This is a genomic window from Streptomyces sp. NPDC057010 (genome assembly GCF_042673805.1).
Lineage (GTDB): Bacteria > Actinomycetota > Actinomycetes > Streptomycetales > Streptomycetaceae > Streptomyces.
Genome location: NZ_JBHUSC010000001.1, coordinates 1 through 222,912, shown reverse-complemented (window position 1 = coordinate 222,912; position 222,912 = coordinate 1). Strand labels below are relative to the sequence as shown.

General features: G+C 73.3%; 210 protein-coding genes, 1 tRNA gene and 2 pseudogenes (1 of these 213 only partly in view). 94 read left to right on the top strand and 119 right to left on the bottom strand.

Annotated features, from left to right (window positions below; all coding sequences use genetic code 11):
* On the bottom strand, positions 1-803 hold the start of the coding sequence (locus ACFTXQ_RS01065; protein ID WP_382634491.1) for a S8 family serine peptidase. Its footprint begins 2,758 nt before the window's first position; the window shows 803 of its 3,561 coding nt (coding positions 1-803); the start codon lies at positions 801-803; the stop codon falls past the left edge of the window.
* Between the two features lie 202 nt (positions 804-1,005).
* On the opposite strand from ACFTXQ_RS01065, the gene ACFTXQ_RS01060 reads away from it, so the two are divergent.
* From ACFTXQ_RS01060 to ACFTXQ_RS01050, 3 genes are all read left to right on the top strand, one after another.
* On the top strand, positions 1,006-2,499 hold the full coding sequence (locus ACFTXQ_RS01060; RefSeq protein ID WP_382634488.1) for an MFS transporter: 1,494 nt from the start codon (positions 1,006-1,008) through the stop codon (positions 2,497-2,499).
* A 38-nt stretch (positions 2,500-2,537) separates the two neighbouring features.
* Entirely contained in the window at positions 2,538-3,173 is a 636-nt protein-coding gene (locus ACFTXQ_RS01055) for a DUF6629 family protein (RefSeq protein WP_382634486.1), read from the top strand.
* Positions 3,174-3,264: 91 nt separating this feature from the next.
* On the top strand, positions 3,265-4,914 hold the full coding sequence (locus ACFTXQ_RS01050; protein WP_382634484.1) for a GMC oxidoreductase: 1,650 nt from the start codon (positions 3,265-3,267) through the stop codon (positions 4,912-4,914).
* Positions 4,915-4,990: 76 nt separating this feature from the next.
* Here the strand turns inward: ACFTXQ_RS01050 and ACFTXQ_RS01045 are convergent, their stop codons facing one another.
* The 5 genes from ACFTXQ_RS01045 to ACFTXQ_RS01025 all read right to left on the bottom strand — a co-directional run bounded on the left by ACFTXQ_RS01045 (position 4,991) and on the right by ACFTXQ_RS01025 (position 9,043).
* A complete protein-coding gene (locus tag ACFTXQ_RS01045) occupies positions 4,991-5,470 on the bottom strand; it encodes a carboxymuconolactone decarboxylase family protein (protein WP_382634481.1) in 480 nt (159 codons plus the stop codon).
* Positions 5,467-6,549: a dihydrodipicolinate reductase gene (locus ACFTXQ_RS01040; protein ID WP_382634478.1), complete on the bottom strand. Its 1,083-nt coding sequence runs from the start codon at positions 6,547-6,549 to the stop codon at positions 5,467-5,469. Before ACFTXQ_RS01040 ends, ACFTXQ_RS01045 begins: the two co-directional genes overlap by 4 nt.
* A 68-nt stretch (positions 6,550-6,617) precedes the next feature.
* The gene (locus ACFTXQ_RS01035; RefSeq protein ID WP_382634475.1) at positions 6,618-6,782 is read right to left on the bottom strand and encodes a DUF6126 family protein; all 165 of its coding nucleotides are present in this window, start codon (positions 6,780-6,782) and stop codon (positions 6,618-6,620) included.
* Positions 6,783-6,798: 16 nt separating this feature from the next.
* A complete protein-coding gene (locus ACFTXQ_RS01030; protein WP_382634473.1) occupies positions 6,799-7,449 on the bottom strand; it encodes a helix-turn-helix domain-containing protein in 651 nt (216 codons plus the stop codon).
* A 58-nt stretch (positions 7,450-7,507) separates the two neighbouring features.
* Positions 7,508-9,043, bottom strand: coding sequence for an ATP-dependent DNA ligase (locus ACFTXQ_RS01025; RefSeq protein ID WP_382634471.1), 1,536 nt, complete (start codon positions 9,041-9,043; stop codon positions 7,508-7,510).
* A gap of 170 nt (positions 9,044-9,213) precedes the next feature.
* Between ACFTXQ_RS01025 and ACFTXQ_RS01020 the strand changes: the two genes are divergently transcribed.
* Both ACFTXQ_RS01020 and ACFTXQ_RS01015 read left to right on the top strand, forming a co-directional pair.
* Complete coding sequence (locus ACFTXQ_RS01020) at positions 9,214-11,931, top strand: alpha/beta fold hydrolase (RefSeq protein WP_382634469.1); 2,718 nt, start codon at positions 9,214-9,216, stop codon at positions 11,929-11,931.
* The gene (locus ACFTXQ_RS01015) at positions 11,928-12,800 is read left to right on the top strand and encodes an ABC transporter permease (RefSeq protein ID WP_382634465.1); all 873 of its coding nucleotides are present in this window, start codon (positions 11,928-11,930) and stop codon (positions 12,798-12,800) included. The genes ACFTXQ_RS01020 and ACFTXQ_RS01015 overlap by 4 nt, the downstream gene beginning before the upstream one ends.
* 24 nt (positions 12,801-12,824) lie before the next feature.
* Here the strand turns inward: ACFTXQ_RS01015 and ACFTXQ_RS01010 are convergent, their stop codons facing one another.
* Together ACFTXQ_RS01010 and ACFTXQ_RS01005 are read right to left on the bottom strand one after the other, a co-directional pair.
* Positions 12,825-13,772: an aldo/keto reductase gene (locus ACFTXQ_RS01010; protein ID WP_382634462.1), complete on the bottom strand. Its 948-nt coding sequence runs from the start codon at positions 13,770-13,772 to the stop codon at positions 12,825-12,827.
* 84 nt (positions 13,773-13,856) lie between these two features.
* On the bottom strand, positions 13,857-15,647 hold the full coding sequence (locus ACFTXQ_RS01005) for a beta-galactosidase family protein (protein WP_382634460.1): 1,791 nt from the start codon (positions 15,645-15,647) through the stop codon (positions 13,857-13,859).
* Positions 15,648-15,815: 168 nt separating this feature from the next.
* Here ACFTXQ_RS01005 and ACFTXQ_RS01000 point away from each other — a divergent pair, with 168 nt between their 5' ends.
* Positions 15,816-16,946: a substrate-binding domain-containing protein gene (locus ACFTXQ_RS01000; protein WP_382634457.1), complete on the top strand. Its 1,131-nt coding sequence runs from the start codon at positions 15,816-15,818 to the stop codon at positions 16,944-16,946.
* Between the two features lie 132 nt (positions 16,947-17,078).
* Here the strand turns inward: ACFTXQ_RS01000 and ACFTXQ_RS00995 are convergent, their stop codons facing one another.
* Both ACFTXQ_RS00995 and ACFTXQ_RS00990 read right to left on the bottom strand, forming a co-directional pair.
* Positions 17,079-17,888 carry a sugar phosphate isomerase/epimerase family protein gene (locus ACFTXQ_RS00995; protein ID WP_382634455.1) on the bottom strand — a complete coding sequence of 270 codons (810 nt, stop codon included), beginning with the start codon at positions 17,886-17,888 and terminating at the stop codon, positions 17,079-17,081.
* A complete protein-coding gene (locus tag ACFTXQ_RS00990) occupies positions 17,885-18,961 on the bottom strand; it encodes a LacI family DNA-binding transcriptional regulator (RefSeq protein ID WP_382635092.1) in 1,077 nt (358 codons plus the stop codon). Before ACFTXQ_RS00990 ends, ACFTXQ_RS00995 begins: the two co-directional genes overlap by 4 nt.
* A gap of 201 nt (positions 18,962-19,162) precedes the next feature.
* On the opposite strand from ACFTXQ_RS00990, the gene ACFTXQ_RS00985 reads away from it, so the two are divergent.
* From ACFTXQ_RS00985 to ACFTXQ_RS00975, 3 genes are read left to right on the top strand one after another with little or no spacing between them, the layout of a single operon-like run.
* Positions 19,163-20,314, top strand: a complete 1,152-nt coding sequence (locus ACFTXQ_RS00985; RefSeq protein WP_382634453.1) for a Gfo/Idh/MocA family protein — start codon at positions 19,163-19,165, stop codon at positions 20,312-20,314.
* Positions 20,311-21,468 carry a dihydrodipicolinate synthase family protein gene (locus tag ACFTXQ_RS00980; RefSeq protein WP_382634450.1) on the top strand — a complete coding sequence of 386 codons (1,158 nt, stop codon included), beginning with the start codon at positions 20,311-20,313 and terminating at the stop codon, positions 21,466-21,468. Before ACFTXQ_RS00985 ends, ACFTXQ_RS00980 begins: the two co-directional genes overlap by 4 nt.
* A complete protein-coding gene (locus ACFTXQ_RS00975) occupies positions 21,465-22,316 on the top strand; it encodes a sugar phosphate isomerase/epimerase family protein (RefSeq protein ID WP_382634447.1) in 852 nt (283 codons plus the stop codon). Before ACFTXQ_RS00980 ends, ACFTXQ_RS00975 begins: the two co-directional genes overlap by 4 nt.
* 42 nt (positions 22,317-22,358) lie before the next feature.
* Here ACFTXQ_RS00975 and ACFTXQ_RS00970 read toward each other — a convergent pair whose 3' ends face one another.
* Positions 22,359-23,252, bottom strand: a complete 894-nt coding sequence (locus ACFTXQ_RS00970; RefSeq protein WP_382634445.1) for a hypothetical protein — start codon at positions 23,250-23,252, stop codon at positions 22,359-22,361.
* Positions 23,253-23,367: 115 nt separating this feature from the next.
* Here ACFTXQ_RS00970 and ACFTXQ_RS00965 point away from each other — a divergent pair, with 115 nt between their 5' ends.
* The 4 genes from ACFTXQ_RS00965 (at position 23,368) to ACFTXQ_RS00950 (ending at position 27,699) form a co-directional block, all read left to right on the top strand.
* Positions 23,368-24,987 carry a N,N-dimethylformamidase beta subunit family domain-containing protein gene (locus ACFTXQ_RS00965; RefSeq protein WP_382634442.1) on the top strand — a complete coding sequence of 540 codons (1,620 nt, stop codon included), beginning with the start codon at positions 23,368-23,370 and terminating at the stop codon, positions 24,985-24,987.
* 152 nt (positions 24,988-25,139) lie between these two features.
* Positions 25,140-25,538 carry a VOC family protein gene (locus ACFTXQ_RS00960; protein WP_382634440.1) on the top strand — a complete coding sequence of 133 codons (399 nt, stop codon included), beginning with the start codon at positions 25,140-25,142 and terminating at the stop codon, positions 25,536-25,538.
* 66 nt (positions 25,539-25,604) lie between these two features.
* Positions 25,605-26,240 (top strand): VOC family protein, encoded by a 636-nt coding sequence (locus ACFTXQ_RS00955; protein ID WP_382634438.1) that lies wholly within the window; start codon positions 25,605-25,607, stop codon positions 26,238-26,240.
* Positions 26,241-26,448: 208 nt separating this feature from the next.
* Positions 26,449-27,699 (top strand): MFS transporter, encoded by a 1,251-nt coding sequence (locus ACFTXQ_RS00950; protein ID WP_382634435.1) that lies wholly within the window; start codon positions 26,449-26,451, stop codon positions 27,697-27,699.
* A 98-nt stretch (positions 27,700-27,797) separates the two neighbouring features.
* On the opposite strand, the gene ACFTXQ_RS00945 is transcribed toward ACFTXQ_RS00950, so the two are convergent.
* Both ACFTXQ_RS00945 and ACFTXQ_RS00940 read right to left on the bottom strand, forming a co-directional pair.
* A complete protein-coding gene (locus ACFTXQ_RS00945; protein WP_382634432.1) occupies positions 27,798-29,228 on the bottom strand; it encodes a kelch repeat-containing protein in 1,431 nt (476 codons plus the stop codon).
* Positions 29,229-29,453: 225 nt separating this feature from the next.
* Positions 29,454-29,527: transfer RNA gene (locus tag ACFTXQ_RS00940), tRNA-Trp, on the bottom strand.
* Positions 29,528-29,747: 220 nt separating this feature from the next.
* Here ACFTXQ_RS00940 and ACFTXQ_RS00935 point away from each other — a divergent pair.
* The 3 genes from ACFTXQ_RS00935 to ACFTXQ_RS00925 all read left to right on the top strand — a co-directional run bounded on the left by ACFTXQ_RS00935 (position 29,748) and on the right by ACFTXQ_RS00925 (position 31,268).
* On the top strand, positions 29,748-30,257 hold the full coding sequence (locus tag ACFTXQ_RS00935; protein ID WP_382634430.1) for a DUF4352 domain-containing protein: 510 nt from the start codon (positions 29,748-29,750) through the stop codon (positions 30,255-30,257).
* A 61-nt stretch (positions 30,258-30,318) separates the two neighbouring features.
* A complete protein-coding gene (locus tag ACFTXQ_RS00930; protein ID WP_382634428.1) occupies positions 30,319-30,810 on the top strand; it encodes a MarR family winged helix-turn-helix transcriptional regulator in 492 nt (163 codons plus the stop codon).
* Between the two features lie 14 nt (positions 30,811-30,824).
* Positions 30,825-31,268, top strand: coding sequence for a MarR family transcriptional regulator (locus tag ACFTXQ_RS00925; protein WP_382634425.1), 444 nt, complete (start codon positions 30,825-30,827; stop codon positions 31,266-31,268).
* Between the two features lie 22 nt (positions 31,269-31,290).
* On the opposite strand, the gene ACFTXQ_RS00920 is transcribed toward ACFTXQ_RS00925, so the two are convergent.
* A complete protein-coding gene (locus ACFTXQ_RS00920; RefSeq protein WP_382634422.1) occupies positions 31,291-32,454 on the bottom strand; it encodes a hypothetical protein in 1,164 nt (387 codons plus the stop codon).
* Between the two features lie 210 nt (positions 32,455-32,664).
* On the opposite strand from ACFTXQ_RS00920, the gene ACFTXQ_RS00915 reads away from it, so the two are divergent.
* The 3 genes from ACFTXQ_RS00915 to ACFTXQ_RS00905 all read left to right on the top strand — a co-directional run bounded on the left by ACFTXQ_RS00915 (position 32,665) and on the right by ACFTXQ_RS00905 (position 36,154).
* Positions 32,665-33,996: a glycoside hydrolase family 18 protein gene (locus tag ACFTXQ_RS00915; RefSeq protein ID WP_382634420.1), complete on the top strand. Its 1,332-nt coding sequence runs from the start codon at positions 32,665-32,667 to the stop codon at positions 33,994-33,996.
* A 65-nt stretch (positions 33,997-34,061) separates the two neighbouring features.
* Positions 34,062-35,252: a serpin family protein gene (locus ACFTXQ_RS00910; protein WP_382634417.1), complete on the top strand. Its 1,191-nt coding sequence runs from the start codon at positions 34,062-34,064 to the stop codon at positions 35,250-35,252.
* On the top strand, positions 35,249-36,154 hold the full coding sequence (locus tag ACFTXQ_RS00905; protein ID WP_382634415.1) for an aldo/keto reductase: 906 nt from the start codon (positions 35,249-35,251) through the stop codon (positions 36,152-36,154). The genes ACFTXQ_RS00910 and ACFTXQ_RS00905 overlap by 4 nt, the downstream gene beginning before the upstream one ends.
* Here the strand turns inward: ACFTXQ_RS00905 and ACFTXQ_RS00900 are convergent.
* Together ACFTXQ_RS00900 and ACFTXQ_RS00895 are read right to left on the bottom strand one after the other, a co-directional pair.
* Positions 36,117-37,115, bottom strand: a complete 999-nt coding sequence (locus ACFTXQ_RS00900) for a PfkB family carbohydrate kinase (RefSeq protein WP_382634412.1) — start codon at positions 37,113-37,115, stop codon at positions 36,117-36,119. The two genes, ACFTXQ_RS00905 and ACFTXQ_RS00900, sit on opposite strands and share 38 nt — an antisense overlap.
* Positions 37,112-37,765, bottom strand: coding sequence for a bifunctional 4-hydroxy-2-oxoglutarate aldolase/2-dehydro-3-deoxy-phosphogluconate aldolase (locus ACFTXQ_RS00895; protein WP_382634409.1), 654 nt, complete (start codon positions 37,763-37,765; stop codon positions 37,112-37,114). Before ACFTXQ_RS00895 ends, ACFTXQ_RS00900 begins: the two co-directional genes overlap by 4 nt.
* Positions 37,766-37,853: 88 nt before the next feature.
* Between ACFTXQ_RS00895 and ACFTXQ_RS00890 the strand changes: the two genes are divergently transcribed.
* Entirely contained in the window at positions 37,854-38,636 is a 783-nt protein-coding gene (locus ACFTXQ_RS00890) for an IclR family transcriptional regulator (RefSeq protein WP_382634406.1), read from the top strand.
* A gap of 43 nt (positions 38,637-38,679) precedes the next feature.
* On the opposite strand, the gene ACFTXQ_RS00885 is transcribed toward ACFTXQ_RS00890, so the two are convergent.
* Positions 38,680-39,642: a hypothetical protein gene (locus ACFTXQ_RS00885; protein WP_382634403.1), complete on the bottom strand. Its 963-nt coding sequence runs from the start codon at positions 39,640-39,642 to the stop codon at positions 38,680-38,682.
* 116 nt (positions 39,643-39,758) lie between these two features.
* Here ACFTXQ_RS00885 and ACFTXQ_RS00880 point away from each other — a divergent pair, with 116 nt between their 5' ends.
* Complete coding sequence (locus ACFTXQ_RS00880) at positions 39,759-40,436, top strand: MerR family transcriptional regulator (protein ID WP_382634401.1); 678 nt, start codon at positions 39,759-39,761, stop codon at positions 40,434-40,436.
* A 77-nt stretch (positions 40,437-40,513) separates the two neighbouring features.
* Positions 40,514-42,130: a sigma-70 family RNA polymerase sigma factor gene (locus ACFTXQ_RS00875; RefSeq protein WP_382634399.1), complete on the top strand. Its 1,617-nt coding sequence runs from the start codon at positions 40,514-40,516 to the stop codon at positions 42,128-42,130.
* Between the two features lie 47 nt (positions 42,131-42,177).
* Here the strand turns inward: ACFTXQ_RS00875 and ACFTXQ_RS00870 are convergent, their stop codons facing one another.
* Positions 42,178-43,086, bottom strand: a complete 909-nt coding sequence (locus ACFTXQ_RS00870; RefSeq protein WP_382634397.1) for an NAD-dependent epimerase/dehydratase family protein — start codon at positions 43,084-43,086, stop codon at positions 42,178-42,180.
* A gap of 174 nt (positions 43,087-43,260) precedes the next feature.
* Between ACFTXQ_RS00870 and ACFTXQ_RS00865 the strand changes: the two genes are divergently transcribed.
* On the top strand, positions 43,261-45,747 hold the full coding sequence (locus ACFTXQ_RS00865; protein WP_382634393.1) for a Helicase associated domain protein: 2,487 nt from the start codon (positions 43,261-43,263) through the stop codon (positions 45,745-45,747).
* Here ACFTXQ_RS00865 and ACFTXQ_RS00860 read toward each other — a convergent pair.
* Entirely contained in the window at positions 45,741-47,132 is a 1,392-nt protein-coding gene (locus tag ACFTXQ_RS00860; protein ID WP_382634390.1) for a glutamate decarboxylase, read from the bottom strand. The two genes, ACFTXQ_RS00865 and ACFTXQ_RS00860, sit on opposite strands and share 7 nt — an antisense overlap.
* A 256-nt stretch (positions 47,133-47,388) precedes the next feature.
* Here ACFTXQ_RS00860 and ACFTXQ_RS00855 point away from each other — a divergent pair, with 256 nt between their 5' ends.
* Positions 47,389-47,787: a tyrosinase cofactor gene (locus ACFTXQ_RS00855; RefSeq protein ID WP_382634387.1), complete on the top strand. Its 399-nt coding sequence runs from the start codon at positions 47,389-47,391 to the stop codon at positions 47,785-47,787.
* On the top strand, positions 47,784-48,632 hold the full coding sequence (locus ACFTXQ_RS00850) for a tyrosinase family protein (RefSeq protein WP_382634386.1): 849 nt from the start codon (positions 47,784-47,786) through the stop codon (positions 48,630-48,632). The genes ACFTXQ_RS00855 and ACFTXQ_RS00850 overlap by 4 nt, the downstream gene beginning before the upstream one ends.
* Here the strand turns inward: ACFTXQ_RS00850 and ACFTXQ_RS00845 are convergent.
* Together ACFTXQ_RS00845 and ACFTXQ_RS00840 are read right to left on the bottom strand one after the other, a co-directional pair.
* Positions 48,587-49,291 (bottom strand): response regulator, encoded by a 705-nt coding sequence (locus ACFTXQ_RS00845; protein WP_382634383.1) that lies wholly within the window; start codon positions 49,289-49,291, stop codon positions 48,587-48,589. The two genes, ACFTXQ_RS00850 and ACFTXQ_RS00845, sit on opposite strands and share 46 nt — an antisense overlap.
* Positions 49,288-50,928, bottom strand: coding sequence for an ATP-binding protein (locus ACFTXQ_RS00840; RefSeq protein ID WP_382634380.1), 1,641 nt, complete (start codon positions 50,926-50,928; stop codon positions 49,288-49,290). The genes ACFTXQ_RS00845 and ACFTXQ_RS00840 overlap by 4 nt, the downstream gene beginning before the upstream one ends.
* A 106-nt stretch (positions 50,929-51,034) precedes the next feature.
* Here ACFTXQ_RS00840 and ACFTXQ_RS00835 point away from each other — a divergent pair, with 106 nt between their 5' ends.
* Together ACFTXQ_RS00835 and ACFTXQ_RS00830 are read left to right on the top strand one after the other, a co-directional pair.
* Positions 51,035-52,393, top strand: a complete 1,359-nt coding sequence (locus tag ACFTXQ_RS00835; protein ID WP_382634378.1) for a cation:dicarboxylate symporter family transporter — start codon at positions 51,035-51,037, stop codon at positions 52,391-52,393.
* A gap of 274 nt (positions 52,394-52,667) precedes the next feature.
* Entirely contained in the window at positions 52,668-54,437 is a 1,770-nt protein-coding gene (locus ACFTXQ_RS00830; protein WP_382634376.1) for a S8 family serine peptidase, read from the top strand.
* Positions 54,438-54,495: 58 nt separating this feature from the next.
* Here the strand turns inward: ACFTXQ_RS00830 and ACFTXQ_RS00825 are convergent, their stop codons facing one another.
* The 3 genes from ACFTXQ_RS00825 to ACFTXQ_RS00815 form a co-directional block, all read right to left on the bottom strand.
* Positions 54,496-55,200 (bottom strand): (2Fe-2S)-binding protein, encoded by a 705-nt coding sequence (locus ACFTXQ_RS00825; RefSeq protein WP_382634373.1) that lies wholly within the window; start codon positions 55,198-55,200, stop codon positions 54,496-54,498.
* 25 nt (positions 55,201-55,225) lie between these two features.
* The gene (locus tag ACFTXQ_RS00820; RefSeq protein WP_382634372.1) at positions 55,226-56,467 is read right to left on the bottom strand and encodes an MFS transporter; all 1,242 of its coding nucleotides are present in this window, start codon (positions 56,465-56,467) and stop codon (positions 55,226-55,228) included.
* Between the two features lie 76 nt (positions 56,468-56,543).
* Positions 56,544-57,344, bottom strand: coding sequence for an alpha/beta fold hydrolase (locus tag ACFTXQ_RS00815; protein ID WP_382634369.1), 801 nt, complete (start codon positions 57,342-57,344; stop codon positions 56,544-56,546).
* Positions 57,345-57,484: 140 nt separating this feature from the next.
* Between ACFTXQ_RS00815 and ACFTXQ_RS00810 the strand changes: the two genes are divergently transcribed.
* Complete coding sequence (locus ACFTXQ_RS00810; RefSeq protein WP_382634366.1) at positions 57,485-58,171, top strand: GNAT family N-acetyltransferase; 687 nt, start codon at positions 57,485-57,487, stop codon at positions 58,169-58,171.
* A 66-nt stretch (positions 58,172-58,237) separates the two neighbouring features.
* Here ACFTXQ_RS00810 and ACFTXQ_RS00805 read toward each other — a convergent pair whose 3' ends face one another.
* Genes ACFTXQ_RS00805 through ACFTXQ_RS00795 form a run of 3 tightly spaced genes read right to left on the bottom strand, consistent with a single transcriptional unit; the run spans position 58,238 to position 61,444 of the window.
* A complete protein-coding gene (locus tag ACFTXQ_RS00805; RefSeq protein ID WP_382634364.1) occupies positions 58,238-59,266 on the bottom strand; it encodes a TolB family protein in 1,029 nt (342 codons plus the stop codon).
* Between the two features lie 31 nt (positions 59,267-59,297).
* Positions 59,298-60,560, bottom strand: coding sequence for an MFS transporter (locus ACFTXQ_RS00800; protein ID WP_382634362.1), 1,263 nt, complete (start codon positions 60,558-60,560; stop codon positions 59,298-59,300).
* Positions 60,561-60,562: 2 nt separating this feature from the next.
* Positions 60,563-61,444, bottom strand: a complete 882-nt coding sequence (locus ACFTXQ_RS00795; RefSeq protein ID WP_382634359.1) for an alkaline phosphatase family protein — start codon at positions 61,442-61,444, stop codon at positions 60,563-60,565.
* 275 nt (positions 61,445-61,719) lie between these two features.
* On the opposite strand from ACFTXQ_RS00795, the gene ACFTXQ_RS00790 reads away from it, so the two are divergent.
* Positions 61,720-63,036, top strand: a complete 1,317-nt coding sequence (locus ACFTXQ_RS00790) for an alpha/beta hydrolase (RefSeq protein ID WP_382634356.1) — start codon at positions 61,720-61,722, stop codon at positions 63,034-63,036.
* Here the strand turns inward: ACFTXQ_RS00790 and ACFTXQ_RS00785 are convergent.
* On the bottom strand, positions 63,014-64,528 hold the full coding sequence (locus ACFTXQ_RS00785) for a carboxylesterase/lipase family protein (RefSeq protein ID WP_382634353.1): 1,515 nt from the start codon (positions 64,526-64,528) through the stop codon (positions 63,014-63,016). The genes ACFTXQ_RS00790 and ACFTXQ_RS00785 overlap by 23 nt on opposite strands.
* 101 nt (positions 64,529-64,629) lie before the next feature.
* On the opposite strand from ACFTXQ_RS00785, the gene ACFTXQ_RS00780 reads away from it, so the two are divergent.
* Both ACFTXQ_RS00780 and ACFTXQ_RS00775 read left to right on the top strand, forming a co-directional pair.
* On the top strand, positions 64,630-64,953 hold the full coding sequence (locus ACFTXQ_RS00780) for a hypothetical protein (protein ID WP_382634351.1): 324 nt from the start codon (positions 64,630-64,632) through the stop codon (positions 64,951-64,953).
* 99 nt (positions 64,954-65,052) lie between these two features.
* A complete protein-coding gene (locus ACFTXQ_RS00775) occupies positions 65,053-65,340 on the top strand; it encodes a chaplin (RefSeq protein ID WP_382634348.1) in 288 nt (95 codons plus the stop codon).
* A gap of 112 nt (positions 65,341-65,452) precedes the next feature.
* Here the strand turns inward: ACFTXQ_RS00775 and ACFTXQ_RS00770 are convergent, their stop codons facing one another.
* The 5 genes from ACFTXQ_RS00770 to ACFTXQ_RS00750 all read right to left on the bottom strand — a co-directional run bounded on the left by ACFTXQ_RS00770 (position 65,453) and on the right by ACFTXQ_RS00750 (position 70,126).
* Positions 65,453-66,316: a tyrosinase family protein gene (locus ACFTXQ_RS00770; protein WP_382634345.1), complete on the bottom strand. Its 864-nt coding sequence runs from the start codon at positions 66,314-66,316 to the stop codon at positions 65,453-65,455.
* Positions 66,317-66,332: 16 nt separating this feature from the next.
* Positions 66,333-66,704: a tyrosinase family oxidase copper chaperone gene (locus ACFTXQ_RS00765; RefSeq protein WP_382634342.1), complete on the bottom strand. Its 372-nt coding sequence runs from the start codon at positions 66,702-66,704 to the stop codon at positions 66,333-66,335.
* Between the two features lie 163 nt (positions 66,705-66,867).
* On the bottom strand, positions 66,868-67,965 hold the full coding sequence (locus ACFTXQ_RS00760; RefSeq protein ID WP_382634339.1) for an acyl-CoA dehydrogenase family protein: 1,098 nt from the start codon (positions 67,963-67,965) through the stop codon (positions 66,868-66,870).
* Positions 67,962-69,152 carry an acyl-CoA dehydrogenase family protein gene (locus ACFTXQ_RS00755; protein WP_382634336.1) on the bottom strand — a complete coding sequence of 397 codons (1,191 nt, stop codon included), beginning with the start codon at positions 69,150-69,152 and terminating at the stop codon, positions 67,962-67,964. Before ACFTXQ_RS00755 ends, ACFTXQ_RS00760 begins: the two co-directional genes overlap by 4 nt.
* Positions 69,149-70,126, bottom strand: a complete 978-nt coding sequence (locus tag ACFTXQ_RS00750; RefSeq protein WP_382634334.1) for an NADPH:quinone oxidoreductase family protein — start codon at positions 70,124-70,126, stop codon at positions 69,149-69,151. Before ACFTXQ_RS00750 ends, ACFTXQ_RS00755 begins: the two co-directional genes overlap by 4 nt.
* 214 nt (positions 70,127-70,340) lie before the next feature.
* Between ACFTXQ_RS00750 and ACFTXQ_RS00745 the strand changes: the two genes are divergently transcribed.
* Both ACFTXQ_RS00745 and ACFTXQ_RS00740 read left to right on the top strand, forming a co-directional pair.
* Positions 70,341-71,504: a hypothetical protein gene (locus tag ACFTXQ_RS00745; RefSeq protein WP_382634332.1), complete on the top strand. Its 1,164-nt coding sequence runs from the start codon at positions 70,341-70,343 to the stop codon at positions 71,502-71,504.
* A 51-nt stretch (positions 71,505-71,555) separates the two neighbouring features.
* A complete protein-coding gene (locus ACFTXQ_RS00740; protein ID WP_382634329.1) occupies positions 71,556-72,455 on the top strand; it encodes an SDR family oxidoreductase in 900 nt (299 codons plus the stop codon).
* A gap of 14 nt (positions 72,456-72,469) precedes the next feature.
* On the opposite strand, the gene ACFTXQ_RS00735 is transcribed toward ACFTXQ_RS00740, so the two are convergent.
* The 5 genes from ACFTXQ_RS00735 to ACFTXQ_RS00715 all read right to left on the bottom strand — a co-directional run bounded on the left by ACFTXQ_RS00735 (position 72,470) and on the right by ACFTXQ_RS00715 (position 78,037).
* Complete coding sequence (locus ACFTXQ_RS00735) at positions 72,470-73,303, bottom strand: enoyl-CoA hydratase/isomerase family protein (protein WP_382634327.1); 834 nt, start codon at positions 73,301-73,303, stop codon at positions 72,470-72,472.
* A 48-nt stretch (positions 73,304-73,351) separates the two neighbouring features.
* Positions 73,352-74,116 carry a PIG-L deacetylase family protein gene (locus ACFTXQ_RS00730; RefSeq protein WP_382634324.1) on the bottom strand — a complete coding sequence of 255 codons (765 nt, stop codon included), beginning with the start codon at positions 74,114-74,116 and terminating at the stop codon, positions 73,352-73,354.
* 80 nt (positions 74,117-74,196) lie between these two features.
* Entirely contained in the window at positions 74,197-75,501 is a 1,305-nt protein-coding gene (locus tag ACFTXQ_RS00725; protein WP_382635090.1) for an alpha/beta fold hydrolase, read from the bottom strand.
* 120 nt (positions 75,502-75,621) lie between these two features.
* Positions 75,622-76,710 carry an S-(hydroxymethyl)mycothiol dehydrogenase gene (locus ACFTXQ_RS00720; protein WP_382634321.1) on the bottom strand — a complete coding sequence of 363 codons (1,089 nt, stop codon included), beginning with the start codon at positions 76,708-76,710 and terminating at the stop codon, positions 75,622-75,624.
* Between the two features lie 85 nt (positions 76,711-76,795).
* Positions 76,796-78,037 (bottom strand): LysR substrate-binding domain-containing protein, encoded by a 1,242-nt coding sequence (locus ACFTXQ_RS00715; protein ID WP_382634319.1) that lies wholly within the window; start codon positions 78,035-78,037, stop codon positions 76,796-76,798.
* 70 nt (positions 78,038-78,107) lie between these two features.
* On the opposite strand from ACFTXQ_RS00715, the gene ACFTXQ_RS00710 reads away from it, so the two are divergent.
* Both ACFTXQ_RS00710 and ACFTXQ_RS00705 read left to right on the top strand, forming a co-directional pair.
* Positions 78,108-79,019, top strand: a complete 912-nt coding sequence (locus ACFTXQ_RS00710; RefSeq protein WP_382634316.1) for a dihydrodipicolinate synthase family protein — start codon at positions 78,108-78,110, stop codon at positions 79,017-79,019.
* 404 nt (positions 79,020-79,423) lie between these two features.
* Entirely contained in the window at positions 79,424-80,146 is a 723-nt protein-coding gene (locus ACFTXQ_RS00705; protein WP_382634313.1) for a transglycosylase SLT domain-containing protein, read from the top strand.
* 7 nt (positions 80,147-80,153) lie between these two features.
* Here the strand turns inward: ACFTXQ_RS00705 and ACFTXQ_RS00700 are convergent, their stop codons facing one another.
* The 9 genes from ACFTXQ_RS00700 to ACFTXQ_RS00660 form a co-directional block, all read right to left on the bottom strand.
* Positions 80,154-80,759 (bottom strand): response regulator, encoded by a 606-nt coding sequence (locus ACFTXQ_RS00700; RefSeq protein WP_382634310.1) that lies wholly within the window; start codon positions 80,757-80,759, stop codon positions 80,154-80,156.
* Positions 80,760-80,780: 21 nt separating this feature from the next.
* Positions 80,781-81,971, bottom strand: a complete 1,191-nt coding sequence (locus ACFTXQ_RS00695; RefSeq protein ID WP_382634307.1) for a sensor histidine kinase — start codon at positions 81,969-81,971, stop codon at positions 80,781-80,783.
* 70 nt (positions 81,972-82,041) lie between these two features.
* A complete protein-coding gene (locus ACFTXQ_RS00690; RefSeq protein WP_382634306.1) occupies positions 82,042-82,959 on the bottom strand; it encodes a squalene/phytoene synthase family protein in 918 nt (305 codons plus the stop codon).
* Positions 82,960-83,016: 57 nt separating this feature from the next.
* Positions 83,017-84,696: a serine/threonine-protein kinase gene (locus ACFTXQ_RS00685; protein WP_382634303.1), complete on the bottom strand. Its 1,680-nt coding sequence runs from the start codon at positions 84,694-84,696 to the stop codon at positions 83,017-83,019.
* 27 nt (positions 84,697-84,723) lie between these two features.
* Positions 84,724-86,400, bottom strand: a complete 1,677-nt coding sequence (locus tag ACFTXQ_RS00680) for a peptide-N4-asparagine amidase (protein WP_382634301.1) — start codon at positions 86,398-86,400, stop codon at positions 84,724-84,726.
* A 107-nt stretch (positions 86,401-86,507) separates the two neighbouring features.
* On the bottom strand, positions 86,508-86,990 hold the full coding sequence (rraA, locus tag ACFTXQ_RS00675) for a ribonuclease E activity regulator RraA (RefSeq protein ID WP_382634298.1): 483 nt from the start codon (positions 86,988-86,990) through the stop codon (positions 86,508-86,510).
* Between the two features lie 93 nt (positions 86,991-87,083).
* Positions 87,084-87,350, bottom strand: a complete 267-nt coding sequence (locus ACFTXQ_RS00670; RefSeq protein WP_382634295.1) for a GlsB/YeaQ/YmgE family stress response membrane protein — start codon at positions 87,348-87,350, stop codon at positions 87,084-87,086.
* A gap of 81 nt (positions 87,351-87,431) precedes the next feature.
* Entirely contained in the window at positions 87,432-88,328 is an 897-nt protein-coding gene (locus tag ACFTXQ_RS00665) for a hypothetical protein (RefSeq protein WP_382634293.1), read from the bottom strand.
* Positions 88,325-89,173 (bottom strand): phosphatase PAP2 family protein, encoded by an 849-nt coding sequence (locus ACFTXQ_RS00660; protein WP_382634290.1) that lies wholly within the window; start codon positions 89,171-89,173, stop codon positions 88,325-88,327. The genes ACFTXQ_RS00665 and ACFTXQ_RS00660 overlap by 4 nt, the downstream gene beginning before the upstream one ends.
* A 151-nt stretch (positions 89,174-89,324) precedes the next feature.
* Here ACFTXQ_RS00660 and ACFTXQ_RS00655 point away from each other — a divergent pair, with 151 nt between their 5' ends.
* The gene (locus ACFTXQ_RS00655; protein ID WP_382634287.1) at positions 89,325-89,933 is read left to right on the top strand and encodes a TetR/AcrR family transcriptional regulator; all 609 of its coding nucleotides are present in this window, start codon (positions 89,325-89,327) and stop codon (positions 89,931-89,933) included.
* A gap of 155 nt (positions 89,934-90,088) precedes the next feature.
* On the opposite strand, the gene ACFTXQ_RS00650 is transcribed toward ACFTXQ_RS00655, so the two are convergent.
* Both ACFTXQ_RS00650 and ACFTXQ_RS00645 read right to left on the bottom strand, forming a co-directional pair.
* Positions 90,089-90,622 (bottom strand): TerD family protein, encoded by a 534-nt coding sequence (locus ACFTXQ_RS00650; protein WP_382634285.1) that lies wholly within the window; start codon positions 90,620-90,622, stop codon positions 90,089-90,091.
* Positions 90,623-90,731: 109 nt separating this feature from the next.
* Positions 90,732-91,700 (bottom strand): annotated as a pseudogene (locus ACFTXQ_RS00645) (hypothetical protein).
* A 251-nt stretch (positions 91,701-91,951) separates the two neighbouring features.
* Between ACFTXQ_RS00645 and ACFTXQ_RS00640 the strand changes: the two are divergent.
* Complete coding sequence (locus ACFTXQ_RS00640) at positions 91,952-92,776, top strand: glutamate ABC transporter substrate-binding protein (protein ID WP_382634284.1); 825 nt, start codon at positions 91,952-91,954, stop codon at positions 92,774-92,776.
* On the opposite strand, the gene ACFTXQ_RS00635 is transcribed toward ACFTXQ_RS00640, so the two are convergent.
* A complete protein-coding gene (locus tag ACFTXQ_RS00635; RefSeq protein ID WP_382634282.1) occupies positions 92,760-93,716 on the bottom strand; it encodes an SMP-30/gluconolactonase/LRE family protein in 957 nt (318 codons plus the stop codon). The two genes, ACFTXQ_RS00640 and ACFTXQ_RS00635, sit on opposite strands and share 17 nt — an antisense overlap.
* 565 nt (positions 93,717-94,281) lie before the next feature.
* Here ACFTXQ_RS00635 and ACFTXQ_RS00630 point away from each other — a divergent pair.
* The gene (locus ACFTXQ_RS00630) at positions 94,282-95,124 is read left to right on the top strand and encodes an endonuclease I family protein (RefSeq protein ID WP_382634280.1); all 843 of its coding nucleotides are present in this window, start codon (positions 94,282-94,284) and stop codon (positions 95,122-95,124) included.
* 114 nt (positions 95,125-95,238) lie between these two features.
* Positions 95,239-95,562, top strand: coding sequence for a DUF3040 domain-containing protein (locus tag ACFTXQ_RS00625; protein WP_382634277.1), 324 nt, complete (start codon positions 95,239-95,241; stop codon positions 95,560-95,562).
* Positions 95,563-95,573: 11 nt separating this feature from the next.
* Here the strand turns inward: ACFTXQ_RS00625 and ACFTXQ_RS00620 are convergent, their stop codons facing one another.
* The 4 genes from ACFTXQ_RS00620 to ACFTXQ_RS00605 form a co-directional block, all read right to left on the bottom strand.
* Positions 95,574-96,194 carry a hypothetical protein gene (locus ACFTXQ_RS00620; protein WP_382634275.1) on the bottom strand — a complete coding sequence of 207 codons (621 nt, stop codon included), beginning with the start codon at positions 96,192-96,194 and terminating at the stop codon, positions 95,574-95,576.
* 128 nt (positions 96,195-96,322) lie between these two features.
* Complete coding sequence (locus ACFTXQ_RS00615) at positions 96,323-97,966, bottom strand: glycoside hydrolase family 20 protein (protein ID WP_382634273.1); 1,644 nt, start codon at positions 97,964-97,966, stop codon at positions 96,323-96,325.
* 59 nt (positions 97,967-98,025) lie between these two features.
* Positions 98,026-98,454 carry a heme-binding protein gene (locus ACFTXQ_RS00610; RefSeq protein ID WP_382634270.1) on the bottom strand — a complete coding sequence of 143 codons (429 nt, stop codon included), beginning with the start codon at positions 98,452-98,454 and terminating at the stop codon, positions 98,026-98,028.
* Positions 98,455-98,507: 53 nt separating this feature from the next.
* Positions 98,508-99,755: an MFS transporter gene (locus ACFTXQ_RS00605; RefSeq protein WP_382634267.1), complete on the bottom strand. Its 1,248-nt coding sequence runs from the start codon at positions 99,753-99,755 to the stop codon at positions 98,508-98,510.
* Positions 99,756-99,945: 190 nt separating this feature from the next.
* Here ACFTXQ_RS00605 and ACFTXQ_RS00600 point away from each other — a divergent pair, with 190 nt between their 5' ends.
* Entirely contained in the window at positions 99,946-100,413 is a 468-nt protein-coding gene (locus ACFTXQ_RS00600; protein WP_382634263.1) for a MarR family winged helix-turn-helix transcriptional regulator, read from the top strand.
* 10 nt (positions 100,414-100,423) lie between these two features.
* Here the strand turns inward: ACFTXQ_RS00600 and ACFTXQ_RS00595 are convergent, their stop codons facing one another.
* The 4 genes from ACFTXQ_RS00595 to ACFTXQ_RS00580 form a co-directional block, all read right to left on the bottom strand.
* Complete coding sequence (locus ACFTXQ_RS00595; RefSeq protein ID WP_382634260.1) at positions 100,424-100,942, bottom strand: hypothetical protein; 519 nt, start codon at positions 100,940-100,942, stop codon at positions 100,424-100,426.
* A complete protein-coding gene (locus ACFTXQ_RS00590) occupies positions 100,939-101,616 on the bottom strand; it encodes an RNA polymerase sigma factor (protein WP_382634258.1) in 678 nt (225 codons plus the stop codon). The genes ACFTXQ_RS00595 and ACFTXQ_RS00590 overlap by 4 nt, the downstream gene beginning before the upstream one ends.
* A gap of 8 nt (positions 101,617-101,624) precedes the next feature.
* Positions 101,625-102,086: an LPXTG cell wall anchor domain-containing protein gene (locus ACFTXQ_RS00585; protein WP_382634256.1), complete on the bottom strand. Its 462-nt coding sequence runs from the start codon at positions 102,084-102,086 to the stop codon at positions 101,625-101,627.
* Between the two features lie 124 nt (positions 102,087-102,210).
* On the bottom strand, positions 102,211-103,689 hold the full coding sequence (locus ACFTXQ_RS00580; RefSeq protein ID WP_382634253.1) for a PLP-dependent aminotransferase family protein: 1,479 nt from the start codon (positions 103,687-103,689) through the stop codon (positions 102,211-102,213).
* A gap of 29 nt (positions 103,690-103,718) precedes the next feature.
* Between ACFTXQ_RS00580 and ACFTXQ_RS00575 the strand changes: the two genes are divergently transcribed.
* Positions 103,719-104,633: an EamA family transporter gene (locus ACFTXQ_RS00575; protein WP_382634250.1), complete on the top strand. Its 915-nt coding sequence runs from the start codon at positions 103,719-103,721 to the stop codon at positions 104,631-104,633.
* A 32-nt stretch (positions 104,634-104,665) separates the two neighbouring features.
* A complete protein-coding gene (locus tag ACFTXQ_RS00570) occupies positions 104,666-105,508 on the top strand; it encodes a helix-turn-helix domain-containing protein (RefSeq protein ID WP_382634248.1) in 843 nt (280 codons plus the stop codon).
* A gap of 3 nt (positions 105,509-105,511) precedes the next feature.
* Here ACFTXQ_RS00570 and ACFTXQ_RS00565 read toward each other — a convergent pair whose 3' ends face one another.
* The 4 genes from ACFTXQ_RS00565 to ACFTXQ_RS00550 form a co-directional block, all read right to left on the bottom strand.
* Entirely contained in the window at positions 105,512-108,949 is a 3,438-nt protein-coding gene (locus tag ACFTXQ_RS00565) for an endo-alpha-N-acetylgalactosaminidase family protein (RefSeq protein ID WP_382634245.1), read from the bottom strand.
* Between the two features lie 179 nt (positions 108,950-109,128).
* Positions 109,129-109,503, bottom strand: a complete 375-nt coding sequence (locus ACFTXQ_RS00560) for a YbjQ family protein (protein WP_382634243.1) — start codon at positions 109,501-109,503, stop codon at positions 109,129-109,131.
* 52 nt (positions 109,504-109,555) lie between these two features.
* Complete coding sequence (locus ACFTXQ_RS00555) at positions 109,556-110,221, bottom strand: response regulator (RefSeq protein WP_382634240.1); 666 nt, start codon at positions 110,219-110,221, stop codon at positions 109,556-109,558.
* On the bottom strand, positions 110,196-111,440 hold the full coding sequence (locus ACFTXQ_RS00550) for a sensor histidine kinase (RefSeq protein ID WP_382634237.1): 1,245 nt from the start codon (positions 111,438-111,440) through the stop codon (positions 110,196-110,198). The genes ACFTXQ_RS00555 and ACFTXQ_RS00550 overlap by 26 nt, the downstream gene beginning before the upstream one ends.
* A 432-nt stretch (positions 111,441-111,872) precedes the next feature.
* On the opposite strand from ACFTXQ_RS00550, the gene ACFTXQ_RS00545 reads away from it, so the two are divergent.
* Positions 111,873-112,361: an SH3 domain-containing protein gene (locus ACFTXQ_RS00545; RefSeq protein WP_382634235.1), complete on the top strand. Its 489-nt coding sequence runs from the start codon at positions 111,873-111,875 to the stop codon at positions 112,359-112,361.
* A gap of 33 nt (positions 112,362-112,394) precedes the next feature.
* On the opposite strand, the gene ACFTXQ_RS00540 is transcribed toward ACFTXQ_RS00545, so the two are convergent.
* Positions 112,395-114,683: an RNA ligase gene (locus ACFTXQ_RS00540; protein ID WP_382634232.1), complete on the bottom strand. Its 2,289-nt coding sequence runs from the start codon at positions 114,681-114,683 to the stop codon at positions 112,395-112,397.
* Positions 114,684-114,740: 57 nt separating this feature from the next.
* Entirely contained in the window at positions 114,741-115,697 is a 957-nt protein-coding gene (locus tag ACFTXQ_RS00535) for a tellurite resistance/C4-dicarboxylate transporter family protein (protein WP_382634230.1), read from the bottom strand.
* A 361-nt stretch (positions 115,698-116,058) separates the two neighbouring features.
* Between ACFTXQ_RS00535 and ACFTXQ_RS00530 the strand changes: the two genes are divergently transcribed.
* The gene (locus ACFTXQ_RS00530; protein WP_382634228.1) at positions 116,059-116,637 is read left to right on the top strand and encodes a YdeI family protein; all 579 of its coding nucleotides are present in this window, start codon (positions 116,059-116,061) and stop codon (positions 116,635-116,637) included.
* Position 116,638: 1 nt separating this feature from the next.
* Here ACFTXQ_RS00530 and ACFTXQ_RS00525 read toward each other — a convergent pair whose 3' ends face one another.
* Entirely contained in the window at positions 116,639-117,745 is a 1,107-nt protein-coding gene (locus ACFTXQ_RS00525) for a hypothetical protein (RefSeq protein ID WP_382634225.1), read from the bottom strand.
* Between the two features lie 199 nt (positions 117,746-117,944).
* Positions 117,945-118,352, bottom strand: a complete 408-nt coding sequence (locus tag ACFTXQ_RS00520) for a DUF5997 family protein (RefSeq protein WP_382634222.1) — start codon at positions 118,350-118,352, stop codon at positions 117,945-117,947.
* A 58-nt stretch (positions 118,353-118,410) separates the two neighbouring features.
* Between ACFTXQ_RS00520 and ACFTXQ_RS00515 the strand changes: the two genes are divergently transcribed.
* The 8 genes from ACFTXQ_RS00515 to ACFTXQ_RS00480 all read left to right on the top strand — a co-directional run bounded on the left by ACFTXQ_RS00515 (position 118,411) and on the right by ACFTXQ_RS00480 (position 127,004).
* Entirely contained in the window at positions 118,411-119,211 is an 801-nt protein-coding gene (locus ACFTXQ_RS00515; protein WP_382634219.1) for a LysR family transcriptional regulator substrate-binding protein, read from the top strand.
* Positions 119,212-119,248: 37 nt separating this feature from the next.
* On the top strand, positions 119,249-119,620 hold the full coding sequence (locus tag ACFTXQ_RS00510) for a VOC family protein (protein ID WP_382634216.1): 372 nt from the start codon (positions 119,249-119,251) through the stop codon (positions 119,618-119,620).
* A gap of 172 nt (positions 119,621-119,792) precedes the next feature.
* The gene (locus ACFTXQ_RS00505) at positions 119,793-121,280 is read left to right on the top strand and encodes a cellulose binding domain-containing protein (protein ID WP_382634215.1); all 1,488 of its coding nucleotides are present in this window, start codon (positions 119,793-119,795) and stop codon (positions 121,278-121,280) included.
* Between the two features lie 179 nt (positions 121,281-121,459).
* Complete coding sequence (locus ACFTXQ_RS00500) at positions 121,460-122,713, top strand: serine hydrolase domain-containing protein (RefSeq protein WP_382634213.1); 1,254 nt, start codon at positions 121,460-121,462, stop codon at positions 122,711-122,713.
* 104 nt (positions 122,714-122,817) lie between these two features.
* Positions 122,818-124,449: an AMP-binding protein gene (locus ACFTXQ_RS00495; protein ID WP_382634211.1), complete on the top strand. Its 1,632-nt coding sequence runs from the start codon at positions 122,818-122,820 to the stop codon at positions 124,447-124,449.
* Between the two features lie 126 nt (positions 124,450-124,575).
* Positions 124,576-125,412: a DUF2182 domain-containing protein gene (locus tag ACFTXQ_RS00490; RefSeq protein WP_382634208.1), complete on the top strand. Its 837-nt coding sequence runs from the start codon at positions 124,576-124,578 to the stop codon at positions 125,410-125,412.
* A gap of 63 nt (positions 125,413-125,475) precedes the next feature.
* Positions 125,476-126,129, top strand: coding sequence for a DUF1326 domain-containing protein (locus tag ACFTXQ_RS00485; protein ID WP_382634205.1), 654 nt, complete (start codon positions 125,476-125,478; stop codon positions 126,127-126,129).
* 131 nt (positions 126,130-126,260) lie between these two features.
* A complete protein-coding gene (locus ACFTXQ_RS00480) occupies positions 126,261-127,004 on the top strand; it encodes a carbonic anhydrase (protein WP_382634203.1) in 744 nt (247 codons plus the stop codon).
* Positions 127,005-127,021: 17 nt separating this feature from the next.
* Here ACFTXQ_RS00480 and ACFTXQ_RS00475 read toward each other — a convergent pair whose 3' ends face one another.
* On the bottom strand, positions 127,022-127,591 hold the full coding sequence (locus ACFTXQ_RS00475; RefSeq protein ID WP_382634201.1) for a hypothetical protein: 570 nt from the start codon (positions 127,589-127,591) through the stop codon (positions 127,022-127,024).
* Positions 127,592-127,809: 218 nt separating this feature from the next.
* On the opposite strand from ACFTXQ_RS00475, the gene ACFTXQ_RS00470 reads away from it, so the two are divergent.
* The 3 genes from ACFTXQ_RS00470 (at position 127,810) to ACFTXQ_RS00460 (ending at position 133,031) form a co-directional block, all read left to right on the top strand.
* The gene (locus ACFTXQ_RS00470) at positions 127,810-128,862 is read left to right on the top strand and encodes a M4 family metallopeptidase (RefSeq protein ID WP_382634199.1); all 1,053 of its coding nucleotides are present in this window, start codon (positions 127,810-127,812) and stop codon (positions 128,860-128,862) included.
* 291 nt (positions 128,863-129,153) lie between these two features.
* Positions 129,154-130,659, top strand: a complete 1,506-nt coding sequence (locus tag ACFTXQ_RS00465; RefSeq protein WP_382635088.1) for a M4 family metallopeptidase — start codon at positions 129,154-129,156, stop codon at positions 130,657-130,659.
* A 272-nt stretch (positions 130,660-130,931) separates the two neighbouring features.
* Positions 130,932-133,031 (top strand): SpoIIE family protein phosphatase, encoded by a 2,100-nt coding sequence (locus ACFTXQ_RS00460; protein ID WP_382634196.1) that lies wholly within the window; start codon positions 130,932-130,934, stop codon positions 133,029-133,031.
* Here ACFTXQ_RS00460 and ACFTXQ_RS00455 read toward each other — a convergent pair.
* The gene (locus ACFTXQ_RS00455) at positions 133,028-133,591 is read right to left on the bottom strand and encodes a YbaK/EbsC family protein (protein ID WP_382634193.1); all 564 of its coding nucleotides are present in this window, start codon (positions 133,589-133,591) and stop codon (positions 133,028-133,030) included. The two genes, ACFTXQ_RS00460 and ACFTXQ_RS00455, sit on opposite strands and share 4 nt — an antisense overlap.
* Positions 133,592-133,710: 119 nt before the next feature.
* Here ACFTXQ_RS00455 and ACFTXQ_RS00450 point away from each other — a divergent pair, with 119 nt between their 5' ends.
* The 8 genes from ACFTXQ_RS00450 (at position 133,711) to ACFTXQ_RS00415 (ending at position 140,255) form a co-directional block, all read left to right on the top strand.
* Complete coding sequence (locus tag ACFTXQ_RS00450) at positions 133,711-134,553, top strand: alpha/beta fold hydrolase (RefSeq protein WP_382634191.1); 843 nt, start codon at positions 133,711-133,713, stop codon at positions 134,551-134,553.
* A gap of 69 nt (positions 134,554-134,622) precedes the next feature.
* The gene (locus tag ACFTXQ_RS00445; RefSeq protein ID WP_382634188.1) at positions 134,623-135,036 is read left to right on the top strand and encodes a DUF6153 family protein; all 414 of its coding nucleotides are present in this window, start codon (positions 134,623-134,625) and stop codon (positions 135,034-135,036) included.
* Positions 135,037-135,116: 80 nt separating this feature from the next.
* On the top strand, positions 135,117-135,755 hold the full coding sequence (locus tag ACFTXQ_RS00440; protein WP_382634186.1) for a DUF305 domain-containing protein: 639 nt from the start codon (positions 135,117-135,119) through the stop codon (positions 135,753-135,755).
* A gap of 209 nt (positions 135,756-135,964) precedes the next feature.
* Complete coding sequence (locus tag ACFTXQ_RS00435) at positions 135,965-136,666, top strand: hypothetical protein (RefSeq protein ID WP_382634185.1); 702 nt, start codon at positions 135,965-135,967, stop codon at positions 136,664-136,666.
* A gap of 172 nt (positions 136,667-136,838) precedes the next feature.
* Complete coding sequence (locus tag ACFTXQ_RS00430) at positions 136,839-137,210, top strand: hypothetical protein (RefSeq protein ID WP_382634183.1); 372 nt, start codon at positions 136,839-136,841, stop codon at positions 137,208-137,210.
* Between the two features lie 175 nt (positions 137,211-137,385).
* A complete protein-coding gene (locus ACFTXQ_RS00425) occupies positions 137,386-137,790 on the top strand; it encodes a hypothetical protein (protein WP_382634182.1) in 405 nt (134 codons plus the stop codon).
* 75 nt (positions 137,791-137,865) lie between these two features.
* Complete coding sequence (locus tag ACFTXQ_RS00420) at positions 137,866-138,969, top strand: PLP-dependent cysteine synthase family protein (RefSeq protein ID WP_382634181.1); 1,104 nt, start codon at positions 137,866-137,868, stop codon at positions 138,967-138,969.
* Positions 138,966-140,255 carry an MDR family MFS transporter gene (locus ACFTXQ_RS00415; protein ID WP_382634178.1) on the top strand — a complete coding sequence of 430 codons (1,290 nt, stop codon included), beginning with the start codon at positions 138,966-138,968 and terminating at the stop codon, positions 140,253-140,255. The genes ACFTXQ_RS00420 and ACFTXQ_RS00415 overlap by 4 nt, the downstream gene beginning before the upstream one ends.
* 31 nt (positions 140,256-140,286) lie before the next feature.
* On the opposite strand, the gene ACFTXQ_RS00410 is transcribed toward ACFTXQ_RS00415, so the two are convergent.
* On the bottom strand, positions 140,287-141,201 hold the full coding sequence (locus tag ACFTXQ_RS00410; protein WP_382634176.1) for a hypothetical protein: 915 nt from the start codon (positions 141,199-141,201) through the stop codon (positions 140,287-140,289).
* Positions 141,202-141,384: 183 nt separating this feature from the next.
* Between ACFTXQ_RS00410 and ACFTXQ_RS00405 the strand changes: the two genes are divergently transcribed.
* Positions 141,385-141,555, top strand: a complete 171-nt coding sequence (locus ACFTXQ_RS00405; protein WP_382634173.1) for a hypothetical protein — start codon at positions 141,385-141,387, stop codon at positions 141,553-141,555.
* Positions 141,556-141,601: 46 nt separating this feature from the next.
* A complete protein-coding gene (locus ACFTXQ_RS00400) occupies positions 141,602-143,854 on the top strand; it encodes a heavy metal translocating P-type ATPase (protein ID WP_382634170.1) in 2,253 nt (750 codons plus the stop codon).
* A 6-nt stretch (positions 143,855-143,860) separates the two neighbouring features.
* Here ACFTXQ_RS00400 and ACFTXQ_RS00395 read toward each other — a convergent pair whose 3' ends face one another.
* Both ACFTXQ_RS00395 and ACFTXQ_RS00390 read right to left on the bottom strand, forming a co-directional pair.
* Positions 143,861-146,308: a WD40/YVTN/BNR-like repeat-containing protein gene (locus ACFTXQ_RS00395; protein WP_382634168.1), complete on the bottom strand. Its 2,448-nt coding sequence runs from the start codon at positions 146,306-146,308 to the stop codon at positions 143,861-143,863.
* Positions 146,309-146,331: 23 nt separating this feature from the next.
* Positions 146,332-147,063 (bottom strand): PQQ-binding-like beta-propeller repeat protein, encoded by a 732-nt coding sequence (locus tag ACFTXQ_RS00390; RefSeq protein ID WP_382634165.1) that lies wholly within the window; start codon positions 147,061-147,063, stop codon positions 146,332-146,334.
* Positions 147,064-147,260: 197 nt separating this feature from the next.
* Between ACFTXQ_RS00390 and ACFTXQ_RS00385 the strand changes: the two genes are divergently transcribed.
* The 4 genes from ACFTXQ_RS00385 to ACFTXQ_RS00370 all read left to right on the top strand — a co-directional run bounded on the left by ACFTXQ_RS00385 (position 147,261) and on the right by ACFTXQ_RS00370 (position 152,791).
* Positions 147,261-149,528, top strand: a complete 2,268-nt coding sequence (locus ACFTXQ_RS00385) for a protein kinase (protein ID WP_382634163.1) — start codon at positions 147,261-147,263, stop codon at positions 149,526-149,528.
* Positions 149,529-149,530: 2 nt separating this feature from the next.
* Complete coding sequence (locus ACFTXQ_RS00380) at positions 149,531-151,960, top strand: protein kinase (RefSeq protein WP_382634161.1); 2,430 nt, start codon at positions 149,531-149,533, stop codon at positions 151,958-151,960.
* Between the two features lie 163 nt (positions 151,961-152,123).
* Entirely contained in the window at positions 152,124-152,357 is a 234-nt protein-coding gene (locus ACFTXQ_RS00375) for a hypothetical protein (RefSeq protein WP_382634159.1), read from the top strand.
* Between the two features lie 59 nt (positions 152,358-152,416).
* Positions 152,417-152,791, top strand: coding sequence for a hypothetical protein (locus ACFTXQ_RS00370; RefSeq protein WP_382634156.1), 375 nt, complete (start codon positions 152,417-152,419; stop codon positions 152,789-152,791).
* Positions 152,792-152,812: 21 nt separating this feature from the next.
* Here ACFTXQ_RS00370 and ACFTXQ_RS00365 read toward each other — a convergent pair whose 3' ends face one another.
* The 33 genes from ACFTXQ_RS00365 to ACFTXQ_RS00205 form a co-directional block, all read right to left on the bottom strand.
* Positions 152,813-154,627, bottom strand: a complete 1,815-nt coding sequence (locus tag ACFTXQ_RS00365; protein WP_382634153.1) for a complex I subunit 5 family protein — start codon at positions 154,625-154,627, stop codon at positions 152,813-152,815.
* A gap of 4 nt (positions 154,628-154,631) precedes the next feature.
* Positions 154,632-154,979: a sodium:proton antiporter gene (locus ACFTXQ_RS00360; RefSeq protein ID WP_382634152.1), complete on the bottom strand. Its 348-nt coding sequence runs from the start codon at positions 154,977-154,979 to the stop codon at positions 154,632-154,634.
* A complete protein-coding gene (locus tag ACFTXQ_RS00355; protein WP_382634149.1) occupies positions 154,979-155,761 on the bottom strand; it encodes an MnhB domain-containing protein in 783 nt (260 codons plus the stop codon). The genes ACFTXQ_RS00360 and ACFTXQ_RS00355 overlap by 1 nt, the downstream gene beginning before the upstream one ends.
* A complete protein-coding gene (locus tag ACFTXQ_RS00350; protein WP_382634147.1) occupies positions 155,758-156,045 on the bottom strand; it encodes a Na(+)/H(+) antiporter subunit B in 288 nt (95 codons plus the stop codon). The genes ACFTXQ_RS00355 and ACFTXQ_RS00350 overlap by 4 nt, the downstream gene beginning before the upstream one ends.
* Positions 156,038-156,361, bottom strand: a complete 324-nt coding sequence (locus tag ACFTXQ_RS00345) for a monovalent cation/H(+) antiporter subunit G (RefSeq protein ID WP_382634144.1) — start codon at positions 156,359-156,361, stop codon at positions 156,038-156,040. The genes ACFTXQ_RS00350 and ACFTXQ_RS00345 overlap by 8 nt, the downstream gene beginning before the upstream one ends.
* Position 156,362: 1 nt before the next feature.
* A complete protein-coding gene (locus ACFTXQ_RS00340; RefSeq protein WP_382634141.1) occupies positions 156,363-156,647 on the bottom strand; it encodes a monovalent cation/H+ antiporter complex subunit F in 285 nt (94 codons plus the stop codon).
* Positions 156,644-157,123, bottom strand: a complete 480-nt coding sequence (locus ACFTXQ_RS00335) for a hypothetical protein (protein ID WP_382634140.1) — start codon at positions 157,121-157,123, stop codon at positions 156,644-156,646. Before ACFTXQ_RS00335 ends, ACFTXQ_RS00340 begins: the two co-directional genes overlap by 4 nt.
* Positions 157,124-157,199: 76 nt before the next feature.
* On the bottom strand, positions 157,200-158,279 hold the full coding sequence (gene hypE / locus ACFTXQ_RS00330; RefSeq protein ID WP_382634138.1) for a hydrogenase expression/formation protein HypE: 1,080 nt from the start codon (positions 158,277-158,279) through the stop codon (positions 157,200-157,202).
* Complete coding sequence (gene hypD, locus ACFTXQ_RS00325; protein ID WP_382634136.1) at positions 158,272-159,405, bottom strand: hydrogenase formation protein HypD; 1,134 nt, start codon at positions 159,403-159,405, stop codon at positions 158,272-158,274. The genes hypE and hypD overlap by 8 nt, the downstream gene beginning before the upstream one ends.
* Positions 159,402-159,734 carry a HypC/HybG/HupF family hydrogenase formation chaperone gene (locus ACFTXQ_RS00320; protein WP_382634133.1) on the bottom strand — a complete coding sequence of 111 codons (333 nt, stop codon included), beginning with the start codon at positions 159,732-159,734 and terminating at the stop codon, positions 159,402-159,404. The genes hypD and ACFTXQ_RS00320 overlap by 4 nt, the downstream gene beginning before the upstream one ends.
* Complete coding sequence (gene hypF / locus ACFTXQ_RS00315; protein WP_382634131.1) at positions 159,703-162,114, bottom strand: carbamoyltransferase HypF; 2,412 nt, start codon at positions 162,112-162,114, stop codon at positions 159,703-159,705. The genes ACFTXQ_RS00320 and hypF overlap by 32 nt, the downstream gene beginning before the upstream one ends.
* On the bottom strand, positions 162,114-162,929 hold the full coding sequence (gene hypB, locus ACFTXQ_RS00310) for a hydrogenase nickel incorporation protein HypB (RefSeq protein ID WP_382634128.1): 816 nt from the start codon (positions 162,927-162,929) through the stop codon (positions 162,114-162,116). Before hypB ends, hypF begins: the two co-directional genes overlap by 1 nt.
* A 3-nt stretch (positions 162,930-162,932) precedes the next feature.
* Positions 162,933-163,331, bottom strand: a complete 399-nt coding sequence (locus ACFTXQ_RS00305; RefSeq protein WP_382634125.1) for a hydrogenase maturation nickel metallochaperone HypA — start codon at positions 163,329-163,331, stop codon at positions 162,933-162,935.
* A gap of 113 nt (positions 163,332-163,444) precedes the next feature.
* Positions 163,445-163,549: a DUF6893 family small protein gene (locus ACFTXQ_RS00300; RefSeq protein ID WP_382634122.1), complete on the bottom strand. Its 105-nt coding sequence runs from the start codon at positions 163,547-163,549 to the stop codon at positions 163,445-163,447.
* An 11-nt stretch (positions 163,550-163,560) separates the two neighbouring features.
* Positions 163,561-164,091, bottom strand: coding sequence for a hydrogenase maturation protease (locus tag ACFTXQ_RS00295; RefSeq protein WP_382634120.1), 531 nt, complete (start codon positions 164,089-164,091; stop codon positions 163,561-163,563).
* On the bottom strand, positions 164,088-165,512 hold the full coding sequence (locus ACFTXQ_RS00290) for a hypothetical protein (protein ID WP_382634117.1): 1,425 nt from the start codon (positions 165,510-165,512) through the stop codon (positions 164,088-164,090). Before ACFTXQ_RS00290 ends, ACFTXQ_RS00295 begins: the two co-directional genes overlap by 4 nt.
* Positions 165,509-166,207 (bottom strand): DUF6084 family protein, encoded by a 699-nt coding sequence (locus tag ACFTXQ_RS00285; protein ID WP_382634115.1) that lies wholly within the window; start codon positions 166,205-166,207, stop codon positions 165,509-165,511. Before ACFTXQ_RS00285 ends, ACFTXQ_RS00290 begins: the two co-directional genes overlap by 4 nt.
* Complete coding sequence (locus ACFTXQ_RS00280; RefSeq protein ID WP_382634112.1) at positions 166,204-166,854, bottom strand: DUF5947 family protein; 651 nt, start codon at positions 166,852-166,854, stop codon at positions 166,204-166,206. Before ACFTXQ_RS00280 ends, ACFTXQ_RS00285 begins: the two co-directional genes overlap by 4 nt.
* Entirely contained in the window at positions 166,851-167,375 is a 525-nt protein-coding gene (locus ACFTXQ_RS00275; RefSeq protein WP_382634110.1) for a hypothetical protein, read from the bottom strand. Before ACFTXQ_RS00275 ends, ACFTXQ_RS00280 begins: the two co-directional genes overlap by 4 nt.
* A complete protein-coding gene (locus ACFTXQ_RS00270; RefSeq protein WP_382634108.1) occupies positions 167,372-169,156 on the bottom strand; it encodes a nickel-dependent hydrogenase large subunit in 1,785 nt (594 codons plus the stop codon). The genes ACFTXQ_RS00275 and ACFTXQ_RS00270 overlap by 4 nt, the downstream gene beginning before the upstream one ends.
* Before the next feature lie 81 nt (positions 169,157-169,237).
* Entirely contained in the window at positions 169,238-170,293 is a 1,056-nt protein-coding gene (locus ACFTXQ_RS00265) for a hydrogenase expression protein HypE (RefSeq protein WP_382634106.1), read from the bottom strand.
* Between the two features lie 93 nt (positions 170,294-170,386).
* Positions 170,387-172,156, bottom strand: coding sequence for a hydrogenase maturation protein (locus ACFTXQ_RS00260; protein WP_382634104.1), 1,770 nt, complete (start codon positions 172,154-172,156; stop codon positions 170,387-170,389).
* A gap of 198 nt (positions 172,157-172,354) precedes the next feature.
* Positions 172,355-173,263: a geranyl diphosphate 2-C-methyltransferase gene (locus ACFTXQ_RS00255; RefSeq protein WP_382634101.1), complete on the bottom strand. Its 909-nt coding sequence runs from the start codon at positions 173,261-173,263 to the stop codon at positions 172,355-172,357.
* A gap of 2 nt (positions 173,264-173,265) precedes the next feature.
* A complete protein-coding gene (locus tag ACFTXQ_RS00250) occupies positions 173,266-174,516 on the bottom strand; it encodes a family 2 encapsulin nanocompartment cargo protein terpene cyclase (protein WP_382634098.1) in 1,251 nt (416 codons plus the stop codon).
* A gap of 107 nt (positions 174,517-174,623) precedes the next feature.
* A complete protein-coding gene (locus ACFTXQ_RS00245; protein ID WP_382634096.1) occupies positions 174,624-176,036 on the bottom strand; it encodes a family 2B encapsulin nanocompartment shell protein in 1,413 nt (470 codons plus the stop codon).
* Between the two features lie 388 nt (positions 176,037-176,424).
* A complete protein-coding gene (locus tag ACFTXQ_RS00240; RefSeq protein ID WP_382634094.1) occupies positions 176,425-177,585 on the bottom strand; it encodes an agmatine/peptidylarginine deiminase in 1,161 nt (386 codons plus the stop codon).
* A 70-nt stretch (positions 177,586-177,655) separates the two neighbouring features.
* On the bottom strand, positions 177,656-178,453 hold the full coding sequence (locus ACFTXQ_RS00235) for an ABC transporter ATP-binding protein (RefSeq protein WP_382634091.1): 798 nt from the start codon (positions 178,451-178,453) through the stop codon (positions 177,656-177,658).
* A complete protein-coding gene (locus tag ACFTXQ_RS00230; RefSeq protein WP_382634088.1) occupies positions 178,446-179,423 on the bottom strand; it encodes an ABC transporter ATP-binding protein in 978 nt (325 codons plus the stop codon). The genes ACFTXQ_RS00235 and ACFTXQ_RS00230 overlap by 8 nt, the downstream gene beginning before the upstream one ends.
* Positions 179,420-180,274 carry an ABC transporter permease gene (locus ACFTXQ_RS00225; protein ID WP_382634086.1) on the bottom strand — a complete coding sequence of 285 codons (855 nt, stop codon included), beginning with the start codon at positions 180,272-180,274 and terminating at the stop codon, positions 179,420-179,422. The genes ACFTXQ_RS00230 and ACFTXQ_RS00225 overlap by 4 nt, the downstream gene beginning before the upstream one ends.
* Complete coding sequence (locus ACFTXQ_RS00220; protein ID WP_382634084.1) at positions 180,271-181,230, bottom strand: ABC transporter permease; 960 nt, start codon at positions 181,228-181,230, stop codon at positions 180,271-180,273. Before ACFTXQ_RS00220 ends, ACFTXQ_RS00225 begins: the two co-directional genes overlap by 4 nt.
* Positions 181,227-182,894: an ABC transporter substrate-binding protein gene (locus ACFTXQ_RS00215; RefSeq protein WP_382634081.1), complete on the bottom strand. Its 1,668-nt coding sequence runs from the start codon at positions 182,892-182,894 to the stop codon at positions 181,227-181,229. Before ACFTXQ_RS00215 ends, ACFTXQ_RS00220 begins: the two co-directional genes overlap by 4 nt.
* Before the next feature lie 88 nt (positions 182,895-182,982).
* Complete coding sequence (locus ACFTXQ_RS00210; RefSeq protein WP_382634078.1) at positions 182,983-184,035, bottom strand: agmatine/peptidylarginine deiminase; 1,053 nt, start codon at positions 184,033-184,035, stop codon at positions 182,983-182,985.
* Positions 184,036-184,303: 268 nt separating this feature from the next.
* On the bottom strand, positions 184,304-184,885 hold the full coding sequence (locus tag ACFTXQ_RS00205; protein ID WP_382634075.1) for a TetR/AcrR family transcriptional regulator: 582 nt from the start codon (positions 184,883-184,885) through the stop codon (positions 184,304-184,306).
* 174 nt (positions 184,886-185,059) lie between these two features.
* Here ACFTXQ_RS00205 and ACFTXQ_RS00200 point away from each other — a divergent pair, with 174 nt between their 5' ends.
* Together ACFTXQ_RS00200 and ACFTXQ_RS00195 are read left to right on the top strand one after the other, a co-directional pair.
* A complete protein-coding gene (locus ACFTXQ_RS00200; protein ID WP_382634073.1) occupies positions 185,060-185,665 on the top strand; it encodes a TetR/AcrR family transcriptional regulator in 606 nt (201 codons plus the stop codon).
* Positions 185,666-185,785: 120 nt separating this feature from the next.
* Positions 185,786-186,949, top strand: coding sequence for an agmatine deiminase family protein (locus ACFTXQ_RS00195; protein ID WP_382634071.1), 1,164 nt, complete (start codon positions 185,786-185,788; stop codon positions 186,947-186,949).
* 30 nt (positions 186,950-186,979) lie between these two features.
* On the opposite strand, the gene ACFTXQ_RS00190 is transcribed toward ACFTXQ_RS00195, so the two are convergent.
* The gene (locus tag ACFTXQ_RS00190) at positions 186,980-187,498 is read right to left on the bottom strand and encodes an SRPBCC family protein (protein ID WP_382634070.1); all 519 of its coding nucleotides are present in this window, start codon (positions 187,496-187,498) and stop codon (positions 186,980-186,982) included.
* Positions 187,499-187,841: 343 nt separating this feature from the next.
* Between ACFTXQ_RS00190 and ectA the strand changes: the two genes are divergently transcribed.
* The 4 genes from ectA (at position 187,842) to thpD (ending at position 191,138) form a co-directional block, all read left to right on the top strand.
* Positions 187,842-188,411, top strand: coding sequence for a diaminobutyrate acetyltransferase (ectA, locus tag ACFTXQ_RS00185; RefSeq protein ID WP_382634068.1), 570 nt, complete (start codon positions 187,842-187,844; stop codon positions 188,409-188,411).
* Positions 188,412-188,481: 70 nt separating this feature from the next.
* Positions 188,482-189,750 (top strand): diaminobutyrate--2-oxoglutarate transaminase, encoded by a 1,269-nt coding sequence (gene ectB / locus ACFTXQ_RS00180; RefSeq protein ID WP_382634066.1) that lies wholly within the window; start codon positions 188,482-188,484, stop codon positions 189,748-189,750.
* A 35-nt stretch (positions 189,751-189,785) separates the two neighbouring features.
* The gene (locus ACFTXQ_RS00175; RefSeq protein WP_382634064.1) at positions 189,786-190,190 is read left to right on the top strand and encodes an ectoine synthase; all 405 of its coding nucleotides are present in this window, start codon (positions 189,786-189,788) and stop codon (positions 190,188-190,190) included.
* Between the two features lie 45 nt (positions 190,191-190,235).
* Positions 190,236-191,138 (top strand): ectoine hydroxylase, encoded by a 903-nt coding sequence (thpD, locus tag ACFTXQ_RS00170; protein ID WP_382634061.1) that lies wholly within the window; start codon positions 190,236-190,238, stop codon positions 191,136-191,138.
* Positions 191,139-191,213: 75 nt separating this feature from the next.
* Here the strand turns inward: thpD and ACFTXQ_RS00165 are convergent, their stop codons facing one another.
* Complete coding sequence (locus tag ACFTXQ_RS00165) at positions 191,214-191,630, bottom strand: nuclear transport factor 2 family protein (RefSeq protein WP_382634058.1); 417 nt, start codon at positions 191,628-191,630, stop codon at positions 191,214-191,216.
* A 177-nt stretch (positions 191,631-191,807) separates the two neighbouring features.
* Here ACFTXQ_RS00165 and ACFTXQ_RS00160 point away from each other — a divergent pair, with 177 nt between their 5' ends.
* Both ACFTXQ_RS00160 and ACFTXQ_RS00155 read left to right on the top strand, forming a co-directional pair.
* Entirely contained in the window at positions 191,808-194,240 is a 2,433-nt protein-coding gene (locus ACFTXQ_RS00160; RefSeq protein WP_382634056.1) for a SpoIIE family protein phosphatase, read from the top strand.
* Positions 194,241-194,284: 44 nt separating this feature from the next.
* Positions 194,285-195,652: a pyridoxal phosphate-dependent decarboxylase family protein gene (locus ACFTXQ_RS00155; protein WP_382634053.1), complete on the top strand. Its 1,368-nt coding sequence runs from the start codon at positions 194,285-194,287 to the stop codon at positions 195,650-195,652.
* Positions 195,653-195,671: 19 nt separating this feature from the next.
* On the opposite strand, the gene ACFTXQ_RS00150 is transcribed toward ACFTXQ_RS00155, so the two are convergent.
* The 5 genes from ACFTXQ_RS00150 to ACFTXQ_RS00130 all read right to left on the bottom strand — a co-directional run bounded on the left by ACFTXQ_RS00150 (position 195,672) and on the right by ACFTXQ_RS00130 (position 199,428).
* The gene (locus tag ACFTXQ_RS00150) at positions 195,672-196,487 is read right to left on the bottom strand and encodes a sulfite exporter TauE/SafE family protein (protein ID WP_382634050.1); all 816 of its coding nucleotides are present in this window, start codon (positions 196,485-196,487) and stop codon (positions 195,672-195,674) included.
* A 5-nt stretch (positions 196,488-196,492) separates the two neighbouring features.
* Complete coding sequence (locus ACFTXQ_RS00145) at positions 196,493-197,518, bottom strand: substrate-binding domain-containing protein (RefSeq protein WP_382634047.1); 1,026 nt, start codon at positions 197,516-197,518, stop codon at positions 196,493-196,495.
* A gap of 129 nt (positions 197,519-197,647) precedes the next feature.
* Positions 197,648-197,863, bottom strand: coding sequence for a heavy-metal-associated domain-containing protein (locus ACFTXQ_RS00140; protein WP_382634044.1), 216 nt, complete (start codon positions 197,861-197,863; stop codon positions 197,648-197,650).
* Complete coding sequence (locus ACFTXQ_RS00135) at positions 197,860-198,918, bottom strand: sulfite exporter TauE/SafE family protein (protein WP_382634042.1); 1,059 nt, start codon at positions 198,916-198,918, stop codon at positions 197,860-197,862. The genes ACFTXQ_RS00140 and ACFTXQ_RS00135 overlap by 4 nt, the downstream gene beginning before the upstream one ends.
* 108 nt (positions 198,919-199,026) lie before the next feature.
* Positions 199,027-199,428: a hypothetical protein gene (locus ACFTXQ_RS00130; protein WP_382634039.1), complete on the bottom strand. Its 402-nt coding sequence runs from the start codon at positions 199,426-199,428 to the stop codon at positions 199,027-199,029.
* A 142-nt stretch (positions 199,429-199,570) separates the two neighbouring features.
* Here ACFTXQ_RS00130 and ACFTXQ_RS00125 point away from each other — a divergent pair, with 142 nt between their 5' ends.
* Entirely contained in the window at positions 199,571-200,986 is a 1,416-nt protein-coding gene (locus ACFTXQ_RS00125; protein ID WP_382634036.1) for an SDR family NAD(P)-dependent oxidoreductase, read from the top strand.
* Positions 200,987-201,003: 17 nt separating this feature from the next.
* Here the strand turns inward: ACFTXQ_RS00125 and ACFTXQ_RS00120 are convergent, their stop codons facing one another.
* Positions 201,004-203,484: a SpoIIE family protein phosphatase gene (locus ACFTXQ_RS00120; RefSeq protein WP_382634033.1), complete on the bottom strand. Its 2,481-nt coding sequence runs from the start codon at positions 203,482-203,484 to the stop codon at positions 201,004-201,006.
* 367 nt (positions 203,485-203,851) lie between these two features.
* On the opposite strand from ACFTXQ_RS00120, the gene ACFTXQ_RS00115 reads away from it, so the two are divergent.
* From ACFTXQ_RS00115 to ACFTXQ_RS00075, 9 genes and pseudogenes are all read left to right on the top strand, one after another.
* Positions 203,852-205,030 (top strand): PP2C family protein-serine/threonine phosphatase, encoded by a 1,179-nt coding sequence (locus ACFTXQ_RS00115; RefSeq protein ID WP_382634030.1) that lies wholly within the window; start codon positions 203,852-203,854, stop codon positions 205,028-205,030.
* A 99-nt stretch (positions 205,031-205,129) separates the two neighbouring features.
* Entirely contained in the window at positions 205,130-206,158 is a 1,029-nt protein-coding gene (locus ACFTXQ_RS00110; RefSeq protein WP_382634027.1) for an MASE1 domain-containing protein, read from the top strand.
* Positions 206,159-206,212: 54 nt separating this feature from the next.
* Positions 206,213-206,560: pseudogene (locus ACFTXQ_RS00105) on the top strand (respiratory nitrate reductase subunit gamma); the annotation flags it as partial.
* On the top strand, positions 206,470-206,865 hold the full coding sequence (locus tag ACFTXQ_RS00100) for a respiratory nitrate reductase subunit gamma (protein ID WP_382635086.1): 396 nt from the start codon (positions 206,470-206,472) through the stop codon (positions 206,863-206,865). The pseudogene ACFTXQ_RS00105 and the gene ACFTXQ_RS00100, both read left to right, overlap by 91 nt.
* A 13-nt stretch (positions 206,866-206,878) precedes the next feature.
* The gene (locus ACFTXQ_RS00095; RefSeq protein ID WP_382634025.1) at positions 206,879-207,463 is read left to right on the top strand and encodes a dihydrofolate reductase family protein; all 585 of its coding nucleotides are present in this window, start codon (positions 206,879-206,881) and stop codon (positions 207,461-207,463) included.
* 158 nt (positions 207,464-207,621) lie between these two features.
* Entirely contained in the window at positions 207,622-207,840 is a 219-nt protein-coding gene (locus tag ACFTXQ_RS00090; RefSeq protein ID WP_382634023.1) for a DUF6243 family protein, read from the top strand.
* Positions 207,841-207,978: 138 nt separating this feature from the next.
* Positions 207,979-208,632, top strand: coding sequence for a DUF1326 domain-containing protein (locus ACFTXQ_RS00085; RefSeq protein WP_382634021.1), 654 nt, complete (start codon positions 207,979-207,981; stop codon positions 208,630-208,632).
* Between the two features lie 86 nt (positions 208,633-208,718).
* Complete coding sequence (locus ACFTXQ_RS00080; protein WP_382634018.1) at positions 208,719-209,699, top strand: GlxA family transcriptional regulator; 981 nt, start codon at positions 208,719-208,721, stop codon at positions 209,697-209,699.
* Between the two features lie 36 nt (positions 209,700-209,735).
* Positions 209,736-210,509 (top strand): MBL fold metallo-hydrolase, encoded by a 774-nt coding sequence (locus ACFTXQ_RS00075; protein WP_382634015.1) that lies wholly within the window; start codon positions 209,736-209,738, stop codon positions 210,507-210,509.
* A gap of 15 nt (positions 210,510-210,524) precedes the next feature.
* Here ACFTXQ_RS00075 and sigJ read toward each other — a convergent pair whose 3' ends face one another.
* Complete coding sequence (gene sigJ, locus ACFTXQ_RS00070; RefSeq protein WP_382635084.1) at positions 210,525-211,436, bottom strand: RNA polymerase sigma factor SigJ; 912 nt, start codon at positions 211,434-211,436, stop codon at positions 210,525-210,527.
* Positions 211,437-211,681: 245 nt separating this feature from the next.
* Here sigJ and ACFTXQ_RS00065 point away from each other — a divergent pair, with 245 nt between their 5' ends.
* On the top strand, positions 211,682-212,155 hold the full coding sequence (locus ACFTXQ_RS00065; RefSeq protein ID WP_382634012.1) for a carboxymuconolactone decarboxylase family protein: 474 nt from the start codon (positions 211,682-211,684) through the stop codon (positions 212,153-212,155).
* Positions 212,156-212,355: 200 nt separating this feature from the next.
* Complete coding sequence (locus ACFTXQ_RS00060; RefSeq protein WP_382634009.1) at positions 212,356-213,222, top strand: SDR family oxidoreductase; 867 nt, start codon at positions 212,356-212,358, stop codon at positions 213,220-213,222.
* Between the two features lie 54 nt (positions 213,223-213,276).
* Here the strand turns inward: ACFTXQ_RS00060 and ACFTXQ_RS00055 are convergent, their stop codons facing one another.
* A complete protein-coding gene (locus tag ACFTXQ_RS00055) occupies positions 213,277-213,741 on the bottom strand; it encodes a hypothetical protein (RefSeq protein ID WP_382634006.1) in 465 nt (154 codons plus the stop codon).
* 82 nt (positions 213,742-213,823) lie between these two features.
* On the opposite strand from ACFTXQ_RS00055, the gene ACFTXQ_RS00050 reads away from it, so the two are divergent.
* Positions 213,824-214,513 (top strand): helix-turn-helix transcriptional regulator, encoded by a 690-nt coding sequence (locus ACFTXQ_RS00050; protein ID WP_382635082.1) that lies wholly within the window; start codon positions 213,824-213,826, stop codon positions 214,511-214,513.
* A 73-nt stretch (positions 214,514-214,586) separates the two neighbouring features.
* Here the strand turns inward: ACFTXQ_RS00050 and ACFTXQ_RS00045 are convergent, their stop codons facing one another.
* The 3 genes from ACFTXQ_RS00045 to ACFTXQ_RS00035 all read right to left on the bottom strand — a co-directional run bounded on the left by ACFTXQ_RS00045 (position 214,587) and on the right by ACFTXQ_RS00035 (position 217,354).
* Positions 214,587-215,210, bottom strand: a complete 624-nt coding sequence (locus ACFTXQ_RS00045; protein ID WP_382634004.1) for a DUF1326 domain-containing protein — start codon at positions 215,208-215,210, stop codon at positions 214,587-214,589.
* Positions 215,211-215,555: 345 nt separating this feature from the next.
* On the bottom strand, positions 215,556-216,092 hold the full coding sequence (locus tag ACFTXQ_RS00040; RefSeq protein WP_382634001.1) for a hypothetical protein: 537 nt from the start codon (positions 216,090-216,092) through the stop codon (positions 215,556-215,558).
* Positions 216,089-217,354: a molybdopterin-dependent oxidoreductase gene (locus ACFTXQ_RS00035; protein WP_382635080.1), complete on the bottom strand. Its 1,266-nt coding sequence runs from the start codon at positions 217,352-217,354 to the stop codon at positions 216,089-216,091. The genes ACFTXQ_RS00040 and ACFTXQ_RS00035 overlap by 4 nt, the downstream gene beginning before the upstream one ends.
* A 421-nt stretch (positions 217,355-217,775) precedes the next feature.
* Here ACFTXQ_RS00035 and ACFTXQ_RS00030 point away from each other — a divergent pair, with 421 nt between their 5' ends.
* A complete protein-coding gene (locus tag ACFTXQ_RS00030; protein ID WP_382633999.1) occupies positions 217,776-218,840 on the top strand; it encodes an NAD-dependent epimerase/dehydratase family protein in 1,065 nt (354 codons plus the stop codon).
* A 33-nt stretch (positions 218,841-218,873) separates the two neighbouring features.
* Here ACFTXQ_RS00030 and ACFTXQ_RS00025 read toward each other — a convergent pair whose 3' ends face one another.
* Positions 218,874-219,983 carry a sensor histidine kinase gene (locus ACFTXQ_RS00025; RefSeq protein WP_382633996.1) on the bottom strand — a complete coding sequence of 370 codons (1,110 nt, stop codon included), beginning with the start codon at positions 219,981-219,983 and terminating at the stop codon, positions 218,874-218,876.
* Entirely contained in the window at positions 219,976-220,752 is a 777-nt protein-coding gene (locus ACFTXQ_RS00020) for a response regulator transcription factor (protein ID WP_382633995.1), read from the bottom strand. The genes ACFTXQ_RS00025 and ACFTXQ_RS00020 overlap by 8 nt, the downstream gene beginning before the upstream one ends.
* A 115-nt stretch (positions 220,753-220,867) precedes the next feature.
* On the opposite strand from ACFTXQ_RS00020, the gene ACFTXQ_RS00015 reads away from it, so the two are divergent.
* Genes ACFTXQ_RS00015 through ACFTXQ_RS00005 form a run of 3 tightly spaced genes read left to right on the top strand, consistent with a single transcriptional unit; the run spans position 220,868 to position 222,866 of the window.
* A complete protein-coding gene (locus tag ACFTXQ_RS00015) occupies positions 220,868-221,593 on the top strand; it encodes a glycosyltransferase family 2 protein (RefSeq protein ID WP_382633992.1) in 726 nt (241 codons plus the stop codon).
* Positions 221,590-222,210 (top strand): DUF2064 domain-containing protein, encoded by a 621-nt coding sequence (locus tag ACFTXQ_RS00010; RefSeq protein ID WP_382633990.1) that lies wholly within the window; start codon positions 221,590-221,592, stop codon positions 222,208-222,210. Before ACFTXQ_RS00015 ends, ACFTXQ_RS00010 begins: the two co-directional genes overlap by 4 nt.
* Positions 222,207-222,866 (top strand): class I SAM-dependent methyltransferase, encoded by a 660-nt coding sequence (locus ACFTXQ_RS00005; protein WP_382633987.1) that lies wholly within the window; start codon positions 222,207-222,209, stop codon positions 222,864-222,866. Before ACFTXQ_RS00010 ends, ACFTXQ_RS00005 begins: the two co-directional genes overlap by 4 nt.
* Positions 222,867-222,912 lie beyond the last annotated feature (46 nt).

Sequence of the window (222,912 nt, the reverse complement as noted above, 5' to 3'; positions counted from 1 at the left end):
GCGCCGGGCGCGACACCGATCCTGTTGTTGCCGCCGTCGTCGCCGACCATGGTGCCCATGGTGTGGGTGCCGTGGTCGTTGTTGTCGCAGGGGGCGGCCGCGGCGCAGACGCCGGCCGGGTCGAACCAGTTGTAGTTGTGGTCGTAGGAGCCGTCCGCGCTCTTGCCGCGGTACTGGTTGTTGACGGCCGGGTGCGTGTAGTCCACGCCGCTGTCGATGTTGGCGACGACGATGCCCTCGCCGCGCACGCCCGCCTGCTCCCAGACCTGGGGGGCCTTGATGCGGTCGATGTTCCACTCGACGGCATCGGCGGCGGTCTTCTCCCGGCTGCCCCCCGCGGGTTTGGGGAGGTCGACCTTGTCGTCGGCGTCGATCCGGGAGACCTCGGGGCGCTGCGCGAGGGTGCCTGCGAGTTTCTCGCTGCCGACGACGCGGACGGCGTTGACGATCCAGTACGAGGTGTATTCGGCCTTGGCGCCTTCCAGGGCCTTGATCACGTCGGCCTGGGTGCGGGCGGCGTGGTCCTTCTTGGCCCGGAGCACGGTCTCGGCCTTGGCGGCGCGGGTCTTCTGCCCGCCTGCGGCGCTGAGGTCGGCGGCGCTGTCGAGGTAGACCCAGAAGACGGCCTTGGGCGTTTCCTCGAGCTGGGTGCGGAGCTTGGGTTCGATCTTGCGTTCGGCGGCGCTGGGGGCGGGCCGGGGGTCCGGTGCGGCGACGGCGACGCCCGCGCCGACCGGGAGGAGCAGGACCGAGGTGAGGGCGGCTAGCGCCGCGCGTAAGGAACGCCTGTTGCGTGGGGCCACGTGTGGTCTCCTCGTACGCCGTGTGTGCGGGTTGTGCGGGAAGGGTGTGCGCGTGACGTGCGCGGGTCATGGTGAACGAGAGGTCATGTCCATTACAAGGGGGCCTATTGAGCCGCCCCGCCCTTCCCGGTCGCCCTCCCGGTGGCCCTTCGCGGTCGCCCTCCCGGTGGCCCTTCGCGGCCGCGCGCGCCAGCCTGAAGTCATGACCGCGCCCGCCGCACCCCCCGCAGGCCCCGAGGTCCCGCTCGCGTCCGCGCAGGGCCGGTGGATCCTGCTCACCACCGTGCTCGGGTCGAGCATGGCCCTGCTGGACTCGACGGTGGTCAACGTCGCCCTCCCCCGCATCGGGCGGGACCTCGGCGCCGATCTGGCCGTGCTCCAGTGGACGGTCAACGCCTACCTGCTGACCCTGGCCGGGCTGATCCTCGTCGGCGGGGCGCTCGGCGACCGGTTCGGGCGGCGCCGGGTGTTCGTGCTCGGCGTGGTGTGGTTCGCGGTGGGCTCCCTGCTGTGCGGGATCGCCCCGAACGCCGGGATCCTCGTGGCCGCCCGCGCCCTCCAGGGCATCGGCGGCGCCCTGCTGACGCCCGGCTCCCTCGCGCTGATCCAGGGCTCCATCCGCGCCGAGGACCGGGGCCGGGCGGTGGGCCTGTGGTCGGGGCTGGGCGGGGTGGGGGCGGCCGTGGGGCCGTTCCTCGGCGGCTGGCTGGTGGACGGGCCCGGCTGGCGCTGGGTGTTCCTGCTGAACGTGCCGCTGGCCGCGCTGTGCGTCCCTGTGGCGCTGCGCCACGTACCGGAATCGCGGGACCCGCAGGCGCACGGGCGGTTCGACATCGCCGGGTCGGTGCTGGGCGCGGCGGCCCTGGCGCTGGTCACGTACGCGCTGATCGAGGCGCGGTCCGCCGCCGGACCGGTGATCGGCGCGGCGTCGCTCGGGCTCCTGCTGGCCGGGGCGTTCGTCCGGCTCGAGCGGCGGCGGGCGGAGCCGATGATGCCGCCGGCCATCTTCTCGTCCCGGCTGTTCACCGCGGTCAACGTGGTCACCCTGTTCGTGTACGCGGCCCTCGGCGGCTTCTTCTTCCTCGTCGTGCTCCAGCTCCAGGTGGTGTCCGGTTACTCGGCGCTGGCCGCCGGGGCGGCGATGCTGCCGACCACCGCGCTGATGCTGCTGCTCTCGGCCCGGGCGGGGGAGGTCGGGGAGCGGATCGGGCCGCGGATCCCGCTGACCGTGGGCCCGCTGGTGTGCGCGGGCGGGATGCTGCTGATGTTGCGGGTGGGGCCGGAGGCCTCGTACGTACGGGACGTGCTGCCGGCGATGGTCGTGATGGGCCTGGGCCTGGTGACGCTGGTGGCCCCGCTGACCGCGACCGTGCTGGCCTCGGTGGATCCGGGCCGGGCGGGTCTGGCCAGCGGCATCAACAACGCGGCCGCCCGCGTGGCCGGCCTCCTCGCGGTGGCGGCGCTGCCGCTGCTGGCCGGAATGGGGCCGGAGGCCTACCGCTCGGCGGCCGAGTTCGACGCGGCCTTCGGACGGGCCATGCCCTGGTGCGCGGGGGCGCTCGTGGCCGGCGCCGCCGTGGCCTGGGCGACCGTACGCTCGCCCGTGCCCGGGGCCTGCCACCCGCAGTGCCACACGCACTGCGCGGTGACGGCTCCACCGCTCGAACCCCCGCGGGAGGAAGGGCGGCGACCGTGACCGGGACGCGGCGGCCGGCCCCGGCGTAGCGGGGCGGCATGTGCTGGAGCGCGACGGCCGATCTGACGGCGGGCACGGTCATCACCGCCGTCGGGCTCGTCTGCGTGGCGGGGGCGGTGCGCGCGCGGCGGCCGCGCGATCTGCCCGTGGCCACGCTGCCGCTGCTGCTGGGCGTGCACCAGCTGGTGGAGGCCGCCGTCTGGGCTTCGGGCGGCGGCTGCTCCCCGGCCGCGACGGCCTGGGCGGTGATCGCCCTGCCGGTGCTGCCCGTCTGGGTGGCGTTCGGGGTGCTGCTCGCCGCCGCGCCGGAGGTCCGGCGCCGCCTGTGGGGGCCGGCGGCCGCCGGTCTCGCCACTGCCGGCGTGCTCTCGTACTGTCTCGCGACCCGGCCGGTGACCGCCGAGATCCGGGGGCACGCCCTGGGCTACGGCGTGAATGTTCCGTGGATGCCACTGGCCCTGACGGGCTATCTGTTCGCCACGCTCGGCGCCCTCCTGCTCGCCGGAGACCGGTGGCTGCGCCTCCTCGGCGTGGTGCTGGCCGCCGGGGCATTGGCCTGCTCAGCGCTGTGGCGGCTGGAATTCGCCTCCACCTGGTGCGCGTTCGCGGCGGTCGCCTCCGTGCTCGTGCTCGGCTGGGTCCGACGCCGCCGGCCCCCTCCCTCTGTTACATGACCGACCGAAAGTTACCTAGACGTATGTAGTGACTTCACACGAGAGCGGCAGTAGAACTCGTTCCCATTCAGCCGAGAGTGAGGAACGTCACATGAGTGACAAAGCCCTGCCCGGAAAAGACTCGCGTGGATTTTCACGTCGTGGATTCATTGCTAGAACAAGTTCTATTCTCGGGGCGGTGACCCTGGCGGGCCACATGTCCCCGGCCGCCCGGGCGCAGACAGTCGCCGCCCCCGCCGCCATCGACAACGGCGCCCGCGTACCCGCCCTGGTCATCGGAACCGGCTACGGCGGCTCCGTCGCGGCGCTGCGCCTGGCCCAGGCGGGCGTCGACGTACAGATGATCGAGATGGGCATGTCCTGGGACACCCCGGGCTCGGACGGCAAGATCTTCCCGAAGGTGACCAGCCCGGACTACCGGTCCTTCTGGCTGCGCACCCGCACCAAGGCACCGCTGAGCAACTTCCTCGGCTTCCCCATCGACAAGGACGTCCCCAAGTACACGGGGATCCTGGACGCCGAGGACTTCGCCGGCATCACGGTCTACCAGGGCCGCGGCGTCGGCGGCGGGTCGCTGGTCAACGGCGGCATGGCGGTCACGCCCAAGCGCGCCAACTTCAGCGCCGTCCTCCCCTCGGTGGACGCCGAGGAGATGTACTCGACGTACTACCCCCGGGCCAACGCCGGGCTCGGGGTGGGCATGGTCGACCCGGCCTGGTTCGAAACCGCCGACTGCTACCAGTTCTCCCGGGTCGGCCGCAAGCACGCCCAGCGTTCCGGCTTCGCGTGGACCTTCGTCCCCGACGTGTACGACTGGGACTACATGAAGCAGGAGGCCGCCGGCACCGCCACGAAGTCGGCCCTGGACGGCGAGATCCTGTACGGCAACAACCACGGCAAGAAGTCGCTGGTCAAGACCTACCTCGCCCAGGCCAGGGCCACGGGCAGGGTGACCATCTCGGCGCTGCACAAGGTCACTTCGGTCGCCCCGGCGGCGGGCGGCGGCTACACCGTGACCATCGACCAGATCAACACCACCGGCGACACGGTGGCCACGAAGACCGTGACCGCGGACCGGGTGTTCTTCGCCGCGGGCAGCGTCGGCACCAGCAAGCTCCTGGTCAAGCTCAAGGCCACCGGCGCACTGCCGAACCTCAACGGCGAGGTCGGCAAGGGCTGGGGCGAGAACGGCAACGTCATGTGCGGCCGCGCCAACCACATGTGGGACGCGACCGGCAAACTCCAGTCGACGATCCCGTGCTCCGGCATCGACAACTGGGACGCCGGCGGCGCGTTCGCCGAGGTCGCGCCCCTCCCGACGGGGATCGAGACGTACGCCTCCTTCTACCTGTCGATCACGAAGAACCCGAACCGCGGCGAGTTCACCTGGAACGCCGCGACGGGGGCCGCCGAGCTGAGCTGGCAGACGGCCTGGAAGCAGTCCTCCATCGACATGGCCAAGACCATCTTCGACAAGATCAACTCGAAGGAGGGGACGATCTACCGGACCGACCTGTTCGGTGGGAACAAGATCTGGAACGACACCCTCACCTACCACCCGCTCGGCGGTGCGGTCCTGAACAAGGCCACCGACAACTACGGGCGCCTGCACGGCTACACCGGCCTGTACGTGATCGACGGAGCACTGATCCCCGGCAACACCAGCGTCAACCCGTTCGTCACCATCACGGCACTCGCCGAGCGCAACATCGAGAAGATCATCGCCACCGACCTCCGGTAGGGCCGCGTCCTCCCCCCCAGCGGCCGGGGCCGTTCGGAAGAACCGAACGGCCCCTCGTCCATGGGCGATCCGCCGCTCAGTGCCCCGGCAGCACGCAGACGCTGTCCAGGCCGAGCACGTGGTTGAGGCGGCCGAAGGCCAGCCAGGACCCGATGCTCATCGTCAGCTCCACGATCTCCAACTGGCTGTAGTGAGCGGTCATCCGCTCCCAGAACTCGTCGTCGAGACCGTGGTGGTCGAGGGTGTACCGCTCGGCGTACTCCGCGGCCAGCCGGGTGCGCTCGTCGAAGCGGTCCGTGGTGCGCCACTCCGTGACCGCGTCGGAGAACTCCTCCTCGACCTTCTCCCCGTCCCGGTCGGTACGCCAGTCCAGACAGAAGACGCACCCGTTGATCTGCGCCACGCGCAGCCGGGCGGCTTCGAACTCCCGCAGGCCCAGGGTGGTGTGGGCGTACACCGACAGGGAGAAGTTGGCGGCGGCCATCCCGATACCGGGGACCATGTCCCCCCACACGTACTCGATCGGGTGCTGCCCTTCGGGGACGTCGATCCTCATGGCTGTTTCCTTCCGAGTCTGCCGATGGCGGGGCGGAGCGGGATGTCGAGGGCGTCGTACAGTCCGGGACCGGCCTCGACGAGCCAGTCGATGGCGCTCACCAGGCGGCCGACGGCGGTGGCGTTGCCGCCGGCCGATCGGTTCTCGCCCTCGTCGGTGGCCTCGACGGTGACCTCGATGCGCGGCCGGCCCTCGATGACGACCCGGTGGGCGCCGTCGCCGCCGTCGGGCGGAGTGGGCCAGTCCGGCGCGCACGAGGCGTGGATGCGGGTGACGTGCTCGATGACGATGCGGGGCTCGCCCTCGACGATGCCCTGCACCTCGAAGCGGATCGCCCCCTGGGTGCCGGCCTCGAACTCGCCCATCGTGCCGGTGGTCACCGTGGTGTCGAGCGGACGCCGGTCCACCGTCTCGCGGATCTCGTCGAGTTCGACGCCGAGGGCCCGGGCCATCATGCGTATCTGGCCGCCCCACACCATGGTCGGGATCGAGGGCATGAGCATCATCGGCTCGTACTCCATGGGCTGGCCCATGCCGACGAGGTAGCGGACGGAGTCCGGCTGGTCGTAGGTGGAGTAGTCGAAGATCTCCTGGCAGCGGATGGCGTCGATGGTGGTGCCGAGTCCGCTGATCAGGAGCGGGAGGACGTCGTTGCCCCAGCCGGGGTCGACGCCCGAGGCGAAGAGCGAGCCGCCGCCCTCCGCGATGGCCGCCAGCACCGGATCGCGGAACTCCGGTGGTGCGCCGCGGTGGTCGTAGAGCGGGTAGAGGGCGGGGCTGACGACGACAGCGCCGGACCGGATCGCCCGGGTGATGTCGGCGAGCGCGTCGTCGGGCCGGACGTCCCCGGAGGCCGCGTACACCACGGCCCGGGGGCGGGCGGCCAGCACGGCCTCGATGTCGTCGGTGGCCTCGACGCCCAAGGGGCGGTCGAGCTCGCCGAGTTCACCCGCGTCGCGGCCGACCTTGGCTGGATCGTGGACGATGACTGCGGAGAGTTTCAGCGCTGGATGGGCCTCGACCGCGCGGATGGCCAAACGGCCGACGTTGCCGGTACCCCAGACAACCGTGGAAATCATGCGCGGAGGGTAGCGACAGGACCTGCATGTTTCCAGAGTCTGCCGGGCCTCCTCCGTTACAGGATCCCCTACTGGTTCCGGGCGCCCAGGACGAAGAGGAGGTAGACGAAGAAGGCGAAGAGGTGACCGACGAACAAGTAGGCGATCAGCCTGATCACCAGGCCGCGGGGGAACTTGGACTCGATCTTGGGCTCGATCCTGGACTCGGCGGTCTCGGCCTTGGTCTCGGGCACGGGTACGACTCCTCGGCTATCGGTGGTGCGGGGTGGTGGCGCCGGCACCCAGGCACAGCCCGGCGAGGCTGCTCTGGAGCAGGGTGTGGACGAACAGCAGGTCGGCTCCGCCGGGGGCGGCGGCCGCGATGCGGTGCGGGGTGAGCGAGTCGAAGTGCGCGCTGTCCCCCGGTTCCAGCAGGTGCTCGGCCTCCCCCAGGTGCAGCCGCAGCCGCCCGCCCAGGACGTACAGCCACTCCTCGCCCGGATGGACGCGGACCAGCTCGCCCTGGCTGCGGCCCTGCGGGACGTGCACGCGCAGCGCCTGCATGCCGCGCCCGGAACCGCCCGCCTGCCAGTACGTCCAGCCGTCGGCCTCGCGGGCACCCGGTCCGCCGGCCCGTACGATGGGATCGGCGACCGCCGGGGTCTCGCCGAGCAGCTCGGAAACGGTCGTCCCGTAGGTGCGGGCGAGCGCGAGCAGCAGCGGCAGCGAGGGCTGGCGCCGGCCGGTCTCCAGGCGGGACAGGTGGGCGGGCGAGAGCCGGGCCCGGGCTGCGGCGGCCTCCAGGGTGAGTCCGGCGCGGCGACGCAGGTCCCGCAGTTGCGGGGCCACCGCGGGCAGGTCGTCGGCCGTGTCTTCGGGGGCGGCCGCGTCTTCGGGGCCGGGGGCAGGACCGGTTGTCATGCCCCGATTGAGCCAGAGACTTGCCTGCCTGGCAAACCGTCTTGCCTCTGAGGCAAAATCAGCTGTCGGCGCCGCCCCCGAGCACCGTCTCCACCGTGTCAGCCTGCTCGGCGCTCTTGTCCGGGCGGTGCCTGAGCACCCGCGCGAACCGCAGGGCGACCCCGGCCGGGTAGCGGGGGGAGCGCTGCAGGCCGTCGTAGGCGATCTCCACCACCAGCTCGGGCCGCACCCGCACCGTGAACCCGTCGTCCGAGACCGCGAGCGCGCGCAGCGCCCCGGTCTGCCAGCGCAGCATCTCGTCCGTGAGCCCCTTGAAGGTCTTGCCGAGCATGGCGTACGTGCCGTCTGCGGCCCGCGCCCCCAGGTGCAGGTTCGAGAGCAGGCCGGTGCGCCGTCCGTGCCCCCATTCGGCGGCGAGGATCACCAGGTCCAGGGTGTGCACCGGCTTCACCTTGAGCCAGTGCCGGCCGCGCCGCCCGGCCGCGTAGGCCGAGTCCAGCCCCTTGACCATGACGCCCTCGTGCCCGCGGCGCAGCGTCTCGGCCCAGAACTCCTCCGCCTCGGCGGCCTGCGCCGGCGGGTCCTCGACCACGAGCCTGCGGACGCGGGCGTGCTCGGGTACGAGGGCGGCGAGGACCTCGTACCGCTCGCGGACGGGGCGGTCCAGGAGCACCTCGTCCGCCGCGGCCAGGACGTCGAAGAAGAAGGGGACGACCGGCAGGGTCCGCCGGGCGGCCTCGACGTCGACGCGGGAGCCGACCCGGCTCGCGATCTCCTGGAAGGGGACGGGGCGGCCGTCCCCCGAACGGCCGATGACCTCCCCGTCGAGGATGAACCGCTCCCCCGGCAGCGACCGGGCCAGCTCGGCCACCTCCGGCAGCCGTGCGGTGATCTCGTCCAGGGAGCGCGTGTAGACCCGCACGTCGTCCCCTTCGCGGTGGACCTGGACCCGGATCCCGTCGAGCTTCTCCTCCACCGCGCAGGGCCCGAGCGCGGCCAGGGCCTCGGCGACCGATGCGGCGCTCGCCGCCAGCATGGGCTGTACGGGCTGCCCGACGCGCAGGGTGACGCCGCCCAGCGCCGGCGCTCCGCCGGCCAGCACGGCCGCCGCGACCCGGGGCAGCGAGCCGTCCAGCATGACGGCGCGGCGCAGGTCGGCGGCCGGTACCCCGGCGGCCGCGGCCACCCCCTCCAGGGCCACCGCGTCCAGCGCGCCCTGCCTGACCTCGCCGGACAGCAGGCTGCGCAGGAAGGCCTGTTCCCCGGCGGTGGCGGCGCCGAACAGGTCGTCGAGGATGCGGCGCCGGCGGGCCAGGGACCCCGGGCCGGTGGCGGCGGCCAGCTCGGTCACCGCCTGGTCCACTGCGCGCACGGTCAGGGCGGGCCCCGCCGCCGGTTCGACCTGCCGGGCGAGCAGCCGCCAGCCGACGCCGGGGCGGCCCTGCGGGAGCCGCCCGGCGAGGTAGGAGATGACCAGGGCGGCCTCCTCCGGGGGCGCGGCGGCGAAGACCTCCGCGAGCAGGGCGGTCTTCCGGGACCGGGCGGAGGTCTCGGCGACCTCCCGGGACACGCGCGCGAGCTCGGCCAGCAGCATGCGGCCATCCTCCCGCCGACGGGCGCACCGCGCAGGTCGCGGCTCCGTGCCCGCGGGGCTCGTGTACCGCAGGCGCGGTACTCGACGGCCGCCGGAGTACTCCTCGGGAAGTGCGGGACATCCCCCTTCGGGCGCTCGGGCGCGGGCACCCGGCCGTTTAGGGTTCCCGTATGAAGCTCCGACTGCCCGGGCGACGCCGGAACCGCCTGCTCGCCGGCGCCGCCGCCCTCGCCGTCGTCGCGGGGGCCGGCACGTGGACGGCCTCGGCCGCCGCCGGCGACGCTCCGGCCGTGCACCGCCAGGACGCCGTCCTGGACATGCCCGATGCCGCCATCGACACCTCGTACTTCACGGCCGGCAACGGGGACGGCGGCGGGAAGAGACGTCCCGCCGTGCTGCTCGGACACGGTTTCGGCGGCAGCAAGGACGACGTGCGCGAGCAGGCCGAACAACTGGCCCGCGACGGATACGCCGTCCTGACCTGGTCGGCGCGCGGCTTCGGCCGCTCGGGCGGCCGGATCGGGCTCAACGATCCCGAACACGAGGTCAAGGACGTCTCCCGGCTCGTCGACTGGCTCGCGGCGCGCCCCGAGGTGCAGCTCGACGGGGACGGCGATCCGCGCGTCGGCGTGTCGGGCGCCTCCTACGGCGGGGCGGTATCGCTGCTCGCCGCCGGCTACGACCGCCGCGTGGACGCCATCGCTCCGCAGATCACCTACTGGAACCTCGCGGACTCCCTCTTCCCGAACGGCGTCTTCAAGAAGCTGTGGTCCGGGGTCTTCTTCACCACCGGCTCCTCCGGCGGGATGCAGCCCTCGCAGCAGGGCCCGCAGGCCCCCGATCCGCTCGCCGCGCCCGGCTGCGGCCGGTTCCAGCCGGAGCTCTGCGCCATGTACGAGCGGGTCGCGGTGGCCGGAAAGCCCGACCCCGAGGCCCGGGCGCTGCTGGAGCAGCGCAGCCCCTCCGCCGTCGGCGCCAAGATCAAGGTTCCGGCCCTCATCGTGCAGGGCCAGGACGACTCCCTCTTCCCGCTGGACCAGGCCGATGCCATGGCCAAGGCCATCGCGGCGAACGGCGCGCCCGTCTCCGTGGACTGGGCGGCCGGCGGGCACGACGGCGGCATGCGCGAGGCCGCCCGGGTCGAGGCCCGGGTGACGGCCTGGTTCGACCGCTACCTCAAGGGGGACGAGGGCGCCGACACCGGCCCGGCGTTCCGCGTCTCGCGCTCCGGCGGAATCGACTCCACCGACGGGCAGGTCCAGCTGCGCGGCGCGAGCGGCGGGCGGTACCCCGGGCTCACGTCCGGCCCGCAGGAGTTCGCGCTGACCGGGCGCGAGCAGAGTTTCGCCAATCCGGCGGGCGGCGCCCCGCCCGCGCTGTCCTCGCTGCCCGGCCTCGGCGGACAGCTCGCCGCCTTCGGAGCCGGGCTCTCGCTGGACTTCCCCGGGCAGAACGCCCGCTTCGATTCCGAGCCGCTGGCGAGGCAGGTGCGGATCACCGGGACGCCGACGGTAACCCTGAACGTGAGGTCGACGGCCGCGGACGGCTCGGCCGTGCTGTTCGGCAAGGTCTACGACGTGGGGACCGACGGCCGCCAGCAGGTGCTGCCCAGTCAGCTGGTGGCTCCGGTACGGGTGGAGAACGCGCAGCAGGGCGCGACCGTCGAGCTGCGGCTGCCCGCGGTCGACCACGCCGTCGAGGCGGGGCACCGGCTGCGGCTGGTGGTCGCCTCGACCGACCTCGCCTATGCCACGCCCGCCGCGCCCGCCACCTACACGGTGTCGGCGCAGGGCGCCCTGTCCGTCCCCGTCGCCGCCGGGGTGCGGACCGCGGCGGCCGGGCTGCCCGCCTGGACGTGGGGGCTGCCGCTGGGCGCGGCGGCGCTGGCCGCGGCGCTGCTCGGGCTGCGGAGGGCCGGCCGGGGGGCCGAGGGGGCGCGGGCCGGCGTACCGAAGCCGGAGGCCGACCTGGCCGACGTACCACTGGAAATCACCGGACTGACGAAGAAGTACGCGAAGGCACAGGACCGGTACGCCGTGCGGGACCTGTCGTTCCGGGTGGAGAAGGGGCAGGTGCTGGGGCTCCTCGGGCCGAACGGCGCCGGGAAGACGACCACCCTGCGGATGCTGATGGGGCTGATCTCGCCGGACGCCGGGGAGATCCGGGTGTTCGGGCACGCGGTGCGGGCCGGGGCCCCGGTGCTGTCGCGGGTCGGGGCCTTCGTGGAGGGCGCGGGATTCCTGCCGCACCTGACGGGCCGGGCCAACCTGGAGCTGTACTGGCAGGCCACCGGCCGCCCGGCCGAGGATTCGCACATGGAGGAGGCCCTGGAGATCGCCGGGCTCGGCGACGCGCTGGAGCGGGCGGTGCGCACGTACTCGCAGGGCATGCGCCAGCGGCTCGCGATCGCGCAGGCCATGCTCGGGATGCCGGACCTGTTGATCCTCGACGAGCCGACGAACGGTCTGGACCCGCCGCAGATCCGGGAGATGCGGGACGTGATGATCCGTTACGCCGCCGGCGGACGGACGGTCATCGTCTCCAGCCACCTGCTGTCGGAGGTGGAGCAGTCCTGCACGCACCTGGTGGTCATGGACCGGGGGCGGCTGGTGCAGGCGGGCGAGGTCGCCGAGATCACGGGCGGCGGGGACACCCTGCTGGTGACGCTGGCCGGGCCGGTGGACGAGGTGGTCGTCGAGAAGGTGGCGGCCCTGGAGGGAGTGGGTGCGGTGACGGCCGCCGATGACGGGCTGCTCGTACGGCTCGAAGGCGCGACGGCCGCCGGGCTGATCGCCGAACTCGTACGGCTGGAGGTACCGGTGAGCGGGGTGGGGCCGCACCGCCGGCTGGAGGACGCGTTCCTCACCCTGATCGGAGGTCCGGCATGAGCACGGTGGAGGTCCCGCGGGAGGTGGCGCCCGGCTACCGGGCGGGCCGTACGCTGCCGTTGCGCGTGGAGGCGCTGCGGCAGTGGCGACGGCGGCGGACGCTGGTGATGGGCGGGGTGCTGGCCGCGCTGCCGTTCATCCTGATCGTCGCGTTCGCGGTGGGGGGCGGCCCCGGCAGCCGGGGCGGCGGGGACGGGCGGATCACGCTGATCGACACGGCCACCGCCTCGGGGGCGAACTTCGCGGCGACGTGTCTGTTCGTGTCGGCCGGGTTCCTGCTGGTGGTGCCGGTGGCGCTGTTCTGCGGGGACACGGTGGCCTCGGAGGCGAGCTGGTCCTCGCTGCGCTATCTGCTGGCCTCGCCGGTGCCGCGGGCCCGGCTGCTGTGGAGCAAGCTGGTCGTGGCGCTCGGGTTCAGCCTGGCGGCGATGGTGCTTCTGCCGGTGGTGGCGCTGGCGGCGGGCACGGCCGCGTACGGGTGGGGGCCGCTGAAACTCCCGACGGGTGGCTCGCTGGCGGCCGGGGACACGGTGCCGCGCCTCGCGCTGGTGGTCGCCTTCATCTTCGTGTCGCAGCTGGTGACGGCGGGGCTGGCTTTCTGGCTGTCGACGCGGACGGACGCGCCGCTGGGCGCGGTGGGCGGTGCGGTCGGGCTGACGATCGTCGGCAACGTGCTGGACGCGGTGACGGCGCTCGGGTCGTGGCGCGAGTTCCTGCCGGCGCACTGGCAGTTCGCGTGGGCGGACGCGCTCCAGCCGCAGCTGGAGTGGGCCGGGATGGTGAAGGGGGTGGCGGTGTCGGTGTCGTACGCGCTGGTGCTGTTCGCCCTCGCCTTCCGGGGGTTCTCCCGCAAGGACATCACGTCCTGAGCGGGAGGACCCCGGTTCCGGCGGTCAGGCGACGGCCGGGGCGATGGCGTCGATCTCGGCGAGCAGCTCGGCCTCCAGCGGCCGGTCGGCGACGGCCGCGTTGGCTCGTACCTGCTCGGCGGAGGTGGCTCCGGCGATGACGGAGGCGCAGCCCGGCCGGGCGGAGAGCCAGCCGATGGAGAGTTCGAGGACGCTGCGGCCGTACTTCTCGGCGAGCGCGGCGAGCGCTTCGACGACGTCGAGGCGCTGCTCGGTGAGGTAGGTGTCGCGGCCTTCGAGGCGGGAGCCGGCCGGGACGGGCGCGCCGCGGCGGATCTTGCCGGTGAGGAGGCCGTTGGCGAGCGGGAAGTACGGGAGCACGCCGACCCCGTAGTGCAGGGCCGCGGGGACGAGTTCGCGCTCGGCGGACCGCTCCAGCAGCGACCACTCGTTCTGGGCGGACACGAAGGGTGCCGCTCCGGTTTCGCGGGCGGTGTGGGCGGCTTCGGCGAGCTGCCAGCCGGTGAGGTTGGAGTGGCCGATGTAGCGGACCTTGCCCTCGGTGACGAGCTCGGTGAGCGCGGCCAGGGTCTCGGCGATCGGGGTGGCCGGGTCGGGGCTGTGCAGCTGGTAGAGGTCGATGTGGTCGGTGCCCAGGCGGCGCAGGGATTCCTCGACGGCGCGCCGGATGTAGGCGCGGCCGCCGCGGGCTCCGGCGGCGGGCCCGTACTTCATGTCCATGCCCGCGTAGCCGAACTTGGTGGCGAGGACGACCTGGTCGCGGCGGCCCTTGAGGGCCTGGCCGAGGTGGGTCTCGGAGCCGCCGAGGCCGCCGTAGATGTCGGCGGTGTCGAGGAGGGTGATGCCCGCGTCGAGCGCCGCGTCGACGACGGCGCGGGTGGCCCGGGCGTCGAGGCGGCCGCCGAAGTTGTTGCAGCCGAGCCCGATGGCGGAGACCCGCAGACCTGAACTGCCCAGGGGGAGATGGCGCATGCGTTTGGTTCCTCCGCGTCGTCCGGGTACGTGATCAGCCGAGCGGCCAGTCTAGGCAGACCGGTTCCCCGGCTTCAGCCGCTCTCACTGAAGGGTGACGACCTTGGTCCGGCCCAGGTCGGGCCGGTCGCGCAGCGGGAGTTGGGTGCCGGGGTTCTCCAGTTCCAGGATGATGATCTCGTTGTCGCCGTTCCGCCACAGGGGTGCGGGGGCGTAGAGGGTGCGCTGGGGGCCGCGCGGGGTGTCGTAGTGGCCCAGGAGGAAGCCGTTCAGCCAGATCAGGCCGGTGCCCCAGCCGGAGAGGTCCAGGAATCCGTCGGCCGGCGCGTCCGGGAGGAGGTGGGTGAACCGGTGGAAGGCCGGGCCGGGCACCGCGGTCGCCCGCGCCGCCGTCCAGTCGAGGCCGGTCGGGTCGGTGAGGGGCAGGGTGCGGATCTCCCAGGCGTACAGCTGCTGGTGGCCGTGGCGCACGCCGCGCCGGATGCCCTTGCGGTCGTCGATCAGCGGTCCGTAGTTCACCCGGCCCTGCGCGCGGACCACTATGTCCAAGGCCACGCCCGCTTCGCCGACGGCCAGGTCCAGGCCCTCGTCGGGGGCGTTGCGGTCCAGTACGCCGAGCGGTGCTCCGTCGGCGAAGACGTACGCGCGGTCGCCGAGGCCGTCGATCCGGAGGGGCATCGCGGGGCGGGGGCCGGTGATCGTGGTCCGGTAGTGGATCATGCCGTGGCTCTGGCCCAGCTCCTCCATGGGCTCCGGCGCAGGACGCGACACCGTTGCGCCGCCGAGGAGGTCGAGGGCGGACAGCAGCGCCGCGGTCCCCGCGGGGGTCGCGAGGGCGGGGGTGATGCGCGGCAGCGGGGCGGGCGGCGGGCCGTCCGGCAGCGGTACGTACGCGCCGATGACCTCGCGGAACGCGTGGAACTTCGGAGTGAGTTCGCCCGCCTCGCCGATCGGGGCGTCGTAGTCGTAGCTGGTCACCGTGGGCTCGTAGCCGGGCTCCTCCGGGCGGGAGCCGGTGTGGTTCGCGCCCGCCCAGAAGCCGAAGTTCGTGCCGCCGTGGGCCATGTACAGGCTCACGGAGGCGCCGGTGGCGAGGAGTTCGTCGAGCGAGCCGGCCACTTCCTCCACGGCCCGGACGTGATGGTCCTCGCCCCAGTGGTCGAACCAGCCGATCCAGAACTCCATGGCCATCAGCGGGCCGGTCCGCTGGTAGCGGCGCAGCACCTCCAGGCGTTCGGCCGGACGCGCCCCGAAGGTGGCGGTGGCCAGCCGGCCGGGCACCGCGCCGCCCTGCTGCATCGCGTCCTCGGCGCCGTCCGCCGTGAACAGCAGGCAGTCCACGCCGCGCCGCACCAGGCCCTGTTCGAGGTGGCTCAGGTAGCCCCGGTCGTTTCCGTACGAGCCGTACTCGTTCTCGATCTGGACGGCCACCACCGGCCCGCCGGCGCCCGCGAGCAGCGGCAGCAGCTCGGGCACGACCTGGTCGAACCAGCCGTCCACCTCGGCCAGGAACCGGGGATCGGAGCTGCGCAGGCCCGGCGTGTCCCCCGCCAGCAGCCGGGCCGGCAGGCCGCCGAAGTCCCACTCGGCGCAGATGTACGGGCCCGGGCGCACGATCGCGTCCAGACCCAGGCCCTGGGCCAGCCGCAGGAACCGGCCCAGGTCCCGCCAGCCGGTGAAGTCGGCCTTGCCCGGGGCGACCTCGTGGAAGTTCCACGGCACGTACGTGTCCACCGTGTTCACCCCCATGGCACGCAACCGGGACAGGCGGTCCTCCCACAGGTCCGGGTGGACCCGGAAGTAGTGCAGCGCCCCGGACACGATGCGGTGGGGGCGGTCTGCGCGCCGGAAGCCGTCCTGGTCGTAGGTGAGCATGCGGTGACTCCCGGAACGAGGTCGAGATGCCGTGAAGTGCCGGACGCCGCCGAATATATGAACGCGCCGACCGCGCCGTCAATGACCAGTTGAACGGATTCGATCGAATCGATCGGTTCGATTCCCTATGATGGGGCCGCGCACATCACCAGAACACAGGGGGACGCCTTGCGACCACACGTGAACCAGCGTCAGGCACAGGTACTCGCGATCGTCCGGGAGCGCGGCAGCGTGCGCGTGGCGGAGCTCGCCCAGGAGCTCGGCATCTCCCCCGTGACCCTGCGGCGGGACATCGAGGCGATGGCGGCGCGGGGCGAGATCCAGCGGATGCACGGGGTGATCAGCCGGGTGCAGGCGCGGCCGGGCTGGGCCGGGCCCGGTGCGGTGCCCGTGGCTCCCGCCGCAGCCTCGGGCGGTTGGGGCGGTTCGGGCGGTTCGGCGGGCGCCGGCGAGGGGCTGGTGATCGGCATGGTGGTGCCCACGACCGAGTACTACTACGCCGAGGTCGTCCAGGGCGCCCGCGCGGTGGTCGAGGCGCGCGGTGCGCGGCTGACGGTGGGGCTGACCCGGTACCTGGCCGGCGAGGACCGGACCCAGGCGGACCGGCTGGTCTCCACCGGTGCGCACGGGCTGCTGCTGACGCCGAACTGGGAGACCGGCGCACCCGGGCCCGGGGAGGGGGCGTGGGCCGCGGAACTCCCGGTGCCCACCGTGCTGGTGGAGCGGTGGGCGCCGCCGGGGCATCCGGCGGCGGGGCTGGACCGGGTGGCCTCCGACCACGCGCACGGCGCGGCCGGCGCGGTACAGCACCTGGCGGAGCTGGGGCACAAGCGGATCGCGCTCGCCAGCCGGTCCACTCCGACGGCGACGCGGCTGCGCGCCGGGTACGAGGCCGCCGTGGCCGCGCTCGGCCTGGAACCCGCGCCGCCGTGGCCGCCGGCCGGGCCGGGCCCGGTATCCGACGCGGACCTGTTCTCGCGGACGCTGGAGTACCTGTGCGAGGCGGTGACGACGGGCGGCGTGACCGCGGCGCTGATCCACAGCGACACCGACGCGATCATGCTGATCCCGCGGCTGCAGGCGCGGGGGGTGCGGGTCCCCGAGGACCTGGCCGTGATCACGTATGACGACGAGGTAGCCGGGATGGCCGACGTGCCGCTGTCGGCGGTGGCGCCGGCCAAGCGCGAGGTGGGCGCGCGGGCGGCGGGCCTGCTGCTGGACCGGCTGTCCGACGCGGATCCCGGGGAGGGCCCCCGCCAGCACCTGGAGCTGCTCCCGTGCCTGACCATCCGGTCCTGAGACGGGACCCTCCGGTTGACTGATCGTTTCGATCAACTCACGCGTCCTTGCGTCGGCGGGAGGGAAGCGCAGGCTGGCCTCCCGCGGTGCGGCCGGCCCGGCGCCTACCGGGCGGCGCCCACCAGGCGGCGCTTACCGGGCCGCGCCCGGACCGCTCGGCGTCCTGGCCACCAGCCACTCCAGGTGCTCCCGGCCCCGCGCGAGCCGGCCGGGGAGCTCGGCCGCCTCGGGGTACCAGCGCTTCTCGTACTCCCAGCAGAGCCAGCCGTCCCGCGGTAGGGCTGCCACCGCCTCGGCGAGGGGCAGCACCCCGGAACCGAGCCCGAGCGGGGTGAGCTCGCGCGCCGACGCCACGTCCTTCACCTGTACGTAGCCCAGGTGCGGGGCCAGGGCCCGCCACGACTCGGCGGGCGACTCGCTGCCCAGCCAGGTGTGCAGTACGTCCCACAGCGCTCCGGCGCCCGGATGCGCGACCTGCTCCAGGACCCGGGCGGTGGCGGCTCCCGTGCGGTGGGAGTCATGGGTCTCCAGCAGGATCCGCACGCCGTGCCGTTCGGCGAAGGGGGCCGCGTCCCGCAGCCTGCGCACGGCGTGGGCGTCGGCGGCCGCCGCGGGCAGGCCGGCGCCGCCCGGGAAGACCCTTGCGTAGCGCGCTTCCAGGTCGGCGGCGAGCCGGACCAGGGCCCGTAGTTCGGCGAGGACCGGCTCGTCCGCTCCGGCGGCGGCCACTCGCGCGTAGCCCGCGACCCCGAGGACGGTGACGCCCGCCGCAGTGAGGGCGCGCAGGCCGGCGACCCGGTCGGCGGTCGGGCTCGCGGGGTGCAGGGGCTCCTCGGGGTGGGCGCGCAGTTCCAGCCCCTCGTACCCGTGGGCGGCGGCCAGTGCGGCGCTGCGGTCGAGCGGCGTGCCGGGCAGGCCGAGCGTCGAGAAGGCGTACCTCATGGTGCGCTCCCCGCGGCGGGGGGCGGGGCCGTCGAGGCGCGCACCATCAGCTCGGTGGGCAGGGTGGTGATCCCGCCCGGCGGCAGCGCCCGGCGTCCGGTGACGAGTTGTGCGGCCAGCGCGCCCGCCTCGCGCAGCGGTATCCGGACGGTGGTCAGGGCCGGGGCGGTGTCCGCACAGAACGGCAGGTCGTCGAAACCGGCCACGGAGACCTCCTCGGGAATCCGTATCCCCGCCTCGCGCAGGGCGGCGACGGCCCCGGTGGCGACCGTGTCGTTGGCCGCGGCGATCGCGGTGAAGGGTGCTCCGCGGCGCAGCAGCTCGCGGGCGGCGTCGTAGCCAGCCGAGCGCTCGAACCCGGCGTGCACGGTGAGTTCGGCGCAGGCCTCGGGGAGGCCCGGGTCGTGCCGCAGCAGGGCGGCCTCGTGTCCGGCGAGGCGTTCGCGGGTGGTGCTCAGGCCGGGCGGCCCGGCGATGTAGGCGATGTGCCGGTGGCCGAGGGCCAGCAGGTGCTCGGCGAGGCGGAACGCGCCGCCGTGGTCGTCGAACATCACGGTGGCGACGGGCAGTTCGGCGGGCACGGGCAGCGGGGGCCGCCCGCAGAGGACCACGGGTGCGCCGGCGCCCGCCATCCGCGCGACGCGGGCGGCGAGGGCGGTGGTGTGCTCCGGGTCCTCGGCGGCGCCGCCGGTGAGGACGACGCCCCCGGCACGCTGGCCCTCCAGCAGGGTGAGGTAGGCCAGTTCGGCCGCGGGATCCCCTTCGGTGTTGCAGACGACGGCGAGGCGGCGGGCGTCGCCCTGGCCCGGGGGCGCGAGGGCGCTCTGCAGGGAGCCGGCGAGGATCCCGAAGAAGCTGTCCGCGACGTCGTGGACGAGGACGCCGACGAGGTCGGAGGTGGCGGCCGCGAGCGCGCGGGCGGGGCCGTTGGCGATGTAGCCGAGCTCTTCGACGGCCTGTTCCACCCGGGTCCGGGTGGTGCCTGCCACCGGGTATCCGCCGTTGAGCACGCGCGAGACCGTGGCGGGGGACACGCCCGCGTGCGCCGCGACTTCGGCGAGAGTCACCGCCATGATCCAGCCCTCCTTCTCCTGATTCCGGGTCATCGTCTCATCCGTGTGTGGATCTCCATGATGCCCGAAAGAGAAAGCGCTTTCTATCACTCGTTCGTGTCTTGTCGGCGCGATGAATCCGACCCTAGCCTGGACGCAGTGAAAGCGCTTTCTATCGACGCCGGTCGAGAAGGCGACCGTCGGAACGAAGGAGGGGACGCCATGGAGCGCAGGACGATCAAGATCGCCATGAACGGTGTGACGGGGCGCATGGGGTACGGCCAGCACCTGGTCCGGTCCGTGCTCGCCCTGCGCGAGCAGGGTGGGCTGGATCTGGGCGACGGCACGGCCCTGTGGCCGGAGCCGGTGCTCGTGGGGCGCCGGGAGCCTGCCCTGCGGGCCATCGCGGAGCGGCACGGGCTGGAGCAGGTGAGCACCGACCTTGAGGAGGTGCTGGCGGATCCGGCGGTCGAGATCTACTTCGACGCCCAGGTCACCAGCGCGCGTGAGTCGGCGGTCCGGCAGGCCATAGCGGCCGGCAAGCACGTCTACTGCGAGAAACCGACCGCGCTCGGCTTCGAGTCCTCGCTGGCGCTGGCCCGGCTGGCCGCGGCGGCGGGCACGAAGCACGGCGTGGTCCAGGACAAGCTGTTCCTGCCGGGCCTGCTGAAGCTCAAGCGGCTGATCGAGGGCGGCTTCTTCGGCGAGATCCTGTCCGTGCGCGGCGAGTTCGGATACTGGGTCTTCGAGGGCGACTGGCAGCCCGCCCAGCGGCCGTCGTGGAACTACCGCGCGCAGCAGGGCGGGGGCATCGTCGCCGACATGTTCCCGCACTGGGAGTATCTGCTCCACGAGCTGTTCGGCCGGGTCCGCACGGTACAGGCCCTGACGCGCACGCACATCGGCCGCCGGTGGGACGAGGAGGGCAAACCGTACGAGGCGACGGCCGATGACGCGGCGTACGGGATCTTCGAGCTGGAAGGCGGCGCGGTCGCCCAGATCAACTCCTCCTGGGCGGTACGGGTCCACCGCGACGAGCTGGTGGAGTTCCAGGTGGACGGTACGCACGGGTCGGCCGTCGCCGGCCTGCGCGGCTGCCGCGTCCAGCACCGCGGGGCGACTCCCAAGCCGGTGTGGAATCCGGATCTGCCACAAACCGAGGCCTTCCGCTCCCAGTGGCAGGAGGTGCCCGACAACTCTCCCGCCGCCAACGGCTTCAAGGCCCAGTGGGAGCTCTTCCTGCGGCACATAGTGCTCGACGAGCCATGGCGGTGGGACCTGCTGGCGGGGGCACGCGGGGTGCAGCTCGCCGAGCTGGGACTGCGCTCCTCGGCCGAGGGCCGGCGGCTGCCGGTGCCGGAGGTGGTCCTGTGAGCATCCGGCTCCCCTCGGCGGACGGCGGGTCGCGCCCGTACCGGCCGAACACCGCTCCGCTCCCGCCGCTCGGCTGCGGCCCGGCCCGGAGCCGCACCTTCTACGCGGCCGCGCATGTGGTCGCCGATCCGGTGGCCGCGCCGGCGGCGGGGCCCGGGGTCGACTGGGGCGCGACACTGGCCTTCCGCCACCGGTTGTGGGCTCAGGGCCTCGGCGTCGCCGAGGCCATGGACACCGCACAGCGCGGGATGGGCCTGGACTGGCCGACCGCCGCGCAGCTGATGCGGCGTTCGGCGGCCGAGGCCCGGGCGGTGGGCGGCCGGATCGTCTGCGGGGCGGGCACCGACCAGCTCCCTGCCGACGGGGCCCCGCACTCCCTCGCCGCGATCACGGCCGCCTACGAGGAACAGCTCGCGCACGTGGAGGCCTGCGGATCGGCGGCCGTCCTGATGGCCTCGCGCGCGCTGGCCGCGTCGGCCGGTGGGCCGGAGGACTACCTGGAGGTGTACGGCGGGCTGCTCCGGCAGAGCGCCCGGCCGGTCGTACTGCACTGGCTCGGGCCCATGTTCGACCCGGCGCTGGCCGGCTACTGGGGCCATCACGACCTGGACGAGGCCTCGGAGGTCTTCCTGAAGATCATCGCCGATCACCCGGAGAAAGTGGACGGGATCAAGGTCTCGCTGCTGGACGCGGAACGGGAGGTCGAGATCCGAAGGAGGCTGCCGGCCGGCGTGCGCTGCTACACGGGCGACGACCACCACTATCCGGAGCTGATCGCCGGGGACGGGGAGCTGGCCAGTGACGCGCTGCTGGGCATCTTCGACCCGGTCGCCCCGATCGCGGCCCGGGCTGCGCTCGCCCTCGACCGGGGCGACCGGGCGGGCTTCCGCGAGCTCCTTGATGCGACGGTCCCCCTGTCCAGACATCTCTTCGCCCCTCCGACCCGCTTCTACAAGACCGGGGTGGTCCTGCTGGCCTGGCTGGCCGGGTATCAGGAGCGGTTCACGATGGTCGGCGGACTGGAGTCGGCGCGGCCGCTGCCGCACCTGGCGACCGCCTACGAACTGGCCGACGGGCTGGGGCTGTTCCCGGATCCGGAACGGGCCGAAGACCGGATGCGCGGGCTGCTCGCTCGGCACGGGGTGGCGTCATGAGCCCCACGCCCGGCCCGGCCCCGGCTCCGCCGCGGCTCAGCCTGAACCAGGAGACCATCCGCCAGTGGTCGCTGCCCGAGCTGGTCGCCGGGTGTGCGGCGGCCGGGGTGGGCGCCGTCGGGCTCTGGCGCGATCCGGTCCGCGCCTACGGGGTGCGGAAAGCGGCGCAACTCGTCGCGGGGGCCGGGCTGCGCGTCAGCTCGCTCTGCCGGGGCGGTTTCTTCACCACCGCCGATCCGGTCGGCCGGGCGGCCGCGCTGGACGACAACCGCCGGGCGGTGGAGGAGGCGGCCGAGCTGGGCGCCGACACGCTGGCGCTGGTCTCCGGCGGGCTTCCCGGAGGCGACCGGGACCTGGCGGGCGCCCGGCGGCGGATCTCCGAGGTCCTGGGCGAGCTGGCTCCTTGGGCCGCCGCGCACGGGGTCCGGCTGGGCATCGAACCGCTGCACCCGATGTACGCGGCGGACCGCTGCGTGGTGTCCACCCTCGGCCAGGCCCTGGAGCTCGCCGGGCAGTTCCCTGCGGAGCAGGTGGGGGTGGTGGCCGACTCGTACCACCTGTGGTGGGACGAGCGGCTGCCCGCCGACCTGCTCCGGGCCGGGGAGGACGGGCGCATCGTGTCCGTCCAGGTCGCCGACTGGGTGACCCCGCTCCCCGAAGGAGCACTGCTGGGGCGCGGGCAGTTGGGCGACGGCTCCATAGACCTGCGGGGCTTCCGGAAACTGGCCGACGAGGCCGGCTACCGGGGCCCGGTGGAGGTGGAGGTCTTCCACCCCGGGCTGTGGGCCCGCGACGGCGCGGAGGTGCTGAGGGAGGTGGTCGACCGGTACCGCGAGCACGTCGAGTGAGGAGGAGCCGAGGAGCCGAGGCGCCCGGCTCCCACCGCGGGATCAGTCCTCGTAGGCGTACTTCATGCCGATACCAAGGGTGCCCTGGGCCGGGAGGAGTCCGGCGCCGACGATGTCCAGGACCGGCGGGAGGAGGAGTTTGGCGAGCCGGGCCGCCTCCTGACCGGACAGCGCGGACCAGGGGGCCGTGGCGAGTTCGTCGGTGAGCCTCTCGACGGCGGTGCGCAGGGCCAGTCCCTCGGCGGTGGCCGTGGCGTCCTCGGACAGCAGGCCTCGGGCGGTGAGGCGGGTGCGGGCGGCGGTCCACTCGTCCTCCGGCCACTGGCGACCAGCGAACGCCTCGGTCGGGGCCGCGCCGGTGCCGGCCTGCAGGACCAGGGACTCGACCGGGTCGAGGTGGTGGGCCTGGAGGGCGACGAGGTGCCCGTCGCCGCGGTGCTCGCGCAGGATCGTGGCGGCGTGCCAGAGCACGGCGTGCGGGGCCTGCGGCCAGGGCAGGGCGGCATTGGCGGCGGCCAGCGGGCGCCCGGCGGTGGCGGCGGCCTCGGCGGCGCGGCGGGCCAGCGCGGCCGCCTCCGCCAGCTCCGGGGAGGCGGCGCGGTCGCCGAGGAGGGTGCGCAGGGCGCGGTCGGCGCCCGCCGCGCGGGCCGCGAGGACCCGGGCGGGCGGGGCGGTGTGCCACGACCGGTCGACGTAGCGCTGCACCATGCCCGGGCTGAAGCTGTAGAAGAGGGCACTGACGAGCTCGGCCTCGGCGGGGCCGAGCGGGGCCGCCCGGTAGGCGAAGTAGAGGGGCCACCGGTCGTCGGTGGCATAGCCGAGGGCCGCCGCCTCCTCGTAGCACTCGGGGGCGAAGTAGACGAGGGCGTGGACGGGTTCGAGCAGCTGCCACAGCTGCCGGACCGTGCCCGGGCCGTGTGCGGAGCCGTAGGTCATGTCGCGTTCCCCCAGGGTCGGTTGGTGTCCGACACGGACGGGGGTCAGCCTAGATCAGGGTCCGCCGGGCGGGTCGGTGGAAAGGGGGTTCGAACAGTGACATAACGTGCCCTGCATGGATCAGGAGCACATAGCCGGGGACGGCGAAGGCGCAGGCAGACGGCGGTTCCTCGCGATCGCGACGGGCGCGGCCACGGCTGCCGGGCTCGGGGCGGTGGCCGGCTGCGGGAACGCGGACGGCGGCGCCGACGGGCAGGGCGGGGAACGGGCCGGCGGGTCTGCGGCGCCGAGCGGGAAGCCGTCGGGCGCGGGGCCGGGCGGTTTCGACGTGAAGGCCGAGAACGCCCGGCCGGGGAACGCCGACTGGCCGGTGGCCAAGGCCGGCCCGGCCCGGGCCATCGAGGGCTTCGCGGACCGGGTCAGCGTCCTGCCCGGCGAGTCCTTCGGGCTGCACGTGTCCACCACGGCTCCCCGGTTCACCGTCTCCGCCTACCGGATGGGCTGGTACGGCGGGGCGCGGGCCCGCCTGGTGTGGCGTTCCGAGGCGCTGCCCGGGGCGCGGCAGCCCGAGCACTCCGTGGATCCGGGGACCCGTATGGTCCGCACGCGCTGGTCCCGTACGACCGCGGTCGACACCAAGGACTGGCCCGAGGGCTGCTACCTGCTGCGGCTCGACGCGCAGGGCGGTGAGGGCCAGCGGTTCGTGCCGGTCACCGTGCGGTCGGCGTCGACGGCCGGCCGTACCGTCGTGGTCAACGCGGTGGCGACCTGGCAGGCCTACAACCGGTGGGGCGGCTACGGCAGTTACGACGGCCCGAGCGGCGGCTACGCCTCGCGTTCGCTCGCCGTGACCTTCGACCGGCCGTACGAGTACGACGACGGGGCCGGGCTGTTCCTCGTGTACGAGGCCCCTCTGATCGCCCTCGCCGAACGGCTCGGCATACCCTTGGCCTACGCCACGACCACGGATGTGGCGCGGGAGAAGCGACTGCTGGAGGGGGCCTCTGCGGTGCTCTCGCTCGGGCACGACGAGTACTGGTCGCCGGAGCAGCGGGCGCACTTCACGGCCGCCCGCGACGCCGGTACCAACATCGCGATCCTGGGCGCGAACTGCTGCTTCCGCCGGATCCGGCTGGAGGCCTCCGACCTGGGGCCGGACCGTACGGTGGTCTGCTACAAGTCCTCCTACGACCAGGACCCCGGGTTCAAGCGGGGCCATCCGGCGACCGTCGACTTCCGCTCGGCGCCCGGCGCGGACCCGGAGAGCTCGCTGCTCGGTGTGATCTACGACGGCTACCCGGTGGACGCCCCGTACGTGGTGACCCACCCCGGCCACTGGCTCTTCGAGGGCACCGGCGCGAAGGCGGGCGACCGCTTCGAGCACCTGGTGGGCGTGGAGTACGACAAGGTCAACACCGGTTTTCCCACGCCCCGGCCGATCGAGATACTGGCCCACTCCCCGGTGGTGTGCGAGGGCCGCCCCAGCCATCAGGACACGGCGTACTACACGGTGCCGAGCGGGGCGGGGGTCTTCGCCACCGGCACGATGCGCTGGGTGGAGGCCCTCGACGCGAAGGGCGACGGGAAGGGCGGCACGAACCACGGCCTGGACGCGCGGTCCGGCGCGCTGACCACGCGCGTGACGGAGAACCTGCTGCGGGTGTTCGCGGCGGGCCCGGCCGGCCGCACGCACCCGGCGCAGGACAACGTCAAGGCGGTGTACGGAGGATCGTGAGGGGCGGCGCGGGGGCGGGTGCCGGTCGTCCGGAAAACGGTGGACTTCACCCGGAAGGCATGTTTAGGATCGTGATCACGGCATCGCGTGTCGGTCACCGGCTGGGTGAGGCATGGAGGTGTCCGTGAGATGCCTTGCGGAGGCATTCGCTCATGTCAGTAGAACTGAACCACACGATCATCCACTCCCGTGACAACCGGGAGTCCGCCGAATTCCTGGCACACATCCTCGATCTCGAAGTCGGAGCCGAATGGGGCCCCTTCATTCCGGTGGAAGTGAGCAACGGCGTCACCTTGGACTTCGCGACCGTCCCGGCCGAATCCATCACTGTGCAGCACTACGCGTTCCTGATCTCCGAGGCGGAGTTCGACGCGGCGTTCGCAAAGATCCAGGCCGCGGGGATCACGTACTGGGCCGATCCGCAGCAGCAGCACCCGGGCGAGATCAACCACAACGACGGCGGTCGCGGGGTCTACTTCCCCGACCCGTCGGGGCACGGGATGGAGATCATCACCCGCCCGTACGGGTACCAGGAGGACGACGCCGCGTAAGCCGCCCGCTCGGGGCGGCGGGCGTGGCGTCGGGATTTGGGCGGGTTGTCGGGCGATGATGGCGCCGTGCGACTTGATCACGTGTCCTATGCGGTGGCCCGCGACAGCTTCGTCTCGACCGTCCAGTGGATCGGATCGGCCCTCGGTGCCGGGTTCGTGGACGGGGGCGTGCACCCGCGCTTCGGCACCCGCAATTTCATTCTCCCGCTGAGCGGTGGCACCTACGTCGAGGTCGTCACGACACTCGACCACCCCGCCGCCGACCGCGCACCCTTCGGCCAGGCGGTCGCGCGCCGCGCCGCCGAGGGCGGGGGCTGGCTCGGTTGGGTGGTCTCCGTCGACGACATCGCCCCGGTCGAGGCCCGCCTCGGCCGCACCTCGGCCGAGGGCCACCGTGTCCGCCCGGACGGGTTCGACCTGAGATGGAAGCAGATCGGCCTGCTGGAACTGATGGAGGACCCGCAACTGCCCTACTTCCTCCAATGGCTGGTCCCCCTCGAGGAGCGCCCGAGCGCCGACCCGCGCACCCCCACCACCATCCAAGGGCTCTCCCTCGCCGGCGACGCCGCCTCCATCGCCGAATTCCTCGGCGAACCGGCCGACCACCCCCTCGACCAGATCGACGTGACCTGGGTCGAGGACGAGGAACCGGGCCTGGTCTCGGTCGAGTTCGCCACCGCCCACGGCCCGGTCACGATCTGACCCGGGCCCGACCGCCCGCAAAGGGGCATGACCGGGATACGCCGGAAACCCGCCGGGCGGCCCCTGCCCTTGTTGCGGAGGCGGGCGGTGAGGTCCATCGCGGTGTCGGCCAGCGGATGGAACACGCGTCGGGGCCCGCGTCGCCGTCAGCGCACGCGGTCTTGGTGCGACTGCGGCGGGTTCTGCGGCCGCTGCTAGCCTGCGGTCCATGATCAAGGGCGGTCTGGCAGGCCGAATAGGCCGCATGGCGGGGGATAGCGGACCGGAGCGCGTGCTGGTCGCCGCCAGTTTCGTCAACCGGGTCGGCAACGGTCTGTTCAACGCGGCGTCGGCGCTGTACTTCACCTCGGTCGTGGGTCTGCCCGCGGTGCAGGTCGGTGCCGCGCTCACCATCGCCGGAGTGATCGGCCTGTGCGCGGGGATACCCGGCGGGCACCTCGCCGACCGGCGCGGCGCGCGCACGATCATGATGCTGGCCCTCGCGGTCCAGGCGGTGTCGATGGCGGCCCTCGTCCTCGTCGAGAGCTGGACCGCGCTCACGACCATCGCGACCGTCGACCAGATCGCCGCGGCGGTCGGTGGGGCGGCCTGGGGCGCTCTGGTGGTCCGGGTCGGGGGTGACCGCCCGGCCCTGTTCCGGGCGAAGCTGCGCACCTTCGTCAACCTGGGCGTCGTCCTGGGAACGGTGGGCGCCGGGCTGGCGCTGGCCGCGGACACCCGCGGCGCCTACGTCACGCTGATCCTCGGCAACGCGGCGAGCTTCGCCCTGTGCGCGGCGCTTCTGCTCCTGCTGCCCCGCTACCCGGTGCTGGCGGCACCGCCGCAGCAGCGGCGCTGGCTCGCTTTCGCGGACCGTCCGTTCCTGACGTTCACCGCCCTCTACGGAGCCATGGGACTGCAATACCCGGTGGTTTCCCTGCTCCTGCCGATCTGGATCTCCGAGCACACCGAAGCGCCGCGCTGGACGGTGGCCGCGCTGTTCGCCGTCAATTCCGCCTTCTGTGTGCTGATGCAGACCAGGATCGGCTCGCGTATCGAGACCCCGGACGACGGCGGCAGGGCGTTTCGCACGGCGGGGCTGCTCTTCCTCGTCAGCTGCCCGATGATGGCGCTGGCGGCATACGCCCCGGTCTGGGCCGCGGCAGGACTGGTCCTGGCCGCGATCTTCGTCCATAGCCTGGGAGAGGTCTGGGAGTCCTCGGCGGGCTTCGCCCTGGGCTTCGGCCTCGCCCCCGACCACGCCCAGGGCCAGTACCAAGGCGTCCTCGGCCTCGGCTTCAGCACGGGCCAGGCTCTCGCCCCCGCGATTCTCACCACGGTGGTGCTCGGCCTCGGCACGGCAGGCTGGCTGCTGCTGGCGTTGTTCTTCGCCGCGCTGGGTGCTGCCGGCCCGTCCCTTGCCCGCTGGGGCATGCGGACCCGGCCGCAGCCCGGCGTTGCTGCGCAAGCGACGAGGTGACCAGGGAGCGGGCATCGCGCCGCCGCGCCTGCTCCTCCCGCGCCATCCGGTCCCACCTGCGACGACGCGGGATTACGACACCGACCGGGGAGACAGAACTAGGAGCCGCCCGAAGGCGATGCCGCGGGTGCCGCGGGTGCCGGAAGGGGCCAGAAGCCGACGGAGATCACCGCGCTGGGAAGGGGTCTGGGCGTAGGCGTGGACGCGGCGACGGGGCCCGGGCTGGCCGCCGGGGCCGGGGACGAGGTGGGAGCAGGAGACGGGGCGGGCGTCTGACCAGGGGTGACTGTGGGCAAGGGCGCGCGGGCGGCCGCCGGGGCCTGTGGACGGTCGGCGGACATCCCCGGCGCGGCCTCCGCGAAGGGGTCGGGCTTCGGCTTCGGTTTCGGTTTGTGCGCGGCCTCGGCGCGTTCGATCGCGAAGGCCTGGGTCGCCCCGTTGATGCCACCGCCGTTGGCGAAGAATCCGCTCACCGCGTACACGCACGGGCGCTTCGGGGTCTTCGGGCACGGCGCGTGGGCGGCCGCGAACTCCCGGTGGGCCGTGGGCATCGAGGGCAGTGTGATCCAGGCGTTGGCGGCCGGGCTGTACGCCTCGGCCGTGGCCAGGGTCCCGGCGGAGCCCAAGCCGCCCAAGACGTACACGCAGCCGTCGCTCAGGCCCTCCGGACAGGGTGCAGTCGCCACCCCGGGTCCGTCGAAACGGCCGGTCGGCATGTCGGGCAGGCTCGTCCAGCCGTTGAGGACGGGGCTGTACACCTCCGCCCTGGTGAAGGGCGCATCGATGCCGTTGCCGGCACCGATGGCATACACGCACGTGCCCTTCAGCCCCAGGTTCGGCGGGCAGGGCGCGGCCGAGCTGCCGAGGCCGGCACGGGGCTGCGGGAGCGGGGCCACTGTGGCCCAGGTGTTGGTGGCCGGACTGTAGGCCTCCACCGTCGGGACGACGCCCGTGCGGTAACCGCCGACGGCATACACGCACACCCCCCGCAGCCCCAGCCCCTCGGCACACGGAGCTGTGGCCGTCGCCAGGCCGGCGCGGGCGGTCGGCATGGGCGGCAGGGTCAGCCAGGTGCCGCTCTCGGTGCTGAACGCCTCATTGGTCCCCACGACCGTGTCGTCGTCGAGCGCCCCTCCGATGGCGTACACGCAGTCGCCCTTCACCCCACCGGGGCACGGTGCCGACGCCGAGGCGAGCGACAAGCGCGGGGTCTGAAGCGGCGGCAGCGTGGCCCACGTGTTGGTCCTGGGGCTGTACGCCTCGAACCGGTCGCGCTCGGGGAACCCCCCGACGGCGTACACGCACGCGCCCTGCAGGCCCTCCGGGCAGTGCGCGGCCGTGCCCGCGAACGCGGTGCGGGGTGTCGGCAGCGGCGGGACCGTCACCCACACCCCCTGCGCGGTGGCCGACGTGGCCGCCAGGGCCAGCAGCGGGGCGAGGGCCGCGACGGCCAGACGCCGCAAGCCCCCGCGCAGCCGGGACCGGCCGGGCGGGGGCTTCTCGTGGTCGGTTCCCGGGGTGCGCCTCATGGGGCCTCTCTCCTGGCATGGCTCGGCGCGGGATGCCGAGGCGAAAACGGGAGCATTTTGACGGTACATATGACTATGTGACGGTTGCTCACCTCGCCGTGCTCGCACCGAAGACGCGCCGCGACCGGTCACCCAGTCGGCCGCGTCCTCGGCCGCGGAAACGACGCCGGGCCCGTCCCCCAAGACAGGGAGACGGGCCCGGCGATCGTGAACTGGCTGCGTTTGCAGGGGTGGCAGGATTCGAACCTACGACATCTGGTTTTGGAGACCAGCGCTCTGACCAGCTGAGCTACACCCCTTCGGTGGAACCAACCATGGCACGGCCCGGCGTGAAGATCCACTGATTTCGTGCATCAAGTGGGTGGAAATTCGGAGCGGGTGCGTGCGCCACGGGTTCCGGGCCGGTCGGCGTCCGCACCGTGAGACGGCGGCACCCGTGCCGCGGAGGCCCGGGGGTGGCGGGACCCTGGGCAGCGGAGGATCGTGGGCAGGGTGATCCGTGGATCAGGAGGTACCGCCATGCCCTCCCGCCTCCGCCGCGTACGCCACGCACGCCGCGCATCCCTCGCCGCGCTCGCGCTCCTCCTCCCCGCACTGCTGGGTGCGGGCCCCGGCGGGTCCGGCGAGACCGTCTCCCTCTCCGGCGCCGAACCCGGCCAGCGGCTCGACGTGACCCTGGTGCGCGTGGTCGACCCGGCGGCTCCGGCCGGCCCCGAGGGCCCGGCGCCCGACGCCTCGACCCGGCTCGTCGCCGTGCGGTTGCGCCTGGAGAACACCGGGACCGCCGTCTACAAGGACTCCCCCGCCCCGTCCGCGCACCTGCTGGACGCCTCCGGGCAGCGGTTCACCGGCCTCAACACCGCGACCACGGCGGGCGATTCCTTCCCCGACACCGTCACGCTCAGCCCCGGCGGCACGGTCGACGGGCACGTCACCTTCCGAATCCCCGAGGACGCCGTACCCACCGCCGTCCAGTTCGCCCTGAACGGAGGACTGGCCGATGACGTCGGCCACTGGAGCCTCTCCTGAGGGCGCGACGGCACGCAGAAAATAGTAGCCATGGACATAGTAGCCATGTACTCTATTTGCCATGAGCAAGGGTTCACCGGGTCCCACGCCCGGTTTCCAGGTATGGCGGCTCGCCAACAAATGGCGCGTCGCGGTCGATCGCGCCGTGGCTCCGCTGGGTCTCACCCACGCGCAGTACTCTCTGGTCGCATCGCTGCACGGCATGCAGGGCACCGGCGAGCGGCCCAGTCAGCGCCGGCTCGCCGACCACACCGGCCTGGAGCCGCTGTACGTCTCGAAGCTGGCGCGCGCCCTGGAGTCGGCCGGCCTGATCGAGCGCACCCGCGATCCCCGCGATCCGCGCGCCGTCCAGCTCGCCCTCACCGAGCAGGGCGAGGCGGTCACGCGGCGGGCCATCGCGGTGGTGCAGGAACTGCTCCAGCAGCTGCTGGAACCGCTCGGCGGCCTCGACGCCCCGCGCACCCGCACGTTCACCGCCGAGTTGACGGCCCTGCTCGACGCACCTCTCGCTCCGCCTCCCGCTCCACCCGTACCGAACGACGAGAGCTTGTAAGGGGACAGAACACCATGACCATCACCGCACCCGTAGCCGACGCCCGCGCCCTCGGCCTGGCCCACCACGCCGCCCGCGGCCTCCTGGAGCACGTCCTGGGTCGGCACGGCACGACCTTCCAGCAGCAGATCACGCTGCGGGCCGCCGTCACGGCCGACGGCCCGCAGACCGCCGACGACCTCGTCGCCCAGGTACGCGGCTCGCTCAAGGCCGATCCGGCCGACATCCGCGCCACTCTCGACGAGCTGCTGGCCAGGGAGCTGCTCATCGCGGACGGCGCGCACCTTCGCCCCACGGACGCCGGGCGCGGGCTGCTCGCCGCCGTCGGCGCGGAGACCGCCCCCTTCACCGCCCGCGTCTGGGGCGGGATACCCGCCGAGGACCTGGCCGCCGCCGGTCGCGTCCTCGCCCTGGTCACCGAGCGGGCCAACGCGGAACTCGCGGCGCTGACCGCCTGACCGCCTGACCGGCGGACCCCCGCTAGGGCCGGGCGGGGCCCCGGTCCGCGGCCGTGACGTCGGCGGTCTCCGCGCGGCGCACGGCCGCCCTCAGCGTCACGGCGGCCGCGGCCCCCGCCGCCAGGCCGAAGGTCAGTGCGGCCGGGACACCGCCGCCGATGCCGGCGAACGGCTGCAGCGGCCCGTAGAGCCAGCCGAACTCGTCCGTGGTCACCCGCAACAGCTGGCTCACCAGGAGCCCGATGACGGTCGCCCCGACCGCACCGGCCGCCATCGCCGGGACGGTGGCCCGGGTGAGCAGTGCGGGCAGCCGCCGCAGCGCCCACCACACCACGACGAGCAGCAGCACGTCGGCGGCCTGCTGCAGGAGCCAGTCCCCGAGCGGCAGACCCGCCGGGCTGACCCACATGCCGAGCAGCAGCCACTGGCGCAGGAGATCGCCCGGTTCGGCGAACAGTCCGCCGTCCGGGGAGACCATCTGGATCTCGGCGGCGACCGGCTGGTACGAGAGCACCACCAGGGACAGCGCGATCACCGCGGTCCCGGCCGTGGCCGCCAGGCGGGCGGCCCGCGCGGGGACGATGTTCTGCGGGAGCGGACCGGCGCCCTTCGCCGTGATGCGCGCGGCGAGCACGGTCACCACCGCCGCGACCAGCGCGGTCGCCACCAGGGCCTGCCGTCCGGCGGAGATCGCGCCCGCCAGCTGGGGCAGGAGGCGATAACTGCCGCGCCCCTGCGAGGCGATCAGCCAGGGCGCCGACACGGTCACCGCCAGTACGCCGGCCACCAGGCCCCAGGCCCACAGCGCGAGCAGCGCGGCCGTCATCCGGCCGCGCACCGGCGGCAGCCTGCGGATCAGGAGCAGTGCCACGGGTACGAAGAAGGCGAAGACCGCGGCGAACCGGATCTGCATGCCGGTCGAGTACAGCGCGAGATAGCGGGCACTGCCAACCCCGGACGCATCCCCGCTCCCGTCGAACATTTCGGCGCCGAACGGAAGCGCGGCCGGCGAGTCGTACGACCAGGGTGCGAGCCAGCGTTCGAGCTCGGTGGCGGCCTTGAAGCCGATCACGTCCGTGCTGCCGGGCAGGTGCAGCGCCTGCGCGCTCGCCCCCGCCCACCAGAGGAGCGCCGTGAGCAGCAGCCCTCCGGCCAGTGCCGGTATCGCCGCCCGCCTGTATGTCATGTGCTGTCCCCCGCCTTGACGCGTCATCCGGTGAATCCCGAGGTCATGGAGACTACGAGCCGGCGATCGTACGTTGATCACGGCCCCTCCCCACCGGGCGCCGCAGTCGTCTTCCGGCCACCCCCCTTGACCGCTCTGGTCCAGACCAATAGTTTCCGGCATGCACCGCGCACGCGCCCACGCCCCGCTCCCTTACCGCAAAGGAAGCCCATGCGCCGCAGCATGCTCGGCAGGCTCGCCGTCGCCGCCTGCTCCCTCTCCCTGCTGACCGCCTTCGCACCGGCCGCCGGCGCGCACGGCGACGCGGCGGGCGGCCACGACCGCTCGTACAAGAAGGTCGGCTACTTCACCCAATGGGGCGTCTACGGGCGGGACTTCCAGGTCCAGGACCTGGAGGCGAACGGCTCCGCCGGCAAGCTCACCCACATCAACTACGCCTTCGGCAACATCAGCCCGGAAGGCAGGTGCTTCACCGGCAACGTGCCGGGCGAGGCCGACGCCTGGGCCGACTACGTCCGTCCGCTCGACGCCGAGAACTCCGTCGACGGGGTCGCCGACACCTGGGAGCAGCCGCTCGCCGGCAACTTCAACCAGCTCCGCGAGCTCAAGGCCAAGCACCCCGGCCTCAAGGTGCTGATCTCGCTGGGCGGCTGGAGCTGGTCCACGCACTTCTCGGACGCCGCACTCACCCCCGCCTCCCGCAAGGCCCTGGTCGAGTCGTGCATCGACCTCTACATCAAGGGCAACCTGCCGCAGGACGGCACCCGCGGCGGCGCGGGTGCGGCCGCGGGCCTGTTCGACGGGATCGACCTCGACTGGGAGTGGCCCGGTTCGGCCGGCGACGCCGACACGAAGTTCCGGCCGGAGGACAAGCGGAACTTCGCCGAGCTCGTCAAGGAGTTCCGCACCCAGCTCGACGCGTACGCGCGCAGCCAGAAGCGGAAGGCGGGGTACGAGCTGACGGCCTTCGTCCCCACCGCCCCCGCCAAGATCGACGCGGGCTTCGACGTCCCCCGGATCATGCGCGACCTCGACTTCGTGACCCTCCAGGGCTACGACTTCCACGTCTCGGGCGAGGCCACCACCGCCCAGCAGTCGGCGCTCTACGCCCGGGGCGACTTCAGCGTCGACGGCACGGTGGACGCCTGGAGGCGGCGCGGCGCGCCCGCGCACAAGCTGGTGATGGGCATGCCGTTCTACGGGCAGGGCTGGACGGGCGTCAGCGGCGGCGGGGACGGCATGGGGCAGCCCGCGACGGGCCCGGCGCCCGCCACCTGGTCCGCCGGGTACGAGGACTACAAGGCGCTGAGGAAGCTGGCGGACTCGGGCACCTTCCGGCTCCACCGCGACCGGCGGGGCGCTCACGCCTGGCTGTTCGACGGCACCACCCTGTGGACCTACGACGACCCGCAGGTGCTCCGCGCCAAGACCGGCTACATCCGCGGACACGGCCTGGGCGGCGCGATGTTCTGGTCGCTGGACGCGGACACCGCCGACGGCGAGCTGATGACGGCCGTCGACCGGGGCCTGCGCGGCCACTGACCGGCGCCGCCGGGCCGCGGAAAAAGATCCGGCCCGGCGGCGTCCCACCACGTACGCTCCCGCGCATGAGGAACCCGACGGTACGGGCGGTCAACCGCCTCACGAGGCGCTGGGCCGCCGCACGGCCCCCGGCCGGGGACCCGGGCACGGTGTTCACCGCGGCCGGGGTCTGGCCGCTGCTCGCCCTGCTCGCGGACGGCGCGGACGGCCCGGCCCGCACCGAACTGGCCGAGGCACTGGGCATATCCGCCGGGGCCGCGGCCGGGGCGGCACGGGAACTGCTGGCCGCGCTGGACGACGTACGAGGCCTCCAAGCGGCGACCGGGCTCTGGGCCAAGGACGACCTCCCGCTGGAGGAGGCCTGGTCGGCGAGGCTTCCGGCGGGAGCCCGGGGCACGCTGACCGGAGACGCCGAGGCCGTCCACAACGCGCTGGACGCGTGGGCGTCGGACCGGACGGGCGGCCTGATCGAGCGCATGCCGGTCGCCCTTCGGAAGGACACCCGACTGATCCTCGCCTCGGCGCTCGCGCTGCGGCTGAAGTGGATCCAGCCGTTCGATGAGACGGAGGGGCGGGCGCACGAGGGCCCGTGGGCCGACCGGGCCCTGCTCGTACTGCGCCGCAGCACCGCCCTCCTGGACCGGGTCCGGGTGGCCCGTGGTCCGAGCGGTGCCGTCACCCTGCTCGAAGTCGTCGGGGACGGCGGGGTGGACGTCCACCTCGTGCTCGGCGAACCCGGCGCTCCGGCCGGCGAGGTGATCACGACGGGCATCGACGCCGTCACCCGGGCCCTCCCCGCCACGGGTACGAGCCTGCTCCCCGACGGCAACCCCGGCCCCGGACTGTTCGTCGAGACGACGGCGGCCAGCTCTCCCGAGCCCCGGCTGGACATCGAGACGGTCGCCTTCGAGGTGCGGGCGCAGCACGACCTGCTGGCCCACGCCCGGCTGTTCGGGCTGGAGACGGCCACCGACCTGGACCACGGGCACTTCCCCGGCATCAGTTCCGAGCCGCTGGGGATCGGCGCCGCGCGGCAGTCGGCGCTGGCCCGCTTCCACGCCGACGGCTTCGAGGCCGCGGCCGTCACCTCCATCGGGGTGGCGGCTGCCGGCGCCGCGCCGCCGCGGCCCCGGTACCGGGCCCGCAGGGTCGAGGTGTACTTCCACCGCCCCTTCGCGTTCCTGGCCGTCCACCGCACCTCCCGCCTGGTCCTGGCGGCCGGCTGGGTCTCCGAACCCGATACGGTCCAAGGATGACCACTGACATGATCACTGCAGACGCCGCCGGCACCTGGACGCTCGGCGACCTGACCGTCAACCGGATCGGGTTCGGTGCGATGCGCCTGCCGCAGAGCAGCGGGGCGGCGGCGTTCGCCGCCGATGCGGCCGCCGGCGATCGCGGCCGGGCGATCGGCGTGCTGCGCCGGGCCGTCGAGCTCGGTGTGAACCACATCGACACCGCCGCCTTCTACTTCTCCCCGCTGCGCTCCGCCAACGAGCTGATCAACAGTGCGCTCGCCCCGTACGCCGACGAGCTCGTCATCACCACCAAGGTCGGGCCGGGCCGCGATCCCTCCGGGAACTTCCACTGGGCCGAGCCCGGGCAGCTGCGCGGGCAGGTCGAGGAGAACCTGCGCCAGCTCGGCCGGGACCACCTCGACGTGGTCAACCTGCGCCTTCCGGCCGGGGCGGCCGACTCCTCGCTCGCCGAGCACTTCGGGGCGCTGGCCGACCTCCGCACGGCCGGCCTCATCCGGCACCTCGGAATCTCCAACGTGCGTGCCCACCACCTCGCCGAGGCCCGGGCGATCGCGCCGGTGGTGTGCGTGCAGAACCCGTACGGGATCGACTCGCCGGCCGAGGACCACGCCTTCGTGGACGCCTGCGGGGAACAGGGCGTCGCCTTCGTCCCCTTCTTCGCGATCGCCGGCGCGGGCAAGGAGTCGGGGGCGGCCGGGGGCGAGGGCGAACACGTTCGCGCGCTCGCCGCGGCCCGCGGGGTGTCCGTCGCCCAGCTGCGCCTCGCGTGGACGCTGAACCGCGGCCCGCACGTCCTCGCGATCCCCGGCACCGGCAACCCGGACCACCTCGTCGAGAACATCGCCGCGGGGGCCCTGCGCCTCAGCGCCGAGGAGATGGCTCTCCTCGACTCCCTGTAGCCCGGCGGTGCGCGGCGGCCAGGGCCGCCGTCTCCGCCAAGGCGGGGACGCGCCCGGTACCGCCGCGGCCGGAGACGGAGAGGGAGGCCGCGGCCGAGCCGTAGGCCACGGCGTCCGCCAGGCCGTCGCCCAGGGCGAGCCGGGCGGTGGCCGTGCCGGTGAAGCAGTCGCCGGCCCCCGTGGCGTCGACGGGATCCGGGTTGGCGGGCACGGGGTGGTACGCCGCCCGCGTGCCGTCGTCGAGCAGCAGCCGGTCGGCGCCGGCGGTGACCGCGACCGTACGGGCACCCAGCGCCCGGAAGCGGGCGGCGGCGGTGGGCGGGTCGTCGGTGTCCACCAGGGCGAGGGCGTCGGCGGGGCAGGAGGTCTTGAGCAGCCCGGTCAACGGGGCGATCTCGGCCAGCAGTTCCCGCGCCTCGGCGCGACCGGTCAGCCGGGGGCGGAAGTTGGGGTCGTACGAGAGGTGCCCGCCGGCCCCGTGGACCAGACGGGCGGCGGCCGTCACGGCCTCGCGGCTGCTCGGTGACAGGGCCCCGGTGATGCCGCTGGTGACCAGTGCGGCGGAGCCGGTCAGCAGCTCGCGCCAGGAGGCGACGTGCCGGGGCGAGAGGGTGGAGCCGGCGCTGCGGGTGCGCCAGTAGACGAACTCCCGGTCGCCGTCGGTGTCGGCGGAGAGCAGGTAGGCGCCGTTGGGGCGCGGGGCGCGGCGTACGTGGGAGACGTCCACGCCCAGTGCGGCGGCGCGCCGCAGCAGCGGGACGCTGAGGTCGTCGTCGCCGACGACGGCGAGCAGGGCGGTGCGGGCACCGGCGGCCGCGGCGGCGGCCGCCGCGTTCAGGGCGTCCCCGGAGTAGGAGATGCGGGCCGGTGTGCCGTCGGCGGCTTCGCGCAGGGCGGCGCCGGCGTGGATCTCGACGAGCACCTCGCCGAGGACGAGGACGTCGTACGCCCGTGCCCTCACCGCGGGTCCCGGTCGGGGGTGGGGCCGGTGCACCGGGCACAGCACGGCAGGGCCAGCTCGGCGAATACGGCGGCCAGCTCGGCGGGGTCGGCCGGCAGCCCGGAGCCCACGCCGACGGCGGCCGCCCCCGCGGCGAGCCAGTCGCGGACCTCGCCGGGCCGGATGCCGCCGGTCGGGATGATCAGCGCCTCGGGGAGGACGGCCTTGACGGAGCGGATGAACCCCGGCCCGGCGACATGCGCGGGGAACACCTTCGCGGCGCCCGCCGAGCGGACCGCGGCGGCGATCTCGCCGGGGGTGAACCCGCCCTCGATGAAGACGGCTTCGCGGCGCACGGCGACCGCACGGACCTCGGGGGCCGGGTAGGGCGAGATCAGGAAGCCGGCGCCCGCGTCCAGGGCGGTCCGCGCCTGGTCGGCCGTGGTCACCGTGCCGACGCCGATGAGGGCGGGGCGGCCGTGCGCGTCGGTGAGCGGGACGGTACGGGCGAGGGCGTCGGCCCAGCCCGGGGTGGAGGTGGTCAGCTCGACCGCGCGGCAGCCGGCGGCGAGCAGGGCGGTGGTCCGGCGGACGGCTGCGTCGGCGTCGGGCTCGCGCAGCACCGGCAGGAGGCGCTGGGCGACTATCACCGCGTACGGGTGGCAGGACAAGGGGACCTCCCGTTTGTTCCACGTAGTGGAACGCAGTAGCGTGTAGTGGAACCAGATGGTCTAGACCCTACACAGGCGGGGAGTTCCCGTGTCAACGGACGGAACACGTGAAGGGACGGGCGGGGGGCGGACGTCCGCGGCCGGATCCGCGCTGGAGAAGTCCCTGCGCATCCTGGAAGCGGTGGCGGCGCCGGGCGGGCCGTACCGGCTGGCCGAGGTCACGGCGGCGGCCGCCGTGCCGAAGTCCAGCACGTTCCGGATCCTCGCCGCGCTGATCGGGCAGGGCTTCGTACGGCAGGAGGGCGACGGCCGGTACGGGGTGGGGCCCCGGCTGCGGGGGCTGTCGGCCCTGGTCAGCGGCGGGGAGCCGGCGAGCGTCGAGCGCATCCTCGGGGAACTGCGGGAGGCGACCGGCCAGACGGTCCATCTCGCCCTGCACAGCGGGGAGACCATCACCTACATCCGGAAGCTGGAGAGCGACCAGCCGTTCCGGACGGCGTCCCGGGTCGGCATGCGGATGCCGTTGCACTCGACGGCGATCGGCAAGAGCGTCCTCGCGCACCTGCCGGCGGAGGAGGTGCGGGAGCTGGTCGCCGCGACGGGACTGGCGGCGCGGACGCCGCGCACGCTCACGACCGCGCGGGCGCTGCGCGCCGAGCTGGCGGAGATCCGTACGAAGGGCTACGCCGTGGACGACGAGGAGAACGAGCCCACCATCCGGTGTATCGGCGCCGCGATCCTGAGCGCGGACGGCCGGCCGGGCGGCGGGGTCAGCGTGACCACCGTCGCCTTCCTGGTCTCCCGCGAGGAGATCGAGGCCTACGCGCCGGCCCTGCGGTCGGCGGCCGAGGCCCTCGGCCCGCTCCTGTGAGCGGAACCCGGGGGCGGGCACCGGCCGCCCCCGGGGCTCGCGCCTAGACGCGGGCGGGGCTGGGTGCGGGGCGCGGCTCCGGTTCCGCGTCGGAGCTGCCGCGCACGGCGAGGGCCGCTCCCAGGGCCACCGCCAAGGCCAGGACCCCGGCCGCGCCGAGCGTGACCGTGTCCGGGGAGGTCAGGGCCTGGCCCCGGAGGGCCTGCCAGGTGGTCAGGGCGACCAGGCCCGCGTAGCCGGCCGACGCCACCAGGACCAGCCGCGTTCGTACCGCCGCACGCGCGGCCCATCCGTACCGGCCCGCCGCGAAGGTCAGGGCCAGTGCCAGCAGCGGCAGCAGCTGGAGCGCGTGCATCCCGACGAAGTGGGCGATCCGCAGGTCGCCGCCGGTGGCGGCCCAGCCGGTGACCGGCAGGTGCCGCCCGCCGTCCGGCACACCGACGCTGTGCGCGCCGACCGTGTCGCTGATGCCGTCCGCGAGCTGCGCATCCGTCGGCTGGACCATCAGGAAGCCGACGGCGAGACCGGCGAGGCCGATGACGGAGCCGAGCCGGACCGCCCAGCCGGTGGCCCGGTCGGCGAGCGGCTGGCGCCACAGCACGACCGCCAGTACCAGCGCGGCCAGCCACAGCACGGCGACCGTCATCCCCATCAGGGCGAACAGGCTGCTGTCGAACGGGGTTTCCTGGTTGAAGTGGCTGCGCTTCCCGCGCACCACCTGGCCGACGATCACCACCATCTCGACGACGCTCGCCGCCACGACCACGGTGCCCGCCCACCAGCCGACCCGCCGGCCGCGGGTGAGCAGCGAGTACATCCAGGCCAGCGTCAGCCCGTAAAAGGTGAAGGAGACCGAGAACTTGAACGGCTTGTGCCAGATCGGCGACCCGACCAGCACCCGGTCGTCCACGATCAGGCCGGCCCCCGAGACCAGCGTGAGCACCCCCATGGCCGCCGCGAAGACGAGCAGTGGCCGGTGCCATCCTTCGATGTGGTTCCGCAACATGCTGCACCCCCCATAATGGATACCGGCGCTATCCGGTATCCGATAGCTCGACTATCCATAATCCAGCCCGCCCCCGCAAGCCCCCGGGCCGCACGAAAGGGAGATTCACTTTGCGCATGGGAGAGTTGAGCCGAGCGACCGGCGTTCCGGTGCCCACGATCAAGTTCTATCTCCGGGAAGGCCTGCTGCCCGCCGGGGAGTTGACCAGCCCCAACCAGGCCCGCTACGGCGAAGAGCACGCCCGCAGACTCCACTTGATCCGCGCCCTCACCGATGTCGGCGGTCTTCCGCTGGCCTCCGTCGCCAAGGTGGTGGAGGCGGTCGAGGACCGCGGGCGGCCGGTGCACAAGCTGCTCGGCGCGGCCGCCGACACGCTCGTGCCGACTTACGAGCCGGAGCCCGACCCCGCCACCGGCGAGCGCGCCCGGGCGCTGGTGGAGGAGTTGATCGCCCGCCGCGGCTGGCAGGTCCACGCCGACAACCCGGCGGCCCGAGCCCTCACCGCCACCGCGGCGTCCGTACTGACCGTCGGACTCGGCGACTACCTGGACCACCTCGACGAGTTCGCGGCGTCCGCGGAGCGGGTGGCGGAAGCCGACCTCGCCTTCGTCGCGCGCGGCGACGGGCCGGAGGACATGGTGGAGCGGGTGGTGGCGGGCACCGTCCTGGGCGACGCCATGCTGGCCGCCCTGCGCCGGCTCGCCCAGATCGACGCCTCCGCCCGCCGCTACCCCCAGCCGGCCGAAGCACCGGCACCGGACGCACCGGATGCCGCGGAAACATCTTCCGGATAAGTGTTATCGGGGCCCCGCTCGACGGTCTCCCAGTCATCGGGCATCATCGACCGCCGGTACGGACAGGGAATCATCACATGAGTACTCAGCACACGGCAGAGCTGGTGGCAGCGGCCCGCGCGGGCGATCCCCGCGCGCAGGACGAGCTCGTCGGCACCCACCTGCCGCTCGTCTACAACATCGTCGGGCGGGCCCTGAACGGGTCCTGCGACGTGGACGACGTCGTACAGGACACGATGCTGCGTGCGCTCGACGGGCTGGGCGGCCTGCGCGCGGACGAGAGCTTCCGCTCCTGGCTGGTCGCGATCGCGATGAACCGGGTCCGGGCGCACTGGCAGTCCCGGCAAAATGGCCTCGGCGAGAGCACCCTGGAGGCGGCCGGCGAGGTCGCCGACCCGGGGGCCGACTTCGTCGACCTGACCGTCGTACGCCTCAACCTGGCGGGCCAGCGGCGCGAGACGGCCCGCGCCACGCGCTGGCTGGAGCCCGACGACCGGGCGCTGCTGTCGCTGTGGTGGCTGGAGTGCGCCGGGGAGCTCACCCGTACGGAGGTGGCCGCCGCGCTGGAACTGTCCCCGCAGCACACGGCGGTACGGGTGCAGCGGATGAAGGCCCAGCTGGAATCGGCCCGGGTGGTGGAGCGGGCCCTGGACGCGCAGCCGGGCTGCGAGGGACTCCGCACTGTGGTGGCGGCCTGGGACGGCCGGCCCTCGGCGCTGTGGCGCAAGCGAATAGCCCGCCATGCGCGTGAGTGCGTACGGTGCTCCGGCCTGTGGAGCGGCCTGGTTCCGGCGGAAGGGCTGCTGGCCGGGCTGGCCCTCGTACCGGTCTCGGCGGCGCTGCTCGCAGGGGTGCGCACGGCCGGTGCGGCCGGCTTCGCCCCCGCGGGCGCCGCCTTCGCCGACGGCACCGGGGCGGACTTCGCCGAAGCCGCGCACAGCGTCGGCGGAGCCCCGGGGGGCGGCCGCGGCGCCGCGCGCAGGCGCCGCCAGAACCGCCGCCGGGTGATCGGCGCCGCGGCGGTCGCCGCCTGCGTCGCGGGCGGCGGGCTGGTGTACCTGGGCACGCTCCCCGGTTCCGGCGGCACCCAGGACGGCGGTCCCGCGCCGGCGGCTCCGCTGGCCGCCCTCTCGGCGACCGAGTCGGCGCTCCCGTCGGCCTCGGCCTCGCCCTCCGCGTCGCCCTCCCCCTCCGCCTCGCCGTCGCCCTCGGCCTCCGCTTCGCCCAGCCCCTCCGCGAGCGCCACCCCGGCGCAGACCCGCAGCAGCGCGCCGACCCCGAAGGCCTCGGCGCCGGCGCCCGCTCCCGCCCCGCCGGGCGTCGCGGGGCAGGTCATCGCCCTGGTCAACAAGGAGCGCGCGGCGGCCGGCTGCGGTCCCCTCAAGGAGGACGCGCAGCTGCGCACGGCCGCTCAGCGGCATTCCGACGACATGGCGAACCGGGACTTCTTCTCGCACACCAACCCCGACGGCGCGGACCCGGGCCAGCGGACGACGGCGGCCGGGTACCGCTGGTCGACGTACGGGGAGAACATCGCCATGGGCCAGCAGACGGCGGATTCGGTGATGGACTCCTGGATGAAGAGCCCCGGCCATCGCGCGAACATCCTCAACTGCTCGTTCAAGGACATCGGCGTCGGCATCCACCAGGGTTCGGGCGGCCCCTGGTGGACGCAGAACTTCGGAGCGCGGTAAAGCCGGCGGCCCGCACCGCGGCGACCGGGCCGCGGCCGCCGGCCGTCTCAGCGTGCCGCGAGGGCGCGCAGCCCGTCGGCGCAGTCCGGGTGCGTCGGGGTCCAGCCCAGTTCGGCCTTGGCCTTGGCGTTGGAGACCCGCATGCTCGTCGTGGCGATCCGGTGGGCGTAGGAGAAGGGGCGCATCAGCCAGGCGGGCACCGCCTTGGGCTTCGGGGTGCCGAACGTCTCGGCGACCGTCCTGACGTGTGCGCCGAAGCCCATCGGGGTGTCGTCGACGATGTTGTACGCCTGCCCGGGCCGCCCGCCTTCGACGGCGAGGGCGACGGCCCGGCCGGCGTCGGCCAGGTCCACCCAGGGCAGGACCCGTCCCTGGTCGGTGACCGCCGGCATCTTCCGCTTCCGCAGCATCTCCACGACCGCGTCGGTGCCGCCGGCTCCGTAGAAGAGGCCGAAGCGCAGGGCGACGCCCTCGATGCCCTCGGCGTTCAGGACCAGCCGCTCCTTGACCCGCATGGCTTCGAGGTGGCGTTCCACCGCCCGGTCTCCGACCGGGGCGAAGGGGTCGGCGTCCTCGGTGATGACGTGGTCGCCGAAGTCCCTGTAGCCGTACCCGAAGACCATCGACTCGGCGATGACGCGGCGGGCGCCGACGGCGCGGGCGGCCTCCATCAGGTGCCCGGTCCCGATCAGCCGCAGGTCGTCGGTGGCGAACACGTCCTTGTGGCGCATGGGTGCCTCGCGCAGGGCGGTGGCCGCGTGCACGACCGTGTCGACCTTGAGGCCGTCGACCGCGCGGAGCAGCTGGTCGCGGTTCATCAGGTCGGCCCTCACGTCGGCTCCGGCACCGCGGGCGAGGCCGATCACGGTGTATCCGGTGCGGGTGAGCGCTTCGGCGATGTGGCGTCCCAGGACCCCGCTCGCCCCTGCCAGCAGTACGTTCTTGGTGTCGGTCATTCCCAGCCCTTCGCATGTGACCCACGTCATACGATATGACCTTCGACCTCTAGGCAGGCCGGAGGCTTTCTCGAAGACCGCTGGAGGCGCCTGCCGCTCCGGCGCTCCTCTGCATCAAAAGCGAGGCAGGATAGGAGCTGGAGACAAACCAGCTGATCACCGGGGGCAGAGATCGTGCGTAAAGGGAGGAAGGAACTCCGGCCGCATCAGCGCGAGGCGGTCGACGCCGTGGTGCGGGCGCTGGAGCTGCCCGCCGACGGCCGCGTTCCGGAGACCGGGCTGCGCACCCAGGTGATCATGGCCACGGGTTCCGGTAAGTCCCTGGTGGCCGTCCGCTCGGCCGAGGAGCTGCGGGCCGGGCGGGTGCTGGTCCTGGTGCCCTCGCTGGATCTGCTGGTGCAGACCGCCGCGGCCTGGCGGGAGGGCGGCCGCACCGGCCGGTCCCTCGGTGTCTGCTCGCTGCGCGGCGAGGACGCGGGAGTGCCCACCACCACCGCTCCGGCCGAACTGGCCCGCTGGGCCGGCCCGTCGGTGGACCGGGTGACGGTGTTCGCCACGTACGCCTCGCTCGGCCTGGGCACCATCGAGCGCGCGCACCTGGCGGGGCTGCCGGGCTGGGACCTGATCGTGGTCGACGAGGCGCACCGGACGTCCGGGCGGATCGGCAAGCCGTGGGCGGTGGTGCACGACAACACCCGGATCCCGTCCCTGCGGCGGCTCTACATGACGGCCACCCCCCGGGTCTGGCAGGACGGCGAGGAGAACGAGGAAGCCGCGCAGCCCGGGGAAGCCGCGGAAGCCGGAGCGGGCGGGGCGCCGGAGGGCGGGCGCCCCGGTCCGCGCGGGCGGGGCGAGCTGGTGGCGTCGATGGAGGACGATCCGCGCGGGACCTTCGGGGCCCGCTGCTACACGCTGCCCCTGTCCGAGGCCATCGACCGCGGGATCTGCGCCCCCTACCGGGTGGTGTGCGTGGACGTCACCGATCCGGAGTTCCGTTCGGCCGTACTGCTCGGCCCGGACGGACGCTCGGACGCGGTGCGCGGGGCGCGGTTGGCGGCTCTCCAGACGGCGCTGGTGAAGGCTGCCGCCCACGAGGGGTTCCGGCGCACGCTGGTCTTCCACCACCTGACCAAGGAGGCCGAGGCCTTCGCCGCCGGGCTGCCGGCGGTGGCGAAGCGGCTGCGGCTCACCAGCCGCAGCCCCTTCCCGGTGTACCCGCGCACCGTCTGGGCGGACTGGCTGTCCGGGCAGCACTCGGCGGCCCACCGGCGGCGGGTGCTGGGCGCGTTCGCGGACGGCCGGATCGCGGAGAAGGCCTTCCTCGGCAGCGTCCGGGTGCTGGGCGAGGGCGTGGACACCAAGGAGTGCGACTCCGTCTACTGGGCCGACGTACGGGGTTCCATGCCCGACCTGGTCCAGGCCGTCGGGCGGGCGCTGCGGATCCGGCCCGGGGAGGGCAAGGTCGCCTCGCTGGTGGTGCCGGTGCTGCTCGGCCCCGGCGAGACGCCCGAGTCGATGCTGACCTCGCGGGCGTACGGGGACCTCGCGCGGCTGCTGGAGGCGCTGCGCGCGCACGACTCCCGGCTGGTCGAAGCCCTCGCGCAGCCGCAGGCGCCGAGCCGGACGGCGTCCGCGGAGGCTCCGCCGGCCTCCGGTGTGCGCGGCGCGGCGCAGGCGCTGCTGAGCTTCTCCACCCCGCGGGATCCGGCGCTGCTGGCCGCCTTCGTACGGCTGCGCGTGCTGCATCCGGAGCGCGAGCACTGGCGGCGCGGGATCGAGGCCGCCCGGATCTACGCCGCCGTCGCCGGGGACCTGAAGGTGCCGTTCGGCTTCAAGGTGCCCGCGTCCGGCGGGGAGTGGCCGCCCGGGCTGGCGCGGTTCCCGCTCGGCCAGTGGATCGCGGACGCGCGGCGCACGTACCGCCGGGGCGCGCTCGGCCGGGAGCGGGTGGCGCGGCTGGAGGAACTCGGCATGGTGTGGAGCCACTTCGACGTGGCCTTCGAGGAGGGGCTGGCGTCGGCCTCCGCGTGGGCGGCGGAACACGGCCACCTGCTGCCGCCGGTCGAGGCCACCTGGCACGGGGCGCCGGTCGGGGTGTGGGTGAAGAACCAGCGGGCGGCGGCCCGCCGCAAGGGGCCGGGGGCCCTGTCGGTGGAGCGCCGGGAGGCCCTGGAGGCCCTCGACGCCTCCTGGTGTCCGGCGTGGGAGATCTCCTGGCAGCGGTGCTTCCACCTGACCCGGGTCCACCTGGACGGGGGCGGCCGGCTCCCGCTCGCCCCCGGCGAGGTGGTGGTCCAGGGCGAGGACCTGGGCGGCTGGGTGCGCGCTCAGCGGCTGAACTGGGAGCGGCTGTCCTGGGCGCAGCGCTGGCTGCTGGAGCACACCCTCGGCGTGACCCCGGCGACGGAGGCGGAACGTCCGCCGCCGCGCCGGAGCCACGCCGAGGCCTGGGCGGACCACTTGGAGGCCGCCGAGCAGTTCCACCTGCGCGAGAAGCACCTGCGGGTGCCCCGTACGCACGTGGAGCTGTACGGCGACCGGGAGTACCGGCTGGGCGCGTGGATCGCCAACCAGCGTGCCCGCGCGGCCTCGCTCACCCCGGAGCGGGTGGCCGCGCTGACGGCCCTCGGCATGCGCTGGTCGGTGAGCCGTGCTCAGTGATGGAAGCCGGACCGCGGCTCGGCGGCCGGCACCGGCGGGGGCGCGGCCGTGAGGTGGTCGACGGCCCGGCGCAGGTCGGCGACGAGCAGGGCGATCTGATCGCGGGTCACGCCGTGCCGGACGAGGACGCGCTGGATGACGGTGTCGTCCCGGTCGGCCGGCAGCGGGTACGAGGGCACCTGCCAGCCGCGCATGCGCAGCCGGTCGGAGAGGTCGTAGAGGGTGAAGCCCGATCCCTCCGGGTCGGTGAGCGTGTAGGAGACGGCGGGGAGGGCGCCGCGGCCGTCGTAGAGGAGGGTGAAGGGGCCCATCTCGGCGATCTCGCCGGCCAGGTACTGGGCGGTGTCGGCGCAGGCCTGCTGGACGCGGCGGTAGCCTGCCCGGCCCAGCCGCAGGAACAGGTAGTACTGGGCGACGACCTCGCCGCCGGGGCGGGAGAAGTTGAGGGCGAAGGTCGGCATGTCGCCGCCGAGGTAGTCCACGTCGAAGACGAGGTCCGCGGGCAGCAGGTCGGCGGTGCGCCAGACGATCCAGCCCACGCCCAGGGGCGCGAGTCCGTACTTGTGGCCGGAGGTGTTGACGGAGGCCACGCGCGCCAGCCGGAAGTCCCAGACCACGCCGGGGTGGAGGAAGGGGGCGACGAAGCCGCCGCTGGCGGCGTCCACGTGGATCGGGACGTCCCAGCCCCGCTCGGCCTCGATCCGGTCGAGTGCGGCGGCGATGTCGGCGACGGGCTCGTAGTCGCAGGTGTAGGTGACGCCGAGGATGGCGACGACGCCGATGGTGTTCTCGTCGACGTACGCGTCGAGCTGATGGGGCAGCAGGCCGGTGGCGCCGGGTTCCAGGGGGACCTGGCGCAGCTCGACGTCGAAGTAGCGGGCGAACTTCTCCCAGCAGACCTGGACGGGGCCGCACACCAGGTTGGGGCGGTCGGCGGGCAGGCCGGCGTCCTTGCGGCGGGCGCGCCAGCGCCATTTGAGGGCGAGTCCGCCGAGCATCGCGGCCTCGCTGGAGCCGGTGGTGGAGCAGCCGGTGGCGGCGGCGCCGGCGGGGGCGTTCCACAGGTCGGCCAGGATGTTGACGCAGCGGGCCTCGATCTCGGCGGTCTGCGGGTACTCGTCCTTGTCGATCATGTTCTTGTCGAGGCAGGCGTTCATCAGGCGGTGCACGCCGTCGTCGGACCAGGTGGTGCAGAAGGTGGCGAGGTTCTGCGCGGCGTTCCCGTCCAACAGGAGTTCGTTGCGGATGAGTTCGTAGACGACCTCGGTGGGCGAGTGGTCTTCCGGCATCCGGTACTTGGGGAGGATCTGGCCGCTCAGCGCGGACGCGAACACGTCCGTCGCGGCGTCCCGGGAGGGTGCGTCCTTCGTCTCATGAAGAGCCATATCGGGACTATAGGTGACAAGCGGGATGAATCCGGCCGCGAACTTCCGGCCGTCCCCACGGTGTGACCTCGCCCATAACGACCCCGTACCGCCGGAGAAATTACTGTCGAGTAGTGTTACTCGCGTAGATCTTCCCGTTCGGGCCACTGGAGCCGGTCCGGACGGGAAGATCATCCAATTGGTTCTATCGGCAACTTATCCGCTCATGTCTGGATACAGGCCACCCAACTCCCCTGTCCTGATAGCTATTCGGGCCATGAACAAGATCACCCGCCGGCAGGCTTTGGGTACTACCGCCGGTGCACTCACCGTCCTTGGTCTCACCGCCGCCGCCACCAGCGCGAGCGCCTCTCCCACCGTCGCCACACCTCCGGCGACGGGTCAGGTCGACGAGGTCTACCAGGGCCGACGCATCCAGATCACCCAGGGCGGAGGGGGCGGCCACCACGGCGGCCACCACGGCGGCGCCGCCCTGCCCACCGTACGAATAGACGGCCGCGAGCTGCACGTGATGCGCAACGCCGACGGCAGCTGGATCAGCGTGGTCAACCACTACGAGACCTTCGCCGATCCGCTCTCCCTGGCCCGCGCCGCCGTGCGCGAGCTGCAGGGTGCCGTCCTCGCTCCGTTCGCGCCCATGGGGGGCATGGCATGACCGTCCGCAAGAACCAGGCCGCGCTGTCCGCCGAGGAGAAGCGCGCCTTCGTCAACGCGCTGCTCGAACTCAAGCGCAACGGCAGCTACGACCGCTTCGTGACCACCCACAACGGGTTCATCATGAGCGACACCGACTCCGGCGAGCGGGTCGGCCACCGCTCCCCCTCCTTCCTGCCCTGGCACCGGCGCTTCCTGCTGGAGTTCGAGGCGGCGCTGCAGAAAGTGGATCCCTCGGTCTCGCTGCCGTACTGGGACTGGACGGCCGACCGCACCGCCCGCTCCTCGCTCTGGGCCGCCGACTTCCTCGGCGGAACCGGACGGGCCCGCGACGGGCAGGTGCTCGACGGGCCGTTCTCGTACGCGACGGGCAAGTGGAACATAAACGTCCGGGTGGACGGGCGCACCTACCTGCGCCGTGCGCTCGGCACGGGCGTGGCCGAGCTGCCGACCAAGGCCGAGGTGGACGCCGTCCTCGCCATGCCGGTGTACGACATGGCCCCGTGGAACAGCTCCTCGAACGGCTTCCGCAACAACCTGGAGGGCTGGCGCGGCGCCAACCTGCACAACCGGGTGCACGTGTGGGTCGGCGGGCAGATGGCCACCGGGGTCTCCCCCAACGACCCGGTGTTCTGGATGCACCACGCCTTCGTGGACAAGCTGTGGGCCGAGTGGCAGGCACGCCACCCGCAGTCCCCGTACCTGCCGGCGGCGGGCACCGCGAACGTGGTGGACCTCGGCGACACCATGCGGCCGTGGAACGACGTGACCCCGGCGGACATGCTGGACCACCGCAAGTTCTACACCTTCGACGCCGAGCCGGTCGCCGCCGCCAGCCAGCGGTAGTGCAGTTCGGGGCGGCCGACCTGGCCGTACCGGGGGGTGCGGTCCGCGCGGCCGGTGTCCACCAGGTGCTCCAGGTAGCGGCGGGCGGTGATCCGCGAGATCCCGGCCGCCTCGGCCGCCCCCGCCGCGGTCAGCCCCTCGGGCGCCGCCCGCAGCAGGGCGGCGACCCGGTCCAGGGTGGGCGCGCTCAGCCCCTTGGGGAGGGCGGCCGGACGGGGTGCGCGCAGGGCCGCCATGGCCCGGTCGACGTCGTCCTGGCCGGCCGCCTCGCCCGCCGTCGCGCGGAACTCGGCGTAGCGCAGGAGCCGTTCGCGCAGGGTCGGGAACGCGAACGGCTTCAGCACGTACTGGACCACGCCGAGCGAGACGCTCTCGCGGACCACCGCGAGGTCCCGCGCGGAGGTCACCACGATCACGTCGACGGGGTGCCCGGCGGCCCGCAGTCCGCGCGCGAAGCGCAGCCCGTGCCCGTCGGGCAGGGTCAGGTCGAGCAGCAGCAGGTCGACGCGGGTCCGTTCCAGGACCCGGGTGGCCTCGGCCAGGGAGTGCACGGCCCCGACGGCGGTGAACCCCGGCACCCGGCCGACGTACAGCGCGTGGGCGTCGGCGGCGACCGGGTCGTCCTCGACGACCAGCACCCGCACCTCGCCGGCGCTCACCCCTGGCCTCCGGCGGTGGGCAGCTGCGCCCCGAGGCCGGTCCCGGCCCGCGGGGACGCCGCCGGCAGTCGTACGGTGAACTCGGCTCCCCCGCCCGGCGCGCTGGCCGCCTCCGCGCGGCCTCCGTGCCGCAGCGCCACCTGGCGCACCAGCGCCAGGCCCAGGCCCCGCCCCTCACCCTTGCCGGACCAGCCGCGCCGGAAGACGTCCACTCCTTCGGGCAGGCCCGGGCCGCTGTCCGCGACCCGGAGCAGCAGCCCCTCGGCATCATGGCGCACGGTGACCGCGATGCGCCCGCCCGGGACCCCGGTGAGCGCGTCCATGGCGTTGTCCACGAGATTGCCGAGCACGGTGACCAGGTCCCGGGCCGACGGGATCCCGGGCCCGCTGTCGATGGCCGTGCTGTCGGGGGTGACGACCAGTTCCACGCCCCGCTCGTGCGCCTGGGCGGCCTTGCCGAGCAGCAGGGCCACCAGCACCGGTTCCCCGACGGCGGTGACCACCTCGTCGGTGAGGGCCTGCGCCAGCTCCAGTTCGGCGGTGGCGAACTCCACGGCCTCGTCCGCGCGGCCGAGTTCGATCAGCGAGACCACCGTGTGCAGCCGGTTCGCCGCCTCGTGCGCCTGCGAGCGCAGCGCCTGGGTGAAGCCCCGCTCGTGGTCCAGCTCCCCCGTGAGCGCCTGGAGTTCGGTGTGGTCGCGCAGGGTGACCACGGTGCCCCGGCGGCCGCCGCCCGCGACGGGCGAGCTGTTGACGACGAGCACCCGGTCCGCGGTCAGGTGCACCTCGTCGACGCGGGGCCGGTCGGCGAGCAGGGCCCCGGTGAGCGGCGCGGGCAGCCCGAGGTCGGCGACGCCCCTGCCCGTCATCCCGTCGTCCAGGCCCAGCAGTTCGCGCCCGGCGTCGTTGATCAGCGTGATCCTGCGCTGCCCGTCGAGCAGCAGCAGCCCCTCGCGCACCCCGTGCAGGGCCGCCTGGTGGTAGTCGTACATGCGGCTGAGCTCGGCCGCGTTCATGCCGTGCGTGTGGCGGCGCAGCCGGGCGTTGACGATGTACGTGCCCGCGCCGCCGAGGGCCAGCGCCCCGGCCGCGACCCACGCGAGGGCGGTGAGCTGTTCGGCGAGCCGGGCGCTGATCGCGCGGACGGTGATGCCGGCGCTGACCATGCCGACGACCCGGCCGCCGTCCGTCAGAGGGGTGACGACGCGGATCGACGGGCCGAGGGTGCCGGTGTAGGTCTCGCTGAAGGTCTCGCCGCGCAGGGCGGGGGCCGTGTTGCCCATGAAGGGCTCGCCGATCCGGCGCGGGTCCGGGTGGGTCCAGCGCCGCCCGGCCGGGTCCATGATCGTCACGAAGTCCACCCCGGAGTCGACCCGCACCCGCTCCGCGTACGGCTGGAGCCGGACCGTGGGGTCGCTCCCGAGCGCGCCCTCCCGTACGGCCTCCCGGACCGACGGGGAGTCGGCGACGGCGCGGGCCACCGCCCCGGCCTGGCGCCGGGCGGCCTCCTCGGCCTGGCCGCGTGCGGTGGCGTACGCGAAGACGGCGCATCCGGCGACGACCACGGCGACCAGCAGCACCTGCATGGCGAACAGCTGGCCGGCGAGGCTGCGTGGCGGCCGGGGCAAACGGAACATGGCGCTCAGTGTGCACCGGGCCGTGAACTCAATGAACGCAAGGGTGACCGGGGTCACAACGCCGCGCGATGGTCCTCCCGGAACGTTTTCACCACCAGGAGGCATCGTGGCCGCCACGCGCGACAGAACGCACTATCTCTACATCGCGGTGATCGCCGCGGTGCTCCTCGGCATCGCCGTCGGCTTCGCCGCACCCGGCGCGGCCGTGGAGCTCAAGCCGCTGGGCACCGGCTTCGTCAACCTCATCAAGATGATGATCTCGCCGGTGATCTTCTGCACGATCGTGCTGGGCATCGGTTCGGTCCGCAAGGCCGCCAAGGTGGGGGCGGTGGGCGGACTCGCCCTCGGTTACTTCATGGTGATGTCCACGGTGGCCCTCGCCATCGGCCTGCTGGTCGGGAACCTGCTGGATCCGGGCAGCGGACTGCACCTGACCGAGGCCGCGCGGCACGCGGGTGAGGCGCAGGCCAAGGCGGGCGTGGCCAAGAGCACGCCGGAGTTCCTGCTGGGGATCATCCCGACCACCCTCGTGTCCGCCTTCACCGGCGGCGAGGTGCTGCAGACCCTGCTGGTGGCGCTGCTGTGCGGGTTCGCCCTCCAGGCCATGGGCGCGACCGGCGAGCCGGTGCTGCGCGGGATCGGCCACCTGCAGAAGCTGGTCTTCCGGATCCTGGCGATGATCATGTGGGCGGCGCCGGTCGGCGCCTTCGGGGCGATCGCGGCGGTGGTCGGGGCGACCGGCATCGACGCGCTGAAGTCCCTCGCCGTCATCATGATCGGCTTCTACACGACCTGCCTGCTCTTCGTCTTCGTGGTCCTCGGCACGCTCCTGCGGGTGTGTACGGGTGTCAGCGTCTTCGCCCTGCTGCGCTACCTGGGCCGGGAGTTCCTGCTGATCCTGTCCACCTCCTCCTCGGAGTCCGCGCTGCCGCGGCTGATCGCCAAGATGGAGCACCTGGGGGTGTCGCGCCCGGTCACCGGGATCACGGTGCCGACCGGGTACTCCTTCAACCTGGACGGGACCGCGATCTACCTGACGATGTCCTCGCTGTTCGTCGCCGAGGCGATGGGCAAGCCGCTGGCCCTGGGCGAGCAGATCTCGCTGCTGCTGTTCATGATCATCGCGTCGAAGGGCGCCGCCGGGGTGACCGGTGCCGGGCTCGCCACGCTCGCCGGCGGACTCCAGTCCCACCGGCCGGAACTGGTCGACGGGGTCGGCCTGATCGTCGGCATCGACCGGTTCATGAGCGAGGCGCGGGCCCTGACCAACTTCGCGGGGAACGCCGTCGCCACGGTGCTCATCGGGACGTGGACGAAGGAGTTCGACCAGGAGCGGGCCGCCGAAGTACTGGCCGGGCGGCTTCCGTTCGACGAGACCACGCTGGTCGACGACGGGCACGGCGCGCCGCGGGACGCCGCCGTACCGGTCCAGTCGGCCGGCGACAAGGACGGCGTACTGGTGTAACCGGGACGCCCGTACGGACCGGCCGGGCAGGGTTCGCCCCCACGGTGCCCAGCCCGGCCGGTTCCGACTCCTCCCGATCCTCCCGAGAGGGTCGGTTTTCGGCCACGAGCCGGAGAAGGTGCCTGCTGTAAAAGGTACTTCCGTATCGGGGCACGCTTCTGACATCTTGCGTCCACCACTCGTTTCGTACGGCCCGGCAGGTGCCACCCGCACCACCGGGCCATCGGAGGACGCATTGATACCCCACATATCCAGCCGACCTCGACGTACCCTCGTGCTGGCCGCCACACTCGGCGCCGCACTGGCCTTCGGGGCCCCCGCCGCGCTCGCCGGCACCGCCCCGGTCCCGCCTGCCGGTCCCACCGCCTCCGCGCCCGCCGCGGCGGCGCCCAAGGCCGCGGCCCCGACTTCCCAGAGTGCGACCTGGGTTGCCGGCACCCGCTCCTACCTCGTGATCACCGCCCCTGGCGACACCACGGCGGTGCGCAACGCCGTCACCGCCAACGGGGGCACCGTCTTCTCGAACTTCGACGCGATCGGCGTGATCGTCGCCCACTCCTCCTCGGCCGGCTTCGCCGCGACGATGCGCGGGGTGAGCGGGGTCCAGCAGGTCGGCGCCACCCGCACCTCGGACGTCCCGGCGGACGCCTACAACCCGGCGCTGCCCGCCAATCCGGCCCAGGCGACGACCCCGGCCGGCGAGCCGGTCCGCGCCGATATGAGCCAGATCAAGGCGGACCAGGCCTGGGCCGTCACCACCGGCTCCGCCTCCGTCAAGGTCGGCATCCTGGACACCGGTGTGGACGACCAGCACCAGGACCTGGCACCGAACTTCAACGCGGCGGACTCCGTCTCCTGCGCCTACGGCAAGCCGGACACCCGTACCGGCGCCTGGCGGGACGTGGACACCCACGGCACGCACGTGGCCGGCACGGTCGCGGCCGCCAAGAACGGCAAGGGCGTCATCGGCGTGGCCCCCGGCGTGAAGATCGCCTCGGTGCGCATCGCCGAGCCGAACTCGACGCTGTTCTACGCCGAGAACACCGTCTGCGGGTTCGTCTGGGCCGGTGACCACGGCTTCAAGGTCACCAACAACAGCTACTACACGGACCCGTGGCAGTTCAACTGCCCGGACAACGCCGACCAGGCCGCGATCATCGAGGGCGTCAAGCGCGCCCAGGAATACGCGGAGGGCAAGGGCTCGCTCCAGATCGCCGCGGCGGGCAACGAGAACTACGACCTCGCCCACAAGACGACCGACTCGGCGAGCCCGAACGACTCGACCCCGGTCACCCGCACCATCACCAACGCGTGCATGGACATCCCGACCGAGCTCCCGGGCGTGGTCACGGTCGCGGCGAACGGCACCGGCGTCACCAAGGCCTCGTTCTCCAACTTCGGCCAGAACGTCATCGACGTCGCGGCCCCGGGCAGCAACGTCTACTCCACCGCGCCGGGCGGCGGTTACAGCACCAAGAGCGGGACCTCGATGGCCACCCCGCACGTCGTGGGCGTGGCGGCGCTGATCGCCAGCGCCAACCCGGGCATCACCCCGGCGCAGATCCGCGACAAGCTGGCCACCCAGGCCAACGACATCGCCTGCCCGTCGGACAGCCGCTGCACCGGCACCACGGCGAACAACGCGTTCTTCGGCGAGGGCCAGGTCGACGCCCTCAAGGCCGTCGGCTCCACCCCGCCCCCCGGCAAGTACTTCGAGAACACCGGTGACTTCGCCATCGGCGACAACACCACCGTGGAGAGCCCGATCACCGTCAGCGGTGTGACCGGCAACGCCCCCGCCACCCTCAAGGTCGGCGTGAACATCGTGCACACCTACATCGGTGACCTGAAGGTGGACCTCGTCGCCCCCGACGGCACGGTGTACACCGTGCACAACCGGGCCGGAGGCAGCACGGACAACATCAACACCACCTACACCGTGAACGCCTCCTCCGAGGTCGCCAACGGCACCTGGAAGCTCCGGGTCAACGACAACGCCGGCGGCGACACCGGCAAGATCGACTCCTGGAACCTCACCTTCTAGCACCACGCTGCTGCGGGGCCGCCGGCGAGCACCTGCTCCCCGGTGGCCCCGTACGCGTTCACCTGGTGCGCAGCACGCAGTCCCCGCACAACCCGCCGCCCGGCACCCGGTAGTAGAGGCAGCAGCTGCGCCGTACGAAGGCCACCCCGAGCCCCTCCTCGTGGATGAAGGTGCCGGTGCCGGCCAGCGCCCCGCCGTCGGCCAGCAGGGCGGCCGCGAGCTCCACGGCCCTGCCGCCGGGGACCCGGTCGATCAGCACCCGCAGGGCGCCGACCAGGCCCGAGGCCGCATTGCCCCGCAGGACCTTGGGCGAGACGCCGAACCGCTCCCGCAGGCCCGCGTCGAGCACGGCCAGGTTCCCGAGGACGGTCCCCCCGAGGTCGCCGGCCGGCAGGTCCACCGGTTCGGGGAGCCACAGTTCCAGCGATCCCGCGCCCGGCAGCCGCCACCACACCCGGTCGGGGGCCAGGTCCGGCACCCGTCCGGCGAGGGCGGCGCAGCCCAGCCCGATCGACCAGAGCCGGGAGGCGATCCCGAGCTGCGCGGTGGAGGCGGCCACCCGGCCGGGCCCGCTGCCGATGCGCCGCCCCACCTCGGCGACGTACGGCCCGAGCCGGTCCCCGTACAGCGCGCTGAGCGGCAGGAACCCGGGACCCGGCGGCTCCTTCCCGCAGGGCACGGTGAAGAAGGGCCCCACGGAGGCCAGTTGCCTCAGTACGTCCTCCACGCCGGGCCCCGTGTCCCTCGTCGTCGACCAGTCCATGCCGAGATGATCTCAGGCGCCCGCGTCACGCCGCCCGAACGCCGGCCCGTACGGGCCCTGCGCCCGTGCGCGCCGACTCCGCCCGGCGCACCGCGGGCCCCATGCCGTACGAAGCGGCCAGCAGGACCGCGCCCAGCAGCAGCCAGCCGGGGATCCCCCACACCAGGAGCAGCGAGGTCAGCACCAGCGGTCCGGCGGTCCTGGCCACCGGGACCCCGGTGCCGAAGAACCCCTGGTACTGGCCGATGCGCTCGGCGGGGGCCAGCGAGAAGCCGATCTGCCAGGACCCGGCGGACTGCCGCATCTCGGCGTCCACCTGGAGCACGGCACCCGCCACCAGCAGCGCGGCGGCCGCCCAGCCCGCACCGGGCAGCGCGGAGAGCGCGAAGACGGCGCAGGACGCGGCCATCACCAGCCCCGACACCCGCACGGCCCGGCGCGCGCTGTCCAGGTCCCTGACGGGACGGGCCGCGCGCACCTGGAACAGCATCACGGCGACGGTGTTCAGCACGAACAGCGCCGACACCAGCCAGCCGGGGGCCCGGGTGCGTTCCACGATCCAGAGCGGGATCGCCAGGCTGAGCAGCGGCATCCGCAGGAGCAGCACCGCGTTCAGCTGGGTGACCAGCGCGTACGGCCGGTCCCGTAGCACGGCCAGTCGCGGTTCGCCGGCCGCCCGCCCGGCGGTGGGCGCCGCCGCCGGCAGCCGCAGCAGCACGGCCGCGCAGACCAGGAAGCTCAGCGCGTCCAGCACGAACACCGCGAGGTAGGCCCGCTCGGTGTCGGCGGCCAGGGCGAGCCCGCCGAGGCCCGCGCCCAGCGCCAGCCCCCCGTTGAGCATGGACTGCAGGTGGGCCAGTACGCCGGTCCGCCGCTCCGGCGGGACCAGCGCCGCCAGCAGCGCCTGCCGGGCGGCGGCCAGCCCGCACTGGGCGGTGGCGTAGACGAGGACGGCGAGCAGGAAGCCCCAGAAGGACCGGGTGAAGAGGAAGGAGAGGACGGAGGCGGCGGTGGCCACGGCCAGCGCGGCCGAGGTGCCGCGCGGCCCCCGCCGGTCGGCGAGCGCGCCCAGCGGTACCCCGGCGACGGAGCCGACGGCCCAGGCGATCGTCAGCCCGAGGCCGATCTGCGCGGGCGACAGACCGGCCACGCGGCTGAAGTAGAGGGCCGAACACACGTAGTAGGCGCCGTCTCCGACGGAATTGCTCAGCTGAGCGGCGGCCAGTCGGCGCGGTGCTCCGGGCGGGGGCAGGATCCGTATCGTCACCGCCCCATTGGACCAGCCCGATGGCCCGCCCCCGCAGTCCATTTCCCCCTTCATCCCCTGGGCCATTCGGCCGGGTTCACAGGGCGGCGAGGAACTCCAGCAGGACCCGGTTGAAGGCCTCGGGCTGCTCCACGCCCGGCAGGTGGCCGGCCCGGTCGATCACGGCCAGCACGGAGTGCGGCATCAGCGCGTGCAGGGCCTCGGCGTCCGCGACGGGGGTGTAGACGTCGTCCGCGCCTACCACCACCAGGCAGGGCTCCGTCGCCCCGGCGAGCACGGGCCGGTAGTCGGGGCGCTCGGCCCGGCCGCGCAGCGCCGCGGCCGCCCCCTCCGGGTCGGTCGCGCACATCATCGCGCTCACCCGCGCGGCCGCCTCCGGCATGCCGACGACGTTGTAGGGCGCCAGCATCTTGTCGATGACCTCTTCGGCATAGGGCCGCATGCCCTCGGCCAGCAGCCGTTCCGCGAGTTCCCGGCGGAACTTCCGCCCCTCCTCGGTCTCCGGCACCGGCGAGGTGTCGGAGAGGACGAGGGCCCGTACCACACCCGGGTGGCGCAGCCGCATCTCCATCGCGATCTGCCCGCCCATGGACACACCGCCGACGACCACGTGTTCGAGGTCCAGGCGGGCGAGGAGGGCGGCGATGTCGTCGGCGAGATCGGCCAGCAGCGCCTTGCCGGGCACCACCGGGCTCTCCCCGTATCCCCGCAGGTCAGGGGTGATCACCCGGTACCCGGCGGCCGTCAGGGCGGCCGTCTGGGGGGCCCACATCGTGCGGTTGAACGGATGTCCGTGGATCAGGATTACGGCCGCCCCGCCGCGGGGACCAAGGTCGTCGAAAAAGAGGTTCACGCCATTGCCAAATTGGGGGTTCATGAGAGGACTTTAAGGGGCTACATTGAGCCACTCGCGTTCACCTGACAGCCCGTTGCCTTTCACCCGTGTTTTGCACGGGGGGCGACGTCAGAGACGCAGACTGTGCAACCACCCCACCGCCCAGAAGGACCGAAGGCTCCGTGCCCGTACCCGTACTCCTCGCCGGCCGCTCCGTGCGGCTCGAGCCCCTCGCCCCCCACCACACCGAGGCCTTGGCCCTGGCCGGGGCCGAGGATCGTACGACTTACGCCTTCACCCCCGTACCCCATGGGGTGCAGGCGTCCCACGAGTACATCGACCGCGCCCTCGCCGATCAGGCGGCGGGTCGATCGCTCCCGTTCGCGGTGGTCAGAGCCACCGACGGCCGGGTCGTCGGTTCGACCCGGTTCCTCGATCTGGACTACTGGCAGGGGCCGCTGGTGTGGCCCGCCGTGCCGGGCGTCCCGTTCGGTGATCCGGCGACGGCGATCCCCGATGCCGCCGAGATCGGCAATACCTGGCTGTCCCCGGGCGCCCAGGGGACCGGCATCAACACCGAGGCGAAGCTGCTCATGCTCCGCCATGCCTTCGAGACCTGGGGCGTCCGGCGGATCTCCCTGCGCGCGGACGCCCGCAACGGCCGCTCGCGGGCCGCGATGGAGCGCCTCGGCTTCACCTGCGAGGGGGTCCGCCGGGCCCATTCGCGGGGGCTCGACGGCGCGGTCCGCAGTACGGCCTTCTACTCGATCCTCGACGAGGAGTGGCCGGCCGTGCGGTCGATCATCGAGCTGCGGCTGTCGGCCGGCGCGCAGCGCAAGCGGCGCCGCAAGACCCTGATCCCCGCCTAGCCGGCGGGGCGGAGCGCGCATCCGGCGTAACGGTCCTGCGGCGGCCCTCCCCCGGCCCTCCCGGCGTCAGCCGAGGAAGGCCGGGGCGAGGGCCGACGCCATGAGCCGTGCGGGGGCGCCGCTGCCGTCCGCCGGTACGGAGTAGAGGTCCGCGCCGAAGTCCCCCGGCAGGGAGTAGACGACGGTCCGGTCGTCCGTCCACACCACCTGGTCGTCCACGCTGCGCTCCTCGGCGAGCGGGGTCTCCTTCATCGAGGCCAGGTCCAGCGCGTACAGCCGCCACGGGGCGTCGGCCGAAAGGCCCGGCACGCGCTTCTTGAACACCAGCCGGGTTCCGTCGGGCGACAGCGACGGGCACTCCAGGTTCTCGCGGAGCGTGGTCACGGTCCGCTCGGCGAGGTCGCCGCGGACCAGGTGGGTCTGGCCGCCGGTGGCCAGCGTCGCGTAGAAGGTCCGCTCGTCGGCGGCGAAGGTGACCCCCCAGAAGTTCACGTCGGCGCTGCGGTACGGCTTGCCGTCCTTGAGGATCGTGAAGTCCTCCAGGGAGGCGTCGAGCCTGCCGGTGCGCAGGTCGAGCACCGAGGTCCGCGTGGAGAAGTTCGTCCCGGCGTACGAGTCCCCGCCGACGAAGACCGTCCAGGCCGCGAGGTGCCCGCCGGGCGAGACCCGGGCGCGGGTGGGGATGCCGGCCAGCGGGTGGGCGGAGAGCTCCTTGAGGCCCGCGTCGAGGACGACGGCCCGGTAGCCGTCCTGGACCCCGCCCTTGTCGGCCTGGAGGCAGATCCCGGTGCCCGCCGCCGAGTGGAAGCGCAGGCAGCTCACGCCGGAGGCGGTGCGGGCCCCCTCGGGCTCCGCGGCGGGGACGGTGGCGAGCTCGTCGCGGTGCGGGCCCCAGGCCATGTTGCGGAACACGATCCGGCGGCCGCCCTCGCCGGGGGTCAGCGAGACCGCGCCCCGGGTGATCTGCGGGCCTCCGGCCTGGGTCTGGTTCTTCTCGTCGGCCCGGGAGGAGGCCCGCACGACGGCGAGCACCCCCACGGCGGCGAGCAGGACGACGGCGGTGGCGAGGATCAGGATCCGGCGCTGGAGGGTCATGGGGGGCCTTTCGGTCGTGCCGGGACGGGGATCAGTCCGCGGCGGGGATCAGCCGTACGCACACCGCGGCCGCCACGGCGAGCAGGACGGCGGCGACGGCGAGCGCGGGGCGCGCGCCCCACACGGTCCAGGCGGCGCCGAAGCCGAGGGAGGCGGCGAAGCGGGCGAGGGCCTGGCCGGTCTGGACGAGGGCGAGTCCGCCGCCGCGGTGCTCCTCGGGCACGGCTCCGGCGGCCGCGGCCATCAGTACCCCGTCGGTGGCGGCGTAGAAGCCGCCGTGCAGCAGGAGCACCGCGTAGGGCAGGGCGGGATGGTGCCCGCCGACGAGGAGCAGCCCGTACGCGGCCAGCAGCGCGAGGTGCCCGCCGAGGAAGACGCGGCTGCGGCCGATCCGGTCGGCGAGCCGGCCGAGCGGCAGCGCGAGGAGGAAGAAGGCGGCGGCGGTGCCGAGCGGCAGCAGGGCGAACCAGCGGTCGGCGATCCCGGTGGCGCGCTGGAGCAGCAGGAAGACGAAGCCGTCGCTGACGGTGCACAGTCCCAGCAGCAGCGCGCAGAGGCCGATCCGGCGCAGGTCGGGGCGGCGCAGCAGGCCGAGGGCGGCCCGCAGGGAGACGGGCTCGGCCGCCGGCGCGGGCCGGGTGCGGCCGCCGGGCACGAAGAGCACGAGCACCAGTACCCCGAGCGCGGCCACGCAGGCGCTGACGGTGAAGACCGCGTCGTAGCCGTCGGCGGCGCCGCGCAGGATGAGGAAGGCGAGGACCGGCCCGATCAGGGCGCCCGCGGTGTCCATCGCCCGGTGGACGCCGAAGGCCCGCCCGCGTTCCTCGGGGGCGACGGCGAGGGAGATCAGCGCGTCGCGCGGGGCGGTGCGCAGTCCCTTGCCGGTGCGGTCCAGTGCGAGGACGGCGCCGATGGCGGGGAGGGTGTGGGCGAGCAGGAGCAGCGGCTTGCACAGGGCGGAGAGGGCGTAGCCCAGTCCGGCGAGGGCCTTGTGGCGGCCGAAGCGGTCGCCGAGGTGGCCGCCGGTGAGCCGGACGAGGGCGCCGACGCCGTTGTAGAGGCCGTCGAGCAGGCCGAAACCGAGCGGGGAGAGCCCGAGTCCGGCGACGAGGTAGAGCGGGAGCACGGCCGTGACCATCTCGGAGGAGACGTCGGTGACGAGGCTGACCGTGCCGAGGGCGAGCACCGTGGGCGCGAGCGCGGCACGCCGCCCCGGGCTGGTGCCCGGGGCGACGGCCGGCGTCTCGGGGGTCACGGCGGGCGCGGGGGTGCCGCGACTGTCCGCAACGTACATGATCAGGAAGCCCAGATCCCCGTGATGTCCTTGGCGGTGGCCGCGTTCCCGGCGTGGGTGGTCAGGCCGGCCAGGCCCTCCAGGGTGCGCAGCACGTCGTAGTGGTTGTAGGTGGTGCCCGAGGTGGATCCCGGGGTCACGGGCTGGCCGTAGAACACCGTGGGGATCTTGTTGCCGGCGAGCCGGTTGTCCTCGTCGAAGGTGACGACGAGGAGGCTGTTGTGGGTCTTGGCCCAGTCCGCGTAGGGCTTGATCTTGTTCTTGAGCCAGGTGTCGCCGGTGCCGACGGAGCAGTCGTGCATGTCGTTGCACAGGTCCGGGACGACGAAGGAGACCTTGGGCAGGGTGGTGAAGTCCGTCGGGAACTGCGTCATGGTCTTCGCGGTGCCGGTGGGCACGTTGGAGAAGGCGAACCAGGGGTTGTGTTTGCGGGCGTAGTTGCCGCTGGAGCAGGTGGTGGAGCCCTGGCTGGGCAGGCCCTCGTTGTAGCTGCCCCAGCTCTTGCCGGCGGCGATCAGCTCGGAGGCCAGGTTGGGCGCGGAGCTGAAGCCCGGCGTGTAGCAGCTGTCGCCGGTGACGCCCTGGTTGGAGCCCGAGAAGAGCTGGAGGTAGTTGGGCTGGCTCGGGTGGGTGATCCCGTACGACTGGGTGAGGTTGGCTCCCCCGCTCTTGAGGGAGTTGATGTACGGGGCGCTGGAGCTGCCGATGACCTGGCTGTAGGCGTGGTTCTCGAAGACCACGACGACGACGTGGTCGGGGGCGGGCAGGCCCGCCGCCCGGGCGGGCTGTGCGGCACCGATGCCGGCCCAGAGGGCGGTGCCGGCGGCGGTGACGGCGAAGGCGGTGGCGAGGGCGGTCTTACGGCGGAGCTTTGGCAGGCGCATGCCAAACACGTGGTACCTCCGGGCGGAGTGGGGGTTCTGGTGGCGGCGCGGACGCACGATACCCAGGGACATGTGCATGGGCCAGGGACAGTCGGCGAACGGAACGGGAACTCCACGGGCCTTCGAGGCGTCGGGCAACGACCTTCCCCAGATCACCCCAAGAGAAGGAAAAATGAGGAACCCTGGCATGCTTGCGTTCATCCTTCGAACGGAAGAAGGATCACGCCGCAGACCACCCGCCCCCCGGGGCAGCACCAGCCGGAGAGCCACCGCACATGTCGTACGCACCCGACGGGCAGCAGTACCAGCCGTACCGGCCGGAAGGGCAGCAGCCGCAGCAGCCCTACGGCGACCAGTACGGCCGGCCGTCGTACGGACAGCAGCAGCAGCCGTACGGGTCCCAGGGCGGGTACCAGCCGCCCTACGGACAACCGCAGCCCCCGTACGGGCAGCAGCAGGCTCCGTACGAGCAGCAGGCTCCGTACGGCCAGGAGCCGCCGTACGACGAGGAGCCGGAGCCCGCGCCCCGGCGCAAGTCCCGCGTCAAGCGCTGGGTGATAGCCGGTGTCTCCCTCCTCGCGCTCGGCGGCATCGCGGCCGGAGTGATGGCGTACTACGAGATACCCCCCTTCACCGACAAGGGCTCGGCGGTCTCCTTCGGGCAGCCGCCCGCCGGCGGCGGCGACAAGAAGGGCGACGCCCCCCATCAGCCCGCGAACTCCAAGATGCTGATGCCGACCGGGCCGCAGGCGGAGTTCAAGAACTCGATGACCCTGGCCGACGGGACGCACGTGGCCGTCACCACGCTCGCCGGCAAGAAGTCGGGCTTCACGGGCAAGGTGTGGGTCTGGGCGCCCAAGGAGTACAACGACCCGAAGTTCGCCAAGAGCGGCTTCCCGGTCATGATCGCCCTGCCGGGCGGCGCCGGCTTCCCGAACAACTACTGGATGGGCACCGACCTGGGCCTCCAGACCAGCATCGCCAAGTGGTACACGGAGGGGAAGAGCAAGCCCTTCATCCTGGCGATGCCGGTCCTCAACCCGGCGCCGGACGACAAGGGCATCTACTGGGACGGCTCCGACATCCCCGACCAGCCGAAGATGGGCACGTGGCTGACCGAGGACGTCCCGGACCTGATGAAGGCGAACTTCCGCACGGTCAAGTCCCGTGACGGCTGGGCCTTCATGGGCTCCTCCACCGGCGGGTTCGCGGGCCTCAAGGCCGTCCTCAAGCACCCGGACAAGTTCAAGGCCGTCATCGCCTCGGGCCCGGACATCGTGCCCGACTCCTCCCTGTGGAAGGGCCACGACAAGGAGAAGGCCGAGAACAACCCGGAGATCCTGGCGAAGCAGCTCATCGACAAGAAGGGCCCGGACGTCTACCTCGCCTTCCAGGTCGGCGACAGCGAGAGCAACAAGAGGACCCTGCCCGACGTGCAGAAGTTCATCGCCACCTTCGGCAACAAGGGCCCGATCCACACCGACCTGAGGATCATCAAGGGCGGCCAGCACAACGCCAAGACCTACGTCCCGAACATGGGCGAGGGGCCGATCCAGTTCATCAGCAAGGTCATGGAAGGACCCGTCGAGTAAGCTCCGGCGCCTCCCCCGCCCGACCCTCCTCCTTCTTCCGCTCCGGCCCGCCGAACACCTTCGGCGGGCCGCTGCCGTTCCAGGGCGCCCAGCCCGGATCCCCCGTGACCGCGAAGCGGACCCAGGCCCCGTGCATCTCCTCGGCCAGCTGCTGCGGGGTGTCCGGCCCGGCCAGCCAGGAGGCCTCCCGCACGCCGAGCGTGTCGAACACGAAGCCCAGCTCCAGGGCGTGGCAGGCGCCGAGCCCCGGTACGCCGGAGGGCCAGGCGAACTCGTACAGGAAGCTCGGCGCCCCGCGCTCCGACCCGGCGAGCCGCCGCAGCGGATCCCGCAGGAGCCGGTCGGTGAGCAGCTGTCCGGCGAGGTCGGCCGGGCCGGCCCCGGGCAGGGCGGCGCGCCACTCCCGTACGGCGGCCAGGTCCTTGCCGGTGCGCCGCCGGGCCAGCGCCACGGTGAGCGGGCCCAGCCGGTCGAGCAGCCGCATCCCGCCGGTGGGGGCCAGCCAGAGGCGGTACTCCTCGGTGGTCCACCCCAGCAGCAGGGGTACGTCGGCGGCCGCGCCGACCGGGTCGGCGGGGACGGTGGCGGGATCGGCGACCAGGCCGAAGGCGGGGCCGCCGATCAGCGGGTTCGACCTGCGCAGCACGGCGGCCTGGGCGGCCAGCAGGTCGGGCAGGGAGACGGCGGCGAAGGCCCCGGCGGTCGCGGGCACCTTCAGCAGCGAGGCCATCCGCCGGACCATGGCGCGCACCCGGTCGCGCGGCAGCACCTCGGGGGCCCCGCTCTGCAGGACCGCACGGGCGAAGAGCCCGGCGGCCTTCGGCGCGGCGAGCAGGGCGCCGATGCTGATGGCCCCGGCGGACTCGCCGAAGACGGTGACGCGGGCGGGATCGCCGCCGAAGGCCTCGATGTTGTCCCGGACCCATTCCAGGGCGGCGATCTGGTCCAGCAGGCCGCGGTTGGCCGGGGCATCGGGGAAGAGCCCGTAACCGAGCACTCCGAGGCGGTAGTTGAAGGAGACGAGCACGATCCCGTCGCGGGCGAAGGCGGAGCCGTCGTAGACGGGGACGGCCGAGGAGCCCCGGGTGAGCGCCCCGCCGTGGATCCACACCATGACGGGCAGCCGGGCCCCGGGCGCGGGATCGGGGGTCCAGACGTTGACGTTCAGGCAGTCGTCACCGGGGACCTCGGGGTCGGGCAGCAGGGTCGCGAAGGGGTCGGGGTAGGGCACCTTGGGCGCGGTGGGGCCGTAGGCGCCGGCGTCGCGCACGCCGTCCCAGGCGGCCGGGGGTGCGGGCGCGGCGAAGCGGAGGGCGCCGACGGGCGGGGCCGCGTACGGGATCCCCAGGAAGGCGGCCGTCCCGTGGCGTGCGGTCCGGCCCTCGACCACGCCGTGCGCGGTCCTGGCCCGGGGACGGGCGCCGTCGCCGCTCGGGTCCTCGCCCGCGCGGTCGCGGCCGCCCTCGCCGGTGCCGCCGCCCGATGCGCTCATCCGTCCTCCTGAATCCGGGGCCTTGCCGGTCGCACGCTCGCACAACAGTCCAACGGGTGACAAGGCGTGACCGTGCCGGGGCCCGCTCGTGTTGGACGGGCATGCGATCCCTGCGTATCCACCATGCCGTGCCCCTCCTGCTGCTGGCGGCCGCCGCGCTGGCCGGCGGCCCGGCCCGGGCTGCCGGCGGGCCCGACTTCCAGTACCTCGGCGAGGACAACCAGGTCCACGCCCTCGAGGCGCCGAAGGGCTGCGTCAGGGCCGAGGGCGCGGCCGCCGGGGCGGTCACGAACCGGACCCGGGGGACGGCGACCCTCTACCAAGGGCCGCGCTGCACGGGCCGGGCGGTCGCGGTCCTGGAGCCGGGTTCGGTCAGCCAGGTACGGCCGTCCTTCGCCTCCGTCAAATTTGGTGTCACCAGGTAGGACCAGCGGCCGTGACCCCTGGGCCGCCGCCGCGTTGTATGCCATGTCAAATGCCGCAGACTCTGTGGCGCCCCCCATATATCTCACGAGGAGATCTTGATGTCGCGTATCGCGAAGGCATTCGCCATCACCGCTGTCACCGGTACCGCCGTGGCGGCCGGTGCGGGTCTGGCCGTCGCCGATGCCGGAGCGCACGGTGCGGCTGTCGGCTCCCCCGGTGTGCTGTCGGGCAACCTGGTCCAGGTTCCGGTCCACGTCCCGGTCAACGTCTGCGGCAACACCGTCAACATCATCGCCCTGCTGAACCCGGCGTTCGGCAACACCTGCGTCAACGCGTCGGGCCACGACGGCGGCCACCACACCGAGGGCGAGGGCTACGGCCACTGATCGCCTGAGTGACGGAAGGGCCCCCGCCGTTCGGCGGGGGCCCTTCCCGTGTGCCGTGCCGTGCGCCGTCCCGCGTGCTCCGGGCGCGCCCTTCGGGGCGCGCCGCCCGGCATCATTCGTAGCGGTACAGGCCCTGGTGGCCGAACATCTCGCGAGGGGTGACGTTCCACGGGGGCATCGGCTCGTCGAGCGAGATGACCCGGCCGCGCTGGGGGTCGCCAAGCTCGGGAGGGGCGGCGGGCAGGTAGCCGGAGCCGGGGTGCTTCTGCTGCCAGCGGTCCCAGACCAGGTCCACGAAGGCGTGGTGCAGCCAGAACGCCGGGTCGTTGGGGGCCGCGCCGCCCGTCATGTGGCCGCCGATCCACTGGTGGACCTTGTTGTGGTTGCGCCAGCGCTCCGTCTTGGGGGCCGCCCAGCCCTCCAGCTTGTTGCGGAAGCCGCCGGCGGAGGCGGTGGAGTCCCAGGGCGAGACGTCGTAGACCGGATCGTCGATGGCCCACTGGAGTTCGGACCGGGTGGGCAGGGCGATCGGGCTCTGCGGGCGGCCGAGGTTGCGGGTGAGGTAGGCGGCCTCCCTGATGCCGACGGTCACCGTCCAGTTGCCCGAGTCGTAGGCGAAGGGGCCCGTCATCACCCGTCGGTCGTCGGCCCGGCCGGTGCCGCCGAGGAAGTCCTCGGCCCACAGGGAGGAGGCGGGGCTGTTGTCGGTCGTCCAGTCCCAGTACGGGACGGACACGCTCGGGTCGATCTCCCGCAGTTCCCGCTCGAACTCCAGCAGGTAGCGGCGGTGCCACGGGAAGAACGACGGGGACATGTGCCCGACGCGCAGCCCGCGGTCCCGGTCGGGCACGAAGTACTTGTCGTGGGTGCGCACGAGGGAGTCGTAGGTGCCGTTGCGCTTGAGCTCCAGCACGGCCGCCGTGAAGCTCCTCTTCTGCGCCCTGGTCAGGTCCTTCTGGTTCTGCCGGGTGTACAAGGCGGGGCTCCTCCCGTCAGCCGTGGTGGGCGGCGGAGGCCAGCGCGAGCTGTGCCGTGCCCAGTTCGTCGACGGCCGCGCGGGCGAGTTCCAGTGGCGTCCCGAAGGACTGGAAGTGGTTGACGCCGCTGAGGTAGCTTCCGTCGGCCCGCCGCATGACGTGCAGGGGGCGGCCGTCGATCCGTACCCCCGCCGAGTCCACGGCGATGTGCCGGCCGCGGTACGTCTCCTCCTCGGCGAGGGGGGCCGGGGTGAGGGTCTGCCGCGGGCGCCGGGCGCGCAGTACGGGCGCCAGGGCCGCGGCCGTACCGGCGAGCACGGCCGCGGTGAAGGCCGTACGGAGGAACCCGCGGCGGGTCGGAAATGCGGCGGCAGGTGCGGCGGACATACGGTCTCCCTCGCTCGGTGGCCGGTGACGACGGGATTAACGCGGCGCGGCGGGCGAGGTCACCCTTACGGGTCCCCTGCGGGTCCCCTGCCGGGGGCTCGGCGGCTCCCCGGGCGGGGGCTCGGCGAGTCCCCGGGCGGGGGCTTATGGGGGGGGCGGAGGGTCAGAGGGCCGGGAGTTCGGCGAAGTCGGCCACCAGGCCGCGGTGGTGGCCCGTGGTGCCGAGGGCCAGGGAGTCGGCCTTGGCCCGCTTCAGGTACAGGTGGGCCGGGTGCTCCCACGTCATGCCGATCCCGCCGTGGAGCTGGACGCACTCCTCGGCGGCCCGGACGGCCACCCCCGAGCAGTACGCCTGCGCGACGGCCACCGTCAACGGCGCGTCGGGGGCCGCCACGGCCAGCGCGTCGGCCGCCGCCCGCGCCGCCGCACGGGCGGACGCCACGTCGAGCCAGAGCCGCGCGAGCCGGTGCTTGAGGGCCTGGAACGAGCCGACCGGCCGGTTGAACTGGTGGCGGCCGCGGACGTGCGCGACCGTCTGCGTCAGGCACCATTCGGCGAGCCCGAGCTGTTCGGAGGCCAGCAGCCCGGCCCCCGAGAGAAGGGCTCCCGCGACCGCCGCCCGCGCCGTGGCGGGATCGGCGAGGAGGGTGCCGGTGGCCTCCCGCAGGGTGACCGTGGCCAGCGGGCGGGTGAGGTCCAGCGCCACCTGCTCGGTCAGCCGGGCCGAGGCGGCCGGGACCGCGTACAGCCCGGTGTCGGCGAGGACCAGCAGGACATCGGCGGCCACGGCGTCCGCGACGGCGGAGACCGTCCCGGTCAGGACGCCGCCCCCGGAGTCCCGGACGGCGGCCGGCAGCGGCGCGCCCGGCGCGAGGGTCAGCGGCACGGCCGGTACGCACACCCGGTGCCCCGAGGCCAGCTCCCGCAGCAGCGGGGCGGCCTCGGCGGTGTCGCAGCCGAGCAGGATCTCGGTCGCCAGCACCGCGCTCGTCAGGTACGGCACGGGCGCCGCGGCCCGGCCCAGCTCCTCCAGGACCACCGCGGCCTCCCGGTGGCTCGCGCCCTGCCCGCCGAGCTTCTCCGGTACGAGGAGTCCGGCGGCCCCGATCCCGACGGCGAGGGTGCGCCACACGTCCGGGTCGTGCGGCCGGCCGGTTTCGACGCGGGCGAGCACGGCCGCGCCGTCGCAGCGGTCCTCGAGGAGGGACCGTACGGCGGAACGGAGTTCCTCCTCGGTGTCCGAATAGAGCAGATCCGTCATCGTGCCAGGTCCTTCCAGGCGAGGTCCTTGTCGTCGCGCGGCTCGGGGGGCAGGCCCAGCACGCGTTCGGCGACGATGTTGAGGAGGATTTCGCTGGTGCCGCCCTCGATGCTGTTGCCCTTGGCGCGCAGGTAGCGGTAGCCGGCGTCGCGGCCGGTGAAGTCGACCAGTTCGGGACGGCGCATGGTCCAGTCCTCGTACAGGAGCCCCTCCTCGCCGAGGAGTTCGACCTCCAGGCCGCTGATCTCCTGGTTGAGGCGGGCGAAGGTGAGCTTCATGCCGGACCCCTCGGGGCCGGGCTGTCCGGCGGCGAGCTGCTGGCGCAGCCGTTCCCCGGTGAGGCGGGCGACCTCGGCCTCGACCCAGAGTTCGAGGAGACGCTGGTGGAGGGCGTGGGTGCGCAGTCCAGGGCGTTCGCGCCAGGCGGCGGCGACGGGGGCGATCATGCCGCCCTCGCGGGGGATGCGCATGCCGCCGATGGAGACGCGCTCGTTCATCAGGGTGGTGCGGGCGACGGCCCAGCCTTCGCCGACGGCTCCGAGGCGGTGGGCGTCGGGGATGCGGACGCCGGTGAGGAAGACCTCGTTGAACTCGGCCTCGCCGGTGATCTGGCGCAGCGGCCGGACCTCGACGCCGGGGGCGTGCATGTCGCAGAGGAAGTAGGTGATGCCCCGGTGCTTGGGCAGCGCCGGGTCGGTGCGGGCGATCAGGATGGCCCAGCGGGCGGTGTGGGCGCTGGAGGTCCACACCTTCTGGCCGTCGACCACCCACTCGCCGGTGGCCTCGTCGAGGACGGCGCGGGTGCCGAGCGCGGCGAGGTCGGAGCCGGCGCCGGGCTCGCTGAAGAGCTGGCACCAGACCTCCTCGCCGATCCACAGGGGGCGCAGGAAGCGGCGCTTCTGCTCCTCGGTGCCGTACGCGAGGATCGTGGGGGCGGCCATGCCCAGGCCGATGCCGATCCGGCGGGGGTCGTTGTCGGGGGCTGCGGCGGCCTCCAGTTCGGCGTCGACGACCGCCTGGAGGGTGCGGGGGGCGCCGAGGCCGCCGAGGCCCTCGGGGTAGTGGACCCAGGCGAGGCCGGCGTCGAAGCGGGCGCGCAGGAAGTCGGTGCGGGGGATGGTCGCGGGCGGGTGCGCGGCGAGCAGGGTCCTGGTCCGGGCGACCAGGTCCTCGGCGGTGACCGTCATCGGGAGGCACCCCCGTCCAGGGCCGGTACGACGACCAGCCGGCCGGTGGTGGCCCCGTCGGCGAGGCGCTGCACGGCGTCGGCGGCCGCGGCGAGCGGGACGCGTTCGCTGATCAGCGGCTTGATGGCGCCGTCCGCGGCGAGCCGGGTGAGCTCGGCGTGGCAGGCGGGGATGGCGGCGGGTTCCTTGGTGGCGTACAGGCCCCAGTGCAGTCCGAGGATCGCGTAGTTCTTGACCAGGGCGTGGTTGAGGGCGGGGGTGGGGATGGTGCCGCCCGCGAAGCCGACGACGACGATCCGGCCCTCGAAGGCCACGCATTTGGCGGAGGCGGTGTAGGAGTCGCCGCCGACCGGGTCGTAGACGACATCGGCGCCGCGCCCTGCGGTGAATTCCTTGACGCGGGAGGCGATGTCCTCCGCCGTGCGGTCGATGACCAGGTCGCAGCCGAGTTCCTCGGCGGTGCGCGCCTTGGCCTTGCCGCCGACGACCCCGATGACGGTGGCCCCGGCGGCCTTGCCGAGCTGGACGGCGGCGCTGCCGACCCCGCCGGCGGCGGCGTGCACGAGGAGGGTCTCGCCGGGCTGGATGCGGGCGCGGCGGTGCAGGCCGAACCAGCCGGTCTGGTAGCCGATGTGGAGTGCCGCCGCCTCGGCGTCGTCGAGGGTGTCGGGGGCGGGCAGCAGGGCGCGGGCGGGCGCGGTGACGTACTCGGCGAAGCCGCCGTGCGGAAGGCTCGGGTTGGCGATGACGCGCCGGCCGTCCTCGGTCTCGCCGCAGATCTCGACGCCGGGCGTGAAGGGCAGTGGCGGGCGGATCTGGTACTGGCCGCGCACGAGCAGCGCGTCGGGGAAGTTGACGTTCGCGGCGAGGACCTTGAGCTTCACCTCGCCTTCGCCGGGGACCGGTTCGGGAACCTCTTCGAGGCGCATGGCCTCATGGGGTTCGCCGGGGGTATGTACTCGCCATGCCTGCATCCGGGGCCTCCAGCCGCCGTCGAGGAACCATGCTGACCACGCTCCGCGGGCATACTAAGCGGTCGCTTGCCCTCCTGTGAACCCATCGCGCCCCGCGGGGGAAACGTGCGTGCTCGTGGGCCCCTCCTCGGGCAGCATGTGTCCCGTGGATCAACAGGCAGATGCCGTACGGCATATGTCACGCACGAACAGGGGGACTCGCATCGTGAACGCAATGCGCAGGAGAAGGGTGACGGCCGCGGCGGGGGCCGCCGCCGTCCTGGCGGGGCTGGTCACGGCCGCCGGACCGGCCTCGGCGGCGACCGGCACCACCGCCACCTGCACGCCCGCCGTCGAGCTCCTGCCCGCACTCGCGGGAGGCGGCGCAGGCGCCGTGAAGGGCTTCGGCGCCGGCGGGCTCGTCGTCGGCGAGAGCGGCGGCCTGCCCGCCTACTGGACCGGCGCCGAGCACACGGTCCACGCCGTGCCGCTGCCCGCCGGCTTCGACCGGGGCAGCGTCAAGGCCGTCAGCGCCAAGGGCCTGATGGTGGGCACGGCCGTGCGCGGCTCGGACCACACCTCGGTCGCCTTCACCCACCAGCTGGGCAGCGCGGTCTCGGAGGCGATCACCGCGCCGTCCGGCCCGTACGGTGAGGCGGCCGTAGACGTCAACGAGTCGGGCCGGGTCGTCGCCGCCGACGGCGGCGTGGCCAAGGAGTGGGTGGACGGCAAGGTCGCGCGCGAACTTCCGGTCCCCGCCGACGCGATCGCGGGCAGCAAGGTCGTCGCGCTGAACGGGATCAACAAGCGCGGCGACATCGTCGGCACCGTCAGCGGCTCGTACTTCGACTCCGCCAACGACATCGAGGTGACCAAGACCTTCCCGGTGGTCTGGCCGGCCGGCGGCGGCTACGCGCCGTACAGCCTGGAGGTGTGGAACGGCTACCACTCCTCCTTCGCCACGATCGGCCGGGACATCGACGACCGCGGCCGGGTGGTGGGTCTGGAGGACTACTACTACCGCAACGACCCCAGGCTGACCCCGGCCGTCTGGAAGAAGCCGTACGACGCCCTGCCCACCGACCCGGGCCGCGTGGCGGGCTACGGCCACCTCGAGTTCAACGGCAGCAGCCCGACCACGAACGTGGCCGTGGGCACCGCCACCGAGTTCGAGGAGAGCTTCGCCGGCTACTACCAGGCCGTCTACTGGTCCGGGAAGGGTGCCCCGCAGGTCCTGCCCGCCCCGGCGGGCGGCCCCGGCGCCGTGCCGCTGACCCGCGCCTTCGCCGCGACCGACGACGACCGGGTCGGCGGCACCGTGAACGACCGCGAGACGCAGGCGGGCAGCGCCGTGATCTGGACCTGCGCGAGCAGGCAGGCGTACACCCCGCAGAAGTAGGCGGTGTCGCGGGCATGGAGATGTGAGCGCCGGCACGCTATCGATGCCCCCATGACGGACGACATCCCGCGCGGGCTGCCCGCGCCGCCGCCGCTCGGCGCCGCCGCCCTGCCCCCCGGTACGTACGCGGGGCAGGTGGTCCTCGTGACCGGCGGCGGCACCGGGCTGGGCAAGGCCATCGCCGCCGAGTTCGCGCGGCTCGGCGCCGACCTGGTGATCGCGAGCCGGCGTGCCGGGCAGCTCCATGCGGCGCGGGAGGAGCTGGCGGCCGTCCCCGGCGCGGGCCGGGTGACGGCCGCCGTGTGCGACATCCGGGACCCCGAGCGGGTCGCGGAGGTCTTCGACGCGGCGCAGGCCGCGCTCGGCCTGCCGGACGTGCTGGTCAACAACGCGGCCGCCAACTTCCCCTCCCCCGCCGAGGACCTCTCCCCGGGCGCCTGGCGGGCGGTGGTCGACATCACCCTGACGGGCACCTGGTTCATGACCCGCGAGTTCGGCCGCCGTCACCTCGCCGCGGGCACGCCGGGCTCCATCGTGAACATCGGCGCCTCGTACGCCTGGACCGGCGGGCCGGGCTTCGCGCACAGTGCGGCGGCCAAGGCCGGGGTGAAGAACCTGGTGGAGACGCTCGCCGTCGAGTGGGGCCCGTACGGCATCCAGATCAACGGCCTGGTTCCCGGCCTGTTCCCGCACGCCGACATGACCGAGGACATCCGCGGTGGCCTGGAGCGCGCCGCGCCCGACGCCAAGGACTCCCGCCAGCCCGCCCTGCGCGTCGGCGCCCCGCGCGAACTCGGCTGGGCCGCCACCTTCCTGGCGTCCCCCTTCGCCCGGTTCGTCACCGGCCACACCCTGGTGGTCGACGGGGCGAACTGGCAGCGCCGCTCGCTGGTCAACCCCGAGGTGGTCCCGGTCCGCACGCAACTGGGCCGCGGTCCCTTCACCTTGTGAGCGCCGGCCCGTGCTCAGCCTCCGCTGAAGTGCGGCGGGCGGCGGGCCGCCTTGGCCGTGTAGCCCTCCCGGCAGTCCTCCGAGGTGAGGGTGAGGGCCGCGGTCATCGCCACGCGGTCGAGGGCAGGGGCGAGGGCGGCGTCCGCGTAGGCGTCGATCGCGCGCTTGACACCCTGGACGGCGAGCGGGGCGTTGGCCGCGATCTCCGCCACCAGCGCGCGGGCCGCGGCGCCCAGCTCGGCGCCGGGGACGAGCAGTTGGACCAGGTTCAGCCGCTGCGCCGTCGCGGCGTCGATGCGGCGGCCCGTCAGCGCCAGGTACTTGGCCCAGCCGGCTCCCGCCTCGCGGGCGATCCGCAGGTCGCCGCCGGCGTCCACCGCCACGCCCAGCTGGGCCTCCGGCAGGGCGAAGACGGCGTCCTCGGCGGCCACCCGGACGTCGGCCATCAGCGCCAGTTCGAAGCCGAAGCCGAGGCAGTAGCCCTGGACGGCGGCCACCACCGGCTGCGGGAGGCGGGCGAGGACCGCGAACCGCTCGTGGACCCAGCGGATGCCCTCGTAGTAGTTGCGGGTGCGCTCGGCGGCGCTCGCGCCGGTGATCGCGCCGCCGGGGGCGGTGACATCGATGCCCGCGCAGAAGGCGCGGCCCTCTGCCCGCAGGAGCACGGCCCGTACGGACGGGTCGAAGCGGATCCGGTCCGCCAGCAGGCCCAGCTGGCGGGTGGACTCCCAGCTCCAGCCGTTGAGTTTGTCCGGGCGGCACAGGGTGAGCACCGCCACGCCGTCCGCGACCTCCAGCCGGATCCGCTCCTCGCCCTCCGCGATCTCCGTGGAGACGGTGTCGATCACGCTGCCCTCCCCCGTTGACTGACGGTCCGTCAGCTTAGGGGTGTGCGGTCAGCGGGGGAAGACCTCGAACCCGACCGCCGGGGCGCCGCCGAACCGGGCCGCCGCCCGCTGAACGTTGCCGGCGAGGAAGGAGCGCACGTACTCCTCGGGGTCCTGGTCCGTCAGCACCTCGATGTAGGCCTTGTGCTCCAGCAGGGACTGCACCGAACGCTCGAAGCCCGGCCCGGCGTCGGCCGCGTGCGTGGGCGTGCTGGTGCCGGCCACCGCGACCCAGCGCACGCCGTTCCACGGCTCCAGGCCCTGCTCGGAGATGAGTTCGGGGAAGATCCACCGGTTGCCGGCGTCGGCGGCCGCGTCCAGGGTGGCCCGGCCGACGGCCTTGTGGTCGGGGGTGTTCCAGTAGCCCCCGCCCCCCTCCCCGCCCCACGTGTCACGGTGGTTGAGGGTGATGACGAGCTCGGGGCGGTGCCGGCGGATGGCGGCGGCGATGTCCCGGCGCAGGTCGAGGCCGTACTCGACGACGCCGTCGCGGTAGTCGAGGAACTCCACCTGGGAGACTCCGACCACGGCCGCGCTCGCCCGCTGTTCCGCCTCGCGCAGCGGGGCGCAGTCGGCGGGGGCGAGGGTGTCGATGCCCGCCTCGCCGCGCGTGGCGAGGAGGTACACGACCTCGCGGCCGCCGTCCGTCCAGTCCGCGATCGCGGCCGAGCAGCCGTACTCCAGGTCGTCCGGGTGGGCGACGACGGCGAGGGCCCGCTGCCAGTCGGTGGGCATGGGCTGCAAGGGGGCGTTCTGTTCAGTTTGTTCGATCATGCCTCGCACAATAGGCGAACGGGGCGGCGCGGGCGGGCGGTGGCGCACCCGGCCCGACCGCCGCGCAGGATGCGGCCGGGTCAGGCCTCGTCGCGCACGAGGGCCAGGAGCCGGTCCAGCACGCGGGGGCCGCCGGCGCGGACGCCGTCGTGCTCGAACTCGTCGGTCACCCAGGTCCGCAGGCCGCGTACGGAGCGCGCGGTCCGCAGGGAGTGGGCGGTGTCGACGTACATGTCGTCGTGGTAGACGGCGGCGGCCACCGGCACCTCGTTCGCGGCGAGCCGCTCCGGGTCGTAGAGCGGCCCCCAGCCCGTGCGGGCGGCCAGCAGTTCGGCGGTCTCGCGCAGCGGGGCGAGGGAGGGGTCGGCGGTGAAGTGCCAGGGGTGGATGGTCTCGCCGGTGAACAGGAGCGGCTCGTCGCCCGCAAGGGCCTTGGGCGCGTCGAAGCGGGGGTGGCCCGCGCGCACCCGGTCGGCGGCCCATGCGGTGGGCGCGGCCGGGTCCTGGGCGTAGATCGCCTCGTGGAGGAGGGCGTAGAGGGGGTGTCCGGCGAAGGAGAGCTGCGCGTGGACGCCCTCCAGGAAGGCGTCGGAGAGGGCGGGGCCGGCCGGGGTCGGGACGAAGGCGTCCTCCAGCAGGTAGTGCAGCTGGTGGCTGCCGTCGCCGCCGCCGAGGAGGAGGCCGAGGGACTGGAAGGCCTCGACGGTGAGGCGGTAGCCGCCGGGGAGTTCGGCCGGGCGCTCGGCGAGGTGGGCCGCGATGCGGCGGGCCCGCTCGACGTCCATCGGGTAGCGGGCGTAGTGGGCCAGGTTCTTGCGTTCGACGCGGGGGTACGCGGCCTCGTACACCTCCTCGGCGGTGGCGGTCAGCGAGGGCAGGCCGCCGGTGATCAGGGCGGCGGTGAGGCCCTCGGGGGCGGCGGAGAGGTAGTGGGTGGCGCAGAAGCCGCCGAAGCTCTGGCCGAGCACGGTCCAGGGCGCCCCGCCGGTCAGGGCGGGGCGGATGGCCTCGGCGTCGCGGACGATGGAGTCGGCGCGGAAGTGGGCGAGGTACTCGGCCTGCTGCGCGGGCGTGCCGCGCAGGGGCAGGGTCTGCCGGTTCACCGGGGTGGAGAGGCCGGTTCCGCGCTGGTCGAGGAGCAGGACGCGGTAGTCGGCCAGGGCCCGCCCCAGCCAGGCCTGCCGGCCGGTGAACCGCCGGGCCCCGAAGCCGGGACCGCCCTCCAGGTACAGCAGCCAGGGCAGGGTCTCCGGGTCCTTGCCGGAGGCGACGACCTCCCGGGCGTACAGCTCGATCGTTTCGCCGTCCGGGCGCGCGTGGTCGAGCGGGACGGTGAACCGGTGGTCGGTGAGGACCGTTCCGGGCTGGCGGTAGCTGTGGACGATGGTCACGGACGGCCCCTGGGGTACGAGGTGCGGCGCCCCGTGCCGCGGCCGGATCGCGGCCGGGGCACGGGTGTGGCGGTCCGGGCGAGTCTAGTACGGGCCCCAGTGCTGACCTGGGGCTTACGGGAACTCGACCACCGAGCGGAGCACCTCGCCGCGCTCCATGCGGGCGAAGGCCTCCTCGACGCCGTCGAGCGGGATGGTCTCGGAGACGAAGGCGTCCAGGTCGAGCCGGCCCTGGAGGTAGAGGTCCACGAGGAGCGGGAAGTCGCGCTCGGGCAGGCAGTCCCCGTACCAGGAGGACTTCAGGGCCCCGCCGCGGCCGAAGACGTCGAGGAGCGGGAGTTCGAGCTTCATGTCCGGGGTCGGGACGCCGACCAGGACCACGGTCCCGGCCAGGTCGCGGGCGTAGAAGGCCTGTCGGTAGGTTTCGGGGCGGCCGACGGCGTCGATGACCACGTCGGCGCCGTTGCCGCCGGTCAGGCCCTGGATGGCTTCGACCACGTCCTCCTTGCGGCCGTTGACGGTGTGGGTGGCGCCCAGGCCCCGCGCCCACTCCAGCTTCCGGTCGTCGAGATCGACGGCGATGATGCGAGAGGCGCCGGCCAGCCGGGCGCCGGCGACGGCGGCGTTGCCCACTCCCCCGCAGCCGATGACGGCGACGGAGTCACCGCGGCCGACGTTGCCGGTGTTCAGGGCCGCGCCGAGGCCGGCCATCACCCCGCAGCCGAGGAGTCCGGCGGCGGCCGGGGAAGCGGCGGGGTCCACCTTGGTGCACTGGCCCGCCGCGACCAGGGTCTTCTCGGCGAAGGCGCCGATGCCGAGGGCCGGGGAGAGCGGGGTGCCGTCCTCCAGGGTCATGGGCTGGGTGGCGTTGTGCGTGGCGAAGCAGTACCAGGGGCGGCCGCGCCTGCAGGCCCGGCAGGTCCCGCACACGGCGCGCCAGTTGAGGACGACGAAGTCGCCGGGTGCCACGGAGGTGACGTCCGGGCCGACGGATTCGACGATCCCGGCGGCCTCGTGGCCGAGCAGGAAGGGGAACTCGTCGTTGATGCCGCCCTCGCGGTAGTGCAGGTCGGTGTGGCAGACCCCGCAGGCCTGGACCCGGACGAGCGCCTCGCCCGGTCCCGGGTCGGGCACGAGGATCGTCGTGGTCTCCACCGGTGCGCCCTTGGTCCGGGCGATGACCCCTCGTACGCGATGCGTCACGTTCGTTCTACCCCGCTCTCGTCGATTTGCGTACGAACGTACACGGGCTGCGCGCGGTAGGGGAGTTGCCTCACACGGCGGGGTGCTATCTGGCCAAGTCGGGCGGTACGGAGGCGCGCAGGGCCGCGCCGAAGGCCGCCACGGCCGGGTGGCGGGCTGCTCCGCTGCGGAAGGCGAGCTGGGTGCGGCGCTGCATGCGCAGGCGGGTGAGGCGGACGGCGGGTTCGGCGGGGGCGGTGATGCCGAGCTGGGGGACGACGGCCACGCCCTGGCCGGCGGCGACCAGGGCGAGGACGGTGGCGAACTCGTCGACCTGGTGGCGGACCCGGGGCGTGAAACCGGCGGCCTGGCAGGCGCGGACGGTCATGGCGTGGCAGAGCGTGCCGGGTGTGGCGGTGATCCAGGGATCGTCGGCGTGCCCGCGCAGGACCGCACCCTGATCCGGGACGGCGCCGGGTGCGGGGACCGCATCCGCGGCGGGAAGCGGATCCAGGGCGGGGCCCGCACCCGGGGCGGGGCCGGCACTCGCATCGGAAACCGGACCCGGGCACGGACCCGGGCACGGACCCGGGCACGGGCACGGACCCGGGCACGGACCAGGGACGAGACTCGGACCGGAGAACGGGCCCGGACCGGAGAACGGACCCGGACCGGAGAACGGGCCCGGAGCGGGGGCGAGACCGGGACCGGAGACCGGACCCGGACCCGGATCGGGGACGAGACCCGGACCGGAGGCCGGGCCCGGAGCGGGGAACGGGCCCGGGTCCGGGTTGGCGGGCGGGTGCGGGGGGCGGGTCGCGGGGGCTGCCAGGTACATGGCCTCCGCGTACAGCGGCTCGGTGGCGAGCCCGGGCTCGCGGGCGGCGGGCACCAGGTCGTACACGTGGACCAGCGCCACGTCGAGGTCCCCGGCCCGCAGGGCGTGGGCGACCGCCGCCGGGTCGGTCTCGCAGACCATCGGCTCCAGCCCGGGGTGGTGCCGGGCCAGGGTGACCAGGGCGGCGGGGACGATGGCCCGGGTGGCGGTGGGGAAGGCCCCGATCCGCAGGGCGCCGGCCAGGCCGCCGCGCGCTTCCGCGAGGTCGGCGTCGGCCTGCTCCAGCCGTTCGAGGACGGCCTCGGCGTGGCCCACCAGGTTCTGCCCGGCGGGAGTGAGCCGGACCCGGCGGCCGGTGCGTTCCAGCAGCGGCAGCCCGGCTTCCCTTTCGAGCACGCCGAGTTGCTGGGACACGGCCGAAGGGCTGAACGCGAGGGCCTCGGCCACGGCGGCGATGGTTCCGCGGCGGGCGAGTTCGCGCAGCAGGCGCAGGCGTCGTACGTCGAGCATCGGCTCAGCTTACGAGTCGGGTAAGAAAAGCGAACTGGATTCGGGGCTCGGGGCGGGCGAGGCTCGGGGCATGACACAGGACATCGCACGCGACCTGCCCCTCCCGCTCCACGGGATCCACGTACCGCTGGTCACCCCCTTCACCCGCGCCGGGGACATCGCGGCCGAGGCCCTGGAGGCTCTCGCCCACGAGGTGCTCGACGCGGGCGCCACCGGGATCGTCGCCCTCGGGACCACCGCCGAGACGGCCACCCTGGACGAGGCGGAGCGGGACCTGGTCACCGACGTCTGCGCCCGGGTCTGCGCGGAGCGGGGCGCGCTGCTGACCGTGGGGGCCGGGGCGAGCGGGACCCGGGCCGCGGAGGCCTCGCTGGCCCGGCTGGCCCGCTGGCCGCAGGCGCGGGCGGCGCTGGTGACGGTGCCGGCGTTCGTACGGCCTTCGGCGGCGGGGGTGTTGGCGCACTTCGCGCGGCTGGCCGAGGTGAGCCCCGTACCGCTGGTCGTCTACCACATCCCGTACCGGACGGGGCAGCCGCTGGACGCCGCCGCGCTGCGCGGGCTCGGGGAGCTCTCGGGGGTCGCCGGGGTCAAGTACGCGGCCGGCGGCATCGACCAGGACACGGTGGCGCTGCTCGGCGACCTGCCGGCGGGGTTCGCCGTGCTGGCCGGCGACGACGCGTACCTCTCGCCGCTGCTGGCGCTGGGCGCGCCGGGCGGGATCCTGGCCTCGGCGCACCTGGCGACGGCCCGCTTTGTGGAGCTCGCCGAGGCCTGGCGGGCGGGGGACGTGGCGCGGGCCCGGCCCCTGGGGCACGCGCTGGCCCGGCTCTCGGCGGCGGCCTTCGCGGAACCCAATCCGGCGGTGGTCAAGGGCGTGCTGCACGCCCAGGGGCGGATCCCGGATCCGGGCGTGAGGCTGCCGATGCTCCCGGCGTCCGCAGCCGCGGTGGCGGCCACGCTGGAGCGGCTCGCGGAGCTCTGAGACGGGGCCGACAGGCCTCTGGAATGCCAGGAAGAGTCCAGTTTGGGCGATTCGCAACCAACGCCCATGTCGCCCGAATGAGGCATGGGGAGAGTGGACTTGTCCCTGCGCACGTCAGCCCGGGGACACCCCCTTCAAACCGTGATGTGGGTCACTCCGAAAGCGTCAACATCATTCCCCCACAAAGGGCCGATTCCCTTATCCCGGAAAGAAAGTTGGCTAATGCCCGAAGGCATCGCCAAGGTCATTTTCCGGGCGGAAGGCAGGAAGTCGATCTACCGGTGGAATTCGGGCCTTGTTCAGGCCCGGCGGGCTCGCCTACGGTCACCCTCATTCCCGGTGGTCAGCTGCCGAATCCGGCCACCCCCGGGGCCTCTCCGTCCCCCCACGTGAGGAAATGCGCCATGCCCGCAAAGGGAAAGCACCGTCGGCCGAAGAACAACCCGATCACCCGCAAGCTGGCCATGGCCGGCACGGGCGGCGCGGCCCTCGCCCTTCCGCTGATCAGCGCGACCACCGCCGGGGCTGTGGAGGCGACCGTCGCCCCCACGGCTCGGACGGCCGCTCCCGCAGCGGGCACCGCCGCTCCCTCGACCTATTCCGTCCTCCCGGGCGACTCGCTTTCGGAGATCGCCGCGAAGCATTCCGTGAGCGGCGGCTGGAAGCAGCTCTACGAGGCGAACCGGAGCGTCATCGGCGACAACCCGTCGATCATCCGGCCCGGCATCAAACTGAAGCTCGACACCCGGGCGGAGGCCCCCCGCGCGAGCAGGTCCGCCGCCCGGACCGCCGTGACGCCCACCTACGCGAACAACCTCGACGGGTGGATCCGCGAGTCCCTCGACGTGATGGCCAAGCACGGAATTCCCGGTACCTACAACGGAATTCACCGCAACGTGATGCGGGAGTCCTCCGGCAACCCGCTCGCCATCAACCTCTGGGACATCAACGCCCAGAACGGCATCCCCTCCAAGGGCCTGCTCCAGGTCATCGACCCGACGTTCCGCGCCTACCACGTGCCCGGCACCTCGCTCGACTCCTACGACCCGGTCGCCAACATCACCGCCGCCTGCAACTACGCGGCCGCCCGCTACGGCTCCATCGACAACGTCAACGGGGCCTACTAGAAGGCGCTCAGAGCCAGCCCTGGCGACGGGCGGCGCGCACGGCCTCCATGCGGTTGCGGGTGCCGGTCTTCCCGATCGCCGAGGACAGGTAGTTGCGTACGGTCGATTCGGAGAGGTGCACCTTCGCCGCGATGTCGGCGACGGTCGCCCCGTCCACCGCGGCGCCCAGCACGTCGACCTCCCTCGGCGTCAGCGGGCTGGGCCCGGCGCTGAGCGCGGCCGCCGCGAGGGCCGGGTCGACCACCGTCTCCCCGGCCAGCACCCGGCGGACGGCCGCCGCCAGTTCCTCCACCGGGCCGTCCTTCACGAGGAACCCGGCGGCCCCGGCCTCCATCGCCCGCCGCAGGTAGCCGGGCCGGCCGAAGGTGGTCAGGATCAGCACCCGGCAGCCGGGGCACCGGGTGCGCAGTTCGGCGGCCGCGTCGAGGCCGCTGCGGCCCGGGAGTTCGATGTCGAGGAGGGCCACGTCGGGCCGCGCCTCCAGGGCGGCGGCGACGATCTCGTCCCCGGCGGCGACCTGCGCCACGACCTCGATGTCCTCCTCCAGCCCGAGCAGCAGGGCCAGGGCTCCGCGCATCATGCCCTGGTCCTCGGCCAGCAGGACCCTGATCATCGTTCCTCCCCGTCCCCTCGGTCAGTGCGGCGCATCGTCGCCGCCCTCCGCCGGCACGGACTCCAGCGGTTCCGCCGGGAGTTCGGCGGTGACGCGGAATCCGCCGCCGGGGAGCGGGCCGCTGCTCAGCGTGCCGCCCGCCGCGGCGAGGCGTTCGGCGAGGCCGGTCAGGCCACTGCCCGGCGCAACAGAGCCTACGCCGCCGCCGTCGTCCGTGATCACCAGCCTGGTCCGCCCGGCGCGGTCGCCGATCTCGATCTCGCAGGTCCCGGCGGAACTGTGCCGGATGACGTTGGTGACGGATTCGCGGACCACCCAGCCCAGCAGGGCCGCCGCCTGCGGGGGCATCGGGGGGCCGGACTGGCGTACGACGGGCTCGATGCCGGCGGCGGTGAGCACGCCGCGGGCCCGGTCGAGCTCGCCGGCCAGGCTTGCCTCGCGATAGCCGGTGACGGCCTCGCGGATCTCCGTGAGCGCCTGCCGGCCGACCGACTCGATGTCGGCGACCTGGGCGAGGGCCGCGTCCATGTCCCGGGGCGCGATCCGGCGGGCCGCCTCCGACTTCACGACGATCACCGAGAGGGTGTGGCCGAGCAGGTCGTGCAGGTCGCGCGAGAAGCGCAGCCGCTCCTCGTCCACGGCGGTCCGCGCCAGCTCCTGCCGGGTCTCGCGCAGCTCCTTCACCGTCTCGGACAGGGCCAGGATGGCCGCGGTGACCATGCCGGACAGGAACGTCCCGTAGAAGATGCCGAGCGCCTCCCATCCGTCGCGGTACGCGGCGATGGCGGCGGCGACGGCGCTGAGGCCGAACATCACCGGGCCGAGCCTGCGGCCCCGGACCACGGTCCCGGTGGCCAGGCCCAGCAGGGGGAAGAACAGCAGCCAGCTGCCTCCGTAGGCGTAGGACAGGGCGCCGGTGATCGCGCCCATCGCGGCCAGGCTCCACTTGGTGCTCGCCGCCGCGCGCTTGCGCGGGTCGAAGGAGCGGAACACCACGCTGATGTAGAGGGAGTTGAAGACCAGCAGGCCGAGGCCGCCGATCAGCGGGTTGGGGGTCTCGCCCTGGAGGAGGTTGGAGAGCGCGCCCAGACCCATCAGCAGCCAGGGCAGCAGGGTGAACCCGCTCGGCGCACCCATCGGGCCGCGGAGCCACCGGGCGGCACGGGGCGGGGGCGGGGCGGGCGGTGCCGTCGGTACGGTCGTCTTCGTCATGCCCACCACGCTAGGCAGGGGTGCGGGATCCCCGGCAGAGCCGCGTGTACGGACCCCGGCCGTACAAATGTCACGGCCGTCCCGCACGCGGACGCGACGCCCGGGCGCGCAGCAGGGTGCGCATCGGGGCGACGAGGCCGTAGCCGGTGTCGCGGCGCAGGGCGGTGATGCCCGCGCGCTCGACCGCGGCGAGCTGCTGCGCCATGAGCTCGGTCATCGTGGCGACCACGGGACGCAGGCCCGGCTCGGCCAGGCCGAGGTGGCCTTCGGTGGCGTCGAGGGCGGTCCGGGCGCGGCGGGTCTCGTCGGCGAGGAGCGCGCGCACGGCCGGGGTGTCGCGGCCCCGCTCGAGGTCGTCGCGGGTCACGGAGTGCTCGGCGAGCCGGTCGCGCGGGATGCACAGCCGGCCGTCGGCGAGGTCCCCGGCGAGGTCCGCGAGGAAGTCGACGCGCTGGGCGGCGTCGACGAACCGCCGCCAGCCCGCGGCCTGTTCGGCGTCGGGGCCGCCCTGGTACTGGAGGCCGGTGAAGGCGAGCACCCCGGGCCAGGCGTAGGCGTCGAGATAGGCCTGGAAGTCCGCTTCGGTGGCGAAGCCGTCGAAGCCGGCCTCGGCGGTGGCGGCGCCCTCGAGGAACCGGGTGACCCACTGCGGGGGCAGGGCGCGGGAGTCCACGGCGTGGGCGTAGGCGCGCAGTACGGGGTCGGGGCTGTCCCCGGACTTCAGGGCCGTCTCGACCCGTTCGGTCAAGGCGGCCAGTGCGGTGGCCCGTTGGAGCGGGGTGCCGGTTTCGGCCACGTCGTCGACCAGGTTCATGAAGGCGAGGCCGGCGGCCAGCGAGGGCACCAGCGGCGGGGCGGCGAGCAGGCGCAGCGTGAGGTAGGGGGCGGGTTCGCGGCGGAGCACCCGGCGTGCGGCGTGTGTGTAGTCCTCCCGCAGCCGGGTGCCGGCTATCCCGGCGGCCGTGAGTGTGGTGCGCCAGGTGGGCATGGCGATCTCGCTCCCTTGGGCTCTTCGGACATATGCGCGTGGTGCGGGTACACGATGTCAGAAAGGGACAACCTTCTTGACCTTGCCGTCGGTGCCGGCGAGCACGTATCCGCCACGGCCGTACTCGTCGGTGAGGTACGGGCGCATACAGGGCACCTGGTCCATCATCCAGGGCTCGACGACGACGTAGCGCGAGGTCGGGTTCGGGAGGTCGAGGTCCTTCTTGGACTGCTCCAGCAGGCCGGGCAGGGCGTCCCAGTTGACCCCTGCCATGTCGATCAGCGGCTCGCCGTCCTTGACCGTGCCGTCCGGGCCCGTGCGCTTGGCCGCGCCGTCGCGGTACTGCCAGGCGTCAACGGTCTTGGCTCCGGGGGCGGTGGGGATGGAGGCGAGGACGTAGCCGTCGTAGACCGTCAGATCCACGAAGGTGGTCGTGCCCGTCTGCTGTTTGAACGCCTCCAGGGCGATCCGGATGTTCTCCGGGGTGAGCAGACTGCCCCGGGTCGCGCCCGCCTTGGGCGTGCTCGACTTCGGGCCGGGGGTGGGCGCGGCGGCGACGGCGGTGGCGGTGGGTCCGGCGGTGGAGCCGCCCCTGGCGTCGTCGCGGCCGCCGTCGGTCCCGTCCGGCAGCCACTGGACGATGCCGACGACTCCGGCCGCGAGCACCGCCGCGACTGCGGCGCCGATCAGGGCCGGGCGCCTGCGCGGAGCGGGTGCCACGGGAAGGGGCGTGGTGGTGGCCGCGTAGGGCGAGGGCCCGGGGCCGAACGGCGACGGGGCCGCGGTCGGGGTCGGCGTGGCGGGGGGCGAGTACGGCCCGTACTGCCCGTACGGGGCCGGGACGGCAGGGGCGGCCGCCGGCACCACGCCGGAGCCCGCGCCGGCGCCGAGAGCAGTGCTCGCGTCCCGGAGCAGTTGTTCCAGCTGCGCCCCGTCGGGCCGCGCGGCCGGGTCCCGTACGAGCAGCCGTTCCAGTACGGAGCCCAGCGGGCCGGAGCGCACGGGCGCCGGGATCGGGTCGTCCAGCACGGCGACGACCGTGGCCAGGCTGGTGGCCCGGCGCAGCGGATGGACCCCTTCCGCGGCCACGTAGAGCAGCATGCCCAGCGACCACAGGTCGGAGGCGGCCAGCCCCTCCTCGCCGCGCACGCGTTCGGGTGCGATGTACTCGGGGGACCCGATCAGCACGCCGGTGGCGGTGAGCCCCGTCGATCCGTGCAGGGCCGCGATGCCGAAGTCGGTGAGCACCGCCGACCCGTCGGGCCGCAGCAGCACGTTGGCCGGTTTCACGTCGCGGTGGAGGATCCCCTCGGCGTGTGCGGCGCGCAGCGCGGACAGGACGTCGAGGCCGAGCCGCAGCACGTCCGCGAGCGGCAGCGGCCCGGACGCCAGCCGGTCGTGCAGGGAACCGCCCCGGACGAGCTCCATGACGATCCACGGATGCCCCTCCGCGCCCTGCGCCGGTTCGACGATGTGGTGGATCGTCACCACGTGGGGGTGGGCGAGGCGGGCGAGGGCGCGGGCCTCGCGGACGGCCCGTTCGCGCAGCTGGTCGGCCAGACCGGGCTGGGCGGCGGCGGTGGCCGGGTCCGGCGGGCGCACTTCCTTGAGTGCGACCTCGCGGTGCAGGGCGATGTCGCGGGCCCGCCACACCGTACCCATACCGCCGCTGCCCAGGGGCGCGACCAGTTCGAAGCGCCCGTCGATCAACCGTCTGCCGGCCTCACCAGTGTCCATGGGCGGTCATCGTAAGCGCCGCCGGTGTCAGCAGCGGCGGCGGTCCTCCGTGAGCGTTCCCTGCACGGTGGTGAGGGCCCGGTCGTAGCAGCCGCCCGGTTCTCCCGAGCCGTGCAGCCGGTGGCGTGCGGTGGTGGTGGCGACGGCGTGCCGCTGGTCGCGCGGGACGTTCGCGGTGTAGGTGGCGTCGCCCGAGTACCGGTCGTCGAGGTGGGAGACGTCGACGTTCCGGCCGCCGCGCAGGGTGACGGTGTCGGCGCGGTCGCCGAGGGAGAGCACGGTCCGCAGCCGGTCGCCGGCGCCGAGGGTGGTCTCGCCGTCCATCGTGTAGGTGCGCGCGGTGCGGGTGGCGGTGGCGCCTCGGGTGACGGTCTCCTCGTCGGTCCAGGTGGCGGTGAGCGCGTCGCGGTCCTCGCCGTCGGTCCAGCGGTGGACGGAGGTGTTCCGTACGGCGCGGGTGACGGTGGTGGTGACCCGGCCGTGGGAGGTGTCGAGGTGCCCGGCGACGGTCAGCCGGTGGGCGCCTTCGGTGTCCAGGCGGTGCTCGGCTCCGGGCGTGCCGGGTGTGGCGGGCGTCCAGCGGGCGGAGTTGGCCGGATCGCTCTGCTCGTGGCGGGTCAGGGCGCCGGTGACGACCTCGCGGCCCTCGTCCTGCCAGAGCAGCAGGTTCGTGGGGGTGCTCCAGCCGCTCTGCCCGGCCGGCACCCCGGCGACGGACACCTCGATGCGGTGCGGGCGCCCGTCGTTGAGGAGGGCGGCGTAGGGGGTGAGGTCGTAGAGGACGGGCTGTACGTCGAAGGCGCGGGGGCCGGGGGTGACGTACCAGAGGAAGGGGTTGGACCAGCCGCCGGTCCAGACGGTGGGGAAGGGCGCGGCGATGCCGGCGAGCGCGCCGTCCACGGAGATGCGGACCTCGCGGTAGGGGCCGTCGACGGCCTTGCAGGAGTACGGGGCCGCGTCCGGAACGGTCATGTACCAGTACTCCTCGCAGCCGCCGCCCGAGCCCGTGGCGTAGACCTCGGCGAGGAGCCGCTCGGTGTTGCGCGGGGTGGTGACGGCGGGCGAGGTGAGCGGGAGGACCCGGTCGGGGGTGTCGGGGGCCGCGGTGGCGCCCTCGGCGGCGTAGAAGGTGAGGGTGACCTTGACGTCGATGACCCCGGTGTAGGTGTCGTTGACGACGTTGCCGATGAGCATCTCGACGGGCCGGGGGCCGGCGAGGGTGTCCCGGTAGCGGGTCACGTCCTTCTCGACGGACCAGGTGATGCCGTCGGGCGAGGGCTGCGGGGTGGAGGTGCGGAGGATCTCGACGCCGCCGAGGGACAGGTATCCGAGCCGGTCGTACTGGCGGCCCTTGACCTTGCCGTCGAGGCGGAGCACCACCTTGGCCCAGCGGCCGGCGCCGCAGCCCTCGGGCGGCGCGTAGCTGCCCCGGTACGGGGTGAAGTCGCGGAACTGCGCCTCGGCGAGGGTCACCTGGCAGGCCCGGGTCGCGGGGCGGGCGACGGGCGGGGCGGCGGTGAGCGGGTCGTGCCAGTCGGTCCCGAACTCGGCGGGCGGATCCGCGGCGCCCACGCCCGCCGGGATGCCCGCGGGCCGTGCGGCGGGGGCGGGGGCGGGTGCGGCATGCGCGGGTCCCGCGCCGGCCAGGGTGGCGGCGGCCAGCGCGATCGCGCCGAGCACGCCCGTGATCCTGTGTCGTCTCATGGGCCCGCAGTGAAACCCGGCCCGCCGGAACCCCGCCAGGGCCGGTGCCCCGAATGTGGCGCGATATCGCCCCCGCCGCCCGCGCGTACGGGGCCCGCCGGAAATCCCTAGGCCGGCAGGACCACGATGCCGTCGTCGTCCGCGTGGACCGTGTCGCCGGGGCGGAAGGTGGTGCCGCCGATGGTGACGGGCACGTCCACCTCGCCGGCGCCCGTCTTCCCGCTCTTGCGGGGAACCGTGCCCAGCGCCTTGATCCCGAGGTCGAGCCCGCCCAGGGCCACGCTGTCGCGGACGGCGCCGTTGATGATCAGGCCCGCCCACCCGTTGCGCGCGGCCGCGCCGGCCAGCAGGTCGCCCACCAGGGCGGTGCGCAGCGAGCCGCCGCCGTCCACGACGAGGACGGCGCCCCCGCCCGGCCCGTGGACGAGTTCGCGCAGCAGCGCGTTGTCCTCGTGGCAGGAGAGGGTCCGCACCGGGCCGGCGAAGAGCCGGCGGCCGCCCAGCTGCCGGAACTGGGTGGCGCAGATGCCGAGGGCCTCGCCGTGCTCGTCGTACAGGTCGGCCGTGGGGAGGGGGGTGGTGACGCTCATGTCGCTGGGACTTCCTCGCTGCTCGTTCTCGCTCGTAGGTCGCGCCGTGCCGCCAGCGTAATGGGCGGCCGCCGGCGGACCGGCGGGCCCGGGTCAGTCGCGGGAGTTGCCGAACAGGATCCGGTAGCCGATGAGCAGGACCAGGGAGCCGGCGATGGCGGAGCCCCAGGTGGCGAGGTCGAAGAACTGGGTCTGGATCGGCCGGTCCAGGAACCGCGCCGAGAGCCAGCCGCCGATGAAGGCGCCGGCGACGCCGATGAGGGTGGTGCCGATCAGGCCGCCCGGGTCCCTGCCGGGCAACAGGACCTTGGCGATGCCTCCGGCCAGCAGTCCCAGGATGATCCAGCCGACGATCCCCATGCCCATTCACTCCGTTTCGGTGGTGCGGTGTGTTCACCGGGGAGGACGCGGCCGGGGCCGAAACGGTTCTCCGCCCCGCGCTCAGCGGCGGTGTGCGGAACGCGCCAGTGCGAGGGGGCGGGGGGCCGGCGCGGGCCCGGCGGCCCGGGGGGCCGCGGCGGCGGGCGGGGTGCGGGTCAGCAGGAGGACGCCGCGGGCGGCCGCGCCGGCTCCGGCGACCGCGAGCAGGACCCCCAGCAGGCCGCCCTGGAGGCGTTCGCCGAGCAGGACCATGCCGATGGCGGCCGCGGCGAGCGGATTGGCCAGGTTCACCACGGCGAGGGGGGCGCCGAGCCCGCCCCGGTAGGCCCGCTGCGACAGCAGCAGCCCGCCGACCGCGAACACCACGACGAGCAGGGCCACCGCGATGACCCGCACGCTGAGCAGGGATCCGCCGCGGCCGGCCGCCACGGCCACGGTCTGGGTGAGGGCGGAGGCGGCCGCGGAGGCCAGCCCGGAGGCCGTGGCGTGCCGCAGCCCGGAGCGGGGGTCCTTCACGGCGGTCAGCAGCAGGATCACGGCGGCGGTGGCCCCGGAGACGGCGAGCGCCTCGGCCAGCGTGAGGGTGTCGTCGGGGGCCGGTCCGGAGGCGGGGAGCAGCAGCAGGCCCAGGCCCGTCACGGTGGCCAGGGTGCCCCGCCACTCGGTGCCCGCCACCCGGCGCCCGGCCCGGCGCGCGCCGAGCGGGACGGCGGCGACGAGGGTGAGCGCGCCGAGCGGCTGGACCAGGGTCAGCGGCCCGTAGCGCAGGGCGGCGGCGTGCAGCAGCGCGGCGGCCGCGTTCAGTCCGGCCGACCACCACCAGGCGCTGTTGCCGAGCAGGGCCTTGGCGCTGCGGGCCACGGCGGCCCGGGCGAGCCGCTCCTGGGCCACGGCTGCGGAGGCGTAGGCCACGGCCGAGGCGAGGCAGAGGCAGACGGCGAGCGCGGTGTCGTTCATCGCCCGGCCCCCACGGCTTCGTCGGCGCGCCGCGGGCGGGGCAGGTCCCGTACGGCGGCGCCCGCACCCGTGTCCGCATCGGGATCGGCGCCGCCGTCCGTGCCGGTACCGGTTCCGCTCGGGCGCGGCCGCGGGACCAGCAGGAGGGCGGCCCCGAGGAGCAGGGTCGCCACGATCGCGTCGAGCCAGTAGTGGTTGGCCGTGCCGACGACCACCAGCAGGGTCAGCAGGGGGTGCAGCAGCCACAGCGCGCGCCACCGGGACCGGGTGGCGGCGATCATGCCGAGGGCGAGCATCAGGGCCCAGCCGAAGTGCAGCGAGGGCATCGCGGCGAACTGGTTGGCCATGGTGTCGGTGGCCGGCGCGGCCCCGTAGACGGTGGGTCCGTAGACCTGGCCGGTGTCGATCATGCCCGCGTCGCCGAGCATCCGCGGGGGTGCCAGCGGGAAGGCGAGGTGCAGGACGAGGGCGGCGCCGGTGAGGACGGCCAGTACCCGGCGGGTCCACAGGTAGTGCCCGGGGCGGCGCAGGTAGAGCCAGATCAGGAAGAGCGCGGTCGCGGGGAAGTGGACGGCCGCGTAGTAGGTGTTCGCGGCGTGCACGAGGGCGTCCCCGTGCAGCAGCAGCCGCTGTACCGCGCCCTCGCCGGGCAGGTGCAGGGCGCGCTCGGCGTCCCAGATCCGCGCGGCGTTGCGGTACGCCTCGTCGGTGCGCCCGGTGGAGAGCATCCGGCCGGCCTTGTAGACGGCGAACAGGCCGGCCACGAGCAGCAGCTCGCGTATAAGGCGGCGGCGCGCGGCTCTCCGTCCGGCTGCCGGATCGGCAGGTGTGGTCTGGGAGGTCATCCCCCGGTCTCTCTTCCTCGTACACGCAATCGACACGCCAGTGTATCGATACATTCACGTATCGATACGACCGTGTACCGATACGCTCGCGTTCCCCTACACTCGTACTCGAACCCGCCGCCGAGGCGCCCCCGAGGAGAGCCGCACCACCATGACGTCGACGCCGACCACCGCGCGCCGCTCCAAGATCACCCCGGAGCGGGAGCAGGAGTTCTACGAGGCCGTCCTGGACCAGCTGCGCGAGCACGGCTACGAGGCCCTGACCATGGAGGGCGTCGCCGCCCGGGCGAGCTGCGGCAAGTCCACGCTGTACCGGCAGTGGAAGACCAAGCCCCAGCTCGTCGCCGCCGCCCTGCGGGCGAACCGGCAGGGCACCCTGGTCGCGGTGGACACCGGGACGCTGGCGGGCGACCTGCGCGAGGCGGCCCGGATCGCCGCCTGCACCTCGGGGCGCGACACCCGGCTCACGCAGGCCCTGGGGCACGCGGTGCTCAGCGACGAGGAGCTCCAGGCCGCCCTGCGCGAGGCCCTGGTCGAACCGGAGCTGGCCGCCTTCGACGCGATGGTGGAGCGGGCCGTGGCCCGGGGCGAGATCGCCGCGGACCATCCGGCCGTGGAGTTCCTGCCGGCGCAGCTGATGGGCGTGCTCCGGATCCGGCCGGTGCTGGAGGGGCGGTACGCCGACGCCGACTACCTGGTGCGGTTCGTCGACGCCGCCATGCTCCCCGCCCTGGGTCTCACAGGACCCGGCACCCCCTGAACCGGCGGGCCGCCGTCCCGATGACCTGACGGCGACCTGCCCGCGCTGCCTCGTGGGGACGGCGGCAGCGCGCCACCCGGACCGGGCGGCGGCCACTCACACGTGGTGTGGCCGCCGCCCGATCTGTGCGGACCTCCCGTGCCGACCGTCAGCCGTCAGCGGACGGCGCCCATGGTCCGGGTGAACTCCTCGGGACCGGCGTCGAAGCCGCGCAGGCGCGCGTCGAGGGACCAGACGCCCGAGTCGTCCCTGGTGAACTCCGCGACCGTGGCCGCGGTGGCCGCCGGGACGGACTCGAAGCCGCCCTGGGCGAGGTCCGTGTACCCCTCGCGGATCCGGATGCCCGTGCCGGCCACGTCGGCGAAGGCCTTCCGGGGGCCGCCGCCGGTGTCCTGGATGATCACGCCGACCACCACCCGCCGCAACTCCGGCGCCATCCGGTCGAGTTCGATGGTCATCACCTCGTCGAAGCCGAAGCCCTGGCCGGTGTGGCTGTCCCGGTTCAGGGTGATGGTGCCGTCGGGCGAGCGGCTGCCGAAGTGGACCACGTAGAGGGGATCCCCCTGGAGGTCGGCCGCGCCGTAGACCGCGGCCACGATGTCGAGGTCGTTCGGGGGCGTGCCGACGGGGCTGGGGTCCCACCTCAGCCCGACCTCCACCTTGGCCAGACCCTTGCGTACACCGGTCACCGAACTCCCCCTCCTCCGTACGGCTCTTGCCCGGACATGTTCCCACGAGGCTCAGGCCCGAGCCGAACGGCCGTACGTTCCCGGCCAGTTCACCAGGCCCACCAGGCCCTCACCAGGCACCGTCCTGTACGGGCCCACCCGGCCTCGGCGCGTTGCCGAGCCGCTTGACCTGGCCCTGCTCCGGCTCCGCCGAGGGGGTGTGGTCGTCGCCGAGCCACTCCCCCACCGGCTTGACCCCGCCGAGGGCCTCGGCCGGGGCGAGATCGGCGGCGGTCTCGTCGTAGTAGTCGAACCACGGCAGTCCGGCCTGGGTGTAGGCGGCCCGGTCGGCCGGCGAGGGCGGTGCCTCCTCCCCGGTGATACGGCGCCACGCGGGCGGGGTCACCAGGTGGACGAAGACCCGCGCCGCCGGCTCCTGCGCCCAAGCGGACAGGGGCCGCTCGTCGCGGTACACCTCCTGGCGCATGGCGCCGCCCACGCCGAGCCCCATCGCCGGGGCCGCGGGCGCGACCGCTCTCCGCCGCCGCACCGTGCCGGGAGCGGGCGCCGTCATCGGTTTCGGCACGGCGCCCCCGAAGCCCCCGGGGGCGGGCGCAACCCGTACGCACCGCCGCCCCCGCCCGGCCTCCCCGCACGCGCCGGCGGCCGCTGCGCCAGCGCCTCCGGCCCCAGCGGGAACGCCTGGAGCTGCACCCCGCCGGTGGTCTCCTCGCCGGTCACCTGGCCCTCGACCGTGGCGCCGAGCCCGAGCGGTACGGCGACGAACTGGCGCACCGTGCCGTCGCCCGAGCTGATCCCGTCCAGCCACGGCTGCCGCGGCGGCGCACACCTTGCCCACGCCGACCTGGAGGGCGGTGGGCTGCCGGGTGCCGCCGAAGCTCAGCCACATCGCCTCGCGCAGGTACACGGGCAGCATCACGCCGCTCTTGGCCAGCCACTCCGGCGGCGCCGTGTCCGGGTAGTCCTCCACGCGCCTGAGCGGGAACTCCCCCAGCCCCGGGGGCAGCGCGTGCGTGCCCGATTCGGGCAGCCGCAGTGTCCGTATGAAGCGGATCTGCACCCCTTCGCCCAAGTGCAGCGTATTACCGTCGAGCCGTACCGAATCAGTGCCCGTGTCCGCCCCTTTTTCCCGCTCACGCCCGGCTTCGCCACAGGATCTGCGGCCGTTCCGGATCGTTATCCTCAAGTTTTCCTCAGATCTAGTGACGCTGCGGCCGTCCCCTTCCTAGCTTCCTCGTACACGTGTCTCGACGTCCCCCCACGTCCCCGCGGTTCCGCGCGCGCCGGCGATCCCCGCGCACGCCCCGCGATCCGAGGAAAGAGTGCAAAATGAAGGTTCCCCAGGCCGGAGCGGTCGCCGCAGTGATCGCCCTCGTCCTCACCACCTCCGGGTGCGGCGGTGACGAGCCCCAGGGGAAGCTCTCCATCGGCATCAAGTTCGACCAGCCGGGCATCGGGATGCGCGAGGCCGACGGCACCTTCACCGGTTTCGACGTGGACGTCGCCACCTACGTGGCCAAGGAGCTCGGCTACAAGCCGGACCGGATCGACTTCAAGCAGGTCTACAGCAACGACCGCGAGCTGCTGCTCCAGTACAACGAGGTGCAGTTCGTCGCCGCGAGCTACTCGATCAGCGACAAGCGCAAGGAGAAGGTCGACTTCGCCGGCCCGTACTTCACCGCCCACCAGGACCTGATGGTGCGCGCCGGCGACGCGAGCATCACCAAGGCCGAGGACCTCAACAACAAGCGGCTGTGCTCGGTCACCGGCTCCACCTCGGCGGAGAACGTCAGGAACAAGCTCGCCCCGAAGGCGAGCCTGCTGGAGCTCGGCGGGTACTCGGAGTGCGTCGTCGCCCTCCACGACGGCCTGGTCGACGCCATGACCACCGACAACTCCATCCTGGCCGGGTACACCGCCAGGAAGGGCAACGAGGGCAAGTTCAAGCTGATCGGGCTGAGCCTGAGCAACGAGAGCTACGGCATCGGCGTCAAGAAGGGCGACAAGGCACTCCAGGGCAAGATCAACGCCGCCCTGAAGAAGATGGTCGAGGACGGCTCCTGGGAAGCGGCCGTGAAGAAGAACTTCGGCGCGGCCGACTACAAGTACGAGCCCGCTCCGCAGGTCACCTCGGGCATCACAGCGGGCAGCTGACGATCGTCGAGGCGGTGGCCGGGTCCGACCAGTCGGCGTCGAAACGGGCGTTGACGACGTAGAGCCGGTCGCCGTACACCGCCGCCGTCGTCGGCTCGTCGAAGCGCGGGTCGGTGATCCGCTTCACGAAACGGGCCCGGCGGCCGTCCCCGCTCAGGACGAACACGTCCACGGCGTAGGCCCAGTTGCGTACGACGTACAGCGTGCGGCCGTGGACCACGAGGCCGTCGCCGTTGCCCACGGACCCGCCGTCGAGCACGGTGCGGGTGGCTTCGCCGGTGCGCGGGTCGACGCGGAACAGCGCCTCGGCGGTGTCGTGGACCACCAGCAGGGCCCGGCCGTCGGGGGTCCGCTCGATGCCGTTGGCACCCCAGTACTGGCCGCCGGGCGGGACCGGGGCCCACTCGCCGCCGAGCCGCACGGCACGCGGGGCGGCGCCGGCGCCGGTGAGCTCGCGGCCCGCGGGCAGGAAGTACAGCGCGTCGCCGAAGGAGTCGGTGAACCAGGCCCCGCCGCATCCGACGACGGCGTCGTTGATGAAGGCGGTGCCGGTCGCGGCCTGGTGGGTGGCGAGCACCCGGCCGTCGCCCGCGTCGATCACGCGGATCTGGCCGCTGTCGCCGCCCGCGACGAGCAGCCGCCCGTACGCGTCGAGCTTGAGGCCTACCGACATCGGGCCCTGGCCGCGGGTGAGGATCCGGCCGGTCCCGCTGGCGAGGTCGGCGCGGTAGATCGAGCCGTCGATCAGCGAGCCGGTGTAGACCACTCCGCGGCCGGAGACGGCTATGCCTTCGGGCTGGAAGCCGGGCGGGGTGGCGAGGCTGTCGGGGCGCCCGACGGGCCGGGCCTGGGCGAGCGGGGCCAGGGGGCCGACGAGCGCAGCGCCGCCGAGGGCCGCGGCCGCGCCGATGAACCGGCGCCGACCCAAGGGTCCAGTCACGGTGGTGTCCTTTCAACTGCCTTGGCAGGAGCTTCGGTTGACGCCCCCACCTCAGCACACCTCCCGAGCCCCGGCAGTCCCGGACCCCGACACTTCACAAAGGAATGAGGAGCCTCCCCTTCGCCGCCGCCCTTCCCCTGCGCGGGTGCCCTGCGGGGCTGGACGGCCCTGGCGCGGCTCGCCAACCGGGGCTCCGCCCCGCACCCCGCGCCTCAAACGCCGGCGAGGCTGGATTTTGGGCTGCCCCCGCGGTCGGTTGCGGTGGGGGCGGGTGTGTGGCGGGGCGCCCCCGCAGGGCGCCGAACGCTGTCCCGCGGAACTGTCCGGCCCCGGGGCCACGTTCGGCGCCCGAGGAGGTGCCCCGGCGCGCGCCCGCCCCCACCGCAACCGACCCCACCTGCCCCCGGGACCGGCCGCCGCGCGGACCCGGCACACACATCAAGGTGCGCCCGCCGGACACATGGTTTTTACCTGTACGGCACATGACAATGTGAGCCTCGCTCTGCCACCTGACACCCCGCCAATTCCCCGGGCGGGGACGGTGCGTGTGGAGAGGTACCCCCACGTGAAGACAATCTCCCGCCTGACCCCCTGGGCGGCCGGCCTCGCGGCCCTCGCCCTGTTCTCCGTGCCCGCCGCGGCCGCGGCCTCCGCCGGCCGGCAGCAGACGGCGCAAGCCCGTGCCGCCGCGCCCGCCGCCCCGCCGCAGGCCGCCGCCTCGGCCGTGGACGCCTACTACGCGGCAGCCGAGGGCAAGACGGGCGCCGCCCTGAAGACCGCCCTGCACAACATCATCAAGACCCAGTCCAAGGTGACCTACGACGGCGTGTGGAACGCCCTGAAGGTCACCGACCAGGACCCGGCGAACCCGAACAACGTCATCCTGGTGTACTCCGGCCGCTCGCAGTCCAAGTCCACCAACGGCGGCGGGGTCAACGACTGGAACCGCGAGCACGTCTGGGCCAAGAGCCACGGCGACTTCGGCACGGCCACCGGCCCGGGCACGGACCTGCACCACCTGCGCCCCGAGGACGTCACCGTCAACAGCACCCGCGGCAACAAGGACTTCGACATGGGCGGCAGCCCGGTCGCCGAGGCCCCGGGCAGCTTCACCGACGCCGACTCCTTCGAACCGCGCGACGCGGTCAAGGGCGACGTGGCGCGCATGCTGCTCTACATGGCGGTGCGCTACGACGGCGGCGACGGCTTCGCCGACCTGGAGATGAACGACAAGGTCAACAACGGCACCGCCCCGCTCTTCGGCCGGATCAGCCTGCTGAAGCAGTGGAACCAGATGGACCCGCCGGACGCCTTCGAGCAGCGCCGCAACCAGGTCATATTCGACACCTACCAGCACAACCGCAACCCGTTCATCGACCACCCGGAGTGGGTCAACTCCATCTGGTGACCGGCCCCCGCAGTCCCCACCCGCTCCGGGGGTTGGGCCGCGCCAGGCCGGGTATTCGCAGGCCAGAGGCTGCGTGCCGCACCGGGCGGCGGCAGCCGACGGAGGTACGTGGCCATGGACGGAGCCGGACTCTCTGACCGCGAGCGGCGCGCCCTTTCGGCGATCGAAGCCCAACTGAAGAGCGACCGGTCGCTGGACCGGCTGCTGCGCTCGGCGCATCTGCGTCACCGCACCGCTACGGCCTGTCTGCTCGGTGCGGTGACGGTGGCGCTGCTCGTCGCGGCGTCGGTCACCGTGTCACAGCCGTTGATCTGGGCCTTCGCCGCCGCCTGGATGCTGACCGTGGCCACGGCGCTGCCGCTGGTCGGCCGGTGGGTGCACCGCCGCTGGCAGCGCCGCGAGCGCACGGCGCGGCAGCAGGCACCGGACGCCCCCTAGCCGGGCAGGCCCTAGTCGGACAGGTAGATCTCGTCCAGGGTGTCGATGGCTCCGTCGGCGCCCAGGTGGTAGCGGAACGGCAGGCCGGAGTCGGGGTGGGCGGTCACCCAGGAGATGAGCTCGTGGAGGGTGATGGGCTTGGGGTCCACGCCCGCGAGGATCGGAGCGGTGGCCGTGATCTTGGCGGATTCCGCGATCGGGATGAAGGTCTCCGCGCCCACCGTCTCGAAGGTGGCGCCCTCCGTGTCCTTGCTGCCGCAGCTCCAGTTCCCGCGCTTGACGATCAGGTTGTGGGAGCCGCCCTCCGGCGTGTAACGGCGCAGGGAGAGCATGTCCGGGGCGATGGGCACCTTGTGGTCGCACGTCGCGCCGGGAGCCGGCGGCGTGGGCTTCTTCACCCCGGTGGCGACCGCCGTGGGCTTGGGGGCCGGCTTCGTCGTCGAGGCCGGGGCCGAGGGCTTCGCGGGCTTCGGGACCGTGGCGGAGGGCGCGGCCGGGGCGCTGGGTCCGGGGGCTCCGGGCGCGGCCCCGTCGTCTCCCTGACAGGCCGTGAGCGCGAGCACCCCGCACACCGCCAGGGCGGCCAGTGCCGCCTGCCTGCGCGTCCGTCTGCCGCTGCGTACCGCCCGCATGGTCGTCTCCCTCTGCCTGGTTGAAGCGTCGCGTCAACGTAGCGCGCGGGATTCGGCCGGGGCGATGGCCGGAAGTCGTTCGTCACCTGTCCGCGATCACGTTGTTGCGGAGTACGGACCTCCGTGACCTAGCGGAGCCGGTCGGCGAGGGCGGTGAAGGCGGGCCAGGCCCGTTGGGGCGTGCGGGAGTCCCACACCTTCTGGGAGAGCGCGGCGAGCGGCAGCCGGATGCCCGCCGCCACCTGGGCCTGGGTCTGGGCCCCGGACAGGTCGCACCAGACGGCGAGGCGTGCGCCCAGGACCTGGCCTGCGTACCGGGCGGGGACGGCGGTGGTGCCGCGCAGGACCAGCGGGGTCCACTGCTCGTAGATGCGCTGCCCGGTGGGATAGGTGAACTGGTTCGGCTCGCCCAGTACGTAGTACAGGTACTCGTCGTTCAGGTTCACCAGCTTGCGGCCCGTGCTCAGGTAGTCGAGCGGCGGGCGGGCGCCGATCTCCTTGCCGGTCCAGTACTCGGCCTGGATGTCCTTGGCCGCGCTCGCGACCCCGCCGGAGAAGAAGCCGTCGTTCCACGCCTTGAGCGCCTTGCCCGACGGGCGCACGGTGGCGGCGCGGTCGTCGAGCCAGCCCGTCGCGAGGTCCTGTACGCGGGCCGTGGGGCCGTACCGCTGCCGCGCCGCGGTCGCGAGCTGCGGGAAGGAGGTCTCGGGGTCGCGGACGACGAGCGCCTGGTACTCGTCGGCGCCCAGGTGCCAGGCCCCGCCGGGGAACAACGGCAGGTACTCGCGCAGCAGTTCGTCGACGAGCTTGGCGGACGCGGGGTTCGATATGTCCACCGCGCCCTTCACCGCTCTGCCCTGTACGTCGCGCAGCTGGAGTTCGGGGTGGACGCGCAGCACCGCGCCGAGGTGCCCGGGCGAGTCGATCTCCGGGACGACGGTGATGTGCAGCCGGGCGGCGAGCGCCGTGATGTCGCGGACCTGGGCCTTGGTGAGGTGCGGGGTGGAGACGATCTCCGGGTGGGTGTCCGACTGGATGCGGAAGGCCTGGTCGTCGGAGAAGTGCAGGCCGAGCTGGTTCAGCTTCAGGTCTCCCATCTCGCGCAGCCGGGCCTCGATCCAGTCGGGGGTGAAGTGCTTGCGCGCGATGTCGAGGTTCAGGCCGCGCTGCGGCTTGGCCGGACCGTCGCGCACGGTGCCCTCGGGGGCCGAACCGGCGCTGCGCACGGCCTGCTTGAGGGTGCGCGTGCCGTAGAAGACCCCGGCCTCGTCGGGGCCGGTGATCCGCACCCGGCCGTCCTTGACGGTGAGGGTGTAGGACTCGGGCGGCCCGGAGTCCTTGGCGCCGAGCGAGAGTTCCACGTCGCCGGGGCGCGGCGCCGCCGACTCGGCGTATCCCAGGTGCAGTTCACCGGCGAGCAGTCTGCCCTCGTCGGCGAGGGCTGCCGTATCGCCCTGCGCGACGACCACGCGGGCCTCGGGGGCGGGCTTCCAGCCGGGGCCGCGGGCGGGTATGTGCTCCCGTACGGCCGGGATGGTGCGCGGAGCGGTGGACAGCGGGTAGGAGGGCGTCGGGGTGGGCGGGGCCGCGGACTCGCCGACGGCGCCGTCCGGGGTGGTGGGCGGTGCGGTGGGGCCGGGCGTCGGGGCGGCGGGGGCTCGCGCCCCGTCGGAGGCGGCGGTGCAGCCCGGGAGGGCGAGTACGACCAGCGCGGCGGCGGTCGCCGTCGCGCTGACGTGGCCTCTCCTGTGCTGCCTCGGTTTCCGCATCATGCACCCGTGTCCCCCGTACCAACGTGGCACGGGGGACACGGGCGCGCGACCCGGCGGTCTCAGACCAGGGCGTCGAGCGCGGCGGCGGCGAAGCCGTGGTCCTGGTCGGGGGCGCCGCCGCCGACGCCGATGGCGCCGACGAGACGGCCGTCGCGGTGGACGGGGAGCCCGCCCGCGATGAAGAGCAGCGGCCGGTCGAGGGCGGTGGGCAGGGTGTGGAAGGGGCCGCCGGGCCGGACGGCGTCGACGAGGTCGGCGGTGGGGGCGTTCAGCTGGAGGGCGGTGTAGGCCTTGCGGGTGCTGGTCTCGCCGGAGATCAGCACGGCCCGGTCGTCGCGGCGGAAGGCGAGGAGGTGGCCGCCGGCGTCGAGGACGGTGACGCTGACGGTGGCCCCGGCCGCTTCTGCGGCGGCTCGGGCGGCGGCGACGAGCAGGTCGGCGTCCTCGGTGGTCAGGGGGGCGACGGCGGTACGGGTGGTGCGGGACATGCGGACTTCTCCTTGCAGGGGGTCGTACGTCGTACGTGGGGGGGTTGGGGTGATCAGTGGTGCGCCGGGACGGCGGCGGGGGCGGCGCCGGACGACCCGCGGGTCTCGGGAGTCCCCGCCGCGGCCACCCGGCCGGTGCGCTCCGCGGGTCCGGCCGTGCGGCGCTCCAGGGCGCCCGAGAGGAGGGCGAGGAGCAGGGCGGCGGCGGCCAGGGCCGCGCCGACCCAGTTCGGGGCGGTCCAGCCGAAGCCGGCGGCGATCACGAGGCCGCCGAGCCAGGCGGCGAGGGCGTTGCCGAGGTTGAAGGCGCCGATGTTGACGGCGGAGGCCAGGGTGGGCGCGCCGGCGGCCTGGTCGAGGACCCGCTTCTGGAGCGGCGGTACGGTCGCGAAGCCGAGGGCGCCGATGAGCAGGATGGTGACGGCGGCGCCCGCCTTGGTGTGGGCGGTGAGGGTGAAGGCGGCCAGTACGAGGGTGAGGGCGCCCAGGGAGGCGTACAGCATCGGCATCAGCGCCCGGTCGGCGAAGCGGCCGCCGATGAGGTTGCCGGCGACCATGCCGAGGCCGAGGAGGACGAGCAGCCAGGTGACGGAGGAGTCGGCGAAGCCGGCGACGTCGGTCATCATCGGGGTGATGTAGGTGATCGCGGCGAAGACGCCGCCGAAGCCGAGGACGGTCATCCCCATCGCGAGCAGCACCTGGACGTTGCGGAAGGCGGCCAGCTCGCTGCGGATCCGCACGCCGCCGGCGGGCCGGGGCAGCTCGGGTACCAGGCGGGCGATGCCGAGCAGGCCGAGGACGCCGAGCGCGGCGACGATCAGGAAGGTGACCCGCCAGCCAAGGGACTGCCCGACGAAGGTGCCGAGCGGGACGCCGACGACGTTGGCCACGGTCAGGCCGGTGAACATCATGGCGATGGCTCCGGCCTTCTTCTCGGGGGCGACGAGTTCGGCGGCGACGACCGCGCCGATGCCGAAGAAGGCGCCGTGGGCGAGGGAGGCGACGACGCGGCCGGCGAGCATGACGCCGAAGGCCGGGGCGAGCGCGGAGAGCACGTTGCCCGCGACGAAGAGGCCCATGAGCAGCATCAGCATGCGCTTGCGGGGGATGCGGGTGCCGAGGACGGTCATGATCGGCGCACCGAGGACCACACCGAGGGCGTAACCGGTGACCAGGAAGCCCGCGGTGGGGATCGAGACGCCGTAGCCGGCGGCGACCTCGGGGAGCAGGCCCATGATCACGAACTCGGTGGTGCCGATCCCGAAGGCCCCGATGGCGAGGGCAAGGAGTGCGAGTGGCATGACGGAGGTGCCCTTCAGGGGGTGAGGGTGGGGCGGGGTGGGTGCGGCGCCGGGCCGACGGCGCTTTCGCGGCACACATTGCTGCCGCTGCTTACGTGCGTCCACATTAATTGCAGACGCGGGATATTTGCAAGCGCGGGCTATTGCGGAAGTGACCTATCCTGGGGGCACACGGACGAAGGAGAAGCCCATGACGGCCACGGACGGCGCGCTCACCGCCCTCTCCCAGGGCTGGTGCGCCCTCTCCCTCCTGCACGGGCGGATCGAGGCGCACATCGAGCGGGCGCTCCAGGCCGGGCACGGCCTCAGCGTGCGCGAGTACTCGCTGCTGGACGTGCTGAGCCGCCAGCACAACGGGCCGGGCGGCCACCTGCGGATGCACCAGGTCGCCGACTCGGTGGTGCTCAGCCAGAGCGCGACGACCCGCCTGGTCAGCAGGCTGGAGGACCGCGGCCTGCTCAGCCGCTACCTCTGCGACACCGACCGGCGGGGCATCTACACCGATGTGAGCGAGGCCGGCCTGGCCCTGCTGGCCGCGGCCCGGCCCACGAACGACGCCGCCCTGCGCGAGGCCCTGGACGAGGCCGCCCGCAAGCCGGAGCTCGCCCCCCTGGTCGCCGCGGTGGAGAACCTCCGCAAGGCGCCCGAACAGGGCTAGTGCCGTCCGGCTAGCGCGGAGTCGAGCCCTGCCCGGAGGAGGGCGTCGGCGACGCCGGCACGGACGGTGAGGGCGAGGCGGGCGGGAACGGGGTCACCGATCGGAACGGGCTCGCACTCGGGCTCGGTCTCCGGCTCGCGCCGGCACTCGCACCCGCGCTGACGCTCGCGCTCGGCGACCTGTCCGGGCCGTCCGGAGTGGACGGCGACGGCTGCGGTTTCGGCGTGTGGGGGGTTTCCGGGGACGGGCCGGGGGCCGTGATCCTCGGCGGGGTCGCGGGCGGCACCGGGCCCGGCGCCTGATCCGGGGCGAGCAGCAGGTATCCGATCCCGGCCGCGGCCGCCGCCGCCAGGACCCCGAGGGGCACCGCGAAACGCCGGAGCCGCTCCACGGGCAGGCGCCCGGCCTGTGGCCGCGGCGGCTGCGCGGGGCGCAGCATGCGCGGTTCGATGCTCTCGGCGCGCGCGTCGAGGGCCTGCCGCAGCCGAACTTCGACCGGGCGCTCGCCGTCGCGCGTCGTGTGCGTCATATCCGTCCCTCCAGAATCCGTTCCAGCGCGTCCAGGCCACGGCTCGCGTTCGACTTCACCGCTCCCCGGCTGATGCCGAGGGTGGTCGCGATCTCCGCCTCGCTGAGGTCGGCCCAGTAGCGCAGCACCAGGACCTGCCGCCGGCGCGGCGTCAACCGGCCGAGCGCGGCCAGTACTTCACGGTGTGCCTCGTCGAGGACCACGGACGACTCCGCCGACGGCACGTCGACCGCCGCGGGCGGGGTCCAGGCCCGGACGGTCCGCCTGCGGCGCAGCACCGAGCGCGAGGTGTTGACGACGGCGGTCCGCAGGTAGCCCAGCGCGTTGTCGACCTCCGTGATGTGCTCACCGTGGCGGCGGTACAGGGCCGTGAAGGCGTCCTGCACCACGTCCTCGGCGGTGGCCAGGTCGTCGACCAGCAGCACCGCCAGCCGGACCATCCGCAGCCGGTGCGCGTGGTAGAGCTCGGTGACGGTGGGCGGCTGCGGATCGGCGGGGTCCGCGTCGTACGCATGCCCGTAGGAGGAGCCGTACGAGGGCCCGTACGAGGTCCGGTTCGGGTTCCCGGAGACCGGCGGGGCGGAACGGTCCCGGCGCAGCAACGACCAAAGGCCCCGCCACGCCCGGCCGAAGCCGGGCGTGAGGGGGCCGACGGGTGGTGCGAGGTGGAGCACGGGATTCCTCAGCTGTTCGTCCGGCGCCGCACGGCGTACAGGGCTCCGGCTCCGGCGAGGATCAGCCCGGTGGCCCCGGCCCCCATGGCGACGGTGGTCGCCGAGGAGCCAGTATGCGCGAGCTCGGAACCGGCGGGTGCGGTGGAGGGCGAGGCTCCGGCCGGGCTGGGCTTGGCACTCGACCCGCCGGCCGGACGGGACACGGACGGGCTGGGCTTGGCGCTCGACCCGCCGGCCGGATGCGACGCGGACGGGCTCGGCTTGGCACTCGACCCGGACGTCGGCAGGGACGCCGACGCGCTGGGCCGGGCGCTCGTCCCCGCGCCGGGCGGGGTGCTGACGGACGGGGACGGCTGGGCCGAGGGCCCGCTCGCGGCGTGGGCGGGCCCGGCGAGCGCGAGGACCGCCCCGGCGGCGGCGGTGACGGCCGCCCGGCGGACGGTGAGCGGAACGCGCTTGAGGTTCTTCACGGTGGTTCTCCACGGTCGGATCGAGGGCGCGGTACCGCGCCCTCCACCCCCTCACGACGCGCGACCCCCGGGGAGGTTGCCGCCCGATCCGAAAAACTTTCCGGCCATCGGCGCCGGCACCGCACTAGCGTCCGAGCACCTCGTCCAGGGCGTGGCCGATCGTGGCGACGCCCTCCTCGATCTCGCCGGTCGAACCGGCCGCGTACCCCAGGATCAGGCCCGGCGGGCCGGGTGTGAGGCGGTGCCAGGACAGCGGGTGGGCCTTGACCCCGCGGGCCAGGGCCGAGGCGGCGAGGTCGGTGTCCGCGAACTCCGCCCCGTCGAAGGTGACCAGCAGGTGCAGGCCCGCCGCGGCACCGTGCACCCGGGCCCCCGGGAGCCGGTCGGCGACGGCCCGGAGCATGGCGTCGCGCCGCCGGCGGTGGCGGCGGCGGACGAAGCGCAGGTGCCGCTCCAGTTCGCCCGAGTCCATCAGCCGGGCGAGGACCAGCTGGGCGAGGACCGGATTGCCGAGGTCGGCGTACCGCTTGGCGGCGGTCACGGCCTCGCGCAGGCGCGGCGGGACCAGGAGCCACCCGAGGCGCAGCGCGGGGGCGAGGAGTTTGGACACGCTCCCGGCGTAGCAGACGGCCTCGGGGAGCAGGGCGCGCAGTGCGGGGACGGGGGCGCGGTCGTAGCGGTGCTCGGCGTCGTAGTCGTCCTCGATGACCAGTCCCCCGGCGGCCGCCCAGCCGAGCAGGTCGCGGCGGCGCTCCCCGTCGAGGACGACGCCGGTCGGGAACTGGTGCGCCGGGGTGAGCAGCACGGCGCCGGCGCCGCTCGCCCGCAGCTCCGCCACGTCCAGCCCGGCCCCGTCGACCGGTACGGGAACGGTCTCCAGGCGGTGGTACTCCAGTTGCTGCCGCGCCCCGAGCGAGCCGGGGTCCTCCACGGCGACCAGGCGCACCCCGTGCTCGCGCAGGACGTGCGCGAGCAGTCCGAGGGCCTGGGCGACGCCCGCGACGATCACCACCTCGTCGGGGTCGGCGCGGATCCCGCGGTTGCGGGCCAGCCAGCCGACGACGGCCTCGCGCAGTGCAGGGGCGCCCTGCGGGTTCCCGTAGCCGAAGTCGGCGGGGGTGAGCCCTGCGAGCACCCGGCGCTCCGCCTGCAGCCAGGCCGTCCGGGGGAAGGCGGTCAGGTCGGGCACCCCGGGCGAGAGGTCGATCCGGCAGGGTACGGCGCGCAGCGCGTCGACCAGGCCGCCGCGCGACGGGGCGGGGGCCGGTGCGGCCGGGGGTGGCGGGGCGGCGACGACGACCGTGCCGCCCCGGCCGCGGCCGGAGACCTGGCCCGTCTCCGCGAGCCGCTGGTAGGCCTCGGTGACCAGGCCCCGGGAGACGCGGAGTTCGGCGGCGAGCACACGGCTGGCCGGGAGCCGGCTGCCGACGGGCAGCGTGCCGTCGGCGATGGCGGCCCGGAGCCGCCCGGCCAGCCACTCGGTACGGCTCCCCGGCGGGGCCTGCCCGACGTCGAGCTGCAGGAAGTCCGACCCGGGCGACGCCGTGGCCCCGGGCGGTGCGGTTTTGGACCCCTGGGTCCCGCTCTCTTTGGACCTGCTCACCGGACCATTGTGGGACCAGGCTGGACCGCATGAGAACACCACCCACCGCCCTGCGGGATCTGGCGCCCGGGATCGTCGGGATGGCGCTGGTCGGCAGCAGCGTCACCGTTTCCCGGTCCCTCGTCGACGCCCCGCTCTACGCCGTCCAGGCGGCCCGGTACGCGGCCGCCGCGCTGATCCTGCTGGCCCTGGCCCGGGCGGCGAAGGTACCGGTCCTGCGGCCGCGCGGGCGCGAGTGGCTGTGGCTGGCCGGGATCGCGGTGACGGGGCTGGTGCTGTTCAACGTGGCCGTCGTCCGCGGGGTCGCGCACGCCGAGCCGGCCGTCATCGCGGTGGCGGTGGCCTCCGTGCCGATCCTGCTCGGGCTGATCGGTCCGTTCCTGGAGGGCCGGCGGCCCAGCCGTCAGGTGCTCCTCGCGGCGCCCGTGGTCGTGGCCGGGGCGGTTCTGGTCGAGGGGACGGGCCGGACGGACGCCGCCGGGGTGGCCTGGGCGGCTCTGGCGCTGGCCTGCGAGGCCGGGTTCACGCTGCTCGCCGTACCGGTGCTCCGGCGGCACGGCGCGTGGGGGGTGTCAGTGCACGCGGTGTGGATGGGGGCGCTGATGCTGGCGGTGCTCACGGTGTGCGTGGAGCGGCCCTCGGCCGTGCTGGAGATCGGCGCGACCCAGTGGGCGGCGGCCGGATACCTCGCGGTGATGGTGACGGCGGTCGCGTTCCTGCTCTGGTACCGCACGGTGGCCGCCATCGGCTCCGGCCGGGCCGGGCTGCTGACCGGCGTCGCCCCGCTCGCGGCGGCCGGGGCCGGCGCGTTGACCGGCGGCGGGGTCCCGGGCCCGACGGTGTGGCTGGGCCTGGCCGTCGTGATCGCCGGTCTGGCGGCGGGACTTCGTCCGACGCGCCGCGAACCCGTGAAGGTTCCGCTCCGGACGCCCGCCTCCCCTTGAGGGCGCCCGGCCCCGTGGATCACAATCCGCAGATGGCGACGCCCCCGTACAGCAGCTGGATGCGGTACTTCTCCCCCAACGCCAACCACCGCAGACTCGGCCTGGTCTGCCTGGGGGTGGGGGTCCAGGAGGGTGAACTGCCGGTCGTGGGGCCACGCGTCCTCGACCACCACGTCGCCGTGGTCGTCACGCGCGGCCGGGGCTGGTTCAGCCACGGCGGCCGGCCCGCCCAGCCGGTGACCGCGCCCGCGCTGCTGTGGCTGGTGCCCGGCGTGGAGCACCACTACGGGCCCGATCCGCGGACCGGCTGGGACGAGTGCTTCGTCGACTTCACGGGCCGCAGCGTGGAGGCGTACACCGACCTCGGCTACGTCACGCCGGACCGCCCGCTCGTGCCGCTGAGCGGGACGGCCGGGGTGCGGCACGTGGTCGACGGGATCGTCCGGGCCGCCCGGCGCGGCGGCCCGCTCCTGGAGGTGGAGGCCGCGGCCGCCGTGCACGGGCTGCTGGTCGCCCTGCGCTACGCACGCGCCGAGGTGTCCCGGCACGGGGACGCCGTGATGGACACCCTGGCGCGGGACGCCCTGCTGCCGATATCGGTGGCCGAGCACGCGGCCCGGCTCGGCATGCCGCTGCCGCAACTGCGCCGGTCGGTGCGGCGCAGTACCGGCGAGGGGGTCAAGGAGTACCTCCTCGGGATCCGGCTGAGCCGGGCGAAGGAGCTGCTGGCCCGCACCGACCTGCCGGTCGCCGGCGTCGCCCGCCGGGTCGGTTACGAGGACGCGGCCTACTTCAGCCGGCTGTTCAGCCGCCGGGTGGGCATGGCTCCCGTACGGTTCCGCGCGCAGCAGTCCGTACGGGGGCCGGCCCGGTGAACGTCAGGGCCGGTAGCCGATGTTGAGCTCCGCGACCGAGGTCCACGGGTTGCCGCCCACCTCGCCGGTGGCCTTGAGCCTGACGTAGCGCGCGGCCCTCGGGGTGAAGGCCGCGTCCTGCTGGGCCGTGCTGTCGGTGAAGGTTCCGGTGGCCGCCGCCGTCCCCCAGGTGACCCCGTCGGTCGAGGTGAACACCTGGTAGCCGGCGATGCGGCCGTTGCTCTGCGTCTGCCGGGGCAGGTAGTGCAGGGCCGAGACCTCGTACGAGGCCCCGAGGTCGAGGGTGATCTCGTGCGGCATGGGCGCGGTGGCGGCGTACCACTGGGTGTGCCAGATGGTGGAGGCGTCCCCGTCGAGGACGTTCGCGGCGCTGCCGTTCTCGCCCGTCGTCTCCTGGCTGTCGACGGCCTTCACGCTCATCCGGTTCTGCGGTACGAGGAGTTCGCCGCCGCCGACCGGGCCGAGGTCGTCGACGGTCAGGTCGTCGAGGACGAGGTCGGCCTCGTTGTGCGAGCCCTCGGCGGTCACCTTCCGTACGCCGATCCAGGCGTCGGCCCCGGCGGTGAAGGTCGTGGTGAAGGTGGTGGGCGTACGGGCCTGGTCCAGCGCGGTGGCGGTCTCGGTGGAGCCTGCGCCGGTGATGAACCGGTAGTCGTCCGCGAAGCCGTTCTCGTAGGTGAAGGTCACCTTGTACGAGCGCCCCTGGGTCAGCCGCAGGGTCTGGGGCAGGGTGCGGTAGACGAGCCCGGTCCGCTCCTCGTGCGACTTGAGGGAGTTCTGCCCGCCGATCACGTCGTCGACCAGCTTGCCGTTCCAGCCGGCCTGCGTGTACGGGGCGTTGCGCTGGGCGATGTGCGTGCGCGGGTCGGTGGCCGAGCCGCCGGCGCCGCCGAAGACGAAGGGGCCCCAGCCGGCGTCGGCGCTCTCGAAGTCCTCGGCGAACCAGTGCCCGCCGAGCGGGGCCCGCGCGGAGCGCACCACGCGTACGTCGTCCAGATAGGCGGTGCCGGATCCGGCGGCCGCCGAGAGCCTGATGGTGGCGGTGGACTGGCCGGCCGGGACGTCGAAGAGCACCTTCATGCGCTGCATCTTCGTGCCGTTCTTCTCGCTGCCGCCGAGGCTGTTGGTCAGCGGGGAGGAGTCGGCGTACACGGAGGCGGTGGTGCCGCCGGACGGGGTGGCGGTGAGGGTCACGGCGCGGCCGGCCGGGGTGGAGACCCAGACGGAGGCGGCGTAGGTGCCGGGGGCGAGGCCGGTGAGCTGCTGGGAGACGGCGGGGGTGGTGCCGGGGGCGAAGGTGAGCTCGCTCTGGCCTTGGGCGTTGCGGGTGACGGCGGCGCCGGTTCCGGTGACGGTCCAGGCGTTCAGGTTCCCGGTGTAGAAGGAGGGGTCCTTGAGGGGGGTGCCCTCGCCCCACTTCGGGTCGGCGGTGGCGGGCGCGGCGCCGTTGGTGACCACGTAGGCGGTGCGGGCGGCGGCGCTGATGGTGACCTGACCCTGGCTCGCCGTGAGGTCGCCCACCAACTGGCGTCCGGTGTCGGTGAGTTTGTAGAGCCTGGGCGCGGTCCACCCGGCGGGCAGGGTCCAGGTGGTGGAGCCCGCCTTGTCGTTCCAGTGGTAGAGCTTGCCGTCGCGGGGCAGCAGGTAGGCGTCCCCGGACAGGACGGTGCGGCCGGCCGTGGTGATCTGCCGCTTGTTGCCGGAGACGGTGACGGTGGTGCCGTTCGCCAGGGTGACGGTGTCGGCGGTCCACTTCACGATCGGCGATTCCTGGAGGTACTTGGTCGGCAGGTTGACGTCGAAGGTGGTGTTCTGGAAGGCGGTGAAGTCCTTCTTGCCCTGCCAGCCCTCGTAGGCGGTGACCTCGGCGCCGCCGAGGAGGGGGTTGCGGGCGATCCAGTCGTCCTTGGCGTGGTTGGCGATGAAGCGGGCGATGGTGGAGTTGATGCCCTTCAGGTCGCTGCCGCCGTAGTTGACGTCGGCCGCCCAGTGGTGCCAGAGGGACTGCTCGGTGAGGGTGTTGGGGAATTCCGTGGCCAGCTGGAAGCCGAGGCCGCCGATCTCGCGCTGGAGTCGGCGCGAGACGTAGCCGTCGCCGTACCAGACGTCCACGTAGAGGAAGTCGAGCCCGGGGGCGGCGGTCTTGAGGTCCTGGAGGCGCTTCAGCCGCTGCCCGGACTGGCCGTCCTTGCGGGTGTCCACGTAGTACGACTGGTCGAGCCAGTCCCATCCGAGGCCGCCGCTCTGGTGGGCGGGGTCGAAGGTGGCCGATACGGGGTACTCCTCGGTGGCGTTGACGTGCACGCCGAAGTCGGCGTTGTAGGCGTGTCCCGCGGTGGTGAGGGTGTTCAGGTCGACGGCGCCGCCCAGCTTGGAGCCGATGTTCCTGTAGTCCATGTGCGCGGAGTCGTGGCCCTCGGAGGCGTATCCCTTGAGGAGGACGAACTGGCCGAGGCCGTCCGTGGCGAGGGAGACCCGCTTGGTCTCGTCGAGGGTCTGCGCGAAGGGGTGCGTGGCCTGGGAGGCGAAGTTGAAGGGGATCCGCTGCACGACCCGGTCGGCGGTCTGCTGCCAGCCGGTGGGCGGGGTCCAGATGTCCCGGTAGGCGACGGCGGCGTCCTGCCAGTCGACGACGGAGTCGCCGTTGCGGTCGGCCGTGATCGCGATACGGGCGTACGGCAGCGGCTCGGTGTCGTCGTCGGGCGCGCCCGCGGCCCGGTGGAGCCAGGCGCCGCTCCACAGGCCGGCACGGCGGTAGGAGCCCTTGTCGGTGACCCGCTTGCTGATCCGGCCGTTCTCGCGGGCAGTGCCGCCCGAGGGGGTGTCGTAGAGGGAGTTGGAGTCGATGGCGGCGGCCAGCCTGCCGGTGTTGGCCAGTCCGTACATGACGGTGGTCGCGGCGGGGTCGACGGGGGTGGTGGCGGTGATCGGGGTGAAGGTGTCCCCGGTGCCGGTGGTGGCGGTGTGCATGGTGGCCGTGGAGAGCGCGGCGCCCGGCTGGTCGCTGCGGACGCTGACGAGGTGGTGCTCGGGGATCGCGAGGCTGCGCACGCGCAGGGCGGAGGTGTCCTCGATCGCGGTCACCTTGAACTCCACGACCGAACCGGCCACCGAGATCCGGGATCTGATGGTCACTCCGGAGAAGGTGAGCGCGTAGTCCACGGCGGAGCCGGAGGGGGACGAGGTCACGGTGGGGGTGTAGGCGGTTCCGTTGACCAGGACCGTGCTCAGCGGGTCCTCGTTGCCGTGCAGGACGTCGCCGGTGGCGCGGCGGGTGTAGCCGATGACACGGGGGAAGCCGCTGTCCACGCTGACGGACAGTTCGGGCGAGGTGATCGTCACGGGTGCGGCCGCCGCGGCGGGGGCGGCGGGCACGGCCACGAGCAGGGTGGCGACCAGGCCGGCCGCCGCGGCCGCGGCCGGCCAGAGGGGGGTGCGCATCGGACCTCCGGGAGTCGGCTCTTCCTCGGCGGAAGACCGCTCGGCACGCAGCCCCGAGCGGTCCGCTCACTGACCTGACAGCTTGCGGACCGCAGGGCGCACAGGCCCATGGACAAAGCGGAGCGCCGTCCTGGACTTACGCGCTCGGGAGTGACCGGAGGTGCGCGGGGGCCGGCGGCTCAGGTGGAGGCGGGCACCAGGACGACGGCCGTCCCGTAGGCGCACACCTCGGTGCCGACGTTGCCGGCGTCGGTCACGTCGAAGCGCATCGCCAGGACGGCGTTCGCGCCGCGCGCCTTCGCCAGTTCGATGAGCCGCTCCATGGCCTGGTTGCGGGTTTCCACGAGGGTCTTGGTGAGGCCCTTCAGCTCGCCGCCGACCATCGACTTCAGTCCCGCGCCGATCTGGCTGCCCAGGTTGCGGGAACGCACGGTGAGGCCGAAGACCTCGCCGATGACCTGTTCCACGCGGTAGCCGGGGACGTCGTTGGTCGTCACGACCAGGACGCCGGTCTGCTGGGCCCCTGGGCCGCCGCCGAAGTCTTCGATACCCATGGCAGCCACTCTCCCCCGGCCCGCCGCCGCCCGCATCCGGAGGCGGCCGCGCTCAGGGCATCCGGGCGGCGAGACCGAACTCGTGGGCGAGGACCACGGCCTGGGCGCGGCTGGCCAGCTCCAGCTTGCTCATGCACCGGTGCACGTGGGTCTTGACGGTGGCGGGGCTGAGGACGAGGCGTGCCGCGATGTCGGCGTTGGACAGGCCGGCGCCGACCAGGGCGAGCACCTCGCGCTCGCGCGGGGTCAGCGCCGGGAGACCGGGGTGCGGGGCGCGGGCGGAGCGGGCGGCGTAGGTGTCGACGAGTCCGCGCAGGGCGCCGGGGCTGAACAGCATCTCCCCGGCGTGCACGGTGGCGATGGCGGCGAGCAGGCGGTCGGGCGGCGTGTCCTTGAGGAGGAAGCCGCTGGCTCCGACCCGCAGGGCGCGGAAGACGTACTCGTCGGAGTCGAAGGTGGTCAGCACCAGCACCTTGGGGACGCCGGGCTGCGCGGTGTCGCGCCCGGCCAGGATCCGCTCGGTAGCCGTGATGCCGTCCGTGCCGGGCATCCGGATGTCCATGAGGACGACGTCGGGGCGGGTCTCGGCGGCCAGCCGGACCGCCTCGTCGCCGTCCGCGGCCTCGCCCACGACCTCGTAGCCGGGCGCGGCGCCCAGCAGCGCCGTCAGTCCGGACCGGATCAGGAACTGGTCATCGACGACGAGTACGGACGGCATCCGCGTCCTCCCCTCCCGTTCGGGGCACGGGGACCCGCAGACTGACCTCGAATCCGCCCCCGGGGGCGGGCTCGGCGGTCACCGTGCCGTGATAGATCGTCGCCCGCTCGCGCATGCCGATCAGCCCCTGGCCCGCGGCGGGCCCCGCGCCCGGCGTGGTGCGGGCCGGTGGGCGCCCGCTGCCGTCGTCCTTGACGCGTATGCGGATCTCGTCCGCACCGTAGTCGACGCGCACGGTCGTGCGGGCCTCGGGGGCGTGCTTGATCACGTTGGTGAGCGCCTCCTGCACCACGCGGTAGGCGCACAGGTCGATCCCGGGCGGCAGCTCGTACGCGGTCCCCGTGATCCGTACGTCGACGGGTACGCCGGCCTCGGCGACCCGTTTGACGAGCGCGTCGAGGTGCCCGAGTCCGGGGACCGCGGGCCGGGGGCCCTCCGGGGCGGAGGCGGACTCCCGGTCCGGGGCGGGGTCCTCATCGCGGAGCACCTCCAGCATCCGGCGCATCTCGGCCAGGGCCTCGCGGGCGCTGTCGCCGACGGTGTCCAGGGCCCGGCGGGCGGTGGGCGGGTCGGCGGAGAACACGTAGGAGGCGAGCCCCGTCTGGACGGAGATCACCGAGACGTGGTGGGCGATGACGTCGTGCAGTTCGCGGGCGATGCGGATGCGCTCCTCCGTCACGGCCCGGCGGGCCTTCTCCTCCTGCTCCAGGCGGAGCCGGCGGGTGAGCTCGCGCAGCCTGCGCGCGCCGTCGCCGACGACCCAGCAGACGACGGTCATCACGGTCACGAAGCCGACGCTGAGCGCGCCGATCCCCGGCTCGGCGAGGCGGGTTCCCCACAGCAGCACGACGAGCGCCCCGGCCGCGCACCGCGCCGAGACCCGGCGGGGCCGCAGGGAGGCCACCGTGTAGAGGGCGGTGGCCAGCCCGCACACGGCGACGACGTGGTAGTAGCCGAGGGTGAAGTAGGCGGCGACGCAGAGCCCGGTGCCGCACAGGACGGCGACGGGGAAGCGGCGGCGCAGTACGAGCGGGAGGTAGACCGCGGCGAGGAGGACGTAGGCGAGGGCGTCCGTGTCCCGCCAATAACCCTGGGGGTCGGGCCAGTTGTGGAGCATGGTGGAGGAGATCCAGAGCGAGCCGGCGGCCCACGCGATCTCGCCGACGACCGGCAGCGCGGATCTGAGCCGGACCGTCGCCGGATGTATGGACACGTGCACGTCAACCCCCCTGTGTACCCCCCTGGTTGTACAGGGTCGCCCCCCAAGGGGGTAGGCGCATTTCAACCCGTGGATGGGCGCGGTCCGTGGCCGGCCGCCCGTAGATTTTCCACAGCCGGTCCACCGGCCGGCACCGGCCCTGCCCCCCGGGGCCCCCGCCGCGCGGCCGTGCCCGTTCGGGGGCGGGCACGGCCCCGCGAGGCCGCCGGCGGCGACGGCGGGCCGGCGCCGACCGGCACCGCGTCTCGTCACCTCTCGTCAACTCACGTCGACGCGCATCGGATATTGGGCATATCGGGCTAATCGACGGTGCGTCAGCGAGTCTGCGCGCCCCTCCCTCGTCATAGTCGTCCCTGGCGACCGCCTGGTTGCCACCCCGCGCCGCGCGCCGCGGCCGGGCGGACGACTTCGTATTCGCAGAGGAGCCGGCTCATGCTGAAGCCCCCCAGGACCATCCTCGCTCTCGCCGCCGGAAGCCTGGTGCTCGGCCTGGTCGGGGCAGCCGGGACCGCCGTCGCCGACGACGGGGGTCAGGCGGCCGCCACGCCGTCGCAGGAGATCGTCGCGGGCAGCGGGAACGAGCGGGCCGACGGCTACGACGACTACGACAACGACTCCGGCAACGGCAACGGCTACGACGACTACAAGTACAAGCACGCCATCGGCAAGGTCGTCTCCAAGGGCCCGCTGAAGGTCCGCAGCCAGCCGACCACCGATTCGCAGGTCGTCAACCAGGTGTACCCGAACCGCAAGGTCGAGATCGAGTGCAAGACCTACGGTGAATCGGTGGACGGCAACCGCATCTGGTACCGCCTGCACAAGAAGTACGGCGCGAACCCGAACAGCAAGTCGTACGGCAAGAAGCACTGGGTCTCCGCCCGCTACGTCAAGAACCTCACCGAGGTGAAGTACTGCCGCTGACCCCCCGCCGGGCCCGCCGGTCGACTGCGGCGGCTAGAAGTCGCCGTAGTTGACCTGCCAGGTGGGCAGCCCCATCCGGCGCCACACCGCCACCACCCGGTCCCGGTCGTCGAGCGAGACGCGTACCGCGTACCGGTGGCGGACGTGCGCGTCGAACAGCTCCGCCTTCACCACGTCGTCGCGGCGCGTGTCACCCGTCGCGCGCATCCACAGTTCGTCGTACGGCACGTCGTGGCGCCGCAGCCAGGACTCGGTCTGCGGCCGGTGCTCCTCGCTGCGCCCCGAGAGCAGCACGATCGTGTCCCCGTCGGCGCGCCGGAAGACGTCGAGCGCGTTGCGTACCGACACGTTGAGCAGGTCGAGCTCGCAGCGCGAGAAGTCGTACGGCCCCCGGTCGCCGATCAGCGCGAGGGTGCCGTCGATGTCGCACATCACCGCGGTGGGCAGCTCCGGGTCGGGCACGTACGGGGCCACGGGCGGCACCGCCATCGCGCCGGAGCCGCCGTTCATCCACTCCGCCGTCAGCCGCCACCCGCCCTTGCGGGCCTTCTCGTGCTTCTCGGCGAGTACGCGGATGATCTCCTCGCCGACCTGGTTCTCCCGGGCGGCGTCCCGGCGCAGGCACTCCTCCAGCGGGACGTCGGTGAAGTCGTGCACGACGAAGGTGGCCAGGCCGCCCACCGCCGCCTTGAGCCGCTTCGGGATGTGCTTGGTCAGGTGGGTGTTGTCGACGACCACGTCGAAACCACCGTCGACGGCCGCGCGGACCGCCGCGTCCTGTACGGCCAGTACGGTCTGCTCGTGCGCCCAGGAGCGGCCCCGCTCGGGGTCGGGCAGGTCGAGCATGCTCCGCAGGTCGTCCAGGTTGACGCGCCGCATCCGGCCGCCGGCCCGCGCCTGGAGGGCGCGCGCCGCGGTCGTCTTGCCCGAGGCCGGCAGTCCCGTCATGACGTGCACGACGGGCAGCGGGGACTCCTCCCCGTCCGCCTCCGGCGCCACGGCGTCGCGCACGGCGGGCCGCGGTACGGAGGGCCGTGCCACGGAGGTCGCCGGGCGGGGCGCGGCCGGGGCGGCGGCACGGGGCGCGGGACGGGGCTCTTCCGCGGGCACGTCGGAGTCCTCCTCGTCGGTGGTGTACGGGTCGGCCGTCTCCGGCCGCACCTGTCGCCAGGTGGTGAGCTCGGTCGGCCGGCCGTCGAGCCGCTGGAACATCGCCGGGCGGACCGTCCGGTCGCCCAGTTCCTGGACGGCGCGGGCGAAGGCACCCCGGTCGCCGGCCAGGTGGACGAGGCCCGCGTAGGCCTCGTCGATGGCGCGCTCGTGCCGTGCGGCCTCCTCCTCCAGGCGGGCGATCACCTCGCGCACCCAGGAGTCGAACTCGTCGGGCACCTGCTCCAGCAGCGCGTCCAGCGGCTTGCCGCCCGAGGCCTCGACCTCGGCGACGGTGCAGTTCAAGGCCTGCGCCAGGCGCTTGGCCGGCTGGTCCGCGAACCGCTGGATGCCGTGGCTGCGCCAGATGTCCCGCTCGTTGACGCCGGTGAGCACCCGGTGGAGCCGCACGTATTCGGCGATCTTGGCCTTCGCGCGCACGCCGGAGGCGAAGCGCAGGACGAAGCCCTCGGCGTCGGTGCCGGTGGCCGCGGCGCCGCCGGGCATGGTGCTGGACTCGGTCAGCGCGATCAGCTCGTCGAGGGGCATGGCGGGCCACACGGTGACGACGGAGCCGATGCCCTCCCAGTGGGCCGCGGCCTCGGTGAGCGGGACCTCGGTGCCTTCGCCGCCGAAGGCGGCGAGGAGGACCAGGTCCCTGCGGTCGCCGTAGTTCACGACGATGCGGTTCTGCGGGTACAGGATCTCCGCGAGGTAGGTGACCCCCGGGCGCAGCGCGGAGGTGTCCTTGCCGTCGAGGCGCCGCTGGGCCCAGGTCGCCTGGGTGCTGGTGAAGGAACCCTTGGAGGCGACCCTCCAGCGGCCCGCGTAGTGGAACACCACCGCGAGGCTGCCGTCGACCTTCTCGTACACCTCGAACGGCTCGTCCGGGAGCGCGGGTGCGTACGGCATGCCGGCCTCGTGCTCGCCGACGTTGAAGAACTTCGGGAGGGGCAGGGCGACGATCGCGCCGGTGCTGTCCTCGGCGACGAGCCCGCGGCACCGTGTGGTGACCTGGTCCCAGACTCCCTCGTACTGGGCCGTCCTCGAGTACGTGTAGATGGACAGCGGCAGCTCGGGGTGCGGCTTGCGGGTCACGTACCCGGCGGCGATCGACTCGGCCAGCGCCTGAGCAGGCATCAGGTCATGCAGAGTCAGGGGCTCCTGGCTCATGGGTTCCTCCCGGTTTGAGATGGTTCATTCTCATGTGCGGGAGGGGCCGCGCGGTACTCAATTATGCCTGCTCGCCGCGGAACCCGGACGGTGGGAGCCGATGAACTTGGCGCAGGTGAAGAGGCAGGCGGCCACGGCGATCCACAGCAGGACCTCGCCCAGCGGGCGGAGCCAGGACACGCCGGTCGGGCCGGCCGCGGAGAGGCAGGCGGCGGCCGTCATGCCGAGGGGGAAGACGGTGGACCAGCGCCGGATGTCGTAACGCGGCCGCGGGTGGCGCAGTTCGGCGGTGAGGAGGACGACGTACCAGGCGAGGGAGAAGGCGAGCAGCCCGAGGGTGACGGTACGCAGGGCCGTGTGCGCCGAACCGGTCCATACGGGTGATGCCGTGAGCTTGGAGCCGGCCAGGGCGGAGATGGCCAGCGCTCCGCCCGCCACCCAGTGGTCCCCCGCTCCGCCGGCCACCTCGCGGAGGTCGAAGCGGGCCAGGGCCGCCGCGTAGAGCAGCAGTCCGAGGCAGAAGAAGGCGAGGGCCGCCCGGGCGAGCCAGTCGAGGTGTTCGGCGGCGGAGAGGACGGCCGCGAGGACGGCGAGCCCCTGGGTGGCGACGCAGACGAGGAAGGCCACGCCGGGCATGCGGCGCCGCCAGTGCAGGACGACGGCGAGCAGCAGACCGGGCCAGAGCACGGCGGCCAGGACCAGCAGGCCGGTGGCGGCGTCCTGCCATCCGAGCACCGAGAGCCGGGTGCCGAGCACGGTGGTGGCGGCGACGGCGGTCAGCGCGGCCGGGGTGTCGGCCTCGGCCCGGAACCGCCCGCGGTCGCCGAACAGCCGGGCCGTGAAGTCGGCGGCCAGGACCAGCCACAGCGCCCCGGCGAGGGCGAGCGCGACCAGGGACGCCACCTCGTGCCCGGTCAGGTGCAGGCCGACGGAGAGGATGCCGAGGGCCATCACGGCGGCTCCCGCGGCCGGCGGGAGTCCGGCCCACCAGCCGCGACCGGGAAGAGGGCTCACCCCTCAAGCCCACCCCACGGGCAGGCGGCCCGCCACCGGACGGGGCCCGGCCGGGAACCCGGCCGCCGTGCCGGCCGAGGGCGCGTTCGAGCGGTCCGGGGATCCGGACGGCCCAAACCTCCTGCACGCATGATCAACAGAATGTGCGCGCTCTGCACAGGCACCGGTCCGGCCCCGCCATAGGCTCCGGTTGAGACGGGGACCTGCCGGTCCGTCACAGGGGAGCGGGCCGGCGGTTCTACGGGCTCTGCGCGCTGCCTCCTCACAGCCCGGAGCGTCCGCTCCCCGTACGCGGGGGGTGCGGTGGCGGCGGCGGCCACCACCGCTCCCACCTCCGCTCCCCGCCCGTTAGCCTGAGCCGATGGACGAGATCGACGGAGTCGAGATCATGGCCTTCCCGGACGGCGCGTCGTTCGAGGGCTGGCTGGCCGAGCACCACACCCGCCACGAGGGGGTGTGGATCAAGGTGGCGAAGAAGAAGTCCGGCATCCCGACCGTCAGCGACGACGAGCTGGTCGACATCGGGCTCTGCTACGGCTGGATCTCCGGACAGCGCCGCTCCCTGGACGAGCGGTACTACCTCCAGAAGTACGTGCCGCGCCGGCCCCGGAGCCTGTGGTCGCAGGTCAACGTCGACAAGGTCGCGGTGCTGGCGGCGGCGGGGCGGATGCGCGAGCCCGGGCTGGCCGAGGTGCGCAAGGCGCAGGAGGACGGGCGCTGGGCGGCGGCCTACGAGTCGCAGAAGACGGCGACGGTGCCGCCCGATCTCGCCGCGGCGCTCGAGGCGGACCCGGAGGCCGGGAAGGCGTTCGAGGCCCTGGACCGGACCGGGCGCTACCTGGTGGTGCTGCCCCTGCTCCAGGCGCTGACACCCGAGACCCGGCAGGCCCGGCTCGACAAGGCGCTGCGCCTGCTCGCGACCGGTGGCAGTCCGGGGTGATTCAGGGCCGGGCCAGCCGCTGGTAGAGGGAGCGGACCTCGATCCCGGCCTCCTCGGCGATCAGTGGCAGCGTGTCGAAGGAGAGCTCCCACTCCCCCCGCGGGCCGAACCGCTCGACGATCCCGAACGGGATGACGGTGCCCTTCGTGCTGGTGATCGTGCCGTGCCACTCCACGTACGTGGTGGTGCCGCCGAAGGCGACCTGGCCCGACTGGAACCTCACGTCCGCCTTCTCGAAGAACCTCTTGAGGTACGCGGTCTTGCCCTCCGCGGTGGCCAGCGCAGTGGCCAGGCCGGGGCCGGTCAGCCGGGCGTTGCCCATCCGGCCGGTCAGAGCGGCCGCGTCCTCGCCGTTCCAGGCCGCCAGCCGGGCGGTGATCTCGTCGGCCCGGAAGCGTTCGGGGTTCCGGCCGGTGGCGGGGCCGGCGTCCGCCATGCCGTCGAAGAGGGGGCGCAGTTCGGGGGCGACCGGCCTGAAGATCTCGTAGCGGTCGTAGTAGCGGCGGGCCTGGATGGTCTTCCCGTCGTCGGACAGGACGTTGCGCGCGATCTGGGGGTACGTCACCTTCTGCCCCTTGACCGTGACCTCGTTGCGCTGGCCGAACATCATCACCGCGCCGTCGGCCACCACGTTCGTGCCCACGTAGCGCAGGTCGGGGGCGAGGCCGAGGGAGCCGGTGATCGAGGCGCCGATCACGGCGTGCCCGCGCTGGGCCGGGCCGCCCGCCTCCCAGAGCGTGGCGTCCGCGTCGAAGATGTCCAGGTACGCGGCGACCCTCGGGTGGACCGGACCGCCGGGGGTGGGGGGCGTGCCGGTCGGCATCTCGCCGAAGGCGATCTGCCGCTTCATGAAGGCGCAGGCGTTCGGGGTGATCAGGCCTTCCAGCCGCTCGACCTTGTCCCGGACCTCGGCGCACTCGCCGCCCCGTCCCGCGGCGGCCGCCGTCCGGGGCGGCTGACCCGCCTGGCTCGCCGCGGCCGGGGAGGACGGGCCCGCCGTGACCGCGCCGATCGACAGGCCGGCGGCGACGGCCACCGCGGCGAACCGCCCGGTCCGCGCCACCGTCTGCTTCTTCGTACGCCGCTGCTGCTGCCGGATCGCCGTCATGACCGTACGTCTCCCTCTGTCTCCGGGGGTGTTCCGAGCCCTTGCCCGTCCCGGTGGGACCAATCTGCCCGGAGGCGTACGGAAGATCGATTACCTCTCGGGTAATGCCGTCGGGGCGGGCGGCCGCGGGGACCCGCCACAGGCCTCAGGCCCGGCTCCCACCGGGGAACCGGGCCTGAGGACCGAGGGGTGACGCGGATCAGGGACGCGGGTCGCGGGCCTGCTCGGCGGCGCGCTGGGCGTTCTTCTCCTTGATGCGGACCGCTTCCTTGCGGACCTCGGCCTGGGTGGCGCGCTCCTTCTGCAGCCACTCGGGAGCTTCCTGCTTCAGCGCCTCGATCTGCTCGGTGGTGAGGGGCTCGGTGACCCCGCCGCGGGCGAGGCCGGCGATGGAGACGCCGAGCTTGGCCGCGACCACCGGGCGGGGGTGCGGGCCGTTGCGCCGCAGTTCCTGGAGCCACTGGGGCGGGTCGGCCTGCAGCGCACTCAATTCACTGCGCGAGACGACACCCTCCTGGAACTCTGCGGGGGTGGCCTCGAGGTACACGCCCAGCTTCTTCGCCGCGGTTGCGGGCTTCATCGTCTGGGTGTTCTGGTGCGACGTCATGGTGTCAAGAGTATCGAGCGTGTGCGCTACCTCCGACCACGACCGGTAACCTGGCGGGGTGACAGGCTCGGAAGCACCCCATTCGTTCCGGCTCGCTTATGTCCCGGGCGTGACCCCCACCAAGTGGATCCGGATCTGGAACGAGCGGCTGCCCGACGTCCCGCTGACCCTGGTCGCGGTGTCCCCCGCCGAGGCCTTCGGCGTGCTGCGCGAGGGCGGCGCCGACGCGGGATTCGTCCGGCTCCCGGTGGACCGCGACGACCTCAGCGCGATCCCCCTCTACACCGAGACCACGGTCGTGGTGGTCCCCAAGGACCACCTCGTCGCGGCGGTGGAGGAGGTGTCCACGGAGGATCTGGCCGAGGAGATCGTCTTCCATCCCCTCGATGACACCCTGGGCTGGGAGCGGCTGCCGGGCCGGCCCGCGATCGAGCGCCCCGCGACGACGGCGGACGCCATCGAGCTGGTGGCCGCCGGCGTGGGCGTCCTGATCGTCCCCCAGTCGCTCGCGCGCCTGCACCACCGCAAGGACCTCACCTACCGCACGGTCACGGACGCCCCCGCCTCGCGCGTCGCGCTGTCGTGGCCGCAGGCGGAGACCACCCCCGACCTGGTCGAGGAATTCATCGGCATCGTCCGCGGCCGTACGGTCAACAGCACCCGGGGCCGGGCACAGACCCCGGCGCAGCCGAAGGCCACCGCCAAGGCGAAGGCCAAGGCCAAGCGCCCGGACGCGGGCGGCGCGCAGCGGAAGCCCGGATCGGGCAAGGCGGGCGGCAAGCCGACGGGCAAGAACCCGCGCGGCGGCTCCGGCGGCCCCAAGGGCGGCAAGAGCGGCAAACCGCGCCGCCGCCCCTAGCCACCGGCGGCTGCGGGCCCTTTGCCAGAATCGGATCATGCTGAGCATCGGAACGATCGTGATGGGCGCCGCGGACGTACGGCGGGCGGCGGAATTCTGGGGCGGGGCGCTGGGGTACGTCCCCCGCGACGGCGAGATCGACGAGGCCTGGACGGTCCTGGTCCCGGCCGCGGGCGGCGGGCCCGGGCTGGCCCTCGGCCGCAGCACCACGCCCGTGCAGGAGCATCCGCGCGTACACCTGGACCTGTACGTCGCGGACGCGGCCGAGCAGGAGGCCGAGGTGGCACGCCTGGTGGCGCTGGGGGCCCTGCGGGTCGCCTGGGACTCCTACCCCGAGGACCCGGACTTCGTGGTGCTGGCCGACCCCGAGGGCAACCGCTTCTGCGTCATCGACTCCACCCACGGCTGACCGCCCCCGCACGGCCCGGGATCCACCCGCGGCGGCTTAATGGCCGCCGATCCCTTCCTTAAGCGGAACCTAAGTTCTCGGCCGGCGCCCCGAAGCGAACGAATGTCCGTTTCGGGGCGGCTAGCGTGCTGCCGCAACCCCAACTCCCCAGTAACACAGAGGCAGGCACGCGATGAGCAGCACAGGCGGGCACCGGCGCAGGACGAGCCGTACGGCCAAGGTCACCGGCGCGATCGTGGCGGCGGCGGTGATCGGTGGCGCGGCCTTCGCGTTCACCGGCACCGCACAGGCCAGCTCCGTCGGAGCCGTGTACACCAAGTCCAGCTCCTGGAGCGGCGGTTACACCGGCCAGTACGTCATCACCAACAGCACGGGCACGAAGCAGTCGGACTGGACGCTGCAGTTCGACCTCCCGGCGGGCACGAGGATCGACTCGCTGTGGAACGGGACCCACACGGTCGACGGGCGGCACGTCACGGTGAAGCCCGCGGGCTGGAACCGGGAGCTGGCGGCCGGGGCCTCGGTCACCGTCGGCTTCGTCGCGAGCGGGTCCGGCGCCCCCGGCGACCCGACCGGGTGCCGCATCAACGGGCTGAAGTGCTCGGTGGACCCGGGCGCGACGGCCGGCCCGAGCGGGCGCCCCACCGCCCGGCCGACCCCGACGGCCACGGCCGCGCCGACCGTGCCGCCCTCACCGGCCCCGACCTCCGCGCAGCCCACCCGTACCCCGTCGGCCACCCCCACCGGCACGCCGACCGCCCCGGCGGCGGGGGCGCGCTTCGCCCCGTACGTGGACACCTCGCTGTACCCGGCGTACGACCTGCTCGACACGGCGGCCGCGACCGGCGTGAAGGAGTTCCACCTCGCCTTCATCACGTCGGGCGGCGGCTGCGCTCCGCTGTGGGGCGGGGTCACGGACCTGGCGGGCGACAAGGTCGCCGCCCAGATCGGCGCGCTGCGCGCCAAGGGCGGTGACGTGCGGGTGTCGTTCGGCGGGGCCGCCGGGCACGAGCTGGCGCTGAACTGCTCCACGGTCGAGGAGCTGACGGCCGCCTACGGCAAGGTCGTCGACCAGTACAAGCTGACCAAGGTCGACTTCGACATCGAGGGCGCGGCCCTGCCGGACACCGCGGCCAACGCGCGCCGCGCCCAGGCCATCGCCCGGCTCCAGAAGTCCCACCCGGGCCTCGACGTCGCCTTCACGCTGCCCGTGATGCCGGAGGGGCTGACCCAACCGGGGGTGGCCCTGCTGGCCGACGCCCGGAAGAACGGCGTGCGGGTCGACGCCGTCAACATCATGGCGATGGACTACGGGCCGGCGTACAGCGCGGACATGGGCGCGTACGCCATCCAGGCGGCGACGGCCACCCAGGCCCAGCTGAAGGGGGTGCTCGGGCTGTCCGACGCGGCGGCCTGGAAGGCGGTCGCCGTCACGCCGATGATCGGCGTGAACGACGTGGCGAGCGAGGTCTTCACCGTCGCGGACGCCACGCAGCTCGTGGACTTCGCCTCGGCGAAGGGCATCGGCCGGCTGGCCATGTGGTCCTCGGCCCGGGACCGGCAGTGCGCGGCCGGGGCGGTCGGCTACGCGGACGCCACGTGCAGCTCGATCCTCCAGCAGCCGCTGGCCTTCACCAAGGCCTTCTCGGCCTTCAAGTAGCCGCTCCGGGGGTGTCCGGCGGCGATCCGGACACCCCGCCGCGGCGGAACGGCAGGATCGCCGACACCTCCGAGGGCCGCCGGAACCCGCGGAACACGCCCTGACGACGCGCGCGCCGGCGAGTGGATCTTCCGTACGCTCGGTACCCCTGCCCGGTACCCGCCGATTCGAGGATCCACGTGCTCCTGCCCCTGACACCGACCCCGAACCCGAACCGACGCCGCCTGACCTTCGGCGCCGCCCTGCTGGCCGTGGTGGCCGGCCTGGCACCGATCACCGTCACCCTCGCCACGGCGGGCCCCGCCCGGGCAGCCGAGGCGCCGGCCCCCGATCTCCCCGCCCTGGTCCAGGCGTTGCGGAACACGACGGCGGCCGGGGCGCCGGGGGCGATGGCCCGTGTCAGCGGCCCCGAGGGCGTCCGGACCGGGGTGGTGGGCGTCCGCGACCGGAGCACGGGCGCGGCCATGGACACCGGGGCCCGCTTCCGGATCGGCAGCGTAACGAAGACCTTCTCCGCCGTGGTGGCGCTGCAACTCGTCGCGGAGGGGCGGATCCGGCTCGACGATCCGGTCGACCGGCACCTGCCGGGTCTGCTGCCCGACAAGCGGATCACCGTGCGCCACCTGCTGAACCACCGCAGCGGGCTGGCCGATTACACCGACGCCATGTTCGCCCGGACCGTTCCCGGGTTCGAGGCCGTACGGAACAAGGTGTTCGGCTACCGGGACCTCGTGGCGCTCTCGCTGCGCGAACCGAGGACCACCGAGCCGGGGGCCTCGTACCAGTACTCGAACACCAACTTCGTCGTCCTCGGCATGCTCATCGAGAAGACCACCGGGCAGCCGGTGGCCGAGGAGTACCGCCGCCGCATCATCGAGCCGCTGGGGCTGCGGAACACCTCGTACGTCCACCCCGGCACCCGGATCGAGGGGCGCCACGTCCGCGGCTACCTGCACCCCGACGAGGCCGGAGGGCCCCTGGTGGACTCCACCGAACAGACCGTGTCCTGGGCGCAGTCGGCCGGAGCGATGATCTCGGACGCCGCCGATCTGAACACCTTCACCTCCGCGCTGCTCGGCGGGCGGCTGCTGCCCGCGCGGACGCTGGAGCCGATGCTCGCCATGGCCCCGACCGACACCACGGGCACCCGCTCCTACGGGCTGGGGCTGCGCCGCTACGACCTCTCGTGCGGCACGTCGGTCTACGGTCACACGGGCACCGTGCAGGGCTACTACACCTACGCCTTCACCACCCGGGACGGCCGGCGCAGCCTCGCCGCCATGGCGAACACCTCGAACCGGGGCGCCGCGAACATGGCCCTCGGCGGGACCCTCGAAGCGGCGTTCTGCGGCAAGCGGGCCGCACCGGCGGGCACCCGCGGCTTCACGGTGGCCCCCGCCGAGGTGGACCTCCCGGAGCGGCACGCGCGCTGACCCCGCGCCCCCGGGGGCTGGTCCCCGGACCGGGTGGCGGGGATCATGGGAGCACGCCGGCCCGCCGGGCCCGCGCGCCCCGCCACCGAGTCCTGGAGCCACGTGTGTCTTCCGCGTCGAGTTATGCGTCCGGTGTCTGCGAAGTGCCGCTGCTGGGCGACACGATCGGCGAGAACCTGGACCGTACCGTCCGGCTGTTCCCGGGGCGCGACGCCCTGATCGACCGGGCCACCGGGCGCCGGTGGACGTATGCGGAGCTGGCCGCCGAGGTCGACGCGCTCGCGCTCGGGCTGCTGGACCTCGGCATCGCCAAGGGGGACCGGGTCGGGATCTGGGCCCCCAACTGCGCCGAGTGGACGCTGGTCCAGTACGCCACGGCGCGGATCGGCGCCGTCCTCGTCACCGTGAACCCCGCCTACCGCTCCCACGAACTGGAGTACGTACTGCGGCAGTCCGGGATCCGGCTGCTGGTGGCGGCGGAGCGCTTCAAAAGCTCCGACTACGCGGCCATGATCGAGGAGGTGCGGCCGCGCTGCCCGGAGCTGGAGTTCACGGCCCTGCTGGGCGGTCCCCTGTGGACCTCGCTGCTGGAGCGGGGCCGGCAGGGCGACCCGGCCGAACTGGCCCGGGCCCAGGCCGCGCTGAGCCCGGACGACCCGATCAACATCCAGTACACCTCGGGGACCACCGGGTTCCCGAAGGGCGCGACGCTCTCGCACCACAACATCCTGAACAACGGCTTCTTCGTCGGCGAGCTGTGCCACTACACCGAGCAGGACCGGGTCTGCATCCCGGTGCCCTTCTACCACTGCTTCGGCATGGTCATGGGGAACCTCGCCTGCACGAGCCACGGGGCGGCCATGGTGATCCCCGCACCGTCCTTCGACCCCGCGGCCACGCTGGCCGCGGTCGAGGCCGAGTCGTGCACCTCGCTCTACGGAGTGCCCACCATGTTCATCGCCGAGCTGGCGGAGCCGGGCTTCGACGCGTACGACCTGTCCAGCCTGCGGACGGGCATCATGGCCGGTTCGCCCTGCCCGGTCGAGGTGATGAAGGAGGTCATCGACCGGATGGGCATGACGGAGGTGTCCATCTGCTACGGGATGACGGAGACCTCGCCGGTGTCCACGCAGACCCGCGCGGACGACTCGGTCGAGCGCCGGGTGTCGACCGTGGGCCGGGTCGGGCCGCACCTGGAGGTGAAGGTCGTCGACCCGCAGTCCGGCCGGACCGTACCCCGGGGGGAACCGGGCGAGTTGTGCACCCGCGGCTACTCGGTGATGCTCGGCTACTGGGGCGAGCCGGAGCGGACCTCCGAGGCCGTCGACGCGGCCCGCTGGATGCACACCGGCGACCTCGCGGTCATGGACGACGACGGCTACCTGAGCATCACCGGCCGCATCAAGGACATGGTGATCCGCGGCGGCGAGAACCTCTACCCGCGCGAGATCGAGGAGTTCCTCCACACCCACCCGGACGTCCTGGACGTGCAGGTCATCGGCGTGCCCGACCCCAAGTACGGGGAGGAGCTCATGGCGTGGGTGCGGATGCGGGAGGGAGCCGAGCCGCTGACCGCCGCGGCCGTGCGCGCGTACTGCGAGGGGCGGCTCGCGCACTTCAAGATCCCGCACTACGTCCATGTCGTCGAGGAGTTCCCCATGACCGTCACCGGGAAGATCCGCAAGATCGAGATGCGCGAGGCGGCGGTCCGCCTGCTGGGGCTCCCCACCGACTGATCCAGCAGGGGCCGCCCTACCCGTGTGGGGTACCCCGGTACCCCAACGTGGCAACGTGGCCGAGAAGGCGGGGCGGTCGTGTGCTCTGCTTGAGGGGTCGGGAACGCCCGTCCCCGGGAGGCCCTCATGCCGCGTCCCGCCCACCTCCGCCTGGCCCCGCCCGCGCCCACACGGCCCGCCGCCCTGCTGCCCCCGCGTGATCTGGCGGTCGCCTGGGCGCTGATGGTGCTGCTGGCCGCCCTGGCGTGGCTGCTCACCGTCGGGCAGGCCCGTCACATGGGGATGGAGCCCGGCACCATGGGGCTGGCGCTCCCGCTGTTCCTGCTGCTGTGGGTGGTCATGATGGCGGCGATGATGCTGCCGTCGGTGGCGCCGGTGGCCATCACCTGGGTGCGCGCCATCGGGCGCCGCTCGGCCGGTCCCGCCCGTGCGCTGCGGATCGCGGAGTTCGTCAGCGGCTACCTCCTCGTCTGGACCGCCTTCGGGCTGCTGGCCTACGGGGCCCTGGCGGCGAGCGGGCACCTCGTGGACCGGGACCCCGGGGCGGCGCGCTGGATCGGCGCCACGGCGTTCCTGCTCGCGGGGGTGCAGCAGTTCGGGCCGCTGAAGCGGGTCTGCCTGCGGCACTGCCGCAGTCCGATGTTCCAGCTGGCCCGGTACGCGCGCTTCCGGCCCTGGGCGAAGGACCTGCGGGTCGGCGCACACCACGGGCTCTACTGCGTCGGCTGCTGCTGGGGGCTGATGATCGTCCTGATCCCGCTCGGCGTCATGAACGTGGCCGCGATGGCCGCGGTGGCCGGGGTGATCTTCCTGGAGAAGCTGTGGCGCCAGGGGCCCTGGCTCGCCTGGGCCGTCGGCCTGGCCTTCCTGGTCATGGCCGTGCTCGCCCCCTTCCAGGACTGGCTGCTGCCGGGCCTGGGGACGTCCGGTCCGATGCCGGACATGGACCGGATGGCGGGGTGAGGGGGAGGATGGACATGACGACCCGTGGCGTCCGCCGGCGCGGCGCCATGAGGAGGCGGCGACATGTCCGAGACGACAGCGACCGTGCCGAGATGGCACGCGGCCGGGGACTGGTTCGACACCTGCAGGTGCAACGTTCCCTGCCCGTGCTCCTTCGCGCAGCTCCCCACCTACGGCGAGTGCGACGGCGTCCTGGCCTGGCACATCCGTGAGGGCAACTACGGCGGGGTGCCGCTGGACGACCTCAACGTGGTGATGCTCGGCTCGTTCGTGGGCAACCTCTGGGCCGAGCACAGCGACACGTACGCGGCGGTCTTCCTCGACGAACGCGCGGACGACACGCAGCGCCAGGCCCTGCAGATGATCTTCGGCGGCCAGGCGGGCAGCTGGCCGGCCGAGATGGTGTCCATGATGGGGGCCGAGATGCGCGGCATGGACTTCGCCCCCATCCGGATCGAGGTGGACGAGGACCTCGGCGGCTGGCGGGCCACCGTCCCCGGCCGGGTCGAGGCGAGCGCCGAGGCCCTGAGCGGACCGACGACCCCGCCGGGCGAGCGCGTCCAGTCCACCAACCTCCCGGGGTGTGAGACCGGGCCCGGACAGGTCGCGACCTGGGGCCGTTCGACCGCGGACCGGGCCGACGCCTTCGGCTTCCGGTGGAACCGCGACGGCCGGTCCAGCAAGCACATCGCCTTCGACTGGACGGGCCCCGACTAGACCCCGCCCGCCCTGAGGGTGTTTCCGCATGCTGAGACCATTTCGCCACCATTCGGCCTGTCGGCGAACGGATCGCGCCATTGCGGCTGCGGGTCAACACCGGTGCCAGGGGGCCGGGTTACGGTCCGGCCATGGATTCGAACATACGGACCTCTGTCGCCTCTCCGCCCAGCCGACGTGCCCTCTTGCGCACCGCCGTGGCGGGTACGGCGGTCGCCGGCGCGGGGCTGACCCTCGGGTCGGCCTTCCCCGCCTCCGCCGCCTCGCTGGAGGCCGAGGGCGGGGACCGGCCCACGACGCCCGCGCAGGCGCTGCGCCGGCTGGCGGCGGGGAACGAGCGCTGGCGCACCGGGCGGCAGGAGCACCCGCACGAGTCCGCGGCCCTGCGCCGCCGGCTGGTGTCGGGACAGCAGCCGTTCGCGGTCGTACTGGGCTGCATCGACTCCCGCGTGCCCCCTGAGCTGGTCTTCGACCAGGGGTTGGGCGACCTGATGACCGTGCGGTCCGCCGGTGAGGTGCTCGACGAGGCCGTACTCGGGAGCGTCGCGTACGGGGTCCTCGAACTGCGCGTCCCGCTGGTGCTCGTACTGGCCCACCAGTCGTGCGGGGCGGTGGCCGCGGCGGTGCACGCCGACGAGTCCGGCGAGCCGCTGCCCGCACACATCCAGTACCTGGCGGACCAGATAAGGCCGTCCATCGACCGCGGCCAGCACGGCGATGCCCGCATCGACGCCACGGTCAACGCGCACGTGCGCAGCGTCCGCGACCGGCTGGCGACCGAGCCGGACCTGGCGGGCAGGGTGGCCTCGGGCCAACTGGCCGTGGTCGCCGCCCGCTACGAGCTGCGCGACCAGCGCGTACGCACCCTGTCCTGAGGGACGTCCGCCGCCGGTCAGCCCGCGCGGAGCCGGGAGGCCGCCTCGCGTGCCGCGTCGATGGCGCCGGCCCGGGCGGCCCGCCGGTCGTCGTCGGCGCGCGCGTAGGCGACCCAGACCACCATGTTGCTGCGGCGGAAGCAGACCTGTGCCGAGGCGGGGCCGCCGGGCGGGGCCTTCCGGAAGCGGAGGAAGGCCTCTTCCCCGATCCCGGGCACGTCCTCGGCCGTGTCCTTCTCCCAGCCGGTTTCGTCGGCGCGGGTCTCGCGCAGGTCCTCGCGGGCCAGGTCCACGGTCAGCCGGAAGGGCAGCAGGTGGACGTTGGAGCGGTAGGTGCCCTCCACGCGCGGGGCGGACCAGGTGCACGCGCCGGCATCCTCCCGGCCGCCGAGTGCGGTCGGCACCAGCCGGTGGATCGTCTCCGGGGTGACCAGCTCGCAGGAGTGCGGATCGGCGGTGAACTCCCCCGCCTGCGCCCGCTCCCACCACCTCCACGCCCCGAAACCGGCGGCCGCCGCGACGAGCAGCAGGAGGGCGACGACCAGGCAGGAGCGCGGGTACGTGGCAGGTGCGGAGGGTGTGGACACCGCCGCAGCATAGGTGGCGGCGCGCCCGCATGACACCGAAGCGCGGCAACGCGGGCGGCGCCGGAGCCGATTGACCTGCCGGAATGGCGTGTTCTGGGGCGGAACTTCCCGGTACGCGGGCCTGGCGCGGGGCGGGCGGGGTGCGCGAGGATCACGGCCGCACCCCGCCGTTCCGTGCCGCTTCTGCGGCACACCGCATCCCGCACAGGAGGATGTCCATGTCCCGCCGCACACCCCGCGGTCTCACCGCCACGGCCGCCGCCACCGCCGCACTGACCGTGCTCGCCCTCACCGGACAGGCCTCGGCCTCCGGGGCCGCGCCGTCGGCAGCGCCGCCCCGGGCCCGCGTCTTCATGGTCAACCCCGTCCAGTCCTCCGGCGACCAGTCCCTCGCCGACGGCAAGGACGCCGCCGACGCCGTGCCCTCCTCGGCCTACGCCACGGCCGAGCTGCGCAACCTGGACGGCACGGGCCGCCTTTCGGGCAGGTGGGCGTACGTCAGATCGGACACCGGCGCCTCGGCGGACCCCGCGGGCGCGACCGTATACAACCGCAGCGACGACCAGTTCGAGCAGGTCATGGCCTATTTCTGGGTGAACGAAGCCCAGGAGTACCTCCAGGGCCTCGGCTTCGGCACCGAACTGCCCGGGGCCAACGACCGGGCCCAGCCGGTCCGCATCAACCAGTGGGGCGCGGACAATTCCTTCTTCTCCGACAAGAAGGCCGAGATCCGCTTCGGCAAGGGCGGGGTCGACGACGCCGAGGACGCGGAGGTGATCGTCCACGAGTACGGCCACGCCGTGCACAACGCGCAGGTTCCCGGCTTCGGCACCTCCCCCGAGGCCGGCGCGATAGGCGAGGCCTTCGGCGACTACCTGGCCGTCGAGGTCGGATCGCACGCGGCCGCCGCGTACGGCTGGCCGCAGCGGGCCGATCTGGCGTGCGTCGCCGACTGGGACTCGGTCCCGTACAGCGCGGCCCCGCACTGCCTGCGCCGTATCGACGGGAACAAGGTCTACGGCGACCTGGAGGGTGAGGTGCACGCCGACGGCGAGATCTGGTCCCGTGCCCTCTTCGACATCCGCGGCGCCCTGGGCGCCCGTACGGCCGACCGCATCATCGTCAACGCGCAGTTCGGCTTCGCGCCCGGCACCTCCTTCCGGGACGCGGCCCTGACGACGATCGCCACCGCCCAGCGGATGTACGGGGCGGGCGCGGCGGACGCCGTGCGCGCCGCGTTCAAGGCCCGCCAGATCCCCGGCGTCCAGTAATCGCCATCCGCTTCCCCGGACTTGGCTCACCACCCCCGTCCGGGGAAGCGGAATGTTCCGTTTTTGGTCGCTGAGCGAACATCGCTCCCTGCTTTCCGGACAACAACAGGTCAAATCCTTGTTGCATACCTGTCAATCTGCCGTCGCTTCCTGGCAAGGTCATCAACCACCTAGCCCCCCACGGCAATTGAAGGAGCACGAGTGACCCTCCCCACGTCCTCAGCCCGCACCACCCGCAGCCGCAGCCGCACCCGCGCGCTGCGCGCCGCCGCCGTCGTCGCCTCGGCGGCCATGGTCGCCATCTCCGTGCAGAGCGGCTCCGCGAACGCGGCGGCCGAGCGGGAGGCGGGCGCCACCGCGCTCGCACTGACCGCCGACGCACGCGTCCAGGCGATCACCGCGGCGCAGAACAACGCGGCGGACACCGCCCGCGCCATCGGCCTGGCCGACGAGGAGCGCCTCGTGGCCCGCGATGTGGTCAAGGACGCCGACGGCACGGTGCACACCCGCTACGAGCGCACGTACGCCGGACTGCCCGTCCTCGGCGGCGACCTGGTGGTCCACCAGAAGAAGGACGGCAGCCGCAAGACCACCAAGGGCGTCGAGGCCCGAATAGCCCCGGCCGCCGCCCGCACCTCCCTGAAGGCCCCCGCCGGCGCCCGCCAGGTCGTCTGGGCCGCGAGCGGCAAGCCGGTCTTCGCCTACGAGGCCGTCGTGACCGGCACCCAGCCCGACGGCACCCCCAGCGAGCGCCACGTCATCACGGACGCCGCCACCGGCGCCGAGCTGTACGCGTACGAGGCCATCGACTCCGGCACCGGGACCAGCGAGTACTCCGGCACGGTCACGCTCGGCACCACCGCGAGCGGGTCGGCGTACAGCCTGACCGACGGCGGCCGCGGCGGCCACAAGACCTACGACCTGAACGGTGCCACGTCCACCGCCACGGGCAGCCTGTTCACCGACGCGGACGACAAGTGGGGCGACGGGCTGCCGTCGAACCGTCAGACGGCCGCCGTCGACGCCCACTACGGCGCCGCCGTGACCTGGGACTTCTACAAGTCCGAGCTCGGCCGCAACGGCATCGCCGGGGACGGCAAGGCCGCCTACTCCCGCGTCCACTACGGCAACGCCTACGTGAACGCCTTCTGGTCCGACAGCTGCTTCTGCATGACCTACGGCGACGGCGCCAACAACCAGAAGCCGCTGACGTCCCTGGACGTCGCCGGACACGAGATGAGCCACGGCCTGACCGCCGCCACGGCCAAGCTGAACTACAGCCGCGAGTCGGGCGGCCTCAACGAGGCCACCAGCGACATCTTCGGCACCTCGGTGGAGTTCTTCGCCAACAACTCCTCCGACATCGGCGACTACCTCATCGGCGAGAAGATCGACATCCGCGGCAACGGCACGCCGCTGCGCTACATGGACAAGCCCAGCAAGGACGGCGCCTCGGCCGACTACTGGTCCAAGACCGTGGGCCGGCTCGACGTGCACAACTCCTCCGGCGTCGCCAACCACTTCTTCTACCTGCTGTCCGAGGGCAGCGGCGCGAAGACGGTCAACGGGGTGTCCTACGACTCGCCCACCTACGACGGCTCCACCGTCACCGGAATCGGCCGGACCAAGGCCTACAAGATCTGGTACAAGGCGCTCTCGACCTACATGACGTCGACCACCAACTACGCCGGGGCGCGCACCGCGACCCTGCAGGCGACGGCCGACCTGTACGGGGCGAACGGAACCGAGTACCAGCAGGTGGCGGCGGCCTGGAAGGCCGTCAACGTCAACGGCTGAGCCGTCCGGCGGGGCGTCCGGGGGATCGCGCAGCCGATCCCCCGGGCCCCCGGCAGGGCCCCGCGCCGTGACCGGACGGCATTGGAGGTTCTTGCGATCCTCCCAGGTGAGGGCGGGTTTTCCCGGACGCTTCCACCCGGGGCCGGCCGGGGCGGCCGGCCCTGCGGGCTGTAGGACCGCGGGTCCCGAGAGACGATGGTGGGTAGCCCCGCGAGGCTCGTCCGCCAGAGGTCCCACGGCGCCGGGCCGACGGCCGGAAGGGAGCCATCGCGATGGATGCAGCCGATGCGCCCAGGGCTGACGCCGACCTCGCCAGACCGCCCGGTCTCGCGCCGCCCAGCGGGCTGCTCGACGTCCTGAACGTGGCCGCGGTCGTCCTCGACGACCAGGGGCGGATCGCCCTGTGGAGCCCGCAGGCCGAGCAGCTGTTCGGCTGGACGGCGGCGGAGGCACTGGGCCGCCCGGCCGCCCAGTTGCTGGCGTCCAAGGAGCACGTGGGCCTGGTGATGGAGCTGTTCGCGCGGGTGATGGGCGGGGCGGGCGACTGGGCCGGGGCGTTCCCCGTACTGCACAAGGACGGCAGCACCAGCCTCGTGGAGTTCCGCAACATGAGGCTGCTGGACGAGCGCGGGGACCGCTACGCCCTGGGGATCGCGACCGACCGGGCCCGGCTGCGGCACCTGGAGCGGGACCTGGCCCTGTCGGCCCGCCTGGTGGCGCAGTCCCCGATCGGGCTCGCGGTCCTGGACACCGATCTGCGGTACGTGCTGGTCAACCCGATGCTGGAGCGCATCAACGGGCTGCCGGCCGCCGCGCACATCGGCCGCCGGGTGCGCGAGGCCCTGTCCTTCCTGGACGACGCGGAGGCCGTCGAGGCAGCGATGCGCCAGGTACTGGCCACCGGTACGCCGCTGCTGGAGCAGTTCACCGCCGGCCACACCCACGCCGACCAGCGCACCGAACACGCCTGGTCGGTTTCGTACTACCGGCTGGAGGACGCGACGGGCCGGGTACTGGGCGTGGCGACTTCGGTGGTGGACGTCACCCAGAGTCACCAGGCGGCCAAGGAGATCGGCCACAGCCGCCGCCGGCTCGCCATGATCGCGGACGCGACGGTCCGTATCGGCACCACGCTCGACCTGGACCAGACCGCCCGGGAGCTGGCCGACGTCGTCGTTCCGGAGCTGGCCGACATCGCGGCCGTGGACATCCTGGACTCGGTCCTGGAGGGCCGTCCCAGCATGGCCATGACCTCCCGCGGGCCGGCGGTCTTCCGGGCGCTCGCCGTGGCGGCCGCCTACCCGAGCGAGGCCGTGCGCGCCGCGGACCCGCCGGGCGACATCGCCCGCTACGAGGCGGACCGGCTGGTCACGCAGTCCGTGACGACCGGGCACCCGGTGCTCGTGGCCCACGTGCACGCCCGGGACCTCTCGCGGATCGCCCGCAACGACGACGCGGCCGCCCTCCTGGCCCGGGCCGGGCTGCGCTCCTATCTGGCCGTGCCGCTCATCGCCCGCGGCGAGGTCCTCGGGGCGCTCGACCTCAAGCGGACCCGCAATCCGCTGCCCTTCGACGACGACGACATCATCCTGGCGGGCGAGCTGGCCGCCCGGGCCGCGGTGTGCATCGACAACGCCCGCTGGTACCGCAACGCGCACCACACCGCGCTGGCCCTCCAGCACCACCTGCTTCCGCACCACCCGCCCCTCACCCCGGGTCTGGAGGTCGCCTACCGGTACCAGCCGGCGGCGGCCACCAGTGAGATCGGCGGCGACTGGTTCGACGCCTTCGCGCAGCCGAACGACACGACCGCCATCGTCATCGGCGACGTCATGGGCAGCGGCATCAACGCGGCCGCCAGCATGGGCCAGCTGCGGACCGCCACCCGCACGCTCGCCGAGCTGGGCCTCGACCCCGCCCAGGTGCTCGAACACCTCGACCGGACCACCGCCGGGCTGGACGAGACCATCGCGACCTGCATCTACGCCGTCTACGACCCGCACCGCGCGCAGTGCCGCATGGCCGTCGCCGGACACCTGCCGCCGGTCCTGATCCGCAGGGGCCGGGCGCCCCGGCTGCTCGACCTGCCCACGGGCACCCCCCTGGGTGTGGGCGGGATCCCCTTCGAGGCGACCACGGTCCCGATGGAGGCCGACGACCAGCTGGTCCTGTACACGGACGGGCTGGTCGAGACCCGCGACCGGCCCATCGACGACCGGCTGTCCCTGCTGCTGGAACTCCTCGCCGGCAGCGGCCGGACGCTGGAGCAGACGTGCGACCGGCTCCTGGACTCCCTGCGCCACCCGGACGACCACGACGACGTCGCCCTGGTCATCGCCCGGGTCCGCCCCTACGTCCCGGACTTCGGCTAGACGGCCTGGAGGGCGAGGCCCTCGACCAGCTCGGCGCCGGGCAGCTCGGCGAACAGCTTGCCGGGCGCGATGATCTTGCCGCGGCGGCGGCCGCTGCCGACGAGGACGTACGGCATGTCGGCGACCGCCGGGTCCACGAGCAGAGGCCAGTCGGCCGGCAGGCCGACCGGGGTGATGCCGCCGTACTCCATTCCGGTCAGCTCCACGGCCGTCGCCATCGGGGCGAAGGACACCTTGCGGGCTCCGAGGTGGCGGCGGACGGCGCCGTTCACGTCGACGCGGCCGGCCGAGGCCACCAGGCAGGCCGCGAGGCTGGTCTCACCACCGCGTTTGGCGGCCACGACCACGCAGTTGGCGGACTGGCCGAGCAGTTCCGGCCCGTAGTGCTCGACGAAGGCGGCGGTGTCGGCGATCTCCGGATCGGTGTCGACGTAGAGGATCTGCTCGGCGGGGATCGCGCCCCGCCAGGCGCGGACCGCTTCGGCCACCGGCCGGGTCAGTTCGGCGAGGCAGTCGGGGGCGGGCCGGACGGGGTCGAAAGGACCGATGGGAGCGCGCATACCCGCACGGTAACAGGGCGCGCGCAGCCCCCGGTTCAGATCTCCGCGAGCGCCCGGCGACCGGCGGGCGGCGCGGCCTGCTTCCCGCGGGTGGCCGCCCGAGCGGTGATACTCGGCCGATGGATTCCATATACCGCAGCACGGCAGGCCGGGAGCAGATCCGCCGCTGGTGCGGCGAACGGCTCGACGCGTGGCCGGTGGCGCACGAGCGGCTGTCGTTGACCGCCAACGGGGCACGGACCCACGCGGTGATCGCAGGATCCGGCCCGACCACGGTCGTCTTCGTGCCCGGGACGAACTTCAACGCCGCGGTGTCGCTCCCCCTGGCCACCGCCCTGGTGTCGGCCGGCCACCGGCTCGTCGTTCCGGACGTCCCCGGGCAGCCCGGTCTCAGCTCCGGGGAACGGGGGATCTCCGGCGGCCGTCTGTCCTGGTACGGCACGTGGCTGAGCGAGGTGCTGGACGCGGTCGCGGCGGGACCGGCGGTGGTGGCCGGCCACTCGTTCGGCGCGGCCATCGCCCTCTCCAGCGCGTCGCCGCGCATCGAGCGGCTCGTTCTGCTGTCCCCGGGAGGCCTGGGCAGGCTGCGGCTGTCCCCGGGGCTGCTGGCCGCGTCGGCCGCCTGGTTCGTACGGCCGACCGCGGCCCGCAGCGCGCGGCTCCTGCGGGCGATGCACGCCCCCGGCCGGCGTCCGCGCGCGGAGCTCGTGGACTGGATGACCCTGGTCGCACGCCACTCCCGTTCGAGCGGGGCCCCCGGGAGGGCCGAACTTCCGGCGCGTGAGGTTCCGCGGCTGGTCGCCACCGGCGCGTACGACACCTTCCTGCCGCCGCGCCGGCTCGCCCCGGCGGTCCGCGCGGCCCTCGGGACCGGCCTGCACGTCGTACCGGACGCCGGTCACCTCCTGGTCGACGAGCATCCGGACCGGGTGGCCGCCCTCATCCGAGGGGGCGACCTGTGACACGGCGGGGTGAGGCCGCCCGGTGACCCGGCCGCGCAGGTCCGAGGGGGTCCGCTTACGATGCGGGGTATGAGTCGGCAGGCGAAGCGAGCGGTGGTGCCCTTCGGGCTGCGCTCCTGCCTGTTGCTCGTACTGAGCGTGCTGTTCGGGCTCGTCGCCATGCACGGCCTGGGCCCGGGGAGTCTGCCCGCGGCCGCACACACCACGGCCGGCGCGCACCACGGTGCCGAGGCCGGGGCGGGACACGAGGGCTGTGTCCACGCCGGCGATCCGTCGGACGGCGGCAGCGGCGGGCATGCCGCGCACGCCGATGCGACCTGCGCGGCCGCCGGCATCGCGGGTTCCCCCGTCCTGCCGGTACCGGCCGTGCTGCCCGGCACGGTCCACGCTCCGACGGCGGCCGGGCACGGGCTCGTTCCCGACGTCGCCCCGGGCGGACGCGCTCCTCCGTCACTGAGCGAACTGCAGCTCCTGCGCATATAGGGCGGCCCTTTCCCCAGGCCAACGCCCTATCTTCGGCACGCCCCGCGTGCGCGTGCCTTCACACCAGGAGCAGCACCAGCATGACCGCCAAGCGTTCCCTCGTCCGTCGCGCCACCGCAGTCGCCGCGACCGCCACCGCCGCCCTCGTCCTCGCCGCCTGCGGCGGCAGCGGCAGCGCCGACAGCGGCTCGGCCCACAGCGGCGGCCACAACGCCCCCGCTTCACCCTCCGCCTCCGCCTCCGCCTCCCAGCAGGGTGCGCACAACGCGGCCGACGTCGCCTTCGCCCAGGGGATGATCCCCCACCACCGGCAGGCCGTGGAGATGGCCGCCCTCGCCACGACGCGCGCCGAATCGGCCGAGGTCAAGGCGCTCGCCGACGAGATCAAGAAGGCCCAGGACCCGGAGATCCGGACCCTGTCCGGCTGGCTGACCACGTGGGGCGAGCAGGTCCCCGCCGAAGGCGGCGGCCACGGCGGGCACGACATGTCCGGGATGATGACGGCCGACGAGATGGCCGGCCTGGGGAAGGCTTCCGGCAAGGCCTTCGACACGGCGTTCCTCCAGCTGATGGTCAAGCACCACGAGGGCGCCGTCGCCATGGCGAAGACCGAGCAGTCCGGCGGCTCGTACCAGCCCGCCAAGGACATGGCCGGCGCCATCGTCTCTTCGCAGAGTGCCGAGATCACCCGGATGAACAAGCTCCTCGGCAAGAGCTGATCACCATCCCCCGCAGGGGGTGTGGGCCCATCGCCCACACCCCCTGCGGGGCCTTCCCCCCGCCCCGCCCCTTCCCGGCTGCGCCGCCCGGGGGCTCCGCCCCCGTACCCCCGCGCCTCAAACGCCGGCGAGGCTGAAATTTCCGCCCCGCCGCGGTCCGGCGTGCCCTTCGGCATCCCACGTACCGCCCCTGCGCCAAGGAGTCCCCTATGACCCCCGCCCAGCTCGCGACCCCGCCCCCGATCACCCCCGCGCCGGCGTCCGGATCGGGGGGCCGCGCCGCCCTGCGCCAGGCCCGGTCCCGCCGCAAGGCCCTTCTCGCCCGGTACCTCGGCTACGTCGGCTACTTCGTCGGCGCCGGGTTGATCAGCGGCGCCGTCGTCCACCACCCCCTCGACCCCGCGCGCTACACCCGGATAGCGGTGTACGGCGTCGTGGTCTTCCTCGCGGCCACCGCCCTCAACGAGTTCCTCCTCGCCGACCGCAAACCGACCCCCGGGCGGGTGGTGAGCATCATGGGGGCCTCCCTGCTGCTCTCGTTCGGGATCGGCATGCTCAGCGGTGGACTCCAGCACTTCGAGGACTTTCCGGCCCGCGCCGCCGTCCTCATCCCCATCGGAATCGTGCTGTCCTTCGCCGCCTACGTGATCAAGGACGAGCACTCCTCGTGGCGGCGCCTCTTCGGTCCGGCCGGACTCGCCGTGCTGATGGCCGCGCTCCTCGCCCTGGGCGGGCTCCGCTACGTCGCCTCCTCGATCGCCGGGCAGCCGGACGGCGGGGGCGGACACAGCCACGGCCCGGAAAGCACGCCCCTCCCCGGCCCCTCGGCCCCGCCGACCCCCGCACCGACCCCCGCTCCCGCGCGGAGCGCGACCGGCGCACCGGGCCACGGCGACGGCCACGCGCACTGAACGGCCGCTGAACGGCCCCCGCCCGGGGCCTGCCAACCGGCCACGGGGGCCCAGGGGTTCCACCGTCCGGCGTCGTAGGTTTCTCCAAGGGACCTGCCGGGCCGGTGAGTTGTTCGCCCCTACTTCTCGTGAGCGCCCCCGGCTCCCCCACCCGACCCCGTATGATCACGGCATGGTTACAGCTTGGTCGCGTTCCGGCGGCCGGTCGATCCGCCCGTCCGCGGGTCGGCTGACCGTCGTCGCGCTGGCCTTGCTGATCCTGGGCTTCCTGTGCCCGCACGACAGCGAGCCGGGAAGCCCCACCTCCGCCTCCCGCGTGGTCGCCGCCGCCGGCGAGGAGCACCACGGGCCTTCACACGACTGTGCGCCGCTCTCGCCGCAGGCGGTGGCCGTGGTCGACGCGGCCAAGCCGCTCGCCGCTCCCGCCCTGCGCCCGGCGGCGACCGTTCTTCCGGGCCGGTTCCCCGCGCCCGTCAGGGTGCGGCAGCGGACGGACCGTCCCGTCCCGGCACCTCCCGCGGCGCCATCCGTCCTCCAGGTGTAGGCCGCAGTTGCGACGACACTCGACGCGCTGCGGGATGTGACCGTAACGGGGCGGTATGTTCGGATCCCTTCAGATCTGACGCTCCGACACCCGCGATCGCGCGCAGCCGACCGGAACCGCCGACGACACTCCCGCCCCCACCGGGGCGCGGCAGTGACTGTTGTACGGAGGAACTGTGCCTCGCCACCCTCGCGCGCCCTGGCCGCGCGCCCTGCTCGCCTGCCTGCTGAGCGGGCTGCTGCTCGCGGCCGTCCACTGCTCCTCGTACCTCTCCGGCGACACCCACGGCCACCTCTCCCTCGCGGCCCCGGCCGCAGCCGCCGCCGAACACGAGCAGCCGCACGCTCCGGCGCGGCCGCTGCACGACCACGGCGCCGCGTGCACCCTCCCCGGCCTGGCGGCCCAGGCCGCCGACGGCGGGTTCCCGCACCCGACCGGCCCGGTCCTCGTCCCGCTCCCGGCCCCGGCCGCAGGGCGGTCCGCGGCGCACGCGCCGGCGCCGGCGCCGGGGTCCCGTAGAACCCGCATAGCCCGCCCGGGCCGTACCACGCTCGCCGTCGTGTGCCGGTGGCGCATCTAGGCCGCTCGTCCCGCAGCCGTCCCCACGGCTCCCGAACGAGCACCCGACGCGTACCACCGAAACGAAGGCGCAGCCATGCACCCCTCGATCACCGACACGTCATCAGCCATGCCCTCCGCCCTGTCCGGGCTGGTCGGCAACACCCCGCTGCTGCGGATCTCCGAGCCCCTCGCCCCGGCCGGCCGGGGCTTCTGGGCCAAGCTGGAGGGCTTCAACCCCGGCGGCATCAAGGACCGCCCCGGCCTCCACATGGTCGAACGCGCCCGCGCCCGCGGCGACCTCAAGCCCGGCGCCCGCATCATCGAGTCCACCAGCGGCACGCTCGGGCTCGGCCTCGCCCTCGCGGGCATGGTGTACGGCCACCCGGTCACCCTCGTGACCGACCCCGGCCTGGAGACCTCCATGACCCGGCTGCTCGCCGCCTACGGGGCCCGGGTCAACGTCGTGTCCGAACCGCACCCGACCGGCGGCTGGCAGCAGGCCCGGCGCGACCGGGTCACCCGGCTGCTGGCGCAGCACCCGGACTCCTGGTGCCCCGACCAGTACAACAACCCCGACAACACCACCGCCTACACCCCGCTGGCCCTCGAACTCGCCGGCGCGCTGGGGCACATCGACGTCCTGGTGTGCAGCGTGGGCACCGGCGGCCACTCCGCGGGCATCTCCCGCACGCTCCGCCAGCTCTATCCCGATCTGACCCTCATCGGCGTGGACACCATCGGCTCGACCATCTTCGGGCAGCCGGCCCGGCCCCGGCTGATGCGCGGGCTCGGGTCCAGCATCTACCCCCGCAACGTGGCCTACGAGAACTTCGACGAGGTGCACTGGGTCTCCCCGGCCGAAGCCGTGTGGACCTGCCGGCGGCTGGCCGGCTCCCACTACGCCACCGGAGGCTGGAGCGTCGGCGCGGTCGCGCTGGTCGCGGGCTGGACGGCCCGCTCCCTGCCCGAGGACACGCGGATCGCCGCGGTCTTCCCGGACGGCCCGCAGCGCTACCTCGGCACCGTGTACGACGACGACTACTGCGCCGCCCACGGCCTGCTCGACGGCCCGCCGGCGCCCGAACCGGACCTCATCGGCCGCCTCGACGAGAAGGAGGTCACCCGCTGGACGCGCTGCACGACGGTGGTGGACCCGCTCACCCTCGGCGCCCCCGACACCGGGGAGCAGGGCCGGTGAAGGGAACCCTCGCGCAGGTCCGTTCGTACGAGCGCAGCGTCCGGTTGCTGATGGTGAACCAGTTCACCATCAACCTCGGCTTCTACATGCTCATGCCCTACCTGGCCACCCACCTGGCGGGCCCGCTGGGGCTCGCCGGCTGGCTGGTCGGGCTGATCCTCGGCGTCCGCAACTTCAGCCAGCAGGGCATGTTCCTGATCGGCGGAACCCTCGCCGACCGGCTCGGCTACAAGCCCATGATCATCGCGGGTCTGGTGCTGCGCACCGCCGGCTTCGCGGTCCTGGGGCTCGTGGATTCGGTGCCGGCCCTGCTCGCGGCATCCGCCGCGACGGGGCTGGCCGGGGCCCTGTTCAACCCCGCGTCCCGCGCCTACCTCGCAGCCGGTGCCGGAGAGCGCAGGGTGGAGGCGTTCGCCCTGTTCAACGTCTTCTACCAGGCCGGGATCCTGCTCGGCCCGCTGGTGGGGATGGTGCTCACCGGGGTCGACTTCCGGGTGACCTGCCTGGTGGCGTCGGGGATCTTCGCCGTGCTGAGCCTCGTGCAGATCCGGGCCCTGCCCGCCCGCCGGGCGCCGGACACGAAGACCGCCGAGGGCGTCCTCACCCAGTGGCGCGGGATCTTCGCCAACCGTCCGTTCCTGCTCTTCTCCGCGGCCATGACCGGCTCGTACGTCATGTCCTTCCAGGTCTACCTCGCCCTCCCCCTGGAGGTGCGGCGCCTGGGCGGGGAAGGGCGGTTCGGCACGGCCGCGGTGGCGGCGCTGTTCGCCGTCTCCGGGCTGAGCACGATCCTGTTCCAGACGAGGGTGACCGCCTGGTGCAAGGCCCGGATGGAACCGGGCCGGGCCCTGGTGTGGGGCCTGCTGATCATGGGGGCGGCGTTCACACCGTTGCTGTCGGCCTCGGCCGTGCCGGTGCCGGGCGGCGGGGTGGGGCGATGGCTGCTGGCCTGCGTACCGGCCGCGCTGGCCGCGCTGTTGCTGGCGCTGGGCACGATGATCGCGTACCCCTTCGAGATGGACACGATCGTCCGCCTGGCCGGTGACCGGCTCGTGGCCACGCACTACGGGTTGTACAACACCATCTGCGGGGTCGGCATCACCCTGGGCAACCTGCTCACGGGCGTGGCCCTGGACGCCGCGCGCGACGCCGGGATGTCCGCGCTGCCGTGGCTGGCGCTGTGCGCGCTCGGCCTCCTGTGCGGCGGCGCGCTCTACGGGCTGCACCGCGCCGGCCGCCTCGCGCCGCCCGCGCAGCGGTCCCGGTCGGAACCCGTGACCGTCTGACCGTGTCACCGGCGGCCGGGGGGCGGGCGCATCACCGCGTCCGTCCCTCGCCGCCGGCCGCCTGGACGGTGAAGGCCGCCGTCCGGACCGTGCCCTCGTGCCGGAAGTCCAGGAAGAGCCGGTAGTTCCCCGGGCTCGGTGCCGTCGCCGTGAAGGAGACGTCCGGCCCGGGGCCGCCCTCGTTGGGGTGGACGTGCAGGTAGGCGAGGTCCCCCTCGCGCAGGGCGACGAGGTGGCCGTACGCCCCGAGGTACGGTTCGAGGTCCGTGACCGGCTTGCCGTCCTTGCCGACCGTGAGCCGGAGTTCGCCCGCCTTGCCGGGGTCGAGGGCACCGCCGAGTGCGATCCGGTAGCCGTCCACCTCCGCCGTACGGGCGGCCGGGGGCAGGGGGTTCGGCTCGTAGGGGCCGGGGACCGAGAGGTCCGCGCCGAGGATGACGCCCTTCGCGCCGCCGTCGGCCGGGGCGAAGTCGGCGAAGGCCTTGTAGCCTCCCGCCGCCGGCAGGTCGACGGGTGCGGACCAGGTGCCGTCGGCCGCCCGTACCGGGTGCAGGTGGCGGTAGACGGTGAGATCGCGCGAGGCGACGATGAAGTGCAGTTCCTTGCCGTGTTCCGTCTTGTACGCGGTGACGTTGCGGCCCTGCGCGTCCTTGATCGCGAACCTCAACTCGCCCGGGCCCGCGGCGATCCTCGGGGTGTCGAGGGCCAGGGTGTAGCCGCCTTCCGAGACCTGGAGGCCGCCCGCGGCCGGCGCCGCGGGCACCGCGTCGTGCTCCCCGTGCCCGGCCTCCGTGCCCGCCGGCGCCTGCGCCTGCGCCGCGTGTCCGGCGTGGTCCGGCTTCGCCGGGGCGCCCGTGGGGCCCACCCCCTTCCCCACTCCGTACGCGGTCCCGAAGGTCGCGGCGAGCGCCGCGGCGAAGGCGGTGATCTTGATTCCGGTGTTCATGGCTGCTCTCCCGTGCCAAGTGGGTGCCGTGCCCGGCGGATTCACGGGTCACCATACCCCTGAGGGGTATCAAGTCAAGGCGGGCGGACGCTTGCGCACTCATACCCTCGGGGGGTATATCTGTGGAGGCCACTCCTGCGATACCCCTACAGGGTACCCGTACATTCCGACCAAGGAGCTCCCATGTCTTCCTGCTGCGGCCCCGACGGCAGCTGCGACACGACCCTCGGCGAGTCCTCGACCGCCACGGCCACCGACGTGGCGGCCCCCGTGCCCATGTCCATCGAGCTCCACGACGCCACGATCTCGGCGGCGCTCGACTACGCGGGCTACGCGCTCACCGGCCGGGACTGACATCCCCGGCCCACTCTCACTCACGCCCACACGAGGAGCAGTACGCATGACCACCCTCACCACCGGCGCAGCCCACGTCGAACTCGCCATCGGCGGCATGACCTGTGCCTCGTGCGCGGCTCGCATCGAGAAGAAGCTCAACCGCATGGACGGGGTCGAGGCGACCGTCAACTACGCCACCGAGAAGGCCAGGGTCACCTTCGACGCCGACGTCTCCGTGGCGGACCTGATCGCCACCGTCGAGGCCACCGGCTACACCGCGCACGAGCCCGTACGGGCCTCCGCGGCCGGCGGTGCCGCCGCGGAGGCGGAGCCGGAGGAGGCCGACGGGCTGCGCCCCCTGCGGCAGCGGCTCGTCACCGCCGTCTCCCTCGCCGTGCCCGTCGTCGCGCTGTCCATGGTTCCCGCCCTCCAGTTCGACTACTGGCAGTGGCTCTCGCTGACCCTCACGGCGCCCGTCGTCACCTACGCCGCCTGGCCCTTCCACCGCGCCGCCTGGACCAACGCCCGGCACGGCGCGGCCACCATGGACACGCTGATATCGGTGGGTACGACGGCCGCGTTCCTGTGGTCCCTGTGGGCGCTGTTCTTCGGCACGGCGGGCATGCCCGGCATGACCCACCCCTTCTCGCTCACCATCGGCCGCAGCGACGGCGCGGGCAACATCTACCTGGAGGCGGCGGCCGGCGTCACCGCCTTCATCCTGGCCGGCCGCTACTTCGAGGCCCGGTCCAAGCGCAAGGCCGGGGCCGCCCTCAAGGCGCTGCTCGAACTGGGCGCCAAGGAGGTCACGGTGCTGCGCGGCGGCCGCGAAGTCACCGTGCCCACGGCCGACTTGCAGGTGGGGGACCGTTTCCTGGTGCGCCCCGGTGAGAAGATCGCCACCGACGGCACCGTCGTCGAGGGCTCCTCGGCGGTCGACGCCTCCATGCTGACCGGCGAGTCGGTGCCCGTCGAGGTGTCCGCCGGGGACTCCGTCACCGGGGCCACCCTCAACGCCGGCGGCCGTCTGGTCGTCGAGGCCACGCGGGTCGGCGCCGACACCCAACTGGCCCGGATGGCCCGGCTGGTGGAGGACGCGCAGAACGGCAAGGCCGCTGCCCAGCGCCTCGCCGACAGGATTTCCGCGGTGTTCGTGCCGGTCGTCATCGGTCTCGCGCTGGCCACCCTCGGGTTCTGGCTCGGCTCCGGCTCCGGGCTCACGGCCGCCTTCACCGCCGCGGTCGCCGTCCTGATCATCGCCTGCCCCTGCGCCCTGGGCCTGGCCACCCCGACCGCCCTCATGGTCGGCACCGGCCGCGGCGCGCAGCTGGGCATCCTGATCAAGGGGCCGGAGGTCCTGGAGACCACCCGCAAGGTCGACACCATCGTCCTGGACAAGACCGGAACCGTCACCACCGGCCGGATGACCCTGCTGAAGGTGCACACCGCGGAGGGCACGGACGAGACCGAAGTGCTGCGCCTGGCGGGCGCGTTGGAGCACGCCTCGGAGCACCCGATCGCCCAGGCCGTCGCCGCCGGCGCCGCCGCCCGGGTCGGCGCGCTGCCCACCCCCGAGGACTTCGCCAACGTCCCGGGCCTCGGTGTCCAGGGCGTCGTCGAGGGACACGCCGTCCTCGTCGGCCGCGAGCAGCTGCTCGCCGAGTGGGCCATGGAGCTGCCCGGGGCGCTGGCACGCGCCAAGGCCGCCGCCGAGGCCGCGGGGCGCACGGCGATCGCGGTCGCCTGGGACGGCGAGGCCCGCGCGGTCCTGGAAGTCGCCGACGCCGTCAAGGAGACCAGCGCCGAGGCGATCGTACGGCTGCGCGCGCTGGGGCTGACCCCGATCCTGCTCACCGGTGACAACCGGGCGGTCGCCGAGGCCGTCGCGGCCGAGGTCGGCATCGACGAGGTCATCGCGGAGGTCATGCCCCAGGACAAGGTCGACGTGGTCAAGAGGCTCCAGGCCGAAGGCCGCAGCGTCGCCATGGTCGGCGACGGCGTCAACGACGCGGCCGCCCTCGCCCAGGCCGACCTGGGCCTGGCCATGGGCACCGGCACCGACGCCGCCATCGAGGCGGGCGACCTGACCCTCGTACGGGGAGACCTGCGGGCCGCGGCCGACGCCATCCGGCTCGCCCGCAAGACCCTCGGCACCATCCGCTCGAACCTGTTCTGGGCCTTCGCCTACAACGTGGCCGCCCTGCCGCTCGCCGCGGCCGGACTGCTCAACCCGATGATCGCCGGAGCGGCCATGGCCTTCTCCTCCGTCTTCGTCGTCGGCAACAGCCTGCGGCTGCGCGGCTTCCGGGCCGCCTGAGCTGCCCTACGCGACGCCCGAGAGGTCGATGCGGAACATGCCGCGGCCGTGGGTGGCGCAGACCAGGGTCTCGTCCATCCAGAAGAGGTCGTCCACCGAGCAGTTGGTGGGGCCCTCGTTCGTCGGGGACCACGTCGCTCCGGCGTCCTCGCTCGCGAACAGGCCGACCTCGGTGCCGCAGTAGAGGAACCCGGTGCGGCGCGGGTGGAGGGCGAGGGCGCGGATCGGGGCGTCGGGGAGGAGGGCGGCGAGGTCGTCCCAGCGGGAGCCGCCGTCTTGGGTGACCCACAGGTTGTCCGGATCGTAGCCGCCGAAGGCGACATAGGCGGTGTCCGGGTCCGTCGGGTGGACGGTGATGCAGGTGCAGTAGCGGCGCGGGCGCAGCGGGTGGGTGCCGGTGACGCCCAGGCGGGACCAGGTGGGGGTGGGCGCCGTGCCGTTGGTGGTGCGGAAGACCATGCCGTTCTCGTGCCCTACCCAGACCACGTCGGAGGTGGCCGGCGCCACCGCGATCGCGCTGATCAGGGATCCGGCGCTGGGTTTGACGGCCCGCCAGCTCGGCCCCGAGTTCACGGTGTTCGGCCGTTTCGCGTCGTTCGTGCGCCACAGGGAGAGGCCGCCCGCCAGCAGCCGGTTCGCATCGTTCGGGTCCAGTACGAACGGCGCGATGAACAGCGCGTCGCGGTTCATCGCGTCCGTGATGCGGAACGGCACCGGCTTCCAGTCCAGGTCGCCCGTCGCCGGGTTCGGGAACTGGCCGTGGATGAAGGTGTGGCCCGGTATGTCCTCCGTGGTGCCGCCGTCGGTGTTGCGGTGGATGGCGAGGTGGACGTACTCGCCGTAGAAGACGTCCGGGTCCGACGGGTCCGCCGCGCACCATCCGCCGTCCCCGCCGAAGAACGAGACCCAGCCCTCGGTGCCGGCCGCCGGGTCGAAGCAGATCGTGCCGTTGTCCTGCGCCCCGCCGATGATCTTCCCGCTGGTGGTGTTGCCTGCGCCGCCGAAGAACTGCGTGACCCCGTAGTTGTTGACCAGTTCGGTCCAGCCGTTCACGAACGGGGCCTCGGGCTCGGTGCCCACCTCCGCGAGGTCCGCCGCCTTGAACACCCCGCCGTCGTTGCCGAAGAACACCGTCCGGTTGGCGACGCCGTCGTAGGCGGGGTGCGCGACGATGGCGTGCTGGTCGGCGTGCGCGGAGGCCGGGTCCCACCAGGTGCTGATCTCGGCCACCCGGTCGCCGCCGTCCGTACTGCGCCACAGGTTGACCCCGCCCACGACGACGAGGTCCTCATCGGTCGGGTCACCAGCCCAGACCGCGTTGTCGTACCAGCCCTGGTCGCCCAGGTACTGGGCCTTGCGCCCCTCCGGGTCCCGGGTCTTCCTGCGCCGGTAGGTCTCACCGCCGTCCTCCGAGCGCCACAGCTCCCCGGTGTCCATCTGGACCGACGCGTACACGACGTCCGGGTCCTTCGCGGCGTACGCGAGTTCCACCCGGCCCACCCACTGCCCGTGGCCGGCGGCTTCCCAGGTGCGGCCCCCGTCCCTGCTGAACCACGCCTCCCCCACGTCCAGCGAGCCCGCCACCGCACGGCCGTTGTCCCGCGGGTCGAACGCGACGTATCCGACGGGTACGTCCAGGACCCGCGTCCACCGCGCCCGCGCCGGACCGGAGCTGCGGAAGACGCCGGTCGCGGTGGACACGAGGAGCACGGCGCCCGTCGCCGAGACCGCGATCCGGGTCACGAACTGGAAGTCCGGGGTCTGCGTCGACTCGATCGGGGCCCAGGCGGTCAGGTCGGTCGTGCGGAACACGCCGTTGCCGCGCAGCGCGTCGCCGTTCGAGAAGCCCTCGCCCGTGCCGACGTAGATCGTCGAGGGGTCGGCGGGGTCCATCGCGATGCAGGAACAGGCGAGGTTCCCGAGGAAGTCGTCGAGGGGTGCCCAGCCGGCGCCGCCGTCCTTCGTGTGCCATACACCGCCGCCCGCGCTCACGGCCCACATCCGCCGGGGCTGGGCCGGGTGGATGGCGATGCCGCGGGTGCGGCCGCCGATGTTGCCCGGGCCGAGCCATTCCCAGGAGGTCAGGGACATGCCGGCGGTCGGCGACGGCCGGCCCGCCCGCCCCCGCCCGCGGCCGCCGGCCGGGCCCGTCGGAACGCCCGCCGTGACCCGGCGGCGCGCGGTGCTCCGCAGCCGGGACTCCGTCTGCCTGAGCGCCGTCCCGAGCGCGCGCGGGGCCACCGTGCCGTCGTCGCCGCGCTCCTGTGCGAGCCGGAAGCGCTCGCGGGCGGCGGGCATGTCCGGATAGTTGAGGCGCCGCAGCGCCCGCTGCATCCGCGCCTCGGGAAGGCTTTCGAGGGTCGCGTTCGTCGTCCCCCGGCTCTCGCGCAGCAACCGCACCTGCTCGACGGTGATGTGTTTGGCCTCGGCCAGTTGCTTGTCCGACATGGCCATGACGGGCTCCTGAGGGATTGGCGTTACGGGCGGAACCTGCGGGCGCGGCTCTCGACCGTCCGGTCCAGCACCAGCTCCCAGACGGGTGCGCCGGTACGCGGCTCCACCGCGCGCAGGACGACCTCGGACTCCCCGCCCCCGCCCGCACGCGCGGCCAGCTCGACGCGCAGGCCGCCGACGAGGGCGTACTCCAGCACGTCGGGGCCGAGCACGGACGGGCCCGGGGCCGGGGCCCCGGGCGGCGGCGGGGGCCGTGCGGCCGGCTCGGTCAGCGGCCGTACCGAAGGGCGGTCGCCCGACAGATCGACGCGCAGCGCCCCGTACGCCTCGCGCGCCTCTTCGGCCGCTGCGCGCGGACTCGGCGGCGCCCCGCCCCCGTACGACGCCCGCGCGCTCCATCGGATCACGAGCCGGTCATCACCTTCTTCTTCGGTGGACACGGTGAACCCGGCGGAGTCGTGCAGGGTGGGGCGCACCCACTCCGGCAACACGAGCTCCGCGGAGGTCCGGCGCTCCTCCCCGGTCGCGGCGTCGAGCACGGTCACGCGCGGCGCCCGCGAGGTCTCGAAGTCCAGGGCGACCACCGCGCCTTCGCTGCCGCCGCCGGTGAGGAGGGCGCACGGCCGCAGCCCGCTGCCGTGCCGCCACCGCACGGCGCCGGTCGCAGGGTCGAGCGCGATGAGGGTGCCGCCCCGGTCGTACACGACCGCACGGCGGCCTTCCCCGTCGACCACACCGCGCGGGAAACCGGGCACGACGGTTCATCCCCTGGGAGTTGTCGTGTCTGGCCACAGGACATGGCTCCGCATCCATGGTCCCGCGGGCGGGGAGGCACGGCAATCCGGAACCGCCGGCGCCCATTGCCGCCCATTTCACCCCGGTACCGGGGAACGATCTACCTACGGACGCCGTCGCCAACTAGCCTGTGGGCCCACGGGAGGGGAATCGAGACATGGAACGACTGGGTGCCGCCGATCCGTTACGGATCGGGCCCTACGCCCTGGCCGGAAGGCTGGGCGCGGGTGGCATGGGGGAGGTGTACCTCGGCCGGTCCGCCGGCGGCCGGACGGTGGCAGTGAAGGTCGTACGGCCCGACCTGGCGCGGGACACGGCCTTCCGGGACCGGTTCCGGCGTGAGGTCGCGGCGGCCCGGCGGGTGTCGGGCGCCTTCACGGCCCCGGTGGTGGACGCCGACACGGACGCCGAAGTCCCGTGGATGGCGACCTCGTTCGTCGTCGGCCTCTCGCTGCACTCGGCGGTCGCCGCCCACGGCCCGCTGCCCGAGGACGCGTTGCGGATGCTGACGGCCGGGCTCGCGGAGGCCCTGGTGTCGGTGCACGGCGCGGGGGTGATCCACCGGGACCTGAAGCCGGCGAACGTCCTGCTGGCCCTGGACGGGCCGCACGTGATCGACTTCGGCATCGCCCGCGCCACCGACGGGACGGCCCTCACCTCCACCGGGTCGGTGATCGGCTCGGCGCCCTACATGTCGCCGGAGCAGGCGCTGGGGCAGCACCTCACCCCGGCGAGCGACGTGTTCTCCCTCGCCTCCACGGTCGCCTTCGCCGCGAGCGGCACGAGCCCCTTCGGGGACGGCGCGGGAGCCGCCGTCCTGTTCCGGGTGGTCCACACCGAACCGGGCCTGGCCGCCCTCCCCGCGAGCCTGCGGCCACTGATCGAGCGGTGCCTCGCCAAGGACCCCGCCGACCGCCCCGCCCCGCGCGAGGTGATCGCGTACGTCGAGCAGGGCGAGCGCCCCCGCGCCTCGGCCGGGTGGCTCCCCGAGCCGGTCGCGGCGGACGTCCTCGCCCTGCGTGCGGTGCTCACGGCGCTGCCCGGGCCGGACCCCGCGGAGGCGCCCACCGCCGCCCTCGCACCCCCCGCGCCGACCATGCCGCTCACCGGCCCGACGCAGGTCCTCCCCGGCGGCTCCGGGACGGCGCCGGACGGGGCCTTACCGGGCGGCGGCCCGAGCCGCCGCAAGCTGCTCCTCGGCCTGGCCGGCGGGACGCTCGCCGCCGCCGGCGGGGGGACCGTGTGGGCACTGAACCGGGACACCGCCCGGGGAGCCGGCGGGCCGCCCCGCCCGTCGGGGGACGCCATCCCGGAGGCGAAGCTGGCCTGGCAGGTGCGCCAGCCCGGCGGCAGCACCCAGGTGCTCTCCGCGAACGGGGTCGTCGCGTGCGTGTCCCTCCAGCAGATCTGGGGGGTCGACGAGCAGGGCCGCCCCAAGTGGACGGTGAACGGCAAGGACCACGGCCTCACCTTCTCCGGCACGGGCCCCTACCCGGCGCGGGTGGCCGCCCTGGACGGCGGCCGCCTCCACGTGGGCGGCACCACCGGCATCCAGCTGACCGACCCGAAGTCCCCTCCCAGGACCGCCGTCCTCAGCGTGGGCCTGGCCGACGGCAAGGACCCCTGGAAGGCCACCCTGAACGAGGTGGGCGGCATGGGCGTCTCCGGCTTCTGCGGCATCCGCGACGGCCGCGCCCACGTGATCTCCATGGCCTACCAGGAGGGCGGTGTGGCCGCACAGTTCGGCGTGTGGGCGCTCGACCTCGGCTCGCGCGGCACCGCCTGGTACCACCCCGCGGAGGCGCTGCCCCTGTTCTGGGCCCTGCCGCACACGGGCGGCGGCGCCCTGTACGCGAGTTCGGAGAAACTGGTCGCGCTCGACGCGAAGGGCGCCATCGCGTGGACGAAGCGGTTCAAGCCCTTCACGGTCGCCGCCGCGAGCCGGCACTTCGTCCTCGTCGACGAGAAGGGCGCGATGTCCGCCCTGGAACCCGCGACGGGCGAGCAGGCGTGGAAGGCGGCCGCGGGCCTCGTCGGCGGGTCCGTGCGGGGCGACGGCATCGCCACCGACGAACAGGGCAGCGTCCTGTACGCCCTGTGGCGGGACAAGGACGGCGGCTGCTCCCTGTCCGCCGTGGAGTCCGCGACCGGCAAGACCAGGTGGAAGGTGCCGCTCCCGGCGGAGCCCAAGGACTCGGCCGCGTTCGGTGCCCGGCTGCTGTACTCCGACGGGAACGTGTACCGGATGGGTGCGGACTGCGTGCTGTGGGCCTTCGACGCCTCGAACGGCAAGTTCCGCTGGAAGTTCACCGGCTGGAAGGGAACCGATCCGCTGAGCCTGGCCTGGACCGCCGGCGACGGCCGGCTCGTCCTGTCCAGCCCGAGCACGTCGACGGTCGCCGCCCTGCACGCGAACGGAGCCTGAAGATGCAGTCGTTGGAACCGCTCGACCCCTCCGACCCGCTGCGGATCGGCCCGTACGAGCTGCTGGGGCGGCTGGGCGCCGGAGGCATGGGCGCGGTGTACCTCGGGCGTTCGGCCGGCGGCCGCACGGTCGCCGTGAAGCTCGTACGCCCGGAGCTGGCCGCCGACGCGGGTTTCCGGGCCCGGTTCCGCGCCGAGGTGACGGCCGCGCGCGCCGTCTCCGGTGCCTTCACCGCCCCGGTCGTCGATGCGGACCCCGACGGTCCGGTGCCCTGGATGGCGACGGCGTTCGTGCCGGGCGTCTCCCTGGGCCGGGCGGTGGCGATCGGCGGCCCGCTGCCCGAGTCGGCGCTGGGCGCGGTCGCGGCCGGGATCGCCGAGGCCCTGGAGTCCATCCACGCGGCCGGGCTGACCCACCGGGACCTCAAGCCGGGCAACGTCCTGCTCGCCCTGGACGGCCCGCACGTCATCGACTTCGGGATCGCGCGGGCCACCGACGGGACGGCCCTGACGGCGACGGGGATGATCCTGGGCACGCCCTCGTACATGTCGCCGGAGCAGGCCACGGGCGCCCCGGTGGGCCCGGCGAGCGACGTGTTCTCGCTGGGGGCGACCCTCGCGTTCGCCGCGCGCGGCTCGGCGGTGTTCGACGGCGGGCGGCCCGTGGACGTCCTCAAGCGGGTGGTAAGGGCGGAGCCGGACCTGTCGGCCGTGCCGGAGGCGCTGCGGCTCCTGGTCTCCGCCTGCCTGTCGAAGGACCCCGCCGACCGGCCCACCCCGCGCCAGGTCGTCGAGTTCGTCGAACGGGTGGCGGCCCCGCGCGCCGCGGGGGCGTGGCTGCCGCCCGCCCTGATCACCGCGATCGAGGAGGCGGCGGCGGTGATGGCACCCGCGGTGACCGCGTCCGCTCCCCCGCCGGCGGTGATGGCACCCGCGGTGACCGCGTCCGCTCCCCCGCCGGCGGCGCTCGCACCGGCGGCCCCGGTCCCGTCGGCTCCGCAGCCCGGAGCCTGGCCCGCGGACCGGCCCGCGGACCGGCCCGCAGACCAGCCCGTCCCGGTGCCCCCGCCCACCGGTCCCAGCCGTCGCCGCCTGCTGCTCGGGGCCGCGGCCGGGACCGTGGTGCTGGCCGGCGGCGGCACCGGGCTGGGGCTGTGGCTCACGCGCGACGGCTCCGGGAAGCCCTCCACCGCCAAGTCCTCCACCCACGCCCTGACCGACCCGGAGCGCCCGCTCGGCACCGAGGTCGCCGCGAGCCCGCTCTGGACGGCTCCGGTCGCCGAACCCCTCGTACAGATCGCGGGAGAGGGCGAGACGGTCCTCGCGCTCAGCTCCAAGAACATCTGGGCCGTCGGCCGGACGGGCGCCCCGGTCTGGGGGCCGCTGCCCAAGCCCGGCGAAGCGGTGTACGGGAACCTCATCGGCAACATCGCGGCCATCGGCGGCGGCCTGATCTTCACCGTCGCACCCGCCGGCACGAGCACGACCACCAAGATCCTGCGGGCCGTCCGCCTCGACACCGGCGCCGAGGCGTGGACCGTCCCCCTGCCGCAGCAGACGGCGGTCGGCGTGTCGGTGCTGGGCATCCTGGACGGGCAGGTCTACGTCTCCGGCCAGACGAGCGTGGTCAGCTTCAACCCCTCCGCGGATCCCAAGGACAGGTACCAGTCCCGCAGCGGACCGTTCGTCTGCGCCGTGGACCCGGCCCAGCGGAAGGTCACCTGGGCCGTGAACATGACGGACCCGGACACGCAGTACAGCCGGGGCAAACTGTTCCTGCCGTCATCCGGTAGCCAGCTCATGTGGGTGAGCGCCAACACCGACGGCAGCGCCGCCAAGATCGCGGGGATCCCGGTCGGCGGCCAGGGCAAGAGCACCTGGGAGCAGCCCGCGCCCGGCGCGGGCGGAGGCATGCTGGAGACCCTCGCCCAGGGCGCCGCCGGCCCCTGGACCGACGGCCCGCACTCCTCGGCCGGCGGCTTCTTCCTCCACGTCACCGACGGCCTCTACGCCATCGACCCCGCCAACGGGCAGGTCGCCTGGCAGTCCCCCAAGGTCCCCTTCAAGACGGTGGTGGCCGCCCCCGACGGAAAGACCGTCTACGCCGCCGGACGCGGAACCGGCCTCAAAGCACTCTCGATCATGGTCTACGCCTTCGACGCGGCCACCGGTGACGTGCGCTGGGCGGGCTCGCTCGAGGGCGGGATCAACATCGGCGGGCTCGGCCTCCAGAGCGCCGACGACACCGCCTACCTGGCAGCGGGCGGCCGGATGTGGGCGCTGAACGCCCAGGACGGCAAGGCCCGCTGGACGTACGAGCTGAACGCGACCGTGACGTACAGCCAGATCCCGTTCTGGGCGGGCGGCGGGCGGGTGTACGGCATGGGCACGAAGGGGCTGGTGGCGATCAGCGCGACGGGCACGGCCACCTGAACCCCGGGGAGGACGCACCGCCGTGGCAGGCCCTGTGGGCGTCAAACCCTCCGGGGGCGGATTTCCCTCCGATGGCCTACCCCGACTGGCCGCATGGGACGGGCGGCCCTCTCATGGACTGGGGGCCCGCCCCCCGCCCGCTCACTCGCAGAAAGGCACGCCCATGTACGAGATGCGCGCCGAGTCCACAGCCGACCGATGCGAACTGATCTGGCACGTCGTTGCCAAGGCCCCGATGGCCGGCACCCTTTGCGGAGGCCTCATCGCACCGGATGCCTTCGCGGCCGGGACCGCGCCGACAGCGGCAACCGAACGCTACTGCGACCCCTGCATGACCGCCTTCGGAACCGCCCTGCAGATGTCGGCCGAACGAGGCGCCCACCCGGAGCCCGCATAGCGACCGGGCGGATCCGCGGCGGCGGGTGTGGGGCGGCCCGCCCCGGGTAGGCGCCCGGCATGGTCTTCCGACACCCGGCCGCGAAGAGCGGGGACCGGGGGCAGGCCGGCCGCTTCGGGAAGCTCGCCGAGCTGGCCTCCAATTTCACGAGCTCCGCCACCTTCTCCCTCTTCTGCGTGGCGCTGGTGGCCGCTTTCGTGGTCGTCCACGTCCTGGGCCTGCCCAACGAGTGGCAGCACCTCGTCGGCGACTCGATCGGCGCGGTGTCCCTGCTGCTGCTGGCCTTGCTGAAGAACGCCGAGCGACGCGCCGAGCACGCCATCCAGCGCAAGCTCGACGCCATCGCAGCGGCCCTCCTGGAGCAGCAGGAGGGCAAGCAGGGCGAGGCCCACGAGGACCTGGAGTCCGCGATCCGGATGGAGGAGCGGCTCTAGGGGACGTCCCCCGGGCCGGCGTCACATCTGTACGGCGACGGCGACCAGCAGGGCGGCAACGCCCACCGTCAGCCAGGCCAGGTAGTCACCGAGCAGTCCCGAGTGCAGGCGGCGCAGCGGCAGCAGCACGGCGGCCGTGCCCCTGCGGAGCGCCGCGCCGCCCAGGCCGCCCACCGCGGCCCCCGCCAGCAGGCACGCCATGGCCGTGGAGGCCAGGCCCAGTCCCACGCCCCACCCGGTCCACTCCATGGCCACGGCCGCCCCGCCCCCGGCGGGGCGGGCCGCCGGGTGGAGGCCGCCCGCGGCGGCTGCGTACCCGGCCCGGTCGGTGAACAGCTCCGCGCCGTGCCCCAGGCTCTCGGCCACGGCCGGAACCGTGCCGACGAGCAGGCCCAGCACCAGCAGCACGGCCGGGACGGCCACCATCGGCGGGCTCGGCGACCGGCGCGGAGCCCGGACCTCCGGCTCCTCGGCCTCGCCCGTGGTCTCGGCGTCCCGCGGGCTCGGGGGCGGCGGCTGCCCCGCGCCCCGGAAGATACGGGCCGCGGCCCGGAGCAGGGTGGCGCCCGTCACCGCGGAGGTCAGCAGGAACACCGGGGCCAGCAGGGGACCCGCCGCCTCCTCGCCGAGCGCCTTGCCCAGGCCGGCTCCGAAGGGCGGCAGACCGGCCAGCACCAGGGCGCCCAGGACGAAGAGCGCGCCGACGACCCGGTGCTCGCGCGCCCGGCCGTGGAGTCCGCGCTCGTCCACGGAGCCGTACTGGTCGAGCAGGACCCCGGTCAGGCCGAACAGCGCCGCCTTCGCACAGCCGTGCCCGGCCACGTACACGGCCGTGGCGCCGGTGCCGGCCGGGCTGAGCAGGGCCACGCCGACGAGGAACAGCCCGACGTGGCTGACGGTGGAGAAGGCCAGCATCCGCTTCAGGTGACGCTGCGGCCAGCACATGAGCGCGCCCAGCAGGGCGGTCACCACGCCGACCGTGACGAGGGTGGTCCGGAAGGCGGGCTGCGGGATCCCGCCGGGCCCGGCGAACACGGCCCAGTACACGCGGGCGGTCCCGTACACCCCCAGCTCGACCATCACCCCGGACATGAGCATGCACACCGGGGTCGGGGCGACGGCATGCGCGTCGGGCAGCCAGAAGTGGAAGGGCGCCGCCGCGGCCTTCACCAGGAAGGCGGTGATCACGAGGACGAAGGCGACCACCGTCAGGGCGTCCGCCTGCTCCCCGGCGAGCCGCTCCCCGAGCCGGGCGAGATTGAGCTCGCCCGTACGGGCGTACAGCAGCGCGATGCCCAGGAGGCAGCCGTACGCGGCGAAGGAGGTGACGATCCCGAAGGTGAGGGCGCCCTGCAGCGGCCTCGGGTCCTCGATGCGGTAGCCGGTCAGCGCATACGCGGCCACGCTCATCAGCTCGAAGAAGACGAAGGCGTTGAACAGGTCGGAGGTGAGGGCGAAGCCGACCATGCCCGCCTCGAAGAGCAGGATCAGCGCGGGGAACACCCCGGCCCGGTCCCCGGACGGTTCGTCGAAGTACCGCCACGAATAGACGATCACGGCGAGGACCAGCACCGAGGCGAGCAGCGCCAGTCCGGTGCCGAGCGGGTCCGCCGTCAGGACGATGCCGATCCGCGCGGGTTGTCCGCCCAGCCGGACGCTCGCGCGGTCGGCGGTGTGCGGCCACACCAGCACGAGGCAGCCGGCGCCGGCTCCGGCGGTCGCGGTGGCGAGCAGGTCGCAGCCGAGGCGCGGCAGCCACCTGCCGGCCACGGCGAGCAGGGCGGCTCCGATCAGCGGGATCGCCACGGCCAGGGGCAGGAGGGCCCGGACTGCCATGCCGTCAGCCCCGGAGCGCGGTGAGCGCCTGCGGGTCGACGGTGCCGTGGCGCTTGCGCAGTTGGATGGTGAGGGCGAGCAGCAGGGCGGTCACGGTGGCCCCCACCACGATGTCCGTCAGGGTCAGGGCCTGCACGACGGGGTCCACGACCGGGCGGCTGCCGGGCGCGAGGTCTCCGTAGACGGGGGCGGTGGCCCCGCGCCGGTATCCGACGCCCAGCAGCATCAGGTACGTGGAGGACTGGGCGACGGCGAGACAGCCGACGGCGTGGATGAGGTTGCGGCTGGTGACCAGGCCGTACAGCGCGATGAGCAGGACCCATCCGGCGGCCAGGAACGGCAGGGCGCCCATCAGTCGGCCTTCTCCTGTCGGTCGGGGGCGGGCCGGTCGGCCGATTGCCGGCCGCCCGGCTCGGTGATCTCCACGGCCTGGTCGAGGAAGTGGGCGAGCAGCACGATCAGCCCGGAGCCGACCTCGATGCCGACGGCGAGGTTGAAGAGCGGGACGAGCCCTCCCGAGGTGATCTCGTTGAACGCTCCCAGCGGCAGGACGTTCTCCAGGTAGGCGCCGCCGGCCGCGAGGCCGGCCAGTCCGAGCGCGGCGAAGGACATCGCCGCGAGCGCGTCCGTGACGTCGAGCGCGGCGAGCGGCCGCACCCGTTCCAGGACCTGGTAGTCGGCGGCGAGATAGGCCAGGTGCAGGGCGGTGGCCAGGACCACGCCGCCCTGGAAGCCGCCGCCGGGGGTGAGCTGTCCGTGCGCCACCACGTACACGCCGACGGCCAGGGCGACGGGCAGCAGGACGGCACCGAACAGCCGGGTGGTGGGCAGGGCCCGCTCGGCGCGGGGCGGGGTCTTGCGCTCGTCGCGCGCCAGCCGCAGGAGCAGGGTGGAGCCGAGGACGGTGACGAAGAGGATCGACTCCTCGCCGAGGGTGTCGAGGGCGCGGAGGTCGAAGTTGACCGAGGAGACGACGTTGGCCGTGTGGTGGGCCAGCGCGGCTTCCACGGCGCGGTCGCCGTAGGGGTGGCTGTCGGTGCCGAAGGCGGGCAGGTCCAGGCAGGCTGCGGCGAAGAAGGCGGCGAGCACGGCGCCTGCGGAGCCGAGGAGCAGCCCCCGGGTGCGGTCCCTCACCGCCGGTCCCGCCGAGCGGTACGGTCTGCCGGACGGCCGCCGTCTCCGGGCTCACGGCGGACCTTGCGCGCGGTCAGCAGGATCAGCAGCGGGGTGAGCGCCGTCCCGACCGCCAGCTGCGACAGTGCCACGTCGGGGGCCTGGAGCACGAGGAAGAGCAGGGTTAGCGCGAGGCCGAGAACGGCGAGTGCCACGGCCTGCCGTACGGGCTCGCGGCACAGCGCGGCCAGGGTGGCCGCCACGACGACGAGCAGCAGGGCGAGGGCGATCAGCGCGTCATCCATGCGGGGCCCGCTCCTCCCGCCGCGCGCGCGGCGGCTCCCGCTCCTCCGCCGTGGCCTTGGTGACGGCAATGGTGGTGACGGTCCCGCCGACGGCGAGGAGCAGCCCGACGAGGAGCGTCTTCACGGCTGCCCGGCCGGGCCCCTGCTCCAGGGCCACGGCACAGGCGATCAGCGGTACGCCGAGCCCGTTGGCGGGGGCCAGCGCGTGCAGGCGTTCCAGGCCGGGGCGCAGCAGGGCGAGGGCCGCCGCGCTGATGAGGACGCAGCCGACGCCGGCCCACAGCAGCACCGTGGAGAGGACGGGTGCGAGGGCCATCTCAGCCCTCCCCGGAGGGCGGGCGGGCGCCGGCGAAGCGGGTGAAGACCAGCACCCCGGCCGGGGAGAGCACGGCGAACACGAGGGCGAGGTCCTGGTACGAGGAGCGGTCGAAGGCCATGGGCAGCAGCAGGAGGACCGCGCCGGTCACCGTGCCGGCCAGGCACAGTCCGGCGAGCCGGCGCACCGCGCTGCCCCGGGCGGCCGCCCACAGGCATGCGGGCCAGGCGCCGCCGAGCAGGACCAGCGCGGCGGCCGACCACGTGCCGGCGGGTACGGCGCTCACCGCGTGTCCTCCGGGCGGGCCACCGCTCGCTCCGGCCCGCCCGGAGAGTCCCTGAAGGTGTGCACGACGGCCTCCGCGGGCCCGCCGGGCGGATCGCGCGGTTCGGACAGGTCGACGACGCAGGTGTCGGCGGACCACCCGAGGGCCGCTCCCGCCCATCCCGGATCGGCTCCTCCGCGCAGCCGGACGCGCCGGATCCGGCCCTCGCGCCCCGCCGGCCGGGCCATCACCCGTACGAGGGTGCCGAGGCCGGCGACGGCGGCGAAGGGCAGGGCCGCGCAGGTGCGCAGCGCTCCGGACGCCCCGCGCACCCGCACCCCGGCAGCGCGCCGCATCCGGACGGCCACCGCGGCCGCGCCGGCCGCCGCGGCGCCGGCCACGAGCAGTTCGACGGGGTCGACGGCGCTGATCGACACCAGGGCGATGCCCGTGAGGGCCGCCCACCACACGAGGAACTCGACCACCGCGCCACGCACCCGGACGCCTCCCCTCACTCGGGCCGCCCCGGGCCCGCGGACACGGATTCCACCCCTGCCGTTTCCACCCCTGCCGTCAGCAGATCCTCGGCAGCTGCTCCCCGAGCGGCAGGTCGACCACCCGCGTGCCGCCCAGGCCTGTGCGGGCCACGACCATGCCGGGGTGGGCCTCGACCGCCTCGCCGATCACGGCGGCGCGCCGGCCCAGCGGGTGGGCGTGCATCGCGTCGAGTACGGCTTCGGCGTGTTCGCGGGGTACGAACGCCACCAGCTTGCCCTCGTTGGCCACGTAGAAGGGGTCGAGGCCGAGGATCGCGCAGGCGTTGGCGACGGCGTCGGGCACCGGTACCCGGCCCTCGTGGACCGCGACGCCGGTGCCGGAGGCGGCCGCGATCTCGTTCAGGGCGGCGGCCAGGCCCCCGCGGGTGGGGTCGCGCAGGACGTGCAGGTCCGGGGTGACCGCGAGCATCGCCTGCACCAGCCCGCCGAGCGGCGCGCAGTCGCTCTCGATCTCCACCCCGAAACCGAGGCCCTCGCGGACGCTCATGATCGCGACGCCGTGCAGTCCGATCTCGCCGCTGACGATGACGACGTCGCCGGGGACGACGCGCTGCGGGCGCAGGTCCACTCCGTCGGGGATCAGCCCGATGCCGGCGGTGTTGACGTAGATGCCGTCGCCGTGGCCGGCTTCCACGACCTTGGTGTCGCCGGTCGCCACCTCGACGCCGGCGGCGCGGGCGGCCGCGCCGATCGCCTCGGCGGTCCTGGCCACCACCGAGATCTCGACGCCCTCCTCCAGGATGAATCCGCAGGACAGGTAGGCGGCCCGGGCTCCGCTCATGGCCAGGTCGTTGACGGTGCCGTTGACCGCGAGGTCCCCGATGCTGCCGCCGGGGAAGAACAGCGGCCGCACCACGTACGAGTCGGTGGAGAAGGCCAGCCGGGCCCCGCCGAGGGTGAGCGCGGCCGAGTCGCCGAGCTGGGCGAGCACCTCCCCGCCGAACGCGGGGGCGAAGACGTGGCGGACGAGTTCGGCGGACAGCACGCCGCCGCCGCCGTGGCCCATCACCACGCGGGGCCGGTCGCGCAGCGGGGCGGGGCAGGTCCAGCCCGTGAGGTCCGGGGCGGACGCGCGGTCCAGTGCGGTCTCAGACAACGGGGGTCGCCTCCAGCGGTGCGGTCTTGGCGGTGGGGATCTCCAGTCGCCGGTAGAGGTAGTACGCGGCGCAGGCGCCCTCGCTGGAGACCATGGTGGCGCCGAGCGGGTTGCGCGGGGTGCAGGTGGTGCCGAAGGCCTCGCACTGGTGCGGTTTGAGCAGGCCCTGGAGCACCTCGCCGCTGCGGCACTCGGCGGGCTCCCGCGTGGTGATGCCGGACACGGAGAAGCGGTGCTCGGCGTCGAACTCCCGGTACCGGTCGGAGAGCCGCCACCCGCTGTCCGGGATGACCCCGATCCCGCGCCAGGCGCGGTCGGTGACCTCGAAGACGTCCTCCAGCATGGCGAGGGCGGCCGGGTTCCCCTCGGACCGGACGGCGCGTGCGTAGGCGTTGTCGACGGTGTGCTCGCCGCGCTCCAGCTGGTGCACGGCCCGGCGTACGCCCTCGAGGATGTCGAGCGGTTCGAAGCCGGTCACCACGATCGGAACGCGGTGGCGGGCGGCCAGTTCGGGGTACTCGGCCGTGCCCATCACGCTGCACACGTGCCCGGCGGCCAGGAAGGCCTGCACCCGGCAGCTCGGGGAGTTCATGATCGCCTCGATCGCCGGGGGGACCCGGACGTGGGAGACGAGCAGGCTGAAGTTCGGGATGCCGAGCTTCTTCGCCTGATACACCGTCATGGCGTTGGGCGGCGCGGTGGTTTCGAAGCCGATGCCGAAGAACACCACCTCCCGCTCTGGGTTCCGCCGCGCGATCCGCAGGGCGTCGAGCGGGGAGTACACGACCCGTACGTCGCCGCCCTCGCTGCGCACCTGGAAGAGGTCGCGGCCGGTCCCGGGTACGCGGAGCATGTCGCCGAACGAGCAGAAGACGACCCCGGGGCGGGAGGCGATCTCCAGGGCCTTGTCGATGACCTCCAGCGGGGTCACGCACACCGGGCAGCCCGGCCCGTGGATCAACTCCACCTGTTCGGGCAGCAGTTGGTCGATGCCGTGCCGGATGATGGTGTGGGTCTGGCCCCCGCACACCTCCATCAGCGCCCACGGCCGGGTCACGGTGGCGTGGATGTCGTCGAGCAGCCGGCGGGCGAGGGCCGGGTCCTGGAACTCGTCGATGTACTTCACTGCTGCGCCGCCTCCTGCGGGACGTCTTCCGGGTCGTCGGTGAAGGGCCAGGGCTCGCCGCCGGCCTCGGTGGCGAGTTCCCAGGGGTCGCCGAACTCCTCCTGGAGCATGCCGAGCTGGGCGAACAGTTCGAGGGTCCGCATGGCCGACTCCTCGTCCAGGCGTTGCAGGGCGAACCCGACGTGGACGATGGCGTACTCCCCGACCTGGAGGTCCGGCAGGTACTCCAGGCACACCTCCTTGACCACACCGCCGAAGTCGACGGTGGCCATGCGGGTGCCGTCCTGCTCTCCGATGTCAATCACTCTGCCGGGTACCGCCAGACACATGGGCCTCTCCTCGCTGTGGGTGTTCCGTGGCAGGTCTCCCGGTCGCGGTGGCTGCCACGGCCGCCGCCACCATGAGCTGGCCGAGCGCCAGTCCCCCGTCGTTCGGGGGGACCCGGTGGTGGCGCAGTACGGTGAAGCCGTGCTCCCGCAGCAGCCGCGAACAGGCCGACGAGAGCAGCGTGTTGGCGAACACCCCGCCGGTCAGTGCCACGGTGTCGAGGCCGTGCCGTTCGCGCGCCGAGACGCAGAGCGCGCCGACGAGCGCGGCCACCGCGGCGTGGAACCGGGCGGCGACCAGCGGTGGCGCGACACCCGCGCGCACGTCGGCCACCACGGCGGTCAGCAGCGGGCCCGGGTCGGCCGTGACGGGGTCCGCCGTGCCGGGCGCCGGGTGGCGCAGGGTGAAGCGGTAGGAGGGATCCGGGGCCCCGGCGAGGGCGGCCGCCTCCAGTTCGACGGCGGCCTGCGCCTCGTATCCGGCGTGGTGGCAGACGCCGGCCAGCGAGGAGACGGCGTCGAAGAGGCGCCCCATGCTGGAGGTGGGCGCGCAGTTCAGGTCCCGCTCCAACTGCCGTCGCAGCACGCGCAGTTCGTCGGGCGGGCAGGCCGCCACGGGCGGCAGGTCCGGGGTCCAGTCGATGCCCGCCGCCCACAGGTGCGCCAGCGCCATGCGGTAGGGGCGCCGCACGGCGGCGTCACCGCCGGGGAGGGGCACGTAGGCGAGGTGCGCGAAGCGGGTGTGGCCGGTGTAGTCGGCGAGCAGGGTCTCGCCGCCCCACACCGCGCCGTCGTCGCCGTACCCGGTGCCGTCGAAGGCGATGCCGATCACCCGGCGGCTGCCGTCCAGTCCGTGTTCGGCCATGGCCGAGGCGATGTGCGCGTGGTGGTGCTGGACGCGGACCAGCGGCCGGGATCCCGCCCGCCGCCCGGCCCACTGCGTGGAGCGGTAGCCGGGGTGCCGGTCGACGGCGAGCAGCGCCGGCGTCACGCCGGTGATCGACTCCAGCTGCCGCTCGGCGCGTTCGAAGACCTCCTGGGTGGCCAGGTCGTCCATGTCGCCGATGTGAGCGGAGAGCCAGGCCTTGCGGCCCTCGCCGAGGCAGAAGGCGTTCTTGAGGTCTCCCCCGGCGGCGAGCGTCGCCGGCACGGGCAGCGGCAGGGTCAGCGGCATCGGGGCGTGGCCCCGCGAGCGGCGCACGGTCAGCGGTTCGCCGTCGCAGACGCGCACCACGGTGTCGTCGCACGGCACGTGGATGGGCCGGTCGTGGGTGAGCCAGGCGTCGGCGAGCCCGCCGAGGCGCTCCAGGGCCTCGGCGTCGTCGGTGACGATGGGTTCGCCCGACAGGTTGCCGCTGGTCATCACGAGCAGCCGCGGGCCCGGCGGGTCGCCGGGGAGTCCGAGCAGCAGGTGGTGCACGGGCGTGTACGGGAGCATCACCCCGAGGTCGGGGCAGCGCGGGGCGACCCCGTCAAGGGCCGCGCCGGTCCCCGCCGCCGGACGGCGGCGCAGCAGCACGATGGGCCGGGCCGGCCCGGTGAGCAGGGCCCGTTCGGCCGCGTCGAGGTGGACGAGGGACTCGACGTCGGTGAGGTCGCGGGCCATCAGGGCGAACGGCTTGTCCCCCCGGGCCTTGCGGCGCCGCAGCTCGGCCACGGCGGCCGGCCGGGTGGCGTCACAGGCCAGGTGGTAGCCGCCGAGGCCCTTGACCGCGAGGATCGCCCCCTCGGCCAGGAGCCGGCGGGCCTCCGCCACCGGGTCGGCGCCCGCGGCCCCGACCGCCGGCTCGTACGGCGGCGCCCCGGCGAGGAGCCGCAGCCGGGGCCCGCAGTCCGGGCACGCCACCGGCTGGGCGTGGAAGCGCCGGTCGGCCGGATCGGCGTACTCCCGGGCGCAGTCGGGGCACATCGGGAAGCGGGCCATCGTGGTGTGCGCCCGGTCGTAGGGCAGCCCGGTGACGATGGTGAAGCGGGGCCCGCAGTGGGTGCAGGTGATGAAGGGGTGCCGGTGGCGCCGGTCGGCCGGGTCGGCCAGCTCGGCGAGGCAGTCGGCGCAGGTGGCCACGTCCGGGGAGACGAGCGTGCGGGCGGGTCCGCCGGAGCGGGAGGCGACGATGGTGAAGCCGGCCCCGCCGGCGACCGGGAGTTCGCAGTGGTCGACGGTGTCCACGACGGCCAGCGGCGGGGCGTCCGCCGCGAGGCGCTCGCAGAAGGCGGACACGGCCGCGGGCGCCCCCTCGACCTCGGCGACGACGCCCTCGGGGGTGTTGGTGACGTGCCCGGCGAGGCCGAGTCCCGTCGCGCGGGTGTAGACGTACGGGCGGAAGCCGACGCCCTGCACCACGCCGCGGACGAGGATCCGGCGCCGCTGGACGGCCTCCATCAGCGGCCCTGTGCCACGGCGGCGCGGCCATCGTGCTCGTGGTGCTCGTGGTGCGCGTCGTGCCCGTGGTGCTCGTGGTGCGCGTCGTGCCCGTCGTGCTCGTGGTGATGCCGGTGGTGAGCGTGGGGCTGCTGGGCCATGACCGGCGCGTGCACCGCACCACCGTCGCCGACCGCCAGCGCCCGGTCCAGCAGTGCCCCCGCCCCCTCGCCCGCACGGGCCGAGGTCAGCACCACCTCCACCCCGGGATTGACCTGCTGCACGTGCGCGCGGAAGGCGGCCTCGTCGAACTCCACGGCCCGGGCGATGTCCGTCTTGGTCACCACGACCAGGTGGGCCAGCCCGAACGCCGTCGGGTACTTCAGCGGCTTGTCCTCGCCCTCCGTCACCGAGGCCAGTACGACGCGCAGGGACTCCCCCAGGTCGTAGGAGGCCGGGCAGACGAGGTTGCCGACGTTCTCCACGAACAGCAACCGGGTGTCGGCGGGCAGCCAGCCGTCCAGGTGCCGTCCCAGCATCCCGGCCTCCAGGTGGCACAGCCCGTCGGTGAGCACCTGCTTGACCGGGGCGCCCGAACGCGCCAGCCGCACGGCGTCGTTCTCGGTGGCCAGGTCCGCGGTCAGCGCGGCGACGGCCACTCCCCGCTGCCGGGCGAGCAGCAGCTCGCGCTCCAGAAGTGCCGTCTTCCCGCTGCCGGGACTGGAGAGCAGGTTGACAACGGTCGTTCCGCGGGCGGTGAGTTCGGTGCGCAGCACCTGTGCCGCGTGCTCGTTCTTGGCGAGCACCGCCTGCTGCAGGTCGACCACTCGGCACATGGTTCAGGCCTCCTCGGGAATCGGTTCGCGGGCGGGGCGGCGGGCGGGGCCGTCGTCCTCCCAGTGGACGCTGAGGATCCGCAGCTCGCGGCCCGCGAGCAGTTCCACCGCGGTGGCCCCGCCGCATCCGGGGCAGCACAGGTCGGGGGGCATCCCGACGGCCCATTCGCAGGTGCAGGATCCGCAGCGGGCGCGCGCGGCGACGGACTCGGTGGTGAGCGCGGCCCCTTCGAGGAGGGTTCCGGCGCAGGCCAGTTCGAAGCAGAAGGCGAGGGAATCGGGCACCACGCCCGCCAGCTCTCCGACCTGGAGCCGTACGGCGGTCACGGCACGCGCCCCGCCGGCCCCGGCCGCCTCTTCCACCTGGCCCACGACGGCCATGGCGATCGACATCTCGTGCATCGGACTCCGTCCTGCCGGGGCTCATTACACCGGCGGGACCGGGGCGCGGCGGGCGGGCACGCCGACGCCGCGCCCGCCCCGTACGCCATTCGGGCGCCCGGGCGGGCGGCTCGTCACATACGGACCATCCGCAGGTAGCGCTTGAGGTCGGGGAAGACCTCCAGCAGTACGGCGGCCAGGACGGCGGCGGTCACGCCGCCGATGAGGGACTTCTTCACGGGGTGGCTCCTCAGTTCGCGGGGAGGGCTCGGGGACTCGGCTCTTGGGTCTCGGAGGTGAGCAGGTCCAGGACCATGCGTACGGCTTGCGGCACCGCCGCGGCCACGGGCGGGCTCAGGCCGATGCCCTCCTCGACGCAGGCGGGCTCGCATCCCACGACCAGGGTGCGCCGGGGCGCAGTGGAGCCGGTGCCGGCGCAGAGGGTGCCGAGCAGGGCCAGGACCGCGTCGGGGGACATGTGGTGCCCGTCGAGCACGGCGGCGCCGGGCCCGGCGGGCTCCACGGGTTCGGCGCCCTCACCGGCGTCGACGAGGTAGAGCGTGCCCGGGGCGCCGCCGCGGGCGGTGGCGTCGACGAGCACGAGCGTGTCGTAGCCGTCGAGGAGCTGGTAGGCGAGGTGGACCCCGCGCACCCCGAAGTCGACCACCTCCACGTCGTCCGGCAGGGGGTGCGCGCGCAGGCCGCGCACGGCCTCGACGCCGAAGCCGTCGTCGCCGAGGAAGACGTTGCCGATGCCCGCGACCAGGATCCGGGCCCTCACGCGTCCTCCAGGGGGGTGACCTCGTCGGGCTGGAAGTACAGGAACCGGCCCTGTTCCCTTCGGATGTCGGCCCCGGGGTCGCCGTCGACGGTGACCGCGAGGTGGACTCCCCCGTCGACGTCGTGGAGGACGCCCTCGACCTGCGCGGTGCGGCCGTGGAGGAACAGGTCCTGGGCGTCGGTGCGGCGCGGACCCGGGCGCAGCAGGACGCGGCTGCCGGCGCCCACGGACGTGCCGTCGATCAGGATCCGGTCGCGGGCCGGGTCGGCGGGGTCCGCGTGCTCCGGGTCCCACCAGGGGGTGTCCGGCCTGAACACGGCCTCGTCCCAGGGAGGTTCGGGGGCCCGGGGCACCGCATCCGCCTTGCCGGGGTGGGTGATCTCGCGCAGGGCCCGGACCGCGCCGTGCAGCCGTTCCAGCACCTCGGGGGGCATGGAGTCGGCGAGGTCGATCACGGCCGCGGCGCGGGCGTCCGTACCGCGCGCCTCGCGTTTCTCCTGCTCGGTCAGGGCCGCCGTGCGCAGGGCGAGGATCTCGTCGATCTCGGTGGCGTCGTACATCGCCCCGGCGCTCTCGGGGGCGATGGCGGCGTGGTCCTCCAGGATGATCGGGGAGGAGAGCACCACGTCCGCGCGGCCGGGTTCCCCGGCGAGCACGGGCCAGGTGTGGCGGTTCTCGCAGCTCGCGACGGCGGCCCTGGCCCATTCAGGCGGGTCGGTCATCGACAGGAAGGAGCCGGAGGTGAGGCCCAGCAGCAGGTGGGCCGCGACCAGTGACCGCGGCAGGGCCGCGTCACGGTCGGCGCCGGCCCCCTCCGGGGTCCAGCCGCTGGTGTTCTCCACGACGGCGGTGAGCTTGAACGCCCGGTAGGGCACGTCCAGTTCCTCGGTGCGCAGCCGCAGCACGCCGTCGATCCGCTCGGTGCGCCGGATCAGGCGGCCCCGCTCGCGGCCGTCGGCGTCGAGGACGGGCTCGGTCCGCGTCCGGGCCGGCCGGGCGAAGGCGAGGGTGACCTCTCCGGCGGTCAACTCGGCTACGGACACGCTCATTTCGACGCGTTCCTCGGTTCCCTCGTCCCAGGGGACCAGGACCCGGTCGGGCAGGTGGAGTTCGGGTACGGGCACGAAGGAGCCGTCCGGGCGGCCTTCTTCGACGGTACGCCGCTGCGCGTGCAGGAAGCGCAGCTCGACGGCCAGGGTCGCGGCCCCTCGGGGCTCCATCACGACCTCGGTCCGCTGGAAGGAGGGCTCCTCGTGCGCCGCGCCCCACCCGGGCGGGACCAGGACGCCGAACTGCCAGCGCAGCTTGTTCTTCGCGGCCGAGGCCCGGTACGGGTAGAGCACGTAGCCCTCGAACAGGACGGCGTCGGCCACCTGTCGGGCGGTGGCGAAGCGGGGGTCCGCCGCGGCCGTCGCGGTCATGGAGCGGTCCTCTCGGTGACGCGGGCCGGTACGGAGCCGAGCCGCAGCGGCGGCGGCGCGGGCTGCGCGGGGGCGGCCGCGTCGAGCAGGGCCCTTACGGTCGACTCCCAGGAGGCGAGGGCGTGCCGCGAGCGGAAGGCGAGCAGTTCGGCCATGGTGTCGCGGGGCAGTCGCAGCCAGCCGCAGCCGGGGAAGTGCTGCTCGACCATGTCCCGCCAGACGGTCACGGGCATCCGGTACGGGGCTTCGCGGTCCCAGGGCACGGGTTCGACGTGGAAGCCGCCGGCTCCGGTGAAGGCGGTGCCGGAGAACAGCATCAGCAGCGGCGCCTCCCCGTCGTCCAGGGCGTCGAAGTACCGGGTCGCCGCGATGTCCATGTCGTAGGTGCAGGGCACGACGAGGTCGGTTTCGGTCTCCCCGGTGAATCCGGGCACCATGAGAGCGACCTGCGCGAACTGGACGGGCTGGAGGGTGCTGCCCCACCGGGCGCGCTCGCCGAACAGGTCGGCGAGGCCCTCGGCCTCCTCGGGGCCGTAGCTCCGGCGGGCCGGTTCGATGCGGATCTGGCAGCGCAGGGCGAGGGCGTGCACCCGGGTGTCGCCGGCGGCGGTGATCCGCAGCCGGAAGACGAGGGTGGGGCCGGCGGCGTACGGGTCGGCGCGTACGCCGGTGCAGGTGAAGGTGAAGTCCGTCATCGGACCCCTTCCTCCGCAACGGCCCCGGCCCGCCGCTCCACCTGCGCGAAGAAGGCGTCCAGCGCGGCGCGGGCCTCGGCTCCGCCGTCGAAGCCCTGCCACAGCAGCCGCATCCGCCCCACCAGTTCGTAGCAGATGTCGATCGGCACCAGGTGGCACGTGGTGCGTCCCTGCGAGCGGTGCAGCAGCAGCGCCTCCACGTCGGGCTGGAGCAGCGCGGACAGCCGGCTCGCGCCCAGTACGGATTCCCAGGTGGCGGGGTCGAGTTCGCTCTCGGTGGCTCCGGCCGGGCTGGGATAGAGGGCGACCAGCCGGTCGAGGGCGGCGTTGCGGAAGAAGAACGCCACGGCGACCGGGATACCGAGCCGCTCCCAGGCACCCTCGTCGAGCCGGTGGCCGGGGTCGGCGAGGTAGCGGTCGGGGACGGCCAGATAGCGTCCGCCGGCCGCGCCCGGCCGATCGAACAGCAGGGCGCAGGCCGTGCAGGCGCAGACCAGCGTCCGCTTCTCGGTCTCCACCAGGTGGCGGTGGCCGTCCTCGGGCACCGCCACCGCGCACAGTTCGCAGCGTTCCGGCCGGGGCGGTCGCGGGCCCGTGAACCGGCGCAGGCCGCGCCGGGGTTCGGTGGCGGCTCCGGGCCCCGTCACGGCACCCGGACCGGAGCGTGCGGCCGGACGCCGATCTGGAGGAGCGGCGGCCCGGGCGGGGCCGCGGGTTCCATCTCCACCACGGTGACCTCCGGGGCGAAACAGGCCAGGGAGTCCTCCAGCGTGCGCCGGGCGGTCTCCTGTCCGCTGCCGCAGCCGCAGCCGGTGGCGGCGGCCCGGGGGCGCAGCCGCAGCACACCGGTGCTCTCGTCGAAGCCGAGCAGTTCCACGGGGTCGTCCGCGGCGTCGAGGGCGCGTGCGATGCGCGTGTGGACGTCCTCGGGGTGCAGGTCGTGCAGCGAGAGCAGGCTCGCCACCAGTTCGTCGCCCAGCACCTCTTCGAGCGGGCCGCCACCGAGCCGCCCGACGATCCGGGCGAGGCCGGCGCCGTAGAAGTCCATGAGCACGCGGACCAGTTCCTCGGCGGCCGCACGGGCCGCCGGGTCGCCGGTGGCGGCCAGCCGGTCGAGCACTTCCTCGACCTGCTGCCCGGCCCTGCGGGCGTCGACGGCCGCGCTCATCCGCCCAGTCCGCTCAGGCCGGTGGGGACGTGCATCGACTTCACCGTCTTGCCGCCGCCGACGTACATGTGGACCCCGCAGGGCAGACAGGGGTCGAAGCTGCGCACGGCGCGCATGATGTCGATGCCCTTGAAGTTCTCCGGGGGGTTCTCCTCGAAGATCGGGGTGTTCTGGACGGCGTCCTCGTACGGTCCGGGGGTGCCGAAGGTGTCGCGGGTGCTGGCGTTCCACGGGGTCGGCGGGTAGGGGTGGTAGTTGGCGATCTTGCCGTCGCGGATGACCATGTGGTGCGAGAGCACGCCGCGCACGGCCTCGGTGAAGCCGACGCCGATGGACTCGTCCGGCACCTCGAACTTCTCCCAGGTCTGGGTGCGTCCTGCGCGGACCTCGGCGAGTCCCTTCTCGGCGCAGTGCAGGGCGATGGCCGCCGCGTAGGCCTGGAAGTAGGTGCGGGCGCGGTTGCGTTCGAGGGCGTTGCTCCACTGGGGGATCTTCCACTCGAAGCGCGTCTCGGGCTTGGTCATCGTCTTCGGCAGGTTGATGACGACGCTGTGCCCGGTCGCCTTGACGTAGCCGACGTCGACGAGTCCGGACAGGGCCGTGGACCACAGGCGGGCGATGGGGCCGCCTCCGGTGTCGAGGGCGAGGTGGTCCTTGCCGTCGAACCAGCGGGGCGACATCACCCAGCTGTACTTGTCGTCGAAGTTCCGCTTCTGGGGCGCCGGGATGGTGTGCTGGTTCCAGGGGTGGCGGGGGTCGACCGGGTTGCCGAGGGGGTCGTGCGTGACGAACTGCTCCCGGCCCGCCCAGTCGTCGTAGTACGAGCTGCCGAGCAGGATGCGGATGCCGAGGTTGATCCGGGTGAGGTCGTTGGTGACCAGCTTGCCGTCGACGACCACGCCCGGGGTGACGAACATCTTCCGTCCCCAGTCGGTCATGTTGGCGTACGTGAAGTCGCAGTACTCGGGGTCGTTGAGCGCGCCCCAGCAGCCGAGCAGCACGCGGCGCCGGCCGACCTCCTCGTAGCCGGGCAGGGCCTCGTAGAAGAAGTCGAAGAGGTCGTCGTGGAGCGGGACGACGCGCTTCATGAACTCCACGTACCGCATCAGGCGGCTCATGTAGTCGGTGAAGAGCTGGACGGAGGCGATGGTGCCGACGCCGCCCGGGTAGAGGGTGGAGGGGTGCACGTGGCGGCCCTCCATCAGGCAGAACATCTCGCGCGTGTAGCGGCTGACCTGGAGCGCCTCGCGGTAGAACTCGCCCTCGATGGGGTTGAGCGAGCGCATGATGTCGGCGATGGTGCGGTAGCCGTGCTCGCCTGCGTGGGGTGCCTCGGTGCGCTCGGCGAGCTCCAGGACGCCGGGGTTGGTCTCGCGGACCATCTTCTCGCAGTAGTCGACCCCGACCAGGTTCTCCTGGAAGATGTTGTGGTCGAACATGTACTCCGCCGACTCACCGAGGTTGATGATCCACTCGCCGAGGTGGGGCGGCTTCACCCCGTAGGCCATGTTCTGGGCGTAGACGGAACAGGTGGCGTGGTTGTCGCCGCAGATGCCGCAGATGCGGCTCGTGATGAAGTGCGCGTCGCGGGGGTCCTTGCCGCGCATGAAGACGCTGTAGCCGCGGAAGACCGACGAGGTGCTGTAGCACTCGGCGACGCGCTTCTGCTTGAAGTCGATCTTCGTGTGGATGCCGAGGCTGCCCACGATCCGGGTGATCGGATCCCAGGCCATCTCCACCAGGCCGCTGCCGTCACCGGCCGCCTTCGTCTTCGGTGCCATCGTCTGTGCCGTGACCCTTCTTCTGAACGGGAGTGCGTGCGCTGCGAGGTGGTTCGGGGTGCGGGGGCTGCGGGGGTGCCGTCACCAGGGCGGGCGGTAGCCCGTGGTCAGCTTGCGGCCGGTGTGCCGCCACTTCGGCTCCTGGTCCACGGTGTGCGCCGTGATCGAACGGAGCCTGCGGACGACGGCGCCGTACGCGCCGCTGGCCTTGCTGGACACCTTGGCGCCGGGGGGCTCGTCCATGAACGGCATGAACTTGTCGGGGAAGCCCGGCATGGTGCAGGCGATGCAGATGCCGCCGACGTTCGGGCAGCCGCCGATGCCGTTCATCCAGCCGCGCTTGGGGACGTTGCACTTGACGACGGGGCCCCAGCAGCCGAGCTTGACCAGGCACTTCGGCGAGTCGTAGGTGTGGGCGAACTGGCCCTGCTCGTAGTAGCCGGCGCGGTCGCAGCCCTCGTGGACGGTGGCTCCGAACAGCCACGTCGGGCGGAGCTTGTCGTCGAGCGGGATCATCGGGGCCGAGCCGGCCGCCTGGTAGAGCAGGTAGGTGAGGGTCTCGGAGAAGTTGTCCGGCTGGATCGGGCAGCCCGGCACGCACACGATCGGGATGCCGGCCTTCGAGGTCCAGTCCCAGCCCAGGTAGTCGGGCACGCCCATGGCGCCGGTCGGGTTGCCCTCCATGGCGTGGATCCCGCCGTACGTGGCGCAGGTGCCGATGGCCACCACGGCGAGGGCCTTGGGGGCCAGGCGGTCGATCCACTCGCTGGTGGTGATGGGCTGGCCCGTGGCGGGGTCGTCGCCGAATCCGCACCAGTAGCCCTCGGGCTTGATGCTCTCGTTGGGGATCGAGCCCTCGACGACGAGCACGAAGGGGTCGATCTCGCCCCGCTCCCCCTTGAAGAACCACTCGATGAAGGTGTCCGCGCCGCCGACCGGGCCGCATTCGAAGTCGATCAGCGGCCAGTGCACGGCGATCTTGGGCAGGCCGGGGAGGGTGCCCGTGACGATCTCCTCGATGCTGGGCTGCATCGCTGCCGTCAGGGCCACCGAGTCGCCGTCGCAGCTCAGGCCGGCGTTGATCCAGAGGATGTGGATCGGGGGGTCCTCTACCGTGCTGGGCGTTGCTGCATCCATGAGGATCGCTCCTTGGGGAGGGATGCGGAGGGGATGGGGCCGGGGATGCGGCGGATGGCGGGGAGGGTCCGCGGGTCCGCCCCACCCTTCTTGCTAGCAGCCCGCCGGGCCCGTTGCCCTGTCATGGAGGGCCGGTCCAGTGACGGGGGGCCGCCGGGCGGGGAGCGGGGCCGTGCGCCGGCCGGGGACGGCCCGCGCGAGGTGCGGAGGGGTCCGGTCCGGTGGCTCCTTGCGTACGAAGGCGCGGCGCAGCGCGTGGTAGGGGGCCCCGGGGTCGAAGAAGGTCTCGTGCATCCGGGCCAGCTCGGCCTCCCGGTAGGCGGAGAGCGGCCGGACGGCCCGGTCGCGGTCGAGGCGGTCCTTCTTCCGGGCGATCGCGGCCTGTGTGGCGGGGGCGGCCGCCAGGCGGGCCGCGAGCCGGACGGTCTCGGCCGCGAAGTCCTGCGGGCCGCAGGTGACGGTGCGGTCGGTCAGCCCGAGCCGGCGGGCCGCGTCGGCGCTGAGCGGCAGGGCCTCGGTGGTGAGGCGCTGCGCCGTGCGGGGGCCGACCCGGCGGGGCAGGGTGTACGTCCAGTACTCCGAGCCGTACAGCCCCATCAGCCGGTAGTGCGGGTTGAGGACCACCCCCGCCCTGCACCAGACCTCGTCGGCGGCGAGGGCGAGCATGGCCCCGCCGGCGGCCGCGTTGCCGCCGAGGGCGGCCACGACGAGCCGGTCGGTGGTGGTCAGGACGGCCTCCACCAGGTCGTCCATGGCGATGATGTTGGCCCAGGACTCGGCGGCCGGGTCGGTGGCCGCCTCGATGACGCCGAGGTGGATGCCGTTCGAGAAGAAGTCGCGGCCGCCGCCGAGGACGAGTACGGAGGTGGGCCGGGAACAGGCCGTACGGTAGGCGGCCAGCAGGCGCCGGCACTGACCGGTGCTCATCGCGCCGCCGGGGAAGGCGAACCACAGGAAGCCGGCGCCGCCGTGCTCCCGGTAGCGGATGTCGGCCCAGGTCCGTGCCGGGCGGTCGGCGTCCGGCGGGGCGGGGATCTCGGGGAGCGGCGGCAGCCGGTCCCCGAGGGCGAGGACGGCGGGCAGTTTGACGGGGGCCGGCTGTCCGGGGACGCGCCGGGCCCGCAGTTCGGGGATCCACACGGCCCCGTCGGCCGTGGCCCGGCAGACCGCGCCGGCCCTGGTGGCCAGGAGCGCTCCGGGACGGCCGTGCAGCCGGTCCTCCGGATGGCCGCCGTGGAGGTACCACTGACCGCCGAGCAGGTCGTCGAGGACACCGGGCTGCGAGTCGGCGGCGCGCAGGGCCCGTACGACGCTCTCCGTGGTGTCACGGGCCCAGTCGATCCGGCGCTGTTCCTGGCGCAGGTAGGGCCGGGCACGGCCGGAGCCCTGCGGCTGGGGGACGTAGGCGCCGGAGGCGAAGCGGTCGACGGCCAGGAGTACGGCCGCCAGCGCCGCGTCGGCGATCTCGCCGCGGTAGGCGTCGCTCTTGCCCACGGGCGGCAGCGGGCAGTCGACGGACGCCCAGACGTCGCCGGCGTCCATCTCCTCGTCGGCCTGCAGGACGGTGACGCCCCATCGGGTCTCGTCCTCGGTGACGGCCCAGTCGAGCGAGGAGGGACCCCGGTCGCCGACGGGCCCGGGGTGGACGATCAGGCAGGTGTGCGCGGACCAGACCTCGCGGGGGACGGCCGTCTTCAGCATCGGCGCCACGACGAGGTCCGGCCGGTGGCGGCGGACGGCGTCGGCCAGGGAGTCGCCGGACAGGGCGAGTTCGACCGCCACGTGGTGGCCGTGGTCCCTCAGTTCGGCGTGGACCCTCTGGGTGAGGCTGTTGAAGGCGCTGGCGGCGAGCAGGACGTGCACGTGATCTCCCGTCGGCCGGAACGGGTACGGCCGCTGGCGATCGTCGGCCCCGGGCGGCCGCCGGACGGCGAGGCCCTGCGGGGGTGTCACTCGGAAGGGGACCGGGGGGCCGCCAGCTGGGGGATGCGCCGCGGAGGGGCCGGGCCCGTCGGGAGACGGACCCGGCCCCTCCTGCCGCCGGTGGGCCGGCGCGGTCGGTCAGACGCGGTCGGCCGCGATCAGGACGTACTGGAAGGAGCCGTCCTTGTAGGACTCGATGAAGGCCTCTTCGATGCCGGTGACCAGCGAGGACGTGGCCCGGAGCTCCCAGTAGGGCAGGGTCGCGGGGGTCAGGTCGACGACGGCCTGCGGGACGAGACGGTTGTCGGCCATGGCGCGCAGGTACTCGCGGCGGGAGTGGATGTTGCACTCGAAGTGCGCGTTGATCTGGGAGACCCACTTCGAGGGCTGGCCGTAACGCGGGTTCCAGCAGCCGGTGATGGTCACGTAGCGGCCGCCGACCGCGAGGATCCGGGAGTGCTCGGCGAAGAGGTCGTGCAGGTCGACGTACATGCTCGACTCGTTGTTCCACGAGGCCGCGGCCTGCCCGGTCTCGAAGGGCGTGCTCAGCATGTTGCAGACGCGGGCCCGGACGTGGTCCTCGATGCCGAGTTCACGGGCGCGCTGGTTGGCGAAATCGGCCTGCTTGGCCGACAGGGTGACGCCCTCGACCTTGGATCCGAAGCGCTGGTGGGCCATGACCATCGAGCCGCCGCGGCCGCAGCCGGCGTCGACGAGCGTGTCGTCGCGCCCCATGGGGCCGAGGTGGTCCAGGAGGACTTCGGCCTGGGCGGACTCCAGCCGGTGGAGTTCGGCGACGAGCTTCTTCTCGTACTCGCTGTCCTCGGTGTCACCGAGGGCGGCGTGGTCGACGTCGCCGATGCCGTAGTGGTGGTGGTAAAGGCCGTCGACATCGCCGAGCCGCAGGTTCACGGGCCGGGCCTCGTTGTTCCAGTAGCGGGCGATGTCCCCCTGGTAGGGCGTCGCAGGCGCGGGGATGATCACGGAAGTGCCGGTAGGGGTAGCGGTGGTGGTGGTGAATTCGGTGCTAGTCACGGATAAGTCCATCCTTACCAGAAGTCGGGCAGGGTGTAGCGGTAGGTGTTGCTCATGTGCCAGTAGTGGTTGCCGTCGACCCATGTGGCCACTCCCCGCAGGAAGCGGAGAACCCTCGGGTCGGGGCACGCGGCGCCCAGTTCGGCGGCCGCGGCCTCGAACGCGTGCATGAGGTCGTTGTGGACCTCGACCGCCTTCAGGTAGCCCTCCTTGTCGGAGAGGCCCTCCTTCTCGGAGATCACCACCGGCAGGTTCAGGTGCAGGCCGGGGCTCTTGAGTTCCTTGGTGTACGAGTACAGGTCGTTGGCGATGGTGGTGGCGTTCCCCGCGAGCGCGATGACCCGCTGCATGGCGGGCTGGGCGTGCAGGTCCGCCGGCAGTTCGTAGCCGCCGACGGTGTCGGTGATGGTGGGGCAGGGGCGGAAGTTGTTGAACTGGCGCATCGCCAGGTACTCGGACACCTCCGGGACGTACTCCGTCTCGGCCCAGGCCGCTTCGGCGAGGTACCCCATGTGCAGCCGGGCCATGTCGTGCCGGAACCGGTCCGCCTGGGAGGGGGTGGCCGCCCGGACGAAGTACTCCATGGCGGAGCGGTAGGAGCGCCGCGGCGCGTCCGAGAGGAGCGACTCCGCCCAGGCCGGCGCGTACTCGTTCGTCGTGTGGACCGGGTCGAGGGCGGTGTGCGCCAGCAGAAGCCTTCCGCCAAGTCCGACGGGCGAACCGCCGTGGTCCTCGCAGTAGATGTCGTCCACGACGTTCTCGGCGACCATCAGCCGCGTGGCGAGCATCAGGTGGTCCACGGTCGGGGCGTCCGGGTGGCAGGCGACCATGTAGCGGCCCACGGAGAAGCCGTCGAACTGGTCCTCCCACTCCGGGGGGTACGCCTGGACCTCGTCCACCGCCCAGCGCTTGATCCTCCGGCTGACCTCCTCCACCCGCGCCGGGTCGGGCTCCGGCACCGGGTGGTGGTAGAGGCCCGGGATCGGATTGCCCGCCGGCGGCGCCTCGGGCTCCGGAGCCGTCGCCGGCTCCGCGCTCCGGCCCCAGTGCAGGCTCGCCGTACCCAGACCGCGGGGGCCGCGCAGGATCCGCTCCAGGGCGGGAGCGGGTCCGGAAGGCAGCACCGGCGGCGGGGGCGGGGCGGGCAGGACGCCGGCGGCCGCTTCGACACCGGAGGGCTGGACGGTGGCGAGGACGTGGGCCCCGAATCGGGCCGCAGCGGCGGGCAGGCTCGACTGCAGAGGGGAAGGCCCGGGATCGGGCATCCGTGGCTCCTTGATGAGGTCGGGTGGGCTGTTCCGGATCCCGGGCATGCTCGGTAGACCCGGGAAGGTCCGGGTGTCGTGGGCGTCGGGGCCGTCGGGCGGGGCGGCTAGTCGCGCCTGCGGGCGATCTGCACGTTCTCCAGCACGCCGAGCGCGTCGGGCACCAGGACGGCGGCGGAATAGTAGGTGGAGACCAGGTAGGAGATGATCGACCGCTCGTCGATGCCCATGAAGCGCACCGACAGGCCCGGCTCGTACTCCTCCGGCAGACCGGTCTGCCGCAGACCGATGACGCCCTGGTTGTCCTCGCCCGTACGCATGGCGATGACCGAGCTGGTGTTGTCCTTGCTGATCGGGATCTTGTTGCAGGGCAGGATCGGGACCCCGCGCCAGGCCGGGACCGACTGCCCGCCCACGTCGACGTGGTCCGGGTAGAGGCCGCGGGCGTTGAGCTCGCGGCCGATCGCCGCGATCGTCCGGGGGTGGGCGAGGAAGAACTTGGTGCCGCGGCGGCGGCAGAGCAGCTCGTCGAGGTCGTCCGGGGTGGGCGGGCCGGAGTGGGTCTGGATCCGCTGCTTGAAGTCGGCGTTGTTCAGCAGGCCGAACTCGCGGTTGTTGACCAGCTCGTGCTCCTGGCGCTCGCGCAGCGCCTCGATGGTGAGCCTGAGCTGTTCCTCGGTCTGGTTGTGCGGCCCGTTGTAGAGGTCGGCGACCCGGGTGTGGATCCGCAGCACGGTCTGCGCGATGGAGAGTTCGTACTCGCGCGGCTTGAGCTCGTAGTCGACGAAGGCGCCGGGCAGTTCGGCCTCGCCCGTGTGGCCGGCCGACATCGCGATCTCGGCCTCACCGTGCTTGTTCTGCCGCTGGTGCGGGAGCGAGCTGAACCGCTGGATGTGGGCCTGGAGGCTCGGCGCCGCGGACATCACGGCGGCGAACTCGGTGCGGGACAGGGTGAGCAGGGTGCCGGGGGTCTCGGCGGTGGCGGTGTAGTCCCATTTGGCGTCGGCGTCCAGCAGGGCGTTCTCGCCGAATCCCTCGCCGTCGGCGAGTACGGCCACCGAGACCGCGTCCCCGTACTTGCCGGCGGAGGTCTGGTTGATGCGACCGTGGGCGATCAGGTGGATCTGCTCGGCGGGGGTGCCGCGCTCGACCAGCACCTCACCGGCGCGGAAGTCACGCTGGACGCACCGGCCGGCGAGCGCCGTCAGCACCTCCTCGTCGTCGAAGCCGCGCAGCAGGGCCAGTTCGCCGAGCTCGCGCGGGATCACCCGCACGTCGCCGCCGTCCTGGATGAACTCGATGCGTCCGTCGCCGACGGTGTAGCTCAGCCGGCGGTTCACCCGGTAGGTGCCGCCCTTGGTCTCCACCCAGGGGAGCATGCGCAGCAGCCACCGGGAGGTGATCTCCTGCATCTGCGGGGCGGACTTGGTGGTGCTGGCAAGGTTGCGGGCGGCCGCCGTGCTCAGGCTGGACTGCTGGGGCGGCTCCAGCTGCGCTTCCGGGCTGGTGTCAACGGTCATCGGTCGGGCGCTCCTTCGTAAGGGCGGTGATCGGCGTGCATGCGCGTCACCGGTGAAAGAGGAAAAAGAGGGCGAATATCCGGGAATCCGTCCAGATCCGGGGGAACATTAACGGCCCGTACGCCCAGTCGACCTTGAGAAACCCCCCGTATTACCTCGATGCAGTGATCTTGTCCCGGATGGTGTTTGCCGCGGCGAGCGACAGCATTCGGCCAGGTCCAGATGCGTGGCGTCCCGCGCCCGTCACCGCGACACGCACGCCGCGCCCCGGCCCGGCCCGGACGGCCGTGGGCGGGCCCGGACATGCCGAAGCCCGCCGGCTGCGCCGGCGGGCTTCTCTTGCGTCGTCGGCGGGCAGAGCTGGTCAACCGCTGCCCGTCGCACGTCGTTACGGCATCGGCTGCTGCTGCGTGACGCAGTGGACGCCGCCGCCACCGGTGCCGAGGCGGTCGATGTCGATCTGTTCGACGACGCGGCCCGGGAAGAGGCGGGTCAGCGTGGCCTTCGCCGCGGCGTCGGCGCGGGTGTCGCCGAACTGGCCGGTTATGACCGCGCCGTTGCACACGTAGTAGTTGGCGTAGGAGGCGAGGAAGTCCCGGTTCGTGGAGCGGATCTTGTCGTAGTCGGGGCCCTGGAGCTTCTCCACCGCCATGCGGGCGCCGTCCGCGGTGGTGGCCGCGGACAGGATCTGGTACTGCTGGCGCGCGTCCTTGGCGAAGGCGTCGCTGTCCGAGGCCAGCGGCATCTGGACCAGGGCCCTGCCGGGGGCCAGGAAGCGGGAGGTCGCGTCGACGTGGTCGTCGGTGATGTCCTGGCCGGTCACTCCGTCGAACCAGATGACCTTGGAGGCGCCGTAGGCGGAGCGCAGCGCGGCCTCGATCCGGGTCTGCGACATTCCGGGGTTGCGGTTCCTGTTCACGAGGCTGCTGCGGGTGGCCATCAGGGTGCCCGCGCCGTCCTGTTCGACCGCGCCGCCCTCGCCCACCAGCCCTGCGGCAGTGAACGGGACGCCGACGTGGGCGGCGATCCGGCCGGCGACCAGGGCGTCCCTGGAGTGGGTCTGCTTGTTGCCCCAGCCGTTGAAGTTGAGGCCGACCGCGTCCAGGCCGCCCGCGCCGTCGGTGCGGAAGACCGGGCCGGTGTCGCGCATCCAGCAGTCGTCGACGGGGATGGTGGACAGGACGGTGACCGTCGGGCCGCACATCGAGCGGGCCTTGGCGGCGGCGGCGGAGTTGGCGCAGAGGTAGACGGGCTCGTACGCGGCGACGGTGCGGGCGATGAGCGCGATGTCCGACTGGACGCCGGCGAGTTTGCCGCCCCAGATGGAGGTGCTGTCGGGCCAGGCCATCCAGGTGCGCGCGTGGCGGACGTCTTCGATCGGCACGCGGAGGGCGCCCGCCGCCGCGGCGGGTCGCACCGCCGCCGCGCGCGCCCGGCCCTCGGTCGCCGCGAGGGCGGCGGCCGCGGCGGTGAGTCCCGCCGCTGCCAGGAAGCTGCGCCTTCCCATGCCCGTGCCCTCACCGGGCGGGTGTGCTGCGTGAACGTTCATGAGGGGTCTCCTTCGGGGATTCGACTCACCCCGCCGACAGCGGGGTTGACCGTGGGGGAGGTCGGGCCGGCTAGAGGGCCCGTCGGGCCGCGGCGATGGCCGCCGGGTCCCAGCCCGGGCGGGGCACGGACTCCAGCAGCAGCCGGGTGTACGGGTGCCGGGGCGCGGCCAGCACCTGCTCCGTGCCGCCCTGTTCGACCACGGCCCCGTGCCGCATCACGACGATCTCGTCGGTGACGCACCGGACGACGCCGAGGTCGTGGGTGATGAACAGGTACCCGATCCCGGTCTGCTCCCGGATGTCGGCCAGCAGGTTGAGGATCTGCGCCTGTACGGAGACGTCGAGCGCGGCGACGGCCTCGTCCAGGATGAGGACGGCCGGTTCGACGGCGAGGGCCCGGGCGATCGCGACGCGCTGGCGCTGGCCGCCGGAGAGCCGGCGGGGCAGGGCGTCGGCGGCCCGGGTACCCAGACCGACCTGGTCGAGCAGTTCCCGTACGCGCCGCGCGTGGTCGCGGCCCGGGAAGTGCAGCTTCAGCGTTTCGCGCAGGGCCGCTTCGACGCTGGTGCGCGGATCGAGGGAGAGGTACGGGTCCTGGAAGACCATCTGGATCTCGCGGGCGCGGGCCAGCCGCGCGGCACGGCCCCGGCTGCGTTCGGTGCGGGAGCGGCCGCGGACCCGTACGTCCCCTTCGTCGGCGTGCTCCAGGCCGACGACGATGCGGGCGGTGGTCGTCTTGCCGGAGCCGGACTCCCCCACGATGCCCAGTGATCCGCCCTCGGGGAGGGTGAAGGACACGTCGTCCACCGCGCGGACGGCTCCGAAGGAGCGGCGCAGTCCGGTGACCTCCAGTACGGTCTCAGGCATCGACGGCGCTCCCTTCGAGCAGGTCGCTGTGGTGGCAGGCGGCCCGGTGCTCAGGCCGGTCCGGGGCGGCGGCCGGCAGCGGCGCCCGCTGGTCGCAGACCTCCGTGGCGAGGGGGCAGCGGGCGGCGAAGGCGCAGCCGGACAGCGGCTCCCGCAGGTCCGGAGGCTGGCCCTCGATGGCGGCGAGCCTGCCCCGGGGGCCCTGCATCCGCGGGGTGGAGGCGAGGAGCGCGGCGGTGTACGGGTGCCGGGGGCGTGTGAAGAGGGTTTCGGCGGGGCCGGTCTCCGCGATCCGCCCGGCGTACATGACGTAGACGCGGTCGCTGATGGCGGCGGCGAGGTCGAGGTCGTGGGTGACGAACAGCAGACCGGTGCCGAAGCGTTCGCGCAGGCCCGCCAGGACGGCGATGACCTCGGCCTGGCTGGTGACGTCCAGTGCGGTGGTGGGCTCGTCGGCCAGCAGGAGCGCGGGGTCCCCCATGAGGGCGGCCGCGATCACGACGCGCTGGAGCATGCCGCCGGAGACCTGGCCGGGGTACTTGCGCAGCACGGTCTCGTCCAGGCCCACGGCCCGCAGCAGTTCGACAGCGCGGGCCGTGGCGGCCGGCCCGTTCATCGTCCCGGTGAGCGTGACGCTCTCGGTGAGGAAGTCGCCGATGCGGCGCAGCGGGTTGACGGCGGCGCGCGGGTCCTGGAAGACCATGGCCACCGTGCCGGCCCGTACGCCGCGCAGCCGGCCGGGGTCCATGGCGAGCACGTCCTGCCCGCCGACCCGTACGGCGCCCTCGACGACCGCGCCGGGTGGCAGCAGGCGCAGTGCGCTGCGGGAGGTGAGGGATTTGCCGGAGCCGGACTCGCCGACGAGGGCGACGGTCTCGCCGGCGGCGACGGTGAGGTCGACGCCGTCGAGGACGGGCCGGGCGGTGCCGGGCAGGGTGACCCGTAGCCCTTGGATGTCGAGCGTGTTCATCTGTCTCTCCTGGCGACACGGTCGGCCCACCGCTCGCCCACCACGTTGAAGGCGACCACGGTCAGCACGATGAAGGCGCAGGGCAGGATCGCGGACAGCGGGTAGCCGTGCTGGATGGCGGTCTGTCCGTCGAAGACCATGCGGCCCCAGTCGGGGGTGAGGGCGGGGACGCCCAGTCCGAGGAACGACAGTCCGGCGAGGTCCATGAGGGCGTAGCCGAAGTTGATGGTGGACTGGGCGAGGACGACGGGGGCGATGTTGGGCAGGATGTGGCGCAGGCAGATCTGCACGGCCGAGTGCCCTTGGACCTGGTGGGCGCTGACGTAGGGGCGGGCGCGCTCGGCGAGGACGAGCGAGCGGGTGAGGCGGCTGACGTAGGGCAGGTAGGCCACGGCGAGGGCGATGACGGGGGCGAGCAGGCCTTCGCCGTAGACCGAGATGATCAGGATGGCGAGCAGCATGCCGGGGAAGGCGAAGACCAGTTCCGTGCTCCGGGACAGTACGGAGTCGAGCCGGCCGCCCCGCCAGGCGGCGGCCGTGCCGATGGCGATGCCGGCGACGGTGGAGAAGGCGACGACGCCCAGCGGGCCGAGCAGGGAGGTGCGCGCTCCGAGCAGCAGCCGGGAGAGGGTGTCGCGGCCGGCGGCGTCCACGCCGAGGGGGTGCGCGGCGGAGGGGCCGGCGAGGGCGTTGCCCAGATCGACGGCGTTGGGGTCCTGGGCCGCCAACCAGGGCGCGAGGAGCGCGGCGAGGACGACCAGGCCGACGAGTGCCAGGCAGACGGCGTGGAGCGGGGAACCGGCGGCGCGGATCCGGGAGAGGCCCGGCCGGCGGGTCAGGACGGCGGTCACGCGGTGGCCTTCCCGGAGGTGAGGGTGACCCGGGGGTCGACCAGGGGCAGGGCCAGGTCCACGAGCAGGTTCACGGTCATGAAGAGGGCGACGATGATCAGGGAGATCGCCTGGACGGTGGGGAAGTCCTTGGTGGTGGTGGACAGTTCGAGGAGCTGGCCGATGCCGCCGATGCTGAAGGCGGTCTCCACGAGGATGGTGCACACGAGCAGGGTGGAGACGATCAGTCCGCCGGTGGTCAGGACCGTGCCGAGGGAGTTGCGCAGGACGTGGCGGCGGATGACCTGGCGTTCGGGGACGCCGCGGCTGCGGGCGACGGTGACGTGCTCGCTGTCGAGGGCTTCGAGCATGGCGGAGCGGGTGACCCGGGCGAGCATGCCGATCAGGTAGAGCGCGAGGGCGACCGCGGGGAGCGCGAGGTGCCAGAGCATGTCGCCGAGGCCCTCGCCGGCGCCGCTGCTGGGGAACCAGCCGAGCCGGACGGCGAACAGGCCCTGGAGCAGGACGGCCGCGACGAAGGACGGGGTTCCGACGGCGAACGTCGTGGTGACCAGGATGGCGGAGTCGGTGGCGCCGCCGCGGACGGCGGCGGTCCGGCCCAGCAGCAGGCCGATGGCGACGACCACGACGAGGGCCATGGCGATCAGCAGCAGCGTCACGGGGAGCCGGTCCGCCAACAGGCGGGAGACGTCGGTGCGGTAGGTGATCGAGCGCCCGAAGTCGCCCTGCAGCACGTCCCCGAGCCAGCGGAAGTAGCGTACGAGGAAGGGATCGTCCAGGTGGTACTGGGCGTTGATCGAGGCGAGGGCCTCCGGGGAGGCCGACCGGCCGGCGAGCAGGAAGCTCGCCGGGCTGCCGGGCGCCAGGTACATGGCGCCGAAGACCAGGAACGAGGCGACGAGGAGGGTGGCGGCCATTTCCGCCCCCCGTCGCACGGCGAAGCGGACGAAGTTCACTGCGCGGCCCCCACGTCGGCGGCCCACGGGTGGTACATGTACGAGATCGTGGTGGGCGCTCCGGTGATCCGCTTGCCCAGGAAGAGGGCGGTCGGCCACTCGGCGACGGGGATCCACAGCAGCTGCTCGGAGGCCTGGTGCTGGAGCTTCGCCTCGATGTCCAGCCGCTGCTCGACCGGGTAGACGGCGGCGGCCTGCTCGACGAGCCGGTCGTACTCGGGGTCGCTGTGGCCGGCGAAGTTCATGTAGGCGCCGGTCTTGAAGTTCGACAGCAGGTCGAGGGGGTCGGTGATCGAGTCGTAGTAGGTGAGCGGGAACATGTCGATGCCCTCGCGCGCCCCGGGGTCGGTGAACAGCGCGGTGAACGCGTTGGGGGCGATGGTCTTCAGCCGGATGTCCAGGCCGATGCGGGTGCCGGCCGCCTGGACGGCGGTGGCGAGGAGGGACACGTCCTGGCCTATGGAACTGGTGGCCATGGTCAGGGACTTGCCGGTGGCCCCGGCCTCCTTGATCAGGGCCTTGGCCTGTTCGATGTCCTGGCCGGAGGGCGGGAGGCTGTCGAACGCCGTCTTCAGGGTGTGTTCGGGGGCGGCGGCCCACGCGGCCCGTGTGGTGAGGGAGTTGGTGACGGTGCCGGCGCCGCCGAGTCCGGCCTTGACGAATCCGGTGCGGTCGAGGGCCAGGGACAGGGCCCGGCGGACGCGGACGTCGCCGAGGGCGCCCTGCATGTTGGTGATGTTGACGTTGACGGTGCTCAGGCCCTCGCCGAAGTACAGGGTGCCCGCGCCGCTGTCGCGCAGGCGGGCGTAGCTCTCGGTGGGGATCAGGTAGCCGCCGTCGACCTCCCCGCTGAGCAGCGCGTTGGTGCGGGCCGAAGGGTCGGTCAGGACGCGGAACACCGCCTTCTTCGACTTGGCCTTGGTGCCCCAGTAGCCGTCGAAGCGGTTGAGCTCGACCGATTGGCCCTTGTTCCACGTGCCGAGTTCGAAGGGACCGGTGCAGGCGAGGCCGCCGGTGGTGCCGTAGTCCTTGCCCGCCGCCTCGACGGCCGACTTGGAGGCAACGACCCCTGCGGCGGTGGCCATGTACTGCGGGAACTGGGAGTCGGGCTTCTTCAGTTTGACGGTGACCTGGAGCGGACCGCTCTTGGTGACGGAGGTGACGTTCTGGAACACCTGGGCCCAGGCGGCGGCGTTGTCGGGGTCCATCTGCCGGCCGAGGCTGAAGACCACGTCGTCGGCGGTCATTTCCCTGCCGTCGTGGAAGCGCACGCCGGGGCGCAGGTCGTAGATCCACGTGGTGGGATCGGGGTTGGACGCCTTCTGGGCGAGGCCGGGCTCAGTGGTGAGGGCCGGGGTCCAGCGCATCAGGCTCTCGCACACGTTGGACAGGATGGTGTTCTGCGGGTAGTCGAAGGCCATCGTGTAGTCGAGCGTGGGCGGCTCGGCGTAGACGGCCCAGCTGAAGGAGTCGATCTCGCCGCGCGCCAGGGGCGTGGAGGCGGAGAGGTGGACGTCGGTGACGGGGCCGCCGTCGGCCTTGGGCGGCCCCGCGCAGGCGCAGAGCAGGGCGAGCGAGGTCAGGACCGCGGTGGTGAGGCCCGCGGTGCGGCGTCCGGGCCGGCGGTGGGGGCGTCTGCCCGTGCGGGGTGGGGAGGTGGACATCGTCGCGCTCTCATTTCCGTGAGGGATGCCGGGGGGGGGGGGGGCGGGCGGACGCCGGGGCGGTCCGCCCGGAACGGCCGTACGCGGGTCAGCCGGCGGTGGTCGCCGTGGGCGTGGGGGCCGCTGTCGTACGCGCGGCGGGGATCTGCTGGGTGATGCAGTGGACCCCGCCACCGCCGAACGCGACGGCGCGGGCCCGCACTCCGACGACCTTGCGGCCGGGGTGGGCCGAAGCGATGACGGCGAGGGCCTCCTCGTCCTGGGGCACCCCGGCCACCGGGACGACGACTCCGCCGTTGGCGACGTAGTAGTTCAGGTACGAGACCTCGATCTCGCCGTCGGCGAAGGGCGCGAAGGCCGTCTGCGGCACGTCGATGATCTCCAGCCGGCGGCCCCGGGCGTCGGTGGTGGCTTCCAGGACCGCGCGGTTGGCGCGCATGCGGGCGTAGTCCGGGTGGGCGGGGTCGGACGGCAGGGAGACGACGACCGTGCCGGGCGCGGCGAACGCGCAGACGCCGTCGACGTGTCCGTCGGTTTCGGTGTCGAGGAGTCCGCCGTACGGCAGCCAGATGACCTTGGTGACCCCGAGCCGGGTCTTGAGTTCGGCCTCGATCTCGTCGCGGCCCAGGTCCGGGTTGCGGTTGGGGTGCAGCAGGCACTGCTCGGTGGTGATCAGTGTGCCGTCGCCGTCGACGGTGATCGCGCCGCCTTCGAGGATCATGTCGGAGGCGATCCGGTCGGCCCCGACGTGCTCCAGCAGCAGGGCGCTGACCCGGTCGTCGGCGTCGAAGGGGTGGTGCTTGCGGCCCCAGGCGTTGAAGCGGAAGTCCACGCCGGCGCGGTTGCCGTCCCCGTCGAGGACGAACAGGGGGGCGGAGTCGCGGAACCAGGAGTCGTCGAGCGGCAGCTCGATGACGGTGACGCCGGCCCCCTCCTCCCCGCAGCGGGCGCGGGCCTCCTCCCCGTGGCCGGGCGGGGCGACCATCGTCACGGGTTCGAAGGCGGCGATGGCGCGGGCGACGTCGGCGTACTCCTCCTTCGCGTCGGCGAGCGCGGTTCCCCACAGGTCCGCGCGGGTGGGCCAGGCCATCAGGCAGCCCTCGTGCTCGGACCATTCGGCGGGCATACGGTATTCGGCCATCAGGGTCTCGTTTCTTCCGTTGGCGGAGTCTTCCACTGAACTGAAAATTCAGTCAAGAGTGGAGGGCGGGTTCGGAGCGCGGAGGCAGCGACCACCCGGGCGAGTTCGGCCGCGGTGAACAGCGACGGTGGACAGCTGGGCCGGAAGTCCGCCCTCCGGGGCGACTTTGGCACTGACTGAAAATTCAGTCAAGAGAGTGGGCGACGAAAAGCCCGGTTTCCAAGAGGGCAGGTCCGCAGGGCGGGAGGTACCCCGGGAGGCCGGTGCGTCAGTTGCGCCGGAGCCCGGCCAGTTCGGCGTCGATGGCGCCGCGCATCAGCTCCCGCGCGTGGCCGATCTTGATGCCGCCGCTGAGCCAGCGCATGCTGAGCCCCTCCAGAAGGGCGGTGAGCCGCTCGGCCGCGGCGGCCAGCGCAGAGGCCGGCGCCATCGGCTGGACCTGGCCCAGCAGCGCGGCGACCTCCTGGACCCACACCAGGGTGGCCCGGGCCAGATCCTCGCGCAGCACCTCGTCGAAGACGGCGCTCGCCCGCAGTTCACCCCAGGCCGAGCTGTTCTCCCGCACCTCGACGGTGTCCTGGAGCTCCAGCAGCAGGGTCTCCTCCAGCTCTTCCCGAGGGGTGAGCGGCGGCCCGTCCGGATCACGGTCCGTGGTGTAGCGCTCCGCGCGGTCGTTGATGAATTCGAGGGTCTGGCGCAGGACCCCCGTGCGGTCCTTGAAGTGGTAGTAGATCAGGGCCGTGGAAACGCCGGCCTCGGCCGCGAGTTCCTCCACGCGCAGCCCGCGGACCCCGCGCCGGGCGATCACCCGGGCGGCCGCTTCGAGGATCTGAGTGCTGCGAGACGCCATGCCCGCACCTTACCGGGGCGTTCCCCGGCCGGCGTACGCGGGCCGTCACCGCGCGTGCGGAGGGGAACGCCCGGCTCGCCGGGACGACCCCTCCTGCACTGACTGATTTTTCAGTAGGCGTGCGACAATCCGAGACGCACACGGCACGGCCAGGAGCGATCGGGGGATCACACGGTGACCGACAGCAGAAGAGCAATCCTCGCGGGCGCCGCGCGGGTCATCGCCCGTCGGGGCGTGCGGGGGCTGCGGGTGGCGGACCTCGCCGCCGAGGCCGGCGTGTCCACCGCCCTGGTCTACTACCACTTCAAGGACCGCACGGGCATCCTGCGCCACGCCCTGGCGTTCATCGGGGACCGGGCGGACCGCTACACCACGACGGGCGACGGAGGGGCGGCCGGCCGCCCGTCCGACCCGCGGCAGCTCCTGGAGCAGACCCTGCTGCTGGAGTTCCAGGAGCTGCCCGAGGTGCGCGAGAACAGCACGGCCTGGGGAGAGCTGCGGGCCCATTCGGTCTTCGATCCGGAGCTGCGGGACGAGCTCGCCGCGGCCGGAACGGCCTGGGTGGCGGAGGTCGCCGGCCACCTCGCCGCGCTGTGCCCGGCCGCGCCGGCCGGGGCCGTCACCGCCACGGCGGAACGGCTGACCGCCCTGCTGGAGGGGCTCAGCGTCCGCTGGCTCAGCGGCCTGCTCCCCCTGGACCACGCGCGCGGCCTGCTGCGCGAGGCGATCGGAGTGGAGCTGGGCCGCTTGAGCTCTCCCCCGGTCCCCGAAATTGACTGAATTTCCAGTCAGTGCGACAGTGGCGACACGTGGCCGCCTCCCCCTGCGCGCGGAGCGGCCGTTCCCGGTGCGGAGCGCGCACCCTGGTCCGTAGCCGCCAGCCCACCCCCGGAGCTTCCCGTGTCCTTCCTTCCCACCACCCGCCGTACCGTCCTTCGCACCCTCGCCGGAATCGGCGCGATCGTCACGGGCGCCTCGGCCTGCGGCCCCTCCGGGGGCGGAACACAGGCCGGTGCCACCGGCGGGTCCTCCCAGCTCGCCGCCGCCACCGGCGGGCGCCGGCTGGGCGCCGAGTGGGAGAGCCACACCCGTACGTTCATGTCCTGGCCGGCGCTGTCCTCGGTCTGGGAGCGGGACCTGCCCTACGTACGCGAGGACATCGCGCGGATCGCCCGGGCCGTCGGGGAGTACGAGGCGGTCGTCATGATGGCCCGGCCCGATCAGGTGGACGCGGCGCAGCGGGCGTGCGGCTCGCAGGTCGAGGTGATCCCCCTCTCCGTCGACGACCTCTGGGCCCGCGACACCGTGCCCGTGTTCGTCGAGGAGGGCGGCAAGGTCGTCGGGGTCGACTTCAACTTCAACGGCTGGGGCAACAAGCAGCAGCACGGGAACGACGGCGCGGTCGGCCGCAATCTGCTCCAGAAGTACGGGATCCCGCGGGTCCAGGCCCCGCTGGTCGCGGAAGGCGGATCCTTCGAGCCCGACGGCGAGGGCACCCTGCTCATCACCGAGAGCTCGATCGTCAACGACAACCGCAACCGGGGCAAGAGCCGGGACACCATCGAGGCGGAGCTCAAGCAGACCCTGGGGGTCGAGAAGGTGGTCTGGCTGGCCGGCGTGCGCGGCGAGGACATCACGGACGCCCACGTGGACAGCCTGGTGCGCTTCACCGCGCCCGGTGTGGTCCTGCTGGACCGCGCACACCCCAGTACCCCGGCGGACTCCTGGTCGCGCTCCGCCGACCAGGCCAAATCCGTCCTGTCGAAGGCGACGGACGCCCGCGGCCGGCGCTTCGAGGTCATCGACCTGCCGCAGCCCGACCTGGACAGGATCACGGGCCGCGGAGACGACTTCGTTTCGACCTACGCCAACTTCTACATCGCCAACGACGCCGTCTTCATGCCCAGGTTCGGGGACCGTCAGGCCGACGACCGGGCGCGGGGCATCCTCCAGGAGCACTTCCCCAAGCGGGACGTCGTGCCGGTCTCGATCGACACGATCGCCTCGGGCGGCGGCGGCATCCACTGCTCGACGCACGACCAGCCGGGCAAGCCGGCCGCCTGACCGCGGGCGCCGCGCGCCCCTCCGCCGGGCTCACGCGGTGTCGGGCACCGACTCCGCCTCCAGGGCCTTCTTGAGGTTGCGCAGCGTGGTGCCGATGTTCCTGCGCTGGAAATCGGCGAAGGTGTGCCCGCGCGTCGCGACCCGGTCGAAGGCGTGGGCCACGAAGTCCGGCCAGGAGCGGCGGTCGTCGGTCCACGTCTCGGTGACCCGGGTGCCCTCCGGGACCGGCTCGAACCGGTACTCCCAGGTGGCGATGGAGCCGGGCACGCGCGGGCGCCGGATCCCGATCGCATGCACCCGGAACCGGAACAGCCGGTCCTCCTCGGCCGCCGTCACGGTGCACCGAGTGGTCCAGCGGAAGGCGCCCCGCTTGTTCCGCCCGTCGAAGACCATCCCGACCCGCGTCCCACCCGCGCCGCCGTGAACGGTGGCGCCGAGGTTCTCCGGGCTCCAGTCGCCCATCCGCGCGGGATCGGACACGCGCCGGTAGACCTCGGCGGGGTGGACGTGGACGACGATGCAGTCGGACACCGTGAACGTACGAGGCATGGCTCTCCCCTCTCGGCCGCCGACGCTACAGCCCCGCCACCCCCCTGGCTACCTCTCGGTAACTTCTGATTGCCGCTTATTGCCGCCCGTTCGCGAACGAAACCCCCGAGGGGTCGACGAAGAGCTCACATTCAAAGGGGAAAGTAAGGCAGGGAAAAGACGTTATCTGCTCGTTATGAAACGAGGGGTGCGGTGGAAATGTCCGGACTTTTACCAGGAATCCGGTCTCGCTGACTGCATTTCACAGCCTCCGAAAGGCGGCTGCATATATCACGGGCAATGTCGGCCGCGTAACCCCTTGGGGCCATGCAATTTGCGCCGTCCCTGGGTAACTTCGGCCCGCATGACTGCTCATGCAGAACTGGCCCATTACAGGAAGACCCTCTCGCCCACCCCGTACATCCCGACCCCTTCGACCGGCCCGACGACGCACATCGACCGCCCCCGCCCGGGTGACGGCCCCCTGCTGTGGCGCCTCGCCCGCGACTCCGGGACCCTTGACCTCAACTCGTCCTACAGCTACCTCCTCTGGTGCCGTGACTTCGCCGGCACGTCCGCGGTGGCCCGCGACGCGGCCGGGCGGGCCGTCGGGTTCGTCAGCGGATACCTGCGGCCCGAAAGCCCCGGAACCCTGCTCGTCTGGCAGGTCGCCGTCGACGCATCCGTCCGGGGCCAGGGCATCGCCGGGGCCCTGCTCGACAGCCTCTCCGCCCGCGTGGCGGCGGAACACGGCCTGCGCTCCATGGAAACCACCATCTCCCCCGGAAACCGCGCGTCGGAGCGGCTGTTCGCCTCGTACGCGGCACGGCACGGCGCCACGCTCACGCGCGAAGTGCTGTTCAACCCGGAGGAGTTCCCGGACGGCGGACACGCCCCCGAGGTCCTGCACCGCATCGGGCCGCTCCACTTCTGAGCCGTCCGCGCCACCCCCCGCACGCACTCGTACCAGTACCGAACACCCCCACGCCCACAGGAGAGTTGCCTTGACCATGACCGAGCCGGTCCTGTCCGTCTTCGAGACCGTGGAGTCCGAGGTGCGCAGCTACTGCCGCGCCTGGCCCGTCGTCTTCGAACGCGCCACGGGGAGCCGGCTGTACGACGAACACGGCCGCTCCTACCTGGACTTCTTCGCGGGCGCCGGGTCCCTGAACTACGGCCACAACAACCCCGTCCTCAAGCGTGCCCTGCTCGACTACCTGGAGCGGGACGGCATCACCCACGGCCTCGACATGTCGACGACCGCCAAGAGGGCCTTCCTCGAGTCCTTCCGGTCTCACGTCCTCGAACCCCGCGCCCTGCCCTACAAGGTGATGTTCCCGGGGCCCACCGGCACCAACGCCGTCGAAGCGGCGCTGAAGCTGGCGCGGAAGGCCAAGGGCCGCGAGGCGGTCGTGTCCTTCACCAACGCCTTCCACGGCATGTCGCTCGGCTCGCTCGCCGTCACGGGCAACGCCTTCAAACGGGCCGGCGCCGGTATCCCGCTGGTCCACGGCACCCCGATGCCGTTCGACAACTACCTCGGCGGCAGGACCCCCGACTTCCTCTGGTTCGAGCGGCTGCTGGAGGACCAGGGCTCCGGCCTCAACCATCCGGCGGCCGTCATCGTCGAGACGATCCAGGGCGAGGGCGGGATCAACGTGGCGCGCGCCGAATGGCTGCGTGCCCTCGCCGACCTGTGCCGGCGCCGCGACATGCTGCTGATCGTCGACGACGTCCAGATGGGCTGCGGCCGGACCGGTGAGTTCTTCTCCTTCGAGGAGGCGGGCATCACCCCCGACATCGTCACGCTGTCCAAGTCCATCAGCGGCTACGGACTCCCCATGTCCCTGTGCCTGTTCAAGCCCGAGCTGGACCTGTGGGAGCCCGGCGAGCACAACGGCACCTTCCGCGGCAACAACCCGGCGTTCGTCACCGCGACCGCGGCGCTGGAGACGTACTGGGGCGACGGCGTCCTGCGCGAGCGGACCCTCGTCCAGGGCGGGCGCGTCGAGAGCGCGCTGCGCGAGCTGTGCGACGAGCACAGCCGGCTGGGCGCGACGTACCGGGGCCGCGGGCTCGTCTGGGGCGTGGAGTTCGCCCACAAGGAGCGTGCCGCGGAGGTGTGCCGCAGGGCCTTCGAACACGGCCTCCTCGTCGAGACCTCGGGCCCCGCGGACGAGGTCGTGAAGCTGCTCCCGGCGCTCACCGTCACCGGCGGGGAACTCGACGAGGGCCTCGACATCCTCGCCCGCTCCGTCCGCGAAACCGTCTGAACGGCACCTCGCCGCACACCACGAAGGGCACCACCATGATCGTCCGCTCGTTCCGGGACATCGAGGGAACCGACCGTCACGTCAGGGCCGCATCGGGCACCTGGGAGAGCAAGCGCATCGTCCTGGCCGGGGAACGCGTCGGCTTCTCCCTGCACGAGACCGTCCTGTACGCCGGCACCGAGACGTCCATGTGGTACGCGAACCACGTGGAGGCCGTGGTCTGCACCGAAGGCGAGGCCGAGCTCACGGACGAGGAGACGGGCCGGACCTACACGATCACGCCGGGAACCATGTACCTCCTCGACGGCCACGAGCGGCACACCCTGCGCGTGAAGCACGAGTTCCGCTGCCTGTGCGTCTTCAACCCGCCCGTGACCGGCCGGGAGGACCACGACGAGAACGGCGTGTACCCGCTGCTCACCGAACCCGACCCCGCCTGACACAAACGCACCGAGAACGCACAGAGAGGAGAGGCAGGCACCACCATGACCCACGCATCCACCCGCACTGTGAACGACCTCTATCCGACCCGGGGCCCCCAGGAGGTGCTCACCGGCCGCGCGGACCCCGTCGTCTGGTCCGAGCCCGGCACGCCGGGCCCGATGTGGGCCCACGAGCTGGAGACCTACGAGCGCGACGGCTTCCTGTCCGTCGACGAACTGATCACGCCCGAGGAGGTGGACGTCTACCGGACGGAGATGGACCGGCTGCTGCGCGACCCCTCGACGCTGGCCGACGAGCGGTCCATCGTGGAGCCGAAGTCCCGGGAAGTGCGCTCCGTCTTCGAGGTCCACCGGATCAGCGAGGTGTTCGCGGCCCTCGCGGCCGATCCGCGCGTCGTGGGGCGCGCGCGACAGATCCTCGGCTCCGAGGTGTACGTGCACCAGTCCCGGATCAACGTCAAGCCCGGCTTCGGCGCCAGCGGCTTCTACTGGCACTCCGACTTCGAGACCTGGCACGCCGAGGACGGCCTGCCCCACATGCGCACCGTGTCGGTGTCCATCGCCCTCACGCCGAACCACACCACCAACGGCGGCCTGATGATCATGCCCGGCTCCCACCGGAGTTTCCTGGGCTGTGCGGGTGCGACACCGAAGGACAACTACAAGAAGTCCCTCCAGATGCAGGATGCCGGCACCCCGTCGGACGAGGCGCTGACCAAGTTCGCCTCGGCCTGCGGCATCAAGCTCTTCACCGGCAAGGCGGGTTCGGCCACCTGGTTCGACTGCAACGCGATGCACGGCTCGGGCGACAACATCACCCCGTACCCCCGCAGCAACGTGTTCCTCGTCTTCAACAGCGTCGAGAACCGCCCGGCGAAGCCCTTCGCCGCCCCGGTCCGCCGCCCCGGATACATCGCCTCGCAGGACTTCACCCCCGTCGGCTGATCCGTCCGTGCGTCCGTCCGCCCCGGCCGGGGACCTCTCCGGCCGGGGCGGACGTCCGTGGCAGCGGTGCCGGCGTCAGCTCATCAGCTCCGGCGCGAAGTAGTCGCGCAGCCGGGCGATCTTCCCGTCGCGGATGCGGAAGATCTGTACGAGCGAGACGGTCACCTCCTCCCCGTCACCGTCCCCGTCGAAGACGGTGTCGATCTCGGCGATGAACACGTCGGGGCTGGAGGTGGTGTGCAGGACGTATCCGGACTTCTCGAAGTTCGGCGAGCCGCGGCCGTCCTCGGCCTGTCGCTCGTAGTAGGCCGCCATCGCGCCGCGGATCTCCTCACGGCCGGCCAGCCGCCTGGGGAACGTGGCGCCGGCGGGCAGCAGCGGCACTTCGAGGACGCCGTCCTCGGTGAAGTTGTCGGCGAGGGCATCGGCGTTCCTCGTCATGGGACCGGCGTGGACGTAGCTCTCGAAGATCTGCTGCGGCGTTCTGGACACGGCGGCCTCCCTGGACACGGACGCGGAAGACCACATCATCACAGCGGTGCTCGCGGGAACGTGGTTTTCCGTGAACGGCCGGCGTCCGAAGCGGTACCGGATGGGCTAACGCCCCTGGCTCTCGTTCCGGACATCGACCAGCATGGACAGCGGGACCGGCGGACGAGATGGGCACGCATGCGCGCCACTGAGAGCAACCAGGACTATCCCTTCGCTGTCACGAACACGGCCGCGGCGCTGCTGGACGGCGCCGGGACGGTCCTCGCCTGGACACCGGCGGCCGAAGCCCTCCTGGAGCGCCGGTCCGCAGACGTGTGCGGCCGCCCGGCACGCGAACTCCTGGCGGACGCGGACAGCTGGGATGCGGTTCTGGCTCAAGGCGGGCAGGGCGGGCAGGAGGGGTGGGAGGGCCGGGCCACGCTGCGGCGCGGCTCGGGGAGCGAGCTGGAGATCGGCTTCCGCGTCATCCCGCTGTACGGCGGCGCGCGGGGGGCCGCGGCCCGCTGCCTCGTACTCGGCGCGCCCCTGGAGCTGGTCGCCCGATGGCGGCAGGACCACGCCTTCACGCACGAACTGTTCCTGCAGGGCCGAGTGGGCCTGGCCGTCTTCGACGCGGACCTGCGCCTGCTGCGGACGAACACGCACCTGCTGCCGTACACCGGGGTGCCCGTCGACCTGAGCGGCCGGCGCCTGGCCGACTTCCTGTGGGCCGAGGACGCCCGGATCATCGACGACCGGCTGCGGGAGGTCATGCACAGTGGGAACCCCCTGATCGGCTTCAACGCGACCGTGCGCACCCTGGACGACCCGAAGGGCGGGCGGGTCGTGACCATCCAGGCGTTCCGGCTGCAGGAACCCGACGGGCATCCGATGGGGGTGGCGACGGTCTTCACCGACGTCACCGACCACGAGCGGGCACGTGGGCGCCTGGACCTGCTGTACCGCGCGACCGGGGCGCTGGGCGGTTCGCTGTCCGTCCTGCGCACCGTCGAGGAGCTGGCCGGGGTCCTGGCGCCCGCGTTCGGCGACTGCGCCGCGGTGGATCTCGCGGAGACGGTTCTGACCGGCGGCGAACCACCCGCTGACGGGCATCTCACGCTGCCCCTGATCCGGATGGCCGTCGCCGGGACGGAAACGGACGCGCTGCGTACGGGAACGACCCAGTTCGCGCCTCCCCTCGCCGCGGCCGAGCGGGAGTGCCGGGGAGAGCTGGTCACCGGCCTGGGAACCCCGTCCGCGGGGCCCGGGAACGGCACGGCCCCGGAGTGGGCCACGACGGTCCCGGGTGCGCATTCGGCGATGACGGCGCCGCTGTGCGCCCGGGGCATCAGGTTCGGAAGGCTCACCCTCTGGCGTACGGGGGACGCTCCCCCGCTGGAGGAGGACGACCTGGCGCTTCTGGAGGAGATCGCCGCCCGCGCGGCCGTCGCCGTGGACAACGCGCGGCGGTACACCAAGGAACGCCGCACCGCCGTGGGCCTGCAGCGCAGCCTCCTGCCGCCGGCCACCGCGGAAACGCCCGCGCTGGAGGCCGCCAGCCTCTACCTGCCCGCCGACACGGACAGTGGCGTGGGCGGGGACTGGTTCGACGTGATCCCCCTGTCGTCGGCCCGTGTCGCCCTGGTGGTCGGGGACGTCGCCGGTCACGGGCTGCACGCCACGGCCATGATGGGACGCCTGCGCAGCGCGGTACGGGCGATGGCCGACCTGGAACTGGAACCCGAGGAACTGCTGGCGCACGTGGACGACATGGTCCTGCAGGTCGTCGCCGAGTCCGAGAGCGAAGACCCGGAGGACGGCGACGGGGGCCCGCCGGTGCCCAGCGGACCGGCCGGGGCCACCTGCCTGTACGCCGTCTACGACCCGGTCACCCGCAGCTGCGTCATGGCGAGCGCCGGGCACCCGCCGCCCGCCGTGGTCAGCCCGGACGGAACCGTGGAGTACGTCGAGCTGAGCCCCGGCCCGCCCCTGGGGGTCGGTGGCTGGCCCTTCGAGCCGGTCGAGCGCGAGCTGCCGCCGGGCAGCGTCCTCGCCCTGTACACCGACGGTCTGATCGAACGCGGAGAGGGAGACATCGACGAGGGCATGCGGGACCTCGCGGACCGCCTGCAGCGTGCGGACCTGCTCGGCCGGCCGCTGCGTCAGGCCCGGCACGACGTGGTCGACGGGTTGCCGCCGGGCAGGCTGCGGGACGACGTCACCCTCCTGCTGGCCCGCACCCGGGTGGTGGAGGCCGGCTCCATCGCGACGTGGCGGCTCGACGCCGACCCGGCGGTCGTCCACGACGCGCGTCACCTCGTCCTGGCCCAGCTGGCCGCCTGGGACCTCGACGAGCTCGCCTTCAGCACCGAGCTCATCGTCAGCGAGCTGGTCACCAACGCCATCCGCCACGCCGGCGGCCAGGTCCGGCTCCGGCTGATCCGGGCGGACACCCTGACGTGCGAGGTCTCGGACTCCAGCAACACGCAGCCGAGGATGCGGCGGGCGAGGAGTTCCGAGGAAGGGGGGCGCGGCCTGTACATCGTCGCCCAGCTCTCGCACCGCTGGGGCAGCCGCTACACCGCGGGGGGCAAGACCGTCTGGTCCGAGCAGAACCTGCCCCTCGCCTGAGGCGCGGCTTGCGGGGTGGTGCCGCCTGTCGCATAGTCCGGAGTATGGACGCGCGCGAGGCAGCGCTCCGACAGGCACACGGCCATGCCGTCCGCTGGCTGGCGAGCCTGGACGACCGCCGGGTTCCCGCCCGCGCTTCGGTCGACGAGATCGTGCGCGCGCTCGGCGGCGACCTTCCCGACGCTCCCGGCACGCCCGCCGACGTCGTCGACCTGCTCGCCACGGCCTGTGAGCCGGGGCTCACCGCGTTCCCCAGCGGCCGCTTCTACGGGTTCGTGGTCGGTGGCACCGAACCGGCCGCGCTCGCGGCGGACTGGCTGGTCAGCGCCTGGGACCAGAACTGCGTGATGCGCGCCGCCTCGCCCGCGTACGCGGCGGTGGAGGAGGTTGCCGGCGCGTGGCTGCTGGATCTGCTCGGCCTGCCGGGCGACAGCGCCGTCGGCTTCACCACGGGTGCCACGATGGCCAACTTCACCTGCCTCGCCGCCGGCCGGGACGAGGTGCTGCGGCGCGTCGGCTGGAACGTCGCCCACGACGGACTGACGGGCGGGCCGCCCGTACGCGTCATCGCCGGCGAGGACCGCCACATGGCCATCGACCTGGCGCTGCGCTACCTGGGGCTGGGCCGGCCCGAGCTGGTGGCGGCGGACGGGCAGGGACGCATCGAGCCCGCTGCCCTGCGCCGCGCCCTGGCGGCGGCCGGGCCGGCCCCCACGATCGTGATCCTGCAGGCCGGAGACATCCACTCCGGGGCCTTCGACCCCTTCGTCGAGACGATCGGCGCCGCTCGCGAGGCGGACGCGTGGGTGCACGTCGACGGCGCCTTCGGACTCTGGGCGGCCGCCTCCCCGCGGTACGCGCAGCTGATGGCGGGCTGTACGGACGCCGACTCGTGGGCGACGGACGCCCACAAGACCCTGAACGTCCCCTACGACTGCGGCCTCGCCATCGTGCGCGACCCGTCCGCGGTCCGGGCGGCGATGGGTCTGCGCGGCGACTACCTCATCCAGGACGAACAGGGCGACCCCATCGACAAGGTCCCCGAACTCTCCCGCCGCGGCAGGGCCTTCACCGTATGGGCGGCCCTGAGGTCACTCGGCCGCTCGGGCGTGGCCGACCTCGTCGACCGGCTGTGCCGGCACGCCGCCGCGTTCGCCGCCGGCCTCGCCGGGACGGAGGGCGCGACCGTACTCAACGACGTGGTGTTCACCCAGATCTGCGCCGGGTTCGGCGACGACGAGCGCACGGAACGGGTGCTCGCCCGCCTGCTCGACGACGGCACGACGTGGATCAGCGGCTCCACGTGGCACGGGCGGCGCGTCATGCGCATCTCGGTGAGCAACTGGTCGACGACCGACGCCGACGTGACGCGCGCCCTCGACGCGATCCGCCGCGCGTCCGCCGCTCCCTGACGCGCTGCCGGCGTCCGGGTTAGTCGTGGCGGGCGATCTTGACGGCCGAGACCAGCAGGACGAGCGCGAGGCCGGGGATGAGGACGAGGTCCGGGATCACGCCCAGCAGGAGCCCGCCGAGGAGCGCCCCGGCGATCGACCCGGCGGCCATGAGGGCGGCGAAGCGCAGGTTGGCGCCGAGGACGGCGAAGCTGCCGTCACGGCTGTAGCGGGCGAACGCGACCAGCATGGTGGGCAGGGACACCAGCAGGGACAGGCTTCCCGCCAGCTTGATGTCGGCACCGAACAGCAGCACGATCGTGGGGATCAGCAGTTCGCCGCCGGCGACGCCCATGATAGCCGCGACCACGCCGATCCCGAACCCGGCCACCACGCCGGCCACGACCTGGACCGGCCCCGGCAGATCCGCGGATCCGACGGCGGTGGTGTGGGTGATCACCAGGGCGGCGGCCATGCCCACCATGAGGATCGCGAGGACCTTGTAGAGGGTGGCGGACCGCATCCGTACCGCCCACGAAGCTCCCGCCCACGCTCCAAGCAGGCTGCCGGCCAGCAGGTTGACCGCGATCGTCCAGTGGGCGCCGAGGTCCCCGAAGGAGACGGCGGCGAGCCGTGCGGGCAGGGCGGTGATCACGACGACGAGGCTCATCGCCTTGTTGAGGATGACGGCCGACAGGGCCGCGAAGCCGAACATGCCGATCAGCAGCGGCAGGCGGAACTCCGCGCCGCCCAACCCGATCATGCCGCCGAGCACGCCCACCATGGCGCCGGCCCCGAATACCAACGGCGCCGACCGCGCCCGCGCGGCCCCCGCCAGTGCCCTGTCTGATGCCACGCCGATCACGCGTTCACCTCTTGTCCGGCGCCGGTGAGCGTGTATCCGCCCACCCGGCGCAACTGGGCACTCACCCGCGCGGAGCACCACACCTGCAACAACGTCGACATGCCGGGGTGTTCGACGAACCGCCGGTCCACCCACAACTGCACGACGTGCTCCTCCCACGGGGAGAAGTCCAAACCGACCCGGGCCGCCGCGGCGGCCGTGGTGATCCCCGCGGCCACCTGCCCGGCCGCCGTCATCCGGGCCGCAGCCAGATGCCCCGACACCACCGGCCCCGCGACCCGGTCGGGGGCGCCGGCGGCGGCCAGGCTCCGCAGCAGGGCCTGTTGGGAGCCGGCCTGCGGGTCCCTGTGGGCGACCGGCACCCGCCCGCTGCCGATCGCGGACAGGAGGGGCGCGGGCCCGTCATGGGCCAGGCCCACCGGCCAGCGCGCCAGCTCCCACCGCGCCACCCCCTCGGGCACCGGCGGCAGTTCCCCGGCCGGGCCGTGCACGACCGCGCCGTGCGCCCGGCCGGCGGCGAGCGCGGCCATCGACCGGCCCGAGGAGGCGTGCACCACCACCAGACGCCCGGGCCCGCGGCCGGGAGCCGCCGCTGCGGCCATCCCGAGGGCGGGCTCGCAGCCCGCCACCACGAACCCGTCGACCGAGGCGCCGTCCAGCAGCTGCGGCCCCCGCTGCGACCAGACGGCGTCGGCCAGCGTGAAACCGTGCCCGTCGCCCTCACCGAGCGGCGCCCACACCTGGTTTTCACCGACGCGGGCCACCGCCAGCGGTGCACCCGCCTCCGGCCGGCCCTCGTCGGCCATGACCGGGGAGAACACGTCCCGCCCGGCCGGGGCGAACAGTTCCTCCACCGAGCAGCCCAAGGCCCCGGCGAGCCCGAGCGCGGCCGTCACCGAAGGAACCTGCCGCCCGCCTTCCACTGCGGCGACCGACTGACGCGACACCCCCGCGGCAGCCGCCAACTCCTCCTGCGACCAGCACAAACCCAGCCGTCGCTCCCGCACCCGTTCACCCGCCATGCCAGGAAGATAGCGGCCCGCCACCATCCGAGCACAAGGGCGGCGGACGATGTTCATCGCTACCCACACAACCACCAACGCCACACGGCTACGGCTTGGGAGGAAGGCACGAGGCACCACGAACGCGGCTCAGGCCAGGAGGGTGGCGGTGTAGCCGGCCTGGGCGATGGCAGCGGTGATCCGCTCCGCGGCGACCGGGGCGCTCAGCTCGACCACCGTCCGCTCCTTGCGCACGTCGGTGGTGCTGGCGGTGACACCCGGCAGCTCTTCGACCTCGTCGTCGACGAGCAGGCCGCAGCTGTTGCAGTGCATACCGGTCACGGCGAATTCCATACGGGTGGTCACAGGGCGGTCTCCTGGTGCGCAGGGTGCACGGAGGCGGGTGCCTGGAAGGTGATCCGGCCTCCGTACATCCCCATGCCGCAGGTGTATTCGAGGGCGCCGGGCTTGACGGTCCCGAGGTCGATGACGGTCCTGCCGGTCACGGGAAGGACCTTCTGCACGCCGAGGTCCGGGACCACGAAGGACCGGACGCAGCCGTTCGTACCGTCCGTGGCGACGACGAGAGTGGTGGGCACTCCGGCCTTCGCGGTGATCGCGCTCGGCGAGTAGGAGTTCGTACGGGCCTGAACGGTAAGGGTCTGGCTGCCGTCGGGGTTGGTCACCACGGTTTCGGAGGCAACGGCCGCGGCGGCGGTCGGTGCGGTAGCGGGCAGCCAGCCGCCGAGCCGGAGGCCCGAGCCGAGCGTCCATACGGCGACCAGCAGCACGACGACCGCCGTGACGACGGTGAGACGTCCCTGCCACAGCCGGGCGGCGGAGCGGAGGAAGAAGCCGAGTACGGCGAACAGCGGGCCGGTGCCGAGAACGAAGCCGGCCATGACCGCCGCCCCGGCAAGCGCGGAACCGGAGGTGACGGCGACGAGCTCGACGCTGAGGGTGACGCCGCAGGGGATGAGGACGGTGAGGAAGCCGAGGACGGCCGGGGTGGACACCGCGGTGGACTTGGCGGAGCGGCGTACCCGTCGCCCCCAGGCCGCGGGCGGACGCGGTACGAGGCGCCGCACGGCCCGCACCCCGAACATGTCGAGCGCGAAGACCACCATCAGGACGGCGGCCACGATCAGCAGGACGGCCCGGGTACGGGGGCCGGGCTGGACCGCCGCACCGAGCAGGCCGAGCGCGGTGCCGAGCAGGGTGTGGGAGACGAGTTTGGCACCGAGGAACGCACCGACGGGTGCGAAGATCCCGCTGCGCTCCCAGGCCTCGGCGGACCATGCGGTGGCCCGCCGTCCGACGGCGCCGGCCAGGAGGCCGCCTTGGACGGCCGCGCAGGAAGCGCCGCCCGCGAAGAGACCGGTGGTCGCACCGGTGAAGAACAGGGTGGTGGTCGAAACCATGGAGAAGGCTCTCTCATCTGCGTCACGAGCAGGAACGTGGAAGGTCGAACGTGGACATGCCGGAGACACCCGCCGCCGAGAACCGGCGGGCGGGAGCGCAGGCTGTGTCTACGTCCGGCTGACGCAGAGGAGGGAGACGGGATCAGGCGCCCGCGGCCGGGCGCACGCGACGGCCGACGCCCACGAGGAGGGCCCCGGGCCGACGAGCACCGGCGGCATGGCCGCGGGAAGCGGAGCCGCAACCGCTGCCGACGCCGGGAGCTGGGCCGAGGCCAGCGGGCATTCCCCTGCCATGGAGGGGCAGTCGTCGTCCGGGCCGTCGGCCGCCGTCACGGCCGCGGCAGCGTAGGGGGCCATGGCGGACGTTGCCCGGTGCGGGGCCGCGTCCATCGTTCCGGCCTGCCCCGCACCCGCACCCGCACCCCACATCAGGAAACCGCACGCCAGCAGCAGACCGGCCACGAGAGCGGCGACGGCCGGCCGGGGCCGATGAGCGGGGCGGACGAGCATGGGGCGATGCTACCCACCGGAAAATGCGCCCGGGGTTCCGGCCCACCTGCCTATTCTGATCATCACCTCCGGACGCAGCACCCGGGACGCCACCAGGTGGAGAGGGAGAGCCGCGAACGATCCGTCACACCTAAGGCACCCCATGGACAGTGAGCGCATACAGACCTGCCTGGACCTGATCCACCAGGCACGGCAGCTACCCGTGGACGATGCGCAGCGCCGCCTGCTGGAACAGGCCGCCGGCGAACTCGTCCGCGACGGCCGCCTGCGACGCCGCGCCGAGGCACGCGCGGCGCGGGCCGCGGCCGACGCGAAGCTGATCGCCGCCACCGCGATGGGCGCCCCCGACCGCGTCATGGACGCCGCTCTGCCCGCTGCGGAGCGCCGACTGCCGGATCGTACGCAGGGCAGTGACGGGCCGTCACGACTGCTGAACCGCCCCCAGCGCTGCTACGTCTGCAAGAACCACTACCGGCACGTCCACGAGTTCTACCACCTGCTGTGTCCCGAATGCGCCGGTGAGAACCTCGCACACCGCACCACGCGCACCGACCTCACCGGCCGGCGCGCGCTGCTGACCGGCGGCCGCGTCAAGATCGGCTTCCAGGTCGCGCTGATGCTCCTCCGGGACGGAGCCGAGCTCACGGTGACCAGCCGCTTCCCTCAGGACGCGGTGCGCCGGTTCGCGGCGGCCCCCGGCGCCGCGGATTGGTGGCACCGGCTGCGGATCGCCGCCCTGGACCTGCGCGATCCCCGGCAGGTTCTCGCCTTCACCGACCACCTGCTCTCCCGGGGGCTGCCCCTGGACGTTCTGATCAACAACGCGGCGCAGACCCTGCGCCGTTCTCCTCAGGCGTACACCGCGCTGTCCGCCGCCGAATCCGTGCCAACCCCTGCCGCCCTCACCGCGCCACAGATCTGGACCGCTCCGGGATTTTCCGTACCCGGCCCGCGCACCGCGCCTCTGCCGTGGACAGCGGAGCTCGCGCCGCGGTTCCGGGCGCCCGGCGCGTCAGTGGCCACCCCCGTGTCGCGGGAGGGCGTGGACGAGGCGGGGCTGCTGCCCGAGACGACCGCGACGAACTCCTGGACTCTGCGTCTGGGCCAGATCGACCCGACCGAGCTGCTGGAAGTCCAACTGGTCAATGCCGTCGCGCCGTTCCTGCTCGCCGACCGCCTGCTGCCTCTTCTCGACGCCTCCCCGCACCCCCACCGCTACCTCATCAACGTCTCGGCAGTCGAAGGCCAGTTCACCGTACGCAACAAGACGAGCGACCATCCGCACACCAACATGGCCAAAGCGGCCCTGAACATGCTCACCCGCACCAGCGCGGCCGACCTGGCCCGCCGCGGCATCCACACCTGCAGCGTCGACACCGGCTGGGTCACCGACGAGAAGCCGCTCCCCGCCCGGGAGCGGCACGTCGCCACCGGCTGGCGCCCGCCACTGGACGTCGTCGACGGCGCCGCCCGCATCTACCACCCCATCGTGCGAGGGCAGGCCGGCGCACCCGTACACGGCGTCCTCCTGAAGGACTATCAGGAGGTCCCGTGGTGATCTCTCCAGCCCCGCCGTCACCCGTCGAGCGCAAGGTTCGCCGCGGCCGTGGAGTGCCCCTCCGCTGCTGCGGCAAGCGGGAACTCCGTCCAGACGGTCTTGCCGTCCCGGGTGTAGCGGGTGCCCCACCGTTCGGTGAGCTGGGCCACCAGGAAGAGGCCGCGGCCGCCCTCGTCCGTGGTGCGCGCCCGTCGTAGGTGCGGAGCGGTGCTGCTGCCGTCGGAGACCTCGCAGATCAGGCTGCGGTCGCGGATGAGTCGCAGGGTCACCGGGGTGCCGCCGCCGTACCGGTAGGCGTTGGTGACCAGTTCACTGACGACCAGTTCGGCGGTGAAGGCCAGCTCCCCCAGGCCCCACCCGCTCAGGGTGGTCTCCGTCAGGTGTCGTGCCCGGGCGGCGGCGGTCGGCTCCGCGAGCAGTTCCCAGGAGGCGACCTGCTCCGGCGCCAGCACGCGGGTGCGGGCGAGGAGCAGTGCGACGTCGTCGGGTGGGTGATCCGGCAGCAGGGCGTTCTGCACGTCCGTACAGGTCTCCTCCAGTGAGCGGCCGGGCCGGGACAGGGCGTCCCGCAGCCGCGCGAGTCCCTCGTCGAGGTCGAGACCGCGGGCCTCGACCAGGCCGTCCGTGTACAGCGCCAGCAGACTTCCCTCGGCGAGTTCCAGTTCGGCGGACTCGAAGGGGAGTCCGCCCAGCCCCAGCGGCGGCCCTTCGGGAAGGTCGGGCAGGCTCACCGTGCCGTCGGAGGTCACCACCGCCGGGGGCAGGTGGCCCGCCCGGGCCAGGGTGCAGCGCCGGGAGGTGGGATCGTAGACCGCGTAGAGGCACGTCGCGCCGACGATCTGCCGGCCCCGCGGGCGCCCGTCCGCAGGCTCCTGCTCGGCCGCCAGGCGGTTGACCAGGTCGTCCAGGTGGGAGAGGACCTCGTCCGGAGCGTAGTCGAGGCCGGCCAGGGTGTGCACGGCCGTGCGCAGGCGGCCCATGGTGGCCGCGGCGTGCAGACCGTGGCCGACGACGTCGCCGACGACGAGGGCGACGCGTGCTCCGGAGAGGGGGATGACATCGAACCAGTCGCCGCCGACACCGGTCGCGGGATCGGCCGGCAGGTAAAGATGTGCGACCTCGATCGCGCTGTACTCGGGCAACGCCTGCGGCAGCAGGCTGCGCTGCAGGGTCAACGCGGCCTCGTGCTGCTGGGTGTAGCGGCGGGCGTTGTCGATGCACAGGGCGGCCCGCGCGGCGAATTCCTCTGCGAGCGTGAGGTCGTCCTCCTCGAACGGTTCGGGCCGGTCGGCCCGCCACAGGCTGAGCAGGCCGAGGAGCAGACCGCGGGCCGTCAGCGGTACGACGATCAGTGAATGGGCGTGCAGGCCGAGGGCGCGCTCGGCGCGCTCCGGATCCTGGAAGTACCAGCCGGGGCTGCTCTGGAGCACCGGTTCGACGATGGGCCGCTGCTCGGCGAGGCACCTGGCCTGCGGGGTACGGGGGTCGAAGTGGAAGACCTCTCCGGCGGAGTACATCACCCGCAGCGCCTCTGCCACGACCGAGTGGACTGCCATCCTGCGGACCGCTCCGCCCGTCTCCTCGGCGGTCTCGTCGCCTCGGGCGACCGACTCCAGCAGATCCACCGAGACGGCGTCGGCGAGGTCGGGGACGGCCACGTCGGCCAGCTCCCGGGTGGTCTGGCCGAGATCCAGCGTGGTCCCGATGCGGGCGCTCGCCCGGTTGAGCAGGGCGAGCCGCCGCCGGGCCCGGTGGCGGTCGGTGACGTCTTCGACCAGTTGGGTGACTCCGAGGATCCCGCCGGAGGGGTCCTCCATCCGGAACGCCGACACCGACACCACCCGCTCGTGGTCGGGGTCGCTCCTGAGGCGGCAGGGCTGCTCGGTGAAGATCAGGGGGGCACCCGTCTCCAGCACCCGCCGCAGCCGGGTTTCGATGGTCTTCAGGTCCGGACCGATGAGGAAATCGCCGATGCGCCGGCTCCGGATCTCGGCCGCGGACAGCTGTGTGAACCGGGCCAGCGCCCGGTTGATCCGCAGGATGCTCAGATCGGGGGCGTGGACGGACAGACCGATCGGGGAGCGCCGGAACAGACCGTCCAGGACGGACCGGTCCGTCTCCCACTGGAGCACCTCCTGCGCCGGGGCGCCGACGAGGAACCACTCGCGGCCGGAGCCGGCGCGGATGACGGCGCGGGCGCGGAAGCCCAGCTCCACCCGTCGGCCGCTGCGGTGCAGGACGGGCAGGACGCCGGACCAGCCCAGGTCGCGCTCGCACGCGGCCGCCGCGGCCCGGACCGTCTCGTGGTCGCGGGAGTCGAACAACAACTCCAGGGCCGTACGGCCCAGCACCTCATCGGGCGGATAGCCGAGGTGCTCCTGTGCGCGCTCGCTCCAGCCGACGATCCTGCCGTGGCCGTCCAGGACCGCCGAGGCGGAGTTGTGCAGCGCGAACGGGTCCTCGGGCACCTCACCCGATCCCGGCGCCGGTGCGTCCATCGCTGCCACCCTTCGCCCTGCTCGACCTGTCGAACGGACCGCACAGCGGGCATTGCCACGACGACTACCCAGAGTGATCGGAGATCAGGGTGTGAGCAGTCGGCTCACCTTCAGTATCGCCGCGCCGCTGTGGGTCGGCAGAGGCTCGCCCGCCGTGATTGGCATGCCGCCATCGGAGTAATGACCGTCCTGGCCGTACCGCCGTGCCACGCTGTGGTCCCGATTGATCAGGGTCGCGTCAGGAGACCGGAATGCACCGCTCAGGCGAGGGGTCGTACGAGCGGATCCCTCCTGGCACCGGGCGCCCGTGATGGCGGGAAACGAGGAAGGGGGACATCGGGGACAGCCGCACCTTCCCGACCTGCACGTGCGCCTGCGTACCGAGTTGGCCAGGATCGACGAGCAACTGCGCTCCCTGCTGGCCTCCATGGACCGGCTGCAGGGCCTGCTGGACGCGGTGGTGTCCATCAGCCGGGAGGTGGAGCTGCCCGAGGTGCTGCGCCGCATCGTGACCACCGCCATGGATCTGGTCGGTGCTCGCTACGGGGCACTGGGCGTACTCGGCGAGTCCGGCGAGCACTTGGAGCAGTTCATCACCGCCGGCCTGTCCGAACAGGAGCGCGCCGAGCTGGCCGGGACCGGTCTGCCCCGCGGTCTGGGTGACACCCTGCTCGGCGTGGCCATCACCGTCCGCGGCGAGATCTACGGTGACCTCTACCTCTCCGAGCGGCGCGACGGACTTCCCTTCGACGTCCACGACGAGAACGTCGTCGTCGCCCTGGCCAGCGCCGCCGGAATCGCGATCGAGAAGGTCCGCCTGTTCGAACGGGTTCGCCTCGGAGCCGAGCAGTTCCAGCGGCTCCTGCTGCCCACCCTGCCGGACCTGCGCCCTTTCTCGGCCGCCGCCATCTACCGGCCGGCTGCCGAGCCCAGTCAACTCGGCGGGGACTGGTACGACGCCATCCCGCTGGCCGACGACATCGTGGCGGTCGTCATCGGCGACGTGGTCGGTCACGATCTGAAGGCCGCGGCCTCCATGGCCTCCACCCGCAACATGCTGAGGGCCCTGCTGTTCGACCAGAGCAATCCGCCCAGCGCCATCCTCGCCCAACTCGACCGCACCCTCCACGCCATCACGAGCAATCCCGTCACCACCACGACCCTGGCACGCATCGAACCCGAGGAACCGGGCTGGCGACTGCACTGGAGCACCGCGGGCCACGTCCCGCCCCTGCTGATCGCCCCCGGGCGCCCGGCGGAGTACCTCTTCGCCGAGCCCGGGGTACCGCTCGGGGTCGACCCCGAGCAGCCCCGCCCCGACCATTCCCGCTTCCTGCCCCCTGACGCCACCGTGGTGTTCTTCACGGACGGGCTGGTCGAACATCCCGAGCGCTCCATCGACGAGAGCCTCGACCGGCTCGTCGAACTCGTCGCGGTGTACGCCGGCCTGCCCCTGCAGGAGTTCGTTCAGGCTCTGGCCGATCACCACCCCAGTGACGGTCACGACGACCTGGCCATCCTCGCCCTCCACACCCCGAGCCCCTGATCCCGCGTCCCTCATCCGGCTCGACGGTGCCATGGAGGATCCGACGTATCCGACGGATGATGGACCTGCGGGGCGATATCGATGCGGAGGTGTCGCCTGATGACTGCTGCGCGGCCCGGGCGGCTCCGGCAGGCCGGCTTCGCCGCCCTGGAGATCTGCGCCGTCGCCGCGCTGTACTACGGCTCAGCCAAGCTGGGGCTGGTCCAGCAACTGGTGGGAGGCCAGGTCACCCCCCTGTGGCCGCCGACCGGTATCGCCCTGGCGAGCCTGCTCCAGCGCGGCCTGCGGGTCTGGCCCGGGATCGCGCTGGGCGCGTTCCTGGTCAACCTCCCGCTCGGCCCGTCGGTCCCGGCCGTGCTCGCGATCGTGGCGGGAAACACCCTCGCGCCCGTCTGCTCGTACGCGCTGCTCCGCCGTACGGGGTTCCGCGCGGAACTGGACCGTCTGCAGGATGCGCTGGGGCTGATCTTCCTCGGTGCGCTCTCCGGGATGCTGATCAGCGCGACGGTGGGCAGCGGGACCCTGGCCCTCGCCGGTGCGCTGAGCGCCGAGGAGTTCTGGCCGACGTGGTCGGTCTGGTGGACGGGCGACGCGATGGGCGTACTGGTGGTGACGCCCGTCCTGCTCGTCCTGCGCTTCGCCCGGTGGCCGAAAGGTGTGCGGGCCTCCCGTTGGGCCGAGGGACTGCTGCTCCTGGCAGCCACGCTCGGCGTCGGTTTCCTCGAGACCAGCAGCACGCCGCTCATGTTCCTCGGCTTCCCGCTGCTGATCTGGGCGGCCTTCCGCTTCCAGCTGGCCGGGGCCGCGCTGTGCGCCCTGTCCGTGTCGACCTTCGCCATCGTCGCCGCTGCCCGCGGCTCGGGCCCGTTCGCCGGTCATGACCTGCTCACCAACATGATCACCCTGCAGGCGTTCAACGGTTCTTCCTCGCTGACCGCGCTGCTGGTCGCGGCCGCCGTCAGCCAGCGCAACCAGACCCAGACGGAGATCGCGCGGGCCTGCAGGCTGCTGGCCGAGATGGTGGCCACGGCCACCGCCGGCGGCCACCATCCCAGGCTCCCCGATCGCGGGGGCGAGACGACGGCGGACGTCCCCCGGCAGGGAAGCGCCGACCGGACCGGCGACTGAGCTGCGACGCCGGCGGCCGTTCCAAGAACGTATCAAGGTAGCTTCTCGGGTCGGCTGCTGCGCAGGGCCGAGGCATCGGCTGATGGGCGCGCCCTGTTCCGCAGGGACCAGAGCGTGAACGACGCCGCGTACCGGGAACGTTGGACGCACGACAAAGTGGTGCGCTCGACGCACGGTGTGAACTGCACCGGGTCCTGTTCGTGGCAGGTGTACGTGAAGGACGGGCTGATCACCTGGGAGACGCAGGCGACGGACTGTCCCACCGCCGGTCCCGACCGCCCCGAGTACGAGCCGCGCGGTGCGTCGTTCTCCTGGTACACCTACTCGCCGACCCGGGTGCGCTACCCGGACAGGCGCCGCCGCTACCAGGGGGCGCGCGGGAAGGGCGGGCTGGTCCGGATCGGCGGCACCACGCCAACGCCGTCCTGGTCGGCGGCGGCGCCGGGCTGGCCACGCTCACCGGCCTGGCGGTCCTGCCGGTGCGGCGGTGGCGCACGCCGGCAGTGCACGCCGCCACCAGCCGCAGCGACCGGGCGGTCCTGCCGCTGCTGGCCGCCGTCCTCCTCGCCGGGCTGACGGCCACCGCCACGACGCTGGAAGCCCACCCGTACGACTACCGGCACGGCGTCTCCGTGTGGTTCCGGTCCCTGCTTACCCTGGAACCCGACGTGCCCGCCCTGGCCGCGGCCCCGCCGGCCCGCCGCTGACAGGAGGACTTCGATGCGCAAGGTGACCTACTCGATGGGCGTCTCCCTCGACGGCTACATCGTCGGGCCGGACGGCCGCTTCGACTGGACGGAGCCCGACGAGAACGTCTTCCGCTTCTGGATCGACGAGATCCGAAATGTCGACGTCCACCTGATGGGGCGACGGCTCTACGAGACGATGCTGTACTGGGAGACCGCCGACCAGGATCGATCGCTCGACGGTCCCGAGCTGGAATGGGCCGCGCTCTGGAACCCGCTCCCGAAGGTGGTGTTCTCCACCACGCTGTCGGAGGTGCTGGGCAACGCCCGCCTGGTCTCCGGCGGCCTGGCGGAGGAGATCGAGCGGTTGCGGGCCGAGCCCGGGGAGGGCGACATCGCGATCGGCGGCGCGACCCTCGCCGCCGAGGCGGCCGCATCGGGTCTGATCGACGAGTACCGGGCCGTGGTCCATCCGGTACTGGTCGGCGGTGGCATTCCGTTCTTTCCCCGGGACGAGCGCCGGGTGGATCTCGAACTCGTCGAGACCCGCACCTTCAGCTCGAAGGTCGTCTACCTCCGCTACCGCGTCGCGCGCCGGTCGGCGGAAGGGGTGGCGTGAGGGGCCGACGGGACCGGGTACCGTCTTTGTCATGTTCTTCCAGAGGCCGATTTACGAGTGAGAGCGTGACGGGCCGCCGCTGACGCCCTTCGATGTCGCCGCGCCCGTCCCCCACCGATGAATCCGTAGATCACTTCACGTCACCACCGGGAGAAGCCGTGACCGACAGCAAGAACATCAACAACCCCGTGGGCCAGGGCGGCGGCCAGCGCAAGAAGCTGTCCCGCACCGAACGGCAGAACAACGGGCCGCACCGCAACCTCGACCGCCAGGGTGCCGCCGACCGGAAGGCGGAGCTGGTGCGCAAGATGCGCGAGAAGGCACGGGCGGCTGAGGGCGCGGCGGGGCAGGCGGGCGAGGACACCGCACAGAGCTGACCGGCTGTCGCCGTTTCCCGCTCTGCACATGAGGTGCAAGCTGGAAGGGAGACCGTCCTCCGATCCCGGGCACGGGCTCGGCGGACGCGCTCTCGTCACTCCGAGTGAGCTCCTCGTAGCTCGGCGGGAGGCAGCGATATGACGCAGCAGGCCACCGGGACGCGCTGGCACCTGGCCGGCGACTGGTTCGACGTATGCAAGTGCGCGATTCCGTGCCCGTGCACGTTCGCGCAGCCCCCGACCTACGGCGACTGCGAAGGCGTCATGGTCTGGCACATCCGGGAAGGCAACTTCGGCGACGTTCGGCTCGACGATCTCAATGTCGTGATGCTCGGGTCGTTCGAGGGCAACCCGTGGGCCGGCACGCACACCGAGCCGTACGCCGCGGTCTTCCTGGACGAGCGTGCCGACGATCAGCAGCGGGCCGCGCTCGGGACCGTCTTCGGCGGTGAGGCGGGCGGATGGCCGGCGGAGTTCGGGGCGATGTTCCACCCCGAGATGCGGGGCATGGACGTCGTCCCGATCCACGTGGAGATCGACGAGGATCTCGCCACGTGGCGAGCCGAGATCCCGGGCCGTGTCACGGCGGCCGCCGAGGCGCTCACCGGCCCGACCACCCCGAACGGCGCACGCGTCCAGGTCCTCAACTCCCCGGGCTCCGAGGTGGGACCGGGGCAGGTCGCCACGTGGGGGCGGGCCACCGCCGACCGCGCCGACGCGTTCGGCTTCTCCTGGGAACACACCGGGAAGTCGAGCAAGTACTTCCCCTTCGACTGGAGCGGCCCTGACTGAACAGCCCATCTGCGCGTCGCCCGATGGCCGGATCTGAGACAACCTCGTCATTGCGGACACAGGCCGTTGACGCCAATGATCGGTGCATGCCCTCACCGCGAAGAGTCGTCATCGTTGCGTTCCCCGGCGTCGAACTGCTCGACGTCACGGGACCCACCGAGGTGTTCTCCGTGGCGTCCCGGGTTCTCGCGGAATCGGGGCAGCCGGGCTACCGGATCCAGATCGCGACGGAGGCCGGAGGGGAGGTCGCGACCTCCAGCGGCGTACGGCTGGTGTCCGACCTGACGCTGGGGGAAGTGGACGGCAGGGTCGACACCCTGCTCGTGTCCGGAGCGGTCATCCACACCGGAAACCGGGTCGAGGCGGTCATCGACGAGACGGTCACCGCCTGGCTGCGGGAGGGCGAACCCCGCGCCCGCAGGATCGGCTCGATCTGCGCCGGCGCCCACCTGCTGGCGGACGCCGGGCTGCTGACGGGGCGGCGGGCCACGACCCACTGGCTCACCGCCGCGCAACTGGCCACCGATCACCCGGACATCGCCGTCGACCCGGACCCCATCTTCATCCGGTCCGGGCAGGTGTGGACGTGCGCGGGAGTCACCTCGGGGATGGACATGGCCCTCGCGATGGTGGCGGAGGACCACGGCCAGGCCGTCGCCCTCGCCACCGCCCGCATGATGGTCATGTACGTCAAGCGCTCGGGCGGGCAGAGCCAGTTCAGCGTGCCCCTCTCGCTCCAGACCGCCCCCGACGATCCGGTGGAAGAGCTGTGCCGGTGGGTCACCGAGCACCCGCGCGAAGAGCTGTCCACCGAAGCGCTCGCCGCCCGCCTGAACCTCAGCCCCCGTCATTTCTCACGGACGTTCGTCAGGCGTACGGGCAGCACCCCCGCCTCGTACGTGGAAACCGTACGGCTCGAAGCGGCCCGCCGGCTGCTGGAGGAAACCGCACTGAACCTTCCGGAGATCGCCGCCGACAGTGGACTGGGCTCGGTGAAGACGCTGCACCGGTCCTTCCAGCGCCGGCTGGGAACCACTCCCGCCGAGTACCGCCGGCGCTTCCGGTAGCCCCGGCAGCGACGACCAACCACCCCAGGAGCACCCATGCCCGCCACGAAAATCATCCCGATCCCCGTCCTGGGCAGGCACGCGGTCAACGCCTACCTGCTGCTGGGCCGGCGCCCCGTCGTCGTCGACGCCGGAACACCCGGCAGCGCCCGCAGGATCCACGACCACGTAGCCGCGCACGGAGTCGACCCGGCGGACATCGCACTGATCGTCCTCACCCACGGGCACATCGACCACTTCGGCTCCGCGGCCGAGCTGCACCGGCTGACCGGAGCCCCCGTCGCGGGCCACGTCGCCGACCTCGAACCGTACCGAACCGGCCGCGCCCGCCTGCCGTACATGCCCACCGGCCCGATGGGCCGCCTGATGAACCGCAACAGGAACCTGCACGTCCGAGCCGAACCGATCGAGCCCGGGATCCTGCTCCGCGGGGAAACCGACCTCGACGCATTCGGGATCACCGCCCGCATCATGCCCACTCCCGGACACACCGCCGGGTCGGTATCCGTCATCACCGACACAGGAGACCTGGTCGCCGGCGACCTGGTCGCCAACTCCTTCATGGGACTCATCCCCGGCAAGCCCGCCAACCCGCCCTTCCACGACGATCCGCTGGGCAACCTCGCCAGCCTGCGCGCAATGCTCGCGCTCGACCCCACCCGCCTGCACGTCGGCCACGGAACCCCGCTGGATCCGGACCGCGTACGGCGCTGGGCGGACCGGGAGGAGCACCGCCTCGCCCGCCTCGCCACGCGCGGACGCCTGACCACCCGTAGGGGCGTGGACGGGGCCGAGCCCCTCCCGACGTGATCACGGGCCGGGTGGCTACGCGTTCGGCAGGCGTGCCATGTCGGACACCGGTCCCAGATGGCCGAGCTTGTCGGGGTTGGACACGGAGTGCAGGGCCCGGACCAAGCCGTCGGCGATGTCCAGCTCGATCACCGACGCGACGCGCCCCTCGGCGTCGTACGTCACCGCGCCCGGCCGGCCGTTGATCCACGCCGGCCGGAGGGCAGCGCCGAGCATCAGGACCCGGCGGATCCCGCCGACGAGCAGCTGTCCGACGCGCTGCGGATCGGTCACCGGGTTCCGGGTCGCCCGCGCCTTGCCGCCGCCGTCCCCGTGGAACACCACGTCGGGCGCGAGCATGCCGAGCAGCGCGTCCATGTCACCGCCCTCGGCGGCCTCGAAGAACCTGCGGGCGAGCTCCGCACCCTCGGCCCGTCGCGCCGGGGCCGGTGCGCTGTTGGCGTCCCGCCCTCCGGCAGCGACGCGCTTCCTGGCCCGGGCGAAGATCTGCCGGCAGTTCGCCTCGGTCTTGCCGGTGGTGGCGGCCACGTCCGGGTAGCCGTACCCGAACACCTCGCGCAGCACGAACACCGCCCGCTCCACCGGGGAAAGGGCCTCCAGCAGTACGAGGAACGCCATCGACAGGGAGTCGGCCAGCTCGGCGTGCTCGGCCGGCCCCCGCCGGTCCGTGGTCACGACGACCGGCTCGGGCAGCCAGCTCCCCACGTAGGTCTCACGCCGTACCCGGGCCGAGCTCAGGTGGTTGATTCCCAGTCGGGTCACCGCCGTGGTCAGGTACGCCTTCGGCGCGTCGATCACGGTTCCCGCCTGGTGTGCCCGGGTGAGGCCGAGGAACGCGTCCTGCACGATGTCCTCGGCGTCGCCCACCGATCCGGTCATCCCGTAGGCGATGGAGAACATCAGCGGCCGGTAGCCGGCCTCGTCCATCCCACCCGTCGATCCCGGCACAGAACCCTCCCCCGACTCGCACACTGCGGTCCCCGGTCGAGCCGGCCGCCTCCGCCTGCCCGCCCGTTCCAAGATCCACACGATGTTCAGCAGGCTATCCGAAGCCCCCGGCCCTCCCGCCAGGACGCCGCCGGCGAGACGCACGTCACATTCACGGCTGTCACAGCCTGCCGGGGTGCCCTGTCTTAGAGGGACAACAGCGAGCAACGACAAGGGAGTACACGATGAACGCCCGTCTGAACGTCTTCACCAGCCCGGTCGCCGCCAAGGCCTGGAAGCACATCATCGCGGCGGGCAACGCCCTCGGGGACTCGACCCTGCCGGCCGCGACCCGCGAACTGGTGATGCTCCGCGCCAGCCAGATCAACGGCTGCGCCGGATGCATCGACATGCACACCAAGGACGCCACCGCCGCCGGTGAGACCGCCGTACGCCTCCACCTGGTCGCGGCCTGGCGGGAGGCCACCGTCTTCACCGACGCCGAACGCGCCGCCCTGGACCTGGCCGAACAGGCCACCCGCATCGCCGATGCCGCCGGTGGCGTCCCCGACGAGGTCTGGGCGAACGCCGCCAAGCACTACGACGAGGAACAGCTCGCCGCCCTGGTGACCCAGATAGCCGTCATCAACGCCTTCAACCGCTTGAACGTCACCGTCCAGCAGCCCGCCGGCCACTACCAGCCCGGCATGCACGGATAACCAGCCGATCGCCACGCCGATGCACGGGGCCGCTTCGGCCCCGCATCCTTCACCGGCTGACCGGGACGGTGTCCGGCTACACCCCGCTGCGGGCATCCGGGCGTCCTGACGAGTGAACCCACGCGTGTCCTGAAGGGCTCAGGACGGTCATGCCGCACAACGTGGGTGAAGGCCCCGAATCGGCGTGAGGACGCGACGAGATGACGACCGTGGTGGTGACCGGCGCGACCGGGAACGTCGGACGGCACGTCGTGGGCGAGCTGCGCCGGCTGGGCATCGCCCACCGCGCGCTCACCCGCGACCCGGAAAGAGCCACTGCCGTACTGGGCCCCGGCACCGACCTCGCTCGGGGGGACTTCACCGATCCCGCATCGCTGCGTGCCGCCTTCGCGGGCGCCGAGCAGGCCTTCCTCAGCTGCGCCAACGACCCGCGGCAGGTCGAGAACGCCGCGCACGCGATCGAGGCCGCCGCCACGGCCGGCCTCCGGCGGGTCGTCTTCCTGTCCACGGTCACAGCCGAGGTCGGCGCCGCGAAGACGTTCGCCGATCAGCACGGCCGCATCGAGCACCGGCTGCGCTCGGCGGGGATCCCTTTCGTGGTTCTCCGGTCCGGCTTCCTGATGTCGAACCTCCTCGGTTCGTTGCCGACGATCGGGCAGGCCGGCCGAATCTTCCTGCCCGCGGATGACGCCCGTGTCGCCATGATCGACCCCCGCGACGTGGCCGCCTGCGCGGTCGCGGCGCTCTCCGGGCAGAGCCGGGACGGCGAGACCCACGTGATCACCGGCCCGGAGGCCATCACCTTCGCCGACGTCGCCCACCGGCTCTCCACCGCCCTCGGACGGACGGTGGAGTATGTCGCCGTACCCGACGAGGCAGCCCTGGCCGGCATGGTCGGGGCGGGCATGCCGCCGTGGCTCGCGGAGGGGGTGGTGGGCGTCTTCCAGCTGCTCCGGGAAGGCGCCAATGCCGACACCACCGACGCCGTGCGCCGACTGACCGGGCACGACCCACGCACCGTCGCCGAGTTCGCCCGCGACCTCATGGCACCGCTCCTGGGGCGCTGATGTCGCAGCGGGAGGCAGCACGGGGTGCCATGCCGCGAGGGGCAGGCCCGCTCGTCACCGCGACTGCCGCTTGCCGTGGTAGTGCTGGGCGAGCCGTGCGAGCGCGACGGCACCGAGGAGCAGTCCGAAGTCACGCAGCGCGATGTCGTAGTAGCCCGGGATGGTCAACAGGTTGACGATGATGCCCGCCAGCCAGCCGGCCACCAGCCAGCCCCCGAAGCGGGGCGCCAGCGCCACGGTGACACCGGCCACGATCTCGATCACGCCCACCGCGTACATGGCCGCCTGGGCGCTGCCGGGAACGATGTCGTCGATCCACGGCGCGAGGTAGGTGGGCCAGTCCACGAGCAGGTTGGCGAACTTGTCCAGTCCGAACAGGATCGGCGCCACCGTGAATCCGGCACGCAGGATCACGAACGCCTGGTAGCCGGGATCGGTCAGCGCCGGCCGCCGCGGGGCGGCGGAGGTGGGGCTGCTGGGGGTGGGGCTGCTGGGGGTGGGGGTGGTTTCGGAGGTCATGACCCCTCCTTCTATCGACAAGGTTCATTAACAATAGAAACCCCGTTTCTCTCTATAGTCAATGGCCGTGAGTTTTACACTGGTGTTCGTGGATACCGCCAAGGAAGTGCGCGACGCCGAAGTCTCCGCCATCGCCGCTCTCGACGAGCCGACCCGCAGGAGGCTGTACGACCACGTGGTGCGCCAGCCGGGCCCGGTCGGCAAGGACGAGGCTGCCGCCGCCCTCGGGCTGCCACGGCAGACCGCCGCGTTCCACCTGGACCGGCTGGCCGCCGAATCACTTCTCGACGTGGTCTACGAGCGCCGCAGCGGGCGCTCCGGACCGGGGGCGGGCAGGCCCGCCAAGCTCTACCGCCGCTCGGCGAAGCAGATCACCGTCAACCTGCCGGACCGCCGCTACGAGCTGGCCGGACGGCTCCTCGCCCAAGCCGTGGAGGAAGCGGACGCGTCCGGCGAGCCGGTGCGGGAGGTGCTGCACCGCAAGGCCGAGGAACTGGGCAGGCAACTGGGCGAGCAGAACAGGACGGGCCTCGTCGACCTACTGGAGCGATACGGCTTCGAGCCGCACCGCGAGGGCGAGGGGGAGGGCGAGGCCATCGTTCTGGCCAACTGCCCCTTCCACGCGCTGGCCCGGGAGCACACCCGCACGGTCTGCGGCATGAACCTCCATCTGCTGCGCGGCGTCCTCAGCGCCCTGGACGAGCCGGGACTCGAGGCACACCTGGCCCCCACCCCCGACCGATGCTGCGTCCGCCTGCAGCCGACCGCCTGATCAGTCCTGTGATCCGCTGGAGAGGGCCGCCGGCGCCCACGCGGCCCGGACGGCCCGCCTCCCGATGTGCGGCTCATCCCCGCCCGGTGGGGGCGCCCTCGGGCTGCTCACTTGAGAAGGTGTAGTCGGACACCTCGCCGTACGCACCCTCGAACGACAGCCCGAAGGCATCCGAATTACCGGTGGTGCGGCCCAGCGTGAATTCCGGGGAGAACCCGAACATCGCGTTCTTCATCGTCGTGGGGCCGCCATCCGGCCCCCTGAGGGGTTCGAATTCCAGCTCGGTCTTCCCGCCGACGCTCAGCCGCGGCGTCTCTCCGTCGGACAGCGAGACGCTCGCGCGCTCCAGGCCCAGGTACTCGCCGTAGAACTGCGAGAGTTCACCGAAGGCACCGCCTTCGCGCCCGGACACGATGCGCTCCAGAGCGTCGGTCTGTTCGTCAGTCGCCCCCTCGTCGATGACGAGGGCGACCTTCCAGTTGCCGGAGGTCAGGTTGGAGGGGAAGTAGTTGTAGAGGACGAAGTCCACCCCGGACAGATTGACATCGTCCAAGCGCCCTTCTTCCACATGGAAGGCGGCACACCCGAGGCACTCCTCACGCCCCTGCGGGTCGTGCGGCTTCGCGTCAACGGCGCAGCCGCACACCACCGCGCACGAGCAACCAGCCAAGTAATTTCCGGAGATACTCCACGTCATGACGGCTCCCAATCGTTCCACGATGTGTCGTCGCCCGACCGCACGGACGACGCCGGCATCGAGAGCTGCCGGTGGAGAACGCGCGGGGGGGGAGAGCGAACACACCAGGAAGCGACGCGCTTCTGCCCTCGGCGACGGCGGCACGAGACGCCCCGCCGACCTTTTGTGCGGTGCGAGTCTCCATGGTCGACCCACTCCACAGGCAGATGTCCGGACCCCGGGAGCTTCCTCTCCTTCCAGGCTAAGGCAGCACGCACTTTTTGATGTCCGGCGAGCCTTGCCGAGCAGGGGATACGCGCCCGGCCGACCCCACGCAGGCACCCGAGTGGTACGCGAACATCACCCTCACTTCGCGGCCCCGCGCGCCCGCACCCGAGCCCGTGCGGCCCGCCTGCTCGCCTTCGACCCACGCCACATGCGTACGAGAAGGATGGCGGCCGAGGCGGCGAACAGACCGGCGGTGATCAGCAGCCACCGTGCCAGGAACCCGTCCGCGGGAAGGCCAGTGGACGCGGTGAAGTGACCCACCTGTCGGAAGACCAGCGGCCACCAGACCAGCAGCAGGACTCCGGCGACGAAGCCCGGCACGCGGACGTGGTTGACGCTCACCCGCGCCACGGGGCTCCCCTCATCCGCGGCCGGACCGAAGAGCGCCTGCGCCGCCCGGTCCGTCACCGAGTACAGCGGCAGCAGCACCAGATCGTGCAGGAGTGCCGCGCCGACGAACCACAGGGCCACTGCGACTCCGTCTCCCTTGAGCAGTCTCACGCCGGCATAGACGGCGAGGGTGAAGGAGGCGAGGACCAGGAGCAGGTGGAGCGGGGAGGCGCCGTAGCGGCGGCGGAAGGCGACCGTGCCCGCGTCCGGGAGGTGGAACTTCATGCCGGCTCTCCGAAGGTGAGGCGGGTGACCCACTTGGTGTTGTGGACACCGGGGGCGCCGGGAACCATCACGCGGGCCGGGTACCCGTGGTCGTGGGAGAGGACGGCCCCGTTGACGCGCACGGCGAGGAGCGAGCGGGCGTCACGGGCCTGGTTGTCGCGCAGGACCACGGAGCTGAACGACCCGCCGCGCTGCACCGACTCCACCAGCACCCGCGGGGTGTCCGTGCCGAGGCCGACGAGAGCGGCCAGCTCGGTGAGGCGGACCCCGCTCCAGTGCTGGTCGGGGGTCGACCAGCCCTCCACGCAGGCGATGGGCAGGGACGACTCGCTCTGGGGCAGGGCCAGCAGCTGGTCGTAGGTCAGGTCGACCTGCCGGCCGGCACCGCGTACGGTCAGCCGCCAGGCGGGGCCGATGTCGCTGGGCCGGATACCGACCGAGGCGGCCGTCTTGTTGATCTGGAAGCCGTTCGGTCCGGAGCCGGGCTCCTGCCCGTGCGGGGCGAGCAGTGCCGTCTGCCGGAACCAGCCGCCCACGCTCTGCCCGGCGGTCACCACGAGCAGCGCCAGCGACCCCAGCCCGACCATGCCAAGCGCACCCCGGCGGGAGATCGTCGGCGCCGCCGGACGGGGCGAGACCAGCCCGGCCGCCTCCTGCGCACCGGCCGCCGGCTCCCCCGGCCGGATCCCGACCGCGTGCAGGGCCCTCGGCAGGCGGAAGACCACATGCACCACGAAGGCACCGATGAACACCCAGGCCCCGTAGAAGTGCAGTGTGTAGAAGGAGCCCGGGAAGACGTAGTGCAGCTGCACGTTGAGGATGCCGGTGACGAACTCGAACCCCGCACCGCCCACCAGCAGGAGCAGGGACAATCGCTCGATGCCATGGGCGACCGACCGTACCGGAGGCCACTCGAACAGCTTCGGGATCACCGACCACAGCTTCGCCAGGAGCACCGGCACCAGCACGACCCCGAGCGTGACGTGCACCCCCTGGGTGACCCGGTAGAGCCAGTACGGGGACGTCGGCCAGGAGAACAGGTAGAAGCCGAGCCACCCCTTGTCCGGCGTCTGGTCGTTCACCGCCGCCAGATCCGGGTTGTACGCGGCGTACGACAGCAGGCCCGTCCCGAACAGGACGGTGATGCCGACCAGCAGGACCAGCCCGAACACCGCCGTCAGCCACGGCCCCCGCAGAGGGCTGCGCCAGAACTCGGGACGCGACGGGCCCGGCGGCGACCCTGCCGACCGGGCGGATGCCAGGGCCGCCCGAAGTCGTGCCGACGACGCCGGGGTGGATCGACCCGCGCCCGGTTCCGGACGCGAAGGGCCGGGAGGTGCGGCCGGTGCACCGCCCTCGCGAGGTGCGGGCCGGTCCGGTGGCCTCTGCTCCTCGGGCGAGGGCCGCGGCGCGTCGTCGGAGCCGCCCGGCCCCCTGCCATCCGCATCCACGCGATACCTCCACAGCTCCCGCATGCCAGGGACTACCGGACATCCCCGCCGAGGAGAACATGCCGCACCGAAGCCACAGACCTCCCGTGACACGCCAGCCCGAAGCCGGCCCAGCACGATCCGGCGGGTGGAGGTGCTCTCGCGGGCCCCGCCGCCGCCGCCGTATGACGGAAGTCTTACGTGCGCGCGTGGGAGACCGCCCCGACGCTCGGCACTGCGTAGCGTCCTGGACATGCGCGTACTCGTCACCGGAGGAGCCGGGTTCATCGGCTCCCACATCGTCACCGCCCTCAAGGACCGCGGGCACGAGCCCATCGTCCTCGACGCCCTGCTGCCCGCCGCCCACCCCGACGCGCCACCGCTGCCGGACGCGGAATTCGTCCGGGCCGACGTACGGGACGCCGGCGCGGTCCGGGTGGCGCTGCGCGGAGTGGACGCGGTGTGCCACCAAGCCGCGATGGTCGGTCTCGGAAAGGACTTCGCCGACGCTCCCGAGTACGTCGGCTGCAACGACCTCGGGACGGCGGTGCTGCTCGCGGAAATGGCGCACGCCGGGGTCCGGGAACTCGTGCTCGCCGGGTCGATGGTGGTCTACGGAGAGGGCCGCTACACCTGTGAGCGGCACGGAACGGTCCGCCCCGGCCCGCGGCGGACCGAGGACCTGACCGCCGGGTGCTTCGAGCCCCGCTGCCCCGACTGCGGGGCCGAGCTGTCGCCTGGCCTGGTCGGCGAGGACGCGCCGACGGATCCGCGGAACGTCTACGCGACGACGAAGCTGGCCCAGGAACACCTGGCGGCCTCCTGGGCCCGCTGCGCGGAGGGCCGTGCGGTGTCGCTGCGCTACCACAACGTGTACGGGCCGGGGATGCCGCGCGACACCCCCTACGCCGGGGTGGCGTCGTTCTTCCGGTCCGCGCTGGCCAGGGGCGAGGCTCCCCGGGTCTTCGAGGACGGTGCGCAGCGGCGGGACTTCGTCCACGTCGCGGATGTGGCCTCGGCGAACGTGGTGGCGCTGGAGGCGGTCGCCGGCATGTCCCCCGGGCGGCTGAGCGCGTACAACACGGGCAGCGGGGAACCGCACACGGTCGGCGAGATGGCGTCCGCACTCGCCTCGGCGCACGGCGGACCGGCGCCGGTGGTCACGCGCGAGTTCCGCCTCGGCGACGTACGGCACATCACCGCCGACTCCGCCCGGCTGCGCGACGAACTGGGCTGGCGTCCGGAAGTGTCCTTCGCCGACGGGATGGCCGAGTTCGCCCGCTCCGGTCAGCGCGCGTCGGCGGGTGCCGTCGGCTGAGGCCGCGCTGCGGGCCGTTCCGGGCGGTGCGGCCTACGCGGGGGCCGGGAGGGTCAGTTCGAAGCGGCAGCCGCCCGGCACGTTGTGGACGTCGGCGTGGCCGGAGTGGGCCTCGACGATGCCGCGGACGATGGCCAGGCCCAGGCCCGCGCCCGAGGGAGGCGTACGCGCCTGGGACCCCCGCCAGCCCGTATCGAAGACGCGGGGCAGGTCCTCCTCCGGGATGCCGCCGCAGGCATCGGTGACCGACAGCACCACCGCGTCGGCGCGGCGTTCGGCGGCGATCGCGACGGTGCCGTCGGCCGGGGTGTGGCGGATGGCGTTGACCAGCAGGTTGGACAGCACCCGGGTCATCTCCTTGCCGTCGACCTCCACCGGCAGCGGGGCCACGCCCCCGCCGGCCAGGCGCACCCCGTGCTCGCGGGCCAGGGCGTCCGCACCCGCGAGCGCATCGCCGACCAGGTCGTAGAGGGACATCCTGGTCGGGCTGAGGGAGAGTGCGCCCGCATGGATGCGGGACAGCTCGAACAGGTCGGTGACCATGGAGTTGAGGCGTTCCACCTCGGCCCGCATCTGCTGGTGGTAACGGGCCGGATCGGCCACCACGCCGTCCTCCAGCGCCTCCGACATCGCGCGCAGCCCCGCCAGCGGAGTGCGCAGGTCGTGCGAGATCCATGCGACGAGCTCGCGCCTGGAGGTCTCCAGCGCCCGCTCGCGTTCGCGTGAGGCCGCGAGGCGTTCGCTGGTGAGGGCCAGTTCACGGCTCAGGGCCGCGAGTTCGGCGGGGGCGGGAACCACGGGAGCCGCGAAGGTGCCGTCTTCCCCGAAGTCGCGTGCCGCGCCGACGAGTTCCCGGCAGCGCAACACCATCTGTCGCCCCAGCAGCAGCGCCGTGCCCAGCGACACGGCGGCGGCCATCGCGACGACGGTGGTCACCACGGCGAGGTCGTGGGAGGACAGGAACATCGCCCAGGCCACGGACAGGGTCCCGGCGAGCATCGCGGAGACGGCGACGGCGGCGACGACCGCGAGGGACACGGCGACGCTCCGCCGTCGCAGTATCCGCAGCGCGACGGCGCCGAGCAGCCCGGCGGCCGCCGCGCCGAGGAAGGCGTACAGGGCGATCAGCAGCAGGTCACGCACGGCCGCCCTCCGCCCGGTCGGACCGGTACGGGCCCGCCTCGAAGCGGTATCCGGCGCCCCATACGGTCCGGATCAGCTGCGGATCGGCCGGATCCTTCTCGATCTTGCTCCGTAGCCTGCGGACGTGGACGGTGACGGTGGACAGGTCGCCGAAGTCCCAGCCCCAGACCTCGCGCATCAGCCGTTCCCGGTCACAGACCTGCCCGGGATGCCGGAGGAAGTAGGCGAGGAGGTCGAACTCCCGCAGGGTGAGGGGAAGCTCCTCTCCGTCCCTCGTCACCCGGCGGGCGGCGGGGTCCACCGCCAGGCCGGCCGCCGCGAGCCGGGGCTCGGTGGCGGGGGCCGTGGAGGCCGCCCTGCGCAGCACCGACCGCACGCGCAGGACCAGCTCGCGCGGGCTGAAGGGCTTCGTCACGTAGTCGTCCGCCCCCACCTCCAGGCCCAGGATCCGGTCGTCTTCGTCGCCTCGCGCGGTGAGCATGACCACGGGCAGGGAAGGCCTCCCGTCCGCCCGGGCCCGCAGCCGGCGGCAGACCTCCAGGCCGTCCATGCCGGGCAGCATCAGGTCGAGGACGACGAGGTCGGGCCGGTGCCGGGCGGCGGCTTCCAGCGCGGCGGGCCCGTCCGCGGCCCGGTGCACGGTGAACCCGGCCCGCTCCAGGTAGCCGGCCACGACCTCCGAGACGGTCGGGTCGTCGTCCACCACCAGGACGCGGCCCGTGACGTCGCCGGAGGCGGGGCCGCGGTCGATCTCGTTGCTCGATGCCATGACTCCAGGGTGACAGCGCACCGCCCCCGAGTGGACCCGGGCCTGCCGCCATGCGACGCGCTGTCCGCGTTTCGTAAGGTCTTCGGGCCCCTTTCTCCGCCGTCCGGTTCCTACGGTGTCGAGGGTGACTTCTTCTGATTGCCGTCCGCCCCGCGCGGACCTCGTACTGCCGTGCCTCGACGAGGCGGAGGCGCTGCCCTGGGTATTGGCGCGGGTGCCGGCCGGTTGGCGGGCCATCGTCGTCGACAACGGCTCCACCGACGGCTCTGCGGACATCGCCCGCGGCCTCGGCGCCACCGTCGTGCACGAGTCCCGGCGTGGCTTCGGCGCCGCCTGCCACGCCGGGCTGCTCGCCGCGCGCGCCGACCTGGTCTGCTTCTGCGACTGCGACGCTTCCATGGACCCCGGCCTGCTGGCCCCGATGGCCGAACGGGTCGCGGCCGGCGAGACGGACCTGCTGCTCGGCCGGCGCCGCCCGCAGCAGCACGGCGTCTGGCCGGCGCACGCGCGGGCCGGGAACTTCGCCCTGGCCCGGATGCTGCGCCGTCGTACCGGCTTGCGGCTGCACGACCTCGGGCCGATGCGGGTCGCGCGCCGCGAGGCGCTGCTCGGGCTGGAGCTGACCGACCGGCGCAGCGGATACCCGCTCCAGATGGTCGTACGGGCCGCCGACGCGGGGTGGCGGGTGGCCGAGACGGACATCCCGTACCTGCCCCGGTCGGGGAAGTCCAAGGTCACCGGAACCTGGCTGGGCACCTGGCACGCGGTGCGGGACATGCGCCGCGTGCTGGCCGAGCCTCCGGGGGCCCGATCCACACCGGCCGAGGGGATCTCCGCATGAGCACCCTCCTCGTCATCGCCAAGGCCCCCGTCGCGGGCCGTGTGAAAACCCGGCTGACCACGGCGTTCACCCCGCAGCAGGCAGCCGACCTGGCCCTCGCCTCGCTCCAGGACACCCTCGCCGCCGTCCTCGCCACGCCGGCGCGGCGCCGCGTCCTGGTCCTCGACGGACGTCCGGGACCCTGGGTCCCGGACGGCATCGAGGTCGTCCCGCAGGGCACGGGCGGCCTGGACGCGCGGCTGGCCGACGCCTTCGCCCTGGCCGACGGGCCGGCCCTGCTCGTCGGCATGGACACCCCGCAGGTCACCCCCGGCCTCCTCGCGCTCGGGCTCGACTTCACCGAGGCGGACGCCTGGTTCGGGCCCGCAGACGACGGAGGGTTCTGGGCGCTCGGCCTGGCCGACCCCGACCCGGCGCTGCTGCTCGGCGTGCCCATGTCCGTGGCCCACACCGGCGAGGTCCAGCGGCGGCGCCTCACCGACGCGGGGCTGGCCGTACGGGACCTGCCCGGTCTGTGCGACGTGGACACCCCCGCCGACGCCGAACGGGTCGCCGCGGCCGCACCGCGGACGCGCTTCGCCGCCCTGCACTCCGGCCTGTGCGCGGTGACGCGATGACCGCCCAGCTCACCGGACCGGCCACGCGCGCCTGGCAGGCCGACCCGTACGCCGACGCGGTGCGCGCCGGCCAGGGCCCCCTCTACCTCCGCCGCCACGACGGCTGGCTGCTGCCCCTCGAAGTCGAGCGGTGGTGCGCCGAGCCCGACGCGGCCGACGGCACCGTCCTGGCCCGCTGTACCGGGCCCGTCCTCGACATCGGCTGCGGACCGGGCCGTCTGGTCGCCGCCCTCGCCCGCCTCGGACGCGTGGCGCTCGGTGTGGACGTCACCCCCGAGGCGGTGTCCCGTACCGTGCGGGCGGGCGGCAGCGCCCTGTGCCGGTCGGTGTTCGACCCGCTGCCGGGCGAAGGCGGCTGGGGCACCGTCCTCCTCATCGACGGCAACATCGGCATCGGCGGCAACCCGGCCGTCCTGCTGCGCCGGGCCGCCGAACTGACCGCACCCGGCGGCTCCCTGCTGGTCGAGGTGGCCACCGCCGATGTCGACGAACGCGTGGAGGTGTACGTCGAGGACGGCAGCGGGGGCCGTGGGGCGTCCTTCTGGTGGGCCCGCCTCGGCACCCGCGCCCTCCACACCGAGGCGAAGGCCGCGGGCTGGACCCCGCACGACACCTGGCGGGCGGCGGGCCGGCACTTCGTACACCTCAGGCTCTGACCGCTGCCGCGCGAAGGACCGCCGGGCCGGGATCCGCAGAAGTACG

Bases quoted from the DNA above. Each gene is read 5' to 3' on its own strand.
- ACFTXQ_RS00130 (WP_382634039.1), bottom strand. From the start codon at position 199,428: ATGCTCGTCCGCCCCGCTCATCGGCCCCGGCCGGCCGTCGCCGCTCTC.
- ACFTXQ_RS00230 (WP_382634088.1), bottom strand. From the start codon at position 179,423: ATGAACACGCTCGACATCCAAGGGCTACGGGTCACCCTGCCCGGCACC.
- ACFTXQ_RS00365 (WP_382634153.1), bottom strand. From the start codon at position 154,627: ATGGCAGTCCGGGCCCTCCTGCCCCTGGCCGTGGCGATCCCGCTGATC.
- ACFTXQ_RS00970 (WP_382634445.1), bottom strand. From the start codon at position 23,252: ATGACCTACGGCTCCGCACACGGCCCGGGCACGGTCCGGCAGCTGTGG.
- ACFTXQ_RS01020 (WP_382634469.1), top strand. From the start codon at position 9,214: ATGAAGCTCCGACTGCCCGGGCGACGCCGGAACCGCCTGCTCGCCGGC.
- ACFTXQ_RS00440 (WP_382634186.1), top strand. From the start codon at position 135,117: ATGACCGCCAAGCGTTCCCTCGTCCGTCGCGCCACCGCAGTCGCCGCG.
- ACFTXQ_RS00790 (WP_382634356.1), top strand. From the start codon at position 61,720: ATGTCGTACGCACCCGACGGGCAGCAGTACCAGCCGTACCGGCCGGAA.
- ACFTXQ_RS00615 (WP_382634273.1), bottom strand. From the start codon at position 97,966: ATGATGCGGAAACCGAGGCAGCACAGGAGAGGCCACGTCAGCGCGACG.
- ACFTXQ_RS00360 (WP_382634152.1), bottom strand. From the start codon at position 154,979: ATGGGCGCCCTGCCGTTCCTGGCCGCCGGATGGGTCCTGCTCATCGCG.
- ACFTXQ_RS00400 (WP_382634170.1), top strand. From the start codon at position 141,602: ATGACCACCCTCACCACCGGCGCAGCCCACGTCGAACTCGCCATCGGC.
- ACFTXQ_RS00775 (WP_382634348.1), top strand. From the start codon at position 65,053: ATGTCGCGTATCGCGAAGGCATTCGCCATCACCGCTGTCACCGGTACC.
- ACFTXQ_RS00640 (WP_382634284.1), top strand. From the start codon at position 91,952: ATGAAGGTTCCCCAGGCCGGAGCGGTCGCCGCAGTGATCGCCCTCGTC.
- ACFTXQ_RS00005 (WP_382633987.1), top strand. From the start codon at position 222,207: ATGACCGCCCAGCTCACCGGACCGGCCACGCGCGCCTGGCAGGCCGAC.
- ACFTXQ_RS00320 (WP_382634133.1), bottom strand. From the start codon at position 159,734: ATGTGTCTGGCGGTACCCGGCAGAGTGATTGACATCGGAGAGCAGGAC.
- ACFTXQ_RS01045 (WP_382634481.1), bottom strand. From the start codon at position 5,470: ATGAGGATCGACGTCCCCGAAGGGCAGCACCCGATCGAGTACGTGTGG.
- ACFTXQ_RS00730 (WP_382634324.1), bottom strand. From the start codon at position 74,116: ATGATCGAACAAACTGAACAGAACGCCCCCTTGCAGCCCATGCCCACC.
- ACFTXQ_RS00950 (WP_382634435.1), top strand. From the start codon at position 26,449: ATGATCAAGGGCGGTCTGGCAGGCCGAATAGGCCGCATGGCGGGGGAT.
- ACFTXQ_RS00965 (WP_382634442.1), top strand. From the start codon at position 23,368: ATGGATCAGGAGCACATAGCCGGGGACGGCGAAGGCGCAGGCAGACGG.
- ACFTXQ_RS00175 (WP_382634064.1), top strand. From the start codon at position 189,786: ATGATCGTCCGCTCGTTCCGGGACATCGAGGGAACCGACCGTCACGTC.
- ACFTXQ_RS00525 (WP_382634225.1), bottom strand. From the start codon at position 117,745: ATGACGGCGATCCGGCAGCAGCAGCGGCGTACGAAGAAGCAGACGGTG.
- ACFTXQ_RS00395 (WP_382634168.1), bottom strand. From the start codon at position 146,308: ATGGCCATGTCGGACAAGCAACTGGCCGAGGCCAAACACATCACCGTC.
- ACFTXQ_RS00285 (WP_382634115.1), bottom strand. From the start codon at position 166,207: ATGACGGACTTCACCTTCACCTGCACCGGCGTACGCGCCGACCCGTAC.
- ACFTXQ_RS00080 (WP_382634018.1), top strand. From the start codon at position 208,719: ATGCCCTCACCGCGAAGAGTCGTCATCGTTGCGTTCCCCGGCGTCGAA.
- ACFTXQ_RS00595 (WP_382634260.1), bottom strand. From the start codon at position 100,942: ATGACGCACACGACGCGCGACGGCGAGCGCCCGGTCGAAGTTCGGCTG.
- ACFTXQ_RS00575 (WP_382634250.1), top strand. From the start codon at position 103,719: ATGAGAACACCACCCACCGCCCTGCGGGATCTGGCGCCCGGGATCGTC.
- ACFTXQ_RS00385 (WP_382634163.1), top strand. From the start codon at position 147,261: ATGGAACGACTGGGTGCCGCCGATCCGTTACGGATCGGGCCCTACGCC.
- ACFTXQ_RS01005 (WP_382634460.1), bottom strand. From the start codon at position 15,647: ATGCTCACCTACGACCAGGACGGCTTCCGGCGCGCAGACCGCCCCCAC.
- ACFTXQ_RS00945 (WP_382634432.1), bottom strand. From the start codon at position 29,228: ATGAGGCGCACCCCGGGAACCGACCACGAGAAGCCCCCGCCCGGCCGG.
- ACFTXQ_RS00075 (WP_382634015.1), top strand. From the start codon at position 209,736: ATGCCCGCCACGAAAATCATCCCGATCCCCGTCCTGGGCAGGCACGCG.
- ACFTXQ_RS00885 (WP_382634403.1), bottom strand. From the start codon at position 39,642: ATGTTGCGGAACCACATCGAAGGATGGCACCGGCCACTGCTCGTCTTC.
- ACFTXQ_RS00255 (WP_382634101.1), bottom strand. From the start codon at position 173,263: ATGGACTTATCCGTGACTAGCACCGAATTCACCACCACCACCGCTACC.
- ACFTXQ_RS00975 (WP_382634447.1), top strand. From the start codon at position 21,465: ATGAGCCCCACGCCCGGCCCGGCCCCGGCTCCGCCGCGGCTCAGCCTG.
- ACFTXQ_RS00780 (WP_382634351.1), top strand. From the start codon at position 64,630: ATGCGATCCCTGCGTATCCACCATGCCGTGCCCCTCCTGCTGCTGGCG.
- ACFTXQ_RS00860 (WP_382634390.1), bottom strand. From the start codon at position 47,132: ATGGCTCTTCATGAGACGAAGGACGCACCCTCCCGGGACGCCGCGACG.
- rraA (WP_382634298.1), bottom strand. From the start codon at position 86,990: ATGAGCGTCACCACCCCCCTCCCCACGGCCGACCTGTACGACGAGCAC.
- ACFTXQ_RS00995 (WP_382634455.1), bottom strand. From the start codon at position 17,888: ATGAGGTACGCCTTCTCGACGCTCGGCCTGCCCGGCACGCCGCTCGAC.
- ACFTXQ_RS00765 (WP_382634342.1), bottom strand. From the start codon at position 66,704: ATGTCCGCCGCACCTGCCGCCGCATTTCCGACCCGCCGCGGGTTCCTC.
- ACFTXQ_RS00135 (WP_382634042.1), bottom strand. From the start codon at position 198,918: ATGGTTTCGACCACCACCCTGTTCTTCACCGGTGCGACCACCGGTCTC.
- ACFTXQ_RS00855 (WP_382634387.1), top strand. From the start codon at position 47,389: ATGAACAAGATCACCCGCCGGCAGGCTTTGGGTACTACCGCCGGTGCA.
- ACFTXQ_RS01060 (WP_382634488.1), top strand. From the start codon at position 1,006: ATGACCGCGCCCGCCGCACCCCCCGCAGGCCCCGAGGTCCCGCTCGCG.
- ACFTXQ_RS00215 (WP_382634081.1), bottom strand. From the start codon at position 182,894: ATGTCCACCTCCCCACCCCGCACGGGCAGACGCCCCCACCGCCGGCCC.
- ACFTXQ_RS00270 (WP_382634108.1), bottom strand. From the start codon at position 169,156: ATGGCACCGAAGACGAAGGCGGCCGGTGACGGCAGCGGCCTGGTGGAG.
- ACFTXQ_RS00055 (WP_382634006.1), bottom strand. From the start codon at position 213,741: ATGACCTCCGAAACCACCCCCACCCCCAGCAGCCCCACCCCCAGCAGC.
- sigJ (WP_382635084.1), bottom strand. From the start codon at position 211,436: ATGGACGAGGCCGGCTACCGGCCGCTGATGTTCTCCATCGCCTACGGG.
- ACFTXQ_RS00020 (WP_382633995.1), bottom strand. From the start codon at position 220,752: ATGGCATCGAGCAACGAGATCGACCGCGGCCCCGCCTCCGGCGACGTC.
- ACFTXQ_RS00155 (WP_382634053.1), top strand. From the start codon at position 194,285: ATGGACGCGCGCGAGGCAGCGCTCCGACAGGCACACGGCCATGCCGTC.
- ACFTXQ_RS00345 (WP_382634144.1), bottom strand. From the start codon at position 156,361: ATGGCCCTCGCACCCGTCCTCTCCACGGTGCTGCTGTGGGCCGGCGTC.
- ACFTXQ_RS00010 (WP_382633990.1), top strand. From the start codon at position 221,590: ATGAGCACCCTCCTCGTCATCGCCAAGGCCCCCGTCGCGGGCCGTGTG.
- ACFTXQ_RS00800 (WP_382634362.1), bottom strand. From the start codon at position 60,560: ATGTACGTTGCGGACAGTCGCGGCACCCCCGCGCCCGCCGTGACCCCC.
- ACFTXQ_RS00695 (WP_382634307.1), bottom strand. From the start codon at position 81,971: ATGACGAAGACGACCGTACCGACGGCACCGCCCGCCCCGCCCCCGCCC.
- ACFTXQ_RS00815 (WP_382634369.1), bottom strand. From the start codon at position 57,344: ATGAACCCCCAATTTGGCAATGGCGTGAACCTCTTTTTCGACGACCTT.
- ACFTXQ_RS00930 (WP_382634428.1), top strand. From the start codon at position 30,319: ATGAGCAAGGGTTCACCGGGTCCCACGCCCGGTTTCCAGGTATGGCGG.
- ACFTXQ_RS00560 (WP_382634243.1), bottom strand. From the start codon at position 109,503: ATGGGTATCGAAGACTTCGGCGGCGGCCCAGGGGCCCAGCAGACCGGC.
- ACFTXQ_RS00825 (WP_382634373.1), bottom strand. From the start codon at position 55,200: ATGGACTGGTCGACGACGAGGGACACGGGGCCCGGCGTGGAGGACGTA.
- ACFTXQ_RS00045 (WP_382634004.1), bottom strand. From the start codon at position 215,210: ATGACGTGGAGTATCTCCGGAAATTACTTGGCTGGTTGCTCGTGCGCG.
- ACFTXQ_RS00405 (WP_382634173.1), top strand. From the start codon at position 141,385: ATGTCTTCCTGCTGCGGCCCCGACGGCAGCTGCGACACGACCCTCGGC.
- ACFTXQ_RS00250 (WP_382634098.1), bottom strand. From the start codon at position 174,516: ATGCCCGATCCCGGGCCTTCCCCTCTGCAGTCGAGCCTGCCCGCCGCT.
- ACFTXQ_RS00480 (WP_382634203.1), top strand. From the start codon at position 126,261: ATGGATTCGAACATACGGACCTCTGTCGCCTCTCCGCCCAGCCGACGT.
- ACFTXQ_RS00920 (WP_382634422.1), bottom strand. From the start codon at position 32,454: ATGACATACAGGCGGGCGGCGATACCGGCACTGGCCGGAGGGCTGCTG.
- hypF (WP_382634131.1), bottom strand. From the start codon at position 162,114: ATGGAGGCCGTCCAGCGGCGCCGGATCCTCGTCCGCGGCGTGGTGCAG.
- ACFTXQ_RS00510 (WP_382634216.1), top strand. From the start codon at position 119,249: ATGCTGAGCATCGGAACGATCGTGATGGGCGCCGCGGACGTACGGCGG.
- ACFTXQ_RS00420 (WP_382634181.1), top strand. From the start codon at position 137,866: ATGCACCCCTCGATCACCGACACGTCATCAGCCATGCCCTCCGCCCTG.
- ACFTXQ_RS00755 (WP_382634336.1), bottom strand. From the start codon at position 69,152: ATGACGGTCACCGCCGAGGACCTGGTCGCCCGGACCAGGACCCTGCTC.
- ACFTXQ_RS00710 (WP_382634316.1), top strand. From the start codon at position 78,108: ATGACACAGGACATCGCACGCGACCTGCCCCTCCCGCTCCACGGGATC.
- ACFTXQ_RS00210 (WP_382634078.1), bottom strand. From the start codon at position 184,035: ATGGCCGAATACCGTATGCCCGCCGAATGGTCCGAGCACGAGGGCTGC.
- ACFTXQ_RS00785 (WP_382634353.1), bottom strand. From the start codon at position 64,528: ATGAGCGCATCGGGCGGCGGCACCGGCGAGGGCGGCCGCGACCGCGCG.
- hypB (WP_382634128.1), bottom strand. From the start codon at position 162,929: ATGTGCCGAGTGGTCGACCTGCAGCAGGCGGTGCTCGCCAAGAACGAG.
- ACFTXQ_RS00745 (WP_382634332.1), top strand. From the start codon at position 70,341: ATGCGCAGGAGAAGGGTGACGGCCGCGGCGGGGGCCGCCGCCGTCCTG.
- ACFTXQ_RS00455 (WP_382634193.1), bottom strand. From the start codon at position 133,591: ATGCGCGCTCCCATCGGTCCTTTCGACCCCGTCCGGCCCGCCCCCGAC.
- ACFTXQ_RS00505 (WP_382634215.1), top strand. From the start codon at position 119,793: ATGAGCAGCACAGGCGGGCACCGGCGCAGGACGAGCCGTACGGCCAAG.
- ACFTXQ_RS01025 (WP_382634471.1), bottom strand. From the start codon at position 9,043: ATGCTGCTGGCCGAGCTCGCGCGCGTGTCCCGGGAGGTCGCCGAGACC.
- ACFTXQ_RS00410 (WP_382634176.1), bottom strand. From the start codon at position 141,201: ATGAACACCGGAATCAAGATCACCGCCTTCGCCGCGGCGCTCGCCGCG.
- ACFTXQ_RS01015 (WP_382634465.1), top strand. From the start codon at position 11,928: ATGAGCACGGTGGAGGTCCCGCGGGAGGTGGCGCCCGGCTACCGGGCG.
- ectA (WP_382634068.1), top strand. From the start codon at position 187,842: ATGACTGCTCATGCAGAACTGGCCCATTACAGGAAGACCCTCTCGCCC.
- ACFTXQ_RS00665 (WP_382634293.1), bottom strand. From the start codon at position 88,328: ATGAACGACACCGCGCTCGCCGTCTGCCTCTGCCTCGCCTCGGCCGTG.
- ACFTXQ_RS00705 (WP_382634313.1), top strand. From the start codon at position 79,424: ATGCCCGCAAAGGGAAAGCACCGTCGGCCGAAGAACAACCCGATCACC.
- ACFTXQ_RS00520 (WP_382634222.1), bottom strand. From the start codon at position 118,352: ATGACGTCGCACCAGAACACCCAGACGATGAAGCCCGCAACCGCGGCG.
- ACFTXQ_RS00840 (WP_382634380.1), bottom strand. From the start codon at position 50,928: ATGTTCCGTTTGCCCCGGCCGCCACGCAGCCTCGCCGGCCAGCTGTTC.
- ACFTXQ_RS00600 (WP_382634263.1), top strand. From the start codon at position 99,946: ATGACGGCCACGGACGGCGCGCTCACCGCCCTCTCCCAGGGCTGGTGC.
- ACFTXQ_RS00610 (WP_382634270.1), bottom strand. From the start codon at position 98,454: ATGTCCCGCACCACCCGTACCGCCGTCGCCCCCCTGACCACCGAGGAC.
- ACFTXQ_RS00125 (WP_382634036.1), top strand. From the start codon at position 199,571: ATGGACAGTGAGCGCATACAGACCTGCCTGGACCTGATCCACCAGGCA.
- ACFTXQ_RS00065 (WP_382634012.1), top strand. From the start codon at position 211,682: ATGAACGCCCGTCTGAACGTCTTCACCAGCCCGGTCGCCGCCAAGGCC.
- ACFTXQ_RS01050 (WP_382634484.1), top strand. From the start codon at position 3,265: ATGAGTGACAAAGCCCTGCCCGGAAAAGACTCGCGTGGATTTTCACGT.
- ACFTXQ_RS00160 (WP_382634056.1), top strand. From the start codon at position 191,808: ATGCGCGCCACTGAGAGCAACCAGGACTATCCCTTCGCTGTCACGAAC.
- ACFTXQ_RS00205 (WP_382634075.1), bottom strand. From the start codon at position 184,885: ATGGCGTCTCGCAGCACTCAGATCCTCGAAGCGGCCGCCCGGGTGATC.
- ACFTXQ_RS00870 (WP_382634397.1), bottom strand. From the start codon at position 43,086: ATGACCGACACCAAGAACGTACTGCTGGCAGGGGCGAGCGGGGTCCTG.
- ACFTXQ_RS00915 (WP_382634420.1), top strand. From the start codon at position 32,665: ATGCGCCGCAGCATGCTCGGCAGGCTCGCCGTCGCCGCCTGCTCCCTC.
- ACFTXQ_RS00715 (WP_382634319.1), bottom strand. From the start codon at position 78,037: ATGCTCGACGTACGACGCCTGCGCCTGCTGCGCGAACTCGCCCGCCGC.
- ACFTXQ_RS00370 (WP_382634156.1), top strand. From the start codon at position 152,417: ATGGTCTTCCGACACCCGGCCGCGAAGAGCGGGGACCGGGGGCAGGCC.
- ACFTXQ_RS00030 (WP_382633999.1), top strand. From the start codon at position 217,776: ATGCGCGTACTCGTCACCGGAGGAGCCGGGTTCATCGGCTCCCACATC.
- ACFTXQ_RS01010 (WP_382634462.1), bottom strand. From the start codon at position 13,772: ATGCGCCATCTCCCCCTGGGCAGTTCAGGTCTGCGGGTCTCCGCCATC.
- ACFTXQ_RS00110 (WP_382634027.1), top strand. From the start codon at position 205,130: ATGACTGCTGCGCGGCCCGGGCGGCTCCGGCAGGCCGGCTTCGCCGCC.
- ACFTXQ_RS00985 (WP_382634453.1), top strand. From the start codon at position 19,163: ATGGAGCGCAGGACGATCAAGATCGCCATGAACGGTGTGACGGGGCGC.
- ACFTXQ_RS00680 (WP_382634301.1), bottom strand. From the start codon at position 86,400: ATGAGACGACACAGGATCACGGGCGTGCTCGGCGCGATCGCGCTGGCC.
- ACFTXQ_RS00910 (WP_382634417.1), top strand. From the start codon at position 34,062: ATGAGGAACCCGACGGTACGGGCGGTCAACCGCCTCACGAGGCGCTGG.
- ACFTXQ_RS00060 (WP_382634009.1), top strand. From the start codon at position 212,356: ATGACGACCGTGGTGGTGACCGGCGCGACCGGGAACGTCGGACGGCAC.
- ACFTXQ_RS00935 (WP_382634430.1), top strand. From the start codon at position 29,748: ATGCCCTCCCGCCTCCGCCGCGTACGCCACGCACGCCGCGCATCCCTC.
- ACFTXQ_RS00485 (WP_382634205.1), top strand. From the start codon at position 125,476: ATGTCCGAGACGACAGCGACCGTGCCGAGATGGCACGCGGCCGGGGAC.
- ACFTXQ_RS00925 (WP_382634425.1), top strand. From the start codon at position 30,825: ATGACCATCACCGCACCCGTAGCCGACGCCCGCGCCCTCGGCCTGGCC.
- ACFTXQ_RS00465 (WP_382635088.1), top strand. From the start codon at position 129,154: ATGGTCGCCATCTCCGTGCAGAGCGGCTCCGCGAACGCGGCGGCCGAG.
- ACFTXQ_RS00660 (WP_382634290.1), bottom strand. From the start codon at position 89,173: ATGACCTCCCAGACCACACCTGCCGATCCGGCAGCCGGACGGAGAGCC.
- ACFTXQ_RS00905 (WP_382634415.1), top strand. From the start codon at position 35,249: ATGACCACTGACATGATCACTGCAGACGCCGCCGGCACCTGGACGCTC.
- ACFTXQ_RS00305 (WP_382634125.1), bottom strand. From the start codon at position 163,331: ATGCACGAGATGTCGATCGCCATGGCCGTCGTGGGCCAGGTGGAAGAG.
- ACFTXQ_RS00120 (WP_382634033.1), bottom strand. From the start codon at position 203,484: ATGGACGCACCGGCGCCGGGATCGGGTGAGGTGCCCGAGGACCCGTTC.
- ACFTXQ_RS00445 (WP_382634188.1), top strand. From the start codon at position 134,623: ATGAGTCGGCAGGCGAAGCGAGCGGTGGTGCCCTTCGGGCTGCGCTCC.
- ACFTXQ_RS00605 (WP_382634267.1), bottom strand. From the start codon at position 99,755: ATGCCACTCGCACTCCTTGCCCTCGCCATCGGGGCCTTCGGGATCGGC.
- ACFTXQ_RS00700 (WP_382634310.1), bottom strand. From the start codon at position 80,759: ATGATCAGGGTCCTGCTGGCCGAGGACCAGGGCATGATGCGCGGAGCC.
- ACFTXQ_RS00085 (WP_382634021.1), top strand. From the start codon at position 207,979: ATGACGCAGCAGGCCACCGGGACGCGCTGGCACCTGGCCGGCGACTGG.
- ACFTXQ_RS00435 (WP_382634185.1), top strand. From the start codon at position 135,965: ATGACCCCCGCCCAGCTCGCGACCCCGCCCCCGATCACCCCCGCGCCG.
- ACFTXQ_RS01030 (WP_382634473.1), bottom strand. From the start codon at position 7,449: ATGACAACCGGTCCTGCCCCCGGCCCCGAAGACGCGGCCGCCCCCGAA.
- ACFTXQ_RS00850 (WP_382634386.1), top strand. From the start codon at position 47,784: ATGACCGTCCGCAAGAACCAGGCCGCGCTGTCCGCCGAGGAGAAGCGC.
- ACFTXQ_RS00690 (WP_382634306.1), bottom strand. From the start codon at position 82,959: ATGCCCACCTGGCGCACCACACTCACGGCCGCCGGGATAGCCGGCACC.
- ACFTXQ_RS00760 (WP_382634339.1), bottom strand. From the start codon at position 67,965: ATGACGGATCTGCTCTATTCGGACACCGAGGAGGAACTCCGTTCCGCC.
- ACFTXQ_RS00145 (WP_382634047.1), bottom strand. From the start codon at position 197,518: ATGGCGGGTGAACGGGTGCGGGAGCGACGGCTGGGTTTGTGCTGGTCG.
- ACFTXQ_RS00095 (WP_382634025.1), top strand. From the start codon at position 206,879: ATGCGCAAGGTGACCTACTCGATGGGCGTCTCCCTCGACGGCTACATC.
- ACFTXQ_RS00540 (WP_382634232.1), bottom strand. From the start codon at position 114,683: ATGAGCCAGGAGCCCCTGACTCTGCATGACCTGATGCCTGCTCAGGCG.
- ACFTXQ_RS00620 (WP_382634275.1), bottom strand. From the start codon at position 96,194: ATGCGGGCGGTACGCAGCGGCAGACGGACGCGCAGGCAGGCGGCACTG.
- ACFTXQ_RS00240 (WP_382634094.1), bottom strand. From the start codon at position 177,585: ATGAACGTTCACGCAGCACACCCGCCCGGTGAGGGCACGGGCATGGGA.
- ACFTXQ_RS00460 (WP_382634196.1), top strand. From the start codon at position 130,932: ATGGATGCAGCCGATGCGCCCAGGGCTGACGCCGACCTCGCCAGACCG.
- ACFTXQ_RS00670 (WP_382634295.1), bottom strand. From the start codon at position 87,350: ATGGGGATCGTCGGCTGGATCATCCTGGGACTGCTGGCCGGAGGCATC.
- ACFTXQ_RS00245 (WP_382634096.1), bottom strand. From the start codon at position 176,036: ATGACCGTTGACACCAGCCCGGAAGCGCAGCTGGAGCCGCCCCAGCAG.
- ACFTXQ_RS00375 (WP_382634159.1), top strand. From the start codon at position 152,124: ATGTACGAGATGCGCGCCGAGTCCACAGCCGACCGATGCGAACTGATC.
- ACFTXQ_RS00450 (WP_382634191.1), top strand. From the start codon at position 133,711: ATGGATTCCATATACCGCAGCACGGCAGGCCGGGAGCAGATCCGCCGC.
- ACFTXQ_RS00190 (WP_382634070.1), bottom strand. From the start codon at position 187,498: ATGCCTCGTACGTTCACGGTGTCCGACTGCATCGTCGTCCACGTCCAC.
- ACFTXQ_RS00565 (WP_382634245.1), bottom strand. From the start codon at position 108,949: ATGCGCACCCCCCTCTGGCCGGCCGCGGCCGCGGCGGCCGGCCTGGTC.
- ACFTXQ_RS00040 (WP_382634001.1), bottom strand. From the start codon at position 216,092: ATGAAGTTCCACCTCCCGGACGCGGGCACGGTCGCCTTCCGCCGCCGC.
- ACFTXQ_RS00555 (WP_382634240.1), bottom strand. From the start codon at position 110,221: ATGCCGTCCGTACTCGTCGTCGATGACCAGTTCCTGATCCGGTCCGGA.
- ACFTXQ_RS00960 (WP_382634440.1), top strand. From the start codon at position 25,140: ATGTCAGTAGAACTGAACCACACGATCATCCACTCCCGTGACAACCGG.
- ACFTXQ_RS00795 (WP_382634359.1), bottom strand. From the start codon at position 61,444: ATGCGCCTGCCAAAGCTCCGCCGTAAGACCGCCCTCGCCACCGCCTTC.
- ACFTXQ_RS00545 (WP_382634235.1), top strand. From the start codon at position 111,873: ATGCTGAAGCCCCCCAGGACCATCCTCGCTCTCGCCGCCGGAAGCCTG.
- ACFTXQ_RS00805 (WP_382634364.1), bottom strand. From the start codon at position 59,266: ATGACCCTCCAGCGCCGGATCCTGATCCTCGCCACCGCCGTCGTCCTG.
- ACFTXQ_RS01055 (WP_382634486.1), top strand. From the start codon at position 2,538: ATGTGCTGGAGCGCGACGGCCGATCTGACGGCGGGCACGGTCATCACC.
- ACFTXQ_RS00625 (WP_382634277.1), top strand. From the start codon at position 95,239: ATGGACGGAGCCGGACTCTCTGACCGCGAGCGGCGCGCCCTTTCGGCG.
- ACFTXQ_RS00430 (WP_382634183.1), top strand. From the start codon at position 136,839: ATGGTTACAGCTTGGTCGCGTTCCGGCGGCCGGTCGATCCGCCCGTCC.
- ACFTXQ_RS00740 (WP_382634329.1), top strand. From the start codon at position 71,556: ATGACGGACGACATCCCGCGCGGGCTGCCCGCGCCGCCGCCGCTCGGC.
- ACFTXQ_RS00880 (WP_382634401.1), top strand. From the start codon at position 39,759: ATGGGAGAGTTGAGCCGAGCGACCGGCGTTCCGGTGCCCACGATCAAG.
- ACFTXQ_RS00570 (WP_382634248.1), top strand. From the start codon at position 104,666: ATGGCGACGCCCCCGTACAGCAGCTGGATGCGGTACTTCTCCCCCAAC.
- ACFTXQ_RS00530 (WP_382634228.1), top strand. From the start codon at position 116,059: ATGGACGAGATCGACGGAGTCGAGATCATGGCCTTCCCGGACGGCGCG.
- ACFTXQ_RS00275 (WP_382634110.1), bottom strand. From the start codon at position 167,375: ATGAGCGCGGCCGTCGACGCCCGCAGGGCCGGGCAGCAGGTCGAGGAA.
- ACFTXQ_RS00380 (WP_382634161.1), top strand. From the start codon at position 149,531: ATGCAGTCGTTGGAACCGCTCGACCCCTCCGACCCGCTGCGGATCGGC.
- ACFTXQ_RS00990 (WP_382635092.1), bottom strand. From the start codon at position 18,961: ATGGCGGTGACTCTCGCCGAAGTCGCGGCGCACGCGGGCGTGTCCCCC.
- ACFTXQ_RS00875 (WP_382634399.1), top strand. From the start codon at position 40,514: ATGAGTACTCAGCACACGGCAGAGCTGGTGGCAGCGGCCCGCGCGGGC.
- ACFTXQ_RS00265 (WP_382634106.1), bottom strand. From the start codon at position 170,293: ATGGATGCAGCAACGCCCAGCACGGTAGAGGACCCCCCGATCCACATC.
- ACFTXQ_RS01040 (WP_382634478.1), bottom strand. From the start codon at position 6,549: ATGATTTCCACGGTTGTCTGGGGTACCGGCAACGTCGGCCGTTTGGCC.
- thpD (WP_382634061.1), top strand. From the start codon at position 190,236: ATGACCCACGCATCCACCCGCACTGTGAACGACCTCTATCCGACCCGG.
- ACFTXQ_RS00750 (WP_382634334.1), bottom strand. From the start codon at position 70,126: ATGCAGGCATGGCGAGTACATACCCCCGGCGAACCCCATGAGGCCATG.
- ACFTXQ_RS00290 (WP_382634117.1), bottom strand. From the start codon at position 165,512: ATGACCGCGACGGCCGCGGCGGACCCCCGCTTCGCCACCGCCCGACAG.
- ACFTXQ_RS00350 (WP_382634147.1), bottom strand. From the start codon at position 156,045: ATGGATGACGCGCTGATCGCCCTCGCCCTGCTGCTCGTCGTCGTGGCG.
- ACFTXQ_RS00235 (WP_382634091.1), bottom strand. From the start codon at position 178,453: ATGCCTGAGACCGTACTGGAGGTCACCGGACTGCGCCGCTCCTTCGGA.
- ACFTXQ_RS00655 (WP_382634287.1), top strand. From the start codon at position 89,325: ATGACGTCGACGCCGACCACCGCGCGCCGCTCCAAGATCACCCCGGAG.
- ACFTXQ_RS00490 (WP_382634208.1), top strand. From the start codon at position 124,576: ATGCCGCGTCCCGCCCACCTCCGCCTGGCCCCGCCCGCGCCCACACGG.
- ACFTXQ_RS00470 (WP_382634199.1), top strand. From the start codon at position 127,810: ATGTCCCGCCGCACACCCCGCGGTCTCACCGCCACGGCCGCCGCCACC.
- ACFTXQ_RS00685 (WP_382634303.1), bottom strand. From the start codon at position 84,696: ATGGACACTGGTGAGGCCGGCAGACGGTTGATCGACGGGCGCTTCGAA.